Source organism: Streptomyces cinerochromogenes (assembly GCF_014648635.1).
In the GTDB taxonomy this organism is placed as follows: Bacteria; Actinomycetota; Actinomycetes; order Streptomycetales; family Streptomycetaceae; genus Streptomyces; species Streptomyces cinerochromogenes.
Genome location: NZ_BMRM01000007.1, coordinates 57,672 through 288,357, shown reverse-complemented (window position 1 = coordinate 288,357; position 230,686 = coordinate 57,672). Strand labels below are relative to the sequence as shown.

At 73.1% G+C, this 230,686-nt stretch carries 172 protein-coding genes and 3 pseudogenes (2 of these 175 only partly in view); 82 read left to right on the top strand and 93 right to left on the bottom strand.

The genetic code is table 11. The annotated features are described in order from the left end of the window. The 15 genes from IEZ20_RS16270 to IEZ20_RS16200 form a co-directional block, all read left to right on the top strand. A protein-coding gene (locus IEZ20_RS16270; protein ID WP_189299005.1) for an acyl-CoA dehydrogenase family protein crosses the window boundary here: on the top strand, positions 1-879 show its 3' portion. It extends 756 nt beyond the left edge of the window; 879 of the gene's 1,635 nt are visible here — the last part of the coding sequence; its start codon lies off the left edge, out of view; it ends in the stop codon at positions 877-879. Positions 880-1,186: 307 nt separating this feature from the next. Then, the gene (locus tag IEZ20_RS16265) at positions 1,187-2,470 is read left to right on the top strand and encodes a GAF domain-containing protein (protein WP_373303933.1); all 1,284 of its coding nucleotides are present in this window, start codon (positions 1,187-1,189) and stop codon (positions 2,468-2,470) included. A gap of 168 nt (positions 2,471-2,638) precedes the next feature. Further along, positions 2,639-3,973, top strand: a complete 1,335-nt coding sequence (locus tag IEZ20_RS16260) for a hypothetical protein (RefSeq protein WP_189298992.1) — start codon at positions 2,639-2,641, stop codon at positions 3,971-3,973. Positions 3,974-4,080: 107 nt separating this feature from the next. Beyond that, positions 4,081-4,653, top strand: coding sequence for a GNAT family N-acetyltransferase (locus IEZ20_RS16255; RefSeq protein ID WP_189298990.1), 573 nt, complete (start codon positions 4,081-4,083; stop codon positions 4,651-4,653). 127 nt (positions 4,654-4,780) lie between these two features. After that, the gene (locus IEZ20_RS40715; protein WP_309486338.1) at positions 4,781-4,864 is read left to right on the top strand and encodes a putative leader peptide; all 84 of its coding nucleotides are present in this window, start codon (positions 4,781-4,783) and stop codon (positions 4,862-4,864) included. A gap of 124 nt (positions 4,865-4,988) precedes the next feature. Continuing rightward, positions 4,989-6,689 (top strand): nitrite/sulfite reductase, encoded by a 1,701-nt coding sequence (locus tag IEZ20_RS16250; RefSeq protein WP_189298988.1) that lies wholly within the window; start codon positions 4,989-4,991, stop codon positions 6,687-6,689. Next, a complete protein-coding gene (locus IEZ20_RS16245; RefSeq protein ID WP_189298986.1) occupies positions 6,686-6,868 on the top strand; it encodes a hypothetical protein in 183 nt (60 codons plus the stop codon). The genes IEZ20_RS16250 and IEZ20_RS16245 overlap by 4 nt, the downstream gene beginning before the upstream one ends. Continuing rightward, positions 6,865-7,575 carry a phosphoadenylyl-sulfate reductase gene (locus IEZ20_RS16240; RefSeq protein WP_189298984.1) on the top strand — a complete coding sequence of 237 codons (711 nt, stop codon included), beginning with the start codon at positions 6,865-6,867 and terminating at the stop codon, positions 7,573-7,575. Before IEZ20_RS16245 ends, IEZ20_RS16240 begins: the two co-directional genes overlap by 4 nt. An 86-nt stretch (positions 7,576-7,661) precedes the next feature. Continuing rightward, positions 7,662-8,198 (top strand): adenylyl-sulfate kinase, encoded by a 537-nt coding sequence (gene cysC, locus IEZ20_RS16235; RefSeq protein ID WP_189298982.1) that lies wholly within the window; start codon positions 7,662-7,664, stop codon positions 8,196-8,198. Beyond that, positions 8,195-9,130 (top strand): sulfate adenylyltransferase subunit CysD, encoded by a 936-nt coding sequence (cysD, locus tag IEZ20_RS16230; protein ID WP_189298979.1) that lies wholly within the window; start codon positions 8,195-8,197, stop codon positions 9,128-9,130. Before cysC ends, cysD begins: the two co-directional genes overlap by 4 nt. A 2-nt stretch (positions 9,131-9,132) precedes the next feature. Beyond that, complete coding sequence (locus IEZ20_RS16225) at positions 9,133-10,467, top strand: sulfate adenylyltransferase subunit 1 (protein WP_189298977.1); 1,335 nt, start codon at positions 9,133-9,135, stop codon at positions 10,465-10,467. A 235-nt stretch (positions 10,468-10,702) separates the two neighbouring features. Then, positions 10,703-11,812, top strand: coding sequence for an aliphatic sulfonate ABC transporter substrate-binding protein (locus IEZ20_RS16215; protein WP_189298967.1), 1,110 nt, complete (start codon positions 10,703-10,705; stop codon positions 11,810-11,812). Positions 11,813-11,824: 12 nt separating this feature from the next. Beyond that, on the top strand, positions 11,825-12,628 hold the full coding sequence (locus IEZ20_RS16210; RefSeq protein WP_189298965.1) for an ABC transporter ATP-binding protein: 804 nt from the start codon (positions 11,825-11,827) through the stop codon (positions 12,626-12,628). After that, positions 12,615-13,493 carry an ABC transporter permease gene (locus IEZ20_RS16205; RefSeq protein WP_189298963.1) on the top strand — a complete coding sequence of 293 codons (879 nt, stop codon included), beginning with the start codon at positions 12,615-12,617 and terminating at the stop codon, positions 13,491-13,493. Before IEZ20_RS16210 ends, IEZ20_RS16205 begins: the two co-directional genes overlap by 14 nt. Positions 13,494-13,495: 2 nt before the next feature. After that, positions 13,496-14,236, top strand: coding sequence for a sirohydrochlorin chelatase (locus tag IEZ20_RS16200; protein WP_373303932.1), 741 nt, complete (start codon positions 13,496-13,498; stop codon positions 14,234-14,236). A 217-nt stretch (positions 14,237-14,453) separates the two neighbouring features. On the opposite strand, the gene IEZ20_RS16195 is transcribed toward IEZ20_RS16200, so the two are convergent. Next, the gene (locus IEZ20_RS16195; protein WP_189298960.1) at positions 14,454-14,783 is read right to left on the bottom strand and encodes a hypothetical protein; all 330 of its coding nucleotides are present in this window, start codon (positions 14,781-14,783) and stop codon (positions 14,454-14,456) included. Between the two features lie 922 nt (positions 14,784-15,705). After that, positions 15,706-16,722 (bottom strand): ketopantoate reductase family protein, encoded by a 1,017-nt coding sequence (locus tag IEZ20_RS16190; RefSeq protein WP_189298958.1) that lies wholly within the window; start codon positions 16,720-16,722, stop codon positions 15,706-15,708. A 297-nt stretch (positions 16,723-17,019) separates the two neighbouring features. On the opposite strand from IEZ20_RS16190, the gene IEZ20_RS16185 reads away from it, so the two are divergent. Further along, complete coding sequence (locus tag IEZ20_RS16185) at positions 17,020-19,263, top strand: MMPL family transporter (RefSeq protein ID WP_189298956.1); 2,244 nt, start codon at positions 17,020-17,022, stop codon at positions 19,261-19,263. 221 nt (positions 19,264-19,484) lie between these two features. Continuing rightward, on the top strand, positions 19,485-19,613 hold the full coding sequence (locus IEZ20_RS40380; RefSeq protein ID WP_268253057.1) for a hypothetical protein: 129 nt from the start codon (positions 19,485-19,487) through the stop codon (positions 19,611-19,613). Between the two features lie 78 nt (positions 19,614-19,691). Here the strand turns inward: IEZ20_RS40380 and mgt are convergent, their stop codons facing one another. From mgt to IEZ20_RS16165, 4 genes are read right to left on the bottom strand one after another with little or no spacing between them, the layout of a single operon-like run. Further along, positions 19,692-20,906 (bottom strand): macrolide-inactivating glycosyltransferase, encoded by a 1,215-nt coding sequence (gene mgt, locus IEZ20_RS16180; RefSeq protein WP_189298954.1) that lies wholly within the window; start codon positions 20,904-20,906, stop codon positions 19,692-19,694. Between the two features lie 57 nt (positions 20,907-20,963). Beyond that, on the bottom strand, positions 20,964-22,244 hold the full coding sequence (locus IEZ20_RS16175; RefSeq protein ID WP_189298952.1) for an ABC transporter substrate-binding protein: 1,281 nt from the start codon (positions 22,242-22,244) through the stop codon (positions 20,964-20,966). After that, the gene (locus tag IEZ20_RS16170; RefSeq protein ID WP_229896091.1) at positions 22,244-23,194 is read right to left on the bottom strand and encodes a carbohydrate ABC transporter permease; all 951 of its coding nucleotides are present in this window, start codon (positions 23,192-23,194) and stop codon (positions 22,244-22,246) included. Before IEZ20_RS16170 ends, IEZ20_RS16175 begins: the two co-directional genes overlap by 1 nt. Beyond that, entirely contained in the window at positions 23,191-24,123 is a 933-nt protein-coding gene (locus IEZ20_RS16165; protein WP_373303931.1) for a carbohydrate ABC transporter permease, read from the bottom strand. The genes IEZ20_RS16170 and IEZ20_RS16165 overlap by 4 nt, the downstream gene beginning before the upstream one ends. Before the next feature lie 176 nt (positions 24,124-24,299). Here IEZ20_RS16165 and IEZ20_RS16160 point away from each other — a divergent pair, with 176 nt between their 5' ends. Beyond that, a complete protein-coding gene (locus IEZ20_RS16160; RefSeq protein WP_189298950.1) occupies positions 24,300-25,166 on the top strand; it encodes a phosphotransferase enzyme family protein in 867 nt (288 codons plus the stop codon). Positions 25,167-25,273: 107 nt separating this feature from the next. Here IEZ20_RS16160 and IEZ20_RS16155 read toward each other — a convergent pair whose 3' ends face one another. Beyond that, complete coding sequence (locus IEZ20_RS16155; RefSeq protein WP_189298948.1) at positions 25,274-25,936, bottom strand: response regulator; 663 nt, start codon at positions 25,934-25,936, stop codon at positions 25,274-25,276. Further along, entirely contained in the window at positions 25,933-27,108 is a 1,176-nt protein-coding gene (locus IEZ20_RS16150) for a sensor histidine kinase (RefSeq protein ID WP_189298946.1), read from the bottom strand. Before IEZ20_RS16150 ends, IEZ20_RS16155 begins: the two co-directional genes overlap by 4 nt. A gap of 208 nt (positions 27,109-27,316) precedes the next feature. On the opposite strand from IEZ20_RS16150, the gene IEZ20_RS16145 reads away from it, so the two are divergent. Together IEZ20_RS16145 and IEZ20_RS16140 are read left to right on the top strand one after the other, a co-directional pair. After that, the gene (locus IEZ20_RS16145) at positions 27,317-28,237 is read left to right on the top strand and encodes an ATP-binding cassette domain-containing protein (RefSeq protein ID WP_189298944.1); all 921 of its coding nucleotides are present in this window, start codon (positions 27,317-27,319) and stop codon (positions 28,235-28,237) included. Continuing rightward, entirely contained in the window at positions 28,234-29,058 is an 825-nt protein-coding gene (locus tag IEZ20_RS16140) for an ABC transporter permease (protein WP_189298934.1), read from the top strand. The genes IEZ20_RS16145 and IEZ20_RS16140 overlap by 4 nt, the downstream gene beginning before the upstream one ends. Positions 29,059-29,149: 91 nt before the next feature. On the opposite strand, the gene IEZ20_RS16135 is transcribed toward IEZ20_RS16140, so the two are convergent. From IEZ20_RS16135 to IEZ20_RS16115, 5 genes and pseudogenes are all read right to left on the bottom strand, one after another. Further along, a complete protein-coding gene (locus IEZ20_RS16135) occupies positions 29,150-29,863 on the bottom strand; it encodes a 3'-5' exonuclease (protein WP_189298932.1) in 714 nt (237 codons plus the stop codon). A 59-nt stretch (positions 29,864-29,922) separates the two neighbouring features. Then, positions 29,923-30,231 (bottom strand): annotated as a pseudogene (locus tag IEZ20_RS16130) (3'-5' exonuclease family protein); the annotation flags it as partial. A 177-nt stretch (positions 30,232-30,408) separates the two neighbouring features. Further along, positions 30,409-31,647, bottom strand: coding sequence for a DUF5919 domain-containing protein (locus IEZ20_RS16125; RefSeq protein ID WP_189298929.1), 1,239 nt, complete (start codon positions 31,645-31,647; stop codon positions 30,409-30,411). Between the two features lie 116 nt (positions 31,648-31,763). After that, positions 31,764-33,131, bottom strand: a complete 1,368-nt coding sequence (locus tag IEZ20_RS16120) for a copper amine oxidase (RefSeq protein ID WP_189298928.1) — start codon at positions 33,129-33,131, stop codon at positions 31,764-31,766. Positions 33,132-33,184: 53 nt separating this feature from the next. After that, positions 33,185-33,997, bottom strand: a complete 813-nt coding sequence (locus IEZ20_RS16115; protein ID WP_189298926.1) for a Tat pathway signal sequence domain protein — start codon at positions 33,995-33,997, stop codon at positions 33,185-33,187. Positions 33,998-34,196: 199 nt separating this feature from the next. Between IEZ20_RS16115 and glgX the strand changes: the two genes are divergently transcribed. Continuing rightward, on the top strand, positions 34,197-36,308 hold the full coding sequence (glgX, locus tag IEZ20_RS16110) for a glycogen debranching protein GlgX (protein WP_189298924.1): 2,112 nt from the start codon (positions 34,197-34,199) through the stop codon (positions 36,306-36,308). A 17-nt stretch (positions 36,309-36,325) separates the two neighbouring features. Here the strand turns inward: glgX and IEZ20_RS16105 are convergent, their stop codons facing one another. Next, positions 36,326-37,681, bottom strand: a complete 1,356-nt coding sequence (locus tag IEZ20_RS16105) for an MFS transporter (RefSeq protein WP_229896090.1) — start codon at positions 37,679-37,681, stop codon at positions 36,326-36,328. Positions 37,682-37,761: 80 nt separating this feature from the next. On the opposite strand from IEZ20_RS16105, the gene treY reads away from it, so the two are divergent. Continuing rightward, the gene (gene treY / locus IEZ20_RS16100; RefSeq protein ID WP_189298922.1) at positions 37,762-40,131 is read left to right on the top strand and encodes a malto-oligosyltrehalose synthase; all 2,370 of its coding nucleotides are present in this window, start codon (positions 37,762-37,764) and stop codon (positions 40,129-40,131) included. Between the two features lie 14 nt (positions 40,132-40,145). Here treY and IEZ20_RS16095 read toward each other — a convergent pair whose 3' ends face one another. Then, positions 40,146-41,084: a LysR family transcriptional regulator gene (locus tag IEZ20_RS16095; RefSeq protein ID WP_189298920.1), complete on the bottom strand. Its 939-nt coding sequence runs from the start codon at positions 41,082-41,084 to the stop codon at positions 40,146-40,148. An 88-nt stretch (positions 41,085-41,172) separates the two neighbouring features. On the opposite strand from IEZ20_RS16095, the gene lpdA reads away from it, so the two are divergent. Next, the gene (lpdA, locus tag IEZ20_RS16090; RefSeq protein ID WP_189298918.1) at positions 41,173-42,639 is read left to right on the top strand and encodes a dihydrolipoyl dehydrogenase; all 1,467 of its coding nucleotides are present in this window, start codon (positions 41,173-41,175) and stop codon (positions 42,637-42,639) included. Between the two features lie 137 nt (positions 42,640-42,776). Beyond that, positions 42,777-44,027 carry a M14 family zinc carboxypeptidase gene (locus IEZ20_RS16085; RefSeq protein ID WP_189298916.1) on the top strand — a complete coding sequence of 417 codons (1,251 nt, stop codon included), beginning with the start codon at positions 42,777-42,779 and terminating at the stop codon, positions 44,025-44,027. A 26-nt stretch (positions 44,028-44,053) separates the two neighbouring features. On the opposite strand, the gene IEZ20_RS16080 is transcribed toward IEZ20_RS16085, so the two are convergent. Both IEZ20_RS16080 and IEZ20_RS16075 read right to left on the bottom strand, forming a co-directional pair. Then, positions 44,054-44,467 carry an SSI family serine proteinase inhibitor gene (locus tag IEZ20_RS16080; RefSeq protein WP_229896089.1) on the bottom strand — a complete coding sequence of 138 codons (414 nt, stop codon included), beginning with the start codon at positions 44,465-44,467 and terminating at the stop codon, positions 44,054-44,056. A gap of 120 nt (positions 44,468-44,587) precedes the next feature. Continuing rightward, positions 44,588-45,139 carry an FHA domain-containing protein gene (locus IEZ20_RS16075; RefSeq protein WP_189298912.1) on the bottom strand — a complete coding sequence of 184 codons (552 nt, stop codon included), beginning with the start codon at positions 45,137-45,139 and terminating at the stop codon, positions 44,588-44,590. 177 nt (positions 45,140-45,316) lie between these two features. On the opposite strand from IEZ20_RS16075, the gene treZ reads away from it, so the two are divergent. Further along, a complete protein-coding gene (gene treZ, locus IEZ20_RS16070; protein ID WP_189298910.1) occupies positions 45,317-47,062 on the top strand; it encodes a malto-oligosyltrehalose trehalohydrolase in 1,746 nt (581 codons plus the stop codon). A 45-nt stretch (positions 47,063-47,107) separates the two neighbouring features. On the opposite strand, the gene IEZ20_RS16065 is transcribed toward treZ, so the two are convergent. From IEZ20_RS16065 to IEZ20_RS16050, 4 genes are all read right to left on the bottom strand, one after another. After that, the gene (locus IEZ20_RS16065) at positions 47,108-48,043 is read right to left on the bottom strand and encodes a phosphotransferase family protein (protein WP_189298907.1); all 936 of its coding nucleotides are present in this window, start codon (positions 48,041-48,043) and stop codon (positions 47,108-47,110) included. Positions 48,044-48,095: 52 nt separating this feature from the next. Next, the gene (locus tag IEZ20_RS16060) at positions 48,096-49,223 is read right to left on the bottom strand and encodes an aminopeptidase P family protein (RefSeq protein ID WP_189298905.1); all 1,128 of its coding nucleotides are present in this window, start codon (positions 49,221-49,223) and stop codon (positions 48,096-48,098) included. 273 nt (positions 49,224-49,496) lie between these two features. Beyond that, a complete protein-coding gene (locus IEZ20_RS16055; RefSeq protein WP_189298902.1) occupies positions 49,497-50,066 on the bottom strand; it encodes a PDZ domain-containing protein in 570 nt (189 codons plus the stop codon). 249 nt (positions 50,067-50,315) lie between these two features. Further along, positions 50,316-51,185 (bottom strand): LysR family transcriptional regulator, encoded by an 870-nt coding sequence (locus IEZ20_RS16050; RefSeq protein WP_189298900.1) that lies wholly within the window; start codon positions 51,183-51,185, stop codon positions 50,316-50,318. A 96-nt stretch (positions 51,186-51,281) separates the two neighbouring features. Here IEZ20_RS16050 and IEZ20_RS16045 point away from each other — a divergent pair, with 96 nt between their 5' ends. Then, positions 51,282-52,004: a CTP synthase C-terminal region-related (seleno)protein gene (locus IEZ20_RS16045; protein ID WP_189299221.1), complete on the top strand. Its 723-nt coding sequence runs from the start codon at positions 51,282-51,284 to the stop codon at positions 52,002-52,004. A 39-nt stretch (positions 52,005-52,043) separates the two neighbouring features. On the opposite strand, the gene phsA is transcribed toward IEZ20_RS16045, so the two are convergent. Beyond that, a complete protein-coding gene (gene phsA, locus IEZ20_RS16040) occupies positions 52,044-53,918 on the bottom strand; it encodes an O-aminophenol oxidase PhsA (RefSeq protein ID WP_189298898.1) in 1,875 nt (624 codons plus the stop codon). A 114-nt stretch (positions 53,919-54,032) separates the two neighbouring features. Further along, positions 54,033-56,195, bottom strand: coding sequence for a germacradienol/geosmin synthase Cyc2 (cyc2, locus tag IEZ20_RS16035; RefSeq protein ID WP_189298889.1), 2,163 nt, complete (start codon positions 56,193-56,195; stop codon positions 54,033-54,035). Between the two features lie 152 nt (positions 56,196-56,347). On the opposite strand from cyc2, the gene IEZ20_RS16030 reads away from it, so the two are divergent. Together IEZ20_RS16030 and IEZ20_RS16025 are read left to right on the top strand one after the other, a co-directional pair. Beyond that, on the top strand, positions 56,348-57,238 hold the full coding sequence (locus IEZ20_RS16030; protein WP_229896087.1) for an alpha/beta fold hydrolase: 891 nt from the start codon (positions 56,348-56,350) through the stop codon (positions 57,236-57,238). Further along, the gene (locus IEZ20_RS16025; RefSeq protein ID WP_189298888.1) at positions 57,235-58,500 is read left to right on the top strand and encodes a cytochrome P450; all 1,266 of its coding nucleotides are present in this window, start codon (positions 57,235-57,237) and stop codon (positions 58,498-58,500) included. The genes IEZ20_RS16030 and IEZ20_RS16025 overlap by 4 nt, the downstream gene beginning before the upstream one ends. A gap of 62 nt (positions 58,501-58,562) precedes the next feature. On the opposite strand, the gene IEZ20_RS16020 is transcribed toward IEZ20_RS16025, so the two are convergent. Continuing rightward, positions 58,563-59,762: a damage-control phosphatase ARMT1 family protein gene (locus tag IEZ20_RS16020; RefSeq protein WP_189298886.1), complete on the bottom strand. Its 1,200-nt coding sequence runs from the start codon at positions 59,760-59,762 to the stop codon at positions 58,563-58,565. Between the two features lie 22 nt (positions 59,763-59,784). Further along, positions 59,785-60,432, bottom strand: a complete 648-nt coding sequence (locus IEZ20_RS16015; RefSeq protein WP_189298884.1) for a ScbR family autoregulator-binding transcription factor — start codon at positions 60,430-60,432, stop codon at positions 59,785-59,787. Between the two features lie 430 nt (positions 60,433-60,862). On the opposite strand from IEZ20_RS16015, the gene IEZ20_RS16010 reads away from it, so the two are divergent. After that, on the top strand, positions 60,863-61,804 hold the full coding sequence (locus tag IEZ20_RS16010) for a lytic polysaccharide monooxygenase (RefSeq protein WP_189298882.1): 942 nt from the start codon (positions 60,863-60,865) through the stop codon (positions 61,802-61,804). An 18-nt stretch (positions 61,805-61,822) separates the two neighbouring features. Here IEZ20_RS16010 and IEZ20_RS16005 read toward each other — a convergent pair whose 3' ends face one another. Next, a complete protein-coding gene (locus IEZ20_RS16005) occupies positions 61,823-62,473 on the bottom strand; it encodes a Tat pathway signal sequence domain protein (RefSeq protein ID WP_189298880.1) in 651 nt (216 codons plus the stop codon). Between the two features lie 640 nt (positions 62,474-63,113). Here IEZ20_RS16005 and IEZ20_RS16000 point away from each other — a divergent pair. The 3 genes from IEZ20_RS16000 (at position 63,114) to IEZ20_RS15990 (ending at position 64,957) form a co-directional block, all read left to right on the top strand. Continuing rightward, complete coding sequence (locus IEZ20_RS16000) at positions 63,114-63,812, top strand: DUF6230 family protein (protein WP_189299217.1); 699 nt, start codon at positions 63,114-63,116, stop codon at positions 63,810-63,812. Between the two features lie 5 nt (positions 63,813-63,817). Next, positions 63,818-64,270 (top strand): DUF6114 domain-containing protein, encoded by a 453-nt coding sequence (locus IEZ20_RS15995; RefSeq protein ID WP_229896086.1) that lies wholly within the window; start codon positions 63,818-63,820, stop codon positions 64,268-64,270. 231 nt (positions 64,271-64,501) lie between these two features. Further along, on the top strand, positions 64,502-64,957 hold the full coding sequence (locus tag IEZ20_RS15990; RefSeq protein ID WP_189298878.1) for a tellurite resistance TerB family protein: 456 nt from the start codon (positions 64,502-64,504) through the stop codon (positions 64,955-64,957). 120 nt (positions 64,958-65,077) lie between these two features. Here IEZ20_RS15990 and IEZ20_RS15985 read toward each other — a convergent pair whose 3' ends face one another. Both IEZ20_RS15985 and IEZ20_RS15980 read right to left on the bottom strand, forming a co-directional pair. Continuing rightward, positions 65,078-66,754: an aromatic amino acid ammonia-lyase gene (locus IEZ20_RS15985; protein WP_189298876.1), complete on the bottom strand. Its 1,677-nt coding sequence runs from the start codon at positions 66,752-66,754 to the stop codon at positions 65,078-65,080. A gap of 112 nt (positions 66,755-66,866) precedes the next feature. Further along, positions 66,867-67,826: an ABC transporter substrate-binding protein gene (locus tag IEZ20_RS15980; protein WP_189298874.1), complete on the bottom strand. Its 960-nt coding sequence runs from the start codon at positions 67,824-67,826 to the stop codon at positions 66,867-66,869. Positions 67,827-68,050: 224 nt separating this feature from the next. Between IEZ20_RS15980 and IEZ20_RS15975 the strand changes: the two genes are divergently transcribed. The 4 genes and pseudogenes from IEZ20_RS15975 (at position 68,051) to IEZ20_RS15960 (ending at position 72,132) form a co-directional block, all read left to right on the top strand. After that, positions 68,051-70,636, top strand: coding sequence for a sensor histidine kinase (locus IEZ20_RS15975; RefSeq protein WP_189298872.1), 2,586 nt, complete (start codon positions 68,051-68,053; stop codon positions 70,634-70,636). Next, positions 70,633-71,109 carry a roadblock/LC7 domain-containing protein gene (locus IEZ20_RS15970; protein WP_189298870.1) on the top strand — a complete coding sequence of 159 codons (477 nt, stop codon included), beginning with the start codon at positions 70,633-70,635 and terminating at the stop codon, positions 71,107-71,109. The genes IEZ20_RS15975 and IEZ20_RS15970 overlap by 4 nt, the downstream gene beginning before the upstream one ends. Positions 71,110-71,125: 16 nt before the next feature. Beyond that, positions 71,126-71,543 (top strand): annotated as a pseudogene (locus IEZ20_RS15965) (DUF742 domain-containing protein). Beyond that, positions 71,530-72,132 carry a GTP-binding protein gene (locus IEZ20_RS15960; RefSeq protein WP_189298866.1) on the top strand — a complete coding sequence of 201 codons (603 nt, stop codon included), beginning with the start codon at positions 71,530-71,532 and terminating at the stop codon, positions 72,130-72,132. The pseudogene IEZ20_RS15965 and the gene IEZ20_RS15960 overlap by 14 nt, the downstream one beginning before the upstream one ends. 182 nt (positions 72,133-72,314) lie before the next feature. Here IEZ20_RS15960 and IEZ20_RS15955 read toward each other — a convergent pair whose 3' ends face one another. The 8 genes from IEZ20_RS15955 to IEZ20_RS15920 all read right to left on the bottom strand — a co-directional run bounded on the left by IEZ20_RS15955 (position 72,315) and on the right by IEZ20_RS15920 (position 79,909). After that, a complete protein-coding gene (locus IEZ20_RS15955; RefSeq protein ID WP_189298864.1) occupies positions 72,315-72,983 on the bottom strand; it encodes an ABC transporter permease in 669 nt (222 codons plus the stop codon). Further along, entirely contained in the window at positions 72,980-73,633 is a 654-nt protein-coding gene (locus IEZ20_RS15950; RefSeq protein ID WP_189298862.1) for an ABC transporter permease, read from the bottom strand. Before IEZ20_RS15950 ends, IEZ20_RS15955 begins: the two co-directional genes overlap by 4 nt. Next, the gene (locus tag IEZ20_RS15945; RefSeq protein WP_189298860.1) at positions 73,630-74,763 is read right to left on the bottom strand and encodes an ABC transporter ATP-binding protein; all 1,134 of its coding nucleotides are present in this window, start codon (positions 74,761-74,763) and stop codon (positions 73,630-73,632) included. The genes IEZ20_RS15950 and IEZ20_RS15945 overlap by 4 nt, the downstream gene beginning before the upstream one ends. 228 nt (positions 74,764-74,991) lie before the next feature. After that, positions 74,992-76,287: a PP2C family protein-serine/threonine phosphatase gene (locus tag IEZ20_RS15940; RefSeq protein ID WP_229896085.1), complete on the bottom strand. Its 1,296-nt coding sequence runs from the start codon at positions 76,285-76,287 to the stop codon at positions 74,992-74,994. A gap of 92 nt (positions 76,288-76,379) precedes the next feature. Further along, on the bottom strand, positions 76,380-76,787 hold the full coding sequence (gene msrB / locus IEZ20_RS15935) for a peptide-methionine (R)-S-oxide reductase MsrB (protein WP_189298856.1): 408 nt from the start codon (positions 76,785-76,787) through the stop codon (positions 76,380-76,382). A gap of 17 nt (positions 76,788-76,804) precedes the next feature. Next, positions 76,805-78,196, bottom strand: coding sequence for a UDP-N-acetylmuramate--L-alanine ligase (gene murC, locus IEZ20_RS15930; protein ID WP_189298854.1), 1,392 nt, complete (start codon positions 78,194-78,196; stop codon positions 76,805-76,807). Between the two features lie 262 nt (positions 78,197-78,458). Beyond that, on the bottom strand, positions 78,459-78,932 hold the full coding sequence (locus IEZ20_RS15925; RefSeq protein WP_189298852.1) for an indole-3-glycerol phosphate synthase: 474 nt from the start codon (positions 78,930-78,932) through the stop codon (positions 78,459-78,461). 101 nt (positions 78,933-79,033) lie between these two features. Next, positions 79,034-79,909 (bottom strand): pyrimidine reductase family protein, encoded by an 876-nt coding sequence (locus IEZ20_RS15920; protein ID WP_189298850.1) that lies wholly within the window; start codon positions 79,907-79,909, stop codon positions 79,034-79,036. 37 nt (positions 79,910-79,946) lie between these two features. Here IEZ20_RS15920 and zapE point away from each other — a divergent pair, with 37 nt between their 5' ends. The 9 genes from zapE to IEZ20_RS15875 all read left to right on the top strand — a co-directional run bounded on the left by zapE (position 79,947) and on the right by IEZ20_RS15875 (position 88,544). Further along, a complete protein-coding gene (gene zapE, locus IEZ20_RS15915; protein ID WP_189298848.1) occupies positions 79,947-81,050 on the top strand; it encodes a cell division protein ZapE in 1,104 nt (367 codons plus the stop codon). Positions 81,051-81,257: 207 nt separating this feature from the next. After that, on the top strand, positions 81,258-81,653 hold the full coding sequence (locus IEZ20_RS15910) for a hypothetical protein (RefSeq protein WP_189298838.1): 396 nt from the start codon (positions 81,258-81,260) through the stop codon (positions 81,651-81,653). Positions 81,654-81,739: 86 nt separating this feature from the next. Continuing rightward, the gene (locus IEZ20_RS15905; RefSeq protein ID WP_189298836.1) at positions 81,740-82,318 is read left to right on the top strand and encodes a carbonic anhydrase; all 579 of its coding nucleotides are present in this window, start codon (positions 81,740-81,742) and stop codon (positions 82,316-82,318) included. An 8-nt stretch (positions 82,319-82,326) separates the two neighbouring features. Further along, entirely contained in the window at positions 82,327-83,808 is a 1,482-nt protein-coding gene (locus IEZ20_RS15900; RefSeq protein ID WP_189298834.1) for a SulP family inorganic anion transporter, read from the top strand. Positions 83,809-83,912: 104 nt separating this feature from the next. Further along, the gene (locus IEZ20_RS15895; RefSeq protein WP_189298833.1) at positions 83,913-84,845 is read left to right on the top strand and encodes an SPFH domain-containing protein; all 933 of its coding nucleotides are present in this window, start codon (positions 83,913-83,915) and stop codon (positions 84,843-84,845) included. Positions 84,846-84,944: 99 nt separating this feature from the next. Continuing rightward, positions 84,945-85,814 carry a PPK2 family polyphosphate kinase gene (locus IEZ20_RS15890; RefSeq protein ID WP_189298831.1) on the top strand — a complete coding sequence of 290 codons (870 nt, stop codon included), beginning with the start codon at positions 84,945-84,947 and terminating at the stop codon, positions 85,812-85,814. Between the two features lie 28 nt (positions 85,815-85,842). Further along, entirely contained in the window at positions 85,843-87,366 is a 1,524-nt protein-coding gene (locus IEZ20_RS15885) for an FAD-dependent oxidoreductase (protein WP_189298829.1), read from the top strand. A gap of 128 nt (positions 87,367-87,494) precedes the next feature. Next, positions 87,495-88,343 (top strand): polysaccharide deacetylase family protein, encoded by an 849-nt coding sequence (locus IEZ20_RS15880; protein ID WP_189298827.1) that lies wholly within the window; start codon positions 87,495-87,497, stop codon positions 88,341-88,343. A gap of 18 nt (positions 88,344-88,361) precedes the next feature. Next, positions 88,362-88,544 (top strand): hypothetical protein, encoded by a 183-nt coding sequence (locus IEZ20_RS15875; RefSeq protein ID WP_189298826.1) that lies wholly within the window; start codon positions 88,362-88,364, stop codon positions 88,542-88,544. On the opposite strand, the gene IEZ20_RS15870 is transcribed toward IEZ20_RS15875, so the two are convergent. The 3 genes from IEZ20_RS15870 to IEZ20_RS15860 form a co-directional block, all read right to left on the bottom strand. Further along, positions 88,536-89,207 (bottom strand): ABC transporter, encoded by a 672-nt coding sequence (locus tag IEZ20_RS15870; protein ID WP_189298824.1) that lies wholly within the window; start codon positions 89,205-89,207, stop codon positions 88,536-88,538. The two genes, IEZ20_RS15875 and IEZ20_RS15870, sit on opposite strands and share 9 nt — an antisense overlap. Continuing rightward, complete coding sequence (locus tag IEZ20_RS15865; protein ID WP_189298822.1) at positions 89,204-90,088, bottom strand: ABC transporter ATP-binding protein; 885 nt, start codon at positions 90,086-90,088, stop codon at positions 89,204-89,206. Before IEZ20_RS15865 ends, IEZ20_RS15870 begins: the two co-directional genes overlap by 4 nt. A gap of 64 nt (positions 90,089-90,152) precedes the next feature. Beyond that, positions 90,153-90,590 (bottom strand): DUF6086 family protein, encoded by a 438-nt coding sequence (locus tag IEZ20_RS15860; RefSeq protein ID WP_189298814.1) that lies wholly within the window; start codon positions 90,588-90,590, stop codon positions 90,153-90,155. Positions 90,591-90,716: 126 nt separating this feature from the next. Here IEZ20_RS15860 and IEZ20_RS15855 point away from each other — a divergent pair, with 126 nt between their 5' ends. From IEZ20_RS15855 to IEZ20_RS15835, 5 genes are all read left to right on the top strand, one after another. Beyond that, positions 90,717-91,460, top strand: coding sequence for a peptidyl-tRNA hydrolase (locus IEZ20_RS15855; protein ID WP_189298812.1), 744 nt, complete (start codon positions 90,717-90,719; stop codon positions 91,458-91,460). 226 nt (positions 91,461-91,686) lie between these two features. Further along, complete coding sequence (locus tag IEZ20_RS15850) at positions 91,687-93,096, top strand: MbnB/TglH/ChrH family RiPP precursor modification enzyme (protein ID WP_189298810.1); 1,410 nt, start codon at positions 91,687-91,689, stop codon at positions 93,094-93,096. Positions 93,097-93,441: 345 nt separating this feature from the next. Then, positions 93,442-94,212: a DUF4142 domain-containing protein gene (locus tag IEZ20_RS15845; RefSeq protein WP_189298808.1), complete on the top strand. Its 771-nt coding sequence runs from the start codon at positions 93,442-93,444 to the stop codon at positions 94,210-94,212. A gap of 101 nt (positions 94,213-94,313) precedes the next feature. Then, complete coding sequence (locus IEZ20_RS15840; RefSeq protein WP_189298806.1) at positions 94,314-95,093, top strand: TIGR04222 domain-containing membrane protein; 780 nt, start codon at positions 94,314-94,316, stop codon at positions 95,091-95,093. 152 nt (positions 95,094-95,245) lie between these two features. Further along, positions 95,246-96,910: an alpha/beta hydrolase gene (locus IEZ20_RS15835; protein WP_189298804.1), complete on the top strand. Its 1,665-nt coding sequence runs from the start codon at positions 95,246-95,248 to the stop codon at positions 96,908-96,910. A gap of 92 nt (positions 96,911-97,002) precedes the next feature. Here IEZ20_RS15835 and hemQ read toward each other — a convergent pair whose 3' ends face one another. Continuing rightward, positions 97,003-97,734 carry a hydrogen peroxide-dependent heme synthase gene (hemQ, locus tag IEZ20_RS15830; protein ID WP_189298802.1) on the bottom strand — a complete coding sequence of 244 codons (732 nt, stop codon included), beginning with the start codon at positions 97,732-97,734 and terminating at the stop codon, positions 97,003-97,005. A gap of 5 nt (positions 97,735-97,739) precedes the next feature. After that, positions 97,740-99,194 carry a protoporphyrinogen oxidase gene (hemG, locus tag IEZ20_RS15825; protein ID WP_189298800.1) on the bottom strand — a complete coding sequence of 485 codons (1,455 nt, stop codon included), beginning with the start codon at positions 99,192-99,194 and terminating at the stop codon, positions 97,740-97,742. A gap of 158 nt (positions 99,195-99,352) precedes the next feature. Here hemG and IEZ20_RS15820 point away from each other — a divergent pair, with 158 nt between their 5' ends. After that, the gene (locus IEZ20_RS15820; protein ID WP_189298798.1) at positions 99,353-100,447 is read left to right on the top strand and encodes a DUF4349 domain-containing protein; all 1,095 of its coding nucleotides are present in this window, start codon (positions 99,353-99,355) and stop codon (positions 100,445-100,447) included. A gap of 27 nt (positions 100,448-100,474) precedes the next feature. Then, positions 100,475-101,878, top strand: a complete 1,404-nt coding sequence (locus tag IEZ20_RS15815; protein WP_189298796.1) for an FAD-dependent oxidoreductase — start codon at positions 100,475-100,477, stop codon at positions 101,876-101,878. A 65-nt stretch (positions 101,879-101,943) separates the two neighbouring features. Here the strand turns inward: IEZ20_RS15815 and IEZ20_RS15810 are convergent, their stop codons facing one another. Further along, entirely contained in the window at positions 101,944-102,225 is a 282-nt protein-coding gene (locus tag IEZ20_RS15810; protein ID WP_189298794.1) for a hypothetical protein, read from the bottom strand. A gap of 92 nt (positions 102,226-102,317) precedes the next feature. Here IEZ20_RS15810 and IEZ20_RS15805 point away from each other — a divergent pair, with 92 nt between their 5' ends. Beyond that, a complete protein-coding gene (locus IEZ20_RS15805; protein ID WP_189298792.1) occupies positions 102,318-103,142 on the top strand; it encodes a rhomboid family intramembrane serine protease in 825 nt (274 codons plus the stop codon). Between the two features lie 13 nt (positions 103,143-103,155). Here IEZ20_RS15805 and hemE read toward each other — a convergent pair whose 3' ends face one another. Further along, the gene (gene hemE, locus IEZ20_RS15800) at positions 103,156-104,214 is read right to left on the bottom strand and encodes a uroporphyrinogen decarboxylase (protein WP_189298790.1); all 1,059 of its coding nucleotides are present in this window, start codon (positions 104,212-104,214) and stop codon (positions 103,156-103,158) included. Between the two features lie 131 nt (positions 104,215-104,345). Here hemE and IEZ20_RS15795 point away from each other — a divergent pair, with 131 nt between their 5' ends. The 3 genes from IEZ20_RS15795 (at position 104,346) to IEZ20_RS15785 (ending at position 107,397) form a co-directional block, all read left to right on the top strand. Beyond that, positions 104,346-105,023: a DUF3000 domain-containing protein gene (locus IEZ20_RS15795; protein WP_189298788.1), complete on the top strand. Its 678-nt coding sequence runs from the start codon at positions 104,346-104,348 to the stop codon at positions 105,021-105,023. 260 nt (positions 105,024-105,283) lie between these two features. Then, a complete protein-coding gene (locus IEZ20_RS15790) occupies positions 105,284-105,943 on the top strand; it encodes a response regulator transcription factor (protein WP_189298786.1) in 660 nt (219 codons plus the stop codon). Between the two features lie 164 nt (positions 105,944-106,107). Further along, positions 106,108-107,397, top strand: coding sequence for a ribonuclease D (locus IEZ20_RS15785; RefSeq protein WP_189298784.1), 1,290 nt, complete (start codon positions 106,108-106,110; stop codon positions 107,395-107,397). Positions 107,398-107,575: 178 nt separating this feature from the next. Here IEZ20_RS15785 and IEZ20_RS40710 read toward each other — a convergent pair. Then, positions 107,576-107,761, bottom strand: a pseudogene (locus IEZ20_RS40710) (carbohydrate ABC transporter permease); the annotation flags it as partial. A gap of 178 nt (positions 107,762-107,939) precedes the next feature. Between IEZ20_RS40710 and IEZ20_RS15775 the strand changes: the two are divergent. Both IEZ20_RS15775 and IEZ20_RS15770 read left to right on the top strand, forming a co-directional pair. Continuing rightward, positions 107,940-109,157, top strand: coding sequence for a thiolase family protein (locus tag IEZ20_RS15775; protein WP_189298782.1), 1,218 nt, complete (start codon positions 107,940-107,942; stop codon positions 109,155-109,157). Beyond that, complete coding sequence (locus IEZ20_RS15770) at positions 109,154-111,283, top strand: 3-hydroxyacyl-CoA dehydrogenase NAD-binding domain-containing protein (protein WP_189298780.1); 2,130 nt, start codon at positions 109,154-109,156, stop codon at positions 111,281-111,283. The genes IEZ20_RS15775 and IEZ20_RS15770 overlap by 4 nt, the downstream gene beginning before the upstream one ends. 74 nt (positions 111,284-111,357) lie before the next feature. On the opposite strand, the gene IEZ20_RS15765 is transcribed toward IEZ20_RS15770, so the two are convergent. Next, positions 111,358-112,374 (bottom strand): PLL family lectin, encoded by a 1,017-nt coding sequence (locus IEZ20_RS15765; RefSeq protein WP_189298778.1) that lies wholly within the window; start codon positions 112,372-112,374, stop codon positions 111,358-111,360. A gap of 74 nt (positions 112,375-112,448) precedes the next feature. Here IEZ20_RS15765 and IEZ20_RS15760 point away from each other — a divergent pair, with 74 nt between their 5' ends. After that, entirely contained in the window at positions 112,449-112,841 is a 393-nt protein-coding gene (locus IEZ20_RS15760; protein WP_189298775.1) for a PIN domain-containing protein, read from the top strand. On the opposite strand, the gene IEZ20_RS15755 is transcribed toward IEZ20_RS15760, so the two are convergent. The 11 genes from IEZ20_RS15755 to ngcE form a co-directional block, all read right to left on the bottom strand. After that, the gene (locus IEZ20_RS15755) at positions 112,762-114,306 is read right to left on the bottom strand and encodes an ArnT family glycosyltransferase (protein ID WP_229896084.1); all 1,545 of its coding nucleotides are present in this window, start codon (positions 114,304-114,306) and stop codon (positions 112,762-112,764) included. The two genes, IEZ20_RS15760 and IEZ20_RS15755, sit on opposite strands and share 80 nt — an antisense overlap. Before the next feature lie 106 nt (positions 114,307-114,412). Beyond that, positions 114,413-115,936, bottom strand: a complete 1,524-nt coding sequence (locus IEZ20_RS15750) for an amino acid permease (RefSeq protein WP_189298773.1) — start codon at positions 115,934-115,936, stop codon at positions 114,413-114,415. A 160-nt stretch (positions 115,937-116,096) separates the two neighbouring features. Next, the gene (gene dxs / locus IEZ20_RS15745; RefSeq protein WP_189298771.1) at positions 116,097-118,025 is read right to left on the bottom strand and encodes a 1-deoxy-D-xylulose-5-phosphate synthase; all 1,929 of its coding nucleotides are present in this window, start codon (positions 118,023-118,025) and stop codon (positions 116,097-116,099) included. A 195-nt stretch (positions 118,026-118,220) separates the two neighbouring features. Next, positions 118,221-118,820, bottom strand: a complete 600-nt coding sequence (locus tag IEZ20_RS15740; protein ID WP_189298769.1) for a hypothetical protein — start codon at positions 118,818-118,820, stop codon at positions 118,221-118,223. 239 nt (positions 118,821-119,059) lie between these two features. Further along, positions 119,060-120,373, bottom strand: coding sequence for a sugar ABC transporter permease (locus tag IEZ20_RS15735; protein WP_189298767.1), 1,314 nt, complete (start codon positions 120,371-120,373; stop codon positions 119,060-119,062). Then, on the bottom strand, positions 120,370-121,161 hold the full coding sequence (locus IEZ20_RS15730) for an ATP-binding cassette domain-containing protein (RefSeq protein ID WP_189298764.1): 792 nt from the start codon (positions 121,159-121,161) through the stop codon (positions 120,370-120,372). The genes IEZ20_RS15735 and IEZ20_RS15730 overlap by 4 nt, the downstream gene beginning before the upstream one ends. Positions 121,162-121,398: 237 nt before the next feature. Next, a complete protein-coding gene (locus IEZ20_RS15725) occupies positions 121,399-122,514 on the bottom strand; it encodes a sugar ABC transporter substrate-binding protein (protein WP_189298762.1) in 1,116 nt (371 codons plus the stop codon). Between the two features lie 121 nt (positions 122,515-122,635). After that, complete coding sequence (locus IEZ20_RS15720) at positions 122,636-123,835, bottom strand: ROK family transcriptional regulator (RefSeq protein WP_189298760.1); 1,200 nt, start codon at positions 123,833-123,835, stop codon at positions 122,636-122,638. A gap of 188 nt (positions 123,836-124,023) precedes the next feature. After that, a complete protein-coding gene (locus tag IEZ20_RS15715) occupies positions 124,024-124,947 on the bottom strand; it encodes a carbohydrate ABC transporter permease (protein WP_189298758.1) in 924 nt (307 codons plus the stop codon). 14 nt (positions 124,948-124,961) lie between these two features. After that, on the bottom strand, positions 124,962-125,897 hold the full coding sequence (locus tag IEZ20_RS15710; RefSeq protein ID WP_189298756.1) for a carbohydrate ABC transporter permease: 936 nt from the start codon (positions 125,895-125,897) through the stop codon (positions 124,962-124,964). 141 nt (positions 125,898-126,038) lie between these two features. Then, entirely contained in the window at positions 126,039-127,481 is a 1,443-nt protein-coding gene (gene ngcE / locus IEZ20_RS15705) for an N-acetylglucosamine/diacetylchitobiose ABC transporter substrate-binding protein (protein WP_189298754.1), read from the bottom strand. Positions 127,482-127,824: 343 nt separating this feature from the next. Between ngcE and IEZ20_RS15700 the strand changes: the two genes are divergently transcribed. After that, the gene (locus IEZ20_RS15700; protein WP_189298753.1) at positions 127,825-131,628 is read left to right on the top strand and encodes a GH92 family glycosyl hydrolase; all 3,804 of its coding nucleotides are present in this window, start codon (positions 127,825-127,827) and stop codon (positions 131,626-131,628) included. 63 nt (positions 131,629-131,691) lie between these two features. Here IEZ20_RS15700 and IEZ20_RS15695 read toward each other — a convergent pair whose 3' ends face one another. Continuing rightward, entirely contained in the window at positions 131,692-134,961 is a 3,270-nt protein-coding gene (locus IEZ20_RS15695; protein WP_189298751.1) for a GH92 family glycosyl hydrolase, read from the bottom strand. A gap of 770 nt (positions 134,962-135,731) precedes the next feature. Here IEZ20_RS15695 and dnaK point away from each other — a divergent pair. Together dnaK and IEZ20_RS15685 are read left to right on the top strand one after the other, a co-directional pair. Next, positions 135,732-137,612 carry a molecular chaperone DnaK gene (gene dnaK / locus IEZ20_RS15690; RefSeq protein WP_189298749.1) on the top strand — a complete coding sequence of 627 codons (1,881 nt, stop codon included), beginning with the start codon at positions 135,732-135,734 and terminating at the stop codon, positions 137,610-137,612. 109 nt (positions 137,613-137,721) lie between these two features. Then, positions 137,722-140,415 carry a SpoIIE family protein phosphatase gene (locus tag IEZ20_RS15685; RefSeq protein ID WP_189298740.1) on the top strand — a complete coding sequence of 898 codons (2,694 nt, stop codon included), beginning with the start codon at positions 137,722-137,724 and terminating at the stop codon, positions 140,413-140,415. Positions 140,416-140,552: 137 nt separating this feature from the next. Here the strand turns inward: IEZ20_RS15685 and acnA are convergent, their stop codons facing one another. After that, the gene (gene acnA / locus IEZ20_RS15680) at positions 140,553-143,270 is read right to left on the bottom strand and encodes an aconitate hydratase AcnA (RefSeq protein WP_189298738.1); all 2,718 of its coding nucleotides are present in this window, start codon (positions 143,268-143,270) and stop codon (positions 140,553-140,555) included. A 221-nt stretch (positions 143,271-143,491) separates the two neighbouring features. Further along, positions 143,492-144,208, bottom strand: coding sequence for a hypothetical protein (locus IEZ20_RS15675; protein ID WP_189298736.1), 717 nt, complete (start codon positions 144,206-144,208; stop codon positions 143,492-143,494). 205 nt (positions 144,209-144,413) lie between these two features. Between IEZ20_RS15675 and IEZ20_RS15670 the strand changes: the two genes are divergently transcribed. The 7 genes from IEZ20_RS15670 (at position 144,414) to sbnA (ending at position 156,340) form a co-directional block, all read left to right on the top strand. Continuing rightward, complete coding sequence (locus IEZ20_RS15670) at positions 144,414-145,943, top strand: helix-turn-helix domain-containing protein (RefSeq protein ID WP_189298735.1); 1,530 nt, start codon at positions 144,414-144,416, stop codon at positions 145,941-145,943. 162 nt (positions 145,944-146,105) lie between these two features. Beyond that, positions 146,106-147,125: a dTDP-glucose 4,6-dehydratase gene (gene rfbB, locus IEZ20_RS15665; protein ID WP_189298733.1), complete on the top strand. Its 1,020-nt coding sequence runs from the start codon at positions 146,106-146,108 to the stop codon at positions 147,123-147,125. Between the two features lie 183 nt (positions 147,126-147,308). Beyond that, on the top strand, positions 147,309-149,900 hold the full coding sequence (locus IEZ20_RS15660) for a Pls/PosA family non-ribosomal peptide synthetase (protein ID WP_189298731.1): 2,592 nt from the start codon (positions 147,309-147,311) through the stop codon (positions 149,898-149,900). Positions 149,901-149,913: 13 nt separating this feature from the next. Beyond that, a complete protein-coding gene (locus IEZ20_RS15655) occupies positions 149,914-153,165 on the top strand; it encodes a non-ribosomal peptide synthetase (protein ID WP_189298729.1) in 3,252 nt (1,083 codons plus the stop codon). Between the two features lie 44 nt (positions 153,166-153,209). Then, a complete protein-coding gene (locus tag IEZ20_RS15650; protein ID WP_189298727.1) occupies positions 153,210-154,214 on the top strand; it encodes a TauD/TfdA family dioxygenase in 1,005 nt (334 codons plus the stop codon). Further along, positions 154,211-155,281, top strand: a complete 1,071-nt coding sequence (sbnB, locus tag IEZ20_RS15645; RefSeq protein ID WP_189298725.1) for a 2,3-diaminopropionate biosynthesis protein SbnB — start codon at positions 154,211-154,213, stop codon at positions 155,279-155,281. Before IEZ20_RS15650 ends, sbnB begins: the two co-directional genes overlap by 4 nt. A gap of 36 nt (positions 155,282-155,317) precedes the next feature. After that, a complete protein-coding gene (gene sbnA, locus IEZ20_RS15640) occupies positions 155,318-156,340 on the top strand; it encodes a 2,3-diaminopropionate biosynthesis protein SbnA (protein ID WP_189298723.1) in 1,023 nt (340 codons plus the stop codon). 15 nt (positions 156,341-156,355) lie between these two features. Here the strand turns inward: sbnA and IEZ20_RS15635 are convergent, their stop codons facing one another. From IEZ20_RS15635 to IEZ20_RS15595, 9 genes are all read right to left on the bottom strand, one after another. After that, positions 156,356-157,525, bottom strand: coding sequence for an MFS transporter (locus IEZ20_RS15635; protein WP_189298721.1), 1,170 nt, complete (start codon positions 157,523-157,525; stop codon positions 156,356-156,358). Then, a complete protein-coding gene (locus tag IEZ20_RS15630) occupies positions 157,525-158,028 on the bottom strand; it encodes a GNAT family N-acetyltransferase (RefSeq protein ID WP_189298719.1) in 504 nt (167 codons plus the stop codon). Before IEZ20_RS15630 ends, IEZ20_RS15635 begins: the two co-directional genes overlap by 1 nt. After that, complete coding sequence (locus IEZ20_RS15625) at positions 158,025-159,188, bottom strand: type III PLP-dependent enzyme (RefSeq protein ID WP_189298717.1); 1,164 nt, start codon at positions 159,186-159,188, stop codon at positions 158,025-158,027. Before IEZ20_RS15625 ends, IEZ20_RS15630 begins: the two co-directional genes overlap by 4 nt. Further along, positions 159,185-160,474, bottom strand: coding sequence for a DUF6271 family protein (locus IEZ20_RS15620; RefSeq protein ID WP_189298715.1), 1,290 nt, complete (start codon positions 160,472-160,474; stop codon positions 159,185-159,187). Before IEZ20_RS15620 ends, IEZ20_RS15625 begins: the two co-directional genes overlap by 4 nt. After that, on the bottom strand, positions 160,471-161,502 hold the full coding sequence (locus IEZ20_RS15615) for a phytanoyl-CoA dioxygenase family protein (protein ID WP_189298713.1): 1,032 nt from the start codon (positions 161,500-161,502) through the stop codon (positions 160,471-160,473). The genes IEZ20_RS15620 and IEZ20_RS15615 overlap by 4 nt, the downstream gene beginning before the upstream one ends. 104 nt (positions 161,503-161,606) lie before the next feature. Further along, on the bottom strand, positions 161,607-163,118 hold the full coding sequence (locus IEZ20_RS15610) for a glycoside hydrolase family 3 protein (RefSeq protein WP_189298711.1): 1,512 nt from the start codon (positions 163,116-163,118) through the stop codon (positions 161,607-161,609). A gap of 8 nt (positions 163,119-163,126) precedes the next feature. After that, a complete protein-coding gene (locus IEZ20_RS15605; RefSeq protein ID WP_189298709.1) occupies positions 163,127-163,957 on the bottom strand; it encodes a carbohydrate ABC transporter permease in 831 nt (276 codons plus the stop codon). Next, complete coding sequence (locus tag IEZ20_RS15600; protein ID WP_189298707.1) at positions 163,954-164,952, bottom strand: carbohydrate ABC transporter permease; 999 nt, start codon at positions 164,950-164,952, stop codon at positions 163,954-163,956. The genes IEZ20_RS15605 and IEZ20_RS15600 overlap by 4 nt, the downstream gene beginning before the upstream one ends. A 78-nt stretch (positions 164,953-165,030) precedes the next feature. Then, positions 165,031-166,308, bottom strand: coding sequence for an extracellular solute-binding protein (locus tag IEZ20_RS15595; RefSeq protein ID WP_189298705.1), 1,278 nt, complete (start codon positions 166,306-166,308; stop codon positions 165,031-165,033). 302 nt (positions 166,309-166,610) lie between these two features. Here IEZ20_RS15595 and IEZ20_RS15590 point away from each other — a divergent pair, with 302 nt between their 5' ends. Then, complete coding sequence (locus IEZ20_RS15590; protein ID WP_189298696.1) at positions 166,611-167,435, top strand: GntR family transcriptional regulator; 825 nt, start codon at positions 166,611-166,613, stop codon at positions 167,433-167,435. Here IEZ20_RS15590 and IEZ20_RS15585 read toward each other — a convergent pair. The 3 genes from IEZ20_RS15585 to IEZ20_RS15575 all read right to left on the bottom strand — a co-directional run bounded on the left by IEZ20_RS15585 (position 167,422) and on the right by IEZ20_RS15575 (position 169,518). Further along, positions 167,422-167,847, bottom strand: a complete 426-nt coding sequence (locus IEZ20_RS15585) for a DUF6299 family protein (protein ID WP_189298694.1) — start codon at positions 167,845-167,847, stop codon at positions 167,422-167,424. The genes IEZ20_RS15590 and IEZ20_RS15585 overlap by 14 nt on opposite strands. Before the next feature lie 145 nt (positions 167,848-167,992). Then, entirely contained in the window at positions 167,993-168,391 is a 399-nt protein-coding gene (locus tag IEZ20_RS15580) for a RidA family protein (RefSeq protein WP_189298692.1), read from the bottom strand. Next, the gene (locus tag IEZ20_RS15575) at positions 168,388-169,518 is read right to left on the bottom strand and encodes an acyl-CoA dehydrogenase family protein (RefSeq protein ID WP_189298690.1); all 1,131 of its coding nucleotides are present in this window, start codon (positions 169,516-169,518) and stop codon (positions 168,388-168,390) included. The genes IEZ20_RS15580 and IEZ20_RS15575 overlap by 4 nt, the downstream gene beginning before the upstream one ends. Positions 169,519-169,620: 102 nt before the next feature. On the opposite strand from IEZ20_RS15575, the gene IEZ20_RS15570 reads away from it, so the two are divergent. Then, positions 169,621-171,315, top strand: coding sequence for an AMP-binding protein (locus IEZ20_RS15570; RefSeq protein ID WP_373303936.1), 1,695 nt, complete (start codon positions 169,621-169,623; stop codon positions 171,313-171,315). Between the two features lie 15 nt (positions 171,316-171,330). Continuing rightward, positions 171,331-172,143: a PaaX family transcriptional regulator gene (locus IEZ20_RS15565; RefSeq protein ID WP_189298686.1), complete on the top strand. Its 813-nt coding sequence runs from the start codon at positions 171,331-171,333 to the stop codon at positions 172,141-172,143. Positions 172,144-172,173: 30 nt separating this feature from the next. Here the strand turns inward: IEZ20_RS15565 and IEZ20_RS15560 are convergent, their stop codons facing one another. Next, on the bottom strand, positions 172,174-174,441 hold the full coding sequence (locus tag IEZ20_RS15560) for a bifunctional salicylyl-CoA 5-hydroxylase/oxidoreductase (RefSeq protein WP_189298684.1): 2,268 nt from the start codon (positions 174,439-174,441) through the stop codon (positions 172,174-172,176). A 6-nt stretch (positions 174,442-174,447) separates the two neighbouring features. Further along, positions 174,448-175,275: an enoyl-CoA hydratase family protein gene (locus IEZ20_RS15555; protein WP_189298682.1), complete on the bottom strand. Its 828-nt coding sequence runs from the start codon at positions 175,273-175,275 to the stop codon at positions 174,448-174,450. Positions 175,276-175,567: 292 nt separating this feature from the next. Here IEZ20_RS15555 and IEZ20_RS15550 point away from each other — a divergent pair, with 292 nt between their 5' ends. Continuing rightward, the gene (locus tag IEZ20_RS15550; protein ID WP_189298680.1) at positions 175,568-176,020 is read left to right on the top strand and encodes an ATP-binding protein; all 453 of its coding nucleotides are present in this window, start codon (positions 175,568-175,570) and stop codon (positions 176,018-176,020) included. On the opposite strand, the gene IEZ20_RS15545 is transcribed toward IEZ20_RS15550, so the two are convergent. The 4 genes from IEZ20_RS15545 to IEZ20_RS15530 all read right to left on the bottom strand — a co-directional run bounded on the left by IEZ20_RS15545 (position 175,980) and on the right by IEZ20_RS15530 (position 181,448). After that, the gene (locus IEZ20_RS15545; protein WP_189298678.1) at positions 175,980-177,428 is read right to left on the bottom strand and encodes an amino acid permease; all 1,449 of its coding nucleotides are present in this window, start codon (positions 177,426-177,428) and stop codon (positions 175,980-175,982) included. The genes IEZ20_RS15550 and IEZ20_RS15545 overlap by 41 nt on opposite strands. Before the next feature lie 110 nt (positions 177,429-177,538). Next, entirely contained in the window at positions 177,539-178,561 is a 1,023-nt protein-coding gene (argF, locus tag IEZ20_RS15540; protein ID WP_189298676.1) for an ornithine carbamoyltransferase, read from the bottom strand. 63 nt (positions 178,562-178,624) lie between these two features. Beyond that, positions 178,625-179,848 (bottom strand): arginine deiminase, encoded by a 1,224-nt coding sequence (locus tag IEZ20_RS15535; RefSeq protein ID WP_189298674.1) that lies wholly within the window; start codon positions 179,846-179,848, stop codon positions 178,625-178,627. Between the two features lie 175 nt (positions 179,849-180,023). Beyond that, on the bottom strand, positions 180,024-181,448 hold the full coding sequence (locus tag IEZ20_RS15530; protein ID WP_189298672.1) for an AfsR/SARP family transcriptional regulator: 1,425 nt from the start codon (positions 181,446-181,448) through the stop codon (positions 180,024-180,026). 38 nt (positions 181,449-181,486) lie between these two features. On the opposite strand from IEZ20_RS15530, the gene IEZ20_RS15525 reads away from it, so the two are divergent. Beyond that, on the top strand, positions 181,487-182,401 hold the full coding sequence (locus IEZ20_RS15525) for a macro domain-containing protein (RefSeq protein ID WP_229896082.1): 915 nt from the start codon (positions 181,487-181,489) through the stop codon (positions 182,399-182,401). Between the two features lie 92 nt (positions 182,402-182,493). Here IEZ20_RS15525 and IEZ20_RS15520 read toward each other — a convergent pair whose 3' ends face one another. The 8 genes from IEZ20_RS15520 to IEZ20_RS15485 form a co-directional block, all read right to left on the bottom strand. Beyond that, on the bottom strand, positions 182,494-183,246 hold the full coding sequence (locus tag IEZ20_RS15520; protein WP_189298670.1) for a TIR domain-containing protein: 753 nt from the start codon (positions 183,244-183,246) through the stop codon (positions 182,494-182,496). Further along, entirely contained in the window at positions 183,243-184,781 is a 1,539-nt protein-coding gene (locus IEZ20_RS15515) for an AbeC-like domain-containing protein (protein ID WP_189298669.1), read from the bottom strand. The genes IEZ20_RS15520 and IEZ20_RS15515 overlap by 4 nt, the downstream gene beginning before the upstream one ends. 19 nt (positions 184,782-184,800) lie before the next feature. Then, entirely contained in the window at positions 184,801-185,409 is a 609-nt protein-coding gene (locus IEZ20_RS15510) for a nuclear transport factor 2-like protein (RefSeq protein WP_189298666.1), read from the bottom strand. Between the two features lie 154 nt (positions 185,410-185,563). After that, positions 185,564-186,103 carry a DUF5825 family protein gene (locus IEZ20_RS15505; RefSeq protein ID WP_189298664.1) on the bottom strand — a complete coding sequence of 180 codons (540 nt, stop codon included), beginning with the start codon at positions 186,101-186,103 and terminating at the stop codon, positions 185,564-185,566. Beyond that, positions 186,100-187,947 (bottom strand): RiPP maturation radical SAM C-methyltransferase, encoded by a 1,848-nt coding sequence (locus tag IEZ20_RS15500; RefSeq protein WP_189298661.1) that lies wholly within the window; start codon positions 187,945-187,947, stop codon positions 186,100-186,102. Before IEZ20_RS15500 ends, IEZ20_RS15505 begins: the two co-directional genes overlap by 4 nt. 202 nt (positions 187,948-188,149) lie before the next feature. Beyond that, positions 188,150-190,696 carry a polynucleotide kinase-phosphatase gene (locus IEZ20_RS15495; protein WP_189298659.1) on the bottom strand — a complete coding sequence of 849 codons (2,547 nt, stop codon included), beginning with the start codon at positions 190,694-190,696 and terminating at the stop codon, positions 188,150-188,152. After that, positions 190,693-192,156, bottom strand: a complete 1,464-nt coding sequence (locus tag IEZ20_RS15490) for a 3' terminal RNA ribose 2'-O-methyltransferase Hen1 (protein WP_189298657.1) — start codon at positions 192,154-192,156, stop codon at positions 190,693-190,695. Before IEZ20_RS15490 ends, IEZ20_RS15495 begins: the two co-directional genes overlap by 4 nt. A gap of 104 nt (positions 192,157-192,260) precedes the next feature. Further along, positions 192,261-193,202 carry a hypothetical protein gene (locus IEZ20_RS15485; protein WP_189298655.1) on the bottom strand — a complete coding sequence of 314 codons (942 nt, stop codon included), beginning with the start codon at positions 193,200-193,202 and terminating at the stop codon, positions 192,261-192,263. Between the two features lie 161 nt (positions 193,203-193,363). Here IEZ20_RS15485 and IEZ20_RS15480 point away from each other — a divergent pair, with 161 nt between their 5' ends. Continuing rightward, positions 193,364-194,320, top strand: a complete 957-nt coding sequence (locus IEZ20_RS15480) for a D-alanyl-D-alanine carboxypeptidase family protein (RefSeq protein ID WP_189298653.1) — start codon at positions 193,364-193,366, stop codon at positions 194,318-194,320. Positions 194,321-194,520: 200 nt separating this feature from the next. On the opposite strand, the gene IEZ20_RS15475 is transcribed toward IEZ20_RS15480, so the two are convergent. Further along, positions 194,521-195,444 (bottom strand): LLM class F420-dependent oxidoreductase, encoded by a 924-nt coding sequence (locus tag IEZ20_RS15475; protein ID WP_189298650.1) that lies wholly within the window; start codon positions 195,442-195,444, stop codon positions 194,521-194,523. Positions 195,445-195,681: 237 nt separating this feature from the next. Between IEZ20_RS15475 and IEZ20_RS15470 the strand changes: the two genes are divergently transcribed. Next, positions 195,682-195,861 carry a hypothetical protein gene (locus tag IEZ20_RS15470; protein WP_189298648.1) on the top strand — a complete coding sequence of 60 codons (180 nt, stop codon included), beginning with the start codon at positions 195,682-195,684 and terminating at the stop codon, positions 195,859-195,861. A gap of 36 nt (positions 195,862-195,897) precedes the next feature. Here the strand turns inward: IEZ20_RS15470 and IEZ20_RS15465 are convergent, their stop codons facing one another. The 4 genes from IEZ20_RS15465 to IEZ20_RS15450 form a co-directional block, all read right to left on the bottom strand. Beyond that, positions 195,898-196,383, bottom strand: coding sequence for a DUF6099 family protein (locus tag IEZ20_RS15465; protein ID WP_189298646.1), 486 nt, complete (start codon positions 196,381-196,383; stop codon positions 195,898-195,900). 173 nt (positions 196,384-196,556) lie between these two features. Continuing rightward, positions 196,557-196,922 carry a nucleotide pyrophosphohydrolase gene (locus IEZ20_RS15460; protein ID WP_189298644.1) on the bottom strand — a complete coding sequence of 122 codons (366 nt, stop codon included), beginning with the start codon at positions 196,920-196,922 and terminating at the stop codon, positions 196,557-196,559. Continuing rightward, complete coding sequence (locus tag IEZ20_RS15455; RefSeq protein WP_189298642.1) at positions 196,919-198,112, bottom strand: AAA family ATPase; 1,194 nt, start codon at positions 198,110-198,112, stop codon at positions 196,919-196,921. The genes IEZ20_RS15460 and IEZ20_RS15455 overlap by 4 nt, the downstream gene beginning before the upstream one ends. Before the next feature lie 148 nt (positions 198,113-198,260). Then, positions 198,261-198,650: a cell division protein SepF gene (locus IEZ20_RS15450; protein WP_189298640.1), complete on the bottom strand. Its 390-nt coding sequence runs from the start codon at positions 198,648-198,650 to the stop codon at positions 198,261-198,263. Between the two features lie 280 nt (positions 198,651-198,930). Between IEZ20_RS15450 and IEZ20_RS15445 the strand changes: the two genes are divergently transcribed. The 6 genes from IEZ20_RS15445 to IEZ20_RS15420 all read left to right on the top strand — a co-directional run bounded on the left by IEZ20_RS15445 (position 198,931) and on the right by IEZ20_RS15420 (position 211,052). Next, positions 198,931-200,649: a hypothetical protein gene (locus IEZ20_RS15445; protein WP_189298638.1), complete on the top strand. Its 1,719-nt coding sequence runs from the start codon at positions 198,931-198,933 to the stop codon at positions 200,647-200,649. Between the two features lie 587 nt (positions 200,650-201,236). Further along, positions 201,237-203,045 (top strand): methylmalonyl-CoA mutase family protein, encoded by a 1,809-nt coding sequence (locus IEZ20_RS15440; RefSeq protein WP_189298636.1) that lies wholly within the window; start codon positions 201,237-201,239, stop codon positions 203,043-203,045. Beyond that, positions 203,045-205,219: a methylmalonyl-CoA mutase gene (gene scpA, locus IEZ20_RS15435; protein WP_189298634.1), complete on the top strand. Its 2,175-nt coding sequence runs from the start codon at positions 203,045-203,047 to the stop codon at positions 205,217-205,219. The genes IEZ20_RS15440 and scpA overlap by 1 nt, the downstream gene beginning before the upstream one ends. A gap of 7 nt (positions 205,220-205,226) precedes the next feature. Beyond that, positions 205,227-206,231 carry a methylmalonyl Co-A mutase-associated GTPase MeaB gene (gene meaB / locus IEZ20_RS15430; protein ID WP_189298632.1) on the top strand — a complete coding sequence of 335 codons (1,005 nt, stop codon included), beginning with the start codon at positions 205,227-205,229 and terminating at the stop codon, positions 206,229-206,231. A gap of 148 nt (positions 206,232-206,379) precedes the next feature. Then, entirely contained in the window at positions 206,380-206,751 is a 372-nt protein-coding gene (locus IEZ20_RS15425) for an effector-associated constant component EACC1 (protein WP_189298630.1), read from the top strand. Continuing rightward, positions 206,748-211,052, top strand: a complete 4,305-nt coding sequence (locus IEZ20_RS15420) for a caspase, EACC1-associated type (protein WP_189298628.1) — start codon at positions 206,748-206,750, stop codon at positions 211,050-211,052. The genes IEZ20_RS15425 and IEZ20_RS15420 overlap by 4 nt, the downstream gene beginning before the upstream one ends. A 66-nt stretch (positions 211,053-211,118) precedes the next feature. Here the strand turns inward: IEZ20_RS15420 and IEZ20_RS15415 are convergent, their stop codons facing one another. The 3 genes in view from IEZ20_RS15415 to IEZ20_RS40600 are tightly spaced (at most 1 nt apart) and all read right to left on the bottom strand, a layout consistent with a single transcriptional unit that may run on beyond the window. Beyond that, a complete protein-coding gene (locus tag IEZ20_RS15415) occupies positions 211,119-211,574 on the bottom strand; it encodes a nuclear transport factor 2 family protein (RefSeq protein WP_189298626.1) in 456 nt (151 codons plus the stop codon). A gap of 1 nt (position 211,575) precedes the next feature. Then, entirely contained in the window at positions 211,576-223,575 is a 12,000-nt protein-coding gene (locus tag IEZ20_RS15400) for a type I polyketide synthase (protein ID WP_268253054.1), read from the bottom strand. Continuing rightward, on the bottom strand, positions 223,575-230,686 hold the 3' portion of the coding sequence (locus IEZ20_RS40600) for a type I polyketide synthase (protein WP_373303935.1). It continues 2,620 nt past the right edge of the window; 7,112 of the gene's 9,732 nt are visible here — the last part of the coding sequence; its start codon lies off the right edge, out of view; it ends in the stop codon at positions 223,575-223,577. The genes IEZ20_RS15400 and IEZ20_RS40600 overlap by 1 nt, the downstream gene beginning before the upstream one ends.

Genomic DNA, 230,686 nt, shown 5'->3' with positions numbered 1-230,686 from the left:
TTCCTGATCCAGCGGCTGAAGGACAAACTGGGCAACCGCTCGAACGCCTCCGCCGAGGTGGAGTTCGACGGCACCTGGGCGCGCCGGGTCGGTGAGGAGGGGCGCGGGGTGCGCACGATCATCGGGATGGTCACCGCGACCCGGCTGGACTGCGCGCTCGGCTCGGCGGGCCTGATGCGGCAGGCGGTGGCGCAGGCCGTGCACCACTGCACGTACCGGGAGGCGTTCGGCGGGAAGCTGGTCGACAAGCCTCTGATGCGCAATGTCCTCGCCGACCTGGCGCTGGAGTCCGAGGCGGCGACCGCGCTCGCGCTGCGGCTGGCCGCCGCGTACGACGACGGGGGCGAGCAGGAGCGCGCGTTCCTGCGGCTCGCGGTGCCCGCCGCCAAGTACTGGATCACCAAGCGCTGTGCCCCGGTGGCCGTGGAGGCCGCCGAGTGCCTGGGCGGCAACGGATACGTGGAGGACTCCGGCCTGCCCCGGCTGGTGCGGGAGTCGCCGCTGAACTCCGTCTGGGAGGGCGCCGGGAACGTACAGGCGCTGGACGTGCTGCGGGCGCTGCAGCGGGAACCGGGTGCGCTGGACGCCTGCCTCACCGAGATCGGCCGGGCTCACGGCGCCGACCACCGGCTGGACCGTGCGGTGAAGGACCTGTTCACCGAACTCGCCGACCTGGACGGCATCGAGGGCCGGGCCCGACGTCTGGTGGAACGGCTCGCCCTCGCTCTCCAGGGCTCCCTCCTGGTACGGCACGCGCCCCCGGAGGTCGCCGACGCCTTCTGCGCCTCCCGCCTGGGCGGCGATCACGGAGCGTCGTTCGGCACGCTGCCGGCGGGGCTGGACCTGGAGTCGGTGGTGGACCGGGCAAGGCCGGCCTGACCTCCCTCGGTCGACCGCACTTCCGGCCGGCTCCGCGGAGGCACCCGGCCGGCTTCCCGGAGGGAGGGGGTGATGCTGCGCCGACACGGCACCACCCCCCACTGGGTCAAGTCTCAGCCACCCCCCGGCGGTCCACCAGGGTTGCAGGGGGTTGCAACTTATGGGGGCACGTGCGCGGAGTCTGTGCCTCCGCCATGCCCGGAGCGGCAGTATGAGGGGCGCAGCCGGACCGGATCCCGCCGCCCGGACGGCTTGACAAGTGTGTTCGACGCCCTTTTCCGGGAGGACCGCAGTGGGGAACCCGCCGATGAACGTGGCGCGCCTGGCCGCCGTGGACGCGGCACAGGCGGCGCGGGTGCTGAGCGAGGTGCGTGAGGCCGCGCTCGCCGGACGACGTGCGCGGATCGCGCCCCGGCCGGTGATCGAGCAGTCGTGGGGGCGGGTGCTGCGCAGCGGCGTCGACCCGGAGCGCGACGTCCGCTCCCGGCTGTTGCCGTCCGACGAGGTGCGGCGCCGGCGGGAGGAGTCGCCGCTGCGGCACGTCCTGCCGGTCCTGCGGGAGGGTCTGCTTTCGGTCGCGGACGTCTCCCAGCACATCATGGTCGTGGCGGACGCCGACGGGCGCGTGCTGTGGCGGGAGGGGGCGGCCGCGGTCCTGCGCAAGGCCGACGGGCTCGGCTTCGAACTCGGCGCGGACTGGCGGGAAGACGTCGTCGGCACCAACGGTGTGGGCACCCCGGCGGTGGTGCGGCGGCCGGTCCAGGTGTTCGCCGGCGAGCACTTCGTACGGTCGCAGACGTCCTGGACGTGCACGGGGGCGCCGATCACCGATCCGCGGGACGGCCGGCTGCTCGGGGTGGTGGATGTCAGCGGTCCGCTGGAGACCATGCACCCGGCCACCCTGGCCTGGGTGGACTCGGTGGCCAAGCTGGCCGAGGCCCGGCTGCGGGAGCTGCATCTGGCCTCCCTGGAGCGGCTGCGGGCGGTGGCGGCGCCGGTGCTGGCCCGGCTGGCCGGGCGGGCGCTGGTGGTGGACCGGGACGGCTGGTCGGCGGCCGTGACCGGCATGCCGTACGTACGACGGGTGGCGCTGCCCAAGTCGCTGGCGCCGGGCCGCCGGTGGCTGCCCTCGGTCGGTTCGTGCGCGGTCGAGCCGCTGGCCGGGGGCTGGCTGCTGCGGGCGGAGGACGAGCCGCGGGCCGGTGCCGTCCGCCGGGTCGTGCTGGACCTCGCCCGGCCGGGGCGCCGCACGGTGACGGTCGAGGAGTCGGCGGTCTCCTGGTCGCGGGAACTGAGTCCGCGCCATGCCGAATTGCTGTTCCTGCTCGCCGAGCACCGCGCCGGGCGCGGGGCGGCGGAGCTGGCCGAGGACCTGTTCGGCGATCCGTCCAGAACCGTCACCGTACGGGCGGAGATATCCAGGATCCGGCGGTATCTGGGGGAAATCCTCCAGCATCGGCCGTATCGTTTCAGCGAGGATGCGGAAGTCACGGTCGTTCTGCCGGACGATCCGCGTGAGCTGCTCACACAGTCGACGGCGCCGGCGGTGACCCGGAAGCGGAATGCCGAGTACGGCGGCCGGCCCGGGTAGCCGCCGGACGGGGCGGCACCGGACCCGCCCGCGCGTCTTCCGCCGATCTGCGGGGTCTTGGCCCTGCCCGGCCCGTTCCTGCCGTAGCATCCGGTACGGGCCCCCCACCTGCTCCTCGCGTCAACGTACGGATCACGAGGCGCAGTTGGCCCGCCCTCTGGAGGAGAGATGAAGCATCGCGGCAGACACCGCCGGCGCAGGCGGGGCGCGGCACTGCGCGCCGTTCTGACCGGGACCGCGCTGGCGCTCACCGCCGCCGCGACCCTGATCAGCGCCTCCCAGGCCGAGGTCACCGAGAGCCCGGGCGCGCTGAAGCCGCTGACCTCCCCGGCGGACACCGGCCCGCTCCGGCTCCAGGAGGACCTGGTCCCGGCCCGCACACTGGACCGGCTCACCGCCGCGATGGGCCGCCCGGTCGGTGTGGACGCCGTCCTGCGGAGCGCCGACCGCGGCCTGCGCGAGGCCGCCGACTGCTCCTCCGGCGACCGCGCGTCCCTGCCCGTCGCGCCGGCCGCCGCCCGCGCCTACTGCTGGGACCCGGCCGACACCGCCGACGACGCCTGGCGGCCGGCCTCGGTGACCACCTCCGGGGCCGCCGACGACGACGGCGTCTGGGGCACCCACCGCGTCGTCCTCGCGGGCTGGACCCACAGCACCACCGCCGGCCGCGCCGCCGAGCGCGGCCTCGCCCGGGTCGCCGTCGTCGACGCCGACGACCCCGCGCACCTCGCCTACCGCTGGGTGCTGCTGGTGGTGCCGGTCGACGGCGGCCGGGACTACCGGGGCCTGGCCTCCGGCATCTCCGGCATGGTCTGGTACGAGAACAAGCTCCTGGTCACCACCACGGCGGGCGGCGCCGACGCGCTCTACGTCTACGACCTCGACCGCATCCAGCGGACCACGGTGGACGGGCCCGCGATCGGCCGGGTGCCCGGCGGCTGGTCCGCGGACGGCTACCGCTACGTGCTGCCCGCCGTCGGCTCGTACCGCTACACGGACGGCCGCTGCACCCCCTCCGGGCCGCCCTGCCCCGGGGCGCTCGCCGTCGACCGCGGCACGGCACCCGACAGCCTGGTCGCCGCGGAGCGGACCCCGCCCGGCACCGACCGGCACGCCCGGCTGTGGCGGTACGCGTTCAGCACCGACCCGGCGCGCCCGGGGCTGCTCGCCACGGGCGCCCGGGGGCGGGCGGACGCGGTGGAGGCGCTGCGGACCCGGACGGGCGGGATCCGGGGCGTGCTGTCGTACCGGCCGGCGGGGGCGGACCGGGCGTCCTGGTATGTGGGACGGCTGCCCGCTTCGCAGGACGGGCACGGCGGTCTGTGGCGGCAGGACACCGAGGGGGCCCGGCCGGCCCGCTGCGGCGCCGACGCCTCGGACCGCTGCTGGGCACGGGAGTCGGGCTCCCTCTCCTACTGGCCGGCGACCGGCGAGGTGTGGTCGTTGTCCGACAGGATGCTCTTCGCACTGCCGCTGGCCGACCTCGACCGCTCCCTGGACTGAGCCGGCGGGCCCGGGCCGGACCGCGGGTGCCCCACCCCCCGGCCCCCGGCCCTCCAGCCCCCGGGAGCCGATCGACAGACCGGCCCACGGGATGGTTCCCTGGCCGCATGAGCAGCGCCCCTGTCACCACCTGGTCCCTGGAGCAGACGTCCCCGGCCGACCTCCTGCCCGCCGCCGCGCCCGACGGCGACGTCCGGATCGTCCGCGCCGAGGTGCCCTCCCCCGAGTTCAGCCGGTTCCTGTACGCCTCGGTCGGCGGCGACATCCACTGGACCGACCGGCTGGGCTGGACGTACACGCGGTGGCAGGAGTACCTGGAGCGGCCCGGTGTGGAGACCTGGGTGGCCTACGACCACGGCACCCCGGCCGGCTACGTCGAGTTGGAGCCGCAGGAGGAGGGCGTGGTCGAGATCGTCTACTTCGGGCTGATCCCCGCCTTCCGCGGCCGGCGCATCGGCGGCCATCTGCTGGCACAGGGCACGGCCCGCGCCTGGGACCTGGCCGAGCGGTGGCCGGGGCGGACGCCGACCAAGCGGGTGTGGCTGCACACGTGCAGCAAGGACGGCGAGTTCGCGATGGACAACTACCAGCGGCGCGGCTTCAAGCTGTTCGACACCAAGGTGGAGCTGGAGCCGGACGTGGCCACACCGGGGCCGTGGCCCGGGGCATACCCCGCCTGACCTGCCAGGACAAGCCTTCCGGCACCGCATGTGAGCGACGACACCCTTGTCCCACTCTTCGGGACAAGGGTGTCCGCATGATGGACGAAGCTGGACTCTGTCCAGATCGCCGTGACACGCTGCCGTCATGTCTGGAACTGGAATTGCCTTGGTGAGTCGGCGGCACGTCGACCTCGGCCGCATGTCCAGCGCCATCTGTCCGGCGAGCTGACGCCCCAGCACCGCCGCGAACCCCCGCACTCCACTCTCCTTGCGCAAGGACGCGCACGCCTGCCCGCGTGCGCGCGTCCGTGCAGGTCAGACCTGACTCCCACCGGTCCGAAGGACGTACAACCATGGCCGCCACCCCACAGAACCCCGCCGCCTCCGCGCCCCGCCGCAAGGTGAGCCGTCATCGCGGTGAGGGCCAGTGGGCCGTCGGCCACCTCACGCCCCTCAACGGCAACGAGCAGTTCAAGAAGGACGACGACGGTCTCAATGTGCGGACACGCATTGAGACGATCTACTCCAAGCGCGGCTTCGACTCGATCGACCCGAACGATCTGCGCGGCCGGATGCGCTGGTGGGGGCTGTACACCCAGCGCAAGCCCGGGATCGACGGCGGCAAGACCGCGATCCTGGAGCCGGAGGAGCTGGACGACCGCTACTTCATGCTGCGCGTCCGCATCGACGGCGGGGCCCTGACCACGCGGCAGCTGCGGGTGATCGGCGAGATCTCGCAGGAGTTCGCGCGCGGCACGGCCGACATCACCGACCGGCAGAACGTCCAGTACCACTGGATCCGGATCGAGGACGTGCCCGAGATCTGGAACCGGCTCGAGGGCGTCGGGCTGTCCACGGTCACCGCCTGCGGTGACACCCCGCGTGTGATGATCGGCTCCCCGGTGGCGGGCATCGCCGAGGACGAGATCATCGACGCCACGCCGGCGCTGGAGGAGATGAAGCGCCGGGTCCTGAACAACAAGGCGTACTCCAACCTCCCCCGGAAGTTCAAGACGGCCATCTCGGGTTCGCCGCTGCTGGACGTCGTGCACGAGATCAACGACGTCGCGTTCGTCGGCGTACGCCACCCCGAGCACGGGCCGGGCTTCGACGTGTGGGTGGGCGGCGGCCTGTCCACCAACCCCAAGCTGGGCGTGCGGCTCGGCGCGTGGGTGCCGATCGACGAGGTCCCGGACGTCTACGAGGGCGTCATCTCGATCTTCCGTGACTACGGCTACCGCCGGCTGCGCAACCGCGCCCGGCTGAAGTTCCTCGTCGCGGACTGGGGCGCGGAGAAGTTCCGGCAGGTGCTGGAGGACGAGTACCTCGGCGGACGCAAGCTGATCGACGGCCCGGCCCCCGAGCAGCCGGTACAGCAGTGGCGCGACCACATCGGGGTGCACCGGCAGAAGGACGGCCGGTTCTACGTCGGTTTCGCGCCGCGCGTCGGCCGGGTCGACGGGACCACGCTGACGAAGGTCGCCGACCTCGCCGAGGCGCACGGCTCGGGCCGGGTCCGCACCACCGTCGAGCAGAAGATGATCATCCTCGACGTCGAGCAGGACCGGGTCGACTCGCTGGTGGAGGGCCTGGAGGCGCTGGACCTCACCGCCCGGCCGTCCTCCTTCCGGCGCGGCACCATGGCCTGCACCGGCATCGAGTTCTGCAAGCTCGCCATCGTGGAGACCAAGCAGCGGGGCTCGCAGCTGATCGACGAACTGGAGCGGCGCCTGCCGGACTTCGACGAGCCGATCACCATCAACCTCAACGGCTGCCCGAACGCCTGCGCCCGCATCCAGGTCGCGGACATCGGTCTCAAGGGCCAGCTGGTCCTCGACGACCAGGGCGAGCAGGTCGAGGGCTACCAGGTGCACCTGGGCGGCGCGCTCGGCCTGGAGCCGGGCTTCGGCCGCAAGGTGCGCGGCCTGAAGGTGACGTCGGAGGAACTGCCCGACTACATCGAGCGGGTGCTGAAGCGGTTCCAGGCGGAGCGCGAGGACGGCGAGCGGTTCGCGGCCTGGGCCTCCCGGGCCTCCGAGGAGGCTCTGTCATGAGCGAGCGGGCCGCACCGTTCTACTGCCCCTACTGCGGCGACGAGGACCTGCGTCCGAGCGACGAGGGCCACGGCGCCTGGGAATGCGGGGCGTGCAACCGCGCATTCCGGCTGAAGTTCCTGGGGCTGCTGGCCCGGGGCGTTCAGCGAGCCGACAACGGAGGGGATGACCGGATATGACGACGGCTCAGGACGAGCGTACGACCGAGGAGTTGAAGGCACTCGCCGAGCAGGCGGGCCGCGACCTGGAGGACGCGTCCGCGCTGGAGATCCTCCAGTGGGCGGTGGACACCTTCGGCTCGACGTTCTGCGTCACCTCCTCCATGGAGGACGCCGTGGTCGCCCACCTCGCCTCGCGCGTACTGAAGGGCGTCGACGTCGTCTTCCTCGACACCGGCTACCACTTCCCGGAGACCATCGGCACCCGGGACGCCGTGGAGGCCGTGATGGACGTCAACGTCATCACCCTCACCCCGCGGCAGACGGTCGCCGAGCAGGACGCGGAGTACGGCCCGAAGCTGCACGACCGCGACCCCGACCTGTGCTGCGCGCTGCGCAAGGTGCGGCCCCTGGAAGAGGGCCTGAAGGGCTACCGGGCATGGGCGACGGGCCTGCGCCGCGACGAGTCCCCGACCCGGGCGAACACCCCGGTCGTCGGCTGGGACGAGAAGCGGCAGAAGGTCAAGATCTCGCCGATCGCCCGCTGGACCCAGGACGACGTGGACGCGTACATCGCCGAACACGGCGTGCTCACCAACCCGTTGCTGATGGACGGCTACACCTCCGTGGGCTGCGCCCCCTGCACCCGCCGGGTTCTGGAGGGCGAGGACGCGCGGGCCGGCCGCTGGGCGGGCCGCGCCAAGACCGAGTGCGGGCTGCACGGATGACGGCGCCCACGGCCACGCACACGTCGTCCGCAGCTGCCGTTGCCACTGCTGTGGCGGACACCACCACTGCGATTCAGGAGAACCACGTGACGACCGGAGCCACCGTCTGGCTCACGGGTCTGCCGAGCGCCGGCAAGACCACCATCGCCCACGAACTGGCGGGCCGGCTGCGCGGCGAGGGCCACCGGGTCGAGGTGCTCGACGGCGACGAGATCCGCGAGTTCATCTCGGCGGGCCTGGGCTTTTCCCGGGAGGACCGGCACACCAACGTGCAGCGCATCGGCTTCGTCGCCGAGCTGCTCGCCCGCAACGGCGTCAAGGCGCTGGTGCCGGTGATCGCGCCGTACGCGGACAGCCGGAACGCGGTGCGGGGGCGGCACGAGGAGAACGGGACGCCGTACCTGGAGATCCATGTGGCCACCCCGGTCGAGGTGTGCAGCGTGCGGGACGTGAAGGGCCTGTACGCCAAGCAGGCCGCGGGCGAGCTGTCCGGGCTCACCGGCGTGGACGACCCGTACGAGGAGCCGGCGACGCCCGACCTGCGGATCGAGTCGCAGCACCAGACGGTGCAGGAGTCCGCCGCGTCGGTGTACGCGCTGCTGAGCGAGAGGGGACTGGCATGACCACGGTCGCCAAGGTGGAAGAGGGCACGGACAGCCCGTACGCCCTGTCGCACCTGGACGCTCTGGAGTCCGAGGCGGTGCACATCTTCCGTGAGGTGGCGGGCGAGTTCGAGAACCCGGTGATCCTGTTCTCCGGCGGCAAGGACTCCATCGTCATGCTGCACCTGGCGCTGAAGGCGTTCACGCCCGCGCCGGTGCCGTTCTCCCTGCTGCACGTGGACACGGGACACAACTTCCCGGAGGTCCTCGAGTACCGGGACCGTGTGGTGGCCGCACATGGGCTGCGCCTCCATGTGGCCTCCGTCCAGGACTACATCGACCGCGGTGTGCTCAAGGAGCGCCCCGACGGCACCCGTAACCCGCTCCAGACGCTTCCTCTCACCGAGAAGATCCAGTCGGAGAAGTTCGACGCGGTCTTCGGCGGCGGACGGCGTGACGAGGAGAAGGCCCGCGCCAAGGAGCGCGTCTTCTCCCTGCGCGACGAGTTCTCCCAGTGGGACCCGCGCCGCCAGCGTCCCGAGCTGTGGAACCTGTACAACGGCCGGCACGCCCCCGGCGAGCACGTCCGGGTCTTCCCGCTCAGCAACTGGACCGAGCTGGACGTCTGGCAGTACATCGCCCGCGAGGGCATCGAGCTGCCGCAGATCTACTTCGCGCACGAGCGCGAGGTGTTCCAGCGGGGCGGCATGTGGCTGACCGCGGGCGAGTGGGGCGGCCCGAAGGAGGGCGAGACCGTCGAGAAGCGGCAGGTGCGCTACCGCACCGTCGGCGACATGTCCTGCACCGGCGCCGTCGACTCCGACGCGACCACGCTGGACGCCGTCATCGCCGAGATCGCCGCGTCCCGGCTGACCGAGCGGGGCGCGACCCGCGCCGACGACAAGCTGTCCGAGGCCGCGATGGAAGACCGCAAGCGCGAGGGGTACTTCTAAGCATGAGCACGACCACGACCGAGGCGCTCTCGGCCACCACCCTGCTGCGGTTCGCCACCGCCGGCTCCGTCGACGACGGCAAGTCCACCCTCGTCGGACGGCTGCTGCACGACTCCAAGTCGGTCCTCGCCGACCAGCTGGAGGCCGTGGAGCGGGCCTCCGCGAGCCGCGGCCAGGAGGGCCCGGACCTCGCGCTGCTCACCGACGGCCTGCGCGCCGAGCGGGAGCAGGGCATCACCATCGACGTGGCCTACCGCTACTTCGCCACGCCCCGCCGCCGGTTCATCCTCGCCGACACCCCCGGCCATGTGCAGTACACCCGCAACATGGTCACCGGTGCGTCGACGGCCGAGCTGACGGTGGTCCTGGTCGACGCCCGCAACGGCGTGGTCGAGCAGACCCGCCGGCACGCCGCCATCGCCGCCCTGCTCCGCGTCCCGCACGTCGTCCTCGCCGTCAACAAGATGGACCTCGTCGGGTACGAGGAGAAGGTCTTCGCCGCCATCGCCGAGGAGTTCACGGCCTACGCGACCGAGCTGGGCGTCCCGGAGGTCACCGCGATCCCGATCTCGGCGCTGGCCGGCGACAACGTGGTGGAGCCGTCCGCGAACATGGACTGGTACGGCGGCCCCACCGTGCTGGAGCACCTGGAGACCGTTCCGGTCAGCCACGACCTGGCGCACTGCCACGCGCGGCTGCCCGTGCAGTACGTGATCCGGCCGCAGACCGCCGAGCACCCGGACTACCGGGGCTACGCGGGCCAGATCGCGGCCGGTACCTTCCGGGTGGGCGAGCAGGTCACCGTCCTGCCGTCCGGCCGCACCTCGACGATCTCCGGCATCGACCTGCTCGGCGAGCCGGTCGACGTCGCCTGGACGACGCAGTCGGTGACGGTGCTGCTCGCGGACGACATCGACGTCTCGCGCGGCGACCTGATCGTGCCGACGAAGGACGCGCCGGCCACCACGCAGGACGTGGAGGCGACCGTCTGCCATGTCGCCGACGCCCCGCTGACCGTCGGCCACCGCGTGCTCCTCAAGCACGGCACGCGCACGGTCAAGGCGATCGTGAAGGACATCCCGTCCCGGCTGACGCTGGACGACCTGTCCCTGCACCCGCACCCGGGACAGCTCGTCGCCAACGACATCGGCCGGGTGAAGATCCGTACCGCCGAGCCGCTGCCGGTCGACTCCTACGCCGACTCGCGCCGCACGGGCTCGTTCATCCTGATCGACCCGAACGACGGCACCACGCTCACCGCGGGCATGGTCGGCGAGTCGTTCGCGTCCCCGGAGCCGGTGAAGGACGAGCCCGACGAGGACGGTTGGGACTTCTGAGCATGAGATCACCTGACGTCTACTCGACGTTCGCGAAGGAGGGCGGCCGCGTCGGCAGCGGCGCCCTCGGCAGCGGGCAGGGCGGGGTCGCGCGATGTGTGTGCTGACGTACGCGCACCGCTCGCGCGCCCACTCCCCCCACCCGACGTCCCGGATGCGACGAAGACCCTTTGCCGAACTCCCGGCCACGACCTGAGAGACCGTGACCGCCGGGCCAACGAGAGGAAAGCCTCCCGTGCCTGCCATCCGCTCCACCTTCCTGCGCCGCGGCACAGCCGCGCTCGCCGCACTCCCCCTCTTGGCCCTCGCAGCCTGCGGCTACGGGTCCGAGTCCCGGGACGACAAGCCCGCCAAGGTCGCCGCCGGCGCCGAGAAGACCGACGGGCTGGACACCGTCAAGATCGGTTACTTCGGCAACCTCACCCACGGGACCGCGCTGGTCGGCGTGCAGAAGGGCTTCTTCCAGAAGGAGCTCGGCGCGACCGAGGTCAAGCCCGCCGTCTTCAACGCCGGCCCGTCCGAGATCGAGGCCCTCAACTCCGGCTCCATCGACATCGGCTGGATCGGCCCGTCCCCGGCGATCAACGGCTACACCAAGTCGAACGGCAAGAGCCTGAGGATCATCGGCGGTTCGGCCTCCGGCGGTGTGAAGCTGGTCGTGAACCCGGAGAAGATCAAGTCCCTGAAGGACGTCAAGGGCAAGAAGATCGCCACCCCGCAGCTGGGCAACACGCAGGACGTGGCGTTCCTCAACTGGGCCGCCGAGCAGGGCTGGAAGGTCGACGCCCAGAGCGGCAAGGGCGATGTCACCGTCGTCCGCACCGACAACAAGATCACCCCGGACGCCTACAGGTCCGGCTCGGTCGACGGTGCCTGGGTGCCGGAGCCGACCGCGTCGAAGCTGGTCGCCGAGGGCGGCAAGGTGCTGCTGGACGAGTCGGCCCTGTGGCCGGACAAGAAGTTCGTCATCACGAACATCATCGTGCGGCAGGGCTTCCTCAAGGAGCACCCGAAGGCGGTCGAGGCCGTTCTGAAGGCGGCCGTCGAGACCAACAAGTGGATCAACGCCCACCCGGACGAGGCGAAGGCCGCCGCGAACAAGCAGCTGGAGACGGACTCCGGCAAGGCGCTGTCGGCGAAGGTCCTGGACCCGGCGTGGAAGTCCATCCGGTTCACCGACGACCCGCTGGCCGCCACCCTCGACACCGAGGCCCGGCACGCGGTCAAGGCCGGGCTGCTGGACAAGCCGAACCTCAAGGGGATCTACGACCTGACGATCCTCAACAAGGTCCTCAAGGCCGAGGGCGAGAGCCCGGTCGACGACGCCGGCCTCGGCTCCAGCTGACGCCGGTCCCCGATGAGTCCCCAGGAGGTGACGACCATGGCCACGACCCTCGCCGAGGCCGACGAGACCGTCGACTTCGCGGCACGCCTCGAGCACGTCTCGAAGTCCTTCACGGGACCGGGCGGGCAGCAGCTCGTCCTGGACGACATCAGCATCGATGTCGCGCCGGGCGAGTTCGTCACCCTCCTGGGGGCGTCGGGCTGCGGCAAGTCCACGCTGCTGAACCTGGTGGCCGGACTGGACCGGCCGACCGCCGGGTCCATCACCACGGACGGCCGGCCCGCCCTGATGTTCCAGGAGCACGCCCTGTTCCCGTGGCTGACCGCGGGCAAGAACATCGAACTCGCCCTGAAGCTCCGGGGCGTGCCCAAGCCCCTGCGCCGCGACAAGGCCGAGGAACTGCTCGAACTGGTCCGGCTGAAGGGCGCGTACGGCAAGCGCGTGCACGAACTGTCCGGCGGTATGCGCCAGCGCGTGGCGATGGCCCGCGCGCTCGCGCAGGAGAGCAACCTGCTGCTGATGGACGAGCCGTTCGCCGCGCTCGACGCCATCACCCGGGACGTCCTGCACGACGAGCTGACCCGTATCTGGGCGGAGACCGGCGTGTCCGTGCTGTTCGTGACGCACAACGTGCGCGAGGCCGTGCGGCTCGCGCAGCGCGTGGTCCTGCTGTCCTCCCGTCCGGGACGGATCGCACGCGAGTGGGAGGTCGACATCCCGCAGCCGCGCCGGATCGAGGACGCGCCGGTGGCCGAACTGTCCCTTGAGATCACCGAAGTACTGCGGGGGGAGATCCGCCGTCATGGCCAGCACTGAGACGACACCGGTCCAGGACGCCGGGAGCGTCGAAGCGGGCCTGGACGCGCTGGAGACCACGGCCACCGGCCGGCCGCCCCTCCGGCAGACCTTCGTCAACAAGATCCTGCCGCCGATCACCGCCGTCGCGGTGGTGCTCGTGGCCTGGTACGTCCTCTACCCGGTCGTCGACGATCCGACGAAGCTGCCGTCGCCGGGTGCCGTGGCCGGCGCCTTCCAGGACGCCTGGCTCAAGGGCGACCTGGTCGGCTACATCTGGACCAGCGTCTCGCGCGGTCTGCTGGGCTTCGTCTTCGCGCTGCTCATCGGCACCCCGCTGGGTCTGGTGGTGGCCCGGGTGAAGTTCGTGCGCGCGGCCATCGGGCCGATCCTGTCCGGCCTGCAGTCGCTGCCGTCGGTGGCGTGGGTGCCGCCGGCGGTGATCTGGCTCGGTCTGAACAACTCCATGATGTACGCGGTGATCCTGCTCGGTGCCGTCCCGTCCATCGCCAACGGCCTGGTGTCCGGCGTCGACCAGGTGCCGCCGCTGTTCCTGCGGGCGGGTCGCACGCTGGGCGCGACGGGTGTGAGGGGCATCTGGCACGTCACGCTGCCGGCGGCGCTGCCCGGCTATGTGGCGGGCCTCAAGCAGGGCTGGGCCTTCTCCTGGCGTTCGCTGATGGCCGCCGAGATCATCGCGAGCTTCCCCGACCTGGGCGTGGGCCTCGGCCAGTTGCTGGAGAACGCCCGTACGGCCAGCGACATGGCCATGGTGTTCGAGGCGATCCTGCTCATCCTGTTCGTCGGCATCGCGATCGACCTGCTGATCTTCAGCCCGCTGGAGCGGTGGGTGCTGCGCAGCCGCGGCCTGCTGGTGAAGGGCTGACCGTGCGCGACAGGCCCGTTCTCCTCGTCATCGCCCACGGCAGCCGCGACCCGCGGCACGCGGCGACCGTGCACGCCCTGGTGGAGCGGGTGCGGTCGCTGCGGCCGGGCCTGCGCGTGGAGACCGGGTTCCTGGACTTCAACGTCCCGTCCGTGCACGGGGTACTGGAGTCGCTGGCGGCGGAGGGGGTGCGGGACGTCGTCGCCCTGCCGCTGCTGCTGACCCGCGCCTTCCACGCCAAGGCCGACATCCCGGCCGTGCTGCGGGACGCGCCGGCGCGGCTGCGGATCCGGCAGGCGGAGGTCCTCGGGCCGTCCCCGCTGCTGCTGTCGGCGCTGGAACGGCGCCTGTACGAGGCGGGTCTGACGCCCGCCGACAAGTCCTCGACCGGGGTCGTACTGGCCTCGGCGGGGTCCTCCGACCCGGAGGCGATCGCGGTGATCGCCGACATCGCGCGGGAGTGGTGGCACACCGGTTGGTGCGCCGTGCGGCCTGCGTTCGCCTCCGCGTCCCTTCCCCGCACCGAGGACGCGGTACGCGAACTGCGTGCCCTCGGCTGCGAGCGGGTCGCCGTCGCGCCGTACGTCCTGGCCCCGGGCTTCCTGCCGGACCGCATCGCGCGGGGCGCGGCCGGCGCGGACGTCCTGGCCGACGTGCTGGGGGCGGCGCCGGAGGTGGCCCGGGTCCTGCTGGAACGGTACGACGCGGCCGGGCGGCCGGCTCTGACGGCGCTCGGCGCGTGAGCGCTGCGCGGCCTCGGCTCCGTGGTCGGCTGCGGGTTCGCTGTGGTTCGTCGCGCGGTTCCCCGCGCCCCTCGTGGGGCGCCGTGGTGCTGTCGGCCTGTCGGCCGTACGGGACCCTGCCGTACCGGCAGGCTCCCGCCTGCTCGGTTCTCTCGAGTCGGTGCGGGCGCGGTGATTTCCGTGGGCCGGAGCCCCGTGGCGGCGGGGCTCCGGCCGCTCACAGGCCGAGGGCGCTGAAGAGCTGCTGGGTGTAGGCGAGGCTGCCGGTGCCGGCCGAGGCCGCGATGGCGATCGTCTCCAGCGCGGAGCGGATCCGGCCCCGGTTCGGGGGCAGGCCGTCGTCGGCGGACTCCTGGAACTGCGCCATGATGGTCTCGCCCTGGGGCACCAGTTCCGGGTACTCCGCGCGGAGCGCCTCGATGAGCCGATCGGTGAGGTCCATCATGGTCGGCAGATCGGGGTGGGCGTGGGCGTGGTTGATCTGGGTCTGCCCGTGGTCGCCGAAGTGGGCCGGGCCGTTGACGTTGCCGAAGCTGTAGGTGCTCATGTCTGATCCTCGCTTACGCTCCGGCGGCTCGGTTCCGGGCCGGAGGAGCCGTCGGATGGAGGGGGTTACGGCTTCGGCGCGGGCGGACCGGATCCCCCGGGTCCGGGGCCGCTCCGGGCCCCCGGGCCGCCCTGGGGTCCGGGCCGTCGCTGCCCGTCCAGGAGGACCGTCCCGTGCGCGCCGAAGTTGGTGGGGCGGCTGACGTTACCGATGTTGCGGGTGTGCGTGTCGACGGCCTGTGACGGACCGCGATCCACGCCACCGTGCAGGCGCCGAGAGGGCCGAAAATCGCCACCCGTCCGAGTGATGGGTGTGCGTTGACCGGTCCCCGGAGCGCGACGCGGAGCACGACGGGTACGGCCGCCGGTCGGCCGGCGAGCCGGCGGTCGGGGGCGGCGCGGCGGAGGGTGGCCACGCGGGCGTGCCGGGTGAGGGCGGCGAAGCCGGGGCTCGGCCCCGGGGCGTTTTGCCGGTCTCCGGTGGGCGCCCGGTCGGCGTACGGGGCGCAGTCGTCGTCGCGGTGCCTCGGGGCGCTCGGGCGCCGGGGCACCCCGTCCTCGCGGTACTGCGGCAACGACGGCCATGGTCTGCCGGTCACACTCATCCGTCCGTCCCCCTCAGGCGTTCCGCGCGTTTCACCCTAGGGACGCCGCCGCGGGTTTGTCGCGGGGTTCGGTGAGGGGCGGTGCCGGGGGGCGGGGGTGTGGTAACGGCGGCCGCGGTCCGGCGCTCCCCTGTGACGTCGGACCGCGGCGGCTCTTCGTTCTGCGCCGGTCGGGGCTGCCGTGTCACACGCGCGCTGCGGCCGTCCCGCGGGAGGGGCGTTTATCGGCCAACTCTGCTTCGGGTCGGTCGGCCCGGGGGCGCCTCAGGGTGACGTGGCCGGGGTGGCGGGAGGCGGGCCCCGGCGGGTGCACCAGGGTCAACTGCCGTGCCGTACCGCCTCGTCGGCCAGCCGCGCCAGTTCCGTGACCGGCAGGGAACCCGCCGCCCGGTGTTCGCGGGCGAACCGGTTCGCGAGGCGTTGCAGGAGCTCGTTCAGCGGGGTGGGGACGCCGTGCAGCCGGCCGAGCAGGACGATCTCGCCGTTGAGGTGGTCCGCCTCGATGGTGCCGGTGCCCCGGACGAGGGACTGCCAGGAGGAGCCGCCGCCGCGCGGGGTCCCGTCCAGCGGGACCAGGGTGACCTTGTCGCCGCGGGCCGCACGCTGCTCCTCCGCACCGGCGTAGGGGATACCGGCGGCGTCGAGCACCGCCCGGCCCTCGGCGCGGACGCGGGCCAGCAGGGCCTGGGCGGCCTCGCTCGTCACGGGTCCGCTGACCGCTTCCAGGGCGTTGCCGAGGTTGTCGAGCAGCTTGGCGTACTGCCAGCGGGCCACGTCGGGCACGACAGGCGCCTCGAAGTGCGCGTCGGCGAGGTCGGCGGCGATCCGGCGGGCGGTGTCGTCGGTGCCGTGCGGGGTGCGGCCGAGGTGCAGGACGCCGGTGAGCGGGGTGCCGGCGGCGGAGACGACACCGGGTTCCACGAAGGTGGACGGCAGCCAGACGCAGACGCCGTACACGTGCCGGAAGCGGCGCAGCGCCAGCCGGCCGCTCTCGACGCCGTTCTGCAGGCAGACGAGCGGCAGCCGTTCGGCCGCCGTGCCGCCGCTGGCCACGGGCACGTCGGCCCAGGTGCCCAGGGCGGCCACGGTGTCCTGGGTCTTCACGGCGAGGAGGAGGACGTCGTCGGCGCGCAGCTCACCGAGCGGGGCCGGTCCGTCGACGGCGGGCAGACGGTACGTCAGCTCGCCCTCGGGAACACGCAGTCGCAGCCCGTTCTCCCGCAGGGCGGCCAGGTGCCGGCCGCGGGCGACGAGCACGACCTCGCGCCCGGCCTGGGCCAGCCGGCCACCGACGGTGCCGCCGACCGCGCCGGCCCCGATGACTGTGTAGCGCATGGCGCAGAGCCTCGCACACGCGCGCGGCGCCCGGCACCCGGTGGCGGGGGGCGGCCGTCGTGCCCCTTGCGGCCGTCGTGCCCCGTCGGCGGATCGGACACCTGGCCCTGAGGGCCGCCCCCGAGATCCGGCGATAGATGTAAGGGGCCGCTGTCCTCCCCAGCGGTGACCCGGGCCCCGCGCGGCTCACCGGGCAGTACGACGATATGGCTTTATCCCGCCCCTACCGTCGAACCGGAGCAAGCACAGAGGTGGCGGCAGGGGGCCGTCACCGCACACGAGGGGGGCACACCCGTCATGGGGAACACAGAGGTGCGGGTGCGGGGGCTGGCCGCCCGTGCCGGCGGCTGGAGCGCCCGGCACCGCTGGGCGGCCGTCGGCATATGGGTACTGTTCGTCGTCCTGGCGATGGGACTCGGCTCGGCGGCGGGCCGGGTCGACGTGAGCGAGAGCGACCAGCTCAAGGGCGAGACACACACCGCCGCGAAGATCATCGATGACGCCGGGATCAAGGAGCCGGCCGGGGAGACCGTCCTGGTCCAGTCGAAGGACGGCGCCGTCCAGGCCGGCAGCGCCCCGTTCCGCGCCGCCGTCGCCGACGTGGTGGAGGCCGTCGAGGGCACCGGCCAGGTCACCCACGTGACCTCGCCGTACGACACGCACACCGTCTCCCGGGACGGCCGCAGCGCCCTGGTCCGGTTCGACCTGCGCGGCGACGCGGAGACGGCAGCCGACCGGATCCAGCCGGTGCTGGACGCCGTCAACGGGGTGCAGAAGAAGCACGGCGGCCTGCGGATCGAGGAGATCGGCGGCGCCAGCATGCAGAAGCAGTACAAGGACGCCTTCGGGGACGACTTCCAGCAGGCCGAGTACTCGGCGGTGCCGGTCGCCCTCGGCATCCTGCTGATCGCGTTCGGCGCGCTGGTGGCGGCGCTGCTGCCGGTGGCCCTCGCGATCACCGCGATCATGGCGACGATGGGCCTGATGGGCCTGGTCAGCCACCTCCAGCCGATGAGCGACACCGCCAACTCCGTGATGCTGCTGGTCGGTATGGCCGTCGGCGTCGACTACTGCCTGTTCTACCTGCGCCGCGAGCGCGAGGAACGGGAGGCCGGCCGGGACGCGGGCACCGCGCTCCGGATCGCCGCCGCCACCAGCGGGCGGGCGGTCATCGTCTCCGGTGTCACGGTGTGCGTGGCGATGGCGGGCATGCTGTTCACCGGGCTCGCCGAGTTCGAGGCGATGGGCCTGGCCTCGCTGATGGTCGTGGCGGTCGCCATGGTCGGCTCGGTGACCGTGCTGCCGGCGCTGCTGTCGCTGCTCGGCGAGCGCGTCGAGAAGGGCCGCATCCCGTTCCTGGGCCGCCGCAGGCGCCGCGGGAACGGAGAGAGCCGGTTCTGGACGGCCGTACTGCGGGGCGTGCTGGCCAAGCCGCTGGTCTCGGTCCTCGTCGCGGCCGGCGCGCTGCTGGCGGTCGCCGCGCCCGCGCTCGGCATGAAGACCCAGCAGCTCACCCTGGACCAGGAGTTCGGCGACTCGTTGCCCATGGTGCAGACGTACAACCGCCTCAACGACGCCTTCCCCGGCGGCAGCGAACCGGCCCAGGTCGTCGTCAAGGCCAAGGACGTGGGCGCCCCCGAGGTACGGCGGGCGCTGGCCGACTTCAGGAAGCAGGCGGTCGCCTCGGGCGCCTCGCGCGGCCCGGTCGACATCAAGCTGTACGACGCGCAGAACGTCGCCCTCGTCTCCGTACCGCTGGTCGGCGGCTCCGACATGGACCGGGCGACGCAGAGCCTGGAGAAGCTGCGCGACGAGGTGCGGCCCGCCACCCTCGGCAAGGTCGACGGCGTGCGGGCACCGGTCACCGGTCAGGTCGCGGGCAACCACGACTTCAACGACCAGCTGATGGGCTCCGTCGTCCCGGTCTTCGTGTTCGTGGTCGTCTTCGCCTTCCTGCTGATGCTGCTGTCGTTCCGCTCGCTGACCGTCGCGGTCACGTCGATCGTGCTCAACCTGCTGTCGGTGGCCGCCGCCTACGGCATCCTCGTCGCCGTCTTCCAGCACGGCTGGGGGGCCTCGCTGGTGGGTGCGGAGGGGGTCGGTGCGATCGTCACCTGGCTGCCGCTGTTCCTCTTCGTGATCCTGTTCGGGCTGTCGATGGACTACCACGTGTTCGTGGTCTCCCGGATCCGCGAGGCCCGGATGCGCGGCCGTACGACCAAGGACGCGATCCGGCACGGCGTGGTCACCACGGCCGGGGTCGTCACCAGCGCCGCGGTCATCATGGTCGCCGTGTTCGCGATCTTCGGCACGCTGTCCATGCAGTCCATGAAGCAGATGGGCGTGGGCCTGGCGGCGGCGGTGCTGATCGACGCCACGGTCATCCGCGGGGTGCTGCTGCCGGCGGTGATGGCGCTGCTCGGTGAGCGCAACTGGTACCTGCCGAAGTGGCTGCACCGGCTGCCGGACCTCACCCACGACGAGGCGCCGGAGCCGGCCGCCCCGCCGGTGCCGGACCGGGGCGAGCGGCTGACCGTCTGACTCCGCCCGTCGACGCAGGGTCCGTCGGTCCGTGTGGGAACCGACGGGCCCTGCGCGGCTTCTCTCCGGCAGCTTCTCTCCGGCAGCTTCTCTCCGGCAGGACGGACACGACAGAGGCTGAGCAGGCGGAGGCCGCTGAAGGGCGCGCCGGCCGTGCCCGCGGCCGGGCTGCCGGCCGTGCCCCCGCGCACGCGGCGGCACCCCCGGCGTTCAACGTGCTCATGGAGGACGTGCGCTCCGGGAAGACCCTCCTCTTCGACCGCAACGAGCCGTTCACCGACGCCCGCATGAAGGGGCAGCCGGACCCGGCGGGTTCGCCTTCGGGACGCGGTACGTCCGCTTCGGCGTGAGCGGGGCGGCCCGGGCCCGGCCGGGCGCGGTGATCCACACGGCCCGGCTCGACACCACCGCCTGCCTCTGACACTCGCCTAGCTCCCGTCCCGGCCGGGCAGTTCGGCCTCGATGAGGTCGGCCGCCCGCCGGGTGCCGCCCTCCTGCGCCATCTGTGCCTGCACCTCCTTGAGCCGGCGGGCGACCTCCGGGTCGTCCACCAGGGCGAGGGCGGCCTCGCGGAGGCGGTCGGCGGTGGCCTCCTCGGCGGGCAGGTGCCGGGCGACCCCGAGGCCCTGGAGCATGTCGGCGTTGCCGAACTGGTCGACCGCCTGCGGTACGGCGATCATCGGCGTGGCGGTGGCCAGCCCCTCCTGGCTGCCGCCGGCGCCCGCGTGCGTGACGAACAGGTCGGCCTGCCGCAGGATCGCCAGCTGCGGTACCCAGCTGTGCACCTCCACGTGGTCGGGTACGTCGCCCAGCTCGGCGCGGGTCACATGCCGGCCGACCTGCAGGACGACGTGCCAGCCGGGCAGGTCCGCGAAGGCGCGCACGCACTCCCGGTAGAAGTCGGGCTGTTTGGTGAAGGCCGAGCCGAGCGACACCAGCACGACCTTCTCCGCGTCCGCGGGGCGCCGCCAGTCGCCCTGGTCGGCGCGGTCGCCCTGGCAGGCGCCGACGAAGGTGTGGACGCGTTCGTCGACCCGGTCGGCGTGCGGCTGGAGGGCCTTCGGGATGAGCACCAGGGACCGGTCCGGGCGGCCGGCGAAGGCGTCCGGGTGCCGGGTGATGCCGTTCTCGGCCAGCCAGGCCTCGAACCGGGCGTAGTACGCCCGTCCGCGCTCGGTCTGCCGCGGCTCCTTCCACATCGGCTCGGCGACCTCCTCCTCGTACCCCTCCCAGGCGACGAGGTTCGGGGAGAGGGAGATCGCCGGGACGCCCCAGCGGTGGGCGAGGACGCGGGCCGGGTAGGAGGCGATGTCGTGCAGGACGAGGTCGGGGGTGTCGCCGGCGTAGGCCTCGACGAGCTGTGGCAGCGCCTGGATCGCGTCGTCCAGGAACGGCTCCACGTTGTCGAGCAGGGTGCTCCCCCAGGCCTCGGGGTCGGCGTCGGGGCCGGGCAGCGTGGAGGTGTAGAGCACGGGCTCGGCACCGGTGGCGGCCACCTTGTCGGCGAAGGCCGGCGGGATGGCGTAGGTGACCCGGTGGCCCCGGGCGACGAGTTCGCGGATCACCTCGATGCTGGGGTTCACATGGCCGTGGGCGGCGATGGAGAACATGGCGATGTGGGCGGGTGCGGTGACTGGGGTCATGTCAGGGAGACTAGGTGAGACGATACGTCTCGTCTAACGTATTTCCGAGGGCGGCCCTCAGCGCTGGTAGCGGGCCAGCACGAGATTGCCGTCCTTTTCGAGGCGGCTGCGCAGTGCGTCGAGGCCGATGGCGCCGCTGTAGTACTCCTGGTACGCCGGGGTGGCCACCTTGTCCTTCCATTCCGGGTAGCCGCGCACGGACTGGGCGGGCGCCGGGCGCAGCCGGGCGGCGAGAGCGGTGCCGGTGGCCCAGCCGTACTTCCCGGTGTGCAGGGCCGGGTCCTTCAGGGCCTGGGTGCCGGTGGGCAGCATCCAGTCGCCGAGGGCGAGGCGGACCATGTTCTTCGGGCGCAGCAGGAAGTCGATGAACGCGGCCGCCTCCTTCTTGTGCGGGCAGTCGGCGGACACGGACAGCGTCTGCGGGCTGACGCCCTGGACGAGCCCGTCGGCGCCCGCCGGGGCCGGCAGCACCGTCCAGCGGAAGTCCTTGGGGGCCTGCTGCACGATCTGCTGGCGGTAGGAGAAGCCCAGCGGGACCATCGCGTACCGGCCGCCGAAGAAGCCGGGCAGGGTGTCCGAGCCGCCGCTGCCGAGTGTGGAGGCGGGCGCGCTGCGGTCGACGGCGACCTGGTCGTGGATGGTGCGCGCCACGACCGCGTCCCCGGCCCCGAACCGCACGGTCACCCTGCCGTCCGCGCCCCGGTGGAAGAGCCGCCCGCCCGCCGACAGGGACAGGTTGAGCGTGGCGGAGACGGGCTCCTTCAGCGGCCAGGCCACGCCGTACCTCCCGGGACCGCTGAGCCGCTTGGCGACCTGCCGGAACTCCGCCCAGCTCCAGGGGTGGTCGGGCGTGGGGACGCGCACCCTCGCCGCGCGCAGCCGGCCGGCGTCGGCGATGAGCACCCGGGGTTCCTGGAGGAAGGGCACGCCGTAGATGCCGTCCCCGAAGGTGGCCGTCTCCCAGCTGCTCTCCGGTATGCCGGACCTGAGCCGGGCGGGCAGCAGGTCCGTCAGATCGGCGAGGTAGCCGCCGTAGGCGAAGTCGGCGAGGTCGTCGGAGGCGTCGTGGATGACGTCCGGGGCCTCACCGCCCTCGAAGGAGGTGAGCAGTTGGTCGTGGACGCCGTCCCAGCTTCCCTGGACGTACTCGACCCTGACGTCCGGGTGGGCGGCGTTCCACTCCTCCACCAGCTCCTTGGTGGCGGCGACGGACTCCTGCTGCCAGGCCAGGGACTGGAAGCGCAGGGTGATCGGGCCGCCGCCGGTCCGGCCGCCCGCGGAGCAGCCGGCGAGCAGCAGCAGGAGCACGGCGAGGGCCGTGGCGATCCTGGTCCGCATCAGCTCTTCACCGCCCCGGCGAGCAGGCCGCCCGTGATCCGCCGCTGGAGGATCCCGAAGACGGCCACGGAGGGCAGGGTGGCGAGGAACGCGGCGGCGGCCAGCGGACCGAGGTCGGCGACCCCCTCCGCGCCGATGAAGTGGGTGAGGACGACCGGGAGGGTCTGCCTCCCGGGGCTCTTGAGCAGCACCAGCGCGAAGAAGAACTCGTTCCACGCGGTGACGAACGCGAACAGGGCCGTCGCCGCGATGCCGGGACCCAGCAGCGGCGCCGTCACCGACACGAGGGTTCTCAGGCGCCCGGCCCCGTCGACGGCCGCCGCCTCCTCCAGCTCGACGGGCACCGCCCGGACGTGGCCGACGAGCATCCACAGCGCGAACGGCAGGGCCCACACCACGTACACCAGCGTCAGCCCGAGCAGGGAGTCGATCAGCCGAAGGTTCTTCAGCACCAGGAACAGCGGGATGATCACCAGCACGAAGGGGAACGCCTGGCTGACCACGACCCAGCCCGTGGCCGCCCGGGCCAGCCGGGTGCGGTGCCGGGCCATGACGTAGGCCATCGGGGTCGCGATCAGTACGGCGACGACGGCGGTGCCGAGCGCCACCAGCAGGGAGTTGAGGGCGGCGTGCGCCAGCGGCTGCTCCGCGAAGGCCTGCCGGACGTTGGCCGGGGTCGGGTCGCGCGGGATCCACGCCGGGTGCAGGCTGCCCAGCTCCCGCGGGGACTTGAGCGCGGTGGACAGCAGCCACAGGAGGGGGAAGCCCAGGAAGAGCAGATAGCCGAGGAGGGCGGCGTACTGGCCGGCGCGGGCGGCACGGCGGGTCCGCCTCCTCGGCGCGGGCGGCCTCCCCGGTGCGAGCCGCTTCCTCGGTGTGGACCGCTGCCTCGGCGCGGGCCGTCCGGACCGCGGGAGCCGTACGGACCGGCGGGGCCTTGTGGCCGTCATGCCTCGTCACCGCCCCGCAGCCGCCCCGCCAGGAACACCGCGAGCAGGACCGAGACGACCGCGACGAGCACGCAGCCCATCGCCGCCGCGTAGCCGAACTGGCCGTAGCGGAAGGCCTCCTCGTAGGCGAAGAGCATCGGCAGCCGGGTCTTCCCGCCGGGGCCGCCGCCCGTGAGCACGTAGACCAGGGCGAAGGAGTTGAGGTTCCAGATGAGCTGGAGGGCGGTGATGGCGAGGGCCACCGGTCTGAGGGCGGGCCAGGTGACGGTGCGGAAGCGGCGCCAGGCACCCGCGCCGTCGACCGCCGCGGCCTCGTGGAGTTCGCGCGGGACGTTCTGCAGTCCGGCGAGCAGAGCGACCGTGGTCTGTGGCAGACCCGCCCAGACGCCGACGACGACGACCGCGGGCAGCGCGGTGGCCAGGCCGCTCAGCCAGTCCCGGCCGGCGCCGAGGCCGAGGTCGCGCAGGGTCTCGTTGAGGATGCCTGCGTCCGGGTTGTAGACGAGCCGCCACATGATGCCGACGACCACCTCGGGCATCGCCCAGGGCACGATCGCGAGGGCGCGGGCCAGGCCGCGCAGGCGCAGGTCCTGGTTCAGCAGCAGGGCGAGGCCCAGCGCCAGCAGGAACTGGGGAACGGTCACGCCGACCGCCCAGACCAGTCCGATCCGGAACGACTCCCAGAAGAGCGTGTCGTGCAGCAGGTCACGGAAGTTGAGGGCGCCGGTCCACCGCGTGGCGGCCGTGCGACCGGACTGGGCGTCGGTGAAGGCCAGCAGGATGCCGTAGAGCAGCGGGCCGACGCTGAACACGAGGATCGGGACGAGGGCGGGCAGGACCAGGAACCAGGTGCCGTGACCGGCGGTCCGGCGCCCGGCCGCTCGGCGCTCCCCCGCCGGCGGTGTCCGCGCTTCGGCCACTGAGGTCACGGAATCAGCCCCTTTGCCGGCTCCTGTTGGCGTGTTCATGGTCGTAAAGGCCCGGTACGCCGTCAAGGGACCGCGCACGGTGGCCCGGCCCGCGCACGGCGACCGACCAGGACCAATGCGAGACTGGCCGGGAACCGGACACGCAGGCAACGGGAAGACGGCACGGAGGCGGGACGATGGACGAGGCACGCGCGCGGGACGTACTGGCCGCGGCGGGAGTGCTGCCGGATCCGGCCGCCCGGGACGCACGGCTCCTGGCCCTCGGTGAGAACGCGGTGTTCGCGGCCGGTGATCTGGTGGTGAAGGTGGGCCGGGACCCCGAGCTGCTGCCGCGGGCCGAGCGCGAGCTGGCCGTCGCCGGATGGCTGGCCGAGGCCGGCGTGCCGGCGGTGCGGGCGGCCGAGCCGAAGCCGTTGCTGGTGGACGGCCGTCCGGTGACCGTGTGGCACCGGCTGCCGGATGCCGTGCGGCCCGCCGAGCCGCGGGACCTGGCCGGTCTTCTGCGCGTCGTGCACGCGCTTCCCTCTCCTCCCTTCGTACTGCCGCCCCGCGATCTGCTGGGCGGGGTGGAGCGCTGGCTGCGGCTGGCGGGTGACGCGATCGACCCGCAGGACGCCGCGTACCTCCGCGCGCGCCGCGACGGCTTCGCGGCCCAGGCGGCGGCGCTGACGCCGCGTCTGGCTCCGGGGCCCATCCATGGCGACGCGCTGCCCCGCAATGTGCACGTCGGGCCGGACGGCCCGGTCCTGGTCGACCTGGAGACCTTCTCCGCCGACCTGCGCGAGCACGACCTGGTGGTCATGGCCCTCTCCCGCGACCGCTACGGGCTGCCCGCCGAGGCGTACGACTCCTTCACCGAGGCGTACGGCTGGGATGTGCGCGCGTGGGAGGGCTGTGCGGTACTGCGGGGAGCGCGGGAGACCGCGAGCTGCGCGTGGGTGGCCCAGCACGCGCCGTCCAACCCGAAGGCGCTGGCCGAGTTCCGGCGCAGGGTGGCGTCGCTGCGGGACGGGGACGAGACGGTGCGCTGGTATCCGTTCTGACGACGGGCGCTCCACCGGCACCGGACACGGGCGCTCCCGCAGCGGGAATCGTTCAACGACTCGGCGCAGCACGTGCAGTTCCTCGGACTTCGCCACGGGGGCCTCCCTCAGGTCGGAAGCGTGACGAGCCCCATCTCATAGGCGCAGATGACGAGCTGGACCCGGTCCCGGGCGCCCAGCTTGGTGAGCAGCCGTGACACATGCGACTTGACGGTGGCCACGGTGATGAAGAGGTCCTGCGCGATCTCGGTGTTCGACCGACCGCGTCCGACCAGGGTCAGTACTTCCCGTTCCCGCTCGGTGATGCCCTCGACCGGCCACGGAAAGCGCTCCGGGGCAGCCGCGGGGCGCCCGATGAAGTCCGTGATCAGACGGCGCGTCACACCCGGCGCGATCAGTGCGTCGCCGGCGGCGACCACGCGGACCGCCGCGAGGATGTCCTCCAGTGCCATGTCTTTGACCACGAAGCCGCTTGCGCCGGCTCGGAGTGCGCCGTAGACGTGGTCGTCCTCGTCGAAGGTGGTCAGGACAAGGACGCGTGTGGTTGCCGAACCGGCCGTGATCAGGCGGGTGGCCTCGATCCCGTCCATGCCGGGCATCCGGATGTCCATGACCACGACGTCAGGGCTGATGTCGCTGACCAGTTGGACTGCCTCGGCACCACTGGCGGCTTCACCGACGACCTCCAGGTCGGGGTGGTCAGCCATGATCACGCGTAGGCCGGACCGAACCAACGGCTGGTCGTCGGCGAGCACCACACGGACGGTCATCGGGCCTCCACCGGAACTCCGAAAGGTGCGGGCAGCGGCAGCCGGGCCGTCACCCGGAAGCCGCCCTCAGGGCGCGGCCCGATGCTGAGGTGGCCGCCCAGCAGACCGACTCGCTCCCGCATCCCGATGAGGCCGAAGCCGTGGTCCGAGCCGTCCCCGGAGGCGCCGCGCCCGTCGTCGACGACTTCCACGGACAGTTCCTCGTCTCCGTAGTCGATGGCCACCCGGCAACGCCCGGTGCCCGCGTGCCGGACCACGTTGGTCAGCGCCTCCTGCACGATGCGGTAGGCGGAAAGGTCGATGTCGGCCGGCACGGGACGCCGCTCCCCGCTGCGGCGCACGTCGACGCGTACCCCCGCGACCGCGGTCGCCGCCGCCAACTGTTCGATGTCCGCCAGCCCCGGCGAGGGTGAGAGCGGTGACTGCTCCGGGGCGGTGGCGCCCCGGTCCGCCTGACGAAGTGACACCAGCGTGCGCCGGAGGCCCGCCAGGGTCTCTCTGCTGGTGGCCTCGATCGCGCGCAGGGCCTCGCGTGCCTCCGCCGGCTGGGTCTGGATGACCCGGCTGCCCACACCGGCCTGGATCGCGACGATGCCGATGCTGTGCGCGACCATGTCGTGCAACTCCCGTGCGATCCGCAGCCGTTCGGCGGTCACCGCCTCGGCCACTTCCTGCGCTCGCAGCGCCACCGCGTGCTCGCGGCGCTCGCGGCTCAGCAGACCGGCCATGCAGGATGCTGCCAACGCGAGGAGGGCGACAATCCCGTTGACTGCCAGGCCGTCCCCGTGCGCGAAGCCGCCGATCACCAGGAGTTGCACCGCGAAGGACACGGCCACGGCCACAACCGAAGCGCGCCGTGCGCAAGTAGCGACGATGACGCCCACAACGAGGTCCACCGCCAGGTACGACAGGAACTGGCCCTGGTACGACGCCGCCCGGCTCTCATGGGCGGAACTCGGAGGGCCCACCACCACAACAGTGGATCCGAAGAGTGCCATGGCCAGAGCCGGCAGCGGCATCCGTCGCACCACACCGGCGAGCAGGCTCACGGCCAGCAGCGCCCCGACACCGTGGACCGTGCCCGACGCCCGCGGTGCGGCCCCCACCAGCAGACCCACCACGAGGAGGTAGGAGGCACCCCCTGCCCAGGCTGCGGCCTTGGTTCTCGTCATCGGCGGTGTCCCCTCCCGGGAACAGGGGCGAGGTGCGCGACGCGCGCAGGCAACGAAATGGTCGTCATGGGGTTCACGCCGCGAGACTAACCGGACACCAGCAGCGCGGCATCAGCCCGGGGACGTACGCCCACGGTTCGATCCGGCCGCACGATTGCCGCCCACGGCCCCATGCCCGGACGGGGCTCCTCTCGGCAGTGTGGATGCCGTGATCGAAGTCAGCGAACTCACCAAGCGCTACGGCAGCAAGACGGCCGTCGACCATCTGTCCTTCACCGTGCTGCCGGGCCAGGTCACCGGATTCCTCGGCCCCAACGGAGCCGGCAAGTCCACCACCCTGCGGATGATCCTCGGCCTGGACGCGCCCACCACCGGCACCGCCACCGTCAGCGGCGTCCCCTTCCGCCGCCACCCGCGCGGACTGCGGCACGTCGGTGCCCTCCTCGACGCCGGAGAGGTTCACGGCGGACGCAGCGCTGCGGCCCACCTGTCCGCTCTGGCCCGCAGCAACGGCATCCCGCGGCGCCGGGTGGGCGAGGTGCTTCAGGAGGTGGGGCTGGCCGAGGTGGCGAACCGCCGCGTCGGCGGATTCTCCCTCGGCATGAAGCAGCGCCTCGGCATCGCCACCGCCTTGCTCGGCGACCCGCCCGTGCTCATGTTCGACGAGCCGGTCAACGGCATGGACCCGGAGGGTGTGCTCTGGGTACGCCGGCTCTTCCGGCGCCTGGCCGCCGAGGGGCGCACGGTCTTCCTCTCCAGCCATCTGATGTCGGAGATGGAGAACACCGCCGACCAGCTGGTCGTCATCGGCCGGGGCCGCCTCATCGCCGCCGAGTCGGTACGGGACTTCGCGGCCCGCAGCACCCGTAGCAGCGTTGTGGTGGGGACACCCCAGGCCGCCGAACTGGCAGCCGTGCTGACCGCGGCGGGCGCCTCGGTCGAGCCGGAGGGCTCGACCGGCGTGGAGAAACTCGCCGTGACCGGGCTCCCGGCCGACCGGATCGGGGCGCTCGCCCTCGACAACGGTATCCATCTGAACGAGCTGACCACCCGCACCGCCTCACTGGAGGCGGCCTTCATGGAACTCACCGCCGACAGCACCGAATACCTGGCAGGACAGCCCCGATGACCACGCTCACCTCCGGCCCCCGGACCACCCCCGTCACCGCGCCGCCCGCCCGCTTCCGCGACCTGCTCGCCGCCGAGTGGATCAAGACACGGTCCCTGCGGTCCACACCGTGGACGATCGCAATAACCCTCCTGTTCGTCATCGGGTCCACCGCCGTGGCCACGCTGGCGGACAAAGCCGCGCCCTCCGGCCCCGCTGACTTCCGGCCCTACGACGCCTATCCGCCGGCCGGCTACTGGACGCTGATCCTCGTCGCCAGCAGCATGGGCGCCCTCACCGTCGTGAGCGAATACAGCAGCGGGCTGATCCGCACCACCACCGTGGCCGTCCCGGCCCGCGGCTCGATCGTGCTGGCCAAGGCAGCCGTCACCGCCGCACTGTGGACCGCGGTCGGCACGACCGCCTCCACCGGTTCCTTCCTGATCTCCCAGGTCATCCTGAACGGGCACCATGCCGACCTTCCGATCACCCACCCCGGGGTGCTCCGGGCGCTGGTGGCCTCCGCGCTGCTGGCTCCGGTCTGCGCCCTGGTCGGTCTGGGTCTCGGTGTTCTGCTCCGGCATACCGCCGGGACCATGGTCGCCGGCATCTTCACGCTGGTGATGCTGCCCCCCATGCTCTCGGAGAGCAGCCGCTGGGCGGCGGACGTCAAACACGCGCTGGTGTCGGCCGCCTGGAACCGCCTGATCCAGACCTGGGGGCCGGAGCCCGGCTCCCTGGGCTACACCGCCACAGTCTCCGGCTCCTGGCTCGTCTACACGCTCTGGCCGCTGATCACGGTCGCACTCGCCGTTCTCGTCGTGAAACGCCGCGACGTGTGAGCGTGCCTCCAGGGCGCACACGTCGTGCCTTGGAGGCACACTCTGGGGGCAAGGCCCCGTAGCCGGTCGCAGCGCTGATCGATCCGGGCCGTCAGCCGACGTACGGGACGACGGGCCAGGCCGACTCGACAGTCGCCTTCGGATCAGACGTACGCCGAAGGTACTTCTGCAGCGACGCGGCCTGCTCGGCTGCCGCCCGTATCTGAAGATCGTGCAGGTCCGCCAGTGCCAACCCTCCTATGGCCGTGTGCTTCACCCCCATGGACCGCGCGGCACGTGCCGCGGCCACCGCGTCCGCGACGGCGTTGTGCGCGTGGTCGAGCGGCACGCCGTAGTGCGCGCAGAGGGCCTGGAGGTTCCGCGACCCCTTCCTGTACCGGTCTACGTGCTTGTCCAGGACCAGTGGGTCGATGACCGGTGATGCCTCCCCGGACAACCGGTCGCCCAATGGCTTTATCCCGTGCCGTCGGCACTCGCGGTCGAGGAGGGAGAGGTCGTACCGCGCGTTCATCACCACCAGCGGGGTTCCGGAGTTCAGCACCTCGGTGATGGCCGAGGTGATCTCTTCGATCGCGGGAGCCGCCTGCATTCCGTGCTCGCGGGCGTGGCCGGTGGAGATGCCATGGATGGCCGAAGCCTGCTGCGGGATTGCCACCCCGGGGTCGAGCAACCATGTTCGGGGCTTTGGAAGCCGCCCGTCCGGCTCCACAGCCACTACCGCCGCGGTGACGATCCGGTCGCTCTCGATGTCCGTTCCCGTGGTCTCCAGGTCGAAGGCCACCAGCGGCTGACTCGTCCAGCTCATCGCAGGGCCTCGCTCACCACTGCGGGCTGAGACATCCGAGGCGCCATTGAAGTGGGTGGATCAAAGGCCGCGTTGTAGGCCACGACCGGGACGCCCGTCTTCCCGTACGAGACCAGGACGTCCGCGACGGCGTCGGTCACCTGGTCGGCGGGGCGGCCCTCGGCCGCCGCGCGCTCGTTGCTGATGCCGTGCACGGCGACCGCGCCGGCCGGGATCTCCACGCCCGGATCGGCCAGCCGTTCCCGGCGCCCCACGGGCTCACCGGCCCTGCCCTCGATCACGGCACCCGTGACGATGCGCGCCTCGCGCGGATCGGTCCTGGTCGTCTCCAGGTCGAAGCCGATCAGCGGCTCCCGGTGCCAGCCCATGGGCGGCCCCCCTTCTTGGTGGTGCTTTCCCCCAGTGGCCTCCACCATCGCACGCGGCACTGACAATCCGAGGGCAGCCTTCCGCTTCCCGGCCCCGAACAGGCCCGCGCCCGCCCCCAGGGACCCACAGCCGGCAGCCGACGGGCCCGGACAGGGCCCCCGCCCCGCCCCGACCGTTCAGGACACCGGCCGCGAATCCGCCCAAGCCAGCTCGAATTCCTCACGATATGTCGGGAACAGGCCGGCTTCTCCCACGTCGTCCGACGTGACCAGTCGGCTGCCGTTGCGCAGCACCAGGACCGGCGACTCCATCCCCCGCGCCCCGCGCAGATAGGACTGCACCACGGCGATGCCGTCCGCGCCGTCGCCGTCCACCAGGTAGGCGGTGAAGCGGGGCGTCTCGTCGTACACCTGGATCTGGAAGGCGTCCGGGTCGCGCAGCCGGGACCGCACCCGGCGCATGTGCAGGATGTTCATCTCCACCGAGCGGCTCAGTTCGCCCCGTTTCATCCCGAGTTCGCGTTCGCGGCGCTTGACCGAGCTGGAGGCCGGGTTGAGGAAGAGCAGCCGTACCCGGCAGCCACTCTCGGCGAGCCGGACCATGCGGCGTCCGGAGAAGTTCTGCACCAGCAGGTTCAGGCCGATGCCGATGGCGTCGAGCCGGCGGGCGCCGCCGAAGATGTCCTCGGCGGGGAACTGGCGCATCAGCCGCACCCGGTCGGCGTGGACCGCGACGACGTCGGCGTACCGGTCGCCGACCAGGTCCTCGACCGCGTCGACCGGCAGCCGGCGCGCGGAGGGGATGTCACCGCCCGCGCCGAGCATCTCCAGCAGCCGGGCGGAGGCCCGCTCGGCCTGGCCGAGGACCGCCTCGGACAGGGCGCGGTTGCGGGAGACGACGTTCCGGGTCACCTCCAGCTCGTCCAGGGCGAGTTCGAGGTCGCGGCGCTCGTCGAAGTACGGCTCGAAGCACGGCCAGTGCTGCACCACCAGCTCGCGCAGCTGGGGCAGGGTGAGGAAGCTGAGCACGTTGTCGTCGGCCGGGTCGAGCAAGTAGCCCTTGCGACGGCTGACTTCGCGGACGGCGACCGCCCGCTGCACCCACTCCTGCCCGGCCGGCCCGGCCGCGGCCACCACCCACTCGTCGCCGTGGACGGGTTCGTAGATGGGCCGCAGCACGGCGGCCACGACCGCGCGCAGCCGCTGTTCCACGAGGTTCAGCCAGATGTAGGCCCGGCCGGCCCGCTGGGCGCGGGTGCGCACCTCAAGCCAGGCGTCGGCGTCCCACTCCAGCTCCGGCCCGATGGACCCCGCGTCCATCGGGCGGGCCAGGGACACCGCGCCGGGCGGGACGTCTGTGGAGTTCCCCTCGTGACCCTCGTCACCAGGAGGCAGCTCCAGCCCTCCCGAGCCCACCCGTGCACCGCCTTCCGCTCCCCCGGGCCTTTCCCGTGTCAACGATCAAGGAAGGGTACTCCGCAAGCGGTCGGCGGTGCAGCCGGATGGACAGGTCGGTTTGCCGACGGCTGTGCTCAACTACGCGGTTCCCAGTGACCGTTCTGCCATGCCAGCTCCTTGGGAGTGAGCGGATTCATAGCCGTGACGTCCCGCGGGGCGATGGAGAATCCCTGCCAGTGCACGGGCATGGGCTGCTGGTCCTCGTCCCGGGCGATGTGGTGGAAACCGACGTTCATCCAGACGACGGGGTGGGTGAGGGTCTGGCCGCCGACCCACTTGTCGACGGACTTCGGGTGGCCGGTCGCGCACTGCTGGTTGTCACTGGCGAACAGCTCGCACTTGTTGTACTCGGTGACGTACATGTCGTGCCTGGTGAAGCTGCGCCCCGGGTACTTGGTGGTCGGCCCCGGGACCAGCTCGTAGGAACGGGCGTGGCCGTCCTTGTTCTTGCCGGCCGCGCTGACCACCCGCCACCAGCGGTAGGTCTTGTAGTCGGCCGCGAGTTCCTTGCCGACCTTGGTGCGGGTGGTCTTGGCGGTCGGGCCCTCCTGGCGGCCGGAGGGGGCGCTGACGGTGGAGTCGTACTGCTCGACCTTCGTCTTCGAGGAGCCGTCGAGGCCGAAGTCGAGCCGCCAGAAGATGTTGTGGCTGTGGCTGGTGGCGTAGTCCCTGGCGCCCTTGCCGATGGGCCAGCCGCGGCCGTCCTGGGCGTTGTAGTCCTCGTAGGAGAGGCTGCCGGTGGCGCCGGCGTTCATGGAGATCGTGCCGTCGTCCTGGAAGCGCCACTCGGTGATGTACTCGTACCAGCCGACCTGGTTGACCGTGTAGACCAGCAGGTCCTTGCCCTGCTGCTGGTAGGTCCTGTCCGGCTGGAAGAGGTCGTGCATCCGGTAGGCGTGGCCACGCGAACGGGTGGTCGTGCACAGGCCCTTGACGTCGGGGTGGCGCGGGTCCCCGTCCGGGACCTTGACGGTCTTGATGGTGCCGCCGGGGCATTCGGCGGGCGACAGGTCCATCAGCTCGGCGGCGAAGTCCTGGCCCGTGAGGTCGTAGTACTCGTGCTTCCCGTCGTCGTACGGGACGTGGATCTGGGCGAGTCTGGCGCTGTTGAGGACCTTGATGGGCTTGCTCTCGCCCTTGGGCTGGTAGGAGACGTTCTCCAGGACGAGGCCGGCCTTGCTGTCGTAGCGCCAGCACATCCGCCAGGTCGTGCCGGTGGAGAGCTTCTGTTCGATCGTGTAGGCGGCGCTGCAGCCGGGGGCCGCCGCCGTGGGCGCGGTCTGCGGGCGGGCCGCGGCGGGACCGGCCATCGTCGTCGCGCCGGCGGCCAGCGCGGCCAGGGTCAGTCCGACGGCCGTGGTCTTGCGGGCGGCACGGCTCTTGAGGGCGGCACGGCCGAGGGCCCGCGGCCGGACATCGCCGGGCAGGTGCTGTTCGGGCATGAAGAGGTGACTCCCTTACCGGAGGTACGGGTGTGAAGGTCGGTCGGCGGCCGTCAGCGGCGGTCGAGGGCGGCGGCCTTGCGGGCGCTCAGGTCGATCACGAGGTCCCGGGTGTCGATCCAGGGCCCGTTGACGGCCTTGGAGAACAGCCGCACGCACCGGTGCTCGCCGCACTTGTCGAGCACCGCGGGCTGGGCGCCCGGCGAGGCCTCGTAGATCCCGCCGCTCAGGTCCAGCTGGTCCGGCGAGGTGAGTTCCTTGCCGGTGGCGTCCTTGTAGTCCGCCTTCAGGCCCGCGCCCAGGGGGTCGGCGATCAGGATCCGGGCCGCCTCGGCGTTCTCGGCGCGGGTGGGCGGCGGCTGGACGCCGCGCTGGACGCCGGTCTGCTCGACCTTCCCCGTCGTCAGGTTGACGGTCTTGGTGACGAGTGTGTCGTTCCCGTAGTCGTAGTAGGTCACGTCGGCCCGCCGCGGCGCCTGCGGGTCGTCCGCCTCGGCGGCCTCGGGCTCGGCGAGGTCGACGCTCAGTTTCTGCGGTCCGCGGTCCCCCTCGACGTCCCGGCCCGTGGCCGAAAGCCGTCCGGCCACGGCGATCTTCTCGACCCGCCGCAGCTCGTCGTCGGTGAGCGGGTCACGGCCGGTGCCCTGCTTCTGCTCGGCGGGCGCCTGCTCCACGACGCCCGGCGGTGCGGCGTCCGGGCCCTGCCCGGTCCGCCCCGCGGCCCGGGTACCGCCGCCGGGCCCTCCGGAGTCGTCCGCGCCCGCCGTGCCCGGCAGCGTGACCGCGACCATGGCGGCCGTCCCCGCCGCCGCGAGGGCCGCACCGGTCAGTACTTTGCCCAGATGGCGGTGGACTTTCTCGCGCACATTTTCCCCCTACTCCCCCCTGGTCCCCGGGAGTACGTGTCTGCCCCGCATGTTCGGCGCACGGCGGGTACCAGAACCGCCGTGCGCACTGGTCACTTGATAAGAGGGCGGGTGAGCCGCGGAAGGTTGCCTCACTTTCGGACGAGACTCGGGGCCGACTCGGCCCCGGTCGGAGGGCACACCTGGGAGAGTCGTCACCATGCAGGTCTGGCCTGGAGAGGCGTATCCGCTCGGCGCCACCTATGACGGCGCCGGAACCAACTTCGCGGTCTTCACGGAGGCCGCGGACCGAGTAGAGCTGTGTCTGCTGCACGACGACGGCTCGGAGACGGCGGTGGAACTGCGCGAGAGCGACGCGTTCGTACGGCACGCGTACGTGCCGGGCGTGATGCCGGGACAGCGGTACGGGTTCCGGGTGCACGGCCCGTACGACCCCGGCCGCGGGCTGCGCTGCAACTCGGCGAAGCTGCTGCTCGACCCGTACGCGAAGGCGGTCAGCGGCGCGGTCCGGTGGGGCGAGGAGGTGTACGGCTACCACTTCGGCGCGCCGGACAGGCGCAACGACCTGGACTCGGCGCCGCACACCATGACCTCCGTGGTGATCAACCCGTACTTCGACTGGGGCGACGACCGTCCGCCGCGCACCGACTACCACCACACCGTGATCTACGAGGCCCACGTCAAGGGCCTCACCATGCGCCACCCGGGGCTGCCGGAGGAGCTGCGCGGCACCTACGCGGCCCTCGCCCACCCCGCGGTCATAGAACACCTGACCAAGCTCGGGGTCACGGCGCTCGAACTGATGCCCGTGCACCAGTTCGTCAACGACCACCGGCTGGCCGACATGGGGCTGAGCAACTACTGGGGCTACAACACCATCGGCTTCTTCGCCCCGCACAACGCGTACGCCTCCTGGGGCGACCGCGGCCAGCAGGTGCTGGAGTTCAAGTCGGCGGTCCGGGCGCTGCACGAGGCCGGGATCGAGGTCATCCTGGACGTGGTCTACAACCACACCGCCGAGGGCAACCACCTGGGTCCGACGCTGTCCTTCAAGGGCCTCGACAACCCGTCGTACTACCGGCTCGCGGAGGATCCCCGCTACTACATGGACACCACGGGCACCGGGAACTCGTTGCTCATGCGGTCCCCGCACGTGCTCCAGCTGATCATGGACTCGCTGCGGTACTGGGTGACCGAGATGCACGTCGACGGGTTCCGCTTCGACCTCGCGGCGACGCTCGCCCGGCAGTTCCACGAGGTGGACCGGCTGTCGTCGTTCTTCGACCTGGTGCAGCAGGACCCGGTGGTCTCCCAGGTGAAGCTGATCGCCGAGCCGTGGGACGTCGGCGAGGGCGGCTACCAGGTGGGCAACTTCCCGCCCCTGTGGACCGAGTGGAACGGCAAGTACCGCGACACCGTGCGGGACCTGTGGCGGGGGGAGCCGCGCACGCTGGCGGAGTTCGCGTCCCGGCTGACCGGTTCCTCCGACCTCTACCAGGACGACGGCCGCCGCCCGCTGGCCTCCATCAACTTCGTCACCTGCCACGACGGTTTCACCCTGCACGACCTGGTGTCGTACAACGACAAGCACAACCAGGACAACGGCGAGGACAACCGGGACGGCGAGAGCCACAACCGCTCCTGGAACTGCGGGGAGGAGGGCGAGACCGACGACCCGGAGGTGCTGCGGCTGCGGGCCCGGCAGATGCGGAACTTCATCGCCACGCTGATGCTGTCCCAGGGCGTGCCGATGATCAGCCACGGGGACGAGTTCGCGCGCACCCAGCGCGGCAACAACAACGCCTACTGCCAGGACAACGAGCTGTCGTGGGTGGACTGGCCGGAGTCCCTGGAGAGCGATCTGCTGGAGTTCACGCGCGCGATGGTGTGGCTGCGCCGCGACCATCCCGTCTTCCGCCGGCGCCGCTTCTTCCACGGCCGCCCGGTGGAGGGCACGCACGACGAGCTGTCGGACATCGCCTGGTTCACTCCGGAGGGCGCCGAGATGACGCAGCGGGACTGGAACTCGGCGCAGGCGTCCGCGCTGACGGCGTTCCTGAACGGCAACGCGATCTCCGAACCCGGCCCGCGCGGGGAGCGCATCACCGACGACTCCTTCCTGCTGATGTTCAACGCCTCGCCCGGGCCGCTGGACTTCGTGGTGCCGGTCGACCACGGCCGGCAGTGGCAGGTGGTGGTCGACACGGCCCGCCCGGAGGGGGTGCCGCCGGGAGCCGGCGCCAAGGTCGCGGCCGGCGACCGCATCACCCTGCCGGACCGCAGCCTGACCGTGCTGCAGCGGCCGGCGTAGCGGGGTGTCGCAGCCCCCTAGCGGGGCTGCGCGTCCCGCACGCGCGCGTGGGGGGCCTTCCCCGGCTCCCCCGCGTACGTCGTCGGGCGCACCGTGAGAGCGAGCACGAAGGCGAGGCCGGCCGCCGTGCTCGCCGCCGTGAAGGCCGCCCAGGGACCGTGGGTCTCGGCGAGGGGCCCGGTGACGGCGACGGCCAGGGCCTGACCGCCGACGAGGGCGCTCGTGGCCACGCCCATCGCCTCGGCCAGCCGGGACGGCGCGACCGCCCGCTCCACGAGGCCGAAGACGGTGATCAGGTGCGGGGCGTAGGCGACGCCCAGGACGGTCACGACGGCGTACAGGCCGGGCAGGCCGCTCGTGCCCGGCAGCGGCAGGGAGAGCGCGCAGCCGGCAGCGGTCGCCAGCCGCCACCGCGTCCGGGCCCCGACCCGCTCCGGTACGGCCGCCATGGCGAGCCCCGCCACGGCGCTCATCACCCCCATGGCGGCGTACACGAGCCCGGCCTGGTCCTGCTGTCCGAGCCGGGCGGTGAGCGCGGTGATCCCGGCCTGGCAGGCCCCGAACACGGCGCCCTGGAGGGCCAGCGCGGTGAACAGGGCGGGCACGCAGCGGGGCATGGGGGCACGCCTGGCCCGCATCCGGGCGGGACGCGGGCCGGCGTTCCCGGACGCGGCCGCGCCGCCCGGACCGGCCGCCACGCGCGCGGGTACCGCCCGGCCCGGCGCCACGCGCGCGGGTGCCGCCGCTCGGGCCGTCCGGTGCAGGGCGAACGCGCTGCCGCAGGTGGCCGCCAGTGCCGCCGCGGCGGCCATCGCGTAGGCCGGGTGGGCGAGTACCGCGGCCAGGCCGACGAGTGAGGGGCCGAGGACGAACGACAGCTCGTCCAGGGTGCTCTCGAAGGAGAGGGCCGCGCCGACGACGGTCTCCGGGGCGTCGGCGCGGCGGGCGAGGGCGATCAGCCGGGCGCGCGCCAGCGGACCGACGAGCGGCACGGTGGCTCCCGCGGCGGCTCCCAGGAGGGCCAGGACGGGCGTCGGCAGCCCGGCGAGCGCGCCGGTGACGAGCGCGGCCACGGCGAGGGCGCCCGCGAGCGAGAACGCGAGCACCACCGGCCGCTGGCCGTGCCGGTCCGCGAGCCGCCCCACCAGCGGTCCGCAGGCCACCTGGCCGAGGGCGAGCGCGCCGCCGGTCAGGCCGGCCGCGCCGAGGGAACCGCTCGTGCGGGCCACGAGCAGCACACTGCCGAACTGGATGGTGGCCGTCGGCAGCCGCCCCAGGAAGGACACGCACGGCAGCAGCGGCCCCGTCAGGCCGATCACCCGCCGGTAGGTGTCCCGTGTGCGGTGCCGTCCCGGTTTCCCCGTCGTCCCCATCGCTCGAACGTAGACACGCGCGCGTGATCCGGGCAGCGGCCGATGACACGAAAGCCGGCGAGCGGGGTACGTAGGTTCCCATGACTTCTGCGCGACCCGGACCGGCGGTGCCCACGGCCACCTACCGGCTGCAGCTCCAGCCCGCGTTCCCGTTCGCCGCCGCCGAAGCGGCCGTACCGTACCTGGCGTCGCTCGGCGTCTCGCACCTGCACCTGTCGCCCGTCCTGGAGGCCGTGCCGGGGTCCGCCCACGGCTACGACGTCGTGGACCACACGCGCGTGCGCGAGGAGCTGGGGGGCGAGGAGGGGCTGCGCGCGCTGGCGCGCACCGCGCGGGACCACGGCCTCGGCCTGGTGGTGGACATCGTGCCGAACCACATGGCGCTGGCGCCCCGGTACAACCGCGCCCTGTGGGAGGTGCTGCGCGACGGACCCGGTTCGCCGTACGCGCGCTGGTTCGACATCGACTGGGAGGCGCAGGGCGGCCGCGTGCTGCTGCCGGTGCTCGGCGCTCCGGTCGGCTCGGAACTGGCACACCTCGTGGTCGACGGTGACGTGCTGCGCTACCACGACCACGCGTTCCCGCTCCGCCCGGGCACCGAGCACCTTCCGCTGCCCCAGCTGCTGGACGCCCAGTGGTACCGCCCGGTGTGGTGGCGGCTGGCCCGTACCGAGCTGAACTACCGGCGGTTCTTCAGCATCTCGGAGCTGATCGGGCTGCGGGTGGAGGACCCGGAGGTGTTCGACGCCACCCACGGCACGATCCTGCGGCTGCTCGCGGAGGGAGTGGTCGACGGGCTGCGGATCGACCATCCGGACGGGCTCGCCGACCCCGACGGCTATCTGGCGCGGCTGCACGCCGCGACCGGCGGGCGCTGGACGGTGGTCGAGAAGATCCTCGCCGACGACGAGCGCCTTCCGTCCTCCTGGCCGGTCGCGGGCACCACGGGCTACGACGCCCTGCGGCACGTCGACGGCCTGTTCACGGACCGCACCGGGGCGTACGAACTGCTGGGCCGCTACCGGGCCTTCGCGGCACCGCAGACGGACCGGGGCGGCAACTGGGAGGCCACGGCGCGGCGGGCCGCGTACAAGGTGCTCACCCACGAACTGGCCACCGAGACGGACCGGCTCACCCGGGTGGCGGCCCGGCTGTGCGCCGCCTCGCCCGACCTGTCGCTGCGCGACCGCGCGCCCTGGGCGCTGCGGACGGCCGTGGAGGAGCTGCTGGTCCGGATGCGGGTCTACCGGCCCTACGCCTCCGGTGACGCCTCGGCCGTGATCACCGAGGAGGCCGCCGAGGAGGCCCGGCTGGCGTTCGTGGTGCCGGAGGAGGCCGAGGCCGTCGGCATCGTGCGCCGGCTGCTGGTGGAGCCGCCCGGTGAGGCGTCGGCGCCGGACCACGCCGACCGGGTGGAGTTCCGCACCCGGTTCGCGCAGACCGCGTCCGCGCTGCGCGCCAAGTCGGTGGAGGACACGGCCTTCTACCGTTACGTGCCGCTGCTGTCCCTGGCCGAGGTGGGCGGCGACCCGGGCAGCCCGGGTGTGCCACCGGAGGACTTCCACGCGTACTGCGCGCGCGTGCAGCGCGACTGGCCGCTCACCGGCACGGTCGTCTCCACGCACGACACCAAGCGCAGCGCGGACGTGCGGGCCGCGCTGGCCGTGCTCACCGAGTGCCCGGACCGCTGGGCGGAGTTGCTCGCCGAGGTGACGCAGGCCGAGGAGGGCGTGCCGGACGGCCAGCTGGCGTGGGCGGCCTGGCAGACGGTGTTCGGACTGGGCCCCGCGGAGGAGGAGCGGGTCCGGGCGGCGCTGCTGAAGCACGTGCGCGAGGCGGGCATGTACACCAGCTGGACGGAGCAGGAGCCGCCGTACGAGGAGGCGGTGGCGGCCTTCGTCGCGGGAGGGCCGTGCGGGCCGCCCGGCGAGCGGGTGGCCGCGTTCCGCAAGGCGCTGGAGCCGCACGTGCGGGCCAATGTCCTCGGTACCGCGCTGGTCCATCTGACGATGCCCGGGGTGCCGGACGTGTACCAGGGCACGGAGGGCGAGTACCGGGCGCTGGTGGACCCGGACAACCGTCGGCCGGTGGCGTTCCCGCCGGAGGCGCCGGGCGAGAAGGACGCGGTGACGGCGGCGGCGCTGCGGCTGCGGGCCCGGCGGCCGGACGCGTTCGGGGCGGGCGCGTCGTACGACCCGCTGGCCGCCGAGGGCCCGGCGGCCGAGCACTGCCTCGCGTTCGCGCGTTCCGGTGAGGCGGTCACGGTGGTGACCCGGCTGTCGCTGCGGCTGGCGGAGGCGGGCGGCTGGCGGGAGACGCGGCTGCCGCTGCCGCCCGGCCGGTGGGCGGACGCGCTCGTCCCGGGGCGGGAGTTCACCGGGCACGTGCGCGTGGCGGACCTTCTGGACCGGCTGCCGGTGGCGCTGCTGGAGCGGGTCGCGGAGGACTGAGCGGCCCGGGGGGATCAGGTGGCGGCCGGTACGGCGGCCGGTTCGCAGTCCTCGTACGGCCCGGGGGTGCTCAGGGACGGCCAGGTGGCGCGCAGGAGGTCCACGAAGGCCGCGGCGGCCCCGGTGGGCGGCACGCGCGCGTAGACGGCCAGGGGGCGCTTCCAGGCCGGTTCCGGGCTGAGGACCACGCAGTCCTCGCCGACGGCGCCGCGCACGATGTGTGCGGGCGCGGTGCACACGCCGACGCCGGCGGCGGCCATGCGGACGGCGGTCGAGGTGTGCTCGGTCCACACGGCCGTCCGGGGGCGGAAGCCTGCCTTCCCGCAGGCCCAGTCGAGGAAGCGCTCGCCGTGCACGACGGGTTCCATGGCGCAGCGGATCCACGGGCGGTCGGCGAGTTCCGGGAGCGTGACCGTCGTACGGCCCGCGAACCGGTCGTCGAAGGGCACGACGAGGACCAGTTCCTCCTCGCCGACGGGCACGACGGTGCCGGGCCGGCCGGTGGGCTCGGGGCCGACGGCGAGGTCGGCGGTGCCGCGCTGCACGGCCTCCTCCAGGGCCTCGGCGGTGGCGTACTCGTGCAGGCGCAGCAGGACCCTCGGGTGCGCCGTGCGCCAGCGGGCGAAGACGTCGGGCAGGGCGCCGACCGCGATGGAGTGGAGGGCGGCGACATGCAGTTCGCCGCCCTCGGCGCCGACGGTGGCGCGGGCGGCGCGGCGGGCCTGCGCGGCGCTGCGGACGGCGAGTTCGGCGTGCGGGAGGAAGGCGCGGCCCATGGGGGTGAGGCGCACGCCCCGGGGCAGGCGCTCCAGCAGGGCGCCGCCGACCGACTTCTCCAGCGCCTTGATCTGGTGGGAGAGCGCGGGCTGGGTGACGTGCAGGGTGTCGGCCGCGCGGGTGAACGAGGCCTCCTGGACGACCGTCACGAAGTACTCCATCTGACGCAGGCTCATCCTCACGCCCTCCCATAAGGATCATGCATGGATCCCACAACAACATTGCCTTGGACTCATGGCAAGGGGTGGACGGAGGGTGGATGCCATGACCATCGATACGGGCATCCATACATCCGACGTGATCGTCATCGGTGGCGGCACCGGTGGCTACAGCACCGCCCTGCGTGCCGCCTCCCTCGGGCTGGACGTCGTCCTCGTCGAACGCGACAAGGTCGGCGGGACGTGCCTGCACCGGGGCTGCATCCCGAGCAAGGCGATGCTGCACGCCGCCGAACTGGTCGACGGGATCGCCGAGGCCCGCGAGCGCTGGGGCGTCAAGGCGACGGTGGACTCCGTCGAGTGGGGCGCGCTGGTGGCCACCCGGGACGACATCGTGGCGCGCAACCACAAGGGGGTGGAGGCGCATCTCGCGCACGCGGGCGTGCGGGTGGTGCGGGGCAGCGCGCGGCTGACGGGGACGCGCACGGTGCGCGTGGAGGGCGTGCGCACAATCGACGACGGCGCGCACAGTGGGGTCGCGCCCGGCGTGCGCGACCTGGTGGCGCGCCGCGGGATCGTCCTCGCGACCGGCTCACGCCCGCGCACGCTCCCGGGGCTCGCGCCCGACGGGCGACGCGTGGTGACCAGCGACGACGCGCTGTTCGCGCCGGGACTCCCCGCGTCCGTCCTGGTGCTGGGCGGGGGCGCGATCGGTGCGGAGTACGCCTCCTTCCACCGGTCCATGGGCGCCCAGGTCACCCTGGTGGAGGCCGCCGACCGGATCGTGCCGCTGGAGGACGCCGACGTCAGCCGGCACCTGACGCGCGGCCTGAAGAAGCGCGGGATCGACGTCCAGGCGGGGGCGCGGCTGCTCGACGCGGAGCTGCTGGACGGCGGCGTACGCGCGCGCGTACGCACGGCGCGGGGGGAGACCCGGACGGTGACGGCGGACCGGCTGCTGGTGGCCGTGGGCCGGGCTCCGGTCACCGAGGGGCTGGGCCTGGAGGCGGCCGGTCTGACGACGGACGAGCGGGGGTTCGTCGTACCGGCGGACTGGCGCCGGCTGGAGACGGCCGTGCCGGGCGTCCACGTCGTCGGCGACCTGCTGCCGCCGCCCTCGCTCGGCCTCGCCCACGCCTCGTTCGCGGAGGGCCTGCTGGTGGCCGAGACACTGGCCGGGCTGGAGCCGGCGCCGGTCGACTACGCGGCCGTGCCCCGGGTGACGTACTCCTCGCCGCAGACCGCCTCGGTCGGGCTGGGCGAGGCCGAGGCACGCGCGCGCGGGCACGAGGTCGACGTCAACACCATGCCGCTGACCGCCGTCGCCAAGGGAATGGTGCACGGGCAGGGCGGCATGGTGAAGGTCGTGGCGGAGGCCGGCGGCGGACAGGTGCTCGGCGTCCACCTGGTCGGCCCGCACGTGTCGGAGATGATCGCCGAGAGCCAGCTGATCGTCGGCTGGGACGCCGAGCCCGCGGACGTGGCCCGGCACGTGCACGCGCACCCCACGCTCTCGGAAGCGGTGGGCGAGGTGTTCCTGACGCTCGCGGGACGCGGCCTGCACCAGCAGTGAGCCCACGCAGCGCAGTGGCCCGTACGGGGGCGGGCCACTGCGCCCGGGCGCCCCCGGGAGCCTCCCCCGCCGCACGCTTGACAGTTCACCCGCCGCGTGCGGGACTGGGAGGGCGAAGCCGGGCGGACAAGTCGGGGGTGAGTCCACTGCCGGAGCTGCGCTATCCCAGCGTTCCCGAACTGGTCGCCTCCGCACGGGCGTTGGCGGCTCGGGAGCCCGGGCTGTGCGCGCTGCGCCAGGTGGGCCTGTCGCGCGCGGGAAGACCCCTGCACCTGCTGTCGGTGGGACACGCCCGCCGAGCCGTGCTCGTGGTGGCGGGTGCGCACGCCAACGAGCCGACGGGCGGTTCCACGCTGCGAGTGCTCGCCGAAAGAGTGCTGGCCGAGCGGGAGTTGCGGGCGGACACCTCCTGGCACTTCCTGCTGTGCGCGGACCCGGACGGCGCGAGTCTGCACGTGACCCCGGCGCCGCGCAGCCTGCTCGACTACCACCTCGGCTTCTACCGGCCGACGGGCGCGGAGCAGCCGGAGTGGTCGCCCGCCGTGCTGCCGCCGGATCGCCTGCCGCCCGAGACACGGGCGCTGACCGCCGTCATCGACGAGCTGCGCCCGTATCTCCAGGTGACCTTGCACGGCACCGATCTGGGCGGCAGCTGGGTGCAGCTGACCAAGGACGTCCCGGGCCTCGCCGAGCCGTTCGCCAAGTCCGCCGCGGAACTGCACATACCGGTGGAGACGGGGGCCTCGGACGCGGCGGGCTGGCCGGCCTCCGGCCCCGGGGTGCACGTGATGCCCGGCCCGGAGACCGGCGTGGCCTACCCGAGCATGCCGGACGACGCCCGGCACAGCACCTGGTACCACGCGCACCGGTACGGCGGCCTGACGGCCGTGGTGGAGGTGCCGATGTGGGCCAGTGACCTGGTGGACGACCCGGCGCCGCACCCGGCGCCGGCGGCGGCCATGCGGCGGCTGGCCGCGCGGCTGCTGCGGGACGCGCGCGAGGTCGAGCGGATACTCGCCGACGCGCTGCCCCGGCTGGACGGCGTGGACGGGCCGCTGCTGCGGGCCGCGCGCTGGGCGCTGGGGCTGATCCCGGGCCTGGCCGAGGACTGGATCCACACCTCCCCGGCGGGCACCACCATGGCGTACGTCGGCAGCGTGGACGCCTTCGGGCGGCGGCTGCCGCTGCGGGCCGCGGCGATGCTGCTGCGGGTGCTGCGGGAGACCGACGACCGGGCGGCGCCGCGCCTGGAGCAGCTCGTCGCCGACTGGTGCGACGCCTTCGCGGAGCGGTTCCGGGCCCGCTGGGTGCCGTTGGAGCACCAGGTGGAGCACCAGTCCCGGACGGTGCTGGTGGCGGCACAGCAGGCCCGGGAGCGGGTGGTCTGAGCCGTGTCCGGCCCGGGGCGCGGCGGTCAGCCGTCCAGCCGGAAGACGGGTCCCGTGCGTGCCCTCATGACGCACGCGCTGGTGTACGTCTCCTCGAAGTCGATCCAGCGGCCGTTCCAGCGGCCGCGCGCGTGGGCGGTCACCGGAGCGAAGATCATCGGGCAGAAGGCGTGCGCGGCGGGGATGCGGTCGATGTCCCCGTCGACGGCGTCCAGTTCGGCGCAGGCCTCGGCCGCGTGCGCGTGCCCCAGGGGCGGGTCGCACAGCAGCAGCGCGCCGAGGGTGCCGCCGGACCGGGCGCCGCCCTTGGTGACCGTCAGGCGGAGCCAGTCGCCGGGATGGGTGTCCCGGGAGGCGGCCCGGGCCGGACCCGCGGTGAGGAGGCCGGTGGCGGCCAGCAGGGCGCCGGCCGCCGCTGCCGCTCTGGTGAGATACGTCATGCCCGTTCCATCGGCACGGCGGCCCGGCATCCGGAGTGCGGCTCACCCGATCGGGACGGTACACGCGCGTGGCCGAGTGTCCGTTCGAACGGTGCGGCCGGACAGGCGCAGGCGGGCGGTTCAGGGGGCCGTGAGCCGGAACGCCATCCTGCCGAAGGCGACCTGGTCGCCCTCGCGGACGGCGACCGCCCCGGTCACCCGGCGGCCGTTGACGGTGGTGCCGTTGGTGGATCCGAGGTCCCTCAGGACCCACAGGCCGCCCTGGTGGCGCAGTTCGGCGTGCACCCGCGAGACGGTCTCGTGGTTCAGGCGCAGCCCGTTCGCGGGGTCGCGGCCGATGCGCAGCGGATGGGTGTGCTCCGGGTGCGGCAGCAGCAGCTTGGGAAGCCGCTCGGCCTGCCAGGCCCGGCGCAGCCGCACGGTGAACCCGGAAACGGCCTCCACGGTGCCGAGGATCACCCGGGAGAACCGGTTCTCCCGGGGCAGGTCGGCGACCAGGACGGCGAGTTCCTCGGAGTGGCGTGCGGCCAGCGCCAGTTCCATGCGGCGCACGAACGTGTCGTGCGAGAGCCGGCCCAGGGCGACGCCGTCGCGCAACGCCTGCAGCGCCTTGTCACGCTCCGCGTCGGACAGGCGCGCGGGGTAGGTGGAGAACTCGAAGGACGACGTCACGCTGGTGATTGTCGGGCAGTGAACCCCGGGTGTCCAGAATTCACGGAACCGGTGCCGGTGTGCGGGCACTTCCGCGACACCTGCCGGCAAAGGGCCGATTCGAAAGCGGATTGATCGTCCGGGACGGCACGATGGGACCGCGGGACATCACGGTGAGCAGACGAAGGGGAACCGTCCGTGCAGTTCGAGGTGTGGGCACCGCAGGCAGACCGAGTGACGCTCCATTGCGAGGGCACCACGCGCGCGTTGGCGCGCGATCCCGCGCGCGAGGGCTGGTGGACGGGCGAGGCGGAGGCGGGGGACGGCACACGGTACGGGTTCGCGCTGGACGACGGCCCCGTGCTGCCCGACCCGCGCTCGCGCCGCCAGCCGGACGGCCCCGACGGGCTGAGCGCCGTCGTGGACCACGGGCGCCACGAGTGGCGCGCACCGTGGGCCGGGCGCGGGCTGCCGGGCGCGGTGCTGTACGAGCTGCACGTGGGCACGTACACCCGGGAGGGCACCCTGGACGCCGCCGCCGCCCGGCTGGAGCACCTGGTGGAACTGGGTGTGACGCACGTGGAGTTGATGCCGCTGTGCCCCTTCCCGGGGAGGCACGGCTGGGGCTACGAGGGGGTGTCGCTGTGGGCGGTGCACGAGCCGTACGGCGGACCCGAGGCACTGAAACGCTTCGTCGACCGGGCGCACGGACTCGGGCTGGGCGTCGTCCTGGACGTCGTACACAACCACTTGGGCCCGTCGGGCAATCATCTCCCCCGGTTCGGGCCGTACTTCACGGACACGCACACCACGCCGTGGGGCGCGGCGGTGAACCTGGACGCGCCCGGCTCCGACGAGGTGCGCGCGTTCCTCCTCGGCAGCGCGCTGGCGTGGCTGCGGGACTACCGGATCGACGGGCTGCGGCTGGACGCGGTGCACGCGCTGTACGACACGCGCGCGTGCCACTTCCTGGAGGAGCTGTCGGCGGCCGTGGACGGCCTGGCGGCCGAGGTCGGCAGGCCGCTGTTCCTGATCGCCGAGTCGGACATGAACAACCCGCGGTTCATCACCCCGCACACGGAGAACGGCCTCGGGCTGCACGCCCAGTGGAACGACGACTTCCACCACGCCCTGCACACCGCGCTGACCGGGGAGTCGCAGGGCTACTACGCCGACTTCGCCCGGGCTCCGTTCGCCGCGCTCGCCAAGACGCTCACCGGCGGCTACTTCCACGACGGCACCTACTCCAGCTTCCGGGGCCGCAGCCACGGCCGGCCGCTGGACCGCGCGCGGGTGGGCGGGCACCGGCTCCTCGGGTACAGCCAGACCCACGACCAGGTCGGCAACCGCGCCCAGGGCGACCGGCTCGCCGCACACCTCTCCCCCGGTCTGCTGGCCTGCGCGGCCACGCTGACGCTGACCGCGCCGTTCACGCCGATGCTGTTCATGGGCGAGGAGTGGGCGGCGGGCACGCCCTGGCAGTTCTTCACCGACCACACCGACCCCGAGCTGGCCGAAGCGGTACGGCGCGGCAGGCGACGGGAGTTCGCCGCGCACGGGTGGGCCGAGGAGGACGTGCCCGACCCGCAGGACCCGGCCACCCGGGAGCGGTCCTGCCTGGACTGGTCGGAGCCGGAACGCGAGCCCCACGCGCGCGTGCTGGCCTGGTACCGCCGGCTGATCGCGCTGCGCCGGGAACAGCCCGACCTCACCGACCCCGACCTCGCCGACACGAAGGTCGCCTACGACGCGGACGCCCGCTGGCTGGCCTTCCGCCGCGGGGACGTACGGGTGGCGGTGAACCTGGGCGAGGAGGAGGCGGCGATCCCGCTGGGCACCGGCCGGGTGGAGGTCCTCGCCGCCTGGGACCCGGTGGAGGCACCGGGCCCGGACGGGCTGCTCCAGGTGCCCGGCGAGTCGTGCGTGGTGCTGGCACAGCCCTGACCGGCGGACGGTACAGGCACCGCCTGCGGGGCCGCTGCGGCCCCGTCAGGGCTCCGGTTCGTCCTCCGGGAAGTCCGTCACCCGCTCCAGCAGGATCGGCTCCCAGACGCGCCGCAGCTGGGTCCGCAGGAGGGGCAGGGAGCCGGTCGTACGGCCCTCCAGGTGGTCGGTGAGGCGGATGACGGTGTCGCAGCGGGCCAGCCACAGGCCGCGCAGGCAGGGGCGGGCGCCGTAGCCGGCGAGGGTGGCGGCGCGGACGGCCGCCGGGGAGCCGACGGCGACGGCGAGCCCGGCGATGTCCTCGGCCGGGTCGCCGAGGGCCGCCGCGGTCCAGTCCAGGATGCCGCGCACCCGTCCGTCGGCGCTGACCACCACGTGCGCGCCGGTCAGCCCGTGGTGGGTGAGGACGGCGGTACCGGGCTGCGCGGCGAGCTGGGCCGCGCCGGGCGGGGTGAGCTGGTGCAGCCGGGCGGCGTCGAACTCGTCGGCGGCGGAGAGCCGTTCGGCCGCGTGCACGGCCATCCGGCGCAGCGCCTCCAGCGAGCGCGGCGCGACACGCGGCACACCGAGCGCCTCGGCCTGCCGTACGGGCACCGCGCGCAGTCCGCCGAGCAGCCCGGCGAGGTCCGCCTCGCCGATGGCGGAGACGTCGTGCTCGTCGGCCGTGCCGCCGGGCACCCGGGTGTCGAGCGTGTAGGCGAGGCCGGGCGCCCAGTCGCCGTGCGCGACGCTGGTCGGCACGGCGACCGGCACATGCGGGCGGACCACGTCGCGCAGGCGCAGTTCCCGGCGGCGGCGAACGGAGGCCTCGCGGTCGGGGGCGAGGCGCAGCACATGGCGGCCGCCGATCCACCAGGTGTGCTCCCGGTCCTCCGTCACGGGCCGCACATCGGGCCCACCGGTGCCGTCGTCGCCCTCCTTGAGCAGCGAACGAACCAGTCTGCGGACGGTGTCCGCGGTGGGTGTCGGTGCCTGGGTCATGGGTCGCGGGTAGCCGTTCCGGGTGTCGTCGTGCAGGGGTCTCCTGGGCCTCTCAGTCCACTATGACCATCTCACGGGTGGTGTTGTTGAGGCGGCGTCCGCCGTCCTCCGTGACCGTGACGATGTCCTCGATCCGCACCCCGAAGCGGCCGGGCAGATAGATGCCGGGCTCCACGGAGAAGCACATGCCGGGCACGAGCGGCTGCTCCTCGCCCTCGATCATGTACGGCGGCTCGTGCGTGGTGACGCCGATGCCGTGCCCGGTGCGGTGGATGAAGTACTCGCCGTACCCGGCGTCCCTGATCACCGCGCGGGCCGCGCGGTCGACCTCCTGACAGGCCACGCCCGGGCGTACCGCCTGGACACCGGCCTCCTGGGCTGCGCGCACCACGTCGTGGACCCGGCGCTCCTCCTCGGTCGGCTCGCCGACGTGGACCGTGCGGGTGGTGTCGGAGCCGTAGCCGTTCATCAGGCCGCCGAAGTCGAGGACGACCATGTCGCCGCGCCGGATGACCCGGTCGCCGACCTCGTGGTGCGGGTTGGCGCCGTTCGGGCCGGAGCCGACGATGGTGAAGTCGACCTGGGAGTGACCGAAGCGGCGCAGCAGGCGGGCGAGGTCCTGGCCGACGTCGGACTCTCGGCGGCCCGCGAAGGGAACCTTCCGGATCTCCTCGAACGTGGTGTCCGCAGCCGCTCCGGCGGCCGCCAGCAGGTCCAGCTCGGCCGCGTCCTTCACCGCGCGCAGCATGGGCAGGGCGTCGGTGAGGGAGGCGTAGGAGGTGTCGGGCAGGGTCCGCTGGAGGCCCAGCAGGTGCATCGCCCAGGTGTTGTCGCTGATGCCGAACCGGCCGCGGTCGTCGAGGAGGCCGGCGGTGACGGCGTACGGGTCCTTTCCGTCGGTCCAGTCGCGCAGGGTCAGCGCGGCGGCGCCGGTGGCCTGCTCGGCGTCCGGGGCCTCCAGGGTGGGCACGACCAGGACGGGGTCCCGGCCCGGGGCGAGGACCAGCACGGTGAGCCGTTCGGTGACGGCGGTGGGTGTGTAGCCGGTGAGCCACACCATGTCCGGTCCCGGGGCGACGAGCAGCCCGGCGAGGCCGGCGTCGGCTGCGGAGCGCGCGGCGCGCTCCATGCGGGCCCTGTAGTCGGCGGCGGTGAAGGGCGCGGGCGTACTACCGGTCATCCGGGCCTCCGGGCGCGAGGGGAAGGGAGAAGGGGCGGGGCGGGGCGGTGGCGCGTCGGCGTCTCGGGCAGCATCCTGCCCGCCCGGACAGGGGCACGCGAGCCGGTCCCGGCGACCGACGTCCAGCGGTGCGCGGTCCGCAGCGCGCGCTGCGCGGTCCGCGGTCCGTGGCGAGGGGACTCGGCATGGGCCCATGATGGCGCGCGGGACGGACGGTGACCAGCGGGTTTCGTGGCGTGTGCGGGACCTGCGAGCCGTAGGGACGCGGCTCGGTCAGGTGACCAGGCCGGGGGCCACCGACAGCTGCTGGTAGCCGCCGCCGCTGTGGCGCACGGTGAGCAGCACGGCTTTCCCTGAGCGGGCGCGGGTGACGGCGCGGGCGAGGTCGGCGGCGGTGTCGACCCGGGACGTGCCGAACTGCAGCACCACGTCACCGCGGACCAGGCCGGCCGCGTAACCGGGGCCGGGCACGTGCACGCCCACCACCAGCGCGCCCGCCTTCTCGGCGTCGACGACCTCGACACCCAGGGTCGCGCCGGGCGCGGCGGGGGCGGGCTCGGCGGTGGGAGTGGCCGAGGGGGCCGGCGGCGGAGCCTGACGTTGCAGTTCGGCGAGCCGGCCCATGCCGATCACCGTGGCGCCGACGGTGCCGATGCCGACACCGGAGAGCACCAGCGCGGTGCCGGCGCACACGCCCAGCAGCACGGTCCGCAGCCGCCGCCCGCGCCGGGGCGCGGCGTGCGGGCGGCGGGCGGGGCCGGCGGTCCCGGCGGTCCCGGCGGTGCCGTCGTCCCGCCGGTCCTGACCGGGGATGGGCTTGGGACGCAACGCAGTCTGTTCCATGGTTCGCTCGCCTCCGGCTGGTGCTCTACCCGGGACGGCGGGCCGCGACGAGACACGAACGAGTGAGAATGGCCGAAGACCGGCGGCGGGTAGGGGGCGCGGAGGGGAGCGCGCGGGCCGACGCGCGCCCGACCGTGGTGGCGTGGGCCGGCCGGACCGCCGCCGTAGCACACCGGCCGGACCACCGGCCGGACCGTCGGCCGGTGCCGCTCTTCCTCCTTTCGGCTCTCCTCACCGGTTCCGGCGCGCTCACCGCCCGTCCAGGAGCCGTCGCACCACCTCCGCCGCCGCACCCCCGGGGCTGCCGCCGTGCAGGAGTTCCGTGCGGTGGACGAGGCGGGGGGAGGTGAGGGGGACGGCGGCTGTACCGGGGACGGCCGCGGCCGCCGAGCGGGGCAGCAGGGTGAGGCCGTGCCCGGCCGCCGTGAGGGCGGTGAGGGTGCGGATGTCGGTGCCCTCGTAGCGCAGGGCGGGCCGGAAGGCGCCGCCGCCCGCGGTCGCGGCGCGCAGGTGTGCGAGCGGGAGTGCCGCGTCGGGCGCGTCGATCCAGCGGGCGTCCCGGAGGTCGCCGAGGCGCAGACCGGTACGGCCGGCGAGGGGATGTCCGGCGGGCAGCAGGACGCTCACGGGTTCCTCGGCGACGCCGTGCGTGGTCAGCGGCGCCACGTCGGGCAGCCGCAGCGGATCGCTCGGCGCCGCCGGCCCGTCGACGAGGCCGAGGTCGGCGGCGCCCGTGGCGACGGCGGCGGGGATCTCCGCGCGGGTGAGGACGCGCAGGGTGACACCGGCCGGCGGGAGCGCGCCGAGGACGGCGGGGCCGAGCGCGGTCGCGGTGGTGGCGAGGGTCAGGCCGTGCTGGGGCGCGGCGGCCATGCGGACGACGTCGGCACGGGCCGCGTCGAGCCGCAGCAGCAGCGGACCGGCGTGCTCCAGCAGCCGTTCGCCCGCTGTCGTGGGCGCGACCGGCCGACGGGTCAGCAGCGGTGCGCCCAGGTCCTGTTCGAGGGCGGCGATGTGCTGGGAGACCGCGGACTGGGTGTAGCCCAGCTCGCGCGCGGCCTCCGAGAAGGAGGCGAGACGCGCCACGGTGACGTAGGTGCGGAGCAGATGCGGGTCCATGCCGCCCAGCATGGCACTCCATCAGCAGCGCTTATCGACCGTGCAGGAACCATCGTTGGACGTGAACCACCCGTGGTGCCGAGGATGGTGGCCATGATGAACACCGCCACCCTCGCCCTCGTCGGCGACCGCTCCCCGCACGTCGTCTCGCACACCCGCGTCCCGGTTCTGCTGGACGCCCTGGCCGCCCGGGACCGGCTGGTCCTGGACGCGTACTGGATCTCCTCGGAGGACGCCGCGGCCGAGGGCGCGGTGCGCGGGTTCGACGCCGTGTGGGTACTTCCGGGCAGCCCGTACCGCAGCGAGGCGGGTGTCCTCGCGGCGGTGCGCACCGCGCGCGAGGAGGGCATCCCGTTCCTGGGCACGTGCGGCGGCTTCCAGCACGCGCTGCTGGAGTACGCCCGGAACGTGTGCGGGCTGACCCGCGTGGCGCACGCCGAGAACGACCCGGACGCCGAGGACCCGCTCATCGAGCCGCTGGCCTGCTCCCTGGTGGGCCACGAGGCCGCGGTGGCGGTCGAGCCGGACTCGCTGGCCGCGTCCGTGATCGGCTCGGCGCGCACGGTGGAGCGGTACTTCTGCGCCTACGGCCCCACGCGCCACCTCGACACGCTCCGCGCCCACGGGCTGCGGTTCTCCGGCCACGACGAGGACGGCCGGGTCCGGATGGCCGAGCTGCCCGGCCATCCGTTCTTCCTGGCCTCGCTGTTCCAGCCGGAGCTGGCCGGCGACGGCTCGCGGCCGCACCCGATGATCCGGGCACTGGCGCGTGCCGCGGTCGAGCACGCGGCGTCCCGGACCGCCGCCCGGCCGGTGTGACCCGGCCTGCCCGCACCCGCGGCCGCCCCTGTCCCGCCGTCAGCCCGTGTGGCCCTCGCCGTGGCCGCCGTGCGCCCCGCCGTGGTCGAACTTCAGGGCTTCCGGCGGCATGACGACGAACGGCCGCATCATGCCCATGTCCTCGTGCTCCAGCAGGTGGCAGTGGTACATGAACCGGCCGTACGCGCCGTCGAAGCGGCCCATGACCCGCAGCATCTGGTTGCCCGGGACCCGGAAGACGTCCTTGTGGCCGCGCTCGTTCGGCGCGAGCGGTATCGCCGTCCCCGCGTCGTACCGGATCGGGGTGCGGGTGCCGCCGACGGCCGGGTCGAAGCCGGAGACGTCGTAGGCGTCCCGGCCCAGCAGCTGGAAGTCGGCCAGGTGGATGTGCATGGGGTGCACGATGGGCGCGAGGTTGAGGAAGCTCCACTGCTCGTGGCTGCCCTCGGCGATGGTGAAGCCGAGTCCGTCGTTGAACGTCCGCGCGGTGCGGCGGTACGTCTTCGTGGTGCCGTCGGGTCCGGTGACCTGGACGATGCCCTCGGCCGGCAGCCGCAGGCCGGAGGCGTCCGGGACCTCGGTCATCTCCCAGATCTCCGGGTGCCCGCCGGCGCCCTTGGTGGCGGGCGGCGTGAGCAGGACCAGGCGGTGGCCGTGCGGGATGTCGTGGGTGAGGCGGCGGAAGGAGTTGGAGAGCACCTCCGGCAGTTCGAAGGTGTCCTCCTCGCAGGTGTCCCGGACCCGGAACTCCAGCACGTCCGGGCAGGGCACGTCACCGGCCGGGTCGGACACGCCGGCCGGCTGGTTGCGGCCCTTGTTCACCAGGCGGAGGGTCCGCCCGGCCAGGCCCCGGAAGTCCACCAGCAGGTCGAAGCGCTCGGCCGGCGCGGCGGTGAGGGCGGGCAGCTGCTCGTCGAAGTCGACCGGCACCGGGCGTGGCAGCAGCCCGCCGTCGCTGCCGATCTGGTGGACGATGCCCGGCACCGGCTCGCCGTCCTCGTCGATGAGGACGAGGTCGAAGATGCGCGCGTTGGAGGCGTTGACCAGCCGGAAGCGGTACCAGGCCGGGTCGACGTCGGCGTAGGGCCAGATGCGGCCGTTGACCGTGGTGTACGGGCCGGTGAACGGGACGGAGACCGGCTTGCCCGTCTCCGGGTTCTTCTCCTGGACGATCACCGTCTTGTGCAGCAGCCGGCCGTTGAGGCGGCCGTCCTCGTCGGTGTCGAGGTTGCGGTCGGCGATGAGCAGCGGGATCTCGCGCTCGCCGGAGGGCAGGTGGAGGGCGTCCTCCTCGTCGTCCCGGACGAGGTAGGTGCCGTACAGGCCCGTCATCACGTTCCACCGGGTGATGTTCATGGCGTGGTCGTGGTACCACCACTGCACCGCCTGGTGGTCGTTCGGGTACTCCGACAGCTGGGCGTCGCCGTGGCCGACGGCGTTGTCCGCCCAGCCGTCGTTGCCTCCGCCGGTCTGCGCGCCGTGCAGGTGGGTCACCGACCAGGCGGGCAGGGCGGCGACGTCCTTGTTCGGCTCGACGCCTCCGCGGCCGGGCTCGGTGGTGGCCTGCGGGCGGCCGTCGGTGCGCAGCGGCACCTCCACCGAGGTGACCGGGTACTCGCTGTCCTTGGGTATGCGGTTGGTCCAGGCGATGCGGACGCGCTGGCCGCGCCGCACCTCGATGGTCGGGCCCGGCACGTGCCCGTCGTATCCCCACATCAGGGTCGGCGGGAGCTGCGGGTGCAGGCGCACCCAGGTCGGACGCAGCGCGATCTCGGTCTCGCGCAGGACGTCGCCGTCGGCGGGCCGCAGGAGGGGCGGCACGGTTAACGGCGCGACGTACGGCGTCAGTTCCCCCGTCCCCGACGCCTTCTCCCCCGTGGTCTCTTCGGTGAGCCTCTCGATGGTCTCGGTCAAGGCCGAGCACCCCCCGTGATCCGTGGTCTGTTGTTCCCCTTACTCCACAAGACTTCCGAGGGCTCACCGTAGTTCCCCGAATGCCCGATTCCGTACGAGAAGTTTCGGTGACCGTCAGCGAAGCGTGAGGGCGGGCACGGCGGGTGCGCGGTCGGGCAGGAAGCCGTGGGCGCGGCGGCCGAGCCACTCGGCCTTGTAGCGGTCGACGCTCCGGTGCCAGTTGAGGATGCCGGCCAGCCAGTTCTGCAGGTCGAGCACATAGTCGCCCAGGGCGGTCCGCGCTTCCTGCGACAGCTGGAAGTCGTCACAGAGAACGGGAAGTTCGTGGGCGATGACGTGCTCGAACTGCTGCATGCGCTGGGTCATCAGGTCGTGGACGACGGCGAGCGCGGCCGGGTAGCCCACGCCGAAGAAGTTCTGCACGACGAGGACGGAGTTGTGGATCTCGCCCTCGTACTCGATCTCCTTCTGGTACGAGAAGACGTCGTTGAGCAGGCAGGCGTAGTCGATGGCGGCGTTCTCCAGGGAGCGCACCGGGCCGCTGGCGTACACCTCGGCGGGGATCGCCGGGCCGTGACCCGTCCGGCACAGGCTCAGGGTGAGGTCGGAGCCGAAGGTGGAGCGCCGCATCTCCAGGTAGTCGACCGGGTCGGGGATCCGGTTCTGGAGCTGGTTGGACAGCTCCCACACCCAGCTCTCGGTCATGGTGTCCACGGCGGCCTTGAGGGTGCGGCGCTGGTCGGCGGTCATCTCCGCCGTGGTGCGCGTCCAGAGGTCGATCAGCCCGCGCTCCATGGCGTCGCCGGGGACGACCGTCGGCTCGCCCTCGACGGGCATGCACCGCGACAGCCGGGCCGTGGTCAGGCGGGCGGCGGCCAGGTCCCTGCGGTGGCCGTAGACGAGCGGGTAGTAGTCGTCGCCGTACGTTCCCCAGGCGAGCCACTGCGCGCTGAGGTCGAGGGCCTCGGGGGTGGCGTCCGGGTCGAGGCCGGCGGAGCACAGGGCGAGGTCGTACGCGGCGAGCTTGTCCTCGTCCCAGACGCCCTCCTGGAGGATGCCCATGCGGTGGCACCAGTCGACGAGGCGGCCGCGGGCCGCGTCCAGGTGGGGGCTGAGCCGTAGCTCGAAGGGCATGTACAGGTCGGGGATGCGGGACGGGCCGACCTTCTGGTAGGGCACGTGGGAGTGGGCGCGCAGGCGTTCCTGGGCGGCCGAGGCGAGGAGTGCGCCGATGTCGGCGGCGGAGGTGCCGGGTCCGCTCTTCAGCTGCCAGGGCGAGCCGGGCCGCGCGCCCTTGTTCATGTAGCGGCTGGAGCGCATGTGCCACTCGTGGCCGCCGGACTGCCAGTCCTGGAGTCCCTTGGTGTAGGCGGCGACCGCGGCGACCTCACCGGGGGTGAGGCCCTTCTCCAGGGCGACGGCGGGGACCTCGGTGAGCGCGGTGTGCTCGAACTGGTGCAGCCGGGAGGTGAGGACGTCGTTGACGATGTCGGCGGCCTCCTGTGTGGTGCAGCCGAAGAACTTCTCCAGGACGAGCACGCCGTTGCTGTTCTCGCCCTCGTCCTCGACCTCGCGCTGGTAGGAGAACAGGTCGTTGCGCAGGTGGACGGCGTCGGAGAAGGTCTCCATGAGGACGCGCAGCGGCCGGGTGCCGGCGACGGCGGCGGGCACCTCGGCGGTCGCGTACTCCACGAGCCCGGACGACCAGGGCGCGCCGCCGACCTTGCGGCGCATCTCGATGTACTCGACGGGGTTGGCGATCCGCCCCTCGTTGATGTTGGACAGCTCCCACATCGACTCGTTGAGCAGGTGCTCGGTGGCGACGGAGAAGCGGCGGCGCCAGTCCACGGACATCGACGGCACGGTCCGCGCCCACAGGTCCTTCAGCCCGGCCTCCACCGGGTTCTCCGGCTCCGGCACGGGGGTGGCGGGGTCGAGCGGCATGAACAGCGGAAGTCGGTCCAGGTGCGCCTTGCCGGCGGCGCGGTCCTGGGTGCGCTTGTACATGTCGAGGAAGTGGTCGTCGAAGAAGAACACCCACACGTACCAGTCGGTGATCAGCGAGAGAGCGGGTCCGTCGCAGTCGGGATGGGTGTAGGCGCACAGGAGGCCGTAGTCGTGCGCCTCCAGGTCGGCCTGGTCCCAGATCCCGGAGCCCTCCAGCATGCCCATCTCCCGTGCCCACGCGGTCGAGTGGGCACGGGCCTCGTCCAGGTGCGGGTTGAGCCGGGCGGGGTACGGCATGTAGAAGTGCGGGAGTTCGAACGGCTGCGTCATGGCCGGGCCCTACCCGGGTCCCCGGACCCCCATCCGCACGGCGGTACATGATCACACCATCGCGTGAACCGCCCGGGAAACCGGGAACTCCGGCGGGCGGTTGTGGCGTTGGTGCTCTTGCCGTGCCCGCGCGCGGGGGCCACGGTAAGCGCATGACCTCCTTCGCACTCCCCCATGAGGTGCACGGCGACGGCGCCCACAAGGTGTTCGCCGTGCACGGCTGGTTCGCCGACCGGTCGGCGTACGCGGCCGTCCTGCCGGACGTGGACCGCGCGTCCTTCGCCTACGCGCTGGTCGACCTGCGCGGCTACGGCGAGGCCCGGGACGCCACGGGTGCGTACACGACCGCCGAGGCGGCCGTGGACCTGGTGGAGCTGGCGGACCGGCTCGGCTGGGAGCGGTTCTCGGTGATCGGGCACTCCATGGGCGGCGCGGTGGCGCAGCGGCTGCTCGCCGTGGCTCCGCACCGGCTCCGCCGGATCGTCGGCGTCTCGCCGGTGCCGGCCTCGGGCATGCCGCTGGCCGGGGAACAGCAGGCGCTGTTCACGGGGGCGGCGCACCGGGCGGCGTACCGGCGGGCGATCATCGACGTCACCACCGGAGGGCGCCGGCCCGCCGCCTGGCTGGACCGGATGGTCGCCCGCTCGCTGGAGCGCAGCGACGCCAAGGCGTTCCGGGCCTGGCTGGACTCGTGGGCGGGTGAGGACTTCAGCGCGGACGTCGTGGGCAGCGAGGTGCCGGCGCTCGCCGTGGCCGGCGCGCTCGACCCCGCGCTGTCGCCGGAGGTCATGCGGCAGACCTGGATGTCCTGGTACCCGCGCGCGCGGCTCGCCGTACTGCCCGGCGCCGGCCACTACGCCATGGACGAGACCCCGCTGGAGCTGATCCGCACCGTGGAGGACTTCCTGCGGGCGGACGGTACCGACGGTACCGACGGAACGGATGCGGCGCGGGAGGCGAAGGAAGCGGTCGAAGCGGTCGAGGCGCATGAAGCGGTGGAAGTGAGCGAAGCGGTCGAGGCCCGCGAGGGCGAACCCGCGTGAGCGTGCCCGAGGCGCCGCCGGTCCCGGACGTCTTCGACCCGCGCCGGTACGCCGCCGGTGTGCCCTACGACGCCTACCGCGTGCTGCGCGACCACCATCCGGTGGCCTGGCAGGAGGAGCCGGAGGTGCTGGGCTGGCCGGCCGGGCCCGGGTTCTGGGCGGTGACCCGGCACGCGGACGTCGTACGCGTGCTGAAGGACGCCGGGACGTACTCCTCGTACGCCGGTGCGACGCAGATCCGCGACCCGGACCCGGAGGACCTTCCGTTCGTCCGGCGGATGATGCTCAACCAGGACCCGCCGGCGCACGGGCGGCTGCGCCGGCTGGTGAGCCGCGCCTTCACGCCGGGGCGCGTCGACCGGTTCGCGGAGGTGGCCCGGGAGCGGGCGCGCACGCTGCTCGCGGGTGCCCTGGCGACGGCGCGGGAGGGGGACGGCACGGTCGATCTGGTGGCCGCCGTCACCGACGAGTACGCCCTGCTGAACCTGGCGGATCTGCTGGGCGTCCCGGACGGTGACCGGCATCTGCTGCTGCACTGGACGCAGCGGGTCATCGGCTACCAGGATCCGGACGAGGCCGGTCCGCCGGTGCGGGACGGGTCGGGCAGGCCGGTGAACCCGAGGTCACCGGCGATGCTGCGGGACATGTTCGCCTACGCCGGACAGCTGGCCGCGCACAAACGACGGCACCCGGCCGACGACATCATGACGACGCTCGCCCACGAAGCCGAACTCGCCGGTGCCGAGCTGGAGATGTTCTTCTTCCTGCTCACCGTGGCGGGCAACGACACCGTCCGCAGCGCCGCCCCGGGCGGGCTGCTGGCGCTGGCGGAGCACCCGGGGGCGTACGAGCTGCTGCGCGCCGGGAAGGTCGGCGTACCGTCCGCCGTGGACGAGCTGCTGCGCTGGCACCCACCGGTGCTGACCTTCCGGCGGACGGCCGTGCGGGACACGGAGCTGGGGGGCCGGGCGGTCCGGGCGGGCGACAAGGTCGTGGTGTTCCACGCCTCGGCCAACCGGGACGAGCGCGTCTTCGCCGATCCCGGCCGGCTCGACCTCGCCCGCTCCCCCAATCCGCACGTCTCCTTCGGGGACGGCCCGCACGTCTGCCTGGGCGCCCACTTCGCCCGGCTCCAGCTGCGGCTGCTCCACGAGGAGGTGCTGCGCGTGCTGCCGGGGCCGCCGCGGCTCGCCGGACCGGCCGGGCGACTGGTGTCGAACTTCATCAACGGCATCAAGTCACTGCCGCTGGAGATCGCCTGACGGGTCGGCGCGAAACAGCTCACTGCCGCGTGAGCCCACCTGATGGGCCGGCCCGGATCAGCTCACTGCCGCGGGAGCTCGCCCGACGGGTCGGTCTGGATGAGCGCGTGCGTGCCGCTCGTCCGCCAGGTCTGCCCCTCGGCCTCCTCCAGCGCGGCCTCGGTGGCGGGCGTGAGTCCGGTGATCACATCGGACTTGAGGGTGCGCAGCGCGGCGACCGGGCCGGGGAAGTACGCGGTCGTCTCCCGGAAGGGCGTGGTGGGCGGCCACAGCCGGTCGCCCACCAGGCGGCGGTAGTTGAGGTCGCCCTTGAGGACGGTCAGCGTGGCCGCGGCGAACTCGGCGCGCAGGTCGTCCGGCATCGCGCTGTAGGGCAGCGGGGCGCAGGAGAAGGGGTGGGCGCGGACGGTGAGCCGGCCGTCGGCCAGGGCGGACCACAGCACGCGCCCGTACTCGGCGGCCACGCCCGGGGCCGCGCGCAGCCGGTGCAGCGCGTCGACCACGTCGGCGGTGGTGGCGTCGGAGACGTAGTACGGGTACGGCTTGACGTGCAGGACCGCCCGCGCGGCCCGGCCCTCGGCGAGGAGGTGGGCGATCAGCAGCAGGTCGGGGACGAGTTCGCGGCCCGCGTTGTCCGCGACGAGCACGAGCGTGCCCGCTCCGCCGGGCGGGAGCAGCGACCAGAGGGTGTCGCTGTCGTCGGCGACCAGCGCGGGGGCCGGCTCCCGGGTGTCGGCGCCCGCGGCGGAGATCCGGAAGCCGAGGTCGGCGCGGTTGCCCCACAGCGAGCCGTGCAGCAGGGCGCGGGCCCGCTCCTGTTCCGGCCGGCCGGGCAGGCCGTCCAGGGCGGCCAGTTCCTCGTCGGTCTCGGGGGCGTCCAGTTCGGCGCGTTTGAAGGGCCGGAAGGGGTCGATGCCCTGCCAGGCGCCCGGGCCGAACCAGCCGACGGCCTCCAGGAGCCGGCGGTAGAAGTAGCTCTCGGACCACAGCCAGGGCACGTCGTACCAGGACCGGCCGGCGTACTCGGCCAGGCCCCAGCCGTGCCACCGGTCCCGGTCCGGGGCATCGGCGGGAAGCGGCTCGACCGTCCCCTGGGTGCAGCTCTTCAGCAGCTCGTCCAGCGCCGCGTGCTGCGCGGGTCCGTACGGGAACGCCTCCCGTACCTGCCGGATGATCGCGGGGTGCCGCTCGGCGAGCACGCTGTGCGGGAACGAGCCGGGTTCGTTGCCGAGGATCACGGGTGCGAAGGGGGTGTCGGGCATGTCCGTCACGGTATCGCGGGTGTCAGGCGGCGCGGATCTCCCGCTCCAGCTGCGTGGCGAGGGTGACGTAGCGGGGGCGGCGGTGCACCGGGACGAGGCCGCGGATCATGAGGTGCCACATCTCGGCGACCCTCCGCGGCAGCCGTCCGACGGGTTCCAGCGAGCGGCCGGCGACCCGGGTGCCGATGAAGAAGCAGACGAGGGAGTGGGCGACGGCGCCGACGTCGAGGTCGCCGTGGACGTCGGCCTCCCGGACCGCTCCGCCGAACTTGCGGGTGGCGAACTCCAGCCACTCGGTGAACGGGTGCCGCAGCGGCGGCCGTACGGCGATGTCCGCGGTGGCGAGGCGCAGTCCGGCGCGCGGCACGGGGTCCTCCACGGCGAGCCGGGCGATTCCGAACGTGGTGCGCATCAGGGCCTCCAGCGAGGAGCAGCCGCGGCCCTCCACCTCGGCCACGAGCTGTTGCGCGGCCCTGGCCTGGAGTTCCAGGATGGCGTGGGCCAGATCCTCCTTGGCGGCGAAGTGGAAGTACAGGGCGCCCTTGGTGACCTTCGCGTGTGCGACGATGTCGCTCAGACTGGTGGATTCGTAGCCGTGCCGGTCGAACAGGTCGGCGGCGGCAGTGATGATCGTTGCCCGAGTCTGCTCAGCGCGTAACTGCCTCGCCATCTGGGACCCCTCCTCGCACCTCTAACGAACAGGACATGCGGTTTGTTTTAACCCCTTGCATACGATAACTCACCGAGGGGCAACGGGAGTCCGGCATGCCGCGCCCGCGTCGCGACACGTGTCAGCGCCCCCGCGCGGCGCGGGCCGGTCGCTCTCTCCTGCGTGAACGGGCGAGCCCACAGCGGTGCCCCCTTCGATGCCGGGCGGTGCCCGGCAGCCTCGTGACGACGGATGCCGTCCCCATGATCGCCACGATACGAGGCGGACCGCCGGCTCCTCAACGGGTTCCGGGAGCAGGCGCAAAACAGCCGAACCGGTCGGTGCTTTCACGCCCCCCGCGCGCGGACGCGCGGAGACGGCTGAACACGGCGGGCGCCGGTGCCGTACTGGACGCCGCAGACCCCGTTCCCGCGCCCGCGAGGAGACCCGGATGACTCGGATGACCGCCCGCCTGGGCGTCAGGGTGGCCGCCGCGACGGCCCCGCTCCTGCTCCTGCCGTGGACTGCGGGGCCCGCCGTGGCGCACGGTGCCCCGACGGACCCGGTCAGCCGGGTCTACGCCTGCTCGCCCGGCGGTGGCGCGGTCCGGACGGCGGCCTGCCGGGCCGCGATCGCGGCGAACGGCGCCCCGTTCACCGCCTGGGACAACCTGCGGGTGGCGGGGGTGGACGGCCGTGACCGTGAGGTGATTCCGGACGGCCGGCTGTGCAGCGGGAACCTGCCGGCGTACCGGGGCCTGGACCTGCCCCGGCGGGACTGGCCGGCGACGCGGCTGGCACCGGGCGGCCGGCTGACGCTGACCTACGCCTCGACCATCGCGCACACGGGCACGTTCCGGCTGTACCTGACCCAGCAGGGGTACGACCCGACGAAACCGCTGACCTGGTCCGACCTGCCGGAGCGACCCTTCGCCGAGGTCACGGACCCTCCGCTGCGCGACGGGGCGTACCACCTGCGCGCGACGCTGCCCGACGACCGGACGGGGCGTCAGGTGCTCTACACGGTCTGGCAGAACAGCAGTACGCCGGACACGTACTACGCGTGTTCCGACGTGGTGTTCCCGGAGCGCGGGAAGGCCGGCGGGACGGCACGGTCGTCGGCGCGGCCGCAGGGGTCGCCGAGCGGACCGGCGTCGCCGGAACCGCGGACGTCGTCCGGGGTGAGCGCGCCGGCGGAGGGCGCGGCACCGGCCGCGGGCAGGAGCGGTGGGCGGGCCGAGGGTGCCGCCGGCGGCCGGGCCGAGGCCGCGGAGACCGGGCACGGCGGCTCGGGGCCGTCGGCGCCCGTGCTGGCGGGCGGCGCCACCGCGGTGCTGCTGCTCACCGGGGGCGCCGCCCTCACGTTCCGGCTACGGCGTCTGCGACGACGTTGAACCGGGCGGTGCGGTCGGTCAGTTGACGTAGACCCGGGCGCCCGCGTCGGTCACGGGCGCGTACTTGGCGGTGAAGTAGCCGTTGGCGAAGCACAGTGAGGAACCGGAGACCTTGCTGAACTGCTGGTTGGTGAAGTTGATGCTGCTGTCGGCGTTGTCGGCCTTGCCGGTCAGGTTGGGCGCCTGGTAGACGCAGGTGACGGTGCCCAGCAGGGTGCGCAGCTGCACCGTGGCCTGGATGGCGGTGCCGCTCGGGGGCGAGACGGTGAGGGTGCCGTCCGAGGTGATCGTCGCCGAGTAGGGCAGGTTGTTGATGGTGATGCCGTTGACGCCGAGGACGCCGGTGACGTTGCTGGTGCAGGTGGCACTGTCGAAGGTGTGCGCGGTGACGGACTCGGTGGCGGTGCCGGGCGCGGCCGGATTGCCGGTGGCCTTGGCGGTGAACTGCGAGCCCGCGCACTTCACGCCGCTGGTGCCGGTCGCGCTGGAGTAGAAGGTGGCGAAGGTGCCGGAGGCCAGGGGCGCGGTCAGGGTGTCACCGACGGCGACCGCGGTGCCGCCGGTGCTGCCGGTCGTGAGGACCGCGCCGGCCGCGGAGGCCGGGGCGGCCCAGGTGAGGGCGAGCGCCGTGGCGGTGCCGGCGACGGCGAGGAGGGAGCGCGTACGCATGCGGGTGCCTCTCTTCCATGTGGGGGGACAGCTGAGGTGAGGTGGGGGGTGGCGGGTGGAGCGGGAGATGCCGCCGGCGCAGGGCCGTCGCGCCTTCTCCGTACGCGGCGGACCCGCGACGGCGGCACACCGGCACCGGCCGAAGGCCTCGGGGGAAGACCTCCGGCCGGGCCGGACCAGGGGCGGCCGGGCACGCGAGGAAACAGGGGGAACGACCGTGCCGGTGCCGCGGTGCGAGGTGGAGCGGTTGCCGTGACAGGGCCGGGAACGCGGCCGGTGCCGCGAGGGCGCGGGGGGTTCCACGCCGGTGACGCGACGGATGCCGCTTGCTGGATCCGGCGCCACGGATCCGGGGAAACAGGGGAAGTTGTAGACCTCGTCAACCGTCAACGTCAAGGAGAAGAAGGGGAGTTGTGGCAGGCGGAGGCGGCCCGCCCACATCCGACACCCTTTTTTCACATCTCCCTTGACCCCTGAAAGTAACCGGCGGTAACTTCCTCGAAAGGCTACTGCCGCGTAACGAGAAAGCCCTTGCGCCCGCCGGGAGTTGCGAGGAGGCGTACGCGGCACCCGCTGTCCGCGCCAGGACACCGCGCCACTGAAGCCCAACCCGCATTGATCCATGCCCATGGGAGCAGACATGGCCTCGTCCCCGGACGTCCCGTCCACCGGCAACACCCCCGAGAACCCGGGGAGCGACACCTCCTCCGACACCCCTGGCGCCACCGGGGCCACTTCCGGCGGCGAGAGACGGGGACGCGTCCGGGCCCGTCGGGCCGCGGTGATGGCCGTACCCGCCACCCTGGTCGCCGCCGGCCTCGCGGTCCTCACCGCGCAGGGAGCGCTGGGCGTGCAGTTCGCGATCTCCGGCATGCCGTTCACGGTCACCGCGACGGAACTGAACGGCACCGGTTTCGAGCAGTTCGGCGGGCTCGACAACATGTCGGAGGGCAGCCCGAACGCCGGGGACAGCGGCGGCCAGGTGCTCATCATCACCTCCGCGATCAAGCACGCCACGCTCACCAAGCTGTGCCAGAGCGTCGACCTCGGAGGCACCAACCTGCTGATCACCGCCGGCAGCGGGTCGGAGAAGGTCAGCGCGACCGACCTGACCACCGACTCCACCGAGCTGTCGGGTGACGCGGCGTTCAACAACATCGAGATCGGCAACGACGCCAGCACGCTGACCAAGGCGGGCGTGAAGGGTCCGATCGGCGTCTTCAGCCAGCAGGCCGACACCGTGCGGATCGCGAACCTGCGGCAGACCAACTACGCGACGACGGCGGGTGTGTTCAAGCTGCCGGGTCTCAAGCTGCGCTTCAGCGACTCGGGCTGCTGATCGCCGTGCCGGACCGTCCACGTCGGGGACCGAGGCTCGCCTTCCGCGGATGGCGGGCCCGCCGGCCGTTCTGGGGCGGGCTGCTGCTCGCCCTCGGCGGCGGCGAGATCCTGCTCACCGAGAAGGCCTCGCTGAAGGTCGTCCTGCACATCGGCATGCAGGGCCTGGCCGGCTATCTGCTGCCGGGCCTCATGGTCCTGCTGGGCCTGCTGATCCTCTTCAACCCCGCCCAGCGGCTCTTCTACTCCATCACCGGCATCCTGCTCTCCCTGGGCACCTGGCTCACCTCCAACCTGGGCGGCTTCTTCATCGGCCTCCTCCTCGGCGCCACCGGCAGCTGCCTCGCCTTCGGCTGGCTCCCGGACCAGGAACCCCGCATGAGCCGCCGCAGGCGCCGCAAGCTGGAGCGCGCCGCGGGTCACACGCTCGGATCGGAGGGGGTGGAGGGGGCGGCCTGACGGGGGCGTGGGTGAGTGACGCCCCGCCTCCCGGGACGTCGTCGCTGTGCTCCGGCCGCGTCCGCCGTGTGCGCTGTGCGCGCCGCGTGCGCGGACTCGGTCCGGATCTACGGAACTCCACGGCCGCCCCATTCGTTTCTACATAACTGTAGAAGCTATCTTCTACAGTGCTGTAGAGATCACCCGCCGGGATGCTGCCGGAGCATCAGGCGGCCGATACGAGGAGCGCACATGGCCCTGTGGGACCGCATCAAGGAGTCCGCGTCGCAGATGCAGACCCAGTTGGTGGCGAAGAAGAACGATCTGAAGAGCGGCGCGTTCCGTGATGCGAGCATGGCGATGTGCGCGCTCGTGGCCGCCGCCGACGGGACGGTCGACCCGTCGGAGCGGCAGCGGGTGGCCCAGCTCATCGCCACGAACGAGGTGTTGCAGAACTTCCCGGCGGACGACCTCCGCCGCCGCTTCGAGCAGAACCTGGACAAACTGACGGCGGACTTCGCCTTCGGCAAGGTGAGCGTGCTGCAGGAGGTCGCCAAGGCCAAGAAGAAGCCCGCCGAGGCGCGGGCCGTCGTCCAGATCGGCATCGTCATCGGCGGCGCGGACGGCGACTTCGACAAGGACGAGCAGGCCGTGGTGCGCGAGGCGTGCTACGCGCTGGACCTTCCGCCGCACGAGTTCGACCTCTGAGCACTGCGCGCGTTCCGCGGAGCGCGAGGACGGGGGCACGCTCGGCGACCTCGACCGTGCCCTCGTCCGGGCTGCCCGCGCGGAAACCTCACACGGGCGAGGGAGACCGGAGCGCCCGTGTCACAACGCGGCCAGGAGGGGCAGGAGTCGGGCCGCCGTCGCGATGTCCCCGGTCAGCGGGCGGTCCTCCAGGCCGGTGGGGAGTGCGGAGGCGGCGAGGGTGAAGGCGGGCGTGGCCGGCGGTGCCGTGCGCAGGCGCAATGCCCGCACCGCGACGACGAGTTCGCAGGCGAGGACGGTGGCGTAGGCGGCGTGGGCCCGGGACGTCTGGCGGGCCGCCTGCCCGGCGAAGCCGGCGGCTTCCTCCAGCCCGTGGGAGAGGACGGCGTGTCCGGCCGAGGCCGGTGCGGCGGCGCCGGAACGCAGTTCGGCCAGCGCCGAGTTGGCGGTGTACTCCAGGATCATCGTGCCGGAGCTGCCGGGCGGGCCGGTGGTGAGGAAGGCGGGCAGGCCGGTGAGGTCGGGGCGGCTCAGCGCGGACAGGCGTGCGGCGGAGAGCTGCGCGGTCTTCAGCAGGGCCAGGTTCAGGCCGTCCAGGGCCAGGGCGAGGGGGGCGGCGAAGAAACCGCCGTGGTGGTAGAGGCGGCCGTCGGGGGTGAGGACGGGGTTCTCGGTGGGGCAGTTGATCTCGACCTCGACGATCCGGCGCAGCGCGGCCGAGGCGTCCAGTGCGGCACCGTGCACCTGCGGGAACGCGCGGAACCCGTACGGGTCCTGGATCCGGCGTCCCGCCGGCGCCGGCCCGGGCGCCGCCGGCTCGTCGGGCAGGCCGAGCAGGCGCCGTACCTCGGCGGCGGCACGGGCCGGGCCCGGGTACGGCCGCAGGGCGTGCACCGGCGCGGCGTACGCCTCGGGCGAGCCCGAGACCGCGGCCAGGGACAGCGCGGCGACGGCGTGCGTGGCCCGGAGCAGCACCTCGGTCTCGTGCCCGGCCAGCGCGGCCTGCGCGAGGGCGAGGGCGTTGCTGCTGAGGAACGCGAGGGCGTCACCGGCCCGGAGGGTGACGGGCGCGGGCAGTTCCCCGGAACTCCGGTCCCCCTCGGCCACCGGATGCTCAAGGGGGGTCGGCAGGACCGCCTCCTCCGCGACGGCACCGTCAGGGGCACCCTGTGGTTCAGGGGCCGTCCGCACAGCGCCGCCCACGGGCACGGACGCACGCACCCCCTCCCCCGGCACCCCGGTGTCGGCGGGTGCCGCCGGAGAGCCGTCCCCCGTCAGCCAGGGGCGTTCCCCGAGCAGGGTCAGGGCCGTCTGGGCCAGGGCCGTGAGGTCGCCGGTGCCGACGGCGCCGTACTCGTCGACCGCCGGGTGCACGCCCAGGCGGAGGGCGTCGGTGAGGGCGGTGACGAAGGACGGGTGGATGCCGGAACCGGCGGCGAGGAGCTGGTTGGCGCGGATCGCGAGCATGGCGCGGACCGTCCGGGCCGGCAGCGGCGCTCCGGCCCCGCCCGCGTGGCTGCGCAGCAGACGCAGGCCGTGGCCGGTCTCGTCGGCCGGGTCGACGGCGACGGAGCGGTGGGCGCCGACGCCGGTACCGCGGCCGTACCAGCGGCCCGTCGCGGCGAGCCGGTCGGCCGTCTCGCGTGCGCGGCGGACCCGGTCCAGGGCGGCGGGGTCGACGGCGGGTACGGCGGTGGCGTCGGCGAGCCGGACCAGGGCGGGCAGGGTGAGCCCGCGGCCGTCGAGCGGGACGCGGGTGTCCCCGGGAGGCGGGGGCACCCGCGTCGGCACGTCCACGGTCGTTCCTGGTCGTTCCTGGTCGTTCGGGTCGTTCGGGTCGTTCGGGTCGTTCCGTTGCCCACGGGCGCGGGGCGCCCGGGTGGCTCGGGCTGTGGGCGAGCCCGGGCCGTCAGTCCAGGCCCGCGGACTGCAGCCAGGCCTTGGCGACGTCCAGCGGGTCCTTGTTCTCCGTCTGCACCTGGGTGTCCAGCTTCTGCAGGGTCGCGGTGTCGAGCTTGGCGGAGACCGCGTTGAGCGCGTCCACGCCCTTGGCGGGCAGCGCGCTCTTGTAGACGAGCGGCTGGACGTTCTCGAAGCCGAAGAGGTTCTTCGGGTCCTGCAGGACGACGAACTTCTCCTTGGCGATGTTCGCGTCCGTGGTGAAGAGGTCCGCCGCCTGCACGGCGTCCTTCTTCAACGCCGCCAGGGTGAGCGGACCGCCCGCGTCCAGCGCCTTGAAGGACTTGAACTCCACGCCGTAGACGGACTTCAGGCCGACCAGGCCCTGGTGCCGGGTCTGGAACTCCGGCGAGGCGCCGATGACCAGGTCCCCGGCGATGTCCTTCAGGTCGGCGATGGTGGAGTTCTCGGTGAGGTGGTACTTCTTCGCGGTGGCCGCGTTGACCGTGACCGAGTCCTTGTTCTCCGCCGCCGCCGGGTTCAGCAGCGTGAGCTTGGAGTCCAGCTTGGCGTTGACGGCCTGGGTGGTCGCGCCGAGGGTCTTCGGCGTCGCCTTCGGGTCGAGATAGGCCAGCAGCGCCCCGTTGTACTCGGGCAGGACCGAGATGGAACCGTTCTTGATCAGTCCGTAGGTGGTTTCGCGGCTGCCGATGTTCGGCTTGTAGGTGACCTTGATCCCCTTGGCCTTGAGCGCCTCACCGTAGATGTCGGCGAGCAGGGTGCTCTCGGGGAAGTTGTTGGATCCGACGACGACGCTGTCGCCGCTCGCCCCGCCCTCGGTGAGGGGGTTGCCGCCCTTGTCGTCCTTGGAGGAACAGCCCGCCAGCAGAGCCGTCGCCGCCACGAGGGCGACCGCCGCCGCGCCTCGGTTCCTCCGGATGGACCTGCTGATGTGGGTTGTGTAAGTCACCCACTGATCCAATCCAGCCCGTTCTCGGTCAGTCAAGGGCCGCAGATCACCGATTGGCCTCAATCTGCGACCACTTGTACACGCAGAGCGGTGTCTTCGTAACGGATTCTTGATGAAAGGTGGGCTGATCCGCCCCTCGACCGGCCTGTAGTCTCGGGCCGGTCGGAATCGAACACAGCGGTGCGCGGGGCCCGCTCCGGTGTCGTGAGCACGAAGGAGGCCCGGTGTCCACGAACGAGGTGGACGCACCCGTCCGGCACGCGCCCGAGCAGGACGGCGCACCCGGCCGGCACACACCCGAGCAGGACGGCGCACGAGCGGCGTTCGCCGACCGCTGGCCCTTCCGGCGCAAGCTCAACCTCCTCGTCGGCATCCCCCTCGCCGTCATCGCGGTCCTGCTGGCGTACCTCTTCACCGACCTGGTGCAGCAGTCGTCCAGCGCGGCCTCCGCGGCCCGGCTGGTGCGGAACAGCGCGCAGGTGGCACGGCTGGTGGACCGGGTGGAGGCAGAGCACCAGCAGGCCATCCTGCTCTCCACGCGCTACGAGTCCGGGGACGCGCGGCCCTCGACGTCCGCCTACCGCGCGGCACAGCGCGCCGTCGACTCCCAGGTGAGCAGGGTGCGCGAGACCTTCGGCGCCCGGCTGCCGGAGAGCGAGGCGCAGGCCCTGCGCGGGGTCGAGGGCCTCACCAGCCTGCGCGCCTCGGTGGAGCAGTCGTACCTGCCCGCCGACAACATCGACCCGGCCTACGCGGGCGCCGCGCAGAGCCTGATCGACGGCCTCGGGCTCGACCGCGACGCCGACTTCGCCGACACCTTCACCGGCAGCCTGCTGGACTCCCTGCTGCGCGCCGACGCCGCCCACGGTGCCTTCGAGACCAACGTGTTCGCCGCCACCACCGGCGACACCAACGCGCTGATCGAGTTCACCAACGCGGTCGGCGCCTACGACCTCTACACCCACCAGGCCGCGCGCTTCGGCCGGTTCGCCACCGAGACGCAGGCCGAGCGGCTCTCCGGCATCGAACACACGCGGGCGCAGCGGGAGATCGCCGAGGCGTACGCCGAACTGCAGGTCGGCATCGGCCGGTTGCAGACGGACGACCAGGCGCGGCTGCGGCGGTCGGTGCGGGACGCGCTGGGCGACTACCCCGCCTACCCCGAACAGGCCGCCGCCCGGCTGAGGATCACCACCGCGCTGATCGGCGAGATCGCCGACCGCGCCGACGGTGCCGCCGACACCGCCCGGTGGCGGGCCGGGCTGCTGCTGAGCGGCACGCTGATCGCCTTCGCGCTGTGGATCGCCTTCGCGGTGCTGGTGCGCCGCTCGGTGGTCCGGCCGGTGCAGGCGCTCACCGGGGCGGCGCGGGAGGTCGCCGAGGTGGCGGGGCGCGAGCTGGCGCGGGTGGCCGACGACGACGCCGAGGACGACGGGCCGCCCCGGCTGCGGGACATGCCGGTCACGGCCCGCGACGAGATCGGCGACCTGGCGGAGGCCTTCAACCGGGTGCAGACGACAGCCGCCGCGCTGCTGGAACGCCAGGTGCTCAGCCGCCGCAACACCGCCGAGATGTTCGGCAACGTCGGCCGCCGCGTGAGCAACCTGACCACCCGCCAGCTCGCGCTGATCGACGCCGTGGAGCGCGGCGAGACCGACCCGGCGCTGCTGGAGCGGCTGTACTCCATCGACCACATCGCCGTACGGCTGCGCCGCAACGCCGACAGCCTGATGCTGCTGGCCGGCATCCGCGAGACCGTGCTGGACGCGGGGCCGACGGCGCTGTCCACCGTGGTCCGGGCCGCGCTCGGGCAGATCGAGGGGTATCGGCGGGTACGGCTGTACGCCGCGTCGGACGCCCTGGTCGAGCCGGACGTCATCGGCGACCTCACGCTGATGACGGCCGAGCTCCTGGAGAACGCGGTGGCGTTCTCACCACAGGACAGTCCCGTCGAGGTCACCGTCCGCTCGGGCGCCGGGGGCACGCACATCGTGGTCACCGACCACGGCCTCGGCATGAGCGCCGAGCGGCTCGCCGAGGAGAACGCCCGGCTGATCCGCCGGGAACGCCTGGACCTGGTGCCGACGAAGGTGCTGGGCCTGTTCGTGGTCGGTGCGCTGGCGCGCCGCTGGGAGATAGGGGTCGAGCTGACCCGGACGCCGGGCGGCGGGGTGACGGCGGAGGTGACACTGCCGGCCTCGCTGCTGGTGGCACCGGCCGCGGGCACGAAAACCCCGGCCACCGCCGCACCGGCACCAGCACCAGCACCAGCACCAGCACCAGCACCAGCACCAGCACCAGCACCAGCACGGAAGACCACGACGTCGGGACCGGCACCGTCCCGGGACCTGCCACCCGCGCCGGACCCCGCGCACGCGAGGACCCCGGCCGACGGCACCGCCACCGACGAGCCCGCCCGCGCGGATCACGGTGCGGGCCCGCTGCCCCGCCGTCTCCCCCGCCGCGCGCCGGACGAGTCGCGGCCCCCCGCGCCCCCTCCCTCCGGCACCGGACGCCCCCTCCGCCGCCGCGTCAGAGGGGCCACGCTCCGGACCACCACCGGTGCCGCACCGACGACCGTGCCGCAGACCGTACGACCGCTGGACGCGGAAGCCGTCCGCAGCGAGCTGGAGGAGTTCGAGGAAGCGGTGGAACGCGCCCGGCGCGACGCCGGCACGGACCCCCTCACCCGCCGGGACGGCATCGGCGGGAACAGCGACAGCGGTAACAGCCGTGACAGCGGTGACAGTACCGCTGTCAGTGATGACAGTGATGACAGCACCGCCTCCCGGAAGGAGCCCGAGAGTTGAGCACGTCGACAGGTGACAGCCCCACGGGCGGCACACCGCAGACCGACCTGCAGGCCGCCGCGGCCGACTTCACCTGGCTGCTGAACCGCTTCGCGACCGAGACCGCCGGCGTCGTGGACGCGATCGCCGTGTCCTCCGACGGCCTGCTGATCGCCGTGTCCGAGCTGCGCGAGCACGCCGACTCCGAGCGGCTCGCGGCGATCGTGTCCGGCATCACCAGCCTGGCCGCGGGCGCGTCCGGCAACTACGGCCTGGGCGGGCTGAACAAGGTCATCATCGATCTGGAGGGCGGGCACGTCATCGTCTCCGCGATCGGCAGCGGCGCCGTGCTCGGCGTCGTCACCGACAAGGAGGCGAAACTCGGCAACGTCGCCTACGAGATGACGCTGTTCGCCAACCGCGCCGGTGCCGCGCTCAGCCCGCAGCTGGTGCTGGAGCTGAAGAACAGCGTCGGCGCGGCGACGGCCCGCTGAGAAGGAGAGACCTCCCATGGCGGACGGCAGCGCGCCGCCGGGCCCGGACCCGGTCGGCCCCGCCCCCGCCGTACGGCCGTACCTGGTCACCGCCGGCCGGGTCGCGGACGCCGCCTCCGGCCGGGCGCTGCCCGTGGAGACCCAGGTGGTGGCGACCGCCGAGGGTCTCTTCGCGCTCGGCGGGCTCTCCTTCGAGCAGCACGACATCGTCGCCGCCTGCCGGCTGCCGCAGTCCCTCGCGGAACTCGCGGCCCGGCTGCGGCTGCACCTGAACGTGGTCCGCGTCCTGGCCGAGGACCTGCGCGAGGAGGGCCTGCTGGCGGTGTACGTGCCGGACGCCGAGGCCACCCACGACGCGTCCGTCCTGCGCAGGGTTATCGATGGCCTGCGGGCCGTCCCCGACTCCCCGAGGGGTACCGAGTGACACCGACTGAACCGCTCCCGGCCCGGGGCCCGGCCGCGCCGGCGGCCGTGCGGCCGCCGCTGCCGGTGAAGATGGTGATCGCGGGCGGCTTCGGCGTGGGCAAGACCACGGCCGTCGGCGCGATCTCGGAGATCGAGCCGCTGACCACGGAGGCGTCCATCACCGAGGTCGCGGCCGGCGTGGACGACCTCACGCACACCCCGCGCAAGACCACGACGACCGTCGCGATGGACTTCGGCTGCCTCACCATCGACCCCACCCTCAAGCTCTACCTGTTCGGCACGCCCGGGCAGGAGCGGTTCGGGTTCATGTGGGACGACATCGTGGAGGGCGCGGTCGGCGCCCTCGTCATCGTGGACACCCGCCGGCTGGACGACTGCTACGCGGCCGTCGACTACTTCGAGCACAAGGGCATCCCGTTCGCCGTCGCGGTGAACGCCTTCGACGGAACGGTCGAGCACGCGCTGGAGGAGGTCCGCTGGGCGCTGGACGTCTCCGCCGGGGTACCGGTCGTGGTGTTCGACGCCCGCGAGCGGGGCTCGGTGCGGGACACGCTGCTCGTCGTCCTCGAACTCGCGCTGGCCCGCTCCGAGTCCTAGGGGGTTTCGTTTGGAACAGGTCGGATCAGGCCGCGGCGTCCGGTGCGGTGCATCGCAAGGCGGAGGATCACCCGCGTACTGGGCGTACTCGGGTGGTCCGACAACGCGGCGAGGTGCCGTGCCGGGCGTCGCGGACCCGGGCTGATCCAAACGAAACCCCCTAGGCGTCGGCGGCCGGTGCGTCAGCCGCCGCGGCGCACCCCCGGCGACACCGTGAGCCGGGACGCCGCCCAGAACACGGCGAGCGTCGCGAGGGCGAGACCGGCGACGAGGGTGGCGCCGCCGACGACCTTCTCGTAGTTCTTCTGGTAGAGGCCGTCGATGATGTACCGGCCGAGGCCGCCGAGGCCCACGTAGGCGGCGATGGTGGCGGTGGAGACGATCTGGATGGCCGCCGTGCGCAGGCCGCTGAGGATCAGCGGGAGCGCGACCGGCACCTCCACCTGGAACAGCACGCGTGCCTCGGGCATCCCCATGCCCCGGGCCGCGTCCACCGGGGACGGGTCGACGGAGCGGATCGCCTCGTAGCTGGTGACCAGGATCGGCGGTACGGCGAGCACCACCAGCGGGATCATCACCGGCAGCATTCCGAGGCCGATCCAGATGACCATCAGCACCAGCAGGCCGAAGCTGGGCAGGGCCCGGCCGGCGGTGGCGATGAGCGCGAGCGCGTTGCCGCCGCGCCCGGTGTGGCCGGTGAGCAGGCCGACGGGCAGGCCGATCGCGGCGGCGATCAGCAGGGCTTCCAGGGAGTACGTGAGGTGCTCCGTGAACCGGGTGGGGATGCCGTCGTAGCCGTGCCAGTGGGCGCTGTCGTTGAAGAAGGCGTGTGCGAAGTCCAGGACGTTCACCGGGTGGTCCCCTTCCGCGGCATCCAGGGGGTGAGGAGGAGGCGGACGAGGACCAGTACGGCGTCGGCGAGGATGCCCAGTACGGCGATGGTCAGCACCGAGTTCACGGCCAGGGCGGGCCGGTGGTAGATCTGGGCGTCGTACAGCATGTTGCCGAGGGCACCCTGGTTGCCGATGAGCATGCCGACGCTGACCAGGGAGATGCTGGAGACGGTGGCCACCCGCAGGCCGGCGATGATGGCGGGTGCGGCGATGGGCAACTGCACCTGGAAGTACCGGCGTACGGCCCCGAAGCCCATGGCCTGGGCGGCGGCCAGGGTCTCCGGCGGCACCGAGCGGACACCGTCCACGATCGCCGGGACCAGCACCACCAGGCTGTAGAGCGCGAGCGGGATCATCACCGTGGTCTCGCTCTGCCCGAAGTAGTCGATGAGGACGACGAAGAAGGCGAGGGAGGGGATGGCGTAGAGGACGGTGGTGACGCCGAGGACGGGCGGGTAGATCCAGCGGAACCGCACGCACAGCTGGGCGACGGGCAGCGAGACGAGCAGCCCGGCCAGCACCGGAAGCAGGGCCTCGCGCAGGTGCAGCCCGACGAGGCCGAGGTAGCTGTGCTGGAGGTCGCTCGGGAGGTCGAAGAAGCCGTTCACCGCCCGGCCTCCGCGTCTTCCCGCTCGGCCACCCCGCTGTGGGCGGCGCGGATCGCCTCGCCGATGACCTGCTGGGAGACGACGCCGACCGCGCGCCCCTCGCCGTCCACGGCCACCGCCCACCCGGTCGGTGAGAGCACGGCGCCGTCGAGCGCGGTGCGCAGCGAGTCGGTGCCGGGCACGAACGGCCGCCCGAAGTCCAGGAGCCGGCCGGGGTCGATGGCGCCGGCGGTGAGCCGGTCCGGTTCGCTCCAGCCGAGGGGCCTGCCGTCGAGGTCGGTGACGAGGAGGAAGGGGGCCGCAGGGGCCCGGGAGGCGAGCCGGGCGGCGTCGGCGTCGATCGCGACGATCGGCGCGGTCTGCAACTCCAGCCCCGCGGACGGGAAGAAGGAGAGCCGGCGGATGCCGCGGTCGGCGCCGAGGAAGTCCTCCACGAAGGAGTCGGCGGGGGCGCTGAGCAGTTCGGCGGGCGGGGCGAACTGGGCGAGCCGGCCGCCGGTGCGCAGCACGGCGACCTTCGTGCCCAGCTTGATCGCCTCGTCGATGTCGTGGGTGACGAAGACGATGGTCTTGCCCAGCTCGTCCTGGATGCGCAGCAGTTCGTCCTGCAGGCCCTTGCGGACGACGGGGTCGACGGCGGAGAACGGCTCGTCCATCAGCAGCACCGGCGGGTCGGCGGCGAGGGCGCGGGCCACGCCGACGCGTTGCTGCTGGCCGCCGGAGAGCTGGTACGGGTACCGCTTGGCCAGGGCGGTGTCGAGTCCGACCCGTTCCATCAGCTCGGCTGCCCGGGCCCGGGCCTTCTGCTTGCCCCAGCCGAGCAGGCGGGGCACGGTGGCGATGTTGTCGAGGATGGTGCGGTGCTGGAAGAGACCGGCGTTCTGGATGACGTAACCCATCGACCGGCGCAGGGTGTTGACCGGCTGCTGCCGGATGTCGCGGCCGTCGAGGAGGATGCTGCCCTCGCTGGGCTCCACCATCCGGTTGATCATCCGCAGGGTCGTCGTCTTGCCGCAGCCGGAGGGCCCGACGAGGACGGTGATCGCGCGGTCCGGTATCTCCAGGGACAGCCGGTCGACCGCCACCGTGCCGTCCGGGTACCGCTTCGTGACTGCATCTATCCGTATCAAAACGCCGCGTACCCTTCGGGCCGACCGATCCTGGGCTGGTGCGGGGAGAGTCTAGACCGCGCGTGTTTCCGCACTACGAAGGGAGCGGGGCGGGGGTCGGTGCCGGGGCGTCCATCACGACGGCCGGCGCGTCGTCAGCTGAGGGTCGGGGTGGTCAACCCGGGTCGCCTGGCAGTCAGTTGGCCGCCCTTCGAAATCTGACCCTCACTCAGCCCCTCGCATCGCGTTTCAAGAGCCTCCCGCACTCCCCGTCCCCGCCCGCACCGCAGCCGCCTCACGGATGTGGGGGCGGGCCGCGAGGACGGCTACGTCGTCCTCGGCGTGGCGGGCGTCGAGGCGGGTGAGGATGGTGTCCAGGACGGTGTCGAGGGCGCAGTCGGCGGTGAAGCGCAGCGCGGCCAGGCGGGCCAGGGAGCGGTCGATGTCCTCGCCCCGGCGTTCCACGAGCCCGTCGGTGAACAGCGCGAGGGTCTCGCCGGGCGCCAGCCGGTGGGTGACCGGCTCGTAGCCGCCGAGTCCGGTGCCCAGCGGCGGCCCGACCGGCACGGACAGCACCCCGGTGGTGCCGTCCCGGTCGATGAGCACGGGCGGGAGGTGGCCCGCGCTGGCCAGGGTGACCTGCCCCCGGCCGGGGTCGACGCGGGCGAGCAGGCAGGTGGCGGGTCTGCGGTCGTCCTCCCCGGCGGCGATGTCGTCCATCTGCCGCAGCACCCGGTGCGGCGGCAGGTCGGCGGAGGCGATGTAGCGCAGCGAGGAGCGGTAGGCGCTCATGTCGACGGCCGATTCCAGGCCGTGCCCCATGACGTCACCGACGACCAGCAGGGTCCGCCCGAAGTGCAGCCGCACGGTCTCGCACCAGTCGCCGCCGACCAGGGCGCTGCGGCCCACCGGAAGGTAGCGGATGGCGACGTCCAGGTTGGGGTGCGGCCGGCCGGGCTCGGCGAGCAGCGCGCGCTGCAGGTCCCCGGCGGTCCGGCTGACCTGCTCGTAGGCGCGGGCGTGCCGCAGGTGCGAGGCGGCGCGCTCGGCGAGCAGGGCGAGCAGCTCGGCCTCGGCGCGGCGCAGGGGCTGCCCGGGCCGCGCCCACACCAGGACCCCGTACTGATCGTCCCCGCTGGTCAGCGGGGTGCACAGGGCGGCTCCCGAGCGGGCGGCACCGGTGTGCTCCAGCCAGGGGTCCGGGCCCGTGCCGACGGCCGGTACGTCCGTCTCCCGGGCCGCGGCGGCGGCCCACCGGACGTCGGGCAGCAGTTCCGCGTCCCCGGTGATCGCGTCGTACCCGGCGGTGCCCTCCCTGCTGCGGCGCAGGACGGCGGCGGCTCCGTCGGCCAGTCGTACGGCGGCCCGGGTCAGCTCGGTGCAGGTGGTGGCCGCGTCGAGGGTCGTACCGATCCCGGCCAGGGCCTCGCGCAGGGCGCTCGGTGACGCGGCGGCCCGCCCGGCCTCGCCGGGGCCGCCGCCGTCCGGGCGGCGGCCGGCGTCGACGGGCGGGGGCCTGCGACGGGACCGGATCCACCGCGCCACACCCAACACCCTCACAGAATCTCAAACCGGGACGGCCGGGGCACCAGCCCCGGCCGTCGAGGCGGCCCCGCGGGCGGGGCCCCGCTCTCGGCTCAGCCCTCCTGGGGGGTCAGCCGCAGGGAGATGGAGTTGATGCAGTACCTCTGGTCGGTGGGGGTGGGGTAGCCCTCGCCCGCGAAGACGTGCCCCAGGTGGGAGCCGCAGCGGGCGCACCGCACCTCGGTGCGGACCATCCCGTGGGAGCGGTCCTCGACCAGCTCCACGGCGTCGGTGTCCTTCGGGTCGTAGAAGGACGGCCAGCCGCAGTGCGACTCGAACTTGGTCTCGGAGGTGAACAGCTCGGCGCCGCAGGCCCGGCAGGAGTACACACCCTGGGTCTTGGTGTCGGTGTACTCACCGGTGAAGGCCGGCTCGGTGGCGGCCTGGCGCAGCACGGCGTACTCGGCCGGGTTCAGCTCCGCGCGCCACTGCTCGTCCGGCTTCTCGACGTCGTACGACATCAGTTCTCAGCCCCTTTTCACTGCGACAGGCGGTCCAGGATCAGCGGGCCCAGGTCGGTCACGTCGCCCGCGCCCATGGTGAGAACGAGATCACCGGGCTTCGCCATTCCCGCGATCACCGCGGGGATCTCCGCCTTGTCGTGCACGGCGGTGACGTCGGCGCCCGCCGCGCGCGCGGCCTCGATGATCAGCTCGCTGGTCACGCCGGGGATCGGGTCCTCGCGGGCCGGGTAGATGTCCAGGACCACCGAGGCGTCGGCGAGGGCGAGGGCCTGTCCCATCTCCTTGCCCAGCTCCTGGGTGCGGGAGAAGAGGTGCGGCTGGAAGACGACGAGGATGCGGGCGTCACCGGCGGCGTCGCGCATGGCCTCCAGGTCGGCGGTCATCTCGGTCGGGTGGTGGGCGTAGGAGTCGATCACCTGGACGCCGGCGGCCTCGCCCTTGAGCTGGAGGCGCCGCTTGACACCGGTGTAGGCGGCGAGCGCGGGCGCCAGTTCGGCGGCCGGGATGCCGAGGGCGGCGCCGGCGGTGAGCGCGGCGACGGCGTTGAGGGCGTAGTGCCGGCCGGGCACGGAGACGGCGAAGGTCAGCTCCTGTCCGTCCAGCACCACGGTGACCCGGCTCTTCAGCCCCTGCGGGACGATCGACAGCACGCGTACGTCCGCGTCGGCGGCCTCGCCGTAGGTGACCACCCGCACATCGCGCCCGGAGACGCGCCGGGTCAGCTCCCGGGCGCCCTCGTGGTCCGCGGACACCACGAGGGTGCCGCCCTCGGTGATCCGGTCCACGAACGTCTCGAAGGACTCGTAGATCTCGTCCATGGAGGCGTAGTTGGCGTGGTGGTCCAGCTCGACGTTGAGGACGATGGCGACCTCGGGCGCGTACTTGTGGAAGCTGCGGTCCGATTCGTCGGCCTCGGCGACGAAGATGTCGCCCTCGCCGTGCAGCGCGTTGGAGCCGGGCGCGTCCAGGTCGCCGCCGATGGCGTACGACGGCTTCAGGCCCAGCTCGCCCAGCGAGACGGCCAGCATCGAGGTGGTGGTGGTCTTGCCGTGGGTGCCGGCCACGGCGATCGGCCGCAGCCCCTCCATCAGCGCGGCCAGCGCGTCGGAGCGGTGCACCACCGGGACACCCAGCTCGGCGGCGCGGGCCAGCTCCGGGTTGTCCTCGCGGATCGCCGACGACACGACGACACAGCTGGCGTCGTCGGCGAGGTGCTCGGCGGCGTGCCCGATGTGCACGGTCGCGCCCAGCGCCCGCAGCGCCTCGGCGGTCGCCGACTCCTTGGCGTCGCTGCCGGCCACCTCGGCCCCGCGCTGCGCGAGGATCTTGGCGATGCCCGACATTCCGGCGCCGCCGATGCCGATGAAGTGCGGTCGGTCCATGGCGGTAGGAAGGCCGGGTGCCATGCGTTTCTCCCCAGAGACGGTACGTACGAGAGCGGCCCTAGCCTATGCGCTGGAGCACCGGTCACCCCGCAAGGGGCGTGGGGCGGCCGGCCCCGGGGCGCGGGGCCGCAACGAGGTGCGGCTCCGGCACGCGGGCACGCCCGACCCCGACGTCCTCGCGCGTCCTCGCGTCCGCGTGGGCGCGGCCGACCCCGACGTCCTCGCGTCCGCGAGCGCACCGGCAGCCCCGGACGGGCACTCACCGGCCGACCCGGCGGAGCGTCTACTCCTTGCTGTGCGAGAACAGCTTCAGCACCGGCACCCCCACCTTGTGCCGCGCCCGGGAGGCCCAGTCCCGGTGGAAGAACTCCTCCACGTAGTGCGGATCGGTGAGCACGATCACCTCGTCCGCGCCCACCTCCGCGACCAGCGCCTTCAGCGCGTCCAGCGGATGGTCCTCGACCAGCCGCCCCTCCGCCGCGCTCCCCGCGGACCGCAGCGCCTGGAGCGACACGCCGAGGGCCTGCTGCCCCATGCTCCGCGCCTCCTGCCCCTCCGGCGTCTCCCCCTCGCGCACCGCCTCGTCGAGTTCGCCGAGCGCGATGTCGTCGATGGCCCGCAGCAGCCGGTCCGCCTGCTCGCCGCGCGGCTGGAGCAGCACGTGGAAGGAGACGGGCTCGTCCCCGTGCAAGGTGGTGACGAACTCCACGTCGGCGGACGTCAGGGCCTTCTCGATCATCAGAACGCTTGTGAACACCAGGCGCCTCTTCTCCTTAGAGGGCCCGGCAGGGCCCCTGCGGAAACCATCCTTCCCCGTGATCGCACGGGTACTGCCGGTCTAAGTCTGCCCGCCGGAAGCTAAGCGGAACGATAGATTCCGCTGTTTTGGGGCCGACGGTAGCGACTGAACAGGAATCCGTCCTCCTCCAGCAGCGACGCCAGTTCGAACCGGTGCGGAACGGCGACCGACGGCCCCCCGGCGATGCGCTGGGCGCTCCCCGCGGTGAGCGTCGGCGAGATCGTCAGGCACAGCTCGTCCAGCACGTCGGCGGCGATCAGCTGGCCGAGCAGCCGGGGGCCGCCCTCGGTGAGCAGCCGGGTGTGGCCGAGGTCGGCGAGGGCCTGGACGGCCCGGGCCGGTTCCACACCCATGCCCGCACCGGCGATCAGCACGCGGGCGCCGGCCTTCTCGGCGGCGGCGACCCGGTCGGGGGCGGCCGCCGCCCCGGTGAGGACCAGCGTGGGCACCAGGGGCGAGGTGAACAGCGGCAGCGTGAAGTCCAGCTCCAGGCTCGCGGTGACGATCGCGATCGCGGGGACCGGGCCCTGCCCCGCGGCCTTGCGGGCCCCGGCGAACTCGGCACGCGCGCGTGCGGGGCGGTACCCCTCCTGCCGTACCGTTTCCGCACCCACCAGCACGACGTCCGCGAGCGCCCGCAGGGTGCCGAAGATCCGCATGTCGGCGGCGCTGGAGATGGGCTGGGAGCGGCCCTCGTGCTGGGCGGCGCCGTCGAGGGAGGAGACCATGTTGGCCCGCAGCCAGGTCCGGGGGGCGCCCGGCGCGGGCTCCGGGTAGGCGTAGGCGGCGGCCAGCTCGGCGAGGCTCCACTCCCGGTTCCCACCGGGCCCTGGAGCCGCCCCGGCACCGGCGGCCCCACCGGCCTCCTGCCCCTCCGGGCCCCCGCCGGGGGCCTGGGCTGCTGTCTCTTCGGTCACAGGGAACAGGCGTCGCATGCCGTGCAGTGTGACACGGCGCTTAGCATGAGGAACTGTGTCGTCCTCCACCGCCGCCCCCGGTTCCAGTCCTCTGCCGGAAGCCGGCCCTCTGTCCCTGTGCGCCCGCCAGCCGCATGTCCCCGCCGAGCGGCTGGTCGCCGAGATGGTGCCGCCCCCGCGCTTCGACTCGGTCCGCTTCGCCACCTACATCCCGGACCCGGACCAGCCCAGCCAGACCGAGGCCGTCCGGGTGCTGGAGGGCTTCGCGGCCGGGCTCGGCGAAGCGCAGGCCTCCGGCAACGGCAGGCGCGGCCTGTTCGGCTTCGGCCGGGCCAAGGCGCCCAAGGCCCCGGCGGGCCCGCGCGGGGTGTACCTGGACGGCGGCTACGGCGTCGGCAAGACCCACCTGCTCGCCTCCCTGTGGCACGCGACCCCGGCCGAACCCTCCCGCAAGGCGTTCGGCACCTTCGTGGAGCTGACCAACCTGGTCGGCGCCCTCGGCTTCCAGCAGACGGTGCGGACGCTGTCCGGGCACAGTCTGCTGTGCATCGACGAGTTCGAACTGGACGACCCGGGCGACACGGTCCTGGTGTCGACCCTGCTCGGCAAGCTGGTCGAGGCGGGCGTGGCGCTCGCCGCCACCTCCAACACGCTCCCCGGCAAGCTGGGCGAGGGCCGCTTCGCGGCGGCCGACTTCCTGCGCGAGATCCAGGGCCTGTCCGCCCACTTCCGCACCCTGCGCATCGACGGCGAGGACTACCGCCACCGCGGCCTGCCCGAGGCCCCGGCGCCCTTCTCCGACGAGGAGGTCATGAAGACCGCCTTCGCCACCGAGGGTGCCTCGCTGGACGACTTCCCGCACCTGCTGGAGCACCTGGCCCGGGTTCACCCGAGCCGGTACGGCGCGCTGACCGACGGGGTGCGGGCGGTGTGCCTGACCGGCGTGCAGCCCGTGCCGGACCAGTCGACGGCGCTGCGCCTGGTGGTGCTCGCGGACCGGCTCTACGACCGCGAGGTCCCCGTGCTGGCCTCGGGGCTGCCGTTCGACAAGCTGTTCAGCGACGAGATGCTGAACGGCGGCTACCGCAAGAAGTACTTCCGCGCGATATCCCGGCTCACCGCGCTGGCCCGGGACGCGAAGGGTCTGCTGGGCGCCTAGGGCCTTCACCCGGCATCGAATAGCCGATCAAACCCCGCGGGTCAAGGGTGGGTTCACGCCACCCGACCCGCACTTTTCACGCTCTCTTCGGCGCGTAACGTTCAGTTAACCCTGCAAAGGACTTTGCAGGGTTAACGTGTTTCTTGACCATCCATTGACCAATCCTTGGTCTGGACAAGAAACGTGAACGCAGGGAGGGAGAGGCTCATGTTCCGAGGTACGACGGCCAGGACCCTGCTCGCCCTCCTCGGCATGACCCTGCTCGCGTTCCAGCTCTTCACGTCCGCCGGAACCTTCGCGTCCGCGCACACACACGGTCAGGCGCGGGCCAAGGCTGAGACCGGAACCATCCCCTCCGAGCAGTGGGTCCGGGACGGAGCGGAGCACGTCCGCGCCTCGGGCCGCCCGGGTGACCCCGTGGGCGTCCCGCACGTGCGCGACCGGCACCGCCGGCCCTCGTCCGGCTGCTGCCACGAACACGCCCTCATACCCGGCCGCGCGGTCGCCGCGGACCCGTCGGAAGCCTCCGACAGCCGGCGTCCGCACTCCCCGAGAGCCTCCAGAGCCCACACCCCGGCAGCGCTCCAGGTCTTCCGCTGCTGAGGGCCGGCCGCTCTCCTCGCCCCCCCCCCACAACCGTTGTGCACGTCCGACGCGCCAGGCAGGCGCGCCAGGAGGAACCCACACACATGCAGCCCCTCATCGACAACGCCCGTACCTTCGGACAACGCCCTGAGGAGTTCGCCAAGCTCGCCGAAGGCCAGTCCCCGCAGGTGCTGTTCATCACCTGCTCCGATTCCCGGGTCGTCCCCGCCCTGATCACGGGCGCCCGCCCCGGCGAGCTGTTCGAGCTGCGCACCGCGGGCAACATCGTCCCGCCCTACACCTCCGAACACCCCACCAGCGAGGCCGCCACCATCGAGTACGCCGTGGAGGTGCTCGGCGTCCGCGACATCGTCGTCTGCGGCCACTCGCACTGCGGCGCCGTCGGTGCCCTCGTGCGCGGGGACGACCTGGACGCCGTACCCGCCGTACGCGACTGGCTGGCCTCCGCCACCCCGCGCCCGGCCGGCGCGGCCGAGGATCCGGAGGTCGCCGAGGGCGTGCAGAGCCATGCCCTGACCCAGCTGCTCCGGTTGCGCTCGTACCCCTGCGTCGAGCGGCGGCTGGCGGAGGGTCAGCTGGCCCTGCACGCCTGGTACTACGAGGTGCACACCGGCGCCGTACGGACGCACCGCCCGCAGACCGACACCTTCGAGGCCCTGTGAGCGCGCCGATGACCGACGACAACCGCACCCTCATATCCCGTTTCCCGTATCTCAAGGAGGACTTCGCCGCCTCCCTCGTGGTGTTCCTGGTCGCGCTGCCGCTGTGCGTGGGCGTGTCCGTCGCCTCCGGGGCGCCGGCCGAACTCGGCCTGGTCACCGGCATCGTGGGCGGCCTCGTCACCGGATTCATGCGCGGCAGCAGCCTGCAGGTCTCGGGTCCGGCGGCCGGCATGACCGTGCTCGTCTACGAGGCGGTCAAGGAGTTCGGGCTGCCCGTGCTCGGCGTGATCGTGCTCGCCGCCGGGGTCCTTCAGGTGGCCATGGGTCTGCTGCGGCTGGGCCGCTACTTCCGTGCCATCTCCGTCGCCGTCGTCGAGGGCATGCTGGCCGGAATCGGTCTGGTGATCATCGCCGGGCAGCTCTACCCGGCGATGGCGACGAAGGCGCCCGACTCCGGCCTGGACAAGATCTTCCAGCTGCCCGGCGCGTTCTGGGACGCCTTCACCGACACCGACGCGCTGGCCTCGCTCGCGGTGGCCGCGGGCACCGTCGCGGTGCTGCTGCTGTGGAAGCACACCCCGGCGAAGGTCCGCGCGCTGCCCGGCCCGCTCGCCGCGGTCGGGCTCGCCACGCTGGCCGCGTTCGCGCTGGACCTGCCCGTGGCCACGGTGGAGGTCAAGGGCCTGCTCGGCTCGATCCAGCCGCCGCCGCTCAGCGCCTTCGGCGAGCTGGCCGGCGTCGGCCTGCTCGGCACGGTCGTCGCCTTCACCCTGATCGCGTCCGCCGAGTCGCTGTTCAGCGCGGCGGCCGTGGACCGGCTGCACTCCGGGCCGCGCACCCAGTACAACAAGGAGCTCGTCGCCCAGGGCGCCGGCAACATGGTGTGCGGCGTGCTCGGTGCGCTGCCGATGACCGCGGTGATCGTGCGCAGCGCGACCAACGTCCAGGCCGGTGCCCGGACGAAGGCCTCCCGGGTGCTGCACGGCGTCTGGCTGCTGCTGTTCGCGGCGCTGCTGCCCGGCGTCCTCGCGTACATCCCGATCCCGGCCCTCGCGGGCATCCTCATCCACGCGGGCGCCAAGCTGGTCCCGGTGCGGTCGCTCGCCGGACTGTGGCGCGAGCACCGCGGGGAGGCGCTGGTCCTCGCCGTGACGGCCGTCTCCATCGTGGCGGTCAGCATGTTCGAGGGCGTGCTCATCGGTCTCGCGCTGGCGGTGGTGAAGACCGCCTGGGAGGCCTCGCACGTCAAGCTGGAGGTCGTGGACAAGGGCGCCGGCCCGATCGAGGCGCACCTGTCGGGGAACGCCACCTTCCTGCGCCTGCCGAAGATCCTGGACAGCCTGGAGTCACTGCCCCAGGACCGCCCGGTCCGCCTCGACCTGTCCGGGCTGCACCACCTGGACCACGCCTGCCGGACGGCCCTGGAGAACTGGGCCGCACGGCACAGCACGGCCGGCACGGAGCCGGTGAAGCTGGTCACCGCGGCCTGAACGCCCGCCCGTGGGGCCGGGACGCCGGATCCTCTCGGCATCCCGGCCCCACGGGCCTATCGTGGCACCATCAGACAAACCGGCCTCTGTGTGAGGAGGTCACCATGGTCGAGGACCTTGTGGTGACCCTGGCGGCGGCGGGCTCCGTCGGCGTGGTGTACCTGGCGGCGGCGGTGCGGGTGGTCAAGCAGTACGAGCGGGGTGTGCTGTTCCGGCTCGGCCGGGTGGCGGGTGACGCGCGGTCTCCGGGACTGAACCTGATCATCCCCTTCGTGGACCGGCTGCAGAAGGTCAACATGCAGATCGTGACGCTCCCGATCCCGGCCCAGGAGGGCATCACCCGGGACAACGTCACCGTCCGGGTGGACGCGGTGGTCTACTTCCGGGTGGTCGACGCGACGAGCGCCCTGGTGAAGGTCGAGGACTACAAGTTCGCGGTGTCGCAGATGGCGCAGACCTCCCTCCGGTCGATCATCGGCAAGAGCGATCTGGACGATCTGCTCTCCAACCGCGAGAAGCTCAACCAGGGTCTGGAGCTGATGATCGACAGTCCGGCGGTGGGCTGGGGCATCCAGGTGGACCGGGTCGAGATCAAGGACGTGTCCCTGCCGGACACCATGAAGCGGTCGATGGCCCGCCAGGCCGAGGCGGACCGTGAACGCCGGGCCCGGATCATCAACGCGGACGCCGAACTCCAGGCCTCCAGGAAGCTCGCCGAGGCCGCCCAGCAGATGTCCGGCACACCGGCCGCGCTCCAGCTGCGGCTGCTGCAGACGGTGATGGCGGTGGCGGCCGAGAAGAACTCCACCCTGGTGCTGCCCATCCCGGTGGAGCTGCTGCACTTCCTGGAGCGGGGCGGCCAGCCCGCGCTTCCCGAGCCGGACCGACAGGCCGAACGGGACCGGCAGCCGGAGCTGGACCGGCAGCCCGAACCGGACCGGCAGCCGGAGCCGGACCGGCAGCCCGAACCGGACCGGCAGCCGGAGCCGGACCGGCAGCCCGAGCCGCACACCGACGGCGGACCGCATCCCGGCTGACGAGCACCCCCGGAGTGACCCCGCCCCCTGGAGTGCCCCGGAGCACCCCTGGGCACCCGTCAGCCGCACCCACCCGTACACCGGACGGAAGGAGCGCCCGTGCCGAAGAAGCCGGCCAGGGAGCAGGGCAGGACACTTCGGGATCTGCTGCGGCTCCCGCCGGGCGAGGGGGTCGAGCTGTCCCGGTACGACGCCCGGGCCACCCCCGGCGCCCCGGACGGCAAACAGGCCGCGCGGGCGGACGCGGAGGGCACGGGCAGGCAGCTGGCACGGCTCCAGGAGCGGCTCTGGGCGGCGGGCACCGCGGGCGACCGCCGCCGGGTGCTGCTGGTGCTCCAGGGCATGGACACCAGCGGCAAGGGCGGCACGGTCAAGCATGTGATCGGGCAGCTCAACCCGTCGGGCTGCCGGATCACGGCGTTCAAGGCGCCCACCGAGGAGGAGCGGCGCCACGACTTCCTGTGGCGGGTACGGCGCGCGCTGCCGGAGCCCGGCGAGATCGGCATCTTCGACCGCTCCCACTACGAGGACGTCCTCATCGCCCGCGTCCGGCATCTCGCCCGGCCCGCCGAGGTCGGCAGCCGGTACGGCCTGATCAACGACTTCGAACGCACCCTCGCCGACGACGGCGTCACCCTCGTCAAGTGCTTCCTGCACATCTCCTACGACGAGCAGCGGCGCCGGCTGCTGCGCCGCCTCGACCGCCCCGACAAGCACTGGAAGTTCGACCCCGGCGACATCGAGGAACGCGCCCTGTGGCCCGCCTACCAGGAGGCGTACGAGCTGGCCCTGGAGCGCTGCTCGGCGCCGTACGCGCCCTGGTACCTCGTCCCGGCGGACCGCAAGTGGTACCGCAACTGGGCGATCAGCCGGCTGCTGCTGGAGCAGCTGCGCGAGCTGGACCCGAGGTACCCGCGGGCCCGCTTCGACGTGGCGGAGTGCCGGGAGCGGCTGTTGAAGGGGACGTGAGCGGGACGACCCGGGGTACCCGGCGGGCATGCGCGAACACCGGAAGGTCACCGACTCGTACTGGCTGGAGACCGCCCCCGGCCCGGACCATCCCGCCCTGGACGGGGACATCGACGTGGACGTGGCCGTCGTCGGCGCGGGCATCGCCGGGCTGAGCACCGCCCACGAGCTGGCCCGGGCCGGGCGGCGGGTGGCGGTGCTGGAGGCCGGCCGGGCCGCGGCCGGGGTCACCGGCTACACCACCGCGAAGCTGACCGCCCAGCACACCCTGGTCTACGACCGGCTCCGGCGCACCCGGGGCCGCGAGGGTGCGCGGCTGTACGCCCGCTCGCAGACGGAGGCGATCGAGCACGCGGCGGCGCTGGTGGCCGAGCTGGGGATCGACTGCGACTGGGAGACCCGGGACGCCTACACCTACGTACGGGACCGGTCGCGGGTGGACGAGGTGCGCGCGGAGGCGGACGCCGCCCGGGAGGCGGGGCTGCCGGCCGCGTTCACCACGGAGACCGGGCTGCCGTTCCCGGTGGCGGGCGCGGTCCGGGTGACCGGGCAGGCGCAGTTCCACCCGGTCAGGTACCTGCGGGCGCTCACCGCCGACCGGCTCGCGCACGGCGGCCGGGTCTACGAGCGGACCCGGGTCACCGGGCTGACGGAGGGCGAGCCGTGCCGGCTGACGACCGAGGCCGGCGCCACGGTGACCGCCCGGGACGTCGTGGTCGCCACCCACTACCCGGTGTTCGACCGGGCCCTGCTGTTCACCCGGCTGTCCCCGCGCCGCGAACTGGTCGTGGCCGGACCGCTGGGCGACGGCCCGGACCCCGGCGGCATGTACATCACCCCGGACGAGAACACCCGCTCGGTGCGCACCGCGCCCTGCGGCGCGGACGGACAGCGGCTGCTCGTGGTCACCGGGGAGCACTTCACGCCCGGCACCGGCGATCCGCAGGCCGCCCTCGACCGGCTCGCCGCCTGGGCGGAGGCGCACTTCCCCGGGGTGACCCTGGACCACGCCTGGGCCACCCAGGACAACGAGTCCACGGACACGGTCCCGCTGGTCGGCCCCCTGCACCCGGGGACCCGGCACGCCTACGTCGTCACCGGCTTCGGCGGCTGGGGCCTGAGCGGCGGCATCATGGCCGGGCTGCTGCTGACGGCGCTGATCACCGGCCGGGAGTGCGCGTGGCGGGAGCTGTACGACCCGCGCCGGCTGAAGTCGGTGGTGCGCGAGGCGCCGTCGCTGCTGAAGACGCAGGCGGAGGTGGCCCGGCACTTCGTCGGCGACCGGCTGAAGCCGCCGGCCTCGCTGGAGGAGCTCGCCCCCGGCGACGGCGCGGTGGTCCGCTCGGGCGGCCACCGGCTCGCGGTCCACCGCGACGAGGAGGGCGCGCTGCACGCCGTGTCGGCCCGCTGCACCCATCTCGGCTGCCTGGTGTCCTTCAACCGTGCCGAGCGCGCCTGGGAGTGCCCCTGCCACGGCTCGCGCTTCGCGGTCGACGGCTCGGTGATCCAGGGCCCGGCGGTGAAACCGCTGGAGCGGCACGACCTGGAGTGACAGCGGCGGGACCAGAAGTGGCGGCGGCAGGACCTGGAGTGACGGCGGAGGCGCCGCCCGGGTGACCGTACCGTCGCGCCACACGGCATATCACCATACAAACGGATATTCAGCCCTACGTTCGTACGGTGATCCCACGAGTACGCCGTATCACCGCCCTCTGCGCCCTGGCCGCGGCCCTCACCGCCTGCGGCACCGTGTCCGGAGACCGCCCGGCCCCGGCCGCCTCCCCTTCCTCCCCCGCATCGCCCTCCTCCACCCGTCCGCCCGTGCTGGCGCCGGGCCCCGGCGGGCTGACCCCGGTCTTCGAGCACGGTCCGCGCGACCGGGGGAAGACGGTCGCCCTCACCTTCGACGCCGACATGACCGCCGACCAGGGGCCCCGCGCGGCCTCCGGCGAGCACTTCGACAACCCGGCCCTGATCGGCGCCCTGCGCGCGCTGAAGGTGCCGGCGACCGTCTTCATGACCGGCCGGTGGGCCGACCAGTACCCGGCCGAGGCCCGCGACCTGGGCCGCGACCCGCGGTTCGAGGTGGCCAACCACTCCTGGAGCCACTACGCGTTCACCGCCGACTGCTACGGCCTGCCGACCGTCGACGCCGGCCGGATGCGGGAGGACGTGCAGCGGGCGTACACCTCCCTGCGCGCGGCGGGCGTGCCGCGCCCGATGCCGTACTTCCGTTTCCCCGGCGGCTGCTACGACCAGCAGGCGCTGCGCGCGCTCAGCGGGCTCGGGGTGACCGCGGTGCAGTGGGACGTGGTGAGCGGGGACGCGTTCGCCACGGACGCCGACGCGGTGGTCAAGCAGGTGCTCGACGGGGTGAAGCCGGGCTCGGTGGTCGTCATGCACTGCACCCGCAGCGCCGCCCCGACCACCGAGCGGGTCGTCCGCACGGTCGTACCGGAGCTGCGCAGACGGGGCTACCGGTTCGTGAAGGTCTCCGAGCTGATCGGCCAGGCGGGCACGGCCCGCTGACCTCCTACGCTTGAGGTCATGAGCGACGAGGACTACTGCACGATCACCGGGACGGTGAAGCCGGCGAAGGCCGACGGGCCGCCGTACGCGGAGTGCGTGCTGTGCCGGGAGCCGACGGAGTACCCGGAGTCGTACAAGGGCATCACGCTGTGCCCGGTCTGCGAGTGGCAGGAGGCGCAGCGCACCGCCTGCTCAGGGTGAGCGGCGCGCGCCGAGCCAGGCCGCCGCGGCGAAGGCGGCCGCCGTGAGCAGGGCCGCGCCGGCCAGGGGCAGCAGCGGCAGCGGCGCCCGGCCGGTCTGCGAGCCGGTGACCAGGCCGCTGACGGCCGCCTGCGCCGGGGACCCGGCCCACACCAGCGCGAGCAGCGCGCCGAGCAGCGTCGCCGGCACCGCGCGCCCGGTGGAGCGCAGCACCGGCGCGTTGGTGAGCGCGCCGACGGCCGTGCCGAGCAGGGCGCAGGCGAGCGCGGCCGGCAGTCCGGCGGCGAGGGCCCGAGGCGGGGGCACGTGGACCCGGTGGCCGTTGTCGGCCGGGGCGCTGATCAGCGTCACCACCACCGTGGCCGCGACCCCGAGCAGCACCGCCGCCAGCAGCGCGGTCAGCAGGCAGGCGAGGTGTGCCCGGGCGGGGCCGCGGGCGGCGGCGACACAGGCCCGGGCGGCGGGCGGCTCTCCGGTGACACAGATCCTGACCAGCCAGGCGGAGACCGGCAGCAGGGCCGCGGCCGTGTAGCCGAGCGAGTCCAGGACCGGCTGGCCGCTCTGCACGCAGACGCCCAGGAAGGCGGCGTAGAGGATCACCGGTGGCAGCCAGCGCTGGGAGCGCAGCAGCAGGTCGGTCTGGTAGCGCAGGAGTGCGGTCATGGGCGGCTTTCCGGGTCGGAGTGCGGTGCGTCCGCCGTGCCGGGTTCGACGCGGGCCACGTGCCAGGGCGGGCGGGCCGTGAGCAGGGCGCGCAGCAGCACGTCGGAGTGGGAGGCGGGGACGGTGAGCCGGTGGCGGCCGGGGGCGGTCTCCCGCGTGGAGCGGGCGGTCCGCACCGCCTCGGGCGGCAGCGGCGCGCCCGCCGGCCCCTCCGCGAGGACGACGGTGACCGGCCCGTCCGCCGTGCCGCCGCCGCTGTCGGTGCGACGGAGCAGGCCGCCGCCGGTCACCGTGTACGTCGCGTCGGGCACCCCGGCGAGCCGGCGCGGGTCGTGGTCCACGAAGACCACGGCACCCCCGGCGGCCGTCCGCTCGGCCACCGCCCGCTCCAGCTCGGCCCGGGCCGCCGCGTCGAGACCGGTCCACGCCTCGTCGAGCACCAGCAGCTCCGGGTCGCCGAGCAGGGCCTGCGCGACGGCGACCTTCTGGCTGCTGCCCTTGGACAGCCGCGCCATCGGCGTCCCGGCGTACCCGCCCGCGCCGAACCGCTCCAGCCAGGTGAGCGCGGCGCGGGCGGCGGCGTCCCGGCCCAGGCCGTGGACGGTGCCGAGGTGGGTGAGATAACCGGCCGCCGTGAAGGGCAGCGCGGAGGGGAACCGCTCCGGCACGTAGGCCGTGCGCGGGCGGCCGGTGATCCGGCCCTCGGAGGGCACGTCGAGCCGGGCGAGCAGCCGCAGGAGCGTGGACTTCCCGGTGCCGTTCGCCCCTTCGATCCGGGTGAGGGTGCCGGGGGCGATGACGAGGTCGACGCCTCGCAACACCCACGGGCCGCGGATGCCGTAGCGGCGGCCCACGGCGGTCAGGCGCAGGTCACGGTGCATGAGGGTCATAGTGACGCGGACCGGGTGACGCCCGGGTGCCCGGCTCGGCGGACCGTGCCCCGGCTCAACGGGCCATGCCCCGGCTCAGCTCGGCCGCCCTGGCCCGCACCCCCGCGGCCCAGGCGCTGCCCTCCCCGGGCGCCGACGCCCCGGCGGCAAAGACCTGTACGTCCGCGAGCGGCCCGTCCGGAAGGGCTTCGAGCCGCTCCCAGTCGATGCCGATCCCGGCCCGCTGGGCGAGGGCGACGACGACACCGACGAAGCTCTCGGAGAGGGCCAGGATGATCGTGTGACCGGTCCGCCGGTGCCGGGCGAGCAGGGCGTGCACGAAGACCCCGAAGACCTCCGGATCGATGTGGCACTCGTCGTTCCGCATCGGCCCGAGCCCGGACGGCAGCTCCAGCTCGGCCTCGAACACCTCCACCTGCCGCAGAAAGAGCCGGGCGGCCCCGTTGGACGGGTTCCACAGCGTCTCGTCCCCGATGTCGAAGTACTGGCTCATCGCACTCCCCCTTCCGTCCGTCAAGAGGGGCGGGCGCGGCCGGCCGGTTCATCGCCGTCGGCGGAATTCTCCCGGCGCGGCCCGCGCGTTGATCGGCCCGCCCGCGACTTCGTAGGCTGGGCTCCCGTGAGCCACGATCCAGCCCCCGCCAGTGACAGCCCCTTCCGGACCGGACACGATCCCCGGGACGAGGCGCCCCAGTTCGTGCTGCCGCTCGTCGTACGGATGGAGCGCAACGCCCCGCCCGCCCGTACCGACGCGCTGGAGACGTCCGCCCGGGCCGTTCTCGTGCTGCTCGGCGACGACCGGGCGCGGGGCGACGGCGAGTGGGCCGAGGCGGTGCGCGACTGGGAGGACGCCCGGATCCGGAAGGTGGTCCGACGGGCCCGCGGCGCGGAGTGGCGGCGCGCCGAGGCGCTGCCCGGGATCACGGTGACCGGCAAGTCGGCGGAGGTCCGGGTGTTCCCGCCGATCCCGCTGGACGGCTGGCCGAAGGACCTCGCCAAGCTCCAGGTGTCGGGCACCGAACTGGACGACCCCGAGCCGCCCCTCCCCGCCGACCCGGCCGACGGGCCGGTGCTCTGGCTCAACCCCGACCTGGACATGTCGGCCGGCAAGGCCATGGCCCAGACCGGCCACGGCGCCCAACTGGCCTGGTGGGCGCTGCCGGACACCGACCGCGCCGCCTGGCGCGACGCGGGGTACGCCCTCACCGTCCGCACGGCCGCCCCGGCCGACTGGGCCCGGCTGACGACCAGCGGTCTGCCCGTGGTCCGGGACGCGGGCTTCACCGAGATCGCCCCGGGCTCGTGCACGGTGGTGGCGGACCATCCGGCGCTGCGCCGGGGCGTCTCCCCCACGAGTCCGTGAACAACGGGGGCTCCTCACGGGGGCTCCTCCGCCCCACGGGCCGCGCGGTGAGCAGGAGGGTGGTGCCGGCCTCGCGCCCGCCCTTGCTTCGCAGAGGACGCCCGGGCGGTCGGCCGGAACCTCAAATGTTGCTCTGAACGCGTCAGGCAGGGGGTTCGCGGCGGCGGGGCGGGGCCATACCTCCCTCGCTCGACGCACGAGCACGGGCCGAGGAGGGGGAGGCAGCATGCGGCGACTGGGGACCGGGATCGGATGGCGGCCGGAGATCGCGGACGCCGTGGAAGCCATGCCGGGCATCGACTGGGTGGAGGTCGTGGCGGAGAACGTCTGCCCCGGTCACCTCCCCGCGTCGCTGCTGCGGCTGCGCGAGCGCGGCGTGACGGTGGTCCCGCACGGCGTCTCCCTCGGCCTCGGCGGTGCGGACCGCCCCGACGAGGGGCGGCTGACGGCGCTCGCCGAACGGGCGGAGGCCCTCGGCGCGCCGCTGGTCACCGAGCACATCGCCTTCGTCCGGGCGGGCGGCGCGCTCACCGCCTCCCCGCGCCTGGAGGCCGGCCATCTGCTGCCCGTGCCGCGCACCCGGGACGCCCTGGACGTGCTGTGCGAGAACGTCCGCATCGCCCAGGAGGCGCTGCCGGTGCCGCTGGCCCTGGAGAACATCGCCGCGCTGTTCTCCTGGCCGGGCGAGGAGCTGACCGAGGGGCAGTTCCTGTCCGAGCTGGTCGAGCGGACCGGCGTACGGCTGCTGATCGACGTCGCCAACCTGCACACCAACCACGTCAACCGGGGCGAGGACCCGGCCGAGGCGCTGGCCGCGCTGCCCCTGGAGGCGATCGCCTACGTCCATGTCGCGGGCGGCTTCGAACGCGACGGCGTCTGGCACGACAGCCACGCGCACCCCGTGCCGCGTCCGGTGCTCGACATCCTCACCGGCCTCGCCGCGCGCACCGAGCCGCCCGGGGTGCTCCTGGAGCGGGACGAGAACTTCCCCGAACCGGCCGAGCTGGAGCGCGAGCTGACGGCCGTCAGGGGTGCGGTCACGGCCGGCCGGGCACACGCGGCACGGGCCGCGGCGGCCGGGGGTACGGGGACGGCGGGCGCCGGGGGTGCCGGCGCCACGGGTGCCGGGGGCGCGGGCGCCGGGGGCGGGGCTGCGGGCTCCGCGTCCGAGGGTGCCGGGGACGCGGGCGCCGGGGCCGGGGGTGTCGGGGTCCTCGCGCGGCCGGTGGCCGGTGCGCGGGAGCGGGTCGGGGTGGCGCAGGCCGCCGTGCTGTCGGCCCTGGTGGCGGGGACGCCGGTGCCGGAGGGGTTCGACCGGGTGCGGATGGGGGTGCAGGCGCGGGCGCTCGCGGCGAAGCGGGCGGGCGTGGTGGCGAAGGTGGCGCCCGAACTGCCGGTGATCCTGGGGGCCGGGTACCGGGAGGCGTTCCTGGAGTACGCCCGGCAGCGGCCGATGCGGGGCGGGTACCGCCAGGACGCGCTGGACTTCGCGGGGCATCTGCTGAAGCTGGGGCGGCCGGGGCACGCGGGGGCGCGGCGGGAGCTGCGCGACTGGTGGCTGGACCGGTCCGGCCCGGCGCCCCGCAAGCGGGGGCTCGCGGCGCGGATACTGCGGCGGCCCCGCAGCCACGGGTAGGGCGCTCCGGAAGGGGGCGGCGACCCGCAAGCCACGGGCAAGGCGCCCCGGAGGGAGGCGGCGACCCGCAAGCCACGGGCAAGGCGCCCCGGAAAGAGGCGGCGACCCGCAAGCCACGGGCAAGGCGCCCCGGAAAGAGGCGGCGACCCGCAAGCCACAGGCTGGGCGGTGCGGAAAGAGGCGGCGACCCGCAAGCCACAGGCTGGGCGGTGCGGAGGGGGCGGCGACCCGCAAGCCACGGGCAAGGTGCCCCGGAGGGGGTGCGGGGACCCTGCGCGCCCGGAAGGGGCAGCGCGGCTGCCAGTACTATGCCAACCCCGCACCACCCACTCCCGAGCAGGCACCATGCGACCGCGACCCCCGATCAACGGCCGAGGCATATTCAGCGGCACCGGACTCCTCATCACCGCCCTCGCGGCCACGCTCGTCGCGCTGCTCGTCCCGCTGTGGTCGTACGCCGACCGGCAGGACCCGGCGAGCGCGAGCGTGCTGAGCGCGCGGACGGTGACGACGCCGTACGGCCCGATGTCCGACCAGGACCGGGACTTCGTCACCAAGGTCCGGCTGGCCGGGCTGTGGGAGCTGCCCGCCGGGGAGCTGGCGCAGCGCAAGGGCACCACACCCGCGGTCCGCACGGCCGGCCGGCACCTCGTCGACGGCCACACCTCCCTGGACGCCCACGTCCGGACCGTCGCCACCCAGCTCGGCGTGGCCCTGCCCAACGAGCCGAACGCACAGCAGAAGCAGTGGCTCGCCACCCTGGAGGCGGCGCAGGGCCAGGACTTCGACCGCCGGTTCGCCGAGCTGCTGCGGCTCGCGCACGGCCGGGTGTTCTCCCTGGTCGCGCAGGTCCGGGCGGGCACCCAGAACTCCCTGGTCCGCGATCTCGCCGACGACGCCAACACGACCGTCCTGGACCACATCAAGGTCCTGGAGGCGACGGGGTACGTCGACTTCGCCGCGCTGGCCAAGGACCTGGCGGCCCCCGCGAGCCCGGTGCCGACCCCGCCGGAGGTCGAACCCGGCGCCGCCGTACCGGTCGCGCCGTCGCCCGGCGAGACGTACTCCCTGCCGCCCGCCGCCTCCGGCCCGCCGCCGGCGACGAGCGGCCCCTGACCGGCCCGCCCGGGAAACGGAACGTCACATCCCGGCAACACTCCGTCCGGATCGTGAACAGGGCATGGCGTTCGCGCGGGCCACTGGCATAGAAACACGTCATGTTCTGGGTCCTTCTCCTGCTCCTGGCCTGGGCTTTCACCGGCACGGCCTGCACCCGGCTGTGTCTGGCGGCCCTTCGCGCGGCAGCCGTGGACGCGCGTGACGCGTCGGCCGACGGGGAGCGCGATCTGACGCTGTACGAGGCGGCCTTCCTCTCCGGCGGACCGGCCCGGGTCGCCGATGTGACCTTGGTCTCCATGGCCCGGCAGCGTCGGCTGCTGCTCGCCCACACCGGCTGGGCCACGGTCGTGGACCCGCGGGGGCGGGACGAGATGGAGCGGTCGGTCATAGGGGCGATAGGGCCCGAGGGGCAGTCGCGGATCGCGCCCGTGCGGGCGCGGGCGGCCGGCGCGGAGGCCGTGCGCCGGCTGGCGGACGGGCTGGTGCGCGCCGGTCTCGCGGTGCCCGAGGGTGCGGGGACGACCGTCGGGGCCGCCGTCCGCCAGGTGCGGGCCGCCGCGGTCGCCGTGACGGCGCTGGGCGTGACCGCGCTGCTGCTGCCCGTACAGACCGGCACGCCACGCCCGCTGGTGGGCGCCTGGTTCGTCCTGCCCCTCACGCTGGCGCTGAGCTGCCTGGCCATCGCCCGGTTCGAGGTGCACCCCTACTCGCGCTGGGCCTCCCCGGCCGGGCAGCGGCTGCTGAGCGCGCTGGCCGGCAGGCCGGCCGGTGACGAGCGGTCGTTCCTCACCTCCGTCGCCGTACGCGGCATCCGCGCCATCGGCGAACCGGAGCTGCGCGCCGCCTTCACCCACCGCGACCAGCCCTGGCGGGAGTGACGGCGGCACCTTTCGGGGGCGCATAGGGGGCATTGGGGCCGACACCGGCCGGGTGGTGCTTGCCTTCCCCCGCGGCCGAACGAAACATCCCTTCTGTGGGCGCCGGGCCGTGGCAGCCGTGCCATCGCCGCCGCGCACCGAAGGGATACGCGATGAAAGCCGCCGCCCTCTACTCGGCCGCCGGTTCCCTGCTCCTGACCACCCTGGCCGCGGCCCCGGCGGGCGGCACCCCCGGCGCTCCGGGTGCCCCGGGTGCCCCCGGTACGGCCGAGCTGCGCGGCACCGCGGTGGCCGTGGCCCGCGCCCGGGCGGCCGGTATCGACTTCGGCCCGTGCTCCGCCGCCGACGTACCGAACGCCCCGGCCGGTGTGCGGTGCGGCACGGTGGCGGTTCCCCTGGACTACGCCCACCCGGACGGCCGGCAGATCCGGCTGACCGTCAGCCGGGCCCGGGCCACCCAGAAGGACCCGCACAACAGCAAGCGGAAGGTGCCGCGGCAGGGCGCCCTGCTCTTCAACCCGGGCGGACCGGGCGCCTCCGGCATGTACTTCCCGCTGATCGGCCGGATCCCCGAGTGGAAGCGGATCGCCGCCGCCTACGACCTGGTCGGCTACGCCCCGCGCGGGGTGGGCCGGTCGGCGCCGCTGTCCTGCGAGGACCCCAAGCGCTTCTTCAAGGGCCCCACCGCGTCCCCGGTGCATCCCTCGGAGGCGTACAAGCGTCAGCGCGTCGCCCAGGCGAAGGCGTACGCGCGCGGGTGCGCCCAGCGCTCCGGGAGCGGGCTGCGGTTCTACACCTCGCTCAACAACGCCCGGGACCTGGACGTCCTGCGGGCGGCGCTGGGCGAGCACCGGCTGACCTTCTTGGGGGCGTCGTACGGCACCTATTTCGGCGCGCTGTACGCGGCGATGTTCCCCTCCCACGTGCGCCGCATGGTGCTGGACTCGGCGGTGAACCCGGATCCGGGGAAGATCTGGTACCGCAGCAACCTGGACCAGTCGGCGGCCTTCGAGGAGCGCTGGGCGGACTTCCGGGACTGGATCGCCCGGCACGACGACGTGTACCGCCTCGGCACCACGCCCGCGCGGGTGCAGCGCAGCTACGACACCGCGCGCGAGCGGCTGGCCGGGAAGGCGGCGGGCGGGAAGGTCGGCCCCGGCCAGCTGCAGAACGCGTTCCTGACGGCCGGGTACTACGACGACTTCTGGCCGAGCCGGGCAGCGGCCCTCTCGGCGTATCTGCACGGCGACCCCGAGCCGCTGGTCCGGCTGGCCGCGCCCAGCCCGGAGACGGCCACCGAGGCGGAGAACGCCGGCGCGGTGTACACGGCCGTGGAGTGCAACGACGCGCCCTGGCCGACGGACTGGACGGTGTGGGACCGCGACAACACCCGGCTCGCCCGGGTGGCGCCCTTCGAGACCTGGGACAACGCGTGGATGAACCTGCCCTGCGCCTACTGGCCGGTGCCCCGGCAGCAGCCGCTGGACGTGCGGACGGGAACGGGTGAGCTGCCGCCGGTGCTGATCCTGGCGGCCGAACGGGACGCCGCCGCGCCGTACCAGGGCGCGCTGGAGATGAACCGGCGGCTGGCCGGCTCGGTGCTGGTGACCGAGCGGGACGCGGGGACGCACGGGGTCGGCGGCGGGCCGAACCGTTGCGTCAACGGGTACCTGGACGCGTATCTCCTGGAGGGCCGCGTCCCGGCGCGGCACGCGTCGTGCGCGCCGCGTCCGGAACCGGCCGCGGTCGCCACCGGCGGTGCGGCCGGTGAAAAGGCCCGGCGGGACGCCCTCAAGGGCAAGGGCGACCGCGGCTAGGGGGCGCCTGCCGGGGTGCCGCGACATGCCGTCGGGCGGCTGCGGGGCCGTCGTGGCCGCTCGCGCGGTTCCCCGCGGCCCTTCGGGCGCTGTCAGGCCAGGCCCGCCACCAGTTCCCCGATGTCCTTGCGACGGCCCGTGTAGAACGGGATCTCCTCGCGGACGTGCATGCGGGCCTCGGAGGCGCGGAGGTGGCGCATGAGGTCGACGATGCGGTACAGCTCGTCGGCCTCGAAGGCCAGGATCCACTCGTAGTCGCCGAGCGAGAACGAGGCGACCGTGTTGGCGCGCACGTCGGGGTAGCCGCGGGCCATCTTGCCGTGGTCGGCGAGCATGCGGCGGCGGTCCTCGTCGGGCAGCAGGTACCAGTCGTAGGAGCGCACGAAGGGGTAGACGCTCACGTAGGTGCGGGGCGTCTCGTCGGCGAGGAACGCCGGGATGTGCGAGCGGTTGAACTCGGCCGGCCGGTGCAGCGCCATGTTCGACCACACGGGCGTGAGCGCGCGGCCCAGCTTCGTGCGGCGGAAGAGGTTGTACGCCTCCTGGAGCTGGTCGCTGGTCTCGGCGTGCCACCAGATCATCAGGTCGGCGTCGGCGCGCAGGCCGGAGACGTCGTAGGTGCCGCGGATCGTCACGTCCTTGGCGGCGAGCTGGTCGAACAGCTCCTGGACCTCGTCGGCGTATCCCGAGCGGTCCTCCGGCAGCACGTCCTTCAGCTTGAAGACCGACCAGAGGGTGTAGCGGATGACCTCGTTGAGGTCCTTGGCCAGCTTGCCCTTGTTCGGGATCCTGCCGGACTCGGTGGTGGGGGCGTCGTCACTCATGCCCCCTATTCTCCCGCCCCGCCGTGCAGGCTCTGCACCGGGTTGGCGGTCAGCTCCGCCACTCCGGCCGGGTCGCCGGCCAACTGGTCCACCGCCGCGTACGCGCTCGCGATGCAGGCGGGGATGCCCACGCCGTCGTACTGGGCGCCGCACACCGCGAGGCCGGGCAGCTTGGCGACGTGCCCGCGGATCCGCGCCACGCGCGCGTGGTGCCCCACCGGGTACTGGGGCAGGCCGTCGGTCCAGCGGGTGACCCGGGTCCGAAGCGGTGCCGCGTCCAGGCCGGTGGCCTCGCGCAGGTCACGGCGGGAGACCTCCACGAGGTCGGCGTCGTCCCGGCCGAGGATCTCCGTCTCGCCGTGGCGGCCCACGGACGTGCGCAGGACGACCACGTCCGGGTCCTCCTCGGCGATCCACCCCCACTTGTGGGAGGCGAAGGTGGAGGCCTTGATGGTGCGGCCGTCGACGGGCGGCACCAGGAAGCCGCTGCCCTCGGGCAGGCGCAGGCCGCTGCGCCGGTAGGCGAGGGTGATCAGGGCCATCGAGGCGTACTCGACGGCGGACAGCTCGGCGGCGGCCCCCGGGGACTCGGCGCGCAGCAGCCCGGCGGCGGCCGGGGCGGGGACGGCGACGATCACGGCGTCGGCGTGCAGCACGCGCTCACCGGTGGTGATCCGCCAGCCGCCGGCCGGCTCGCGGCGCAGCTCCCGCGCGGGTGTCCCGGTGAGGATCTCTCCGCCCCGCGCGCGCACCGACTCGGCGACCGCGAGCGGCAGCCGCCCGATCCCGCCGGCGATGCCCATGAAGACCGGCCCGGTCTGCTGCTGCGCGGCGGCCTTCGCCTGGATCTCCCGGACGCCCTCGGTGAGGGAGGTGTGGGTGCGCGCGGCCTGGAAGAGCTGGGGGACGGCCGAGCGCATCGAGATGCGGTACGCGTCGCCCGCGTAGACCCCGCCGAGCAGGGGTTCGACCAGGCGGTCGACGACCTCGCGGCCGAGCCGGGCCGCCACGTACTCCCCCACGGCCACGTCGTCGCCGGTCTCGGTGCGGGGCAGGTCGGCGTCGCGCTCGATGCGGGCCAGCCCCTCGTCGGAGAGGACACCGGAGAGCGCGGCGGCGGTGCCGGGCACGCCCATGACATGCCCCTTGGGCATGGGCCGCAGGGCGCCCCGGGTCCAGATCGAGGCGGTCGCGGTGGCCGGCGGCTGCAGCGCCTCGCCGAGGCCCGCCTCGCGCGCGAGCGTCACCGCCTCCGGGCGGCGGGCGAGCATGGACTCGGCGCCCAGGTCGACGCGTACACCGGCGATCTCGCCGGGCAGCAGCTTGCCGCCGACCCGGTCGCCGGCCTCCAGCACGGTGACGCGCGCGCCGCACCCCAGCAGCCGGTGCGCGGCGGCCAGTCCGGCGATGCCGGCCCCGATCACGACGACGTGCCCCAAGCTCCTACCCGTTGCGCTCATGCCCCCCACTCTCTCAGACCCCGCTGACACCCCCGCCGGGAGGCGGTGTCCGTCACGCGTCCGAACCGTGACCGCCCGCACACCGCCGCCGTCAAACGTTTCCGCACCCCCCGCCGTCGAAGGACCGTCACCGCACGCAACCCACGGGGGTACCGCCCATGCGCACACCACGCACCGCCGACTCCACCCGCACCGCCGGCACTGCCGGCTCCACCGGCGCCGCCGGCACCGTCCGCTCCGCCGGCACCGTCCACTCCAAGCCCTCCGCCCACTCCATCCGTTCCGCCCGCTCCGAACGTTCCGCCCGCTCCGAACGGCCCCTCCGCGCCCTGGCCGGGATCCTGCTCGTCGCGTCCCTGGCGCTCGCCGGATGCGGTGGCGCGGACGACTCGGGCGGCGAATCCGCCAAGGCCGCCTCGGGCTCGCGGGCCCAGCCGGCCGGCGCCCCCGGCCGCGGGGCGGACGAGGGGAACGGGAAGAACCCGCGCGCGACCCCCGTGCTCGCCCCGGGCTCGATCGTCCGGACCGCCTCCCTCACCGTCGAGGTCAAGGACGTGCCCAGGGCGCTCGATGCGGCCCGCACGACCGCCGAGGAGGCGGGCGGCTTCGTCGGCAGGGAGACGACGAGCCGGGACGCCGACGGCCACGAGCGCACCCGGGTGGTGCTGCGCGTACCCACCGAGCGGTACGACGAGGTCCTCACCGGCCTCCAGGGCACGGGCCGGGTGGTCGACCGCACGGCCAAGGCGGTCGACGTCAGCGACCAGGTCGTGGACGTGGACAGCCGGATCAGGTCGCAGCGGGCCAGCGTCGACCGGATCCGCGCGCTGATGGACAAGGCGGCCAAGCTGGGCGATGTCGTCGCCCTGGAGGGCGAGCTGAGCAGCCGTCAGGCCGACCTGGAGGCGCTGCTGGCCCGGCAGGCGTCCCTGAAGGACCGCACCGACCTGGCCACCGTCACCCTGTCGCTGTCCGAGACCCCGGTTCGGCAGGCGGACGGCACGCCGGGCGTCACGGACGCGCTGGCCGGTGGCTGGCACGTGTTCGTCACCATGCTGCGCTGGATCGTCCTCGCGCTCGGCGCCGCCCTGCCGTTCGCGGCCCTCGCCGCGCTCCTGGTGCTGCTGTGGCTGCGGGTCGTACGGCCCCGGCTGCCGCACCGCGCCGGGCCCGCGCCCGCGACGACCGCGCTCGGCCCGCTGCCGTCGGCCCGCCCGGCCCCGGACCCGGCGGAGGAGACCGGGCGGGACTGAAGTGCCCGCAGCCCGTAGCGTGTTCCCATGAGCATGAGCGAGGGGCGGGGCGGCAGGGAGCGGCTGGTCGTGGTCGGCGGCGATGCCGCGGGCATGTCCGCGGCATCGCAGGCACGGAGGCTGAAGGGCCCCGGGGAGCTGGAGATCGTGGCGTTCGAGCGCGGCCACTTCACCTCCTTCTCGGCGTGCGGGATCCCGTACTGGGTGGGCGGCGAGGTCCCCGAACGGGACCGGCTCATCGCGCGGACGCCCGAGGAGCACCGCGCGCGCGGGATCGATCTGCGGATGCGCACCGAGGTCACGGAGATCGACGTGCCCGGGCAGCGGGTACGCGCGCGTGACGTCGATTCCGGTGCCGAGTCCTGGACGCCGTACGACAAGCTCGTCATCGCCACCGGGGCCCGCCCGGTCCGCCCCGACCTTCCCGGTGTGGACGCCCCCGGCGTGCACGGCGTGCAGACACTGGACGACGGGCAGGCCCTGCTCGACACGCTGGCCCGCACACGGGGCCGCAGGGCGGTGGTCGTCGGGGCCGGTTACATCGGTGTCGAGATGGCCGAGGCGCTGATCAACCGGGGCTTCGAGGTGACGGTCGTCAACCGCGGCAAGGAGCCCATGTCGACACTCGACCCGGACATGGGCCGGCTGGTGCACCGGGCCATGGAGGGCCTCGGCATCACCATGGTCGACGACGCCGAGGTCACGAAGCTGCTCACCGGCGAGGACGGCCGGGTGCGGGCGGTGGCCACGGAGGACGCCGAGTACCCGGCGGACGTGGTGGTCCTGGGCATCGGCGTCCGCCCGGAGACCACCCTCGCCCGCGCGGCCGGACTGCCGCTCGGCGCCCACGGCGGTCTGCTCACCGACCTCGCGATGCGGGTGCGCGGGCACGAGAACATCTGGGCGGGCGGCGACTGCGTGGAGGTGCTCAACCTGGTCTCCGGGCAGGTGCAGTACGTGCCGCTCGGCACCCACGCCAACAAGCACGGCCAGGTCATCGGCACCAACGCCGGCGGCGGTTACGCCACCTTCCCCGGGGTCGTCGGCACGGCGGTCAGCAAGGTCTGCGACCTGGAGATCGCCCGGACCGGGCTGCGGGAGAAGGACGCCCGCCGCGCCGGCCTGCGCTTCGAGACGGTCACCGTCGAGTCGACCAGCCGCGCCGGCTACTACCCCGGTGCCGCCCCCATGACGGTCAAGATGCTCGCCGAGTCCCGCACCGGCCGGCTGCTCGGTGTGCAGATCGTCGGCCGGGAGGGCGCGGCGAAGCGGGTCGACATCGCGGCGGTGGCGCTCACCGCGCAGATGACGGTGGAACAGATGACGGCGCTGGACCTGGGCTACGCCCCGCCGTTCTCACCGGTGTGGGACCCGGTACTGGTGGCGGCGAGGAAGGCGACGGCGAAGGTGCGGGCGGGCCGGCCGGCCTGAAGGGGCACGGGGAACCGCACCCCGCAGCACGACGAGCCACGCCGGCACCGCACCTCCGAGCGCGCCTAGGCCGTCCCGCTGATCCGCGGCAGCGACGTGACCGCGGAGGACACGGCCGCCGGCTGCTCCCCGGAGGGCTTCGCGTGCGTGGCCGTGGGACGGGTGGACCGCAGCCGGTAGCTCACCGCCTCGTCCAGCGTCACGGGCCGCTGCATCTGCGAGGCGAGCCGCCCGGCCTCCTGGCCGAGCCGCGCGACATCCTCCCAGGGGAGCCGTACCACCAGAGACAGCTCGGCCTCCCCGTCGGGCAGAGCGTGCATCACCGGAACCTGCGGAGCGTTCGTCATCGCCTGATCCTCACGTCGGTTGAGAAGGGATACGCACACCCGCCCGGCGGCGTTCACCGATTCGCACGGCCGATCGCGGGCACTACTCCTGTGTGGTCATCCCCGTGCATGACGTGAACCCGGTGCGCCGCACGCCCTGGGTGACGTACGCGCTCATCGCCGCCAACGTGCTGGTGTTCCTCACCACGCCCGGCATAGCCGGTTCCGTGGCCGGCAGCAGCGACCTGGCCCAGCTGTGCCACCTCCAGGCCTTCATGGACCACTACGCCGCGGTCCCCCGCGAACTGATCCACCATCAGATGCCCCGGGTGGTGCCGACCGGAGGCATCGGTGTGGGCCCGCACGGCCCGGGCTGTGTCGTGGCACCGCCCGCGTACGACAAGTCCCCCGCGCTGTCGGTCTTCACGGCGATGTTCCTGCACGGCGGCTGGCTGCACCTGCTCGGCAACATGCTCTTCCTGCTGATCTTCGGCAACAACGTCGAGGACCGGATGGGCCACATCCGCTACTTCCTCTTCTACGTCGTCTGCGGCTACGCGGCCGGCTACGGCTTCGCGCTGCTCAACAACACCTCCGGTGAGCCCCTGATCGGCGCGTCCGGCGCGATCGCCGGGGTTCTCGGCGCCTATCTGGTGCTCTACCCGAAGGCCAGGGTGTGGGTCCTGGTGCCGTTCCTGGTGTTCCTGCCGCTGCGCCTGCCCGCCTGGCTGGTGCTGGGCTTCTGGTTCGGGCTCCAGGCGGTGTACTCGTCCGGGCACGGGGTGTCCGGGGCGGGCACGGTGGCGTACGCGGCGCACGTGGTCGGCTTCGTGGCGGGCATGCTGTTCGCCTGGCCGCTCAAGCCCGGTACGCCGCCCCCGCCGGAGCCGCCCGGCCTGCTGTTCGGCAGGCGCGCGCGGCCCCACTACTCGTGGTGAGCCGGCCGGCGGCTCAGCGTGCGGTGGCGGTGTGGACGTACTCCACGAGCCGGGTCAGCGCGTCCGGATCGGTGTTCGGCATGACGCCGTGGCCGAGGTTGAAGACGTGCCCCTCCAGGCCGGCGGCGGCGTCGAGCACCTCGCGGGCCTTGGCGGCGACGGTGTCCTTGTCGGTGAACAGGACGGTCGGGTCCAGGTTGCCCTGGAGCGCCTTGCCGGGGCCCACGCGGCGGGCGGCCTCGTCCAGCGGGACGCGCCAGTCGACGCCGACGACGTCCGCGCCGGCCTCGCCCATGAGCTTCAGCAGCTCGCCGGTTCCCACACCGAAGTGGATGCGCGGGACGCCGTACCCGGCGACCGCGTCGAAGACCTTCGCGGAGGCGGGCATGACCGAGTTCCGGTAGTCCGCTGGGGCCAGTGCGCCGGCCCAGGAGTCGAAGAGCTGGACGGCGCTCGCGCCGGCCTCGATCTGGATCTTCAGGAAGGCGGCCGTGATGTCGGCGAGCCGGTCCAGCAGGTCGGCCCACAGCTCGGGGTCGCCGTACATCATCGCCTTGGCGTTCTCGTACGTGCGCGAGGGACCGCCCTCGACCAGGTAGCTCGCGAGGGTGAACGGCGCGCCCGCGAAGCCGATCAGCGGGGTGGCTCCCAGCTCGCGGGTGAGCAGGCCGATGGCCTCGGTGACGTACGGGACGTCCTCGGGGGTGAGGTCGCGCAGCCGGGCCAGGTCGGCGCGGGTGCGGACGGGCTGCTCGACGACCGGGCCGACACCGGGCTTGATGTCGAGGTCGAGACCGATGGCCTTCAGCGGGACGACGATGTCGCTGAAGAAGATCGCCGCGTCCACGTCGTGCCGGCGCACCGGCTGGAGCGTGATCTCGGTGACCAGCTCGGGCCGCATGCAGGACTCCAGCATCGGCACGCCCTCGCGCACCTTGCGGTACTCGGGCAGGGAGCGGCCGGCCTGGCGCATGAACCACACGGGGGTGTGCGGCACGGGCTCGCGCCTGCACGCCCGGAGGAAGGCGCTGTCGTACGTCGCTGTCGGCTGCGGGGTCTCGTTGGCGGTCACGAGGCAAGTTTCGCATGCCGCCGAAAGCGGTCTCCGCCCGGTGTGCGGGCCGCCGCCGGAGCGCGACCGCCCGGGGCCGCCGACTGTGTCTTGCCCTGCACCGGGCCCCGCTTCCCCTTACTCTTCCCCGCATGGCTGCGGCTCACGGACGAATGTCGGACAGCGCTGACGGAACGGGCGACGTGAAGGACACCGAGGAGGCGGACGGGCACCCGGGTGCCTCGGGTCCGCCGGCTTTCCGCACCGCGGTCGAGGCCCTGCGCGGCTGCCGGCTGAGGCCGCAGGTGGAGGTGGAGCCGACGCCCGCCCCGCAGCGGCTCGCGCCGTACGCGTACGCGCTGGAGGCGGTGGTGGTCGACGGCGAGCAGGAGCTGGCCGACGGGCGGCTGGTACTGCTGCACGACCCGGCCGGGCACGAGGCCTGGCGGGGCACGTTCCGGCTGGTGACGCTGGTACGCGCGGAGCTGGAGCCGGAGATGGCGGCGGATCCGCTGCTGCCGGAGGTGTGCTGGTCGTGGCTGACCGGGGCGCTGGGGGCGCGCGGGCTGGGCTACGGCGAGCCGAGCGGCACGATCACGCGTGCCAGTTCGCACTACTTCGGGGGGCTCGCCGAGCGGCCGGCCGCCTCGCAGATCGAGATCCGGGCGTCGTGGACGCCGCGGGAGGGGCTCGGCGGGGTGCCGGACACCGCCGCGCACCTGGCCGCGTGGTGCGATCTGCTGGCGCAGGTGGCGGGTCTGCCGCCGGCCGGTCCGGGGGACGCGTCGGTGGTGACCCTGCCGCAGCGCCGGGGTCCACAGTCGCGTTGACCGGTCACCCGCGAAACGCCCTGTTGACCATCTCTTTGTCGATACGGCCACTTTCCGTACTCGAATCGCACCCGCTCGAACCGACTCGATCTTCGGGTGATCGATCGCGTGTCCGAATTGCACAGATTGTTACTCACTAGATCGTGATCATTCTCTAAAGGCGGACGAGTTTGCTGCCGAAGACGACTGTGACCTTGAAAGCACGGTTCGTCCCGGCTTCATCCCCACAAGCCGGCCCCGTCCCCCACCCAGGAGGCCTGGTGTCCGTTCTCCTCGAGCAACCCGCAAGCCTGGTCGCCTACCGCCCGAACAAGCCGACCGCCATGGTGGTCGTGGCCGACCCCCGCGTCCGCTCCACCGTCACCCGCCATCTGTGGGCGCTCGGCGTGCGCGATGTCATCGAGGCCTCGTCCATCGCGGAGGCTCGTCCCCGCATCGGCAACCCGCGCGACATCTGCGTCGCCGACGTCCACCTCCCCGACGGCTCCGGCCTCACCCTGCTGTCCGAGACCCGCGCCGCGGGCTGGCCCAACGGACTCGCCCTGTCCGCCGCCGACGACATCGGCGCGGTCCGCAACGCCCTGGCCGGGGGCGTCAAGGGCTACGTCGTCACCGGGACCCGCACCAACATCGGGCTCCCCACCCGACCCGGTGCCTCCCCCCTCGGCGGCGCCGCCCGCATGCACCGCCGCCCCCCGGGTGCCCCGAGCCACCCGGGCGGCTACCGCGAGCTGTCCGGACGCGAGGTCGAGGTGCTGCGGCTGGTCGCGGAGGGCCAGTCGAACAAGGCGATCGGCGTGTCCATGGGCCTGTCCGCCCTCACCGTGAAGAGCCACCTCGCCCGCATCGCCCGCAAGCTCGGCACGGGCGACCGCGCCGGCATGGTCGCCGTGGCCCTGCGCACCGGGATCATCCACTGAGCCGCATCCCCCACTGAGCCCACCCGATACCCCTTTCGACGGAATCCCGCGTTCACTCACGTGAACCGGTCCGTGCCCCGATCTGACTGGTTTACGACCCTCCCGCGCCCGTCGACGGAACGTTCCGTCGACGGGCGCCGTCCACACACGGATACCCTTGACAGGTGACCGACGCCCAAGACACCGCAGCAGACAGCTCCCTGCGTATCTCCGGAGGCACCCCTCCGGACGACGCCGGATCTTCTGTGACGGGGGCGCCGACTCCGTTGCTCGAACCCCGCGAGGGCATTCCGCCCGTGGTCGCCGACGAGGCCGGCCTCGCACAGGTGACCGCCGCGTTCGCCGCGGGCTCCGGCCCGGTCGCCGTGGACGCCGAGCGCGCCTCCGGCTACCGCTACGGCCAGCGCGCGTACCTGGTGCAACTGCGCCGCGAGGGCGCCGGGACCGCGCTGATCGACCCGGTCGCCTGCCCCGACCTGTCCGGTCTCGGCGAGGCCCTGTCCGGCGTCGAGTGGGTGCTGCACGCGGCCACCCAGGACCTGCCGTGCCTGCGCGAGATAGGCATGGTCCCGACCCGCCTGTTCGACACCGAGCTGGCCGGCCGGCTCGCCGGGTTCCCCCGGGTCGGCCTCGGCGCGATGGTGGAGGGCGTGCTCGGCTTCGTCCTGGAGAAGGGGCACTCCGCCGTCGACTGGTCGACCCGGCCGCTGCCCGAGCCCTGGCTGCGGTACGCCGCGCTCGACGTCGAACTGCTCGTCGACCTGCGGGACGCCCTGGAGAAGGAGCTGGACCGGCAGGGCAAGCTGGAGTGGGCGCTCCAGGAGTTCGAGGCGATCGCGGGCGCGCCGCCCGCCGAGCCCCGGAAGGACCCCTGGCGCCGGACGTCCGGGATGCACAAGGTGCGCCGCCGCCGGCAGCTCGCCGTCGTCCGGGAGCTGTGGCAGACACGCGACCGGATCGCCCAGCGCCGGGACGTGTCGCCGGGCAAGGTGCTCAGCGACGCGGCCATCGTGGAGGCCGCGCTGGCCCTGCCGGGCAATGTGCACGTCCTCGCCGGGCTGAACGGGTTCGGGCACCGGATGGGGCGGCGCCAGCTGGAGCAGTGGCAGGCCGCGGTCGACCGGGCCAAGGCCCTGCCCGACAGCTCCCTGCCGCAGCCGGGCCAGCCGGTGACCGGGCCGCCGCCGCCGCGGGCCTGGGCCGACAAGGATCCGGCCGCCGCGGCCCGGCTGTCCGCCGCGCGGGCGGGGGTGACCGCTCTGGCCGAGCGGCTGAACATGCCCCAGGAGAACGTGATCTCTCCGGACACGGTCCGCAGGATCTGCTGGGAGCCGCCGAAGGTCGTCGACACCGAATCCGTGGCGGCGGCGCTGGCCGGGTACGGCGCGCGGGCATGGCAGGTGGAGCTGGTGACGCCGGTGCTGGTGGACGCGCTGATGGCGAAGGACGCCTAGGGCGTTTCGTTTGGATCAGGTCGGATCAGGCCGCGGCGTCCGGTGCGGTGCATCGCAAGGCGGAGGATCACCCGCGTACTGGGCGTACTCGGGTGGTCCGACAACGCGGCGAGGTGCCGTGCCGGGCGTCGCGGACCCGGGCTGATCCAAACGAAACCCCCTGGGCACTGCGGACCGGCGTCGGCAGGATCACCGGGGTGGTGCCCGCCGAGACGACCTCCCGGTGGGCGCCGTGGGGGCCGCGGAAGCGGAACAGGGACGTCGAGATCACGCCAAGATCCTGGGAGGGCTTGGAGAGGAAGGGGAGGGAGAAGCCGTTGCGGACGGCGATCCCCTTCACGATCACCACCGTCGCGATCGCAGGACCGCGCCGCCGATGGCGGACACCACGACGCAGGGGCTCGACGGCTCCGCCGAAGGTGTGACCTTCACCGCTCCCCCCGGCAGGACTGTGCAGCTACGTTACTCATAAGTAGCATGGGCTCTGAGCGCGCGCTCAGCGCAACGCAGCAGTGCCATCCCGCATCTGGAGGAGAGCCATCGTGCCTCGTACCGTCAGGGACGTCGTCTTCGTCGACGGCGTCCGCACCCCGTTCGGCAAGGCGGGCCCGAAGGGCATCTACCACGAGACCCGCGCCGACGACCTTGTCGTGAAGGCGATCCGGGAGCTGCTGCGCCGCAACCCCGGTCTGGACCCGAAGAAGATCGACGAGGTCGCCATCGCCGCGACCACGCAGATCGGTGACCAGGGCCTGACCCTCGGCCGCACGGCCGGCATCCTCGCCGGTCTGCCGCAGTCCGTGCCCGGCTACTCGATCGACCGCATGTGCGCCGGCGCCCTGACCGCCGTGACGACCACCGCCGGTTCGATCGCCTTCGGTGCCTACGACGCCGTCATCGCCGGTGGCGTCGAGCACATGGGCCGCCACCCGATGGGCGAGGGCGTCGACCCGAACCCGCGGTTCGTGAGCGAGAAGCTGGTCGACGAGTCGGCCCTGTTCATGGGCATGACCGCGGAGAACCTGCACGACCGCTACCCGCAGATCACCAAGCTGCGCGCGGACGAGTACGCGGTGCGCTCGCAGGAGAAGGCCGCCAAGGCCTACGCCAACGGCAAGATCCAGCAGGACCTGGTGCCGATCTCGGTGCGCCGCACCAACCCCGAGGGCGGCGAGACCGGCTGGGGCCTGGTCACCGCCGACGAGCCGATGCGCCCGGGCACGACCCTGGAGAACCTCCAGAGCCTGAAGACGCCGTTCCGCGTCCACGGCCGGGTCACCGCCGGTAACGCGGCCGGTCTGAACGACGGTGCGACCGCCTCGATCATCGCCTCCGAGGACTTCGCCCGCGAGAACAACCTGCCGGTCAAGATGCGCCTGGTCTCCTACGCCTTCGCGGGCGTCGAGCCGGAGGTCATGGGCTACGGCCCGATCCCGGCCACGGAGAAGGCCCTCGCCAAGGCGGGCCTGTCCATCTCCGACATCGGCCTGTTCGAGATCAACGAGGCCTTCGCCGTCCAGGTGCTGGCCTTCCTCGACCACTACGGCATCGCGGACGACGACGAGCGCGTCAACCAGTACGGCGGCGCCATCGCCTTCGGCCACCCGCTGGCCTCCTCCGGCGTCCGTCTGATGACGCAGCTGGCCCGCCAGTTCGAGGAGCAGCCGCACGTCCGCTACGGCCTGACCACCATGTGCGTCGGCTTCGGCATGGGCGCGACGGTCATCTGGGAGAACCCGCACTTCGAGGGGGACAAGTGAGCACCACCGCCGAGCTTCTGAAGCAGGCCTCGGACCTGTTCCCCGACGAGGTCGTGACGTCCGCGCACGTACGCCACTTCGACCTGCCGTTCGGCGCCGGCCGCTTCGCGCTGATCACGCTGGACAACGGCCTGGACCACACCAAGCCGACCACCTTCGGCCCGGCCTCGCTGGCGAACCTCGACGCCGCGATCGACCAGGTCGAGAAGGAGGCCGCGGACGGCGACATCGTCGGCGTCGGCATCACCGGCAAGCCGTTCATCTTCGCGGTCGGCGCCGACCTCAAGGGCGTCGAGCTGCTGAAGGAGCACGAGCACGCGCTCGCCATCGGCAAGGGCGGCCACGAGGTCTTCAAGCGCCTGGCGAAGCTGGCCGTGCCGACCTTCACGTACTACAACGGCGCGGCGATGGGCGGCGGCGTCGAGGTCGGCCTGCACTGCACCTACCGGACCGTCTCCAAGGCGATCCCGGCGTTCTCGCTGCCCGAGGTCTTCCTCGGTCTGGTCCCCGGCTGGGGCGGCTGCACCCTGCTGCCGAACCTGATCGGCGCCGACAAGGCCGTCTCGGTCATCATCGAGAACAGCCTGAACCAGAACAAGCAGCTCAAGGGCCAGCAGGTCTTCGACCTCGGGATCGCGGACGCGATCTTCGAGGGCGCCGACTTCCTGGAGCAGTCGCTGCTGTGGACCGCCCAGGTCCTCAAGGGCGACGTCACGGTCGAGCGTCCGGTGATCGACCGCGGCGAGGCCTGGGACCAGGCCGTCGCCAAGGGCCGCTTCATCGCGGACGGCAAGGTGCACGGGGCCGCTCCGGCCGCCTACCGCGCCCTGGACATCATCGCCGCCGCCAGGAACGAGGACCTCCAGCAGGGCTTCGACGCCGAGGACCAGGCCCTCGCCGACCTGATCATGGGCGGCGAGCTGCGTGCCGGCATCTACGCCTTCAACCTCGTCCAGAAGCGCGGCAAGCGTCCCGCCGGCGCCCCGGACAAGAACCTGGCCCGCCCGGTCACCAAGGTCGGTGTCGTCGGCGCCGGTCTCATGGCCTCCCAGCTGGCGCTGCTCTTCCTGCGCCGCCTCGAGGTGCCGGTCGTGCTGACCGACATCGACCAGGAGCGCGTCGACAAGGGCGTGGGCTACGTCCACGCCGAGATCGACAAGCTGCTCGGCAAGGGCCGGATCAACCAGGACAAGGCCAACCGCCTGAAGGCGCTGGTCACCGGTGTCCTGGACAAGGCCGAGGGCTTCGCGGACGCCGACTTCGTCATCGAGGCCGTGTTCGAGGAGATCGGCGTCAAGCAGCAGGTGTTCGCGGAGGTCGAGGCGGTCGCCCCGGCGCACGCGATCCTCGCCACCAACACCTCCTCGCTGTCGGTCACCGAGATGGCGTCGAAGCTGAAGCACCCCGAGCGGGTCGTCGGCTTCCACTTCTTCAACCCGGTGGCCGTCCTCCCGCTGCTGGAGATCGTCCGCGGCGAGAAGACCGACGACGCGTCCCTGGCGACCGCGTTCGCCGTGGCCAAGAAGCTGAAGAAGACCGCGGTGCTGGTCAAGGACGCCCCGGCGTTCGTCGTGAACCGCATCCTGACCCGCTTCATGGGCGAGATCCAGAACGTCATCGACGAGGGCACCCCGGTCGAGGTCGCCGAGAAGGCCGTCGAGCCGCTCGGTCTGCCGATGTCCCCGCTGGTGCTGCTGGAGCTGGTCGGCCCGGCGATCGGCCTGCACGTCTCCGAGACGCTGCACGGCGCGTTCCCGGACCGCTTCACGGTCTCCCCGAACCTCAAGGCGGTCGTGGAGGCGGGCAAGCGCGGCTTCTACGTCTACGACAGCGGCAAGCCGGAGCTGGACCCGGAGGTCGCCGCGCTGCTGAAGCAGGGCGACACCGTCCTCACCGAGGAGCAGGTCCGCGCCCGCGTCCTGGACGCGGTGGCCCAGGAGATCGGCCTGATGCTCGACGAGGGCGTCGTCGCCGAGGCCCAGGACATCGACCTGTGCCTGATCACGGGCGCCGGCTGGCCCTTCCACCTGGGCGGCATCACGCCGTACCTGGACCGTGAGGGCGTCTCGGAGCGGGTGAACGGCAAGAAGTTCCTGGCTCCGGGCGTGGCGAGCGTGCCCGCGTAACACCCGGTGACACCGAGAAGGGCCCCCGCAGCTGCGGGGGCCCTTCCGTGTGCGGGGCCCTTCCCCGTGCGGGGTCAGACCTCGCGCCACGCCTCCAGCGCCAGCCCCGGCTCGTCCTTGCGCCGGGTCAGCAGGAGCCGTCCGGTCGACGGGGACAACGTTGCCGCCGCCACCCGGCCGTCCGCGTCCGTCGTCAGGGACACCAGCGCGTCCAGCGGGAGTTCGGGGCCCGACTCGGTCCACCAGGCGCCCGCCGACTCCAGCTCGGTCGGGTACGCGGCGAAGGCGACCCGGCGGCTCGCCGACCGCTGGACCAGCAGGGTGCAGTCGTGGCCGTCCAGTTCGCAGCGGACCGCCGACACCGGGCCGGAACCGGCCGCGGGCAGCAGGGTGACCGGTTTGCCGCCCGGGCGCCAGGCGCACAGGTCGCCGGAGGTGTCGGTGTAGAAGACGGTCGTACGGTCCGGGGAGGTGGCCAGCGCGCGCAGGGTCCCCGGGCGGACCGGTGCCTGGAGCGACTCCTGGAGCACGGGCTGGGCGCCGGGCTGCTCCTGACGCCAGTACAGCAGGCCCTGCGGGACGGCCGCGTACAGCTCGACCCGGCCGGACTCCCCGGTCACGGCGGCGAGTCGGTCCTGGACCTCCTTGCCCTTGAGGTCCCGCCAGGGGTCCCAGCCGCCCTTCTCCTTCTGGGCGAGCATGCTCACGCCGCCGCCCTTGTTGCGGACGAAGACATGGGCGCGGCCCTGGGCGTCCACCGCGACGGCGGGCGTACCGGTCCGGTCGCCCTTCTTGTTCGGGTGGCCGACCGGGTTCCAGTCCAGGGCCGCCAGGTGCGGGCGGAAGTGCGTGGAGTGCACCAGTCCCGACTCGCCCTTGACGGTGGGCCGCCAGGAGACCAGGTGGGCATAGCTGTCGGCGCCCTGGCCGACGGCCAGGACGGAGTGGAGCCGCTGCTCGCCGCCCACCCTGCGGGGAGCGGACCAGGGGCCGCCGGGGCCGCGCTCCGCCCGGCACAGGACGGCGTCGCCCGACAGCTGGTAGACACTGAGCCGGCCGTCTCGGCCGCGAAGGAGCCAGTCGCCGTTCACCGGTTCACTTTAAGCCGCCCGGTGGAGGGACGGGGGGCCCGGGCCCCGCCCCGGCGGCGTGGGAACCTTGCCGTATGACGGACCCCCTGGACGCCCCGCTCTCCCCCGCCCCGCTGCTCGTCGTCGTGGACGGCGCGAACGTCGTCGGTTCCCGGCCCGACGGCTGGTGGCGGGACCGCCGGGGCGCGGCCGAGCGGCTGCGGGACCGGCTGGCGGGCGAGGGGCTGCCCGGGCACCCGGGGCCGGTGGAGATCGTGCTCGTGGTCGAGGGCGCGGCGCGGGGCGTGGCGTCCGTGCCCGGCGTCCGGGTGGAGCCGGCGCCGGGCAGCGGGGACGACCGGATCGTGGAGCTGGTCGCCCGGAACCCCGGCCGGGCCCGCCTGGTGGTCACCGCCGACCGGGAGCTGCGCCGCCGGGTGACGGAGCTGGGGGCGGAGGTGGCGGGGCCGCGTACGGTCCTGGGCTGAACCGGGCCCGCTGTGCGGCCGGCACCCGGGCGTACAGCACCGCCCCGTCGACCCGGCCCACCTCCTCGTAGCCGGCGGCCAGCAGCCGGCGCAGCGTGGGCAGGCGGCCGGGGGTGTACGGCTTGCCCCGGGAGTCGTCGACGACCAGGACGGGGGCGTGCGCGGCCATCTCCCTGCGGAAGACCGGCCAGGCGCCGGCGACGGCGTACTCCTCGCCGACCCGGGGGCCGTCCCGGCCGCCGCTGTAGTTGGTGAGCAGGCCCGCGGTGAGGTAACGGGTGGCGGGGGTGCGGCCGGCCAGCCAGTACGTCTCCGGGTGTATGCCCCAGACCAGGACCCGGTCGGCGGGCGCCGTGCGGTGCGCGAGGGCGGCCGCCAGCCGCTCGGCGTGGGTGAGTTCGGGGCGCGGGGCGAGCAGGCCCCAGCCGAGGAAGAGGGCGCAGGCGCCGGCCGAGGTGAGGACGGCGGCCAGGTGCCGCTCCTGGGGCAGGGCGTGCAGCGCGGCGGTGGCGAGCAGCGCGAGCGGCGGGGTGAGCTGCAGGTAGTAGTGGCCGAAGAAGTGGCAGCCGAGGGCCACCGCGAGAGCCGAGGCGGCCAGCCACAGCCACAGCCACAACTCGGCCGCCGTGGTACGGGCGGTGCGCACGGCGCGTACGACCGGCGGGAGCAGCCCCGCCGACGCGACCGCCAGGATCACGGCGTTGGTCAGCGCGCGGGCCAGGACGTGGAGTTCGGAGCCGGTGACGGAGGCGTAGGCGGCGGAGCCGGTCACCGTCCAGAACAGGAAACCGGCCGGATCCGTCGCCAGGGCCGCGCCGAGCACGGGTACGGCGCATCCGGCCGCGAGCCGCGGCAGGCCCGCGCGGGTGCCGCCGCGCCGGTGCAGCAGCCAGAGCACCGGCAGCAGGACCGCGCCGCCGGTCTGCTTGGTCAGGAACGCGGCGGCGACGGCGGCTCCGGCCGCGCCCCAGCGCCCCCGGTCGGCGCACCACAGGGCGGCGGCCGTCCAGGGCAGCATGAACACCTCGAAGGTGGCGGCCTGCGCGTCCTCCGGGTTGAGCCCGACCGAGACCAGCAGGTACAGCACCCCGGCGGTGCGGCCGGCGCGGTCGCCCCAGCGGCGGCGGGCCAGGGAGGCCAGCAGGACGGCGGTGAGCAGCTGGGCGAGGACGGCGAGCACCCGGAGCGGGGTCAGGGAGCCGGAGCCGCAGAGCGCGAACGCGGCCTGGTACAGCCAGGGCAGCAGAGGCGGCTTGCGGTCCACGACCGTCTCGTACAGCTGTCCGCCCTGGGCGAGCAGCCGGGCCTGTACGGCGAGGAAGCCCTCGTCCGGGTTCCACAGCGGCCGGGCGAAGGAGGGGATCCGGGTGAGGCAGGCCAGGGCGGTCAGGAGGGGCAGCACCCGCACCCAGTACGCCGTCCGGGTGACCGTGGTCCGTGCGGGGGCGAGCGGGGCGGCGAGCATGGTCCGCACGCTATCCGGCCCCGCGGTCCCGGCCGAAGCGGGACATACGGGGCCGGAGCGGGAGTCTGCGGGGGCGCTCCCCGTTCTGCCGCGTGCCGCGGCTCGGCTACTCCCCCTTCTCGCGCGGCTCGTGCATGACCTCGCCGGCCGCGGTCTGCTCGCGCCGGCCGAGGCGGCTGTGCGAGGCGCCGTAGAAGAAGTAGACGAAGAAGCCGATGACCATCCAGATGGCGAACCGGATCCAGGTCTCGGCGGGCAGGTTGAGCATCAGCCACAGCGTGGCGCACACGGAGACGATCGGGACGACCGGGACCCAGGGGGTGCGGAAGGCGCGGGGCAGGTCCGGGCGGGTCCTGCGCAGGATGATCACGCTGATCGCGACGACGACGAACGCGAAGAGCGTGCCGATGTTCACCAGCTCGGCCAGTTCGCTCAGGCTGGTGAAGCCGGCCACGACCGCGATGACCCCACCGAGCAGGATGGTCGACCGGTACGGGGTGCGGAACTTCGGGTGGGTGTGCGAGAAGAACCGGGGCAGCAGCCCGTCGCGGCTCATCGCGAAGAAGACCCGGGACTGGCCGAGCAGCAGGATCATGCAGACCGTGGTCAGGCCGACGGCCGCGCCGAAGCTGATCAGGCCCGCGAACCAGGGGTGCCCCGTGGCCTTGAACGCGTCGGCGAGCGGCGCCTTCACGGACAGCGCGCTGTACTTCTGCATGCCGGTCACGACGATCGCCACGGCGACGTAGAGGGCGGTGCAGATGATCAGGGAACCCAGGATGCCGCGCGGCACGTCACGCTGCGGGTTCCGGGTCTCCTCGGCGGCGGTGGCGACGACGTCGAAGCCGATGAACGCGAAGAACACCACGGACGCCGCGGTGAAGATGCCCATGACGCCGAAGTTGGAGGGCGCCCAGCCGAACATCAGCTGGATCAGGGGGGCCTTGAGGTTGCCGCGGGCCTCCGCCGACTCGGCCTTCGGGATGAACGGGTCGTAGTTGCCGCTGTGGATGAAGAAGGCACCCGCGATGATCACGACGAGGACCACGGCCACCTTGATCGCGACGACCACGGAGGTGACCCGCGCGGAGAGCTTCATGCCCACGACGAGGATCGCGGTGAGCAGCAGTACGAGGGCCGAGGCGAGGATGTCGAACCCGAAGCCGTGGGCGCCGTCCCTGCCGGAGAGCGCCTCGGGCAGGTGCCAGCCCGCGTTGTCGAGCAGCGAGTGGATGTAGCCGGACCAGCCGACCGCCACCACCGCCGTGCCCAGCGCCAGTTCCAGGACCAGGTCCCAGCCGATGATCCAGGCGGGGAGTTCGCCGAGCGAGGCGTAGGAGAAGGTGTAGGCGGAGCCCGCGACGGGGAGCGTGGAGGCGAATTCGGCGTAGCAGAGGGCGGCGAGCGCGCAGACGACACCGGCCACGACGAAGGACAGGGCCACGGCGGGGCCCGCGGTGTTCTTGGCGGCCGTGCCGGTGAGGACGAAGATGCCGGTGCCGATGATCACACCGACGCCGAAGACGGTCAGGTCCAGGGCGGTCAGCGACTTCTTGAGCGAATGCTCGGGTTCCTCGGTGTCCAGGATGGACTGCTCGACGTTCTTCGTGCGGAACAGCGCGTTGCTCACGTGCCTGCCTCCCACGCTTGTGAGACCTCGATATGGCTCAACATGATCGAGAGGGTCGGGGAGCGTATTCCCCGGCACAGGCAGGTTCACGCAAACGGGCCGGTTCCGCCACCGGGAGGTGCGGCGGAACCGGCCCGCAGGGGCACTTTCCGGTCGTGTTCTAGTCGCGCGCGGGCTCCACGGAGTCCACCGCGCCGGCGGTCCGGTCGAACCGGCCGTCGATCCGCGCGACCAGCCCGGTGACCTGGCGGGCGATGTCCGGCGCGGTCAGCCCGATCTCGGCGAGCACCTCGGCGCGGGAGGCGTGGTCGAGGAAGCGCGGCGGGATGCCGAAGTCGCGCAGCGGCACGTCCACCCCCGCGTCCCTGAGGGCCTGGGCGATGGCGGAGCCGACGCCGCCGACGCGGCTGTTGTCCTCGACGGTGACGACGACCCGGTGGCGCTCGGCGAGCGGGGCCATGGCCTCGTCGACGGGCTTGACCCAGCGGGGGTCGACGACGGTGGTGGAGATGCCCTGCCTGTCCAGCAGCTCGGCGATCTCCAGGCACATCGGGGCGAGGGCGCCCACGGAGACCAGCAGCACGTCCGGCCGGTCGGTGCCCGGCTCGCGGAGCACGTCCATGCCCCCGACCCGGCCCACGGCGGGTACGGCGGGGCCGACGGCGCCCTTGGAGAAGCGGACCACGGTCGGCGCGTCCTCGACGGCGACGGCCTCGCGCAGCTGGGCCCGCACCTGTTCGGCGTCGCGCGGCGCGGCGAGCCGCAGCCCCGGCACCACCTGGAGGATCGACATGTCCCACATGCCGTTGTGGGAGGCGCCGTCGGTGCCGGTGACGCCGGCCCGGTCCAGCACGAAGGTCACCCCGCACTTGTGCAGGGCGACGTCCATGAGGACCTGGTCGAAGGCGCGGTTGAGGAAGGTGGCGTACACGGCGAAGACCGGGTGGAGCCCGGCGTACGCCAGGCCGGCGGCGGAGACGGCGCCGTGCTGCTCGGCGATCCCGACGTCGTACACGCGCTCGGGGAACCGCTTGGCGAACTTGTCGAGGCCGACGGGCTGGAGCATGGCCGCAGTGATCGCGACGACGTCCTCGCGCTCCTCGCCGAGCTTGACCATCTCCTCGCCGAAGACGGAGGTCCAGTCGGCGCCGGAGGAGGCGATCGGCAGCCCGGTGTCCGGGTGGATCTTGCCGACGGCGTGGAAGCGGTCGGCCTCGTCCTGGAGGGCGGGCTGGTAGCCGCGGCCCTTCTCGGTCAGGCAGTGCACGATGACGGGGCCGCCGAAGCGCTTGGCCCGGGCCAGCGCCGACTCCAGCGCCTCGATGTCGTGCCCGTCGATCGGGCCGACGTACTTCAGCCCCAGGTCCTCGAACATGCCCTGCGGGGCGATGAAGTCCTTCAGCCCCTTCTTGGCGCCGTGCAGCGTCTCGTACAGCGGCTTGCCGACGACCGGGGTGCGGTCGAGGATGTCCTTCGTCCGGGCGAGGAACCGCTCGTAGCCGTCGGTGGTGCGCAGCGTCGCCAGGTGGTTGGCGAGCCCGCCGATGGTCGGGGCGTAGGAGCGCTCGTTGTCGTTGACGACGATGACCAGCGGCCGGTCCTTGGCCTCGGCGATGTTGTTGAGCGCCTCCCAGGCCATACCGCCGGTCAGGGCGCCGTCACCGATCACGGCGACCACATGGCTGTCGCGTTCGCGCAGCTGGTTGGCCTTGGCGATGCCGTCGGCCCAGCCGAGCACGGTGGAGGCGTGGCTGTTCTCGATGACGTCGTGCTCGGACTCGGCCTGCGAGGGGTAGCCCGACAGGCCGCCCTTCATCTTCAGCCGCGAGAAGTCCTGCCGGCCGGTGAGCAGCTTGTGCACGTAGGACTGGTGGCCGGTGTCCCACAGCACCTTGTCCCTGGGGGACTCGAAGACCCGGTGCAGGGCGATGGTCAGCTCCACCACACCGAGGTTGGGGCCCAGGTGCCCGCCGGTCTTGGAGACCTCCTGGACGAGGAAGGTCCGGATCTCCTCCGCCAGCTGGTCCAGCTCCTCCAGGCTGAGCCGGTCCAGATCGCGCGGTCCCCTGATGCGGGTCAGCAGCGGCACCCGTGCCTCCTTGCAGTAGAGCTGATCGAGCTGTGGCGGGCTTGGACGAGTCTAATGTTCCGTCCTCGCGCCCGATGGCCGGGCGGGGGGTCATGCCTCACGCGAACGGCTGTACCCGTGCGGCCGGCCTCACTCATCACGGAAGGCTGCCTGTCGGCCGCGGAGCCGGTGAGGTCCGGCCCCGCGGCGGCCCTCCTATTCCAGGTGCATGCCCAGGATGTGGGCGAAGGCCCGCCACTTACTGGTGGCGAACTCCCTGTTGATCGCATCCGGGATAGTGGGGTGGGTGACGGTCGCGTATACCTTCAGACGCAGGAATCCTTGCTTGTCATCGTAGAAGCGGAACCGGACCATCGAGTCCTTGCCGTCGAAGTGCCCCTTCTGCGCGAGGAAGAACCAGGTGTACTTGTAGCTGTTGCTCTTGTGGTAACGGACCGGGGCGTTCTTGCACCCGAGGTGGCCGATGCCACAGGCCTTGAGCTTGATGTACTGGTTCTCCTTGGGGAACTTCTTCGGTGCGCCGTCCACTGGGAAGCTGCAGTTGAAGCAGCGGTGCAGTTCGTCCCATGCCTTCTTGGGCTTGAGCTTCAACTTCCGTACGTCTTTCGCGCCCACCCGCTCGCCGACGAAAAAGTCGACATCATACAGGACACGATCAGTGGCTTGCGGCGTGACCGGCGCCTGCCGGGCGGCCGCGGCGGGATGACCGGCCTCGGTGTCCGCCAGCGCGGGCGCCGTCAAGAACGTGGTCACCATGAGCACGGCAGACCCTGCGGCTGCCAGAATTTTCTTCATACATTCCACCCCGTTCATTGCGGGCCGACAGGCGTCCCGCACCCGATCATGAAGCAGGTGGATTATCACACCGGACCTGACTGACTGACAATTCCGTTTGCAGTCACGGGAGATGGGGCCGTACCAGACGGGAGGGTGCAGCACAGTCACCCGAACCGACGCCCGCCGATGCGGAGCGGGACTGACCCGGCGCCTGGAAGGCGCCGGGGCAGTCCCGCTTTCGCTCTGTTTGTCCCCACTCAGGCGCGACCAGCGGTCTTCTGCGTCTTGCGGGTGATCGAGTCGATCACGACCGTGGTGAGCAGGACCGCCGCGGTGATCATGTACTTCACCGGCTCCGCGATGGACTGCAGCTGCAGCCCGTACTGGATGGACACGATCACCAGCACACCCAGCAGCGCGTTCCACGTACGGCCACGCCCGCCGAACAGCGACGTACCGCCGATGACCGCCGCGGCGATCGCGTTCATCAGCAGGTCACCCGTGCCGGCGCTCTGGTTCGCCGAGGCGATCTTCGAGGCCAGGAACAGACCGCCGACCGCCGCGAAGCCACCGGAGATCGCGAAGACGGAGATCCGCACCGCCGTGACGTTGATACCCGCACGCCGGGACGCCTCGACGCTGCCGCCGAGCGCGAAGATCTTGCGGCCGTAGGCGGTGCGCCGCAGCACGAAGTCGGTCGCGACCAGGAAGGCGAGGAAGATCACCGTGGCCAGCGGCAGACCCTTGTACTGGTTGTACATGTAGGCCGCGGCGAAGGCGATGACGGCCAGCAGCACCGTCCGCAGCACGGTGTCGCTGAGCGGCCGGGACGGGACGCCCGCGGCCTCCCGGCGCTTGTTGCCGAGGAAGGAGGTGAGGAAGAACACGGCGACCACGACCACGGCAAGCCCGTACGCGGCGGCGATGTCCGAGAAGTAGTACGTGGTCAGCTTGGCGACCAGGCCGTCGCCGTCGAGGTTGATCGTGCCGTCCTCGCCGAGCACCTTCAGCATGAAGCCGAGCCAGAACAGCAAGCCGGCCAGCGTGACGGCGAAGGCGGGGGCGCCGAGCACCGCGAAGAAGAAGCCGTGCAGCGCGCCGATGGCGACACCGGCACCGATGGCGAGGAGGACTGCCGCCCACTCCGGCCAGCCCTGATTGACCGCCAGGACGGCCATGAGGGCGCTGGCCGCGCCGCTGACCGAGCCGACCGACAGGTCGATCTCGCCGAGCAGCAGCACGAAGACGATGCCGACCGAGATCATGCCCGTGCCGACCATCGTGACGGTGACGTCGTTGATGTTCTGCGCGGACAGGAAGTTCGAGTTCAGCACCTGGAAGATCACGCAGATGATCGCGAGGCCGACGACGACCGGCAGGGAGCCCAGCTCACCGGCTTTCATCTTGCGCTTGAACTCGCCCCAGTAGCCGAGCAGGCCCTGCTCGCGCACGAGCAGGCGGGGGTCGACGGCGGTAACCGCGTCGGCTGCGGCCTCCGGGTTGACGACCGGGGCGTCCTGCGGCTCGTCGGACGTCTTGTCGACGTTCGCGGAGGTCTTGTCGATGCTCACTTGGAAACCTCCCCGGTCGTGCGCGCCGCACGGCGGGTCACGGCGTTGTCGGTGGCGCCGGTGATGGCGGAGATGATCTCCTCCTGGGAGGTCGTCTTGACCTCGAAGACGCCGTTGTTGCGGCCGAGGCGCAGGACGGCGACCTTGTCCGCCACGGCCTTCACGTCCGCCATGTTGTGGCTGATGAGGATGACGGCGTGGCCGCGCTCGCGCAGCCGCTCCACGAGGTCGAGGACCTGGGCGGTCTGCTCGACGCCGAGGGCGGCGGTCGGCTCGTCCAGGATGACCAGCTTGGGGTCGCCGAGCATGGAGCGGGCGATGGCCACGGTCTGGCGCTGGCCGCCGGAGAGCGAGGCGATCGGGATGCGGACGCTCGGGATGCGGATCGACAGCGTGGTGAGCAGCTCGCGGGCGCGGCGCTCCATCTCGACCTCGTCCAGGACTCCCCACTTCCTCAGCTCACGGCCGAGGAACAGGTTGCCGACGACGTCGATGTTGTCGCACAGCGCGAGGTCCTGGTAGACCGTCGCGATGCCCAGCGCCTGGGCGTCGTGCGGGCGGCTGATCGAGACGGGCTTGCCGTCCCACTCGATGACGCCCTCGTCGATGGGGTGGACGCCGGCGATCGTCTTGACCAGCGTGGACTTTCCGGCGCCGTTGTCGCCGACCAGGGCGACCACCTCACCGGCGTGGACCTCAAGCTCTACGTCGGTAAGCGCCTGAACGGCACCGAACCGCTTGGAGACCCCGCGCAACGCCAGCACGGGCGTAGCGGACACGTGAACCATCTCCTTCGCCGCCTGACCCGGCGGGAGGTTGTGCAGAAAGATGCAGGGTGGGTGGGTTGGGGACAACCCGTGGGTGGTTGGGGGCAACCCTCGGGAGTTCCGTCCGGCACCCCGCGCCGAGCTTGCGGGGCTGTTGAGTGCACGGGGCACCGGAAGGAGCCTTCAGGCAGCCGGCCGGTTCCGGCCGCGGCGTCTGAGAGGAGGGGCGCCGGCGGCCGGGAGCGGACCGCGGACTGCTTACTTGATGCCGAGCTTGTCGCAGGCGGACTTGTACTTGCCCGTGCAGATCTCGGCGGCGGTGTAGATGCCGTCCTTGATGACGGTGTCGTTGATGTTGTCCTTGGTCAGGGAGACCACCGGGACGAGGACGGACGGGATGTCCTTGGCACTGCCGCTGGAGACCTTGTCCTTGGCGATGGAGTCGAGGCTCTGGCCCTTGGCCAGCGCGACCGCCATCTGGGCGGCGATGTCCGCCTCCTGCGGGTACGACTTGTAGACGCTCATGTACTGCTCACCGGTGACGATGCGCTGCACACCGGCCAGCTCGGCGTCCTGGCCGGTGACCGGGACGTTCAGGCCGGCGGCCTTGAGGGCGGTGATGATACCGCCGGCCATGCCGTCGTTGGCCGAGTAGACACCCGCGATGTCCTTCTTACCGACGGAGGAGATCGCCGCCTCCATCTCGGAGTTGGCGTTGTCCGGCGACCACTCCTTGGTGTCGTACTCCTTGGCGATGGTGAGCTTGCCGTCGAGGACGGAGTGCGCGCCCTTCTTGAACTGGGCGGCGTTCGGGTCGGTCACCGAGCCGTTGATCATGACGACCTTGGTCGACTTCTTGGCCTTGTCGCCCAGCGCCTTCAGCAGGGCCTGGCCCTGGGTCCGGCCGACCTCCTCGTTGTCGAACGAGGTGTAGGCGCTGATCGGGCCCTCGGCGAGGCGGTCGTAGGCGACAACCTTGATGCCGGCGTCCACAGCCTTCTGGACGGAGTTCTGGATGGCCTTGGCGTCCACCGCGTCCACGATCAGGACGTCCACCTTGTTGGTGATCATGGTGTCGACCTGCTGGGCCTGCAGGTTCGCGTCCTGGCGGGCGTTGTTGTACTCGACCTTGGCCTTGCCGTTCGTCAGCTCGCTGATCTTCTTCTCGATCAGCGGCTTGTCGAACTTCTCGTACCGCGCGGTCTTGTTCTCCGGAAGGAGCAGACCGACCTTGATGTCGTCGCCCTTCTTGGCCGACGCCGAGGAAGAGTCGTCGTTGCCCTTCGACTCCTTGGCGCTGCCACAGGCGGCCAGCGAAACGGCCATCGCACCGGCGGCAACGGCAACGGCGGCACGACGCATACGTGCGTTCACTTCAGAAACCTCCCTGACGAGGCCGCGTCGTTGCGGCCGAGGTGGCTGGAAGTCAACTCGGCCACACGTGCGACGTCAAGAAGTAAATCCTTAACGAGATGGCAACGGTGCCATCCGTTCTCTAAGTGAAGGCAGGGGCCGCCACGGGCAACGCACCCTCCAAAAGGGTCGAATCGCCCATCTCGCTGAGTGCGAGAGCGAGCGCTCCGAGCACCTCCGCGCGACCGCCAAGCGCCCCCGGAAGAACGGACAGTTGGCGCGCCGCGCTGGGGATGGCGTAGCGGCCGACGGACTCCCTGATGGGCCCGAGCACCAGCTCACCCGCCTCGGCGAGATCACCGCCGAGGACCACCCGGCTCGGGTTCAGCAGATTGCAGAGATTGGCCACTCCACTGCCGATGTGGCGGCCGACGTCGGCGATCACCCGACGGCAGCCCGGGTCACCGTCCCTGGCCAGCCGTACGACGCCTTCCATGGTCAGGTCGGCGCCGTGGCTGGGCTGGAGCAGCGGGAGCACATAGCGCGCCGCCGCGAACGTCTCCAGGCAGCCGCGGTTCCCGCAGCGGCAGACCGGGCCGGATTCGTCGAGTGTAATATGTCCGATTTCTCCTGCGGTGCCGCCCGGGCCGCGGTAGATCTTCCCGTCGATCACCAGACCGGCGCCGACACCGCTCGCGACCTTGATGTACGCGAGGTCCCGCACGCCCTTGCCGCTCCCCCAGACCAGCTCGCCGAGGGCGCCGAGGTTGGCGTCGTTGTCCACGTGCACGGGCACGCCGAGCCGTTCGCGCAGTTCCTCGGCGGGCTTGGTGCCGCCCCAGCCGGGCAGGATCGCGGTGGATCCGAGCGTGCCCGACTCCACGTCGATGGGGCCCGGCACGCCGAGCCCCACGCCGGCCACCTTGGACCGGTCCACCCCCGTTGCCGCGACCAGGCGGTTGACCAGCTGTTCGGCCCGGTCGAAGCCCTGGTCGGCGGAGGCGTCCACGTCCAGCGGCTCGGCCTCCTCGGCCAGCACCTGGTGGGCGAGGTTCCCGATCGCGACCCGTAGGTGGGTGTGCCCGAAATCGACACCGATCACGATGCCCGCGTCCCCGCTCAGACTGACGCTGCGGGCCCGCCGCCCGCCCGCCGACGTGGGCGTGACCTCGACGGTTCCGCCGTCCTTCAGCTCCCGCACGATATTGGAGACGGTCGCCGCGGACAGCCCGGTCGTCCGCGCGATCTCCGCCTGCGTGAGGGAACCGGCCAGCCGTACGGCCCGGACCACCCGCTCCAGGTTGGCTCGGTGCAGTGATGACTGCGACCCTGGAGTCTCCACGACGACCTCCTGAGCGCGGGGCCGCTTCGGCGAGGCCCCGTGTATGTCCAACTAGTGAACTCTAAGCTGAGCCGTTCGGGGCGACATACGTCAAGAGGTTGAACCGTTTCCGGGTACTCGCCACACACACGCGCACGCCGTCCCCGGGGCCGGGAACGGCGTGCGTACGGGCGGTCGCCGGGGTGCGGTCACTTCAGCGTGGCCGAGGTCAGACCCGCCTGCACCTGGCGCTGGAAGGACAGGTAGACCACCAGCATCGGGATCATCGCGATCGTCACGCCCGCGAAGAGAACGGGCAGGTCGGAGGCGTATCCCTGCTGCTGTTGCAGCTGGATCAGCCCCTGGGTGAGGACGTAGCGCTCGGGGTCGTCACCGCTCTGCGGCTGCATCAGGACCGTGGGCAGGATGAACTGGTTCCACTGCCCCAGAGTGTTGAAGATCCCCACGCTGATCAGTCCGGGTTTCGCCATCGGCAGCATCACCTGGAAGAAGGTGCGGGTGTGCGAGGCTCCGTCCAGGATCGCCGCCTCGAAGACCGCCGTGGGCAGGGTCCGGAAGAAGGCGTGCATGAAGAAGACCGTGAACGGCATGGAGTAGGCGATGTAGACCAGGATCAGCCCCTGGTAGGTGTTCAGCATGTCCAGCCGCTTGACCATGAAGAACAGCGGGACCAGGGCCAGGAAGACCGGGAACATCGCGCCGGCCACGAAGAAGTAGTAGAGCAGCCGGTTGCCCCGGAACCGGTACCGGGCCAGCACGTACGCGGCCATCGATCCGAACAGCATGGTCAGCGGCACGGAGAAGACCAGGACGATCACGGTGTTCAGGAAGTAGTCCCCGATGCCCTTGTCCCAGGCCCGGCCGAAGACGTCGAGGGTCCAGTTCTCCGGCCATCCGAGGGCGGAGCCGCCGATCTGGGTGTCGGTCTTGAAGGAGCTGAGCACCAGCCACAGCAGCGGCAGCACGATCAGCAGGGCCCACAGGGCGAGGAACCCGTGGGAGAAGACGTTCAGGACCACGCCCTCGCCGCGGCGGTCGCCCGGCCGGACGGGGACCTTGGCCACCGTCCGCCCGGCCGGCGCGGGGGCGGTCTCCTTGATGGGTGCGCTCATCGTCGTCGCTCCGCTCAGAACTCGATGCGCTCGCGGCGGGTGGCGCGCAGCGTGACCACGGACAGGACCAGCGTGAGCAGCAGCATGACCACGCCCATGGCGCAGGCGTAGCCGCTCTTGCCGTAGTAGAGGAAGTTCCGCATCATCACCGTCGACATCACGTCGCTGTGGTGGTCCGGGCCGCCGCCGTAGGCGCCCATGTTCTGGGTCATCGAGGAGACCAGTACGAACATGTCCATGGCGACGATGCCGAGGTAGACCCAGGCGGTCTGCACCGAGTCCCACAGCAGGGGCAGGGTGATGCGGAAGAAGGACTGGTTGCGGCTCGCCCCGTCGATCAGGGCGGCCTCGTAGATGTCCCTCGGGATGGACTGCATGGCGGCCGAGAACAGCACCAGGTAGAAGCCGACGCCGTGCCACACCACGACCAGCAGCAGCGCCCACAGGACCATGTTCGGCTCGTTGAGCCACTCCACGGGCTTGTCGGCGTCGACCAGTCCGAGCTTGATCAGGAAGCCGTTGAGCAGACCGCCGCCGTCACTGCGGTACACCGCGTTGAACAGCACGGCGAGGATGGCCAGCGACAGCACCTGCGGAAAGAAGTAGAGGACCTTGTAGAACCTCGCCCCGGCGACCCCCTGCACCCCGCCGGCCCGCCCGCGCCCGCCCGCGTTCAGCATGAAGGCGAAGAACAGGGCGAGCAGGATCGTGATCACCGGGATGAGGACCAGGAAGAGGATGTTGTGCCCGATGGCCTCGATGAAGACGTCGTCCTGGAACAGCTTCCTGTAATTGTCCAGACCAACGAAGCGGAAGGTCTGCGACTGCCCCTTCCAGTCGGTCAGCGAATAGCCGAACGTCTGGATGTACGGCCAGATCACGAAGACCACATAAAGCGCCACGGGAACGAGGAGAAACCCCGCGACGAACCGGTACTGCCCTTTGCGCATGACTTGTGACCGCCCTGTGCTGTAGCGCCCCGAAAGAGGCGCGGGGCTGTATCGATATGCGGCTCCGCCGCGCGGGCGCGGGCCACCACGACGAACCCGCACCCTCGATCGCACCCGCACCCCTACGGCGACTAGGCGAACCTAATCCCGGTGGTTCTTCTTGGACGCAGGGTCCTTCGCCTGCTTGTCCACCGCCGCCTGACACCTCTTCAGCCACTCCTTCGGCTGAATCCGCTTGGCCATCAGCTCGTTGGACGCGGCCTCGATGGCCGTCCCCATCTCGCCGTACCACTCGGTGTACAGGTACCGGAAGGTGTTGTCACCGGCCGCCTTCGACGCCTCCACCGTGGACTGCGTACCCGGCCGCAGCCGGACGCTCGGGTCGACGCCGTCCTTCAGGATCGTCAGCGAGTTCGCCTGCTTGGCGAAGAGCGTCGACCACTCCTTGGACAGCATGCGCCGCATGAACTCCTGGGCCGCCGGCAGGTTCTTCGCCTTGGCCGGGATGATGAACGGCTCGCCCGAGCCCGCCCGGATCGCCTCGAACGGCAGCTTGCTGCCGGGCAGCAGCGGCATCGGCAGGAACTTCATGTCGAAGTCGGCCGGCGTCTGCTTGAGCTGCTCGTTCTCCAGCCACGAGCCGGAGGTGATGAACACCGCCTTGTACTGGTTCCAGCGGGTCTGCGACTCGGTGTGGGTCAGGCCGTTCGTACCGGGCATCAGATAGCCCTTCTCGACCACCTCGTAGACGGCCTCGATGGCCTCCTGCGCCGCGTCGGAGCCGACGAACGCCCTGGGGTCGAGGTTGTCGATCGCCTTCATGGCGTCCAGGCCGCCCTTCTTGGCGATCAGGTCCATGATGGCGACGTTGATGTAGTACGGGTACTTGCCCTGGTGGGCGAGGCCGCCGATGCCCTGCGACGTGGCGTCCTTGCAGATGGCGAGGAAGTCGGCCCAGGTCTTGGGCTCCTCCCAGCCCTTGTCCTTGAAGAGCTTGCCGGAGTACCACAGCCCCCAGACCGTGTAGATGTAGTTCAGCGCGACGATCTTGCCCTCCTGCAGGCCCGGGTCGAGCGTGCCGGGGATCAGGGTGTCGCGGACCTTCTTGGCGGGATCGTCCACCGAGGGTGCGTCCAGCACCTCGGCGAGGTCCAGCAGCTGACCGTTCTTGTAGAGGACATCGATATTGATCTTCTGGGCACCGGAATCGTCCACCAGGTCCGGCGGGTTGCCCGCGTTGAAGCGCGGCTGGAGCTTGCCGGTGATCTCCTGGGTGCCGGTGTGGGTGGAGGTGATGCCGAGTTTCCTGCCGAAGTCGGCCTCCCACGCCTTGGCGTAGTCGTCGCCGTATCCGCCCTTGAAGACGACGACGTCGAGCTTGCCGCCCTTCTTGGCGCCGAACGGGTTGTCCTTGGACGTCTTTCCCCGGGTGCCGCCCTCGTCCGGGTCACCGCTCCCGCCGCCGCTGGCACAGGCGGACAGCAGGCCCATTCCCGGCGCCGCGACCAGACCGAGTGCCGCGGACCGCTTGATCAGATCGCGACGGCCCACACCTTCAACGCCGTGGTGCACAGTGGATCCCATGCTCAAGTCCTCGCCTTCTCCAGGACTCAGGCGGTGAACCGGATCCTCCCCGGCACCGCTGTCGGGTAGTGCTGGGTCGTGCTGGAAACGCCGACAGGTATAGTCCACTTCCCGTCAACGGAGCAAGATCGAATGCAGGGTTCGCTCTGGGTCTTTTCCGAGTTGAGACCTCCCGGAAATATGGCGGCCCGGAGAACGGCCCGACGGAAAAAGTGGCGACATAACTCCCTGAATGCCGCAGCCAACGCCCTTGACATCACCGGCCACTTGACCACCTACTGGTTCTTGCGCCCGGTAGCTGACAACGTTGTCCGGAGGGGGCGCAGGAGGGGAAATCCTTGTGATGCAGCGGAGAACGCGGCACAGATGGACTCCGGCGGCCGTCCTCACGGCCGCCTTTGTCATGGCCGTCGGCGGGCAGGGCGCCGCGGTCGCCCTGCCCGCCAAGGCTCCGGCACCCGACCGGGAGTTCGCATCCTCGTTCGAGGCGGGCGACCCGGCGCCGGACTGGCTGAACACCGTCGACACCGGAGCGGACGGCGCCCCGCGCTCCTCGGGCGTCGACGGCGGCTACAGCACCGGCATCCCGGGCAACGTCACCGACCACGTCACCGAGGTCCGGGCGAGCGCCGAGAACGCGGGCGCCGGCGAGGTCAAGGAGAACCTCGTGGACGGCGAGCCCGGCACCAAGTGGCTGACCTTCGCCCCCACCGGCTGGGTCGAGTTCGACCTGGACAAACCCATCAAGATAGCGACGTACGCGCTCACCTCGGCCAACGACTACGCCGAGCGCGACCCCAAGGACTGGACCCTGAAGGGCTCCACCGACGGCAAGGACTGGAAGACGGTCGACACCCGCTCGGGCGAGACCTTCTCCGAGCGGTTCCGGACGCAGTCGTACGACCTCGCCGAGCCGGCGGAGTACCAGTACTTCCGGCTGGAGGTGACGGGGAACAACGGCGCCCCGGACATCCTGCAGCTGGCCGATGTGCAGCTGTCCACCGGAGGTGCCGGCGGTCCGGTGCCGCAGGACATGCTGACCCTGGTCGACAAGGGCCCGAGCGGCTCCCCGACCGCCAAGGCACGCGCCGGGTTCACCGGAAAGCGTGCCCTGCGCTACGCCGGCCGGCACACGGCGGCCGGCCGGGCCTACTCGTACAACAGGGTCTTCGACGTGAACGTGAAGGTCGGCGGCGACACCCAGCTGTCGTACCGGATCTTCCCGTCGATGGCCGACGGCGACCGCGACTACGACGCCACGAACGTCTCCGTCGACCTGGCGTTCACCGACGGCACCTATCTGAGCGGCCTGGGCGCCCTGGACCAGCACGGCTTCCCGCTCTCCCCGCGCGGGCAGGGCGCGTCGAAGGCGCTGTACGTCAACCAGTGGAACAACGTGAGCGCGCGGATCGGCTCGGTCGCGGCCGGCAGGACCGTCGACCGGATCCTGGTGGCGTACGACTCCCCCGACGGCCCGGCGAAGTTCCGCGGCTGGCTCGACGACGTCGCCCTGAGGCCGGTGGCGCCCGAGAAGCCGAAGGCGCACCTGTCGGACTACGCGCTGACCACCCGCGGCACCAACTCCAGCGGCAGCTTCTCGCGCGGCAACGACTTCCCGGCGACCGCCCTGCCGCACGGCTTCAACTTCTGGACGCCGGTGACCAACGCGTCCTCGCTGAGCTGGCTGTACGAGTACGCACGTGCGAACAACGCCGACAACCTGCCGACGGTCCAGGCCTTCAGCGCGAGCCATGAGCCGAGCCCCTGGATGGGCGACCGGCAGACCTTCCAGCTGATGCCGTCGGCCGCGTCCGGCACCCCGGACACCGGCCGCGAGGCACGGGAGCTGCCCTTCCGGCACGAGAACGAGACCGCGCGGCCGTACTACTACGGGGTGCGGTTCGAGAACGGCCTCAAGGCGGAGATGACCCCGACCGACCACGCGGCCGTCCTCCGCTTCACCTATCCCGGGGACGACGCGAGCGTGCTGTTCGACAACGTCACCGAACAGGCCGGGCTGACGCTCGACAAGGAGCACGGGATCGTCACCGGCTACTCGGACGTCAAGTCGGGCCTGTCGGCGGGCGCCACCCGGCTGTTCGTGTACGGCGAGTTCGACAGGCCGGTCACCGACGGCGGCTCCAGCGGGGTGAAGGGCTTCCTGCGCTTCGACGCGGGCGCCGACCGCACCGTGACCCTGCGCCTGGCGACCTCGCTCATCGGCCTCGACCAGGCGAAGGACAACCTGCGCCGGGAGATCCCGGACGGCACCTCCTTCGACGCGGTACGGACGCGGGCCCAGCGGGCCTGGGACGACCTGCTCGGCAAGGTGGAGGTGGAGGGCGCGACCCCGGACCAGCTGACCACGCTGTACTCCGGGCTGTACCGGCTGTACCTGTACCCCAACTCCGGCTTCGAGCGGGTCGACGGCAAGGACCGGTACGCCTCGCCGTTCTCCCCGATGCCGGGCCCGGACACCCCGACGCACACCGGCGCGAAGATCGTCGACGGCAGGGTGTACGTGAACAACGGCTTCTGGGACACCTACCGGACCACCTGGCCGGCGTACTCCTTCCTGACGCCGTCACAGGCGGGCGACATGGTCGACGGGTTCGTGCAGCAGTACAAGGACGGCGGCTGGACCTCGCGCTGGTCCTCCCCCGGCTACGCCGACCTGATGACCGGCACCTCCTCGGACGTGGCGTTCGCCGACGCCTACGTCAAGGGCGTGAGGTTCGACGCGAAGGCGGCGTACGACGCGGCCGTGAAGAACGCGACCGTCGTGCCGCCGATGTCCGGCGTGGGCCGCAAGGGCATGGCCACCTCGCCGTTCCTCGGCTACACCTCGACCGACACGCACGAGGGCCTGTCGTGGGCGATGGAGGGCTACGTCAACGACTACGGCATCGCGCGGATGGGCGAGGCGCTGTACGGGAAGACGGGCGACAAGCGCTACCGGGAGGAGTCGCAGTACTTCCTCAACCGGGCGCGGGACTACGTGAAGCTGTTCGACACCGGGGCCGGCTTCTTCCAGGGCCGGGACGCCAAGGGCGACTGGCGCGTGCGGTCCTCGGCGTACGACCCGCGCGAGTGGGGCTACGACTACACGGAGACCAACGGCTGGGGCTACGCCTTCACCGCCCCGCAGGACAGCCGGGGCCTGGCCAACCTGTACGGCGGCCGGAAGGGGCTCGCGGACAAGCTGGACGAGTACTTCGCCACCCCGGAGACGGCCTCCCCCGACCACGTGGGCTCCTACGGCGGTGTCATCCACGAGATGACCGAGGCGCGGGACGTCCGGATGGGCATGTACGGCCACTCCAACCAGGTCGCGCACCACGTCATCTACATGTACGACGCGGCCGGCGAGCCCTGGAAGGCGCAGGCGTACGTCCGTGAGGCGCTCTCCCGGCTGTACACCGGCAGCGAGATCGGCCAGGGCTACCACGGCGACGAGGACAACGGCGAGCAGTCGGCCTGGTACCTCTTCTCCGCGCTCGGCTTCTACCCGCTGGTCATGGGCAGCGGCGAGTACGCCATCGGCTCCCCGCTGTTCAAGAAGGTGACCGTGCACCTGGAGAACGGCCGGGACCTGGTGATCCGGGCGCCGGAGAACAGCGCGCGGAACGTCTACGTCCAGGGCGTGCGGTTCAACGGCCTCCCGTGGACGTCGACCTCCCTCCCCCACGCGCTGCTGTCCAAGGGCGGGGTGCTGGACTTCTCCATGGGCGCCGAGCCGTCGGAGTGGGGGACGGGGAAGAACGCGGCGCCGGTCTCGATCACCCGGGACGACAAGGTGCCGGCCCCGCGCGCGGACGTGCTGAAGGGCGCCGGCGCGCTCTTCGACGACACCTCGGCGACCAGTGCGACGGTCACCTCGGCGGACCTCCCGGCCCAGGGCGCCGTCAGGCCGGTGCAGTACACGCTGACCTCCGGCGCCGACCGCACCGAGGCACCGACCGGCTGGACCCTCCAGGGCTCCGCCGACGGCACGAAGTGGCACACCCTGGACCACCGCTCCGGCGAGACCTTCGCCTGGGACCGCCAGACCCGCGCCTTCACCATCGCCGCCCCGGGCACGTACACGCGGTACCGCCTGGTCCTGGACGGCGAGTCGACCCTGGCGGAGGTGGAACTGCTGGCCTGATCCGGGTGACCGGGAAGGAAGGGGGCGGGCCCGTGCGGGCCCGCCCCCGTGCCGTGTCCGGCCTCAGCCCGTCGCGAGGGTGAAGACGTGCAGGTCCGTGTCGTGCGGGAGCGTGACACCGCGGATGTGCTTGCCGGCCGGGGCCCGGTAGGGCCTGGTGGCGAAGACGTACGTCGCCACCGGGTCCTTGTCCGCGCCGGCGACGTTGCGGTACGCGGTCCTGGCGACGACCTCGTTGCCGTACTGGACGGTGCCGCCACCGCCGCCCACGGTCCAGTCGGTGAAGGAGAGGTCGACGGTGTCGGTGGTGCCGTCGGTGTAGGTGACGGTGGCCCTGGTCTGCCGGTTGCCGTTGACCGCGCTGCCGACGAAGGACAACCGCTCGGCGGGAGAGGGCAGTTGGATGGTCTGGCCGGCCGCGGAGGCGTTGTCGGGGCGGCCGGCGGGTGAGTCGGGCCAGGTGAGGACCAGGCCGTCGACCGTGGACCGTCCGCCGGGGGTGAGGCCGGCCGCGGCGAGGGCCTGCCGGGAGTAGCTCCAGCCGCCGCCGTCGTAGTCGGCCTCGTCGTGGTCGCCGTCGTCGTCGGAGATGCCCGTGGTGTCGTAGGCGGCGAGCAGGGTGCCCGGGGCTGCGACGGTGAGCGTCACCGGCTGCTCGTACGAGGAGTCGCCCGAGGTGACCTCCACCCGGACGTCGGCGAAGCCCTGCTCGGCGTCCCGTGCCGCCGTGAGGGTGATGTCCTGGGCGCCGTCGGCGACCGTGCCCTCGGCGGGCGCGGCCGTCACCCCGGCCGGGGTGCGGACCCGGAAGCGCACCTGGGGGCCGGCGCCGCCGGTCAGTGACAGCGCGCGGACGGCGATCTTCGTGCTGTCGCCGGGGGCGAGGGTGGCTGTGGTGGGCCCGACGCCGAACTGGTAGGGCTGCTCGCCCTGGCGGAAGGACGGCGGCGGGCTGCCGGCGCCCCAGGCGCGGTCCGGGACGGCGGACAGGGTGTAGTCGAGCCGGCCGCCGTCCCGGACGAAGGACGCGGGCAGCCAAGGGCGGTCGCTGCCACGGCCGTTGACCTTCAGGGCGTGGACGTACGGCGCGTCGGCCGCCGCTCCCGTGGCGCGGACGGAGATGTCGTTGCCGTGCGGCCGGTCGATCTCGATGCGCTCGAACAGCGGGGAGGCGAGGACGAGTTCGGCGCGGGAGGGCACCTGCGGGTACATGCCGAGGGCGGAGAAGACGTACCAGGCGGACATCGCGCCGAGGTCGTCGTTGCCCGGGATGCCGCCGGGCTCGGCGGACCACAGCCGGCGCATCGCCGCGCGGACGGTCTCCTGCGTCTTGTAGGGGGCGCCGGCGTAGTCGTACAGGTAGGGGACGTTGATCGACGGCTCGTTGTCCAGCTCGGACTTGGTGCCGCCGTGGCCGGTGAGGGCCCAGCCGCCGTCGGCGTCGTGGAAGAAGTCGTCCAGCCGGGTGAGCGCCTTCTCCCGGCCGCCCAGCGCGGCGAAGAGGCCCGCCGGGTTGTGCGGGACCATCCAGGTGTACTGGGCGGCCGTGCCCTCCACGAACCCGTTGCCGGTGTCCGGGGTGAAGCCGGTGACCCAGCTGCCGTCGGCCTTGCGGTTCGCGACGTAGCCGCCGGAGGGATGGGCCGCGATGTCGAAGGTGTTCTGCCACCACTGGGCGCGGCGCGCGAAGGTGTCCGCCGTGCCCTTCTCCCCCGCGGCGCGGGCGAGCTGGGCGATCGCGAAGTCCGCGGTGGACATCTCCAGCGTCTCGGCGGCGCCGCCCCAGGCGTTGGAGACGGACGGCATGTAGTGCAGCCGGAGGTACTTGTCGAGGGACGGCCGCTGGCCCACCGACAGTACGGGCTTCCCGGCGGCGGACAGGTCCTGCGCGGTGGGGACGGTCGCCGCCCGTACGAGGGACCCGAGGGCGCCCTCGAGGTCGAAGTCCGTGCCGCCGAAGGCGTGGATGCCGGCCAGCGCGGTGGGCGCGGGGTCGCCGTTCATGACGTGGGTGCCGCTCGCGCCGTGCAGCCAGCGGTCCCAGACGCCGTCGTTCTGCCGGGCCAGCTCGTACAGGGACTGCGCGATGTCCGAGCCGGTGCGCGGGTCGAGGAGCGTCAGCAGCTGGACCTGGTCGCGGTAGACGTCCCAGCCGGAGAAGGTGCCGTAGCGGGCGTGCCGGCGGCGGACCGTGTGGACACGTCCGTCGGCGCCCCGGTACCTGCCGTCGGCGTCGCTGATGACGTTCGGGTGCAGCAGCGCGTGGTAGAGCGCGGTGTAGAAGGTGGTGCGCTCGGCCTCCGTGCCGCCGCCGACCCGGACCGCCCCCAGCCGCTCCCGCCAGGCCCGCCGGGCGGCCTCGCGGACCGTGTCGAAGGAGCGTCCCGGCGGGTTCTCGGCGTCCAGGTTGGCCTCGGCGGCCTCCTTGCCGACGTAGGAGATCCCGACCTTGACGTGGACCGGGCCGTCGCCGGGGGCGAACTCGACGTATCCTCCGGCGCCCTTCCCGGCGACCGGCCGCCCGCCGTGCGCGAAGCCGCCGGTGCCGCCGGAGGCCTCCCGGGAGCCGGGGTCCAGCCGGTCGTCGTGCCAGGTGCCGGTGGCCTCGAAGGCGCGGTCGAAGCGGGCGGTGAAGTACAGCGTGTAGTAGGCCCGTCGGCCTTCCGGGTCGAGGTAGCCGCAGAAGTCGCCGGAGGTGACCGAGCCGGAGACGGTCCGGGTGTCCGGGTCGATGGTGACCGTGGAGTCCTCGGAGCCCACCTCGGAGTTGGCAGTGCGCACGAGCAGCGAGGCGGGTTTTCCGGCCGGGTAGGTGAAGCGGGCGGAGCCGGTGCGCGCGGTGGCGGTGAGGTCGGCGGTGACGCCGGAGGCCAGCACGGCCTTGTAGTGGCCGGGTTCGGCGGTCTCGTCGGCGTGGCGGAAGTCGGAGGCGTAGACGGCGTCCTCGGTGTCGCTCGCCGGGGAGGAGGTGACCTCGCCGGCGTACGGGAAGAACGGGATGTCCCCGCTGCCGCCCGCGCACCCGGTGCCGGACATGTGGGTGAGGCTGAATCCCCGGATGCGGGTGGCGTCGTACTGGTAACCGCCGGGCGCGGCGGTTCTCGTGGCGTCGCCGCGCGTGTTCTCCGGGCTCCAGGAGAGCATGCCGAACGGCACGACGGCGCCCGGGAAGACGTCACCGCCGTTCCTGGTGCCGATCAGCGGATCGACGTACGGGGTCGGGTCCTCGACGAGGCCGGGGGGAGCGGCGGTCGCCGCGAGGGCGGGGGCCGCCCAGGGGCCACCGGTCGCGAGGAGCGCGGCGAGCAGCAGGGACAGGGGTCTCAAACGCATGACGCGGCCCTTCCTCCTGACGGACGGGTCGCGCACCACAGGTCGCACAAGCCGCAGGGACAGTAGCGTGTGCCACCGGTACCGCGGAAGACCGCGTACGCTCCGGCAGGCGTACGCCGGGACCACCCGGTCGGGTGAACCAAGTGCCTTGACGTCGTTGTCGGTTGAGGCGGTAGAGTCATGTACAGACCATTTGACAACGATGTCGCGCGGCCGGAGCGCCGCACAAGCCACGCAGTCGCAGGCCATCCCCTCCGGGCAGGGACCCCACCACCCCCCTCCCCTGTCCGGCTCGCGGACCCGGTGCGCACGGCCACCGGGTCCGCCCAGAGCGGGTCGACAACCGACCTGGCGGTGCGGGGCGGCGGCGCTGCCGCCGCCGTCCCCCTGGACGGCGCAGCCGAAGGTCGCGGACCGGCCGGGTCCGGCGAGCCGTTCCAGCCGACGTGTGTGCCGCCGCCGCGCAACCGCCCGTCGGGCACGCAGCCGCGGGTGCGGCCGGCGCCGTCGAAGCCGAGCACCGAGAACCGGTTGCGGAACGGCGGAGGGCGCTGCGGGAGCGCTCCCACATGTGTCTTTGTGAAGCCGGCGCCGAGGAGAGCGGCCGTGAACGGCCTCGCGGCGGAAATCCGGGGGCTCAAGAGAGGCCCGGGTGAGCGCCCGAGACGTCGAGATTCCCGTGCCGTACGTGCGGCGGAGGCGCTGGGCTGGGAACCCGGGGGTGAGACATGCGGTGGCGGGCGGGGTGAGGACGAGGAGGGAGCAGGGCGATGGCGCGTCCGGTGGGTATCGACCTGGGTACGACGAACTCGGTGGTCTCGGTTCTGGAGGGCGGTGAACCGACCGTCATCACGAACACGGAGGGTGCTCGGACGACGCCGTCGGTGGTGGCGTTCGCGAAGAACGGCGAGGTGCTGGTCGGCGAGGTGGCCAAGCGGCAGGCGGTGACGAACGTGGAGCGCACCGCCCGGTCGGTGAAGCGGCACGTGGGAGACCACGGGTGGCGGTTCCCGGAGCAGGGCGACATCGACGGCAGGCGGTACACGGCGCAGGAGGTCTCGGCGCGGGTGCTGCAGAAGCTGAAGCGGGATGCGGAGGCATATCTGGGCGAGGACGTCACCGACGCGGTGATCACGGTGCCGGCGTACTTCGACGACGCGCAGCGGCAGGCCACGAAGGAGGCCGGTGAGATCGCGGGGCTGAACGTGCTGCGGATCATCAACGAGCCGACGGCGGCGGCGCTGGCGTACGGGCTGGACAAGGAGAACGAGCAGACGGTCCTGGTGTTCGACCTGGGCGGCGGCACCTTCGACGTGTCGCTGCTGGAGATGGGCGAGGGCGTCATCGAGGTGAAGGCGACCAACGGCGACACGCGTCTGGGCGGGGACGACTGGGACCAGCGGGTGGTGGACCATCTGGTGCAGCGGTTCAAGAACGCGTACGGGGTGGATCTGTCGCGGGACAAGATGGCGGTGCAGCGGCTGCGGGAGGCGGCGGAGCGGGCGAAGATCGAGTTGTCGTCCTCGTCGGAGACCTCGGTGAACCTGCCGTACATCACGGCGTCGGCCGAGGGTCCGCTGCATCTGGACGAGAAGCTGACGCGGGCGCAGTTCGAGCAGTTGTCGGCGGACCTGCTGGAGCGGTGCAAGGCGCCGTTCCACAACGCGGTCAGGGATGCCGGGATCAGGGTGTCCGACATCGATCACGTGGTCCTGGTCGGCGGCTCGACGCGGATGCCGGCGGTGACGGAGCTGGTGCGGGAGCTGACCGGCAAGGAGCCGCACAAGGGGGTGAACCCGGACGAGGTCGTGGCCGTGGGCGCGAGCCTGCAGGCCGGGGTGCTCAAGGGTGAGGTCAAGGACGTCCTGCTGCTGGACGTCACGCCGCTGTCGTTGGGGATCGAGACCAAGGGCGGGGTCATGACCCGGCTGATCGAGCGGAACACCACGATCCCGACCCGGCGTTCGGAGATCTTCACCACCGCCGAGGACAACCAGCCGTCGGTGACGATCCAGGTGTACCAGGGGGAGCGGGAGATCGCCGCGTACAACAAGAAGCTGGGCATGTTCGAGCTGACCGGTCTGCCGCCGGCGCCGCGCGGGGTGCCGCAGATCGAGGTGGCCTTCGACATCGACGCCAACGGGATCATGCACGTCTCCGCCAAGGACCTGGGCACCGGCAAGGAACAGAAGATGACGGTGACCGGCGGCTCGGCGCTGCCCCGGGACGACATCGACCGCATGGTGAGGGAGGCGGAGCAGCACGCGGAGGACGACCGGCAGCGGCGGGAGGCGGCGGAGACCCGGAACCAGGCCGAGCAGCTGGTGTACTCCACCGAGAAGCTGATCCGGGAGAACCCGGACCGGATCCCGGCCGACACCAGGAGCGAGACGGAGTCGGCGCTGGCCGATCTGAAGGAGCGGCTGAAGTCCGAGGACACGGCCGCGATCCGGCAGGCGATGGACCGTGCCGCGCAGGCCGCCCAGAAGATCGGTACGGCGATGTACGAGCAGTCGCGGACCGAGCAGGCCGGGCAGGGCGGACAGACCGGACGGGCCGGGCAGGGCGCCGGAGAGGCGGCGGGGTCCGGCCGGGACGACGACGTGGTGGACGCCGAGATCGTCGACGACGACAAACCGGAGGCAGGCTGACGATGGACGAGGCACGAACGCGGAACACCCGGCACCCGGCGGCAGTCCCCGTGTCCATCTCGTGGACGCGCCATAGCCACACGGAAAACACGGGTGCTACAAATACCGCATGTCGGACGCATCTGTTCGATTCAGGCGTCTCGCGTGGCGCACTGTGATCGGAAAGAGCCCCCGTAGCGTCGCCGGGCAGGTCTTCCTGCTCCAGGTCGCGCTGGTCGTGCTGCTCGTGCTCGGTGCCGTCCTCGCCCTCTTCCTCCAGTCGAAGCGGGACACCACCACGGAGGCCAAGCGCCGGTCCATAGCCGTCGCGGAGACCTTCGCCCATGCTCCGGGACTGGTGCAGACATTGCAGGGCCCTGATCCGTCCAGGGTCCTCCAGCCGCTGACCGAGCGCGCGCGCAAGTCCTCCGGGGTCGACTTCATCGTCGTCATGGACACCCACGGCATCCGCTACACCCACCCGCTGCCCAGCAGGATCGGCAAGCGGTTCGTGGGCACCATCGAGCCCTCACTGGCCGGCAAGGTCTACACCGAGAGCGTGTACGGTCCGCTGGGCCACGAGGTGCAGGCCATCGTGCCCGTCGACGACAGCCGCGGCCGGGTGGTCGGGCTGGTCTCCGCCGGCCTGAAGGTCAAGCACGTCACCAGCGAGCTGAACCGGCAGCTGCCGATCATCCTGGCCGCCGGGTGCGGCGCGCTCCTGGTCTCGACCGGCGGTACGGCCCTGGTGGGCCGCAGGCTGCGGCGGCAGACCCACAGCCTGGCGCCGGACGAGATGACCCGCATGTACGAGCACCACGACACGGTCCTGCACTCGGTGCGGGAGGGCGTCCTCATCATCGGTGCCGACGGCCGGCTGCTCCTCGTCAACGACGAGGCCCGGCGGCTGCTGGAGCTGCCCGCCGACGCCGAGGGACGCAACGTGCGCGAGCTGCCGGGTCTCGAGCCCGCGACGGCGGGGCTGCTCGTCTCCGGGCGCCCGGCCAGCGACGAGGTGCACTTCGCCAAGGGCCGGCTGCTGGCGGTCAACCAGCGGCCCACGGACAGCGCGGGCGGCCCCGGCGGGACCGTCGTGACGTTGCGCGACTCCACCGAGCTGCAGGCGGTGTCCGGCCGGGCCGAGGCCGCCCGGGAGCGGCTGGAGCTGCTGTACGACGCGGGCCTGTCCGTCGGCACCACGCTGGACGTGGTCCGCACGGCCGACGAGCTGGCCCGGGTCGCCGTGCCGCGGTTCGCCGACTTCGTCACCGTCGACCTGGCCGACGCCGTGCTGCACGGGGAGGAGCCGACTCCGACGGCCACGGACATGCGGCGGGTCGCCGTGAGGGGCATCGGGGACGACCACCCGCTCTACGAGCAGGGCCGGCTGATCGACTTCCTGCCGTCCACCCCGCAGGCCCGCGGTTACGACGCCGGACGCTCCGAGCTGGTGACCGACCTCGCGGGCGCCGAGGGCTGGCGGGCCCAGGACCCCGAGCGGACCCGGCAGATCCTGGAGTACGGCATCCACTCGCTCATCGCGGCGCCCATCCGGGCCCGGGGTGTGGTCCTGGGCATGGCCAACTTCTGGCGCTCCAAACGGGAGCCCTTCGACGACGAGGAGCTGTCGCTGGCGGAGGAGCTGGTGGCCCGGGCCGCGGTCAGCATCGACAACGCCCGCCGCTACACCCGCGAGCACGCCCTCGCGGTCACCCTGCAGCGCAGTCTGCTGCCGCGGGCGCTGCCCGAGCAGAGCGCCCTGGACGTCGGCTACCGCTATCTGCCGGCGCAGTCGGGGGTGAGCGGGGACTGGTTCGACGTGATCCCGCTGCCGGGCGGCCGGGTGGCCCTGGCCGTCGGTGACGTGGTGGGGCACGGGCTGCACGCCGCCGCGACGATGGGGCGGCTGCGGACCGCGGTGCACAACTTCTCCACGCTGGACCTGCCGCCCGACGAACTGCTGCAGCACCTGGACGACCTGGTCGGCCGTATCGACCAGGACGAGGCCTGCCCGGAGGCGGCCGGGGAGATCGTGGGCGCGACCTGTCTGTACGCGATCTACGACCCGGTGACGCGCCGCTGTGTCATGGCACGGGCCGGTCACCTCGTGCCCGCGCTGGTCCGCCCCGACGGCAGCGTCACCTTCCCCGACCTGCCGGCCGGGCCTCCGCTGGGCCTGGGCGGCCTGCCGTTCCGGACGGCCGAGCTGGAGCTGGACGAGGACAGCCAGCTGGTCCTGTACACCGACGGTCTGATCGAGGACCGCAGGCGGGACCTGGACGAGGGCATGGAGATGCTGCGCCGGGCCCTGGCGGGCCATCCCGGCCGGTCGCCGGAGGAGACCTGCGGGGCGGTGCTGGAGCAGCTGCTGCCCGAGCGCCCCAAGGACGATGTCGCGCTGCTCGTGGCGCGCACCCGGGTGCTGCCCGCCGACCGGGTCGCCGACTGGGACGTGCCGCGCGACCCGGCCGCGGTGTCGGGGATGCGCGGCGCCGTCTCCGCCAAGCTGGACGAGTGGGGGCTGTCCGAGCTGGGCTTCGGCATGGAACTCGTGCTGAGCGAGCTGATCACCAACGCGATCCGCTACGGCTCCGACCCGGTCCATGTGCGGCTCATCCACGACCGCACGCTGATCTGCGAGGTCGCCGACGGCAGCAGCACCTCCCCGCACCTGCGGTACGCCGCGACGACCGACGAGGGCGGCCGCGGCCTGTTCCTCGTCTCCCAGCTGGCCGAACGCTGGGGCACCCGGTACACCCCGCACGGCAAGGTGATCTGGGCGGAACTGACGGTGCCGGACCTCGGCGCGCTGCTGGGCGAGTGAGCGGGCCGCGTCGGCGGCTCGCGCGGTGAGCGAGGCGGAGGGACGTCGGGCGTACGGCCCGCGGGCTCGCGGCGCCACGGCGAAGGGCCGCACCCCCGGGGTCGGGGATGCGGCCCTGAGCCGCTGTGCGCCGCCGCCTACTTGCGGATCAGGCTGCGCAGCACGTACTGCATGATGCCGCCGTTGCGGTAGTAGTCGGCCTCACCGGGGGTGTCGATGCGGACGATCGCGTCGAACTCGACACCGGTGTCGGTGGTGACCTTGACCGTGCGCGGCGTGCGGCCCTCGTTCAGCTCGGTGACGCCGGAGATGGAGAAGGTCTCCTCGCCGGTCAGGCCGAGGGACTGCGCCGAGGCGCCCTCCGGGAACTGGAGCGGGAGCACGCCCATGCCGATGAGGTTGGAGCGGTGGATGCGCTCGTAGGACTCGGCGATGACGGCCTTGACGCCGAGCAGCGCGGTGCCCTTGGCCGCCCAGTCGCGGGACGAGCCGGAGCCGTACTCCTTGCCGGCCAGGACGACCAGCGGGATGCCCTGCTCGATGTAGTTGCGGGAGGCGTCGTAGATGAAGGAGACCGGGCCGCCGTCCTGCGTGAAGTCACGCGTGTAGCCGCCCTCGGTGCCCGGCGCGATCTGGTTGCGCAGGCGGATGTTGGCGAACGTACCGCGGATCATGACCTCGTGGTTGCCGCGGCGGGAGCCGTAGCTGTTGAAGTCGCGGCGCTCGACGCCGTGCTCCGTGAGGTACTTGCCGGCCGGGGTGTCGGCCTTGATGGCGCCGGCCGGGGAGATGTGGTCGGTGGTGACCGAGTCGCCCAGCTTGGCCAGGACGCGGGCGCCCGTGATGTCGGAGACCGGGGTGGTCTCCATCGTCATGCCCTCGAAGTACGGGGGCTTGCGGACGTACGTCGACTCCGGGTCCCACTCGAAGGTGTTGCCGGTCGGGATCGGCAGCGCCTGCCACTGGGCGTCGCCCGCGAAGACGTCCTGGTAGGACTTGTTGAACATGTCCTCGCCGATGGCGTTGGCCACGACCTCATTGACCTCGGCCTCGGAGGGCCAGATGTCCTTCAGGTAGACCGGGTTGCCGTCCTGGTCGGTGCCCAGGGCGTCACGCGTGATGTCCACCTTCATGGAGCCCGCGATGGCGTACGCGACGACCAGCGGCGGGGAGGCCAGGTAGTTCATCTTGACGTCGGGGTTGATACGGCCCTCGAAGTTCCGGTTGCCGGAGAGGACCGAGGTGACCGCGAGGTCGTGGTCGTTGACGGCCTTGGAGACCTCCTCCGGCAGCGGGCCGGAGTTGCCGATGCAGGTGGTGCAGCCGTACCCGACGAGGTTGAAGCCGACCTTGTCGAGGTACGGGGTGAGGCCCGCCTTGTCGAAGTAGTCGGTGACGACCTTGGAGCCCGGGGCGAGGGTGGTCTTGACCCACGGCTTGCGGGTCAGGCCCTTCTCGACCGCCTTCTTGGCCACCAGGGCGGCGGCGACCATGACGTACGGGTTCGAGGTGTTGGTGCAGGAGGTGATCGCGGCGACGGTGACGGCGCCGTGGTCGATCTCGTACGTCGAGCCGTCGGGGGCGGTCACGGTGACCGGGTTGGACGGGGCTCCGTTCGGGGCGACGGCCGGGGAGTCGGAGGCCGGGAAGGACTCCTGGCCGGCCTCGTCCACGACGTCGACGTAGTTGCGGACGTCGAGCTTGAACTGCTCGGCGGCCTGGGCCAGGACGATGCGGTCCTGCGGGCGCTTCGGACCGGCGATCGACGGGACGACCGTGGACAGGTCCAGTTCGAGCTTCTCGGAGAAGTCCGGCTCGGCCTTCGGGTCCAGCCAGAGGCCCTGCTCCTTGGCGTACGCCTCGACGAGCGCGACCTGCTGGGCGTCACGGCCGGTCAGACGCAGGTAGTTCAGGGTCTCGTCGTCGATCGGGAAGATCGCGGCGGTGGAGCCGAACTCCGGCGACATGTTGCCGATGGTGGCGCGGTTGGCGAGGGAGGTGGCGGCGACGCCCTCCCCGTAGAACTCGACGAACTTGCCGACGACGCCGTGCTTGCGCAGCATCTCGGTGATCGTGAGCACGAGGTCGGTGGCGGTGGTGCCGGCCGGCAGCTCACCGGTCAGCTTGAAGCCGACGACGCGCGGGATCAGCATGGAGACCGGCTGGCCGAGCATGGCGGCTTCGGCCTCGATGCCGCCGACGCCCCAGCCGAGCACGCCGAGGCCGTTGACCATCGTGGTGTGCGAGTCGGTGCCGACCAGGGTGTCCGGGTAGGCCTGGCCGCCCCGGACCATGACCGTGCGGGCCAGCTTCTCGATGTTGACCTGGTGGACGATGCCGGTGCCGGGCGGGACGACCTTGAACTCGTCGAAGGCGGTCTGGCCCCAGCGCAGGAACTGGTAGCGCTCGCGGTTGCGGCCGTACTCCAGCTCGACGTTCTGCGCGAAGGCGTCGTTCGTGCCGAACTTGTCGGCGATGACGGAGTGGTCGATGACCAGCTCGGCCGGCGCCAGCGGGTTGATCTTGGCCGGGTCGCCGCCCAGCTCCTTCACGGCCTCACGCATCGTGGCGAGGTCCACGACACAGGGCACGCCGGTGAAGTCCTGCATGATCACGCGGGCCGGCGTGAACTGGATCTCCTGGGAGGGCTGGGCCTGCGAGTCCCAGGTGCCGAGGGCGCGGATGTGGTCGGCGGTGATGTTCGCGCCGTCCTCCGTGCGGAGCAGGTTCTCCAGCAGGACCTTGAGGCTGTACGGCAGGCGAGCGGAGCCCTCCACCTTGTCCAGCCGGAAGATCTCGTACGACTCGTCGCCCACCTGCAGCGTGCTGCGGGCGTCGAAGCTGTTCGCCGACACGACAGTCTCCTTCATTGATGTGCGCGTACCACCGTCAATCGTGCCGCCACGCCGGCTTGGCCGAACCAGTAAGGTCAGGCTAAGTTAGGGCTGCCTTACTGGTGTGGCGACCACGGTGCGCCTCGGCAGATATCTCGATGTCGAGATAACAGTAGTACATGGGCGCCGACTGGTCATGCCCGACCCGGCCCCGGCACGCGCTCCCGGCCAATCCGGCGGCGCTACCAGTCCCGGTCGGCGGTCATCTTGGCGGGTGCCAGGACGTCGACATGGCCGCGGTCGCCGTACACGGACTTCCGCCAGCGGGCGAACACCTCGGCGGCGTGCTGCAGCTCGTCGTCCTCCCACACCCCGTAGTCGACCCACACGCTGGCCTCGGTACGGCCGTCACCGGGCATGCGCACGCAGACCTTCTCGACGTGGGCGGCGATGGCGGTGTCCTTCTTGGAGGCGCTTCCCTTCAGGTAGGCGCGGAAGTCGCGGGTCATCGAGAACCAGCGATGCGGACCGACGTCCGGCACCCCACCGTCGTCCGTGGTGTCGTCCGTGGTGCCGTCCCCGGGCGGCCCCTGGTCGTCACTGGTGCGGTCGGGGAGCTCCTGGTCGTCGGAGGTCGTGTCCGGAATCTCCTGGTCGTCACTTGTCGTGTCCGGAATCTCCTGGTCGTCACTCGTCGTGTCCGGGAACTCGTCGTCGTCCGACGTGACGTCCGGAATGCCGTCGTCGTCGGACGTACTGTCCGGAATCGGCCCACCGTCGTCGTCCGTGGTGTCCGGGGTCTCCCTGCCGGCACACTCCCCGTCGGCCGCGGACCACCGCGGCGCCGAGGGTCCGCCCCGGCCGGCACCCGCGCCCGCGTGCTCCGAACCGCAGGAGACGAGCGTGCAGCAGCCGGCGAGCAGCGCGGCGACGACGTACCGACTTGTCCTGGTCTTCATGTGTATCCCCCTTCGAGCTCTCAGAGGGACACGCGCGGGCCGGGGTTGCCTGAGCGGCCGAACACCCCGCACCTCGGGCGATTTGCCCGGAACTTTCCGGGTACCCATGAGGCGTTGCACACAGCGTCACTGACGGACCGTCACGACACCACCCGAATGGACCCCCTGGCGGGCACCATCTCATATCTGAGATAACCTCAACCTCATGTCAGACGACTACCTCGTACGCATCGGCAAGCTCATCCGTGACGCCCGGCAGCACCGGGGCTGGACTCAGACGCAACTCGCGGAGGCGCTCGGAACCAGCCAGAGCGCGGTCAATCGCATCGAGCGGGGCAACCAGAACATCAGCCTTGAGATGATCGCCCGGATCGGTGAGGCCCTGGACAGCGAGATCGTGTCGCTGGGCTACGCCGGTCCGATGCATCTGCGCGTGGTCGGCGGCCGCCGTCTGTCCGGTGCCATCGACGTCAAGACCAGCAAGAACGCGTGCGTGGCCCTGCTGTGCGCCTCCCTGCTGAACAAGGGGCGCACGGTGCTGCGCCGGGTGGCGCGGATCGAGGAGGTGTACCGCCTGCTGGAGGTGCTCAACTCCATCGGCGTGCGCACCCGCTGGATCAACGACGGGGTCGACCTGGAACTGGTGCCGCCGGCCGAACTGGAGATGGGCGCGATCGACGCGGAGGCCGCCGTCCGCACCCGCTCCATCATCATGTTCCTCGGCCCGCTGCTGCACCGCATGGACCACTTCAAACTGCCGTACGCCGGCGGCTGCGACCTGGGTACGCGGACCATCGAGCCGCACATGATCGCGCTGCGCCGGTTCGGTCTGGACGTCGCGGCCACCGAGGGCCAGTACCACGCCCAGGTGGACCGCTCGGTCCGCCCCGACCGGCCGATCGTGCTGACCGAGCGCGGCGACACCGTGACCGAGAACGCGCTGCTGGCCGCCGCCCGGCACGACGGCGTCACGGTCATCCGCAACGCCTCCTCCAACTACATGGTCCAGGACCTCTGCTTCTTCCTGGAGGCGCTGGGCGTCGAGGTGGAGGGGATCGGCACCACCACGCTCACCGTGCACGGCGTGCCGAACATCGACGTCGACGTGGACTACTCCCCCTCCGAGGACCCGGTCGAGGCGATGAGCCTGCTGGCCGCCGCCGTGGTGACCGAGTCGGAGCTGACGGTCCGCCGGGTACCCATCGAGTTCCTGGAGATCGAGCTCGCGGTCCTGGAGGAGATGGGTCTCGACCACGACCGCAGCCCCGAGTACTGCGCGGACAACGGCCGTACCCGGCTGGTCGACCTCACGGTCCGCCCCTCCAAGCTCGAAGCCCCGATCGACAAGATCCACCCCATGCCCTTCCCGGGCCTGAACATCGACAACGTCCCGTTCTTCGCGGCCATCGCGGCGACCGCACAGGGCAAGACGCTCATCCACGACTGGGTGTACGACAACCGGGCCATCTACCTGACCGACCTCAACCGCCTCGGCGGCCGGCTCCAGCTGCTGGACCCGCACCGGGTGCTGGTCGAGGGCCCGACCCGCTGGCGCGCCGCCGAGATGATGTGCCCGCCGGCCCTGCGGCCCGCGGTGGTCGTCCTGCTGGCGATGATGGCGGCCGAGGGCACGTCGGTGCTGCGCAACGTCTACGTCATCAACCGCGGTTACGAGGACCTCGCCGAGCGCCTGAACTCCATCGGGGCGCAGATCGAGATCTTCCGCGACATCTGAGAGCCCGTGGGAGAAGCGCCGCCGCACCCCGTCCGGCCAGGGGTGCGGCGGCGTCCGCGCTCCTGGACGGGCGCGGACGCCGCCGGGTGACGGAGGGTGAGGACGCCCGGGTGGGGGGGGAGGCGGGGCCGGGGGCGAGGACAGAGGCATGAGGGTGGCGGCATGAGGGTGCTGGTGACCGGCGGGGCCGGTTTCATCGGGTCGCACTACGTGCGGACCCTGCTGGACGGCGGCTACGCGGGCTACGCGGACGCCCGGGTGACCGTGCTGGACAAGCTCACCTACGCGGGCAACCGGGCCAACCTGCCCGCCGCCCACCCGCGGCTGTCCTTCGTCCGCGGTGACGTCTGCGACCAGGCGCTGCTGCGCGAGGTGCTGCCGGGCCACGACGCGGTGGTGCACTTCGCGGCCGAGTCCCACGTGGACCGGTCCGTCGCCGCCGGCGGCGCGTTCGTCACGACGAACGTCGGCGGGACCCAGAGCCTGCTGGAGGCGTGCGTGCACACGGGTGTGGAGCGGGTCGTGCACGTCTCCACCGACGAGGTGTACGGCTCGATCGCGGCCGGCTCCTGGACGGAGGAGGCCCCGTTGGCGCCGAACTCCCCCTACGCCGCCTCGAAGGCGGGCGCGGACCTCATCGCGCGCAGCTACTGGCGCACCCACGGGCTGGACGTGTCCGTCACGCGCTGCTGCAACAACTACGGGCCGTACCAGCACGTGGAGAAGCTCGTCCCGCGGTTCGTGACGCACCTGTTCGAGGGCCGGCCGGTGCCGCTGTACGGACGCGGTGCCAACGTCCGGGAGTGGCTGCACGTGGACGACCACTGCCGCGCGGTGCAGCTGGTGCTGACCCGGGGGGAGGCCGGCGAGATCTACCACGTGGGCGGCGGTGACGAGCTGACCAACCGCGAGATCACCGAGCGGCTGCTGGAGCTGTGCGGGGCGGGCCCGGAGATGGTCCGGCACGTCCCCGACCGCAAGGGCCACGACCTGCGGTACTCGCTGGACGACTCCCGGATCCGCGAGCGGCTGGGGTACGCGCCCCGGGTGCCGTTCGCGCGGGGGCTCGCCGACACGGTCGCCTGGTACCGCGACCACCCGGACTGGTGGAAGCCGCTCCTGGAGGAGGACCGGGACGCGGACGGGGGCGGGGCCGGGGGCGACGGGCCGCCGTTCGGGTGAGGGGGGCCGGACCCGGTTCCGGGCGGAATCCCGGGGATCGGGAGCCCTCGGACACGGTGAGTGAGCGTGCGGAGCGATGCGGAGTGGCAGCCCGCGGTCCCCCTGGCCACACTGAAACCGGCGGTTCCCGGCCATATCGGATCCGTCTGGCCGTTGGCGATCCACACGTCATCAGGAGATCGAATGGTGGAGCAGTCCTCGGAGGTCCCCATATCGGGGCCGGACGAACCTGCCGTCGCCCTGAGCGATACCGGGCCGGCCGTGAGGGACACCGAGAGGAGACTCGCGGCGACGCTGGCCGAGGTGACCGGCGCCGGCGAGGTCCCTGCCGAGAGCCACTTCTTCACCGATCTCGGTGCCAACTCCCTGGTCATGGCGCAGTTCTGCGCACGGCTCAGGAAGAACCCGGATCTGCCCTCCCCCTCGATGCGGGACATCTACCGGCATCCCACGATCCGCAGCCTGACGGCGGCACTCCTGGCGGCCGCTCCCGCGTCCGCCCCCGCCGCCCCCGCCGCTCCGGCCGAGACCCCGGCCGAGTCCGCGCCCGCCGCGGCACCGGCCGCGGCGCCCCGTACCGGCCGGCGGGCGCACCTGGTGTGCGGAGCGTTCCAGCTGCTGGCCTTCCTGCTGTACTCCCTGGTCTTCGGGTACGTCACCGCCGCGGGATACGAGTGGATCGCCGCCGGCCCCGATCCGGCCGACATCTACCTGCGGTCGCTGGTGTTCGGCAGTGGCGGCTTCCTGCTCATGTGCGTCTTTCCGGTCGCGGCGAAGTGGCTGCTCGTCGGCCGCTGGAAACCGGGCGAGTTCCCCGTCTGGGGTCCGGCCTACCTGCGTTTCTGGCTGGTCAAGGTCCTGCTGCACGCGAACCCGATGGTGTTCCTCGTCGGAACTCCGCTGTACGTGCTGTACCTGCGGGCCCTGGGCGCGCGGATCGGGAAGGGCGTCACGATCCTGTCCCGCTCCGTCCCGGTCTGCACCGACCTGCTGACCATCGGTGCCGGGACGGTGATCCGCAAGGACGCGTTCCTCCTGGGCTACCGGGCCTACGCGGGCCGGATCCAGACGGGCCGGGTCACGCTCGGCCGCGACGTGTACGTCGGCGAGAAGACCGTCCTGGACATCGACACCTCGATGGGCGACGGCGCCCAGCTGGGCCATTCGTCCTCGCTGCACCGCGGCCAGGCCGTCCCGGACGGCGAGCGCTGGCACGGCTCGCCCGCGGAGCCGACGCGGGTCGACTACCTCCGGGTGCCGCCGGCCCGGTGCGGCACCGCGCGCCGGACCTGGTTCGGCCTGCTCACGCTGGTGCAGCTGCTCGGCGCGTACGTTCCGATCGCCGTCGGCGGGATGTACATGGTGTTCACCGGGATACCGGCGATCGGCAAGCGGCTCGACCCGCAGACGGCCGTACTGACCCGGCCGGAGCTCATCCCGGACGCGCTGGCCGTGTCGCTCGCCCTGTCCTGCGGCTTCCTCGTCCTGGGCCTCGCCGCGCTGTACGCCGTTCCGCGGCTGCTGAACCTGGTCGTCAAGCCGGACCGGGTCTATCCGCTCTACGGCTTCCACTACACGCTGCACCGGGCCGCGGCCCGGCTGACGAACCTCAAGTTCTTCGCGTGGCTGTGCGGGGACAGCTCGTACATCGTGCACTACCTCCGCGGCCTCGGTTACGACCTGTCACGGGTCGAGCAGACCGGTTCGAACTTCGGCACCGAGATGCAGCACGAGACGCCCTTCCTGGTCTCCGTCGGCACCGGGACGATGGTGGCCGACGGGCTCTCCGTCATCAACGCCGACTACTCCAGCACGTCCTTCCGGCTGTCCCGGGTGTCGATCGGGCCGCGCAACTTCCTGGGCAACAACATCGCCTACCCGGTGGGCGGCAGGACGGGCGAGAACTGCCTGCTGGCGACGAAGGTGATGGTCCCCCTCGACGGTGAGGTCCGCACCGGGGTGGGCCTGCTGGGCTCACCGTGCTTCGAGATCCCCCGCTCGGTGGACCGGGACGCCCGGTTCGACCATCTCCGGACGGGTGACGAACTGCGCGGCCATCTCTCCGCGAAGAACCGCTACAACCTCCGCTCGATGGCCCTGATGCTCTTCCTGCGCTGGCTGCACGTCTTCGCGGTCACGCTGTTCGCCCTCGTCTCCGTGGATCTGTACGGGGTGCTCGGACACGTGGTGATCGGCACGTATCTGGCGCTGCTGCTCGCCTTCTCCACCGCGTACTACGTGTTCCTGGAGCGCTGCCTGATGTCGTTCCGCCGGATGCGCCCGCTGCTGTGCTCCATCTACGAGCGCGACTTCTGGCTGCACGAGCGGATGTGGAAGATTCCCTCGCACTTCCTCAACGTCTACAACGGCACCCCCTTCAAGAACCTCGTCTGGCGCCTGATGGGCGTGCGCATCGGGCGCGGGGTGTTCGACGACGGCTGCTACGTGACGGAGCGGACGCTCACCACCATCGGTGACGGGTGCACCCTCAACGCCGGGAGCAAGATCCAGTGCCATTCGCAGGAGGACGGCACCTTCAAGTCCGACGGCACCACGCTCGGCGCCGGCGTCACGCTGGGCGTCGGCGCCCATGTGCACTACGGCGTGACCATGGGCGACGGCGCGGTGCTGGCACCCGATTCCTTCCTCATGAAAGGCGAGGAAGTCCCCCCGAACGCGCAGTGGGGCGGCAATCCGGCCGTGGACATGCCCGAGGCAGGCGGCCCGGGCCGGGCCGTGGTGCCGACCGACGCCCCTGCGGCTGCGACGAGTTGAGGAAGGCCATCCGATGGACACGCGCGTGGAGACGGACCGTGAGTTCTGGAGCCGGGTGCTGACCGCCGGCGGCGGCACCGCCGTGCCCCGGTGGGCGGCCGAGCCGGTCCCCGGAGCGGCCGAGCAGGAGACCGCGGTCGAGGACGAGGTGGCGGCCCGGGTGCGCAGACTGGTGCGCCGGTCGGGGCTGCCGCTCAGCGCGGTGTTCCTCGCGGCGCACGCCAAGGTGCTGTCCGCGCTGTCCGGCGAGCCGGAGGTGGTGACCGGGTATGCCGCGGGGGTGCGCGGTGAGCCGCTGCCGTGCCGCCTGACGGTGCCCCCGGGGTCCTGGCGTGCGCTGGTGTCGGCCGCCGAGCGCGCCGAGGCGGCGGTGCTGGCCCACCGGGAGTTCCCGGTGGCGGAGCTGGCCCGCGAGCTGGGCGTGGCCGAGCCGTCGTACCAGGTCGTCTTCGGGCCCATGGGGGCCGGGGAGGCGCACACCGAGGACGGCGTGCTGCAGGTGCGCTGGTGCGAGCGGGGCGGACGGCTGCTGCTGCGCCTGCGGTACCGCACGGACGTGCTGGACGCCGGGAGCGCGGAGCGGATCGGCGGCTACCACCTGAGGGCGCTGCGGCTGCTGGCCGCCGATCCGGACGCCGGGCACGCACAGCAGAGCCTGCTGTCGGCCGAGGAGGTGCGCGAGCAGCTGGAGGGGCTGGCGGGTCCCCGCCGGCCGCTGCCGGACGCCCGCGCGCACGAGCTGTTCGAACAGCGGGTACGGGAGCGGCCGCAGGCGGTGGCCGCGGTGCACGGCGAGCGGGAGTGGACGTACGCGGAGCTGAACGCGCGCGCCAACCGGCTGGCCCGGGCGCTGCTGGCCCGGGGGCTGGGCCGGGAGGACGTGGTCGCCGTCGTCACCGAGCGGAACCTGGACTGGCTGGCGGCGACGCTGGCGGTGTTCAAGGCGGGCGGCGTGTACCTGCCCGTCGAGCCGCACTTCCCGGCCGGCCGTATCTCGGCAACGTTGTCACGGGCCGGATGCCGGCTGGTCCTCACCGAGTCCGGCAGCACCCGGACCCTGGACGAGGCGCTGGCCGCCGTACCGGGCGCCGAGAAGCTGCTGGTCGAGACGGCGTACGCGGAACCGCACGACGAAGGTGACCCGGGAGTGCGGGTCGACGCCGGGCAGCTGGCCTACATCTACTTCACCTCCGGCTCGACCGGCGAGCCGAAGGGGGCGATGTGCGAGCACGCGGGCCTGCTCAACCACCTCCACGCCAAGATCGACGACCTGGGCATCGGCGAGGACTCCGTGGTGGCGCAGACGGCCCCGCAGTGCTTCGACATCTCGCTCTGGCAGCTGGTGTCCGCGCTGCTGGTGGGCGGGCGGACGCTGCTGGTCGGCCAGGACGTCGTCGTGGACGTGGAGCGGTTCCTCGACACGCTGGTGCGCGGGCGGGTCACGGTGACCCAGCTCGTGCCCTCCTACCTGGAGGTCGTGGCGTCGTACCTGGAACGGCACCCGCGCGCCCTGCCGGACCTGCGGTGGGTATCGGTGACCGGTGAGGCGCTGAAGCGGGAGCTGGTCCAGCGCTGGTTCGCGCTCCAGCCGGAGATCCGGCTGCTGAACGCCTACGGGCTGACCGAGACCTCCGACGACACCAACCACGAGGTCCTGGACGGCGTGCCCGACCGGATCCTGCTCGGGCGCGCGGTGAACAACGTGCGCGTCTACGTCGTGGACGAGCAGCTGTCCCTGGTGCCGCTGGGCGCCCCGGGCCTGATCGCCTTCTCCGGTGTCTGTGTGGGCCGCGGGTACGTCAACGATCCCGAGCGGACCCGGGAGGCCTACCGGACGGACCCGTACCGGCCCGGGGAGCGCCTCTACCTGGGCGGTGACTGGGGCCGCTGGCACCCCGGCGGGAAGCTGGAGTTCCTCGGCCGCCGGGACAGCCAGGTCAAGATCCGCGGATTCCGGATCGAGATCGGCGAGATCGAGAACACCCTGCTGCGGGTGGACGGGGTGCGCGACGGTGCGGTGGTCGTGGCCGAACGGGGCGGGAACACGCAGCTGATCGCCTTCCACACCGGCCGGCGCCACGAGCCGGAGGTGCTGCGCGAGGCGCTCGCGGCGGCGCTGCCCGCCTACATGGTCCCGGCCGCCTTCCACTGGCGGGAGAGCCTCCCGCTGACCGCCAACGGCAAGACCGACCGCAAGGCGCTGACCGCCGAGGCCGTCCGGGCGGCGCCGGACGCCGAGGCGGAGGGCAGGCACCGGGAGGCGCTCAGCCCGGCCGAGCGGCGGCTGGCGGCGGCCTGGGCGGAGCTGCTGGGCGTGCCGGAGCACCGGATCGGCCGCACGGACCACTTCTTCGACTCGGGCGGCACCTCCCTGACGGCGGTCAAGCTCAGCATCGCGCTGGACCGGGCGGTCTCGCTGAAGGACATCACCCGGCACCCGGTCCTCGCCGACCTGGCCGCCCTCCTCGACGGCGCCGCCCGGCGGCGGCCGGAGCTGCTCCAGCCGCTGTCGGAGGAGGGCGGTGCGGCGGAGTCCGCGCTGGTCTGCTTCCCCTACGCGGGCGGCAACGCGGTCAACTACCGGCCGATGGCGGCGGCGCTGGCGGGCAGCGGCCTGGCGGTCCTCGCGGTGGACCTGCCCGGCCACGACCTGGCGGCCCACCGGGAGCCGTTCGCGTCGATCGAGGAGGTGGCCGCACAGGTCGCCGCCGAGATCAGCGCGCGCGGCCTGACCCGGGTCATGCTGTGGGGCCACTCCTCGGGCGCCGCGCCCGCCCTGGAGACGGCCCGCAGACTCCAGGAGCGGGGCGTGCGGGTGACGCGGGTGTTCCTCGGTGCCCAGCTCCTCGGCACCGCCGCCGAGCGCAGTGCCGCCGTCACCGAGCTGACGAGCCGGAGCGACGCGGAGATCGCGGCGCGGCTCACCGAGGACAGCGGCTACACGGAACTCGCCGAACTCAACGAGCGGCACGCCGAGCACATCGGTGCCGCCTACCGGCACGACTGTGTGTCCGCGCACCGCTACTTCGGGGCGGCCCTGCACTCCCCGCCGCCGGCACGGCTCGCCGCGCCGGTCACGGTGGTCGTCGCCGCCGACGACCCGCACACGGCCGGCCACGCCGACCGCCACCGCGACTGGCTGCTCCTGGCCGAACACGTCGATCTCCACGAACTCGCCGACGGGGGCCACTACTTCCTGCGCACCCGTCCGGCCGAGGCGGCGCGGGCCGTGCTGACCGCGGCCGTCCCGCTGGCCTCCACCTGAGGCCCGTACGAACCACCGACACGGCGACCGAAAGGAACCCCGAGATGCCGTCCTCATCCCTGGCAGCACCGCTCGATGTGGAGCTGCGGCCGGACCGGCCCGCGATGCTGCGCGTCGATCCACCGCAGGACGCCGCGGCGTGGGCGGCCGAGTACCGCGATGCCCTGCGGGCGCAGGTCACCGAGCACGGGGCGCTGCTCGTGCGCGGCCTCGGTCTGAAGGACGCGGACCAGGTCGGTGCCGTCTTCGCCCGGCTGGCCGGTGAACTCCTCCCCGAGCGGGAGGCGTTCGCCCCGCGGGAGGCGCACGGAGCGGGGCTGTACTCCTCCACGCCCTGGCCGGCCAACCAGCCGATGTGCATGCACCACGAGCTGAGTTACCCGCTCCAGGTGCCCGGCCTGCTGCTGCTGGCGTGCCTGACCGCGCCCGAGGACGGCGGGGCGACGGCGGTGGCCGACGCCACGGAGGTCCTCGACGCCCTGCCCGCCGAGCTGACGGAACGCTTCGAGCGGGAGGGCTGGCTGCTGACCCGCACGTACAACGACGAGATCGGGGCGTCCCTGGCGGAGTCGTTCGGCACCGACGACCGGGACGCGATCGAGCGCTACTGCCGCGCGAACGCCATCGACACCCGCTGGCAGGACGACGGCTCCCTGCACACCGAGCAGCGCCGCTGCGCCGTCGTACGGCACCCGCTCACCGGCCGCCGGTGCTGGTTCAACCAGATCGCCTTCCTCAACGAGTGGACGCTCGCCCCGGAGGTGCGCGAGTACCTGGTGGACGAGTACGGCTCCGAGGGGCTGCCGTTCAACACCCGGTACGGCGACGGCAGCCCGATCCCCGAGGACGTCGTCCAGCGGATCAACACCGTCTACGAGCAGCACACCCGGCGCGAACCCTGGCAGGCCGGCGACCTCATGCTGCTGGACAACATCGGCACCGCGCACAGCAGGGAGCCCTTCACCGGGGAGCGGCGGGTCCTGGTCGGCATGGCCGAGCCGCGGCGCCTGGCCGACTCCTGCCCCACGGGGGAGGCGAGCGGGCGATGACCCATCTGCTGTCGACCACCCCCGAGCCGGCCACGCCCCGCCCCGCCTCGCCGCCCACCTTCGCGGTGATCTCCGGCAAGCAGGTGCGGCAGGCTCTCGGCGGGCGCGAGAAGGAACTGGTGGAGCTGGTCGAGGCCACCTACCGGCTGCACGGCGCCGGGGACTCGGTCAACCCGCCCTCGTACTTCCTGCGCTTCCCCGACCGGCCGTCCTCGCGGATCATCGCGCTGCCCGCCTCCCTCGGCGGCACCACACAGGTGGACGGCCTGAAGTGGATCTCCAGCTTCCCCGACAACGTGCGCTCCGGGCTGCCCCGGGCCTCCGCCGTCCTGATCCTCAACGACCACGACACCGGCTACCCCTTCGCCTGCCTGGAGAGTTCCGTCATCAGCGCGACCAGGACGGCGGCCTCCGCCGCGCTGGCCGCCGACTGGCTCAGCCGCACCCGGACCCGGCCCCGCCGGGTCGGGTTCTTCGGCACGGGCCTGATCGCCCGGTACATCCACACCTTCCTCGCCGGCACCGGCTGGACCTTCGACGCGATCGGCCTGCACGACGTGTCCGCCGACAGCACCGACGGCTTCCGCGGCTACCTGCGCCAGGCCGGCGCCACCGGCCAGGTCACCGTCCACGACAGCGCCGAGGACCTGATCCGCTCCAGCGACCTGGTGGTCTTCGCCACCATCGCCGGCCGGCCGCACATCACGGCGCCGGGCTGGTTCGAGCACAACCCGCTCGTCCTGCACGTGTCGCTGCGCGACCTCGCCCCGGAGATCCTGCTCGGCGCGGCCAACTTCGTGGACGACGTCGACCACTGCCTGCAGGCGGACACCTCCCCGCACCTGGTCGAGCAGCGCACCGGGAACCGCGACTTCCTCAACGGCACCCTCTGCGACGTGATGCTCGGCCGGGCCGCCCCGCCCGACGACCAGCCCGTGGTCTTCTCCCCCTTCGGCCTCGGCGTCCTCGACCTGGCCGTCGGCAAGTACGTCTACGACCAAGTGGCCCGGGCGGGAGACCTCCGCCTCATCGACGACTTCTTCCACGACCTGCGCCGGTACGGCTGAGGCCGTTCCCCTCAGTCCTGGCACCAGGAGGCTGCCGTGCCCGTCATCTCCGCTCCCCACGCCTTCAACGAGGGAAGTCTGTTCGTCGATCTGGAGCCGGTCTTCGGACACCGCCTCTACCTCAAGTGCGAGGGCTTCAACTTCGCCGGCTCCATCAAGCTGAAGGCCGCGAACGAGATGGTCGAGAGCGCCGAGCGGGACGGCAGCCTGACGCCGGACTCCATCCTCGTGGAGTCCTCGTCCGGCAACCTCGGCGTCGCGCTCAGCATGATCGCGGCCAGCAAGGGCTACCGGTTCCTGTGCGTGACGGATCCCCGGTGCAACCTGTCGACCAAGCTGCTGATGGAAGCCCTGGGCAGCCACGTGCACGTGGTGACCGACCTGGACGCGGGCGGGGGCTTCCTCGGCACCCGGCTGGAGTACGTCCGCGCGCTGTGCGCGTCCGACGACCGCTACGTGTGGCTGAGCCAGTACACCAACGCGGGGAACTGGCGGGCCCACTTCCGTACGACCGCTCCGGAGATCGCCCGTCAGTTCCCGCGCCTGGACGTGCTGTTCGTCGGGACCGGCACCGCGGGCACCCTGATGGGCTGCGCCCGCTACTTCCGGGAGGGGCGGCGGCCGGTGCGGATCGTCGCCGTGGACAGCATGGGCTCGGTGGCCTTCGGCGGCACGCCCGGCCGCCGGATGATCCCCGGACTGGGCATGAGCATGCGTCCTCCGCTGCTCGACGAGTCGTACGTGGACGAGGTGGTCCGGGTGGAGGAGGCGGACACCATCCGCACCTGTCACCGCCTGGCCCGCCGCGGCTTCCTGTTCGGCGGTTCCACGGGCACGGTGGTCAGCGCCGCGACGGACTGGCTGTCCCGGCACGGCAGCCGCGGCCTCACCGCGGTGGCCATCGCCCCCGACCTCGGCGAGCGCTACCTCGACACCATCTACCAGACCAACTGGCTGCAGGACCTCTACGGGGAGAACCTGCTGGACTCCGCCGACGTGGACAGCCCGTGGCAGGAGGACTCCGCGTCCCGCGGCCAGGGGCACCACCGCAGTCCGTGACGGCACCGGCCGGGCTCACCCGACGGGTTCGGGGGTGCGGGCCCGCCACGGGATGCGGAACGCCGCCGCCGTGACGATCAGGGCGGAGGCCGCCACCGTGGCCATGCCCGCGGTCAGATCGGCCGCACCCGCCACGAAGCCGATCAGGGCGGGCCCGGCCAGCAGGCCCGTGGTGCCCGTCGCGGCGACCAGGGCCAGCGCGTCCGGGCCGCGGCCGGCCGCCGCCACGTACACGCAGGGGGTGACGGCCGCCGCGCCGAGTCCGACGCAGGCGAAGCCGAGCAGGGTGGGGACCACTCCCCCGGCGAGCAGGGCGAGGGCCAGTCCGACGGCGGCCACCGCGCTGCCGACGCGCACCACCCGCCCGTCGCCCCAGCGGGTGCGCCAGCGGTCCGCGCACAGCCGGGCCAGCAGCATCATCACGGAGACGACCGCGATACCGAGCGGGGCGACGGTCGCGGACGCCTTGACGACGTCCTTCAGGTAGAGCGTCGACCAGTCGTTCATGGCGCCCTCGGTGATCGTGCCGAAGACCATCGCGCAGCCCAGCAGCAGGGTCGTGCCGGAGGGCAGGCCGCGCCGGGTGCGCCGCCCCGGGCCGCCCTCACCGGCGGGGCCCGGTTCCTCGTGCGGGAGCAGGCCGGGGCGGGCGCCGGTGAGCAGGAGCAGCAGCAGGACGCCGGCGACGGCGAAGTGGGCCGGGACGGACCCGGTCAGGGTGGTGGCGCCGGAGGCCAGCAGGGCGGCGGCGAGCAGCCCGCCGCTGAAGGTGGCGTGCAGCTGTGCCATGGCCGTGCGTCCGTGGAGTCGCTCCAGCGCGGCGCCCTGCGCGTTCATGGCGACGTTGAGGCAGCCGACCGCGATGCCGTCGGCGCACACCGCGAGCAGCGCCAGGGGGTAGTCGGGTACGGCGGACAGCGCGGCCAGGACGGCAATCAGGGCGGCGGCCGAGGCGAGGGAGAGCAGCCGGGAGCCGAGGCGCCGCATCAGGGCGGCGACCAGCGGGAAGGAGGCCGCCGCTCCGGCGCCGCAGGCCATCAGCAGCAGACCCACCTCGCCGGCGCCCAGGTCCAGCCGGGCCTTCAGCGCGGGCAGCCGGGACACCCAGGTGCCGTACTGGAAGCCGAGGAAGCAGAACAGCGCGGCGATCGACCACTTGGCGCGCCGGAAGGAGGGTGCGGGCATCAGCCGGCCCTCCGCAGGGCGGCGACCGGCGCCGACATGTAGACCGCGCCGCTGCCGTAGCCGGCCGGTACGCGCGCCTCGTGGTGGGGGTGGTAGCCGTTGGCCCGCCAGAAGGGCTCCCGGCCGGCGATCGCGACCAGCGACAGGGTCGCGAAGCCCCGGGCGCGGGCGACGTCCCCAAGGTGCCGGGCCAGGCGGGTGCCGAGGCCGCGGCGGCGCAGGGGGGCGCTGACGACCAGGTCGTGCAGGTGGAGGTTGGCGGCGTGGTGGGCGGCCTCGTCCGGGCGGGCCGGGTCGGGGCAGTGGAACCGCCGGTAGGGCAGGGCGAGGACGTAGCCCGCGATCCGGCCGTCGAGGTCCAGGACGAAGCTGGTGGCCGCCGAGGCCCGGGAGCGCAGGCCGGCCTCCCCCTCGGTCAGCGGGGTGTCCGCGTACGCCCCGGCCTCCAGGGCCGCGACCTGGGGCCAGTCGGCCTCGGTGATGCCCCGTATGAGGCCTGTCATGTCAGTGTTGTCCTTCCCGGGCGTCCTTCCCCGCCACGCGTGCACACGCACGGCAGCGGGCGGATGCCGTTGAATCCCTGGGTCGTGTAACTGGTGGCGTAGGCACCGGCGGAGAGGATCCACACCGGGTCGCCGGAACGGACGGACCGGGGCACCCGCACCGTGTGCCGGCCGCCGCCGTAGGCGTCGTCGCTGTCGCAGGTGGGGCCGGCGACGACCGCGGGGACGTGCTCCTCCGCCTCCCGGCCGGGGAAGACCAGCGGGTGGGTCACCTGGTCCATCTCGTACAGGCCGTTGAACTTCCCCACGCTCAGGTACAGCCAGCGGGCCCGTCCGCCGTCCGGCTGCGCCCGTTCGGTCAGCCGGACCACACGGGCGCGGATCACCCCGTGATCGGCGACCAGGTGGCGCCCCGGCTCCAGCACGAAGTCGAGCGGCGCCGCGGCCAGCGCGCTCAGGCGTTCCATGCCCTCGCGGAGCACGGTGAAGATCTTGTCGAGGGGTGGTTCGAGGGGGGTGCCGTGCCGGTCCCGGTAACCGAGCGCGGGCAGCCCGCCGCCGAGGTTCACATGGTCGATCACGATCCCCCGACCGGCCAGCGCCGTCAGCGTCCCGGCGAGCGTGTCCAGGGCCTGCTGCCAGGCCTCGCCGGTCATCTGCTGGGAGCCGACGTGGACGGACAGACCCGCCGGGACGAGGCCGGCCGCGCGGGCCGCGTCCAGCACACGGACGGCGTCGTCCGGTGCGCAGCCGAACTTGCGGTTCAGGCCCCACAGGGCGCCCTCCCCGCTGGTGGCGAGCCGGCAGAACACCCGGGCGCGGGGCGCGTGCGCGGCGATGGCGGTGACGTCCTCGACGCTGTCGGTGGCGAAGGTGCGGACGCCCAGGCGGTGGGCCTCGGCGATGTCGTGGTCCGACTTGACGGTGTTGCCGTAGTGGATGCGGTCGGGGTGCGCTCCGGCGTGCAGGGCCTGCTCGATCTCGGCGGGGCTCGCCGCGTCGAATCCCGATCCGCGGGCGGCCAGGCTGTGCAGGACCTCGTCGACGGGGCAGGCCTTGAGTGCGAAGCGGATGTGGGTGCCGGGCAGTTCGCGCAGCAGGGCGTCGTACTGCCGCTCTATGCCGGTGAGGTCGTAGAGGAGGCGGTCGGTGGCGCTCATGGCCGGACCGCCTCCGTCAGCGCGGGCCAGGAAGCGATCAGGTGGGCGAAGTCCTCGATGTCCTGCTCGGCCTCGTCCAGTAACCGGTGGCGCTCTGCGGCGAGTCGGTCCGCGAAGGTCGCGTACCGGCCGCCCAGCTTGCGGTACGCGGTGTCGACGCGGTCCAGGCGCCAGGTGTTCTCGGCCCGGTCCAGGTCCGTGCTCTCGCGCAGGAACGTCACGATCCGGTCGGGGCGGACCCGGTGCCGTTCGTCCAGCAGACCGTCGCCCTCGGCCGCCATCCGGTCGTAGACGTGGTGGAAGGACGACATCGACAGCAGGAACTTCACGAACCGCCGCTGGTAGGCGGGGAAGCCGGTGTCGGTGCGGCGCTCGGGGGTGTGGAAGTTCTCGATGTGGCGGTTGTGGAGGATGCCGGGCAGGCCCGCGTCGTGGACGACGTGGAGGAGGAAGTAGTCGCTGCCGATGGTGTCGGTGGCGGGCGGGAGCGGGATCCGTTCGTACACCGCGCGGTCGAAGGCGATGTTGCACATGTCGACGCGCATCGGGTCGACCACTGTGAGGGTCGCGTGGTCCCCGGTGAAGGGGGCGGTGCCCGCGCCGGTGAAGGACTCCTCGGCCAGGGCGCGCCTGCGGTCCTCGGGCCAGCCGACGGGGGCCCAGAGGCCGGCCACGTCGTGGTAGACGGTCTCGTCCAGGCGCCGTATCTCCCCCAGGTCCACGGAGAGTTCGCCGATGAAGGAGGCTCCGGCGAGGGAGACCGGGCGGTGGGCCAGTGCCGGGGCGAGGTCGGTGCGGGTGACGGCAGCCGAGGCCTCGGCGGCGGGGCGGCCCAGCCAGGGCAGCTCGTGGTGGACGGGGAACACCGGTCGTCCGGCGTGGAGCTGGTAGGTGCTGTCGGAGTCGCGCCGGTGCACCGAGTCGCAGCCGAGGGCGGCGGCCAGCAGGAAGGCGCGGTTGGTGCAGGCGCCGTAGGAGACGGCGGGCGGGAGCATGAGGTCCAGCAGGCGCTCGGGATCGGGCAGGCCGGCCTTCCGGACGGCCCCGCGCAGGAAGTCCCGCTGGGCTTCCTCGTCGAGGTGGTGGACGGTCACGCCCCGGTGTGCGGGCAGGGCGGCGACCGTGCGGGTGTGCCCGGCGCGGGCGGCGGTGCCGGCGGAGTCCAGGATCAGCAGCTGGACGTCGGCGCCGAAGTGCCGTGCCGCGTAGGCGGCTTCGGCGTGCAGGGCGGTGATGGTGGCGGAGCAGGCCCGGTTGGTGGGCAGGGCGAGGCAGACGCGGTTCACCGGGCACCGTCCGCGGCGGCCCAGGAGTCGAGGCCGAGCAGCCTGCGCCCCAGGTCGTTCAGTTCGGCGGGGCCGTAGCGCAGGGCTTCGGGCGTGCGGGCGTCGCCGAGGAGGGTGGCGTTCCAGTCCGGGGTGGCGAGGGTGCGCCAGGACTCCACGCGGGAGTCGCGCAGTGCCGTGTGCTCCTCCAGCGCGGGCATCATCGACAGGTACTGGACGGCTCGGACAGCGTTGTCGGAGAGGTTGGGCGCCACGCCGTGGGCGAGGAGTCCGTTGAAGATCAGCAGGTCGCCGGCCTGGAGGTCGGGGCGGATCACCGGGAACTCGGCGCGGTCGACGGCGGGCCGGACCGGGTCACGGCCGGGCGGCTGGGCGAGGCGCCACTGCTCGAAGCGGCGGAAGAGTTCGGGCGCGCACTGGAAGCCGCCGAGTCCGGGGCGGGTGTCGGTGAGCGCGATGATGCCCTGGACGCGCTGCGGCAGCACGGCGAGGGTGGTGTCGACGTCCCAGTGCAGCTCGATGTCGAAGCCCTCGTCGGTGGGTTCGATCAGGGAGCGGGAGCGGGTGCGGACGTTCGGCGGGTTGAGGTTGAGGCGGTCCAGGGTGACCCACAGTTCGGGGCTGTCCCAGACGTCCACGAAGGCGTCGTAGACGCGCTGCGTCTGCCGGCTGTCCCACAGGAGCTGGTGGTGGTAGGCCTCGACGAAGCCGTAGATGTACAGGTGCCGGTCGAGTTCGGAACGGAACTCCGGTTCCTCGTACCAGGTGTCGGGGCGGTCGGGGTCGAGCCCCTGGAACTCCCAGGCGAAGTCCAGCAGGGCCTTGGCCTCGCCGGGGGTGACGGCCTCGCGTACGACGACGTAGCCGTACGTCTGCCAGAAGGCGAAGTCCGCTGCGGAGAGGACCCTGAGCGGCTGGGTCTTCTCGAGGTCGCGCAGGGGGGTCGGGGCGAGGTAGGTCTCGCCGTCGGCGCTGAAGTAGGGGCGGCCGGTCGCCGCGCGGTGCAGGTGGGGGTGGGGCGTCTGCATGCGATTCCTCTGGAACTGGAACACGAGGTGCGGTTGAGATCCGGGAAAAGAGCACGATCGAGCGGGCCGCCCGCGCTCGCGGGCGGCCGGTGAACCCCGTGGGGTCAGCCCGCGAGAACGGCCTCGGCGGCCGCCGTCCCGCACACGCGGGCGGCGCCGTAGGTGGCGATGTGCAGGGCGCCGCGCGGCGGCGCCTGCGGCAGGCCCATCTCGACCACGACGGTGTCGGGCCGGGCGGCGAGCAGGGCGGAGAGCGCGGAGCGCATCCAGTCGTGCCGGTGCTCGTCGCGGACGACGGCGACGATCCGGCGCCCGCCGGCCGCGGCGAGCACGGCGTCGGCGGCGCCCTCGCCGGTGAAGGTGCCGGAGGTGCTGCCGGGCAGCAGCCGCTCCAGCTCGGCGGCGACACCCCAGGGCGTCTGGTCGCCGACGGCGATGTTGGGGGCGGGGTTGAACCGGGCGACGTAGACCTCTCCGGCGACCGGTGCGGCGGCGCCCGCGCGGGTCACGGTCAGCGCGCGGCGGGCCGCGACGAGGCCGATCTCGGGGTCGGCCGGGGTCCTGGCCGCGTCACCGCGGGCCGCGACGGTCCAGGCGGCCAGGTCACGCACCCGGGCCGCCGCGTCGGCGAGCCGTTCCTCGGGCAGTTCCCCGGAGCGTACGGCGGCCACGAGCGCGTCGCGGAGCTTCAGCACGGTGCCCTCGTCGCACAGCCCGCCGCCCACGCAGATGGCGTCGGCGCCGGCCGCGATCGCGAGGACCACGCCGTGTTCCAGGCCGTAGGTGCCGGAGATCGCGCGCATCTCCATGCCGTCGGTGACGATCAGGCCCTGGTAGCCGAGTTCGCCGCGCAGCAGCTCGGTGAGGACGCGCCGGGACAGCGTGCCGGGGCGGTCGGGGTCGAGGGCCGGGACGAGGATGTGCGCGCTCATGATCGCCCGGGTGCCGGCGGCGATCGCCGCGCGGAACGGGGGCAGTTCGCGCTGGTAGAGGGTGTCGGCGTCGACGTCGATGCGGGGTACGGCGTGGTGGGAGTCGACGTTGGTGTCGCCGTGGCCGGGGAAGTGCTTGGTGCAGGCGGCGACGCCGGTGGACTGCAGGCCCTCGACCCAGGCGGCGGTGTGCCGGGCCACCAGGTCGGGGCTCGCACCGAAGGAGCGGACGCCGATGACGGGGTTGTCCGGGTTGGCGTTGACGTCGGCGGAGGGTGCCCAGTCGAAGGTGACTCCGCAGGCGGCCAGGCGCCGGCCCAGTTCGCGGGAGACGGCCCGGGTGAGAGCGGGGTCGTCGACGGCGCCGAGGGCGTGGTTGCCGGGGAAGGCGGAGCCGGTGCGCACGTCGAGGCGGGTGACGTCGCCGCTCTCCTCGTCGATGGCGACCAGCAGGTCCTCGCGTTCGGCGCGCAGCTGCGCGGTGAGCGCGGTGACCTGCTCCTCGCTGACGACGTTGCGGCCGAACAGGGCGACGGAGGCGAGGCCCTCGCCGAGGCGGCGGCGCACCCAGTCGGGCGCGGTGGTGCCGTCGAACCCCGGTTGCAGCACCGCGAGGGCGTCCCGGGCGAGGGTGTCGCCCGCGGCCGGGCCGCTGCCGGACGCGGTGGTGGCGATGGTGGTCATCGGGGGCGTCATCCCTTCACGGCGCCGTCGGTCAGACCGCTGACAGCCTTGCGTTGCAGGAAGATGAAGAGGATCAGGATGGGCAGCGCGAACAGGGACGAGGCGGCCATGGTGGCGCCCCAGTCGTCGCCGAAGGCGGTCTGGAACTGGGACAGCCACAGCGGCAGGGTCTGCTTCTCGACGTCCTTGTTGAGGATCAGGACGAGCGGGAACTCGTTCCAGGCGGTGATGAAGCCGAACAGCGAGGTCGCCATCAGGCCGGGCGCGAGCAGCGGGAAGATCACCTTGACGAAGGCCTGGATGCGGGTGCACCCGTCGACCATCGCCGACTCCTCCAGCTCCTTGGGCACGGCGGCGACGTAGCCGCGCAGGGTGAGGATGGTCAGCGGGAGCACCATCATCGTGTAGAAGACGGTGAGCGGGACCAGGCTGTCCAGCATGTCGTTGTCCCGGACGATCATGTAAATGGCGATGATCATGACCTCCCAGGGGGCCATCTGCGCCAGCATGAACGTCACGATGAGACCGCGCCGCCCCCGGAACCGCATCCGCGCCAGGGCGAAGGCCGCGAACAGGGCGATGACGAGGGAGAACAGGACCGACAGGGCCGTCACGGTGACGGAGTTGAGGACCAGGGTCCAGAAGTGGTCGGCGTCGACGGCCTTCTTGAAGTGCGCGAGGGTGGCGTCGGTCGGGAACCACACCGGGTCGTCGGCGATGATGTCGCCGGTCGGTTTGAAGGCCGTGGCGAACATCCAGTAGACGGGGAACACGAAGCCGGCGAAGAGGACGACGGCGGTCGCGTTGGGCCAGATACGGCCGAGAAGCGAGCGCTTCACAGCTCGTCCTCCTCTTGCTTGAGCACCATGCGCAGGTAGTACGAGGTGATGGCGAGCAGGACCAGGATGGTCAGGAAGGAGATCGCCGCGCCGAGCCCGAAGTGCTGGTTGCCGACGCCCTCGACGTAGGCGTAGATCGGCAGGGTCTCGGTGAGGTGGTCGGGGCCGCCCTGGTTCATCGCGAAGATCTGCGCGAACGCCTTGAACACCCAGATGACTTCGAGGAACGTCGTGGCGTACAGGAACGGCCGCAGGAAGGGCAGGGTCACCGAGGTGAAGCCCTTCCAGGCGCCGGCGCCGTCCAGGGAGGCGGCCTCGTACAGCTCCCGGGGGATCGTGGTGGTGGCCGCGTAGAGGTTGATCGCCACGAAGGGTATGGACTGCCAGACGATCAGCAGGGTGACCACGGCGAAGGTGGAGAACTGGGTCTCCAGCCAGTTGTGGTCGGCCATCGAGTGCCAGCCGAGCTTGTCCAGCACCCAGTTGACGACGCCGAAGCGCTGGGCGAACAGCCACTGGTAGACGGTGGTGGCCGCGATGACCGGCATGGCCCAGGCGAGGACGAGGCCCACCAGGAGCAGCAGCCGCATCTTCCTGCCGAGGCGGGCCAGCAGCAGCCCGACCAGCGTGCCGATCGTCATGATCAGTACGACGTTGACGGCGGTGAAGACGACGGAGCGCTCGACGACGTGCCAGAAGTCCCCGCCGCTGAGCACCTCCCGGTAGTTGTCGACGCCGTTCCACTCGGTGAGGTGCTGGATGAGCTGGCGCGGGTTGAGGTTCTGGAACGACAGCATGCCGTTCTTGACCAGGGGCCAGCCGAGCAGCACCACGGTGGCCAGCAGCGCGGGCAGCAGGAGCAGGTAGGGGGTGGCGGCGCGGCGCCGGGACGGGGCGCCGGTGCTGCGGCTGTCACCGCGCGGCGGGGCCGGCACCCGGGCCTTGCGGACAGCGGGCTCCCCGGCCGTGTCCGTGCCTTCGGTCTGCACTGACATGAGTTGCCATCTCTTCCGTGGCCGTACGGACGACACAGGTGAGCCGGGGGCGCGAGCGCGGCGCCCCCGGCGCGGTCATCAGTTCTGCTGGGCCAGGCGCTTGTTGATCTCGTTCTCGACCTGCTGGGCGGCGTCCGCCGGGGACTTTCCGTTCAGCACGGCCGTCATGTACGACTTGATCGGGTTGGGGGTGTTCTCCACCGCGCCCCACTCGGGGATCAGCGGGGTGGTGCCGCCGACGGCGGCACCGGGGGCGATGGCCTCGGCGACGACGTTGCCCTTGAGGTTGGTCTCCAGGGACTTCTTGTTCGGGATGACGCCGTTGAGCTTGGCCAGTTCGCCCTCGTACTGGTCGGACAGGGCGATCTTCAGGAACTCCTTGGCCAGGGCCTGCTTCTTGCTGCCCTGGGCGACGGCGAGGTTGGAGCCGCCGAGGAAGACGCTCTCGGGCTTGGCCGCGGTCTCGCCCGGGATGGGGAAGTAGCCGAGGTCCTTCTCGATGGCCTTGTTGGCGGTGACGGCCGTACCGGCCTCCCAGCCCATGCCGATGAACGCGCCGGTCTTGCCCTTGGCGAAGACCTCCGCCTGCTGCGGGGTGGCCTCGTCCTTGCCCTTGGGGGCCTTGGAGTAGGACTGGTACTTCTTGTAGATCTCCATGGCCTTGGCGACCTTGGGGTCGCCGAGGTTGGAGACGTACTTGTCGCCCTGCTTCTTCACCAGGTCGGCGCCCTGCCCGATGGTCAGGCCGTCGAAGAAGTACCAGTTCTGGCCGGGCAGGTAGATCGGCTCGGCGTCGGTCTTCTTGCCGATGGTCTCCAGGTCCTTGAAGAACTCGTCCCGGGTCTTCGGGGTGTCCTTGATGCCGGCCTTGGCCCAGATCTTCTTGTTGTAGATGACGACGCGGCTGGTGAAGTACCAGGGCGCGGCGTACTGCTTGCCGTCGTAGACGGAGGACTGCGAGACCGACGGCGTCCAGTCGGCGCCGATCTCCTCCTTCAGGTCGCCCAGGTCGGCGAGGCCGCCGGTGGCCGCGTAGGCCGGGGTCTGGGTGTTGCCGACCTCCAGCACGTCCGGCGGGGTGGACTCGGAGAGGGCGGTGGTGATCTTCTGCTGGATCCCGTCCCACTTCTGCGTCTCGAACTTCAGCTTCGCGCCGGTCTTCTTCTCGAAGGCGGCCGTGACGTCCTTGACCCACTGGTCCGGCGTGGAGCCGTCCATCGCCCAGACCGTCAGGGTCTGGCCCTTGAAGCTGTCCGGTCCCGCGTTCTTGCCGCTGTCGTCGTCGTCCCCGCCGCACGCCGACACGGAGACCATCATGCCCGCGATCACGATCGCGGCCGCAAGCTTGCGCTTCACGCCACCCTCCTCAGGGATGCCACTAACCCCCCACGCCCTCGGCGGTGACCTGCGTACGACGCTGTTGCACGTAGGGCTCGGGACCTGGCCACTAATGGTGTAGACCAGTACGGTGGAGCTTGGCCTAGACCTTTTGGAGTGTCAAGGGTGGTTCGGGAAGCCGGCGGCGGCCGTTACGAGAAAGTCACCGGAGCGCGTCCGTCCGCATTCCGTCCCTTTCGCCCGGACCGTTCAGTTGGACTAGACCATACGGGAGTTGGTCGCTATAACGGGAGCCCATCGACACAGCCGGGAAGGCAGGCATGACCACCGACGTCAGCAGCGCCCAGCCGCACAGGGGGGCGTCCGGCCGCACCGCGCGCGTGCCGAAGTACTACCGGATCAAACAGCAGCTGCTCACCATGGCCGAGGCGCTGCAGCCCGGTTCGGCCATGCCCGCGGAACGTCTGCTCGCCGTCCGGTTCGACACCTCGCGGACCACCGTCCGGCAGGCGCTCCAGGAACTCGTCGGCGAGGGCCGGCTCGACCGGATCCAGGGCAAGGGCACCTTCGTCGCCCAGCCCAAGCTGTACCGCACGCTCCAGCTCACCTCGCACACCGAGGACATGCGGGCGCAGGGCCTCACGCCCGCCTCGCAGGTGCTGGACATCGCGGAGGTGCCCGCGGACCAGAAGCTGGCGGGCCTGCTCGGCATCGGGATCGGCGAGAAGGTGCTGCGCATCGAGCGGCTGCGGCTGGCCAGCGGCGACCCGATGGCGATCGAGACGACCCACCTGTCCGTACGGCGCTTCCCCGGCCTGCGCCGCTCCCTCGCCGTCTACCCCTCGCTGTACACGGCGCTCGCCGAGGTGTACGGCGTCCATCTCGCCGAGGCCGACGAGACCATCGAGACCTCGCTGTCGACGCCGCGCGAGGCCCAGTTGCTCGCCACCGACGTGGGCCTGCCGATGCTGCTGCTGTCCCGGCACTCACGGGACGCGCAGGGCTCCCCGGTGGAGTGGGTCCGCTCGGTGTACCGGGGCTCCCGCTACAAGTTCGTGGCCGCCCTGCGCCGCCCGGGCGGCCCGGTGGTCCGGCGCAGACCTGCCCCGCCGGACCCGGACGGACTCGGCGTCACCCCTGCGTGAGCGTGATGTCCTGGTTGCTCACCGCGTGGAAGGCGGGCAGCAGGATGATGCCCGAGGGGCGCAGCTCGGTGAGGGTGGCCTCCACATGCGCCGCCCCCGCCTTCACCGCCTCCCCCGAGACCTTGCCGGAGTTCTCCCAGCGGTGCTCGGCGCCGTCGCAGCGGGCGGCGCCGCCGCCGATGCCGTGCTTGAGGCGGGCGTCGCCCTGGCTGAGCGAGGAGCTGACGAACACCGGTCCGCTGCCGGCGGTGCAGCGGTAGGTGCCGGAGAGCGTCACCGTGCCGTCGGGCGCGATCCGGCCGACCGGGTCGACGGTGACCAGCTCGGTGGGGTCGGCACAGGCCGGGGCGACGGCGGCGCACAGCAGGGCCGCGGCGCCGAGGGCCGAGGCGACGACGGGGCGTACGGGCATGGGGTACCTCCCGGTTGAAGGGGTTCGAGGGCTTCACTCGTACCCGGCGGCCGGGTCGGCGGGCGGGAGCGTCACCCCATCGGTGGCGCGTCATGAAACCGAACGGGCCAGGTCACGCGGGGGACGGCCGGAGGGCGCCGGGGCGCTACGGCAGTACGGCGAACCCGTCCAGCTCCACCAGCGCCCGCTCGTCCCACAGCCGTACGACCTCCACGACGGCCATCGCGGGATAGTCGCGGCCCGCCGACTCCCGCCAGATCCGGCCCAGTTGCCGCGCGTGGGCGCGGTACACGGCGACGTCGGTGGCGTAGACGGTGACCCGGGCGAGGTCCGCGGGGGTGCCGCCGGCCGCGCGCAGGGCGGTGAGGAGGTTGCCGAGGGCCCGCTCGAACTGCTCGGGCAGGGTCTCGCCGGTGATCCTGCCGTCGGCGCCGAGGGCGGTCTGGCCCGCGAGGAACACCACGCGGGAGCCGGTCGCGACGACGGCGTGCGAGAAGCCCGTGGGCGGGGACAGCTCGGGCGGGTTGACGCGGTCGGTCGTCACCGGTCCTCCTTCTGGGCCGCGGCGTACAGCTCCTTGGCGATGATGCTCCGCTGGACCTCGCTGGCGCCCTCGTAGATACGGGGCGCGCGCACCTCGCGGTAGAGGTGTTCGAGGAGGTGGCCGCGGCACAGGGCACGGGCCCCGTGCAGCTGGACGGCGGTGTCGACGACGTACTGCGCGGTCTCGGTGGCGAGCAGCTTGGCCATCGCGGCGCGCCGGGGGACGTCGGCGGCTCCCGCGTCGTGGGCCGCTGCCGCCGCGTACACCATGAGCCGGGCCGCCTCGGTGCGCAGGGCCATCTCGGCGACCTGGTGGGACACCGCCTGGAGGTCCATCAGCCTGCCGTGGAAGGCCTCGCGGCCGCGGGTGTGGGCGACGGTGGCGTCCAGCGCGGCCTGGGCCATGCCGACGGCGAAGGCGCCGACGCTGGGGCGGAAGAGGTTGAGGGTGCCCATGGCGACCGCGAAGCCGCGGTCGGGCTCGCCGAGCAGGTCGGCGGGGGTGACGGGCACCGCGTCGAAGCCGAGGGCGCCGATGGGGTGCGGCGAGATCATCTCCAGCGGGCTGCCGGTGAGTCCGGGCCGGTCGGCCGGGACCAGGAAGGCGGTCACGCCGCGGGCGCCGGCGCCGGGGGTGGTGCGGGCGAAGACAGTGTAGAAGTCGGCCTCGGGAGCGTTGGAGATCCAGCACTTGGCGCCGGTGAGCCGCCAGCCGTCGCCGTCGGGCTCGGCGGCCAGGGACAGCGCCGCCGCGTCCGACCCGGCGCCGGGCTCGCTCAGCGCGAAGGCGGCGACCGCGCTGCCGTCGGCGACCCGGGGCAGCCAGCGCTCGCGCTGCGCCGGGGTGCCGTGGGCGTGCACCGGGTGGGCGCCCAGGCCCTGCAGGGCGAGGGCGGTCTCGGCCTCGGTGCAGGCCTGGGCCAGGGACTCCCGCATCAGGCACAGCTCCAGCGCACCGGAGCCGAACAGCCGGGCGAGCAGGCCCAGTCGGCCCAGTTCGGCGAGGAGCGGCCGGTTGACGCGGCCGGGTTCGCCGCGGCCGGCGAGCGGACGCAGGCGTACGGCGGCCAGCTCGCGCAGCTCGGCACACCAGGCGGTCTGCTCCGGTCCGAGCGAGAATGCGGACACGGCCGGTCCTCCCTCCGGGGGCACCTCCGGGGCGGGCCCCCCTGCCTTCCTACCCGCCCGACGTTATCGCGCACAGTTGACTGCCGTCACCAACACGATACGCTGGGAATCCCCCTCCGGGGGAGCGCGAGCCCACCAGGAAGCCCGTTCGGACATCCGTCCCGGACGTCCCGGACCTCTGTCACGGCAAGGGGGCGGACCGCCATGCATCTCTCGGCCCACGTGGACACGTTCGCGCGCGACCATCTCCCCCCGCCCCACGAGTGGCCCGAGCTGCGGTTCGACCTGCCGGAGCTGCGGTACCCCGACCGGATGAACTGCGCCGCCGAGCTCCTCGGCCACGCCGACCCGGCCCGCCCGGTGTTCCGCACCCCGGACGGCCCCGTCTGGACGTACGGCGAACTGCGCGCCCGGGTCGACCGGATCGCGCACGTGCTCACCGGCTCCCTGGGCGTGGTCCCGGGCAACCGGGTGCTGCTGCGCGGCCCCACCACCCCCTGGCTCGCCGCCTGCTGGCTGGCGGTGCTGAAGGCGGGAGCGGTCGCGGTCACCGTGCTCGCCCAGCAGCGCCCGCACGAGCTGGCGACCATGTGCGAGATCGCCCGGGTGGGGCACGCGCTGTGCGACATCCGGGCGGTGGACGACCTGGCGAAGGCCGCGATACCCGGGCTGCGCATCACCACGTACGGCGGCGACACACCCGACGACCTCCTGCGCCGCCCGGCCCCCGCCGGCCCCTACGCGGCGGTGGACACCGCGTCCGACGACGTCGCCCTGATCGCGTTCACCTCCGGCACCACGGGCCGCCCGAAAGGGTGCATGCACTTCCACCGGGATGTGCTGGCGACAGCCGACACCTTCTCACGGCATGTGCTGCGCCCCCATGAGGACGATGTGTTCACCGGCAGTCCCCCGCTGGGCTTCACCTTCGGCCTGGGCGGGCTGGTGGTCTTCCCGATGCGGGCCGGGGCCAGCACGCTCCTCCTCGAACACGCGGGCCCCCGGCAGCTGCTCCCGGCCATCGCCGAGCACCGCGTCTCGGTCCTCTTCACCGCGCCCACCGCCTACCGCGCCATGCTGGACGATCTGGCCGGGCACGACATCTCGTCCCTCAGACGCTGCGTGTCGGCCGGCGAGAACCTGCCCGCGGCCACCTGGCGGGCCTGGCACGACCGCACCGGCCTCGGCATCATCAACGGCATCGGCGCCACCGAGCTGCTGCACATCTTCCTCTCCGCGGCCGACGCGCACGCACGGCCCGGAAGCACGGGCCTGCCGGTGCCGGGCTGGCAGGCCCGTGTCCAGGACGCCGACGGCAAGCCGGTGCCCGACGGCGAGCCCGGCCTGCTCGCCGTACGCGGCCCGGTCGGCTGCCGCTACCTCGCCGACCCGCGGCAGCGGGAGTACGTCCGGGGCGGCTGGAACATCACCGGCGACACCTACGTCCGCGACGCCGACGGCTACTTCCGCTACGTGGCCCGCGCCGACGACATGATCATCTCCTCGGGGTACAACATCGCCGGTCCGGAGGTGGAGGAGGCGCTGCTGCGCCACCCGGACGTGGCCGAGACGGCGGTCGTCGGCCGCCCCGACGAGGTCCGCGGGCAGATCGCGGTGGCCTACACGGTGCTGCGCGCCGGAGCCCGTCCCGACCCGGAGGCACTGCGTGCGTTCCTCACCCGTGAGCTGGCCCCGTACAAGTGCCCGCGCTCCTTCGTCTTCCTCGACGCGCTGCCCCGCACCGCCACCGGCAAGCTCCAGCGGTTCCGGCTGCGCACCGAAGGTGACCAGCAGTGATGCCGACGACCTAAAATGATCAACGTGTCCGAGCAGCACGCCCCCAGGTCCCTCATCGTCACGCTCTACGGCGCGTACGGCCGCTTCATGCCCGGCCCGGTGCCCGTCGCCGAGCTGATCCGGCTCCTGGCCGCGGTCGGGGTGGACGCGCCCTCCGTGCGTTCCTCGGTGTCCCGGCTCAAACGGCGCGGCCTGCTGCTGCCGGCCCGCACGGAGTCCGGCGCCGCCGGGTACGAACTGTCCGCCGAGGCCCGCCAGTTGCTGGACGACGGCGACCGGCGCATCTACGCGGGCACGCCCGTGGCCGACGAGGGCTGGGTGCTCGCGGTGTTCTCGGTCCCCGAGTCGGAGCGGCAGAAGCGGCACGTGCTGCGCTCCCGGCTGGCCGCCCTGGGCTTCGGCACGGCGGCCCCCGGGGTGTGGATCGCCCCGGCCCGGCTGTACGAGGAGACGGAGCACACCCTGCGCCGGCTGCGCCTCGACCCGTACGTCGACTTCTTCCGCGGTGAGCACCTGGGCTTCGCGGCCACCGCCGAGGCGGTGGCCCGCTGGTGGGACCTGGCCGCGATCGCCAAGGAGCACGAGCGCTTCCTGGACGTGCACGCGCCGGTCCTGCGCGCCTGGGAGCGGCGCACCGACACCCCGCCCGAGGAGGCCTACCACGACTACCTCCTCGCCCTCGACTCCTGGCGCCACCTCCCCTACACCGACCCCGGCCTGCCCACCCGCCTCCTGCCCGCCGGCTGGCCCGGCGTCCGCTCGGCGGAGGTCTTCCGGGGGCTGCACGAGCGGCTGCGGGACGCGGGCGCCCGGTTCGCGGGGCTGTGACACGCCCCTCGGCCGCCGGGGCGGCGGGCCTCAGCCGCCGAGGGAGAGCCGGGGCTTGGGGGCGTCGGTGCGGCCGGTCCTCGGCGGCCGGCTGCCGGCCCGGTAGGGAGCGGGCCAGGTGACGCCCGGGCCCTCGTAGCCCTGCTCGGCCGCCGCGTGCAGGGTCCAGTGCGGGTCGTACAGGTGGGGCCGGGCCAGCGCGCACAGGTCGGTACGGCCCGCGAGGATCAGGGAGTTGACGTCGTCCCAGGAGGAGATCGCACCGACCGCGATCACCGGGACGCGGACCTCGTGCCGGATCCGGTCGGCGAACGGCGTCTGGTACGACCGCCCGAACTCCACTCGCTCCTCGGCGACCACCTGCCCGGTGGAGACGTCGATGGCGTCGGCGCCGTGCGCGGCGAAGGCCCGGGCGATCTCGACGGCGTCCTCGGCGCTCGTCCCGCCCTCCGTCCAGTCGGTGGCCGAGATCCGCACGGTCATCGGCCGCTCGGCCGGCCACACCCCGCGTACGGCGTCGAAGACCTCCAGCGGGAAGCGCAGCCGCCGCTCCAGCGGGCCGCCGTAGGCGTCGGTGCGCCGGTTGGTGAGCGGGGAGAGGAAGCCGGAGAGCAGATAGCCGTGGGCGCAGTGCAGTTCGAGCAGGTCGAAGCCGGCCCGGGCGGCTCGCCAGGCGGCGGCCGCGAACTGCTCGCGGATATCGGTGAGCTGGGCGCGGGAGAGTTCGCGCGGGGTCTGGCCGCCCGGCCGGTACGGCAGCGGGGAAGCGGCGACGAGGGGCCAGTTGCCGGTGGGCAGCGGTTCGTCCATGCCCTCCCACATCAGTCGGGTGGAGCCCTTGCGGCCGGAGTGCCCGAGCTGGACGCCGATCGCGGTGCCCGGGGCCTGGCGGTGCACGAAGTCGGCGACGCGCCGCCACGCCTCGGCCTGCCGCCCGGTGTAGAGGCCGGCACAGCCGGGGGTGATCCGGCCCTGCTCGCTGACGCACACCATCTCGGTCATCACCAGGCCCGCCCCGCCGAGGGCGCGGGCGCCCAGGTGGACGAGGTGGAAGTCGCCGGGGACGCCGTCGGTGGCGGAGTACATGTCCATCGGCGACACCACGACCCGGTTGCGCAGGGTCAGTCCGCGCAGCCGGAACGGCGTGAACATGGGGGGCGTGCCGGGCGGGCAGCCGAACTCGCGCTCCACGGCCCCGGTGAAGCGGGCGTCGCGCAGCCGCAGGTTGTCGTGGGTGACGCGGCGGCTGCGGGTGAGCAGGTTGAAGGCGAACTGGCGGGGCGGCTGGCGCAGGTACAGCCGGAGGTTCTCGAACCACTCCAGGCTGGCCCGGGCGGCCCGCTGGGTGGAGGCGACGACGGGTTTGCGCTCCTCCTCGTAGGCCGCGAGCGCGCTCGGTACGTCCGGCTGTTCGCGCAGGCAGGCGGCGAGGGCGAGGGCGTCCTCCACGGCGAGCTTGGTGCCGGAGCCGATGGAGAAGTGGGCGGTGTGGGCGGCGTCGCCGAGCAGGACGGTGTTGCCGTGCGACCAGCGGTCGTTCACCACCGTGCGGAAGGTGGTCCAGGCGCTGTTGTCGGAGCGCAGGGGGCGTCCGCGGAGGGCCTCCGCGAAGACCTTGGCGCAGCGTTCGACGGATTCCCGCGGGGGGAGCTCGTCGAGTCCGGCCGCCCGCCAGACCTCCTCGCGCATCTCGATGATCACGGTGGAGGCGTCGGCCGCGTAGGGGTAGCCGTGCAGTTGCATCACGCCGTGCTCGGTCTCGGCGATCTCGAAGCGGAAGGCGTCGAAGGCGAAGTCGGCGGCGAGCCATATGTAGCGGCAGTGGTGTTCGGCCACATGGGGGCGGAACACATGGGCGTATGTCTCACGGGTGGGGCTGTGCACACCGTCGGCGGCGACGACGAGGTCGTACTCGGCGGAGAGGACGTCCGGGTGGGGGGCCTCGGTACGGAAGACGAGCCGCACGCCGAGTGCGCGGCACCGTTCGTGCAGGATGGCCAGGAGCCGGTGCCGGCCCAGCGCGGCGAAACCGTGCCCGCCGGAGCGGTGGCGTACGCCCCGGTGCACGACGTCGATGTCGTCCCAGCGGACGAAGTCCTGCCGGAGCGCCTCGTGGACGACGGGGTCGGCGTGTTCGATGCCGCCGAGGGTCTCGTCGGAGAGGACCACGCCGAAGCCGAAGGTCTCGTCGGGGGCGTTGCGCTCCCAGACGGTGACGTCACGGCCGGGGTCGAGGCGTTTCAGCAGGGCTGCCGCGTAGAGCCCGCCGGGGCCGCCGCCGATGACCGCCACGCGCATGAGGAATCACCTTCCCTGCCACTTCGGCGGGCGCTTCTCCGTGAAGGCCGCGTGGAACTCGGCGTAGTCCTCGCCGTTCATCAGGAGGGCCTGGGTGGAGGCGTCCAGCTCCACCGAGGCCGCCAGCGGCATGTCCAGTTCGGCCGTGAGCAGCGCCTTCGTCTGGGCGTGGGCCAGGGCCGGGCCGTCGGCCAGGCGGCGGGCCAGTTCGGCGGCCGCCTCGTCCGCGCGGCCCTCCTCCGCCAGCTCGCTGACCAGGCCGATGCGCTCGGCCTCGGGGGCCCGGACCGGGTCGCCGAGCATGAGCAGGCGGGTGGCGTGGCCGAGGCCGACGACCCGGGGCAGCAGGTAGGCCGCGCCCATGTCGCCGCCGGACAGGCCGACCCGGGTGAAGAGGAAGGCGAAGCGGGCCGAGGGGTCCGCGACCCGGAAGTCGGCCGCGAGGGCGAGGACGGCCCCGGCGCCGGCGGCCACCCCGTGCACCGCGGCGACCACCGGGAACGGGCACTCCCGGATGGCGCGGACGACCTGGCCGGTCATCCGGTTGAAGTCGAGCAGCTGGGCGGTGTCCATGGCCAGCGTGGCGCCGATGATCTCGTCCACGTCGCCGCCGGAGCAGAAGCCGCGGCCCTCGCCGGCCAGCACCAGGGCGCGTACCGCCCGCTCCCGGGACAGTTCGGCGAGCAGGTCCCGCAGGTCGGCGTAGGCGCCGAAGGTGAGGGCGTTGAGTTTCTCGGGCCGGGCGAGGGTGACGGTGGCCACCCCGTCGGCGATCCGGACCCGCAGGTGCTCCCAGTCGGCGGTGCGGGTGGCGGAACCGGTGAAGGGACTCATGACGTGCGGCCTCCTAGCGCGGCGGTGCCGTACGTTGCACTGTCCCTCGAAGTTATCACTTGTTTGTGACTGCCGTCACGGGGGCGCGACAGACGGGCGTGACCGGCCGGGTTCCGTCACTCGGTCACCGGTTGTCGACAGCGCCGTAACAGTGGGGGCGCGCAGGAGAGGCGGGGCGCCCGGCCGGGTAGGCCGCCGGTACCGGGACGGGGGTCCCGGGCGAAGCCCGCCGCCGGTCCGCGGTGGCCGGGCCCGTACCATTCCTACAGTCGAAAGCAGGACAGCCTGCTCCATGAACGGACTCGCCTTGCACGAACGCCCTTCCGCATCGGCCTCCTGGCGCATCGCGCTGCCGCACACCACCGCGGCGGTGCCCGTGGCGCGTGCCCTGGTGCGCACGGCGCTCACCGAGGTGGAGCACGCGGCCGACTGCGACACGGCGGAGCTGCTGACCGCCGAACTGGTGGCCAACGCGGTGGAGCACACCGCCGGGCGCGGCCCGATCGAGCTGGTGGTGGAGCTCGCGCCGACCGGCTGCCAGGTCGAGGTGCACGACCCGGACCCGGCGCCGCCCGGCCATCTGACCCGGCCGGTGGTCGAGGAGCCCGACGTCTGGCAGGAGGGCGGGCGCGGGCTGCTGCTGATCCGCGCCCTCAGCTCCTCCTGCGGTCACCGCCCCACCCCGTCGGGCAAGGCGGTGTGGTTCAGACTGCCTGCGGTTCCCGCTCAGCGGCGGCCGGTGTGACCTCGTCCGGCGCGGCCGTGGCGAGCGTGGAGTGCCGGCGGCCGTAGGCGGCGTAGACCAGCAGGCCCACCGCGAGGAACACGGCGAACTGGAGCCAGGTCCGCCAGCCGGTCTCGTACATCAGGTACAGGCAGAAGGCGACGCCGAGCAGCGGGGCCACGGGGTAGAGCGGCACCCGGAAGCTGCGGGCGAGGCCCGGTTCGCGGCGGCGCAGGGCGATCACCGCGATGTTGACGACGGCCATGATGGCGAGCGTGCCGATGGTGCACAGGTTCATCACGGCGTCGAGGGAGGCGAAGGCCGCCGGGACCGCGAAGACGACCGCCACGATCAGCGTGCCGGCGACCGGCGTGGACGTCCGCGGGGAGACCTTCTCGAAGACGCGCGGGATCAGGCCGTCCCGGGACATCGACATCAGGATGCGCGTCTGGCCGTACATCACCGCGAGGACGACCGAGGCGATGGCGACGACCGCGCCGAAGGCGATGACACCGCCGCCGACGGCGGAGCCGGTGACCTCGTTGACGACGTAGGACAGGGCGGCGGGGCGGCCGGCGACCTGGTCGCCGCCGATGGCGCCGATCGCGGCGAGCGCGACCGCGCAGTACAGCAGGGTGACCAGGCCCATGCAGACGAGGATCGCGACCGGGATGTCCCGGCGCGGGTTCTTCGCCTCCTCGCCGGCGGTGGTGATCGCGTCGAAGCCGATGTAGGAGAAGAACGCGGCGGTGGTGCCCGCGCCGATGCCGCCGAGTCCGGCCGGGGAGAACGGGGTGAGGTTGCCGTCCTTGAAGGCGCTGTAGCCGATGACGCAGAAGGCGAGCAGGATCACCAGCTTCACGGCGGCCATGGCGGCCGTGGCCCGGGCGCTCTCCCGCACCCCGCGCACCAGCAGCACGGAGGCCATGGCGATGACGAGCACGGCGGGCAGGTTGACGACGCCGCCGTCGCCGGGGCCCGCGGACAGGGCGGCCGGCAGCTGGACGCCGGTGAGGCTGTGCAGCAGCTCGTTGACGTACTCGCTCCAGCCGACGGCGACGGCCGAGATGGAGATGCCGTACTCCAGCAGCAGGCACCAGCCGACGAGGAAGGCGGTGGACTCGCCGAGGCCGGCGTAGGCGAAGGAGTACGAGGAGCCGGAGACCGGGATCGCGCCGCCCAGCTCGGCGAAGGAGAGGGCGGTGAAGACGCAGGTGATCGCGGCGAGGACGAAGGAGACGACGACGGCCGGGCCGGCCTGGGCGACGGAGTCGGAGAGGCCGACGAAGATGCCGGTGCCGACGATGGCGCCGACGCCGAAGCAGATGAGCTGGAAGAGGCCCATGGTGCGCTTCAGGCCGTGGCCCTCGCGGTCGGCTCCGGATTCGGCGACGAGCAGGTGCGGGGACTTGATGCGGGGAGCGGGCATGCGGGTGGTGCTCGTTTCTGGTGGTGCGGGCGCCGGTCGTGCCGGCGCGGCGACGGCCGCGGAATGGGTGGTTCCGGGCCGCCGGTCAGGATAAGGCCTGGTGAGGCGGGTCAGGCAAGGGTTTCCCGGGCGAGTGTGGCCACCAGCACCGCTTTGATGGTGTGCAGGCGGTTCTCGGCCTCGTCGAAGACGACGGAGTGGGCGGACTCGAAGACCTCGTCCGTCACCTCCAGCGAGGTGAGGCCGTGGGTCGCGTGGATCTGCCGGCCCACGGTGGTGCCGAGGTCGTGGAAGGCCGGCAGGCAGTGCAGGAACTTCACGTCCGGGTTGCCGGTGGCGCGGAGCACGTCCATGGTCACGGCGTAGGGGGCCAGGGCCGCGATCCGCTCGTCCCACACCTCCATCGGCTCGCCCATGGACACCCAGACGTCGGTGGCGACGAAGTCGGCGCCCGCGACGCCCTCGGCGACGTCGTCGGTGAGCGTGACGCGGGCGCCACTGGAGGCGGCGAGCGCCTGGGCACGGTCGACGATCTCCGGGGCGGGCCAGTAGGTCTTCGGGGCGACGATCCGGACGTCCATGCCGAGCAGGGCGCCGGTGACCAGGTAGGAGTTGCCCATGTTGAAGCGGGCGTCGCCCAGGTAGGCGAAGGAGATCTTCCGCAGCGGCTTGGCGCTGTGCTCGGTCATGGTGAGCACGTCGGCGAGCATCTGGGTGGGGTGCCAGTCGTCGGTGAGGCCGTTGTAGACGGGCACGCCGGCGTGCGCGGCCAGCTCCTCGACCTTGGCCTGGCTGTCCCCGCGGTACTCGATGGCGTCGAACATCCGGCCGAGCACCCGGGCGGTGTCCCTGACCGACTCCTTGTGCCCGATCTGCGAGCCGGCGGGATCGAGGTAGGTGGTGTGGGCGCCCTGGTCGGCCGCGGCGACCTCGAACGCGCAGCGGGTGCGCGTCGAGGTCTTCTCGAAGACCAGCGCGATGTTCCGGCCGCGCAGGTACGGCGTCTCGGTCCCGGCCTTCTTGGCGGCCTTCAGCTCGGCTGCCAGCTCGACCAGGCCGCGGAACTCCTCCTCGGTGAAGTCCAGCTCCTTGAGGAAGTGGCGGCCGGCGAGGGCGGTCGGGACTGTCGCCATGGCGGGACGCTCCAGGGGTACGACTACGGGGGACTATGGAAGTCTATACGACCCTTCACATTTCTATACGGCGTCTCGCTGGACGGGACAGCTCATGCACCGCGGACCGCCCCGGCCCCGGCCCAGCTCGCTGCCCGGGATCTCTATCACCTCGATGCCCTCCTTGCGCAGATGCGTGTTGGTGGTGGAGTTCCGCTCGTAGGCGACGACGACACCGGGTTCGACGGCGAGCACGTTGCAGCCGTCGTCCCACTGCTCGCGCTCGGCCGCGTGCACGTCCTGGGTGGCGGTCAGCACCCGGATCTCACCGAGGCCGAGCGCGGCGGCGATCGCGCGGTGCATGTGCTCCGGGGGGTGGTCGGTGACCTTCAGCTCGCGTTCGCCGACCCCCGGCTCGATGGTGTACGAGCGGAGCATGCCGAGGCCCGCGTACTGGGTGAAGGTGTCGCCGTCGACCATGGTCATCACCGTGTCGAGATGCATGAAGGCGCGCCGCTTGGGCATGTCGAGCGCGACGATGGTGCGCGCCGAGCCGGCCGCGAACAGCTTGTGCGCCAGCATCTCCACGGCCTGCGGGGTGGTGCGCTCGCTCATGCCGATCAGCACGGCGCCGTTGCCGATCACCAGGACGTCACCGCCCTCGATGGTGGAGGGGTAGTCGGCCTGCCCCCGGGACCACACGTGGAACGTCTCGTCACGGAACAGCGGGTGGTGCCGGTAGATCGCCTCGAAGTGGACGGTCTCGCGCTGCCGGGCGGGCCAGCGCATGGCGTTGATGGAGACGCCGTCGTATATCCACGCCGAGGTGTCCCGGGTGAACAGGTGGTTGGGCAGCGGGGGGAGCAGGAAGTCGTCCAGCTCCATGACGTGGAAGCGGACCGAGACCGGCTCCGCGTGGCCGGCCAGGAACTCCCGCTTGGTCATGCCGCCGACCAGGGCCTCGGCCAGCTCCCCCGGGGTCATCCGGTCGAAGGCGGCACGCAGGTGGTCGGTGGCGAGGGGACCGTACTCCTTCTCGTCGAAGACGCGGTCCAGGACGAGGGTGCGGGCCTGCGGGAGCGCCAGGGTCTCGGCGAGCAGGTCCCCGAAGAGGTGGACCTCGACCCCGCGGTCGCGCAGGACGTCGGCGAACCCGTCGTGCTCGGCGCGCGCCCGGCGCACCCAGAGCACGTCGTCGAAGAGCAGGGCGTCCTTGTTGCTGGGGGTGAGCCTTTTGAGCTCCAGATCCGGCCGGTGCAGGATGACGCGGCGCAGCCGCCCGGCCTCGGAGTCGACATGGAATCCCATGCCTCCATCCTGACCACCGGGGCGGCGCTTCACCCGCCGCTCGGTGGTTTCCGCGCCACGCGTTCCCGTGCTCCCGGCGGCCGTCCCCCGGGACGGACGGGCCGGAAGCGCTCCGGAAGCGGGCGGAGGCTGTCGGCGGAAGCGCCCGCGGGGCTTTGCTGGGGACGTGAACAGATCAGCCGATGCCGGTCGGCGGGAGTGCCGGCCCCCGCTCGTCCACCCGCCGCAGGAAGTCCTCGACCGCCGACAGGTCGGTCCGCTCCAGCTCGTCGGCGCGGATGACGACGCGCAGCTCGGGACAGACGGCGGGATCCTGGGCGAGGCTGCGGGTGAAGGTCTCCACGATCAGCAGCAGCAGCTGGGTGCGGTCGAGTTCGACCAGACGGGACAGACCCGCGCCGATCAGCGGTGTCGCCACCGGTTTGAACAGCCCGTACCGGGCGACCGCCGGCCACAGGTGCTCCAGGCTCAGCCGCAGGTCGGCTGGGGCGGACCGGGCCCGCAGGTCGTTGCCCAGCCGGGAGTAGGCGAGGGCGAAGACCCGGCGCTTGCCGACCGGGACGGCCACCGCCGTACCGACGGGATAACGGGTGCGGCGGCCGCGGCGCTTGGCCCGGACGCTCTCCGTGGCCAGCGGGGTGACGTCCTTCAGCCCCCGGCGCAGGGCGGCGTCCAGCAGCCGGTGCCGGCCCTCGAAGAGGCGGTCGACCAGCTGGCCCTGCACGCTCTCCCGGCTGATCACGACGTCGTCGGTGAAGGTGTCGAAGGTGTCGGAGAAGCCCACGACCAGGTTGGCGTCCTCCTGGTCGAACAGGTCGCCGCGCAGCACGACGACGTCCACCCGCAGCCCGCGCAGGGTGTGGCGCAGCAGTTCGTCGCCGTGCCGCTCGCGCAGCCGGGCGTTCAGCCGGGCCAGGGTGGCGGCGGCCTCGGGGTCGTCGGGCCGCTCCCGGACCGTCTCCTCGGCCACCGGCAGGGCGAGGTCGTAGCGGCCCAGCGCGGTGTGGCAGGCGACCAGTTCGCGCAGCGCGGTCTCCCTGAGCCGGTTCAGCCGCCGCACGGTGGCGTCCGCGAACTCCTCGTCCTGCGCCTCGGCGAGCGGCCGGCCGCGCCAGAGCCCCAGGGCGTCCGTGAGCAGCCGGACGGCCGAGGCCGGTGTCGCGTGCAGCGCGTCGCCCACCAGGCGGGTGAACTCGGCGCTGTCCAGTTCCTCGTCGGACAGGTCCAGCCGGTAGGTGCTCTCCGCCCCGCGTGCGGTCGGCAGTTGCCCGGTGCGGACGATCCGCGTGCCGTGGCCCGCCCCGGCCCGGTCGAAGGCGCGCCGCAGCTCCAGGATCCGCTTCTGCACCTCGTTGCGGTTGCGCAGGTCCTGGTGGGGCAGGTCCACGGTCTGCTGCCAGACGTCCCGGTAGAGCCGGCGCGCGGTCACGGTCCCGCCCTCGGCGGCGACCAGGCGGACCAGCAGACGTGCCGTGAGCGGGGTGAGGTGTACCGGAGTGCCGTTCACGGCCAGCCGGACCGGACCCAGGACGCTCACACGGACGCGCGGTGGCCGGGTCTGCACGCGCCTCGCCCCCTCCGCCGCGTGACGTCCCGTCATCTGTGCGGTCAGCGTACCAAGGGCCCCTGGAGGCAAGCATGCGGTTGACCGGCTCGCGCCCGCCGTCCGGTTCCGTCCGGCGCCGGCTCCCGCGGTCGTGGCGCGGGCGGCGGGTGTTCACGGGCAGTGTGCTGGCGGCCTTCGGCGGGGTCTCGGCCGTCGTGCAGTTCGCCGGCCAGCTGTTCCCGGGCGTCGTCTCCCGGCCCGGGCCGGTACTGGCCGCCTCGGTGGCCCTGTGCCTGGCCTGGGGGCTGGTCCGGGCGCGTCCGCAGGCCGCCGTGCGGCAGGAGTTCGTGCGTCCCGGCATGACGGTGGTGGTCGAGGAGGGCGACCTGTTCGACCAGCCCGGGCATCTGGTGGTGGGGTTCACCGACACCTTCGACACCCTGGTGGACGACGGTGTCGTCATCAACGACGGCAGTGTGCAGGGACAGTTGCTCGCCCGCCGGTACGCGGGGGACGCCGGCCGGCTGGACGCGGAGCTGGCCGCCGCGCTGGCGGGAGTGGCTCCGGTGGCGTGGGAGAGCCCGCGGGACAAGCCGCGGGGCAAGCGGGCACGGTATCCGATCGGTACGGTCGCCGTCCTCGGCACCCGGCCCGACCTGGTCTTCGGCGTCGCCTACAGCAGGATGGGCAACGACTGCGTCGCCTCGTCCGGCGTCGAGGACCTGTGGCTGGGCCTCGGCCGGCTGTGGGACGCGGTCCGCCTCCACGGCCAGCTGGAGCGCCTCACCATGCCGCTGACCGGCGCGGGCCTCGCCCGGCTGCACGACCTGGACGAGGACAGCCTGCTGCGGCTGATCCTGCTGTCGTTCGTCGTGCACTCCTGGGAGCGGCGGGTCTGCCGCGAGCTGCGGGTGGTGGTCCGCCCCGGTGAGCTGGGGCGGATCGACCTGCCGGAGACCGGCGCCTTCCTGGCCGGCCTCGCGGCGGGCGCCCGGCGCCACACCTGACCTGGCCGCCGGCCGCACACCGCTGAGCGGTACGGGCCCCTCCCCCGGCCGTGGACGACCACCGGGCCCGTACCGCGGTTCAGCGGGGCGCCTCAGCGGGCCGGGGACGCGCCCCGTCCGCTGCGGCCGTACGCCGACAGATGGCGGTACGGCCAGGTCTGGAGCCAGTCGGAGCGGGTGTCGTCCACCGTGCAGCCCGCCAGCCTCAGCCGCTGGGCGATCTTGCGCAGGGCGGTCTCCGAGCCGTCGAACTTGATGACGTTCCGGCCCGCGATGTCGGCGATCGGGCGCAGCGCGCCGACCTCGACCATCAGCGTGCGCTCCGGGTAGGCCATCAGCACCATGCCCAGCTCGATCAGCACGTTCGGCCGGGGCTGCCCGGTCGGCTCGGTCTCGTACGGCGGCTCGGTCGGGCCCCGCAGCTCCGGGTGGAGCTGGACGAGGTCGTCCGGGGTGAGCAGGACGAGGGCCGCCTGGGCCTGGTCGGGGGCCTTGGCGACGACCTCGCCGAGGAAGGGCGCCGTCTTGCCGGTGGCCCGGACCAGGTCCTCCCACTCCAGCGGGTGCAGGTCGAGCAGGCGCAGCAGGTCGAACATCTTCACCCGCACCTCCTCGTCCCGCCCGTGGACGACGAACACGTTGCGGCGGCGGTCCGGGGAGGGGCCGGAGGGGTCCTGGTCCTCGTGGGCGCGGCCGGCGGAGGCGGGCGCGGGAGGGGTGCCGTAGAAGTTCTGCGTGCCCGAGTTGGTGGTGTTGCCGTTGCCGGTGACGAAGCTGTTGCGGCTGCCGAAGTCGTTCCGGCTCCCGTAGTCGCTGCTGTTGCCGCCCGTGGGTGTGTGCGTCATGCCGATCCCGTCCCCTTGGCGCCCTGGGAGCCGCCGAACTGGTTCTGCGTACCCGAGTTGGTGGTGTTGTTGTTGCCGTTCACGAAGCTGTTGTTGTGCCCGTAGGCGTTGAGGATGTTCGTCTGGCGGGCCTCGTGCTCCGTCAGGTCCACGTTGTGCTCGTACAGGAAGTCACGGACCGTCTGCAGGAGTTGGCGCTCCACGATCTGGGTGTACTTGATCGTGTCCGTCTCCTGGAAGAAGTGGTGGAAGGTGGCGCTGGTCGCCATCTCCCGCACGCTGGTGACGGCCCCGCGGTTCAGCATGGCGTCCGCGTAGCGGCCGAGGCCGAACTCGCTGCTGTCGGCTGGCTGCGGCACCCGGATCCGGTTCCTGCGCCAGGGCAGCAGCTCGGACAGCTGGGAGCCGGCCTTGCCGCGCAGGGGCCGCACCGCGGACCCGGACGATCCCCTCAGGGTGTGCCAGGCGAGTTTGAGCAGCAGCCCGCCGTCCAGGGCGGCGGGCAGCCGGTCCACGAGCCGGAAGCTCTTCTTGATCGGCCCCAGCACGTACGAGTAGAACTCGCTGTGCAGGGTGTTGCCCTTGAGGTCGAAGCCCACGAACGCCGTGGTGACCAGTTCCTGGTCCCAGGACCCGACCCGGATGCACAGGTACGACCGTCCCGCGTCGTAGGTGTCGTCCCTGGGGCCGTCGAGCTGGTCCAGGGTCGGCTCCGTCACCCCGCGGAGCGTCGTGACGGCCGTGGTGAAGGTGCTCTCCTCGACGGCGAGCCCGTCGATCCTCTCCTCCGGCCGGGTCTGGTCGCGCAGCCGGGCCGCCATGCGGCCGGCGACGTACTCGGTCATCTCCTCGACGGTGAAGGGGATGACCTCCTTGCGCTTCGGCTCCAGGCCGTTCACGCCCGGAACCGGGAGGGCGCCCGGCACGGGCTGTCCGTCGAACACGGGGAGCGGCGCGCCGATCAGCAGTTCGGCGTTGGACCAGCGGCGCACCTGCTCGCCGGCGCCCACGAAGGGCTTGTAGCCGCCGTAGCGGACCACGGTGCCGTCGGAGGCCTGCTCGCGCTTGATCTTGCTCACGAGGTCGGACGTCAGCTCGGGGTGCTCGGGGTACGCGCCGTCGAACCCGCTCGTCGCGCCCGGGGTGCCGGTGCCCGGCCGCAGCCGGCTGACCAGCAACTGGAGGGTGACGAGGCGCCGGAAGTACGCGGTGGCCCACAGCAGCCACAGCAGCACGAGCACCGCCGTGAACCCGTTCAGGAAGCCGACGGCCATGAGCACCCAGGTGAGGACGGCGCCCGCCGCGAGGACGGCCAGCCGCACGCGCTGCAGCCGGCGCGCCGCCAGGGCGTGGGCGAGCACGGGGACCGCGTCGTACCCGTACGACGGTGCGACCACCCGGTACCGGTGGGTCAGCAGTTCGCGGATGACGGCGGTGCGGTACACCGGGTCGAAGTAGGTGCCGGCGCACAGCAGCCGGGTGGCGTCGCTCGTGGCGTTCGGCGGAGCGGTGACGGTGACGGTGTCGGTCGACATGGTGGTTGCTCCGCTCTGCTCAGTCGGCCGAGGTCATCGAGGCCTGGGTGATGGTCCCGTCGACCACGGTGTACTGACCGCTGTACGACTTCTGCGTGCCGTCGGTCTGCTGGGCGAGGAGGTTCACCGAGACCGTGTCGCCGTCGACCGAGGTGATGGTGACGTCGTCCCGCTCGGTGGTGGTGAAGCCCGCCACGAACGAGCCGTAGGACGCGTCGAGGTTCTTGCCGCCCAGTTCCCAGGCCTTGTCGTAGTCGCGCCGGTTGATCGCGTCGAAGAACGCGGTCACCGTGTCGGCGGGACCGGACGTGCCGTACGTCGTCTCCGCGGTGGTCTCGGTTCCGTACGACGGGTACGCGTCCGTGGTCTCCGTGCCGTACGACGGGTACGCGTCCGACGTCTCCGTCCCGTACGACGGGTACACGTCCGACGTCTGTGTCCCGTAGCCGGGTGCCGACGGCATCGTGCCGTACCCCGGCGGGCTGACGTCGCCGTCGTCCGAGGACAGGTGGGACACGACGGCTATGAGCAGGATCAGCAGAAGGGGGATGCCGGCGATGAGCAGTGCGTGCGTGCGCTCCTGTCCGCCGGCGGGTAACAGGCTCGGCGGCTCGTAGGTGCCGTTCATGGTTCCTCGCAACTCCCGGCAGAGCGCCGGGGTCTCGCTTGTGCCGTCGGTATGACGACAGTCACTCTGCCCGACATCCGTCGGCCGGGAGCCGGTTTCGCGCTTCCGATGCGCTTCCGATCCCGCCGGGGCCCTCACGCGCCCGCCGGGCGGCTCAGATCGCGGTGCAGGGCACGGGCCACCGGCGGATGCGCGGGGGCAGCGTCACCGCCCAGCCGCCGCAGGCCAGCACCAGCCGCTCGGCGGTGAGCAGCGCGAGCGCCTCCCGTCCCACCGGGTCCAGCACGGCCACGGGGGTCGGCTCCAGGAGGCGGAGGAACGTGCCGAGCAGGCCGGGGTGGTCCAGGGTGAGCCGGACGGCCGTACCCCGGCGCCTGCGGTCCAGGACGGTGACGAAGTCCGGGCCGCGCCGGTGGTAGAGGACGCCGTGGGTGTGCTCCGTCCGCCAGGCTTCCAGCGCGCCGGGGTCCGCGGGGAGTTCGACGGGCGGCGGCAGATGGCGCAGCAGGGCGGGGTCGTACGACGGGGTGCCGGCGGCCCGCCAGCGCACGCTCAGGCCGTGGCCCTGGCACTCGCGCAGGAACCGCACCGCCTCCGCCGTCGCGCGCCCCGCCCCGCTCAGGTCCAGGGGCGCGGTGGCCTCGACCCGGCGCCCGGTGCGCCGGTGCGGCACGCCGCCGTCCGGCCCGCTCATCCGGACCCCTCCGGCAGCCGGACCGGCTCGCCCCAGGTCGGCAGGGAGACGCAGGTGGCGCCGTCGCGGAACAGCAGGCCCCGTCCGACGGCACGCCGGACCCAGGTCTCCAGGGCCTCCCCCGGCACCTCGTGGCCGCCGGCGGTCAGCAGCCGGTGCAGCGCGGGTACCGTCCGGCCGTCCTCCAGGTGGCGCAGGGCCGCGGCCTGCCAGCCGGTGAAGCGGTGGGTGGCGGGGGGCCGGCCGTGCCGCCGGTCGTGCACCAGCAGCTCGGCGCCGTCCTCCTCGAACAGCAGCCGGGAGTCCGCGTGCCCGGCCCGCCAGGCGGCCACCGCCTCCCGCAGCCGCCGCTCCACCGCGCCGCCGATCCCCGCGGGCTCGGTGTCGAACAGGTAGACCAGATCGGCGAGTTCGTCCTCGGGCAGGTCGTAGACGTGCTGGTACATCGCGGCCGGGCGGCGCTTGCCGAAGCCGAGGTCCGGGTCGGTGAAGTGCGGGCTGAACCGCTCCAGCTGGATGCGGTGGGCGCCGCTCGGCGGCTGGAGGTGGACAAGCGCCGGGAGCTGGTCGATGACCGGTGTGTAGTCGTCGTCGCGCTCGCCGGGGAAGCCGTAGAGCAGGTTCCATGAGCAGGTGAGGGCGTGGTTCTCGCACTCGCGCAGCGTGCGCACGTTGCGGGCGCCGGTGACGCCCTTGTCCATGAGGTCCAGGACGCGGCTGCCGAGGCTCTCGATGCCGGGCTGGATGTGCACGGTGCCGGAGTCGCCGAGGAGCCGGAGCTGGGCCGGGGTGAGGTTGGACTTGACCTCGTAGTGCAGCCGCAGGTCCCAGCCGCTGGCGGCCACGCGGGGCAGGAAGTCGCGGAAGTAGGCCATGTCGATGATGTTGTCGACGGTGACCACGTCGAGGATGCGGTGGCGGCGCACCAGCCGGTCGATCTCCGTCCACAGCCGCTCCCCCGGCTTGGCGCGGAAGGCCATGGCGGAACCGTTGAGCCCGCAGAAGGTGCAGTGGTGCTTCTCGCCCCACCAGCAGCCCCGGGCGCCCTCCACGACCAGCTTCGGGTGGAGGTACTCCTGGACCGGGGAGGCGTCCAGGGCTGCCTGCCACTGGTCGTAGTCGGGCGAGGGTATGTCGGCCGGGGCCACGGTCCGGCGGGTTTCCGTGTTGGCCCGTGACACCGGTCCGTCCCACCAGCACAGGCCGGGCACGTCCACCGGGTCGGTACCGGCGGCGAGGTGGCGTAACAGGGCGGGGAAGGCGTACTCGGCCTCGCCGCGGACCACGTGGTCCACGAAGGGGTGGTTGCGGTGCAGGGCGTGGCCCATGGGGCCGTCGCAGTTGCTGCCGCCGAAGACGACCGTCAGCCCCGGGCGTCTCCGTTTGAGCGCACGGGCCAGCGCGAGGGAGGGGACGTTCTGCATGAAGGTGCTGGTGAACCCGACCACGTCCGGGTCGGCCGCCAGGATCTCGGTGGCGCAGGCGTCGACGAAGCCGGCCGCGTACGGGCGCATCGCCAGCGCGGTGCCGACGGGGACGCCCCGGCCGGCCGCGTAGTCCCGCAGCCGGGCCGTGCCCCAGCCGGGGTCGTCGTAGAGGGCGCCGGAGAAGACCCAGTCGCCGAGGCCGTGGAAGATCGCGTCGCTGCCGACCTCCACGCAGTCGCCGGGCGTCAGCCGGCCGCCCGAGTGCTCCAGCAGGAACTCCGCCCAGCGCAGGGAGCCGTGGAACTCGGTGACCTCGTCGCCGGGGCGGGCCCGCCGCACGATCCGGTGGAGCAGGCCCAGTTGCAGCGAGGGCAGATCGAGGGGGTGCCACGGCATCGTGACCAGGTGGACGCGCATGCTCAGCGGGTCGGCCGCTTCTCCAGGATCGCCGGCCGGCGGGTGGTGCTCCGCCGGTCCTCCCGGACCACGACCTTCTTGATCTCCACGCCCGCCACTCCCCTCACGGCGTGCCGACACCCTTGTGCCGCACGGCGGTCCACCATATGGACAGCGTGTGTGCGGCACAAGGGCGCGCCGTGACGGCGCGGTGGGGGCGTGCTCACAGCCGCGGGTCGACCGGCTCCGACTCCAGTGCCAGCACCCCGAACACCGCCTCGTGCACCCGCCACAGCGGCTCCCCGTCGGCGAGCCGGTCCAGGGCCTCCAGGCCGAGGGCGTACTCGCGCAGCGCCAGGGACCGCTTGTGGTTCAGGAACCGCCGGCGCAGCCGGTCGAGGTTGTCCGGCCGGGTGTACTCGGGGCCGTAGACGATCCGCAGGTACTCGCGGCCCCGGCACTTGACGCCGGGCTGCACCAGCCGGCCCTCCGGGCCCCGGACCAGCGCGCCGAGCGGCTTGACGACCATGCCCTCGCCGCCCCGGCCGGTCATCTCCAGCCACCAGTCGACGCCCGCGCGGACCGACTCGGGGTCGCCGGTGTCGACGTACAGCCGTCGGGTGGTCTGCAGCAGTCCGGTGCCGTCGTGCTCCACCAGCCGGTCGATCAGGGCCAGTTGCTCGTCGTGCGGGAGCGCGGCGAGGCTGCGGCCCTGGACCGCCAGCAGCTGGAACGGGGCCAGCCGGACCCCGTCCAGGCCCTCGGTGGTCCAGCAGTAGCGGCGGTAGGCGTCCGTGAACGCGGCGGCGTCGGCGGCGCGTTCCCGCTGCCGGCCGAGCAGGCCGCCGACGTCCGCACCGCGGGCGGCGGCGGCCTCCAGGGCGGCCAGCGCACCCGGGAACACCGCGCCGGAGGCGGCGCCGACGGCCGCGTACTGGCCGCGCAGCAGCCCCGAGGCCTTCAGCGACCACGGCATCAGCTCGGCGTCCAGCAGCAGCCAGTCCGTGCCGAGTTCCTCCCACAGCCCGGCGTCCCCGACCGCCGAGCGCAGCCGGCCGAGGATCTCCTCGGTCACCTGCTGGTCGTCGAAGAACGGCCGCCCGGTACGGGTGTACAGGGACCCGGTGGGCCCTCCCCCGACCCCGAAGCGCCTGCGTGCCGTCTCCGCGTCCCGGCACACCAGGGCCACCGCCCGCGAGCCCATGTGCTTCTCCTCGCACACGACCCGCGCGACCCCGTCCCGCGCGTACTGCGCGAACGCCTCCTCCGGGTGCTCCAGGTAGCCGTCGGCCTGCGAGGTCGCCACGGGTGCCATGGTCGGCGGCAGGTACGGCAGCAGGCGCGGGTCGGTCGCGAAGCGGCTCATGACCTCCAGGGCCGCCGCCGCGTTCTCCTCGCGGACCGCCACCATGCCCGCGTGCCGGGTCTCCACGGCCCGCCGGCCGTGCACGTCCGCCAGGTCCAGCGGCCGGCCGTCCTGCCCGCCGGGCGCCTCGGTGCGCAGCGGCCGCGCCGGCTCGTACCAGACCCGCTCGGCCGGTACGTCGACCAGCTCGCGCTCGGGCCAGCGCAGCGCGGTCAGCTTGCCGCCGAAGACGGCACCGGTGTCCAAGCAGATGGTGTTGTTCAGCCATGTGGCCTCGGGCACGGGTGTGTGGCCGTAGACCACCGCTGCCCGGCCCCGGTAGTCCTCCGCCCACGGGTAGCGCACCGGCAGTCCGAACTCGTCGGTCTCGCCGGTGGTGTCGCCGTACAGGGCGTGCGAGCGGACCCGGCCGGAGGTGCGGCCGTGGTACTTCTCGGGCAGGCCGGCGTGGCAGACCACGAGCCGGCCGCCGTCCAGGACGTAGTGGCTGACCAGTCCGTCCAGGAACTGCCGGACCTCGGCCTTGAACTCCTCGCTCTCGCCCTCCATCTGCGCGATCGTCTCGGCGAGCCCGTGGGTGTGCTGGACTTTGCGGCCCTTGAGGTACCGGCCGTACTTGTTCTCGTGGTTGCCGGGCACGCACAGGGCGTTGCCGGACTTCACCATCGACATCACGCGGCGCAGCACGCCGGGGCTGTCCGGGCCGCGGTCGACCAGGTCGCCGACGAACACGGCGGTACGGCCCTCGGGGTGCGCCCCGTCGGTGTAGCCCAGCTCGGCCAGCAGGGCCTCCAGTTCGGCGGAGCAGCCGTGGATGTCGCCGATGATGTCGAAGGGGCCGGTGAGGTGGGTCAGGTCGTTGAAGCGCTTCTCGGTGACGACGGTGGCGTGCTCGGCCTCCTCGACCCCGCGCAGCACGTGCACCTTGCGGAAGCCCTCGCGCTCCAGGTGGCGCAGCGAGCGGCGCAGTTCGCGGATGTGCCGCTGGATGACCCGGCGGGGCATGTCCGCCCGGTCGGTGCGGGCCGCGTTCCGCTCGGCGCAGACCTCCTCCGGTACGTCCAGCACGATGGCGATGGGCAGCACGTCGTACTTCTTCGCCAGCTCGATCAGCCGGCGGCGGCTGTCCTGCTGCACGCTGGTGGCGTCCACGACGGTGCGGCGGCCGGCGGCCAGCCGCTTGCCGGCGATGTAGTGCAGGACGTCGAAGGCGTCCCGGGTCGCGCCCTGGTCGTTCTCGTCGTCGCAGACCAGGCCGCGGCAGAAGTCGGAGGAGATCACCTCGGTGGGCTTGAAGTGCCGGCGGGCGAAGGTGGACTTGCCGGAGCCGGAGGCGCCGACGAGGACGACGAGGGAGAGGTCGGTGACGGGGAGGACCCGTCCCTTGTGCCGGGTCTCGGTCATGCCGCCTTCGCCTCCTTCTCGGTGCTGATCGTGAATGTCGCCATCTGGGTGGGCGGGCCCACCTCCGGGTCGTCCGGACCGACGGGGGTGAAGGCGACCTCGTACCCGTGCCGTCCGGCGACGGCCGCCGCCCAGGTGCGGAACTCCTCGCGGGTCCACTCGAACCGGTGGTCGCCGTGCCGGGCACGGCCGGCGGGCAGGCTCTCCCAGCGGACGTTGTACTCGACGTTCGGGGTGGTCACGACGACCGTGCGCGGGCGTGCGTGCCCGAAGACGGCGTACTCCAGGGCGGGCAGCCGGGGCAGGTCGAGGTGTTCGACGACCTCGCTGAGCACGGCGGCGTCGTAGCCCTTGAGCCGGTTGTCGGTGTAGGCGAGGGAGCCCTGGAGAAGCTTGACGCGGGAGGCCTGCCGTTCGCCCATGCGGTCCAGCTTCAGCCGTCGGGCGGCGACGGCCAGGGCGCGCATCGACACGTCGACACCGACGATCTCGGTGAACCGCACGTCCTTGAGCAGCGCCTGCACCAGCTGGCCCTGTCCGCAGCCGAGGTCGAGGACCCGGGCGGCGCCCGCGGCCCGCAGCGCCTCGGTGACGGCCTCCCGGCGCTGCACGGCGAGCGGGGCGGGCTTCTCCTCCGTCCCGGTCTCGGCCTCGACGGCGTTGTCGATGTCCTCGACCTCGCTGTCGTCGGCCTCGGCGAGCCGCACCAGTTCCAGCCGCTCCATCGCCTGCCGGGTCAGCGACCAGCGGCGCGCGAGGTAGCGGCTGGTGATCAGCTTCTGCTCCGGGTGCTCGGGCAGCCAGCCCTCGCCGGCCCGCAGCAGTTTGTCGACCTCGTCGGCGGCGACCCAGTAGTGCTTGGCGTCGTCCAGCACCGGCAGCAGCACGTACAGGTGGCGCAGCGCCTCGGCGAGGGTCAGCCGGTCCGACTCCAGCAGGAGCCGGACGTACCGCGAGTCGCCCCACTCCGGGAAGGCGGTGTCGAGCGGCACGGGGTCGGCGGCGACAGCCCAGCCGAGCGGTTCGAAGAGCCGTCGTACGAGGTCCGGGCCGCCGCGTGCGGGCAGCGCCGGCACCTCCACGCGCAGCGGCAGCGGGGCGGCGGCCCGTTCCGGGCGGGTTGTGCACACCCCGCGCAGGGCGCTGGAGAACACGTTGCCGAGCGCGACCGCGAGGAGCGAGGAGGCCGCGTAGGGGCGGTCGTTGACGTACTGCGCGAGGGCCGCGTCCGGGGCGCCGCCGCGGCCCTTGCCCTTCCCGCGGCGGACCAGCGCGACCGGGTCGATCTCCAGCAGCAGGGCGGCCGTGCACCGCTCGGCGTCCGCCTCGGGGTAGAAGACGTGCGCCGTGCCGTACGAGGTGGAGAACGCCTGCGCGTTGTCCGGGTGCTTGTGCAGCAGGTACCCCAGGTCGGTGGCCGGGTTCACGGCCGTGCCGGTGGTGGAGATCGTCAGGAACATGCTGTCGAGTCTCCTGGGTCCCGACCCCCCTGACCACTGGTTTTCCGCGGAGACCCGGCCTTTCGCGGGAGTCGCCGCCCGGGACCGGCCGCCGGGCCGGTCGCTCAGGACCGCTCGTCGACGATCTTCCGGGCGTTCGCCATGGCCCGCTCGTCGGCGGCCCGCCGTGCGTCCAGCGCCTTCTTGTTCCTGGTGACGGCCGACTTCTGCGCGCGGCTCTCGACGGCGTGCACGGTCTGGATGTAGCGGGTGTCGAGTTTGCACCGCGCGTCCGCGGCGGCGGTCTCCTTCTCCTTCGCCGACGGCCGGTCGCCACGGAACCAGTCGGTGTCGGTGGACGCCTCGTCCGGGTCGGGGTAGCGGAAGCCCTTCTCCTTCATGCAGTCCGACCAGGCGCGGTCGGCCTTCTTCCAGGCGCGGTCCTTCCTCGCCTCCTTGTGCGCCTGGTACCAGTACTGGACGGCGAGCGAGTAGTAGCCGCTGAGCCGTATCCCGCCGACCTTCGTGGACTTGGGCTCGGGGCCGTAGATCTTCCGGAGCGCCTCGCCCATGCAGCCCTTCTCCGGCACGGGGTTGCCGTGCGCCCGGTGGCTCTCGCCGGACTCGAAGGAGCCGGTGAGGGCCGCGTACTGGTCCGCCGGCCACTCCATCGGCTGGGTGCCGGACGCGTCCTGCCGCGGGTGGCGGTAGCCGTGCTCGGCCGCCAGGTCCGGATCGTCCACCCCGTACGGGCTGTCGTCGCCGACCCCGCTGCTGACCGCGAGGGAGCCCTGCCGGACCGGGTAGGTCGACTCGACGGTCCTGAGGCTGAGCGTCTTGAACCCGGTGAAGCCGAGCCGGACCATGCACTGCTTGGCGAGGATCCACTGCGCCGTGCCGACGGCCTTTGCGTCACCGGACTCCGCGTCCGGCAGGTAGGCGCTCAGCGGGAACGACTTCATGGTGTTGAGGCGGTGGGCCTCGTCGTCGGGGTCGTCGCCGCCGGCGAACTGGCACGCGGACACGGCGAGCAGGCCGGTCAGAGCGAGGGGGAGGATTTTACGCACCCGGCCATAGGACCAGCCGGAGATCATGCACGCTGTGATGGAAGCCACAGTTCCGCCACATGGTGTTCACAGGAGACCCATGTGATCTCCGTTACGGCCGCGCGGGCCCGGACCTGATGGAGTGAGCCCCCGTCAACTGACCACTGACCGAAGGGGGAACCATGACCCACGACAAGGGCTTCCGTGCCCGCAGAACCGCCGCCGTCGTGACGGCGGCCGGAGCCGTCCTCGGCGCGGGCGTCCTCGCGACCGCTCCCGCCCAGGCGGCCGCGGCGCCGTCCGCGGTCTCCGCCCCGCGCTCCGCCGCGGCGGCGCCGCAGGTACCGGCCCAGGGCGCGTTCGCCCTGAACGCGGCCACCGGCAAGCAGCTGTTCGGCAAGGCGCCGGACGGACAGCTGCGGACCGGCTCCACCACGAAGATCATGACGGCGCTGGTGGTGCTGTCCCAGCGCAACGTGGACCTGAAGAAGAAGGTCAAGATCAAGAAGGAGTACACCGACTACGTCATCGACCCGGCGACGCACGTCCAGCGCTACTCCAGCGCGAACCTGATCCTCGGCGACTCCATGTCGGTGGGCGACCTGCTGTACGGCCTGATGCTCCCCTCCGGCTGCGACGCGGCCTACGCGCTGGCGGACACCTACGGCACGGGCTCGACGACGGCGCAGCGGACCAAGTCGTTCATCGGCAAGATGAACAGCAAGGCGCGGGAACTCGGCCTGAAGAACACCCACTTCGATTCCTTCGACGGGGTGTCCAACGGGAAGAACTACTCCTCGCCGCGGGACCTGGCCAAGCTGGCCGGGACGGCGCTGAAGAACAAGACGTTCAAGAAGGTCGTCGGCACCAAGGTCTACGACGACATGAAGTCGTACCAGCCCGGCGGCGGCACCCACGCCATGAAGCCGTGGAGCAACTCCAACAAGCTGCTCACCTCCTACCGGGGCGCGATCGGCGTGAAGACCGGCTCCGGGCCGGAGGCGAAGTTCTGCCTGGTGTTCGCCGCGACACGCGGCTCCAAGACGGTCGTCGGCACCCTGCTCGCGGACACCTCGCCGGACCAGCGCTTCAAGGACGCGGCGAAGATCCTCGACTACGGCTTCAGCCAGCGCGGCTGACCGGGCCGGTACCGGCAGGTACCGAGCGGGCGGTCGCCGTCCCCCGGGCGGCTCCGGCAGGGCCGCCCGGCCGGAGCCGTGGTGGAAGCCACCGGTCCGGTCACAGCCTCGCACGGCCGGGCGGGGGCCGGTCCGCCGCCGGCCGGCCACGGCGGCGGCTGCGACTGGACCCGGGCGGGGACCGGCCTACTGACGGTCGGTCACGACAGCTGCGACTGGACCTGGGCGGAGATCAGCTCCAGGTGGTCCAGGTCGCCGAGGTCCAGGATCTGGAGGTAGATCCGCCGGGAGCCGATCTCGGCGTACCGGCCGATCTTGTCGACGACCTCGGCCGGGGAGCCGGCCAGCCCGTTGGCCTTCAGCTCGTCCACCTCACGGCCGATCGCGGCGGCGCGGCGGGCGACCTCCTGGTCGTCCTTGCCGACGCAGACGACGAGCGCGTTCGAGTACGTCAGCTCGTCCGCGTCCCGGCCCGCCTCCACCGCGGCGTCCCGGACCCGGCCGAACTGCCGCGCGCTGTCCTCGACCGAGGCGAACGGGATGTTGAACTCGTCGGCGTACCGGGCGGCCAGCCGCGGGGTACGGGTCGCGCCGTGGCCGCCGATGAGCACCGGCACCTTCTTCTGGGCGGGCTTGGGCAGGGCCGGCGAGTCGGTGAGGTCGTAGTACGTGCCGTGGAAGTCGAAGGTCTTGCCGGCCTCGGTCGCCCACAGGCCGGTGACGATCGCGAGCTGCTCCTCCAGCCGCGCGAACTTCTCCTTCGGGAACGGGATGCCGTACGCCTTGTGCTCCTCCTCGAACCAGCCCGCGCCGAGGCCGAGTTCGACCCGGCCGCCGGACATCTGGTCGACCTGGGCGACCTGGATGGCGAGCACGCCGGGCAGGCGGAAGGTGCCGGCGGTCATCAGGGTGCCGAGGCGGATGCGCTTGGTCTCGCGGGCCAGGCCCGCCAGGGTGATCCAGGCGTCCGTGGGGCCGGGCAGCCCGTCCACGCTGCCCATGCGGAGGTAGTGGTCGGAACGGAAGAAGGCGTCGAACCCGAGGTCCTCGGTGGCCTTCGCCACGGTGAGCAGGGTGTCGTACGTAGCCCCCTGCTGGGGCTCGGTGAAGATTCGAAGGTCCATACACCTATCCTGCACGGCGCCGGCCGCGTCCGGCGCGTCGGTACCGCCCGGCGCGGCCCTGCCCGGTCGGGTGAAATTCGTCCGCCCGGCGCGCGGGCCTCGCCCCGGGCCAGTGACCGGCCCCGGCGATGATCGTTGGGCCGTCGGAGCCGGACCGTCCGGCGCCCGCGCCGGACGGTGTCCCCCGTCGCGCGTCACCGCGCCGGCCCGGCCGGGCCGGGGGCCGAGGAGGCCGTCATGTCCGAAGAGTCCGTGCCCCGGCAGAATGCCGCCGCCGGGCGGCCGAAGGGGTTGCTGGAGCAGATGGAGGAGCTGATGGCGGCACTGAACGCGGACCTGTCGGCCCTGGCGGACCTGCAGGCGGGGACGCCGGCACGGGAGACGGCGGCACGGGAGACGGCGGGCGAGACGGACTGAGCCGGCTCACCGGCGGGCGGCACTCCCCTGTCCCGTTCACACGCCGGAGGGGCTGTCCTGGACGTCCTCCGGTAACAGCTCCTCCCGGGCCGCCAGTTTGCGCAGCATCTCCAGCACGCGGTCGCGGGACTCGTCGGCCGCGTCGATGGCCTCCATGCACTGCCAGTACGTCGTCTCGTCGGCCGCCGCGCTGGCCATGCCGACCAGGGCCATGCCGACCTCGCCGAGCAGCCCGCCGAGGCAGAGCAGGGTCTCCCGGGTGTCGTCCAGCCGGGTCAGCTGGGCGGCGCGCAGGTCGCCGGGGTCGAGTTCGGGCGGGTCCAGGACGCCGCAGCCGCGGCCCGCCAGCTCGGTCAGACCCAGCGCCTCGCCCCGCAGCTCCGGGGGGCCGGAGACCGCGAGCCGGCTCCCGATCGCCTGGGCCAGGGCCTGGGCCTGCCAGACCTCCGCCATCATCTCCGCCGTGTCGGCGCCGCCCGCCAGGGCTCGCCTGCTCGTGAGGATCAGCCGTACCGCATCCATGTGGTGCCCCCGTCCCTCCGCCGCGCCGTCCGCACGGCCGCCGACTGTCTGAACTCTCTGCTTCACTACCCAGAGTGAGGGTCCATGGGGCGAAAAGCCAGAGGAAGACGGAAATCTGTGGACAACAATTCGGATTCGGCGGCGAATTCGGATACGGAGAGTAATAACGGAATTCAGGAGTCCGGCTGTTGCTCCCCGCCCCGGCCCTCGGTGCCCGGTACCGGGAACCGGCGTTCGTTGCGGTCGATCTTGGCGGCCAGGGCGGCCAGCGGGTCGACGCCGAGGACCTCGCAGAGCTGGAGCAGGTAGGCCAGGACGTCGGCGACCTCGTCCGTGACCCGGTGCGCGGTTCCGGGGTCGTCCATCACCCGGGCGGACTCCTCCGGCGTCAGCCACTGGAAGATCTCGACCAGTTCGGAGGCCTCCACGGAGAGGGCGGCGACGAGGTTCTTGGGGGTGTGGTAGGGCTGCCAGTTCCGCGCGGCGGCGAACTCGGCCAGCCGGCGCTGGAGTCGGGCCAGGTCGGGGTGTTCCGTCACGCGTCCAGGTGTACCACCGTGACGCCCGGTGTCCCGGCGGCCCAGGAGGCGTCCTGCACCGCGGCCACACAGCGGATGTGCCCCCGCTCGCCCATCCGCACGGCCATCCGCAGCAGTTCCCGGCGCTGACGGGGATCGAGGCCGCGGTCGAAGCCGTCGGCGAGGACGGTGAGGGTCCGCAGGGCGTCGGGCACCTCGCCCGGGGCGTCCAGGTCCAGCACGCCCGGACCGGTCAGCAGCACCAGCGTCAGCGCGAGGTAGCGCAGTTCGCCGTCGCCGAGCCGGGCGAGTTCGGTGCGCAGGCCGTCACCGCGGTCGAGCAGCCCCCGTACCGTGCCGTCGGCCAGCGGCTCGGCGACCAGGTCGGTCACCGGACCGGCGCAGCCCTCGTGCAGCGCCTCGACGAGCCGGCCGTGCCGCCGGCCGCACTCGGCGCGCGTGCGCCACAGGACGTCGGCGAGGTTGTCACAGCCGGGCAGCAGCCGGCCGGAGCCGGTGGGCACGGGCAGGCGCATGTGCTCGGGGCGGGGGTCGCAGGCGAAGACGGAGCGCAGGGCGACGACCATCTGCTCGGCCGCGGCGAGCACACGGCGCTGGCCGTCCGTCTTGCCGGCCACCCGCAGCGGGAGCAGGGCCGTACCGAGGCGGTCGTCCGGGAGCGGGGCGCGGGTCACCGGGGCGGAGCCCGCGGTGTGCCAGGCGGCCTGGACGGTACGGCGGCCGGGGTCGCGCAGTGCGCTCTCCAGCAGGACGACCCCGCGTGCGGTCAGCCGCTCGCCCACGATCCGCAGGTCCGGTTCCACCTGTACGGCGAGGTCGAGCCGGACCGGTCCCTCGGCGCCGTCGGCCGTACAGCCGATCCGGAAGCCGCGCCGCCGCCCGGCGTCGGGACGGGCTCGCTCCGGCACGCGGGCGACGGGGTCCGGGAACGCCTCGGCGAGACGGGCCCCGCCGCCGAGCCGGGCCAGCGCCTCGTACGCGGCGAGCGCGGTCGTCTTTCCGGATCCGCTGGGCCCCGCGAACACCGTGACCGGCCCGAGCGGAAACGCCGCCCGCCGGTGCCCGGCGAAGGCCGACAGCCGCAGCTCGGTGATCCGGGAGCGGATGTCGAGCGGCGGACGGGACTGCGCGGGGACGGTGGCGACGGACGCGTCGGCCGCCGGCTCGGCTGACGGGGAGGGCACGGCCATACGCGGGACCGTAGGCCCGCGCCCGCACGCCGAACCGTTTCCCTGCCGGGACGTTCCTACGATCGGGGGACCCGCCGGGGAACCGGCGTCCCGTGCGCGGGGGCCGGCTCCGGGCGGCGTGGGACGTGGAGCGGCGGGGCGGGGCCGTTCAGCCCCCCGAGATTCCCGCGCCCTCCATCAGTCCGCTGACCTCCGTGCCGGGCGGGGTCAGGAGGAAGACGTTGCGGTCCACGCGGTGCATCCCGCTGCCCAGGCCGAAGACGACGCCGGTGCTGAAGTCGAGGACGCGTTTGGCGACGTCGCCCTCCGCGCCGGACAGGTCGAGGAGGACCGGCACCCCGGCCATCAGGGTCTCGGCGACCTCGCGGGCGTCCGCGAAGACGTTGACGCGCAGGACCACGAACCGGCGCCGGGTCTCGGTCTCGGCGTCGGGCAGCGAGCGGTGGTTCACCGCGGACGGCCAGGCGTCCCGGCCCCGCAGCGGCACGACCTGGGCGAGCCCTTCCCACTGTTCATCGGTGACGTCGTAACGGCTCACCGGCTCCCCCCGACCTGACTCGCACTCAATCCCTGCACCTGCCAATTCTTACGCCAAGTCACCCGTTCGGCCCAACAACGACACGGTGGGCGACCGGGGTCGACAGGTCTGTCCGGAACACATCCAGTGGGGTATGTCCGCATTCGGCCGGTTCTTACCAGGCTCATACCTTGCTCTTCACCGGCCTCCGCGCCCCGCTCACCCGTCACCGATAGCGTCCCGTGCCGTGCACTTGGCAGAAACACAGCAGGTGACACCCGGTCGGCGGACATCGTCGGCGGTGTCCGCCGTCCCGGGAGCCCGTGCGGGGGCCCCGGACGGCCCCGCGCAGTGGCACCGCGTCCTGACGCTCCTCGCCGACGTGAGCCTGTTCATCGGCACACGGTCGGTGTGGACCCAGGCGGCCACGCACCGGCTGGTCCTCGCGGGGGTCGTCTCGGTCTGCTATGCCTCGATCCTGGTGACCGGCGTGCTGGCCCTGACCGTCCGCCGGACCCGCTCGCTGGCCCGCCTGGACCTGGTGGTGCTGGCGACCGCGGTCACCCTGACCCTGTGCGCCTGGGCACTGAACCACGCCGGCGGCGACGAGGCGGCCCTCACCACCCAGGCCGCGCGGGAACTCGTCGCCGGCCACCCGGTGTACGGGCAGCCGTGGCCCTGGCTGTTCCAGGCCAAGGGTGTCGCGCTGACGCCGACCATAGACGGCGGGTACGACTTCACGTACGGCTATCCCCCGCTGACCCCGCTGCTCACCGCCCCGCTGCTGTGGCTGGGCCACGGCGGTGCCCCGGCGACCGCCGCGGCGACGGGCGCGCTGGTCGTGGGCGCGGTGGTGCTCTGGCGGCTGCTGCCGGTGCCGTGGCGCTCGGCGGCGACGATGGTCTGCCTGGGCTTCGGCTTCCTGCCGATGTACGCGCGGCAGGGCTATCCGGCGATCGTCGGCCTGGTGCTGCTGATTCCGGTGGTGGTGCGCTGGCCCCGGCTCGGCGCGCGGGGCCGGCTGGGCGCGACCGGGATCGCGCGGGCCGCGTGCCTGGGCGCCGCGTGTGCCGCCCAGCAACTGCCCTGGTTCGTCACGCCGTTCCTGCTGGCCGGGATCTACGCGGTGCGGCGCGGCGAGCTGGGCGGGCGGGCGGCGGCGCGGGTGGTCCTGCGGATCGCGGGGGTCGCGGCGCTGACCTGGTCGCTGGTCAACGCGTACTTCGCGGCGGCTTCGCCGGGCCCCTGGGTGCGCGGGATCGCCCTGCCGCTGACCCAGGGCGCCGTGCTGCACGGCCAGGGCCTGGTGGACGTCTCGCTGTACTTCACGCACGGCAGTGACCGGCTGGACTGGTACGGCCACGCGAGCGTGCTGCTCGCCGCCGCGCTGCTGGCGGTGTTCACGCTGTTCGTCCGGCGGCTCGGACCGGCCGCGACCGTGCTGCCCTGGTGCGCCTTCTACCTGGCGACCCGGTCCCAGGACGGCTACTACCTGATGATGACCCCGCTGTGGCTGGCGGCGGCGGTCACCGCGCCGCTGCCGGAGTTCGCCCAGGCCTGGCAGCCGCGTCCCCGCCCCCTGGCCGGCCCGCGCCGCCGGCCGGCCCTGGCCGCTACCGCCGTGGCGCTGGTGACGCCCGCGCTGGTGAGCGCCGTCCTGGCGGCGACGGGGACGCCGCCGCTGCGGATGGACGTCACGGCGACCCGGCACTCCTCCCCGCGGACCCTGACCCGGCTGACCCTGCGGGTCGCCAACACGGGCGACGTCCCACTGACCCCGCACTACATGCTCAGCACCGGCCAGGGCATGAGCCGGTACTGGTCGCTGGTGCGCGGTCCCGCCACCCTGCCCGCGCACAGCACGGCCACCGTGGAACTGCGGGCGCCCTCAGGGACCTTCACGGTGCCGGCGAAGCGGAGCACCCGGCTGCGGCTGCGCGCCTTCACCGGGAGCCCGCAGACGCTGTCCACCCGGGACGTGCGGCGGGCGGAGCTGGGTCTGAGGCCGCCGCGCGGGTGAAGCGGAGCGCGGCCGTCACGGTGGTCGGGCCGCGCATCATGCCGAGCTGGTTCCGGCCCGTGCCGGACCGGTCGCGGTCCACGTCGAACCCGGCCTCCGGGATCAGCGCGTCGGCGCCGACGCCGGTGAGGCGGGCGGTGCGGGAGAGGGGCCGGCCGGCGCCCCGCACGGTCGGCCGCCCGCTGATCCGGACGGTGCCGCCGTCGCCCCGGTCGGTGCCGCGCACGGTGAAGGTGGTCTCGGAGGTGGTGGCGGCGCCGAAGAAGTCACCCCCGGCAGGTGGGTGTCCCGCTCGGCGTTCCCGGTGTCCGGGGCGGCCACGTCCAGGGTGACGGTACCGGTGGCCGAGCCGTCGGGCCGGACCTCGCCGGAGCCGCCGGCACCGTCCGCCAGGCCCTCGCCGACTCCACGGGCCCCGAGCCGCGCGCGGCCGTGTGCGCCCTCGTACCGGACCTGGAGGACGGGGCCCGCCGAGCCTCCGGGCGGGCCCCGCGGAACCGGAGCGGCACAGGTCACAACCGCAAGAAGAGAAACCTCACAGCCTCCGGTCCACCTGGGCGTCACCGGCCTGCCCTAGCATCCGAGCCATGACGGTCCTGCCTGACGACGGGCTCTCACTGGCCGCCGAGTTCCCTGACGCGACGCACGAGCAGTGGCAACGCCTGGTCGAGGGCGTGCTGCGCAAGTCCGGCAGGGAACGTACCGGCGCGGCATCTGAGGACGCCCTGTCCACGACGCTGGAGGACGGGCTGCGCACCCGGCCCCTGTACACCGCGCGCGACGGCGCGCCCGACCCCGGTCTGCCGGGCTTCGCCCCCTTCGTGCGGGGCGGCCGCCCGGAGGGCTCCCTCGCGAGCGGCTGGGACGTACGGCAGCGGCACACGGCACTCGCCGACGGCACGGACGGCGCCGTGCTCGCCGACCTGGAGAACGGCGGCACCTCCCTCTGGCTGGTGCTGGGCGAGGGCGGCATCCCGGTCTCCGAGCTGGGCCGCGCCCTCGACGGCGTCTACCTCGACCTGGCGCCCGTCGTCCTGGACGCCGGCCGCGACACCGGACAGGCCGCCGAGGCGCTGCTGCGGCTGTACGCCGAGAAGGGCGTGGCGGCGAAGGACGTGCGCGGCAACCTGGGCGGCGACCCGCTCGGGTACGAGGCCCGCACCGGCACCCCGCTCGGCTTCGCGCCGTACGCCGCGCTGGCCGCGCGCTGCGCCGAGGGGTACCCGGGGCTGCGCGCGCTGACCGTGGACGCGCTGCCGTACCACGAGGCGGGCGGCTCGGCCGCGCAGGAGCTGGGCGCCTCGCTGGCCACCGGCGTGGCCTACCTGCGGGAGCTGACGGAGGCCGGGCTGACGGTCGAACAGGCCGCCGGCCAGCTGGAGTTCCGCTACGCGGCCACCGCCGACCAGTTCCTCACCATCGCCAAGCTGCGTGCGGCCCGCCGCCTGTGGGCCCGGGTCACCGAGGTCTGCGGGGCGCCCGGCGCGCAGGTGCAGCACGTGGTGACCTCGCCGGTGATGATGAGCCGCCGCGACCCGTGGGTGAACATGCTCCGCACGACGGTCGCGACGCTCGCCGCGGGGGTGGGCGGCGCCGACTCGGTGACCGTGCTGCCGTTCGACCACGCGATCGGGCTGCCCGACGCGTTCGCCCGGCGGATCGCCCGCAACACCTCGACCATCCTGATCGAGGAGTCCCACCTGGCCCGGGTCATCGACCCGGCGGGCGGCTCCTGGTACGTCGAGCGGCTGACGGACGAACTCGCCGAGGCCGCCTGGCAGTACTTCCGGTCCGTCGAGCGCGACGGCGGACAGGCGGCCGTCCTGCGCTCCGGCCGGCTGCGCACCGACCTCGCGACGACCTGGGCGGAGCGCTCCAAGCGGCTCGCCAAGCGGCGCGAACCCATCACCGGGGTCAGCGAGTTCCCGCTGCTGTCCGAGAAGCCGGTGGAGCGCGAGGCGGCGCCCGAACCGCCGTCCGGCGGCCTGCCCCGGGTGCGCCGCGACGAGGCGTACGAGGAGCTGCGCGCCCGTTCCGACGCCCATCTGGCGGCGACCGGCGCCCGGCCCCGGATCTTCCTCGCCACGCTCGGCTCGGCCGCCGAGTACACCGCCCGCGCGACCTTCGCCGCGAACCTCTTCCAGGCCGGCGGCGTCGAACCGGTCACCGGGGGCACCTTCGAGGAGAGCGGCGCGACCGAGGCCGTGCTGTGCTCCAGCGACGCGCTCTACGCCGAACAGGCCGAGGAGACCGCCGCGGCGCTCAGGGCGTCCGGTGCCCGGCACGTGTTCCTGGCGGGCCGGGGCGACTACTCCGGCATCGACAGTTACGTCTTCGCGGGCTGTGACGCCGTGGACGTCCTGTCCGCGACCCTCGACCGCATGGGAGTGTCCTGATGGGAATCCCCGACTTCTCCGGCATCGAGCTGGGGACCCCGGTCGCCGACGCCACCGACGGCGAGTGGCGTGACGCCCTGAAACGGGCCACCGGGGGCGCCGAGCCGGTGTGGGAGACCCCGGAGGGCATCGGGGTCAAGCCGCTGTACACCGGCCGTGACCTGGAGGGCCTGGACTTCCTGGGCACCTACCCGGGCATCGCGCCGTACCTGCGCGGCCCGTACCCGACGATGTACGTCAACCAGCCCTGGACGATCCGCCAGTACGCGGGCTTCTCCACCGCCGAGGAGTCCAACGCGTTCTACCGGCGCAACCTGGCGGCCGGCCAGAAGGGCCTGTCGGTCGCCTTCGACCTGCCCACCCACCGGGGCTACGACAGCGACCACCCGCGGGTGACCGGTGACGTCGGCATGGCGGGCGTGGCCATCGACTCGATCTACGACATGCGGCAGCTGTTCGACGGGATCCCGCTGGACCGGATGACCGTGTCGATGACGATGAACGGTGCCGTGCTGCCGGTGCTGGCGCTGTACATCGTGGCGGCGGAGGAACAGGGCGTACCGCCCGAGAAGCTGGCCGGGACCATTCAGAACGACATTCTGAAGGAGTTCATGGTCCGCAACACCTACATCTACCCGCCGAAGCCGTCGATGCGGATCATCTCCGACATCTTCGCGTACACCTCGCAGCGGATGCCCCGCTACAACTCGATCTCCATCTCCGGCTACCACATCCAGGAGGCCGGGGCCACGGCCGACCTGGAGCTGGCGTACACGCTCGCGGACGGTGTCGAGTACATCCGGGCGGGCCGCGAGGCGGGCCTGGACGTGGACGCGTTCGCGCCCCGGCTGTCGTTCTTCTGGGCGATCGGCATGAACTTCTTCATGGAGGTCGCCAAGCTGCGCGCGGCCCGCCTGCTGTGGGCGAAGCTGGTGAAGCAGTTCGACCCGAAGAACACCAAGTCGCTGTCGCTGCGCACGCACTCGCAGACCTCGGGCTGGTCGCTGACCGCGCAGGACGTCTTCAACAACGTCACGCGCACCTGTGTGGAGGCGATGGCGGCGACCCAGGGCCACACCCAGTCGCTGCACACCAACGCCCTGGACGAGGCCCTGGCGCTGCCGACCGACTTCTCGGCGCGCATCGCCCGCAACACCCAGCTGCTCATCCAGCAGGAGTCGGGGACGACCAGGGTCATCGACCCCTGGGGCGGCAGCGCCTACGTGGAGCGGCTCACCTACGACCTCGCCCGCAAGGCCTGGCAGCACATCCAGGAGGTGGAGCAGGCGGGCGGCATGGCGCAGGCCATCGACGCCGGCATCCCCAAGCTCCGCGTGGAGGAGGCGGCCGCCCGCACCCAGGCCCGCATCGACTCCGGCCGCCAGCCGGTGATCGGCGTGAACAAGTACCGGGTGGCGAACGACGAGGCGATCGAGGTCCTCAAGGTCGACAACTCCTCCGTACGCGCCCAGCAGATCGAGAAGCTGCGGCGGCTGCGCGAGGAGCGGGACGAGACCGCGTGCCGGGACGCGCTGGACGCGCTGACCCGGGCCGCCGACGGCGACGGCAACCTGCTGGAGCTGGCCGTGCGCGCGGCCCGCGCCAAGGCGACCGTCGGCGAGATCTCCGACGCCCTGGAGAAGGTGTACGGGCGGCACGCGAGCCAGATCCGTACGATTTCCGGCGTGTACCGCAACGAAGCAGGCCAGTCCCCGTCCGTGGACCGCACCCGGGCCCTGGTGGACGCGTTCGAGGAGGCCGAGGGGCGCCGGCCGCGCATCCTGGTCGCCAAGATGGGCCAGGACGGCCACGACCGCGGCCAGAAGGTGATCGCGACCGCCTTCGCCGACCTCGGCTTCGACGTCGACGTCGGCCCGCTGTTCCAGACGCCGGAGGAGGTCGCCCGGCAGGCGGTCGAGGCGGACGTCCACGTGGTCGGCGTCTCCTCGCTGGCCGCCGGTCACCTCACCCTCGTCCCGGCGCTGCGCGAGAAGCTCGCCGAGGAGGGCCGCGAGGACATCATGATCGTGGTCGGCGGGGTCATCCCGCCGCAGGACGTGCCGACGCTGCGGGAGATGGGCGCGGCCGAGGTGTTCCTGCCGGGCACGGTGATCCCGGACGCGGCCCACGACCTGGTGAAGCGGCTGTCGGCCGACCTCGGCCACGAGCTGTAGAGCCGCGATGGCAGCGATCGATCTCGACACGTATGTGAAGGGCGTGCTGGACGGGAAGCGGGCCCTGGTGGCCCGCGCCATCACGCTCGTCGAGTCCACCCGGCCGCAGCACCGGGCGCTGGCGCAGCAGTTGCTCACCGAGCTGCTGCCGCACAGCGGCCGGGCGCGGCGGATCGGCATCAGCGGGGTGCCCGGTGTCGGCAAGTCGACGTTCATCGACGCGTTCGGCACGATGCTGACCGCGCTGGGCCACCGGGTGGCGGTCCTCGCCGTCGACCCCTCCTCCACCCGCACGGGCGGCTCCATCCTGGGCGACAAGACCCGGATGGAGCGCCTGGCGGTCGACCCCGCTGCCTTCGTCCGCCCCTCCCCCAGCGCGGGCACACTGGGCGGGGTCGCGAAGGCCACCCGGGAGTCGATGGTGGTGATGGAGGCGGCCGGTTACGACGTGATCCTCGTGGAGACCGTCGGTGTCGGCCAGTCCGAGACGACGGTCGCGGAGATGGTCGACTCCTTCCTGCTGCTGACCCTGGCCCGCACCGGCGACCAGCTGCAGGGCATCAAGAAGGGCGTGCTGGAGCTGGCCGACGTGATCGCCGTCAACAAGGCGGACGGCCCGCACGAGCGCGACGCCCGCGCCGCCGCCCGCGAACTGGCGGGCGCGCTGCGCCTGATGCACGGCAAGGACGCGTTCTGGACCCCGCCGGTGCTGCACTGCAGCGCCCGCGAGTCGACCGGCCTCGACACGGTGTGGGAGCGCCTCGAACAGCACCGGTCCCTGCTCGACTCCACCGGCCGGCTCGCCGCCAAACGCCGCGAGCAGCAGGTCGGCTGGACCTGGGCGATGGTCCGCGACGAACTCCTCGGCCGCCTGCACTCCGCCCCCGCGGTCCGCGCCACCGCCCCCGACCTCGAACAGAAGGTCAGGGACGGCCGCCTGACGGCGACACTGGCGGCGGAACGGATCCTGGCGGCGTTCGAGAGCGGCACGGCGCCCTCACCCGAAGGCTGAGCGCAACGGGCCCGCCGCGTCGGTGGACGGGGCGGGCCCGTCGGGGGACGGTGGTCCGGAGCGGTTTTGACGCAAACGCCTCCTGGCGACCGCTGCCATGGCTAAGATCCCGGAGTTGACGCATCGTCATAGTCCCGGGGGGCGGGGAATGAGGATTCGCATTCTGGCGGACGGCGACGAGGAGTCGCTCGCAGACCTCCAGTCATGGCTGTCGACCGATCCGGGTACTTCCCGGCTGGGCGTCGCCACGGTCGCGGGCCACGGCCCGACGATGGGCGCGCTGGAGGCGCTGGACATCGTCCTGGGACACGCGGTCGACATAGGCAACTTCGCCCTGGCCTACGTTTCCTGGCGCTCCGTCAGGCGCGACGAGGGGGCCGGGCCGGCCGACGGTGCGGCGGGCGGGCGCAAGCTGGTGCACGGGGACAGCACGGTGGACATCGGCCACCTCTCCTCCGAGGAACTGGCGGACCTGCTGCGCCGCCTGAACAGCTCCGGTGCCACGGGGACGGACGAGTGACGTCGGACCCCGGCCGGTCGCGCGCCGTCCTCTTCGGCGTCCACGACTTCCGCGACCTGCCCCGGCTGGACGGTGTCCGCCACAACGCGCCCGCCCTGCGGGAGTTGCTCACCAGCGACGAGATCGGTGGCCTGGCGGACGAGGACTGCACCGTCGTCCCGCACGACGGGACGCAGCAGCAGCTGCTGGACGCCCTGCACGACGCCGCGCAGGAAGCCACCGATCTCCTGCTGGTCTACTACGCCGGACACGGCCACTTCGGGGGCCGCGACCGCCAGTTCCTGCTCGCCACCGGCAACTCCAGCGGACAGCGGCCCTACCACTCCGTGAAGTACAGCGACATCCGCGACCTCGTCGCCGGCTCCGCCGCACAGCGCAAAGTCGTCGTCATCGACTGCTGCTTCAGCGGCCGGGCGCTGTCCATGGCGGACGAGCAGACCCCGACGCAGCTGGACACGGAGATCACCGGCGCCTGCGTCCTGACCTCGGCCGCCGAGACGGAGCGCTCGCTGTGCCTGCCGGACGGCAGCGTCTTCACCCTGGAGCTGACCAAGCTGCTGAGCGAGGGACTCAGCGGCGAGCTGACCGGCGGACGCCTGGGTGAGCACCTCCCCGAGCTGACCATGACCGACGTCTTCAACGCCCTGCACACCCGGCTGCACGGCAGGACGGTCGACGGCCTGCGGGTGCCCCAGCCCCGGATGAGCACCCGCGACCTCGGTCACCAGATCGTCCTCGCCAAGAACCGGGCGTACACGGGCCCGCCGACGGACGGTCCGGAGAGCGCCTCCGAGGAACACCCGTGGGTGGCGGCGACGCGCGACCACCCCCTGTGGAACTACGTCACCGACGAACGCGGGCTGCTCTCGCTCCGCGAGACCGCCACCGCGCTCGTCGCCCGGGCCGCCGCCGCGTCGGAGGAGGACGGTGAGGCGCTCGGCGGTGACCCGTGGCACTCCCCGGCCTTCACCGACAGGGTGGCCGAGTGGACCGACAGCCTGCTGCTCGACAGCAGCCTGCGCCCGGACGAACTGGAGCTGTCCGCCGCCGAGGTGTTCCTCCTCGTCACACACCCCTACCTGCACGCGGCCTTCTGGCGGCAGAACGCGAGCCGTTACGCCTCGATCTCCCCCACGGTGCTGGCCGAGGCCCAGAGCACGGCGCCGGCCCGGCGCAGTTACGACCTCTTCCTGCGCAACCACCCCCGGCTGGTACGACGCGCCCTGCGCAGCAGCGACCCCCGGGCCGCCGAGGCCATCGGCTGGTGGCTGTTCCACCGGTGGCTCGTCCTGGAACCGAGGCTCTACGACCCCGCGGCCGCGGAGACCCTGCTCGACCGCCTCGCCGTACCCCTGGGGGAACGCTCCCCCCGGGAACGCAGGCTCGTCGAGGACGTCCTCGATCCCCGCCTGGTCTCCCGGCTGCTGCGCGCACCCCAGCTCACCGGGCCGTCCGAGCGGGACGAGGGGATCCCGCGCAGCGTGGGAGTGGCGGAGACGGCCCAGCGCGTCAGGGCGCACCAGCTCGCGGAACTCCTGCGCATCGCCCACCTCTTCGCGGTCGACCCGGTCGCCCTGCCGGAGGTACTGGTGGACCACGTCGGCATCGGTTACGCCGTCGATCTCCCGGAACTGCACAGCACGCTGGACCGGTTGCGGTGGGAGGCGAACGGACGGACCCGAGTACTGGGCGCCCTGTGCCACCATCTCGCCGTGGAACTCGGCCTGCGGCAGCACGCCGGCACCCTCGACACCCTGCTGGCCCGGATCGACATCCGCAGCGGCGACGGAGAACGGCCCGCCCTGCTGCGCAACCTCCCCCTGCACGCCACCGCCGAGCAGGTGACACCCGCCGCCGACGCGAGCGGCCGCTGGGCCTACGAGTCGACCGAGCTGCGGTTCCGGCTGGCCGACGACCGCATCCAGGAACTGCTGATGGGCGAGCAGCTCTACGGGGATCCCGCGCTCGCCATCCGGGAGCTGTACCAGAACGCCCTCGACGCGTGCCGGTACCGCGGGGCACGCACCGAGTACCTCGGCGTCACCCGCGGTCAGCGGATGCCCTACCAGGGCACGATCACCTTCAGCCAGGGGGTGGACGAGAAGGGCCCGTACCTGGAGTGCCGTGACAACGGCATCGGCATGGGGGAGGCGGAACTGCGGGACGTCTTCTCCCACGCGGGCATGAGCTTCGCGGACATGCCGGAGTACATCGAGGAGAAGGCGCGCTGGGAGGAGCACGGCATCTCCATGCATCCCAACAGCCAGTTCGGCGTCGGGGTGCTCAGTTACTTCATGCTGGCCGACGACATCACCGTGACGACCTGCCGCCTCACCCCGGACGGCCTGCCGGGCGAGCACCTGCGGGTCGAGATCGCCGGACCCGGCTCCCTGTTCCGCATCCAGCGCCTGGAGCGCTGCCCCGACGCCTACACCAGCGTGCGCCTGCGGCTCCGCTCGTCCGACGTCACGTCGTGCGTCGACGTACTGCGCCGCATCCTGTGGATCTCCGAGTGCGCGGTCACGGCGAGCGATGGCCGCGGAGAGGAAGAGGTCTGGAAGCCGAACGTCCTGGGCGACAGTGCCCCCCTGGACGCGGACGACCCCCACGACCCGAGCGCCGAACGCGAGCCGGACGCCGTCGTGGTGGGGACCTCGACCCCCGCGGTGTGGTGGTGCGGTACCAGGGGCGCGATCCTGGCCGACGGCCTCTGGGCCGGGGAACACCGTTTCGGGGCCGTGGTCAATCTGTCGGGCAAGCACACCCCCCGTCTCACGGTGGACCGGCGGCGGATCATCGACATGGACACCGCCGAGACCGAACGGCTGCTGCGCCAGGAGATCCCCAGCCTGCTCGCCGCCGGTGACGCCGTCTTCCGGCACGGCTGGCTGGCGCACGTGCTGGAGGAGAGCCCGGAACTCGCCGACGCGGTCTTCGCCGAAGCGGTGCGCACCGGCTTCACACCGTGGCGGATCGCGGGGCGGGAGGTGGACATCAGGAAGAGTGGGTACTACCCACTGGACGACGTCATGGACGACTCGTCGCCGTTCGGTAGATGGGTGGATCCCACCGGTATGCCCCCGGGGGTCGGCAGCTTCCGGGTGGAGGCGCTCACCGACGCCGGTTTCTTCCCGGGCTTCGTCGTCGCCAAGCCCTCGGACCGGGCCCTCCCCGTACCGTCGGACATCTATGTTCTGATGCCGCAGTGGGACAGGACCAGGCTGGACCCTGTCTGGGGGGAGTCGGCACTGTCGCACGGCCTTCGGGTGAGCATCAGGCTGATACACCAGGCCGCCCGTAAGACGGGGTGGCCGTTTCAAGAGGTGATCGCCCGCTTCCAACGTCTGGGCTTCTCGACTCCCGACACGTCGGTGACCCGCCTGGAACCGGACGATCTCCGCCTCATCGGCGAGCGGGACCTGGGCGACCCCGTGCACCCGGCTCGCATCCTCCAAGCCGCGACCCGGACCGGCCGCGCCCCCGAACACATCGTCAGCCGCCTCACCGAACTCGGCTATCGCGCGGCCATCGATCCGATGCCGCGGCCGGAACCTCACGACCTGCTCATTCTCAGTCGTGACCTGGACCAGCAGGGGCCCTGGCTCGGCCTGGGGAGGCAGGTCAGCATCGCCCACCTGGTGCTGGCCGCCGACGAGACAGGGCTGACCGGCGAGGAGGTCGCCGCTCGTCTCAGGAGCTTCGGCATCTCGGCCCCCACCACACTTGTGCCGGCACTCGAACCCGACGACCTCCGCATCCTCAGCGAGAACGCGACAGGAAGCCCGCCCTGGATCGACCCCGCTCGCCCCGTACATCCCGCGCACGTCATCCTGGCCACGGCCGCGACCGGTCACAGTGCCGACCACGTCGTCAGCCGCCTGACCGAACTCGGCCACCGCGTGAGCGCCCTGCCGGTACCGCTGCACGAACCAGGCGATCTGCTGATCCTCAGCAAGTACGGCACCGAGCGTGCGCCCTGGCTCGACCTCGGTGCGGAGATTCACCCGGCGCAGATCCTGCGAGCCGCCTGGCTTGCCGGGCGCCCGGTCGACCACGTCACCTCGCGGCTCGCCCAGTTCGGATTCCGCATCGCCCCCATGCCGCGTCCGGAACCGGACGACGCCCACATCCTCAGCCGTGACCTGGACGGCGAACCGCCCTGGATCGACTACGACCGGCCGGTCAACCCCCTTCACATCCTGCGCGCCGCCGAAGCCACGAACCGGTCGCCCCGAGCCGTTCTCGCCCGGCTGGAAGAACTCGGCCTCAGGTTGCACGACGCGGTGGCACTGAGTCCTTGAGCCTCTGCCGGCCCGGTGGACGTGCGCCGGTGTCGCCGCCGGCGCCGGGGCCGGCGGCGACGTGACTCAGACGTACCGGCGCTCGCCGTCGCCGTCCAGCGGGGACCACCACTGGTCGTAGTTGGTCGAGCCGTCGCCGAAGAAGCCGGCCCGGCCCTCGACGATGCGGCCGTCCTCCCAGCGGAAGACCTGTATCCCGTCGGCGTCGAGGACGTCGTAGGGGGAGGTGCTGCCCTCCGGGGCGCCGGGGCGGACCGCGTGGACCTTGACCACGTCCATGCACTCGTTGCCGCTGATCATGGAAGTGACCAGCTCCACCTCGAACTTCCCGCCCGCCGCGTCCGTCAGCGCGCGCCGGAAGGCGAGGAGGGCGTCGAGGCCCACGTGCCAGCCCGCCTGGGCGTGGCGGCCGGGGACCGAGAAACGGACGTCCTCCGACCAGTACTTGGCGGCCTCCTCCCGGTCCAGGGAGACGAGGGCGACGTACGCCTTCTCGACCAGTTCGGGGGTGATCTCGGTCATGTCATGCGCTCCTGTGCGTCGTGGTGTCGGACCGTCCGGCCCGGGAGAGCCAGGCGTGGACGGCTTGTGCGGTGGGACCGGCGTGCTCCTCCAGCATCGAGAAGTGGTCGCCGGGGGTCTCCTGCGGCGTCGCGTCGGCGGCCCAGGACGGCTGGGGTCCGGTCGCGGTGCCGGGCAGTGGTTCTGTGCCGGGCAGTGCCTCGGCGGCGCGCAGGAAGAGGGTGGGGGCGGCGGGGCGAGCGGGTGTCCAGTCGGCGAAGAGCCGGAAGTAGGCGCCCATCGCGGTCAGTGAGCGGGTGTCCGTGGCCGCCTCGGCGCCGTGCCGGGTGAACAGGCCGTCGGTCAAGGCGGTGGCCAGGGTGTCGCTCGTCTCGCTCTGGAGGTACGTGTCGAGGAGCACCAGGGCCGCCGGGGCCTCCCCGTCCGCCGCGAGGCGCGCGGCCACCGCGTGGGCGATCCAGCCGCCCGACGAGTAGCCGAGCAGCGCGACGGGCCGGCCGGCCGCGTACCGCCGTACCGCCTCGGCCTGTGCCTCGACCACCGCCTCCCGGGTGGCGGGGAGGAGTTCGCCGGGCAGGAACCCGGGCTGCGGCAGCGCGACCACCTCGCGCCGGCCGCGCAGCGCGCCCGCGAACCGGGCGAACTGGTGCGGGCCGGACATGGCGACCACCGCGGGGAAGCAGACCAGCGCGGGCTCCGTGCCGTCGCCGCTCGCCAGCCGGACGGGCTCGGGCCGCTCCCTCAGGTCGGCGGGAGCGGAGAAGGAGGGGAGGAACCGGGAGGCCGTGCGGAGCAGTTCGATGCCCTCCAGGGTGCGGCCCGCGTCCCGGGCCCGCCGGAACAGCGCACCGACGCCGTCGTCCTCGGGTGGCGCCGCGGCGGCAGCGGTGGTGGCGGCGAGTTCGGTCCTCAGGTGGCGGACGAGGGCGGGCAGGGTGGGGTGGTCGAAGACCACGGTCGCCGCCAGCCGCAGGCCGGTGGCCCGCTCCAGCCGGTTGCGCAGTTCCACCGCGATGAGCGAGTCCATGCCCAGCTCGGGCAGTGAGCTGTCCTCGTCCACGTCGTCGGGCGAGGAGAAGCCGAGGACGGCCGCCGCCTCGGTGCGGACGGCGGTGCGCAGCGCGTCCTCCAGAGCGGCCCCGCGCAGTCCGGCCGGGAGCGCGGCCGGCACAGCGGTGTCGGCGGGGGGTGCGCTCGCCGGTGCCGCCGCGGTCCGGGCCGCCCCGGCGGGGTGCCGGGCCAGCAGGCGTAGCGGTTCGGGCAGGCCGGGGTCGCCGGCCAGGGCGCGCAGGCGCTCCGGGACCGTGGCGAGCGGGGCCAGGACCGGGTCGGCGGCGTGAGCGCCGACGGCCGCGTCGAACAGGGCGAGTCCCCGCTCGGGTGTCAGCGCCTCGATGCCCGCGCGGGCGGTGCGGCGCAGTTCGGGGGCGCCCGCCATGCCTTCCCCGTCCTGGTCCCACGGCCCCCAGGCGAGGGACAGCGCGGGCAGGCCGTGCGCCCTGCGGTGCTGGGCGAGGGCGTCCAGGAACGTGTTCGCGGCGGCGTAGTTGGCCTGGCCGGGGGCGCCGAGCAGGCCGGCCGCCGAGGAGAACAGCACGAAGGCGGACAGCTCCGTGTCCCGGGTCAGCTCGTGCAGGTGCCAGGCCGAGGCCGCCTTCGCGCGCAGCACGCGTTCCAGGTGCCGCGGGGTCAGGGACGCCACGACCGTGTCGTCCAGGACGCCCGCGCAGTGCACGACCGCGGTCACCGGACGGTCCGCCGGGACGCCGGCCAGTACCGCGGCCAGGGCGTCCCGGTCGCCGACGTCGCAGCCGGCGGCCGTCGCCGTGCCGCCGAGTCCCTCGATCTCGGCGGCCAGGGCGGCCAGTCGGGGGTCGTCGGCGCGCCGGCCGACGAGCAGGACGTGCCGTACCCCGTGGGCGGCGACCAGGTGACGGGCCGTCGAGCGGCCGAGGGCTCCCGCGGCGCCGGTGACCACGGTCGTGCCGTCGGGTCCGAAGGCGGCGGCACCGGGAGCGGGGGACGCGGGAGCGGGGGACGCGGGCACGAGGCGGGGTGTGCGCGGTACTCCCCCGCGGATCGCCACCTGTGCCGCGCCCGAGGCCACGGCGGCCGGCAGGGCGTCCCAGGACTCCTGGGCGCCGTCCACGTCCACCACGGCGAACCGGCCGGGGTGCTCGGAGGCCGCGGAGCGCAGCAGCCCCCACAGGGGGGCGTGGGCCAGGTCCGGTACGTCCTCCTCCGGCCCGGCGGCCACCGCGCGGCGCGTGACGGCCACGAGCCGGGACCGTGTCCGGCGGGCGTCGGACAGCCAGGCCCGGATCAGCTCCAGCGCCCGGTGCAGGGGCGCCGGGCCGAGCGGGTCGAGCGAGTCGAGCTGGTCGTGCGGGTCCTGTGCCGTGAGGAACGGGACGAGGACGGTGTCGGTGCCGTCCGGGACCAGGGTCGGGTCGTCCACCCGGGGCAGGGAGCCGAGCGGGGTGGAGCCGAGGACGGTCCACGCGCGCGTGTCGGGTGCCTGCGCCGGAACGTCCGGGCGAGACCAGTCGACGCGCAGCAGGGACCGGTCGGCGGCGGGGGCCGTGGACACCGGGCGCAGGGACAGGGCGGCGACGGAGGCGACCGGAGCACCGGCGGGGTCGGTCAGCTCCACGGCCACGGTCCCCGGGGTGCCGGCCGGGGTCAGGCGCACCCGCACGGCCCGGGCCCCGGTGGCGTGGAGCCGGACGCCCCGCCAGGCGAACGGCAGGACGGGCGGGGCGGGCCGGTCGCCGTCCCCGACCCCCAGGACGTGCAGCGCCGCGTCCAGCAGGGCGGGGTGCACACCGAAGGCACCCGGGTCCGTGCCGTCGGGGAGGGCGGCCTCGGCGAGCAGCACGTCACCGTCGCGCCACGCGGCCCGCAGCCCCTGGAACACCGGGCCGTACGACAGCCCGGCCTCGGCCATCCGCTCGTACGCACCGCCCAGGTCCACGGGCGTCGCCCCCGCGGGCGGCCATGTCCCCCCTGTGGGGGGCGGGTTCTGGCCGGCGGCGGACAGGGTGCCGGTGGCGTGCCGGGTCCAGGTGGTGCCGGTCAGGGTGTGGACGGTGAAGGACCGGCGGCCGGCGGCGTCCGGTTCCCGTACGGACAGGCTCAGCGGGAGGGGTGTGTCGTCGGGGACGGTGAGCGGGGCTTCCAGGACGAGGTCCTCGACCGTCGGGCAGCCCAGCTCGGCACCGGCGCGCAGGGCCAGTTCCGCGAGGGCCGCGCCGGGCAGGACCGCCGTACCGGCGACGCGGTGCTCGGCCAGCCAGGGCCGGGTCCGCGCATCGAGTTCGCCGGTGAGGACGGAGCCCTCGATGCCGGGGGCGGCGACGGCGGGGCCCAGCACGGGATGCTCCCGGTCCGCCCGCCGGGGGGTGGCCGCGAGCCAGTACCGGCGGCGCTGGAAGGGGTAGGTCGGCAGGTCGACCCGGCGGGCCCCGGCGCCCTCGAAGTACTCCGTCCAGTCCACGTCCACGCCGTGGACGTGCGCTTCGGCGAGGGCGGTGGTCAGGGCCCGGGGTTCCGGGAGGCCGGGCCGGAGCAGGGGCACCACGGCGTGTTCGCGGTCGGCGAGGCAGTCGCGGGCCGCCGCGGTGAGCGCGGTCCCGGGCCCGACCTCCACGAGGACGGCCGCGCCGTCGGCCTCCAGCCGGGTCACGGCGTCCCGGAACCGCACCGGCTCCCGCAGCTGGCGCACCCAGTACTCGGGCGAGCACAGTTCGGCGGCGGAGGCGGGCCGGCCGGTGGTCGCGGAGACCACGGGCAGCGAGGGTTCCCGGAAGGTGACGCCCCGCGCGATCCGCCGGAACTCGTCGAGCATGCCGTCCATGTGCGCGGAGTGGAAGGCGTGGCTGACGCGCAGCCGCCGGGTCCGGCGGCCGGCCTCCGTGAGCCGGGCGGTCAGCGCGTCCACCGCGTCCGCGTCGCCGGACACGACCACGGAGGCCGGCCCGTTGACGGCGGCGAGCGCGACCCCGTCCGTCAGGAGCGCCGCGACCTCCTCCTCGGGCGCCTGGACGGCCGCCATCGCGCCGTGGACCGGCAGCGCCTGCATCAGCCGGCCGCGCGCCGCCACCAGCGTGGCCGCGTCCTCCAGGCTCAGGACTCCCGCGACGTGGGCGGCGACCAGCTCGCCGAGGGAGTGGCCGGCCAGCACGTCGGGCCGTACGCCCCACGACCGCAGCCGGTGCGCCAGCGCCGTCTCCACGGCGAACAGGGCCGGCTGGGTGTAGTCGGTGCGGTCCAGCAGAGCGGCGTCGGCGGTGCCCGGCTCGGCGAACAGCACCTCGCGCAGGGGCCGTTCCAGGAGCGGGTCGACGTATCCGCAGACCTCGTCCAGGGCCTTGGCGAAGACCGGGTCGGCCGCGGCCAGTTCGCGTCCCATGCCGGGCCGCTGGCTGCCCTGGCCGCTGAAGAGGAAGGCCACGGTGCCGTCGGCGGTGCGTCCGGTCAGGGCGCCGGTCCCGGGCGTCCCGGTGCCGGCGAGCCGCTCCAGGGCGGCCGTCCGCTCCTGCGGTCCGACGGCGACGACGGCCGCGCGGTGGCGGAGCGCGGAGCGGGTGGTGGCGAGGCTGAAGGCGAGGTCGGCGGCGGGGGTGTCCGGCCGGGCGCGCAGATGCTCCAGCAGGCGCCGTGCCTGGTCGCGCAGGGCCGCCGGGGTCGAGGCCGACAGCAGCCAGGGCGCGCCGTCGTCCCGCGGCTCCCGGGCGGGGCCGGCGGGCGCCGGGTCCGGGGCGGGTGCGGCCAGGTCGTCGGGGGCCTGTTCGATGACGGCGTGGGCGTTGGTGCCGCTGATCCCGAAGGAGGAGACGCCGGCCCGGCGCGGCTCTCCGGTGGCGGGCCAGTCGACGGCGTCGGTCAGGAGCCGTACCCCGCCGGCCGACCAGTCGACGTGGGGGGTGGGGCGATCGACGTGCAGGGTCCGCGGGAGCGTCCCGTGGCGCATCGCCTGCACCATCTTGATCACGCCGCCGACGCCCGCCGCGGCCTGCGCGTGCCCGATGTTCGACTTGAGGGAGCCGAGCCACAGGGGCCGGTCCGGGTCGTGTTCGCTGCCGTAGGTCGCCAGCAGGGCCTGGGCCTCGATGGGGTCGCCCAGCACCGTGCCGGTGCCGTGCGCCTCGACGGCGTCGACCTGGCGGGCGGTCAGTCCGGCGGCGGCCAGCGCCTGCCGGATGACGCGCTGCTGCGCCGGCCCGCTGGGCGCGGTCAGCCCGTTGCTGGCACCGTCCTGGTTGACCGCGGTGCCGCGCACCACCGCGAGGACGCGGTGACCGTTGCGGCGGGCGTCCGAGAGCCGTTCGACGAGGAGGACCGCGACGCCCTCGCCCCAGCCGGTGCCGTCCGCGCCGGCGGCGAACGACTTGCACCGGCCGTCGGGGGCGAGGCCCCGCTGACGGCTGAACTCGATGAACGGCCCCGGGGTCGCCATGACGGTGGCGCCTCCGGCCAGGGCGAGGGAGCACTCGCCGGAGCGGAGCGCCTGGGCGGCGAGGTGCAGCGCCACCAGCGACGACGAGCAGGCGGTGTCCACGGTCACGGCGGGGCCTTCGAGGCCGAGCGCGTAGGCGACGCGGCCGGAGGCGACGCTGCCCGCGGTGCCCGAGCCGAGGTAGCCCTCCACGTCCTCGGGGGCGCCGTCCACGGCCCAGGAGCCGTAGTCGTGGTACATCACGCCCGCGAAGACGCCCGTGTCGCTGCCGCGCGCCGACAGCGGGTCGATGCCCGCCCGTTCGAACGCCTCCCACGACACCTCCAGCAGCAGCCGCTGCTGCGGGTCCATGGCGAGGGCCTCGCGCGGGCTGATGCCGAAGAAGCCGGGGTCGAAGTCGGCGGCGCCGTCGAGGAATCCGCCGTGGCGGGTGGCGATGGTGCCGCGCCGGCCGGGTTCGGGGTCGGGGTCGTAGCGGCCGTCGATGTCCCAGCCCCGGTCGCGGGGCATCTCCGCGATGGCGTCGCGGCCCGACACGACGAGGTCCCACAGCTCCTCGGGGGAGGTCACGCCACCGGGGTAGCGGCAGGCCATGCCGATGATGGCGATCGGCTCGTCGGCGGGGGCCGCGGAGCCGCGGACCGGCGCGGCGGCCGCCGCCGCGGTGCCGGACAGCAGCACGCGCAGGCGTGCGGCGAGGTCGCCGGGGGTCGGGTGGTCGAAGACCATGGTCGTCGGCAGCCGCAGGCCGGTGTGCGCGCCGAGCCGGTTGCGCAGTTCGATCGCGGCGAGCGAGTCGAAGCCGACTTCCGCGAAGGTGCGGTCGTCGGGGACGTCCCGTGCGTTCTCGTACCCGAGGATCGCCGCGGCCTCGGCCCGCACCAGCTCGGTCAGCTCGCGCAGCTGCTCGGCCTCGGGCAGGGCGGAGAGGCGTTCGGCGGGGCCGGTGCCGCCCGGCTCGGCGGGGGACGCCGTGCGCCGCTGCCGTGCGGGCCGCGCCAGGGCGCGCAGCAGCGCCGGCGCGGTGGCGGCGTCGAGCCGGCGCGGGTCCAGGTGGAGCGGCGCCACCAGTGGCTCATCCCCGGCGAGGGCGGTGTCGAACAGGGCCAGCCCGTCGGCCTCGGGGATCGGCCGCATGCCGAGCCCCGCCAGGCGGCGGCGCGTCGGGGCGTCGACTGTGCCGACCATGCCCGTGGTGCCCTCCCACAGGCCCCAGGCCAGGGACAGGGCGGGCAGTCCGCGCCGGCGGCGGTGTACGGCGAGGGCGTCGAGGAAGCCGTTGGCGGCGGCGTAGTTGGCCTGGCCGGGGGCGCCGAGCAGACCGGCCGCCGAGGAGAACAGCACGAAGGCGGACAGGTCCATGTCCCGGGTCAGCTCGTGCAGGTGCCAGGCGGCGTCGGCCTTCGGGGCCATGACGCGGCGCACCCGGTCCGGGGTCAGCGCCTCCACGGTGCCGTCGTCGAGGACGCCGGCCGCGTGGACGACGGCGGTCAGCGGACGCTCCGGCGGCAGCGCGGCCAGGAGGCCGGCCAGGGACTCCCGGTCGGCGGCGTCGCACGCGGCGACGGTGACCTCGGCGCCCAGGGCGCGCAGTCCGGCGGCGAGTTCGTCCGCGCCCTCGGCGGCCGGGCCGCTGCGGCTGGTCAGCAGCAGGTGGCGCACGCCGTACCGGGCGACGAGATGCCGGGCCAGCAGTCCGCCGAGCGCCCCGGTTCCCCCGGTGATCAGGACGGTACCGTCCGGGTCGAGCACCGGGGGCGGGCCGGACGGGGTGCCGGCGGCCACGGGGTCGGACGACCGGACGGGAGGGGTGGCGGTCGGGATCGCGTCGGACGACTGGACGGCCGGGGTGTCGGCCGGGGACGCGTCGGACGGGCGGGCGGGCCGGGTGCCGGCCAGGGCCGCGCTGGACGACTGAGCGGCCGAGGTGCCGGCCGGGACCGCGTCGGACGACTGAGCGGCCGGGGTGCCGGTCGGGGACGCGTCGGACGACTGAGCGGCCGGGGTGCCGGTCGGGGACGCGTCGGACGACTGGACGACCGAGGTGCCGGCCGAGGACGCGTCGGACGACTGGACGGCCGAGGTATCGACCCGGGACGCGTCGGACGACTGGACGGCCGGGGTGCCGGCCGGGGTCGCATCGGACGGGCGGGCGGGCCGGGTGCCGGCCAGGGCAGCACTGGACGACTGAGCGGCCGAGATGCCGGCCGAGGACGCGTCGGACGACCGGACGGCCGAGGTATCGACCCGGGACGCGTCGGACGACTGAGCGGCCGAGGTGCCGGCCGGGACCGCGTCGGACGACTGAGCGGCCGGGGTGTCGGCCGAGGACGCGTCGGACGGGCGGGCGGGCCGGGTGTCGGTGGGTGTGAGGCGGGGGACGAGGAGGCGGCCGGCTCGCAGGGCGACGGCCGGCTCGTCCGAGCCGAGTGCCGCGGGCAGGTCCCGGGACAGTTCCCCGGGGGCGTCGGTGTCCACCAGGACGATCCGTCCCGGATGCTCCGACTGGGCCGACCGCAGCAGGCCGAGGGCGGCGGCGCCCGGCAGGTCGGTGACGTCCTCCTCGGGTCCGGCGGCCACGGCCCCGCTGGTGACGACGGCCAGGCGGGTGCCAGCGAACCGGTCGTCGGCGAGCCAGGCCCGCAGCTGCTCCAGGGTGTGGGCAGCGCGGTCCGCCGCCGCGCGGTCCGGCCGGTCGGCGGGCGGGGTGTCGAGGAGCGGCAGGAGCAGCACGTCGGGGGGCGCGGCGGCCGAGCCGAGCGCCTCGGCGAGCGGTGCGGTCCCGCCGTACGACGCCGGTACGACCGGTGTCCGCGGCGGGGCCCAGGTGAGGTGGAGCAGCGGTTCGCGGGGGCCCGCGCCCTCGGTGAGCCTCCCGGCCGGGCGCAGCGTCAGCGACCCGGCGGTGAGGACCGGCCGCCCGCTCTGGTCGGCCACCTCGACGGTGACCGTGCCGGGTCCGTCCGGGGCGAGCCGTACGCGGGCGGCGACGGCACCGGCGGCGAAGAGGGACACGCCGTGCCAGGAGAACGGGAGGGAGGCGGTGTCGGGGGCGCCCGGGAGCGTGCCGAGGCCGAGGGCGTGCAGGGCCGCGTCGAGCAGGGCGGGGTGCAGGCCGAACGCGCGGGCGCCGTCGTGCTGTTCGCCGTCCAGGGCGACCTCGGCGAACAGTTCCCCGCCGCGCTGCCAGGCCGCACGCAGGCCCTGGAAGGCGGGGCCGTAGTGGAGGCCTTCGGCGGCCAGGCGGTCGTAGAGCCCGTCCAGGTCCAGGGCGGTCGCGCCGGCGGGCGGCCAGGGCGCCGGGTGGCCGTCGGTCCGGGGCGGGTGCGGGGCCGCGCCGGACAGCACACCGGTGGCGTGCCGGACCCAGGGCTGCCCGGTCAGGGCGTCCTCGTCGCGCGCGTACACCTCGACCGCCCGCCGGCCGTCCTCGCCGGGCGTGCCGACCCGGATCTGCAGCAGCACGGCCCGGTCGGCCGGTATCACCAGGGGGGCGGTGAGGGTGAGTTCCTCGACGTGGTCGCAGTCCGCGTGCAGGCCCGCGCGCAGCGCCAGCTCCAGGAACGCGGTGCCCGGCAGCAGCACGGAGCCGCCCACGGCGTGGTCGGCGAGCCAGGGCTGGGCGGCGGGCGTCAGCCGGCCGGTGAAGAGGTACTCCTCGGAGTCGGCCACGAGCACGCTCGCGCCGAGCAGCGGGTGGTCGGGGAAGCCGAGACCGGCCGCGGAGACGTCGACCCGGTCGCGGGCCGGTGCCTCGAGCCAGTGGCGCCTGCGCTGGAAGGCGTACGTCGGCAGCTCCACCCGGCGCGCGTGCGTGCCCTGGAAGAACGCCTCCCAGTCGACGCCGGCGCCGCGCGTGTGGAGGTGGCCGGCGGCGGTGGTCACCGTGGCGGCCTCCGGGCGGCCGGCGCGCTGTGCCGGCACGGCCGCGGAGGCGGCGGTCAGGCAGGCCTCGGCCATGGGCGTGAGGGAGGCGTCGGGCCCGAGTTCGAGGAAGGTCCGCACCCCGGCGGCTTCGAGGTGGCGTACGGCGTCGGCGAACCGGACGGGCCGGCGGGCGTTGCGCACCCAGTACTCGGGGGTGCACAGCTCGTCGGCGTCCGCGGGTGCTCCGGTGACGGTGGAGACGAAGCCGATGCGGGGCGGCCGGAAGTCGAGGCCGGCGGCGACCTGCCGGAGTTCTGCCAGCATGGGGGTGACGCGGGCGGAGTGCGAGGCGTAGCTGACGTTCAGCCGGCGGGTCTTGCGGCCCTGCCGGGCGAAGTGGCCGGCGAGCGCGGTGACGGGCTCCTCGTCGCCGGTGAGGACCACCGCGCCGGGGCTGTTGACGGCCGCGATCTCGGCGCCGTCGGTGAGCAGGGGGCGGACCTCCTCCTCGGCGGCGGCGACCGCCACCATGGCGCCGCCCACGGGGAGTTCCTGGGTGAGCCGGCCCCGCGCGGCGACCAGGGCCGCCGCGTCGGCGAGGGAGAGCACGCCGGCGACGTGGGCCGCGGCCAGTTCGCCGCCCGAGTGGCCGAGGACGTGGTCGGGTTCGACGCCCCAGGAGCCGAACAGCCGGAACAGGGCCACCTCTACGGCGAACAGGGCGGGCTGGGCGTAGGCCTGGCCGGCCAGGAGGGTGTCGCCGTCCGGGCCCGGCTCGGCGAAGACGGCGGGGCGCAGCGGGGCGGGCAGGTGCCGGTCCAGTTCCGCGCAGGCGGCGTCGAACGCGTCGGCGAAGGCGGGGAACGCGGCGTACAGGTCGCGTCCCATGCCCGGCCGCTGGCTGCCGCCGCCGGTGAACATCATCGCGAGTCCGCCGGGGGCGGCGCGCCCGTGCAGCAGTCCGGGCGCGGGCCGGCCGGCCGCGAACTCCTCGACGGCGCGGAGCAGTTCCTCGCGGTCGTCGCCGGTCAGGACCGCGCGGTGCTCCAGCGGGGTGCGGGTGGTGAGCAGGGAGTAGCCGACGTCGAGGGGGCCGGGGTCCGGGTGGCGGCGCAGGTGCGCGGAGAGGCGGGCGGCCTGGGCGCGCAGGGCCTGTTCGGAGGTGGCGGTCAGGGCCCACAGGGCGGGCCTCGGCGGCACTGTGCCGGCCGCGGGCCGGGACTCCTCGGACGGCGGTTCCCCGGACGACGGTTCCCCGGACGGCGGTGCCTCCGACGGCGGTTCCTCGATGACGACGTGGGCGTTGGTGCCGGAGAAACCGAAGGACGAGACGCCGGCGCGCCGCGGTGTCCCGGCGCGGGGCCACGGGCGGGGCTCGGTGAGGAGTTCCACCGTGCCGGAGGACCAGTCGACGTGCGGGGTGGGCTCGTCGACGTGGAGGGTCCTGGGCAGCAGCTGCTCGCGCAGGGCGAGGACCATCTTGATGACGCCGCCGACCCCCGCGGCGGCCTGGGTGTGGCCGATGTTCGACTTGAGGGAGCCCAGCAGCAGGGGGTGTTCCGGGGCGCGGCCCTGTCCGTAGGCGGCGAGCAGGGCCTGGGCCTCGATGGGGTCGCCGAGCGTGGTGCCGGTGCCGTGCGCCTCCACGGCGTCGACGTCGGCGGGGCCGAGGCCGGCGTCGGCGAGGGCCTGCCGGATGACCCGCCGCTGCGCGGGCCCGTTGGGGGCGGTCAGGCCGTTGCTCGCGCCGTCCTGGTTGACGGCGGAGCCGCGGACCACGGCGAGGACGCGGTGGCCGTTGCGGCGGGCGTCGGAGAGCCGCTCCAGCAGGAGCATGCCGGCTCCCTCCGCCCAGCCCGTGCCGTCGGCGGCGGCGGCGAAGGACTTGCACCGGCCGTCCGAGGCGAGGCCCTCCTGGCGGCTGAAGTCCACGAAGGGCAGCGGGGACGCCATCACGGTGGCGCCTCCCGCCATGGCGAGGGAGCACTCGCCCTTGCGCAGCGCGGTGACGGCGAGGTGCAGGGCGACCAGGGAGGAGGAGCAGGCGGTGTCGATGGTGACGGCCGGCCCCTCCAGGCCGAAGGTGTAGGCGATGCGGCCGGAGGCGATGCTGCCGGAGGTGCCGGTGCCGAGGTAGCCCATGACCTCCTCGGGCAGTTCCTTCAGCCGGGAGGCGTAGTCGTGGTACATGATCCCGGCGTAGACGCCGGTCCGGCTGCCCCGCAGGGTGGCCGGGTCGATGCCCGCGTGCTCGAAGGCCTCCCAGGCGGTCTCCAGCAGCAGGCGCTGCTGGGGGTCCATCGCCGTCGCCTCGCGCGGGCTGATGCCGAAGGGCGCCGGGTCGAAGTCGGCGACGTCGTACAGGAATCCGCCCGCGTGCGCGTGGCTGGTGCCGGCGTCGCCGGCCTGTGGGCCGTGCAGGGCGCCGAGGTCCCAGTCGCGGTCGGTGGGGAAGGCGGAGACGGCGTCCCGGCCCTCGGCGACGAGCTGCCAGAGGTCCTCGGGCGTGCGGACGCCGCCGGGGTAGCGGCAGGCCATGCCGACGATGGCGACGGGTTCGCGGGCGGCGTCCTCCGCTTCCCGCAGCCGCTTGCGGGTCTGGCGCAGCTCCGCGGTCAGCCGCTTGAGGGAGTCGAGGACCTTGTCGTCGTACGGTGTCCGGTCGGTGCCCGTCATCAGGCGTTCCCCAGTTCTTCGTCGATGATGTCGAGCAGCTCGCCGAGGTCGGCGGCGTCGAGTGCGTCGTCCGCGTCGTGCGTGCCGTCGGCGGCGGCGTCGGCGCCGGCGGTGGCCTCGTCCCAGGCGGCGAGCAGGCCCTTCAGCCTGAGCCGGATCTGCGCGGCCGCCTCGGGGTCGCCGGACAGCCGCGGGAGGGTGTCGCGGAGCCGGTCGAGGTCCGCCAGGGCGGCGTCGGCCGGGTCGGGCGCGGCGGGGACGAGGGTCTCCTTCAGGTGGGCGGCGAGGGCGGCGGGCGTGGGGTGGTCGAAGACCACGGTGGCCGGGAGCCGGACGCCGGTGGCGGCGTCGAGCCGGCCGCGGATCTCCACGGCCGCGAGGGAGTCCAGCCCGGACTCGGTGAAGGACCGGTCCGCCGGGACGGCGTGCGGCGAGCTGTGTCCGAGCACCGCCGCCGCCTGGGTGAGGACGAGGTCGAGCAGCAGGCTCTCCCGCCCGGCGTCGTCCAGGGGGAGCAGCCGGTCGGTGAGCGACGGCCCGCCCGCGGGGGCGGTGGCTCCGGGGGCGGCCGCGGGGGTGCGGGCGGGGCGCACCAGGCCCCGGAGCACCGGCGGGAAGTCGGGGTTCTGGCTGCGCGGCTGGAGCAGCGGCAGGTCGAACCGGGCGGCGACGAGGACGGGTTCCGGCCGGCGGAGCGCGGCGTCGAACATGGCCAGTCCGGCGTCGGGGGCGATCGCGCCGAAACCGGCGCGGGTGATGCGGTCGCGCTCGGAGTCGGTCAGGCCGCCCGCCATGCCGCCCCGCTCCTGGTGCCACAGGCCCCACGCGAGGGACGTCGCGGGCAGTCCGGCGGCGGCGCGGTGCGCGGCGAGGCCGTCGAGGAAGCTGTTGGCGGCGGCGTAGGCGCCCTGCCCGGCGGAGCCGAGGACACCGGACGCCGAGGAGAACAGGACGAAGGCGGCCAGCGGCAGCTCCCGGGTCAGCTCGTGCAGGTGCCGGGCGGCGACGGCCTTCGGCGCCATGACGCCGGCCAGGCGCTGCGGGGTGAGGGAGCCGAGCACGCCGTCGTCCAGGACGCCCGCGGCGTGCACCACCGCGGTCAGCGGCCGGTCGGCCGGTACGGCGGCGAGCAGCGCGGCCAGCGCGTCGCGGTCGGCCGCGTCGCAGGCGGCCACCGTCACGTCGGCGCCCTGCGCGCGCAGTTCGGCGGCGAGTTCGGCCGCGCCGTCGGCGGCCGGGCCCCGGCGGCTGGTCAGCAGGAGGCTGCGCACGCCGTGCGCGGTGACGAGGTGCCGGGCGACGAGCGCGCCCAGGTCGCCGGTACCGCCGGTGATCAGGACCGTGCCGTCCGGGTCGAGGACGGTCCCGGGCTCGCCGCCCGGTGCGGGGGCGCGGTCCAGCCGGGGCACGAGTACCCGGTCGGCGCGCAGGGCGAGTTGCGGCTCGTCCGTGGCCAGGGCGGCGGGCAGGGCGGCCCAGGCCGCGTCGCTGCCGTCCAGGTCGGCGACGATCACCCGGCCGGGGTACTCCGCCTGCGCGGCACGGGCCAGTCCCCACACGGCCGACTGGGCGGGATCGTCCAGCCCCTCCTCCGGGGTGCAGGCGACGGCTCCCGTGGTGACCAGCACCAGCCGTCCGCGCGCGGACCGCTCGCTGTCGGCCAGCCAGGGCTGGAGGGCGGCGAGGGCCTGCGCCGCCGCGGCGGCCACGGAGTCCGGGGAGCCGTCGCCGGCGGTGATCGGTACGAGGGTGAAGTCGGCGTCCGCGCCGGGGTGGACGCCGGTGAGGGCTGCGGGTACAGGGGCCGTGCCCAGCCAGGCGAGGGCGGGCCGTGCGGTGGGCGCGGGGGCGGGGAGCGGGGTCCAGCCGACGCGGTACAGGCCGGTCGGCTCGGGGGCGGGCTCGGTGCCGATGTGGCGGGCGGACACGCGCCGTGCGGTCAGCCGGGCGACGCCGGCCACCGGGTCGCCCCGGCCGTCGGAGATCTGCATGGTGACGGTGTCCTCGCCGGCCGGGGCGATCCGCACCCGCAGGCGCGTGGCCCCGGCGGCGTGCAGCCGGACTCCCGCCCAGGAGAACGGCACCGCCGCGCCCGAGCCGGAGCCCAGTCCGTCCATCGCGGCCAGGTGCTGGGCGGCGTCCCAGAGGGCGGGGTGCACCGCGAAGGCTCCGGTGTCGGCGCCGTCCGGGAGGGCGACGTCGGCGTAGAGCACGTCGCCGTCGCGCCAGGCGGACCGCACGCCCCGGAACAGCGGGCCGTAGCGGACGCCCTGCGCGGCGAAGTCGTCGTACAGGCCGTCGACCCCGACGGGCACGGCGCCCTCGGGCGGCCAGACGCGCAGGTCCGGTTCGGGCGTGGGGTCGCCGTCGGCCAGCGCGCCGCTCGCGTGCAGGGTCCAGCGGCCCGGGTCCGTGCCGTCGTGGGGGCGGGCGTACAGGCGCAGGGGCCGGCCGCCGGAGTCGTCCGGTTCGTCGAGCAGCAACTGGAGTTCGAGGTCGTCGCCGGGGCCGAGGAGCAGCGGGGCGTGCAGGGTCAGTTCCCGCACCACCGGGCTGCCCACGGCCTCCGCGGCCTGCACGGCCAGTTCCAGGGGGAGGGTGCCGGGTGCGACCGTCGCGCCGAACACCTCGTGCTCGGGGAGCCACGGCACGGTCGTCGTGGAGAGCCGGCCCGTGGCCACGAACCGGTCGCTGTCGCCCAGCCGTACCACCGGGCCGAGCACGGGGTGCCCGGCGCCGGGGCCGAAGCCGGTGCCGGGTCCGGCGCCGGGGGCGACACCGCGGCGCGGCCAGTAGCGGCTGCGCTGGAAGGCGTACGTGGGCAGCTGGACCGTCCGCGCCCCGCGCCCGGCGAGGACGGCGGCCCAGTCCACCGGGATGCCGTGGGCGTGCAGGGTGCCGACGGCGTGCAGCAGCGCGGCCTCCTGCGGCCGGTCCCTGCGCTGCGCCGCCACGACGGTGCCGCGGCCGTCGAGGCTGTCGGCGGCCATCGGGCCGAGCGCGCCGAGGCCCAGCTCGACGTAGAGGCTCGCCCCGGCCTCGTCCAGGGAGCGTACGGCGTCGTGGAAGAGCACGGTGTCGCGGACGTGGCGGACCCAGTAGCCGGGCGAGCACAGGTCCTCGGCGGTCGCGGGGCGGCCGGTGAGGGAGGAGACCACGGGGATGCGCGGCGGGCTGTACGTCAGCCGCCGCGCGACCGCCTCGAACTCGGCGAGCATCGGGTCCATGAGCGGGGAGTGGAAGGCGTGGCTGACCCGCAGCCAGGAGACGCGCCGGCCCCGCTCCTTCAGTACGGCGACCACCTCGGCCACCGCGTCCCGCTCACCGGAGAGCACGCTCGCCCGGGGCCCGTTGACCGCCGCGATCGCGACGTGGCCGCCGGCGTCGCCGAGCAGGCCGGCCAGCTCCGCCGGGTCGGCCTCCACGGCGGCCATGGCGCCGCCCTCCGGCAGGGCCTGCATCAGCCGGCCCCGGGCCGCGACCAGGGCCGCGGCGTCGGCGAGGGAGAGCACCCCCGCCACGTGCGCGGCGGCGATCTCGCCGATCGAGTGCCCGGCGAGGAGATCGGGGCGGACGCCCCAGGACTCCAGCAGCCTGAAGAGCGCCACCTCGAACGCGAACAGCGCCGGCTGCGCGTACTCCGTGCGGTCGATCAGCCCGGCCGTGGCGGAGCCGGCCCCGGCGAACACGACCTCGCGCAGCGGTCGCGGCAGCTGCGGGTCGAGCGCGGCGCACGCCGCGTCGAAGGCGTCGGCGTAGCCGGGGTGGGCGGCGTACAGCTCCCGTCCCATGCCGGCGGCCTGACTGCCCTGGCCCGCGAAGAGGAACGCGGTCCGGTGGTCCTCGCGGGCCTGTGCGCGGACGAGCCCGGCGGCGTCCTGGCCGGCGGCCAGGGCGGCGAGCGCGGCGGACGCCTGCGCGGCGGCCTCCGTGTCCCGGGTGTCCCCCACCAGGACGACGGCCCGGTGCCGCAGGGCCGCACGGGTCGTGGCGAGGGACCAGGCGACGTCCAGCGGGCGCGGCGCGGGCGCGGCGGACGCCAGGTGCTCGGCCAGGCTCCGGGCCTGGCCGCGGAGGGCCTCGGGGCTCCTGGCGGACAGCGTCCACGCCACCGGGCGGCCGTCCGGCTCGGCGGGGGTGTCCTGGCCGGAGGGGGTGGTGTCCTGGCCGGAGGGGGTGGTGTCCTGGCCGGAGGGGGTGGTGTCCTGGCCCGAGGGGGTGTCCTGGGCCGAGGGGGTCTGCGTCCGGGTGTCCGGCGCGGGGACGGCAGGGGGCTCCTCGACGATGACGTGCGCGTTGGTGCCGCTGATGCCGAAGGAGGACACCCCGGCCCGGCGCGGGCGCCCGCCGCGCCGCCAGTCGCGGGGTTCCACCAGCAGCTCCACCGCCCCGGCCGACCAGTCGACGTGCGGGGTCGGCTCGGTCACGTGCAGGGTCCGCGGCAGCCGTTCGTGGCGCATCGCCTCGACCAGCTTGATGATCCCGGCGACGCCGGAGGCGGCCTGGGTGTGTCCGATGTTCGACTTCAGCGAGCCCAGCAGCAGCGGGGCGCCGTCGGGGCGCTGCTGCCCGTAGGTGGCGATCAGCGCCTGGGCCTCGACGGGGTCGCCGAGCTTGGTGCCGGTGCCGTGCGCCTCCACCGCGTCCACGTCGGCGGGGGTCAGGCCGGCGTCGGCGAGCGCGCTGCGGACGACCCGTTCCTGGGCGGGGCCGTTGGGCGCGGTCAGGCCGTTGCTGGCGCCGTCGGAGTTGACGGCGGAGCCGCGGACCACGGCCAGCACCCGGTGCCCGTGGCGCTGCGCGTCGGAGAGCCGCTCCACGAGCAGCACGCCGACGCCCTCGCTCCAGCTGGTGCCGTCCGCGTCGGCGGAGAACGAACGGCACCTGCCGCCCGGGGAGAGCACCTTCTGCCGGTTGAACTCGGTGAACAGCAGCGGGCTGGCCATCAGCGTGACGCCGCCCACCAGCGCGAGCGAGCACTCGCCCCGGCGCAGCGCCTGCCCGGCCCAGTGCAGCGCCACCAGGGAGGAGGAGCAGGCGGTGTCGACGGTGACGGCGGGGCCGCCGAAGCCGAACGCGTAGGCGAGGCGCCCGGCGAGGACGCTGGCGGCGTTGCCGGTGCCGACGTAGCCCTCCAGGTCGTCCTTGCCGGTGGCCAGCACCCTCGGGTAGTCCTGTCCGTTGGTGCCGACGAAGACGCCGACCTGGCCCGCGGTCACCCGTGTGGGGTCGATGCCGCCGCGTTCGAACGCCTCCCAGGTGGTCTCCAGCAGCAGCCGCTGCTGGGGGTCCATCGCGAGGGCCTCGCGCGGCGAGATCCCGAAGAAGTCCGCGTCGAAGTCGGCGACGGTGTCGAGGAAGCCGCCCTGGCGGGCGTACGTGGTGCCGGGCCGGTCGGGGTCGGGGTGGTGGAGTTCGGCGAGGTTCCAGCCGCGGTCGTCGGGGAAGTCGCCGATGGCGTCGATCCCGTTGTCGAGCACCTGCCAGAGCTGTTCCGGTGAGTGCACGCCGCCCGGGAAGCGGCAGCTCATCGCGACGATGGCGAGGGCGTCGGCGGCCGGGTCGGACCGGTCGCCTCGGTGCGCGGTCGTGCCCTCGGCCGCCGTCGCGTCGGCGCCGCCGGCCGGCTGTCCGTCGGTGCGGGCGAGGACGTGTTCGGCGACCGCCCGCGGGGTGGGGTGGTCGTAGACGAGGGTCGCCGGGAGCCGCAGTCCGATCGCCGTGCGCAGCCGGTTGCGCAGCTGCACCGCGGTGAGCGAGTCGAGCCCGAGTTCCTGGAAGTTCTGGTCGTACCCGATCGCCTGCGGGTCGTCGTGGCCGAGGACCGCGGCGACCTGCGTGCGGACGGCGTCCAGCACGAACGCGCGGCGGGCGGCCGGGTCCATCCCGCCCAGCGCGCCGGCGTCCGCCGGGGCGACGGGCGCGGCGGCGCCGGGGTGTTCGGGCCGGGGCAGGACGAGGACGGCCTGGCCGGCGTGCCGGTCCGCGGCGAGGCGTTCCAGCGCCTCGGAGGCCCGGTCGACGTCCCAGACGGGTACGGACGGCGGGTGCAGCGTCCCGTCGGCGAACAGCGCGGCCAGCTCGGTCAGGGCCGCACGGATCCGGTCCGGTCCGGCGTCGGCCAGGTCGGCCGTCAGGTAGACGACGCCGGGGTGGTCCGCGGCGACCCGGCCGGCGTCGCGGATCTCCGTGCGGCCGGTCTCCACGAACCGCCCGCCGCGCGGCAGCAGCCGCAGGCCGGCGTCGGTGAGCTCCCCCGTCAGGCAGTTGACCACGACATCGGCGCCCTGTCCGCCGGTGGCGGCGAGGAGCGGTGCCGCGAAGTCGGGGGTGGCCGAGGAGGCGAGCCGGTCCTCGGGCAGCCCGAGCGCGCGCAGGGCCTCCGCGTGGTCGGGGGTGTCGGTGGCGAGCACCCGGGCCCCGTGGTGCAGGGCCAGCTGGACGGCGGCGCGTCCGGTGCCGCCGCTCGCGGCGTGGACCAGCACCGTCTCGCCGGGACGCAGCGCGGCGAGCGCGAACAGGGCGTGGTGGGCGGTCAGGAAGGCCAGCGGGACCGCCGCGGCCTGGGCGAAGGACCATCCGTCGGGGACGCGGACGGTGTAGCGGTGGTCGGTGACGGCGAACGGGCCGGCGGCGCCGCGCGGGAACAGGCCCATCACCGCGTCGCCCACGGCGATGTCCGTGACGCCGGCTCCGGTGTCGAGGACGACACCGGCGGCCTCCACGCCGGGTGCCGTGCCGCCCTCGCCGTGCGTGGCGAGGCCGAGGCCGACGAGGACGTCCCCGAAGTGCAGTCCGGTGGCGCGGACGGCGACGCGGATCTCGTGCGGCGCGAGCCGGTCCCGTACGTCGGAGGCGGGCACGGGCGCGAGGCTGGCGAGGTCGCCGGGTTCCGTCACCTCCAGCCGCCAGGGTTCCCCGGACGCGGACGCGGCGGCGGGCCGTGGTGCGGCAGCGGCGTCGCCCTCCAGCCAGAACCGGGTGCGCTGGAAGGCGTAGGTGGGGAGGTCGACGCGGTGCGCGGCGCCGAAGTACCGGTCGGCGTCCAGGCGGGCTCCGGCCGCCACCGCCTCGGCGACCGCGCCGGCGAACCGGCGCGGACCGGCGTCAC

Excerpts from the sequence above, each read along its gene's own strand:
- IEZ20_RS16265 (WP_373303933.1), top strand. The coding sequence starts at position 1,187 with ATGAACGTGGCGCGCCTGGCCGCCGTGGACGCGGCACAGGCGGCGCGG.
- IEZ20_RS16260 (WP_189298992.1), top strand. The coding sequence starts at position 2,639 with ATGAAGCATCGCGGCAGACACCGCCGGCGCAGGCGGGGCGCGGCACTG.
- IEZ20_RS16255 (WP_189298990.1), top strand. The coding sequence starts at position 4,081 with ATGAGCAGCGCCCCTGTCACCACCTGGTCCCTGGAGCAGACGTCCCCG.
- IEZ20_RS40715 (WP_309486338.1), top strand. The coding sequence starts at position 4,781 with ATGTCTGGAACTGGAATTGCCTTGGTGAGTCGGCGGCACGTCGACCTC.
- IEZ20_RS16250 (WP_189298988.1), top strand. The coding sequence starts at position 4,989 with ATGGCCGCCACCCCACAGAACCCCGCCGCCTCCGCGCCCCGCCGCAAG.
- IEZ20_RS16245 (WP_189298986.1), top strand. The coding sequence starts at position 6,686 with ATGAGCGAGCGGGCCGCACCGTTCTACTGCCCCTACTGCGGCGACGAG.
- IEZ20_RS16240 (WP_189298984.1), top strand. The coding sequence starts at position 6,865 with ATGACGACGGCTCAGGACGAGCGTACGACCGAGGAGTTGAAGGCACTC.
- cysD (WP_189298979.1), top strand. The coding sequence starts at position 8,195 with ATGACCACGGTCGCCAAGGTGGAAGAGGGCACGGACAGCCCGTACGCC.
- IEZ20_RS16225 (WP_189298977.1), top strand. The coding sequence starts at position 9,133 with ATGAGCACGACCACGACCGAGGCGCTCTCGGCCACCACCCTGCTGCGG.
- IEZ20_RS16210 (WP_189298965.1), top strand. The coding sequence starts at position 11,825 with ATGAGTCCCCAGGAGGTGACGACCATGGCCACGACCCTCGCCGAGGCC.
- IEZ20_RS16205 (WP_189298963.1), top strand. The coding sequence starts at position 12,615 with ATGGCCAGCACTGAGACGACACCGGTCCAGGACGCCGGGAGCGTCGAA.
- IEZ20_RS16195 (WP_189298960.1), bottom strand. The coding sequence starts at position 14,783 with ATGAGCACCTACAGCTTCGGCAACGTCAACGGCCCGGCCCACTTCGGC.
- IEZ20_RS16190 (WP_189298958.1), bottom strand. The coding sequence starts at position 16,722 with ATGCGCTACACAGTCATCGGGGCCGGCGCGGTCGGCGGCACCGTCGGT.
- IEZ20_RS16185 (WP_189298956.1), top strand. The coding sequence starts at position 17,020 with ATGGGGAACACAGAGGTGCGGGTGCGGGGGCTGGCCGCCCGTGCCGGC.
- IEZ20_RS40380 (WP_268253057.1), top strand. The coding sequence starts at position 19,485 with ATGGAGGACGTGCGCTCCGGGAAGACCCTCCTCTTCGACCGCAACGAG.
- mgt (WP_189298954.1), bottom strand. The coding sequence starts at position 20,906 with ATGACCCCAGTCACCGCACCCGCCCACATCGCCATGTTCTCCATCGCC.
- IEZ20_RS16175 (WP_189298952.1), bottom strand. The coding sequence starts at position 22,244 with ATGCGGACCAGGATCGCCACGGCCCTCGCCGTGCTCCTGCTGCTGCTC.
- IEZ20_RS16170 (WP_229896091.1), bottom strand. The coding sequence starts at position 23,194 with ATGACGGCCACAAGGCCCCGCCGGTCCGTACGGCTCCCGCGGTCCGGA.
- IEZ20_RS16160 (WP_189298950.1), top strand. The coding sequence starts at position 24,300 with ATGGACGAGGCACGCGCGCGGGACGTACTGGCCGCGGCGGGAGTGCTG.
- IEZ20_RS16155 (WP_189298948.1), bottom strand. The coding sequence starts at position 25,936 with ATGACCGTCCGTGTGGTGCTCGCCGACGACCAGCCGTTGGTTCGGTCC.
- IEZ20_RS16150 (WP_189298946.1), bottom strand. The coding sequence starts at position 27,108 with ATGACGAGAACCAAGGCCGCAGCCTGGGCAGGGGGTGCCTCCTACCTC.
- IEZ20_RS16140 (WP_189298934.1), top strand. The coding sequence starts at position 28,234 with ATGACCACGCTCACCTCCGGCCCCCGGACCACCCCCGTCACCGCGCCG.
- IEZ20_RS16135 (WP_189298932.1), bottom strand. The coding sequence starts at position 29,863 with ATGAGCTGGACGAGTCAGCCGCTGGTGGCCTTCGACCTGGAGACCACG.
- IEZ20_RS16120 (WP_189298928.1), bottom strand. The coding sequence starts at position 33,131 with ATGCCCGAACAGCACCTGCCCGGCGATGTCCGGCCGCGGGCCCTCGGC.
- glgX (WP_189298924.1), top strand. The coding sequence starts at position 34,197 with ATGCAGGTCTGGCCTGGAGAGGCGTATCCGCTCGGCGCCACCTATGAC.
- IEZ20_RS16105 (WP_229896090.1), bottom strand. The coding sequence starts at position 37,681 with ATGGGGACGACGGGGAAACCGGGACGGCACCGCACACGGGACACCTAC.
- treY (WP_189298922.1), top strand. The coding sequence starts at position 37,762 with ATGACTTCTGCGCGACCCGGACCGGCGGTGCCCACGGCCACCTACCGG.
- IEZ20_RS16095 (WP_189298920.1), bottom strand. The coding sequence starts at position 41,084 with ATGAGCCTGCGTCAGATGGAGTACTTCGTGACGGTCGTCCAGGAGGCC.
- lpdA (WP_189298918.1), top strand. The coding sequence starts at position 41,173 with ATGACCATCGATACGGGCATCCATACATCCGACGTGATCGTCATCGGT.
- IEZ20_RS16080 (WP_229896089.1), bottom strand. The coding sequence starts at position 44,467 with ATGACGTATCTCACCAGAGCGGCAGCGGCGGCCGGCGCCCTGCTGGCC.
- IEZ20_RS16065 (WP_189298907.1), bottom strand. The coding sequence starts at position 48,043 with ATGACCCAGGCACCGACACCCACCGCGGACACCGTCCGCAGACTGGTT.
- IEZ20_RS16060 (WP_189298905.1), bottom strand. The coding sequence starts at position 49,223 with ATGACCGGTAGTACGCCCGCGCCCTTCACCGCCGCCGACTACAGGGCC.
- IEZ20_RS16055 (WP_189298902.1), bottom strand. The coding sequence starts at position 50,066 with ATGGAACAGACTGCGTTGCGTCCCAAGCCCATCCCCGGTCAGGACCGG.
- IEZ20_RS16050 (WP_189298900.1), bottom strand. The coding sequence starts at position 51,185 with ATGGACCCGCATCTGCTCCGCACCTACGTCACCGTGGCGCGTCTCGCC.
- IEZ20_RS16045 (WP_189299221.1), top strand. The coding sequence starts at position 51,282 with ATGAACACCGCCACCCTCGCCCTCGTCGGCGACCGCTCCCCGCACGTC.
- cyc2 (WP_189298889.1), bottom strand. The coding sequence starts at position 56,195 with ATGACGCAGCCGTTCGAACTCCCGCACTTCTACATGCCGTACCCCGCC.
- IEZ20_RS16030 (WP_229896087.1), top strand. The coding sequence starts at position 56,348 with ATGACCTCCTTCGCACTCCCCCATGAGGTGCACGGCGACGGCGCCCAC.
- IEZ20_RS16020 (WP_189298886.1), bottom strand. The coding sequence starts at position 59,762 with ATGCCCGACACCCCCTTCGCACCCGTGATCCTCGGCAACGAACCCGGC.
- IEZ20_RS16015 (WP_189298884.1), bottom strand. The coding sequence starts at position 60,432 with ATGGCGAGGCAGTTACGCGCTGAGCAGACTCGGGCAACGATCATCACT.
- IEZ20_RS16010 (WP_189298882.1), top strand. The coding sequence starts at position 60,863 with ATGACTCGGATGACCGCCCGCCTGGGCGTCAGGGTGGCCGCCGCGACG.
- IEZ20_RS16005 (WP_189298880.1), bottom strand. The coding sequence starts at position 62,473 with ATGCGTACGCGCTCCCTCCTCGCCGTCGCCGGCACCGCCACGGCGCTC.
- IEZ20_RS16000 (WP_189299217.1), top strand. The coding sequence starts at position 63,114 with ATGGCCTCGTCCCCGGACGTCCCGTCCACCGGCAACACCCCCGAGAAC.
- IEZ20_RS15990 (WP_189298878.1), top strand. The coding sequence starts at position 64,502 with ATGGCCCTGTGGGACCGCATCAAGGAGTCCGCGTCGCAGATGCAGACC.
- msrB (WP_189298856.1), bottom strand. The coding sequence starts at position 76,787 with ATGTCGTACGACGTCGAGAAGCCGGACGAGCAGTGGCGCGCGGAGCTG.
- murC (WP_189298854.1), bottom strand. The coding sequence starts at position 78,196 with ATGGCACCCGGCCTTCCTACCGCCATGGACCGACCGCACTTCATCGGC.
- IEZ20_RS15920 (WP_189298850.1), bottom strand. The coding sequence starts at position 79,909 with ATGCGACGCCTGTTCCCTGTGACCGAAGAGACAGCAGCCCAGGCCCCC.
- IEZ20_RS15910 (WP_189298838.1), top strand. The coding sequence starts at position 81,258 with ATGTTCCGAGGTACGACGGCCAGGACCCTGCTCGCCCTCCTCGGCATG.
- IEZ20_RS15905 (WP_189298836.1), top strand. The coding sequence starts at position 81,740 with ATGCAGCCCCTCATCGACAACGCCCGTACCTTCGGACAACGCCCTGAG.
- IEZ20_RS15900 (WP_189298834.1), top strand. The coding sequence starts at position 82,327 with ATGACCGACGACAACCGCACCCTCATATCCCGTTTCCCGTATCTCAAG.
- IEZ20_RS15895 (WP_189298833.1), top strand. The coding sequence starts at position 83,913 with ATGGTCGAGGACCTTGTGGTGACCCTGGCGGCGGCGGGCTCCGTCGGC.
- IEZ20_RS15885 (WP_189298829.1), top strand. The coding sequence starts at position 85,843 with ATGCGCGAACACCGGAAGGTCACCGACTCGTACTGGCTGGAGACCGCC.
- IEZ20_RS15875 (WP_189298826.1), top strand. The coding sequence starts at position 88,362 with ATGAGCGACGAGGACTACTGCACGATCACCGGGACGGTGAAGCCGGCG.
- IEZ20_RS15870 (WP_189298824.1), bottom strand. The coding sequence starts at position 89,207 with ATGACCGCACTCCTGCGCTACCAGACCGACCTGCTGCTGCGCTCCCAG.
- IEZ20_RS15865 (WP_189298822.1), bottom strand. The coding sequence starts at position 90,088 with ATGCACCGTGACCTGCGCCTGACCGCCGTGGGCCGCCGCTACGGCATC.
- IEZ20_RS15860 (WP_189298814.1), bottom strand. The coding sequence starts at position 90,590 with ATGAGCCAGTACTTCGACATCGGGGACGAGACGCTGTGGAACCCGTCC.
- IEZ20_RS15850 (WP_189298810.1), top strand. The coding sequence starts at position 91,687 with ATGCGGCGACTGGGGACCGGGATCGGATGGCGGCCGGAGATCGCGGAC.
- IEZ20_RS15845 (WP_189298808.1), top strand. The coding sequence starts at position 93,442 with ATGCGACCGCGACCCCCGATCAACGGCCGAGGCATATTCAGCGGCACC.
- IEZ20_RS15840 (WP_189298806.1), top strand. The coding sequence starts at position 94,314 with ATGTTCTGGGTCCTTCTCCTGCTCCTGGCCTGGGCTTTCACCGGCACG.
- IEZ20_RS15835 (WP_189298804.1), top strand. The coding sequence starts at position 95,246 with ATGAAAGCCGCCGCCCTCTACTCGGCCGCCGGTTCCCTGCTCCTGACC.
- hemQ (WP_189298802.1), bottom strand. The coding sequence starts at position 97,734 with ATGAGTGACGACGCCCCCACCACCGAGTCCGGCAGGATCCCGAACAAG.
- hemG (WP_189298800.1), bottom strand. The coding sequence starts at position 99,194 with ATGAGCGCAACGGGTAGGAGCTTGGGGCACGTCGTCGTGATCGGGGCC.
- IEZ20_RS15820 (WP_189298798.1), top strand. The coding sequence starts at position 99,353 with ATGCGCACACCACGCACCGCCGACTCCACCCGCACCGCCGGCACTGCC.
- IEZ20_RS15815 (WP_189298796.1), top strand. The coding sequence starts at position 100,475 with ATGAGCATGAGCGAGGGGCGGGGCGGCAGGGAGCGGCTGGTCGTGGTC.
- IEZ20_RS15810 (WP_189298794.1), bottom strand. The coding sequence starts at position 102,225 with ATGACGAACGCTCCGCAGGTTCCGGTGATGCACGCTCTGCCCGACGGG.
- IEZ20_RS15795 (WP_189298788.1), top strand. The coding sequence starts at position 104,346 with ATGGCTGCGGCTCACGGACGAATGTCGGACAGCGCTGACGGAACGGGC.
- IEZ20_RS15760 (WP_189298775.1), top strand. The coding sequence starts at position 112,449 with ATGACGGACCCCCTGGACGCCCCGCTCTCCCCCGCCCCGCTGCTCGTC.
- IEZ20_RS15755 (WP_229896084.1), bottom strand. The coding sequence starts at position 114,306 with ATGCTCGCCGCCCCGCTCGCCCCCGCACGGACCACGGTCACCCGGACG.
- IEZ20_RS15740 (WP_189298769.1), bottom strand. The coding sequence starts at position 118,820 with ATGAAGAAAATTCTGGCAGCCGCAGGGTCTGCCGTGCTCATGGTGACC.
- IEZ20_RS15730 (WP_189298764.1), bottom strand. The coding sequence starts at position 121,161 with ATGGTTCACGTGTCCGCTACGCCCGTGCTGGCGTTGCGCGGGGTCTCC.
- IEZ20_RS15715 (WP_189298758.1), bottom strand. The coding sequence starts at position 124,947 with ATGAGCGCACCCATCAAGGAGACCGCCCCCGCGCCGGCCGGGCGGACG.
- IEZ20_RS15710 (WP_189298756.1), bottom strand. The coding sequence starts at position 125,897 with ATGCGCAAAGGGCAGTACCGGTTCGTCGCGGGGTTTCTCCTCGTTCCC.
- ngcE (WP_189298754.1), bottom strand. The coding sequence starts at position 127,481 with ATGGGATCCACTGTGCACCACGGCGTTGAAGGTGTGGGCCGTCGCGAT.
- IEZ20_RS15700 (WP_189298753.1), top strand. The coding sequence starts at position 127,825 with ATGCAGCGGAGAACGCGGCACAGATGGACTCCGGCGGCCGTCCTCACG.
- IEZ20_RS15695 (WP_189298751.1), bottom strand. The coding sequence starts at position 134,961 with ATGCGTTTGAGACCCCTGTCCCTGCTGCTCGCCGCGCTCCTCGCGACC.
- dnaK (WP_189298749.1), top strand. The coding sequence starts at position 135,732 with ATGGCGCGTCCGGTGGGTATCGACCTGGGTACGACGAACTCGGTGGTC.
- IEZ20_RS15685 (WP_189298740.1), top strand. The coding sequence starts at position 137,722 with ATGTCGGACGCATCTGTTCGATTCAGGCGTCTCGCGTGGCGCACTGTG.
- IEZ20_RS15675 (WP_189298736.1), bottom strand. The coding sequence starts at position 144,208 with ATGAAGACCAGGACAAGTCGGTACGTCGTCGCCGCGCTGCTCGCCGGC.
- IEZ20_RS15670 (WP_189298735.1), top strand. The coding sequence starts at position 144,414 with ATGTCAGACGACTACCTCGTACGCATCGGCAAGCTCATCCGTGACGCC.
- rfbB (WP_189298733.1), top strand. The coding sequence starts at position 146,106 with ATGAGGGTGCTGGTGACCGGCGGGGCCGGTTTCATCGGGTCGCACTAC.
- IEZ20_RS15660 (WP_189298731.1), top strand. The coding sequence starts at position 147,309 with ATGGTGGAGCAGTCCTCGGAGGTCCCCATATCGGGGCCGGACGAACCT.
- IEZ20_RS15655 (WP_189298729.1), top strand. The coding sequence starts at position 149,914 with ATGGACACGCGCGTGGAGACGGACCGTGAGTTCTGGAGCCGGGTGCTG.
- IEZ20_RS15650 (WP_189298727.1), top strand. The coding sequence starts at position 153,210 with ATGCCGTCCTCATCCCTGGCAGCACCGCTCGATGTGGAGCTGCGGCCG.
- sbnB (WP_189298725.1), top strand. The coding sequence starts at position 154,211 with ATGACCCATCTGCTGTCGACCACCCCCGAGCCGGCCACGCCCCGCCCC.
- IEZ20_RS15635 (WP_189298721.1), bottom strand. The coding sequence starts at position 157,525 with ATGCCCGCACCCTCCTTCCGGCGCGCCAAGTGGTCGATCGCCGCGCTG.
- IEZ20_RS15630 (WP_189298719.1), bottom strand. The coding sequence starts at position 158,028 with ATGACAGGCCTCATACGGGGCATCACCGAGGCCGACTGGCCCCAGGTC.
- IEZ20_RS15625 (WP_189298717.1), bottom strand. The coding sequence starts at position 159,188 with ATGAGCGCCACCGACCGCCTCCTCTACGACCTCACCGGCATAGAGCGG.
- IEZ20_RS15615 (WP_189298713.1), bottom strand. The coding sequence starts at position 161,502 with ATGCAGACGCCCCACCCCCACCTGCACCGCGCGGCGACCGGCCGCCCC.
- IEZ20_RS15610 (WP_189298711.1), bottom strand. The coding sequence starts at position 163,118 with ATGACCACCATCGCCACCACCGCGTCCGGCAGCGGCCCGGCCGCGGGC.
- IEZ20_RS15600 (WP_189298707.1), bottom strand. The coding sequence starts at position 164,952 with ATGTCAGTGCAGACCGAAGGCACGGACACGGCCGGGGAGCCCGCTGTC.
- IEZ20_RS15590 (WP_189298696.1), top strand. The coding sequence starts at position 166,611 with ATGACCACCGACGTCAGCAGCGCCCAGCCGCACAGGGGGGCGTCCGGC.
- IEZ20_RS15585 (WP_189298694.1), bottom strand. The coding sequence starts at position 167,847 with ATGCCCGTACGCCCCGTCGTCGCCTCGGCCCTCGGCGCCGCGGCCCTG.
- IEZ20_RS15565 (WP_189298686.1), top strand. The coding sequence starts at position 171,331 with ATGATCAACGTGTCCGAGCAGCACGCCCCCAGGTCCCTCATCGTCACG.
- IEZ20_RS15560 (WP_189298684.1), bottom strand. The coding sequence starts at position 174,441 with ATGCGCGTGGCGGTCATCGGCGGCGGCCCCGGCGGGCTCTACGCGGCA.
- IEZ20_RS15555 (WP_189298682.1), bottom strand. The coding sequence starts at position 175,275 with ATGAGTCCCTTCACCGGTTCCGCCACCCGCACCGCCGACTGGGAGCAC.
- IEZ20_RS15550 (WP_189298680.1), top strand. The coding sequence starts at position 175,568 with ATGAACGGACTCGCCTTGCACGAACGCCCTTCCGCATCGGCCTCCTGG.
- IEZ20_RS15545 (WP_189298678.1), bottom strand. The coding sequence starts at position 177,428 with ATGCCCGCTCCCCGCATCAAGTCCCCGCACCTGCTCGTCGCCGAATCC.
- argF (WP_189298676.1), bottom strand. The coding sequence starts at position 178,561 with ATGGCGACAGTCCCGACCGCCCTCGCCGGCCGCCACTTCCTCAAGGAG.
- IEZ20_RS15535 (WP_189298674.1), bottom strand. The coding sequence starts at position 179,848 with ATGGGATTCCATGTCGACTCCGAGGCCGGGCGGCTGCGCCGCGTCATC.
- IEZ20_RS15530 (WP_189298672.1), bottom strand. The coding sequence starts at position 181,448 with ATGACGGGACGTCACGCGGCGGAGGGGGCGAGGCGCGTGCAGACCCGG.
- IEZ20_RS15525 (WP_229896082.1), top strand. The coding sequence starts at position 181,487 with ATGCGGTTGACCGGCTCGCGCCCGCCGTCCGGTTCCGTCCGGCGCCGG.
- IEZ20_RS15520 (WP_189298670.1), bottom strand. The coding sequence starts at position 183,246 with ATGACGCACACACCCACGGGCGGCAACAGCAGCGACTACGGGAGCCGG.
- IEZ20_RS15515 (WP_189298669.1), bottom strand. The coding sequence starts at position 184,781 with ATGTCGACCGACACCGTCACCGTCACCGCTCCGCCGAACGCCACGAGC.
- IEZ20_RS15510 (WP_189298666.1), bottom strand. The coding sequence starts at position 185,409 with ATGAACGGCACCTACGAGCCGCCGAGCCTGTTACCCGCCGGCGGACAG.
- IEZ20_RS15505 (WP_189298664.1), bottom strand. The coding sequence starts at position 186,103 with ATGAGCGGGCCGGACGGCGGCGTGCCGCACCGGCGCACCGGGCGCCGG.
- IEZ20_RS15500 (WP_189298661.1), bottom strand. The coding sequence starts at position 187,947 with ATGCGCGTCCACCTGGTCACGATGCCGTGGCACCCCCTCGATCTGCCC.
- IEZ20_RS15495 (WP_189298659.1), bottom strand. The coding sequence starts at position 190,696 with ATGACCGAGACCCGGCACAAGGGACGGGTCCTCCCCGTCACCGACCTC.
- IEZ20_RS15490 (WP_189298657.1), bottom strand. The coding sequence starts at position 192,156 with ATGTTCCTGACGATCTCCACCACCGGCACGGCCGTGAACCCGGCCACC.
- IEZ20_RS15480 (WP_189298653.1), top strand. The coding sequence starts at position 193,364 with ATGACCCACGACAAGGGCTTCCGTGCCCGCAGAACCGCCGCCGTCGTG.
- IEZ20_RS15475 (WP_189298650.1), bottom strand. The coding sequence starts at position 195,444 with ATGGACCTTCGAATCTTCACCGAGCCCCAGCAGGGGGCTACGTACGAC.
- IEZ20_RS15470 (WP_189298648.1), top strand. The coding sequence starts at position 195,682 with ATGTCCGAAGAGTCCGTGCCCCGGCAGAATGCCGCCGCCGGGCGGCCG.
- IEZ20_RS15465 (WP_189298646.1), bottom strand. The coding sequence starts at position 196,383 with ATGGATGCGGTACGGCTGATCCTCACGAGCAGGCGAGCCCTGGCGGGC.
- IEZ20_RS15455 (WP_189298642.1), bottom strand. The coding sequence starts at position 198,112 with ATGGCCGTGCCCTCCCCGTCAGCCGAGCCGGCGGCCGACGCGTCCGTC.
- IEZ20_RS15440 (WP_189298636.1), top strand. The coding sequence starts at position 201,237 with ATGACGGTCCTGCCTGACGACGGGCTCTCACTGGCCGCCGAGTTCCCT.
- scpA (WP_189298634.1), top strand. The coding sequence starts at position 203,045 with ATGGGAATCCCCGACTTCTCCGGCATCGAGCTGGGGACCCCGGTCGCC.
- meaB (WP_189298632.1), top strand. The coding sequence starts at position 205,227 with ATGGCAGCGATCGATCTCGACACGTATGTGAAGGGCGTGCTGGACGGG.
- IEZ20_RS15425 (WP_189298630.1), top strand. The coding sequence starts at position 206,380 with ATGAGGATTCGCATTCTGGCGGACGGCGACGAGGAGTCGCTCGCAGAC.
- IEZ20_RS15415 (WP_189298626.1), bottom strand. The coding sequence starts at position 211,574 with ATGACCGAGATCACCCCCGAACTGGTCGAGAAGGCGTACGTCGCCCTC.
- IEZ20_RS15400 (WP_268253054.1), bottom strand. The coding sequence starts at position 223,575 with ATGACGGGCACCGACCGGACACCGTACGACGACAAGGTCCTCGACTCC.